Source organism: Limnothrix sp. HT2024, from assembly GCF_059138625.1.
In genome coordinates this window covers 2678177-2908862 of sequence record NZ_CM181121.1, presented here as the reverse complement: position 1 = coordinate 2908862, position 230686 = coordinate 2678177, and the positions used below count along the sequence as shown (strand labels likewise).

Annotated in this window: 195 protein-coding genes, 1 tRNA gene and 6 pseudogenes (1 of these 202 only partly in view); 100 read left to right on the top strand and 102 right to left on the bottom strand. The window is 54.1% G+C overall.

What is annotated here, in order from left to right; genetic code table 11:
* Window positions 1–52: 52 nt before the first annotated feature.
* Window positions 53–748: an FtsB family cell division protein gene (locus AC2IAX_RS11740; protein ID WP_494387658.1), complete on the top strand. Its 696-nt coding sequence runs from the start codon at window positions 53–55 to the stop codon at window positions 746–748.
* 26 nt (window positions 749–774) lie between these two features.
* Here AC2IAX_RS11740 and ispF read toward each other — a convergent pair whose 3' ends face one another.
* The gene (gene ispF / locus AC2IAX_RS11735; protein WP_463185901.1) at window positions 775–1257 is read right to left on the bottom strand and encodes a 2-C-methyl-D-erythritol 2,4-cyclodiphosphate synthase; all 483 of its coding nucleotides are present in this window, start codon (window positions 1255–1257) and stop codon (window positions 775–777) included.
* Window positions 1258–1598: 341 nt separating this feature from the next.
* Window positions 1599–3257 (bottom strand): DUF2079 domain-containing protein, encoded by a 1659-nt coding sequence (locus AC2IAX_RS11730; RefSeq protein WP_494387657.1) that lies wholly within the window; start codon window positions 3255–3257, stop codon window positions 1599–1601.
* A gap of 325 nt (window positions 3258–3582) precedes the next feature.
* Between AC2IAX_RS11730 and psaK the strand changes: the two genes are divergently transcribed.
* Window positions 3583–3849: a photosystem I reaction center subunit PsaK gene (gene psaK / locus AC2IAX_RS11725; RefSeq protein ID WP_494387656.1), complete on the top strand. Its 267-nt coding sequence runs from the start codon at window positions 3583–3585 to the stop codon at window positions 3847–3849.
* Window positions 3850–4329: 480 nt separating this feature from the next.
* Here the strand turns inward: psaK and AC2IAX_RS11720 are convergent, their stop codons facing one another.
* The gene (locus AC2IAX_RS11720; protein WP_494387655.1) at window positions 4330–6141 is read right to left on the bottom strand and encodes a hypothetical protein; all 1812 of its coding nucleotides are present in this window, start codon (window positions 6139–6141) and stop codon (window positions 4330–4332) included.
* Window positions 6142–6641: 500 nt separating this feature from the next.
* Between AC2IAX_RS11720 and AC2IAX_RS11715 the strand changes: the two genes are divergently transcribed.
* Window positions 6642–9146 (top strand): ATP-binding cassette domain-containing protein, encoded by a 2505-nt coding sequence (locus AC2IAX_RS11715; RefSeq protein WP_494387654.1) that lies wholly within the window; start codon window positions 6642–6644, stop codon window positions 9144–9146.
* Between the two features lie 311 nt (window positions 9147–9457).
* Here AC2IAX_RS11715 and AC2IAX_RS11710 read toward each other — a convergent pair whose 3' ends face one another.
* Together AC2IAX_RS11710 and AC2IAX_RS11705 are read right to left on the bottom strand one after the other, a co-directional pair.
* A complete protein-coding gene (locus AC2IAX_RS11710; RefSeq protein ID WP_494387653.1) occupies window positions 9458–10423 on the bottom strand; it encodes a glycosyltransferase family 2 protein in 966 nt (321 codons plus the stop codon).
* A 184-nt stretch (window positions 10424–10607) separates the two neighbouring features.
* Entirely contained in the window at window positions 10608–10931 is a 324-nt protein-coding gene (locus AC2IAX_RS11705; RefSeq protein WP_494387652.1) for a DUF29 domain-containing protein, read from the bottom strand.
* 110 nt (window positions 10932–11041) lie between these two features.
* On the opposite strand from AC2IAX_RS11705, the gene ureE reads away from it, so the two are divergent.
* From ureE to AC2IAX_RS11680, 5 genes are all read left to right on the top strand, one after another.
* Window positions 11042–11638 (top strand): urease accessory protein UreE, encoded by a 597-nt coding sequence (gene ureE / locus AC2IAX_RS11700; protein ID WP_494387651.1) that lies wholly within the window; start codon window positions 11042–11044, stop codon window positions 11636–11638.
* Window positions 11631–12323: an urease accessory protein UreF gene (locus AC2IAX_RS11695; RefSeq protein WP_494387650.1), complete on the top strand. Its 693-nt coding sequence runs from the start codon at window positions 11631–11633 to the stop codon at window positions 12321–12323. The genes ureE and AC2IAX_RS11695 overlap by 8 nt, the downstream gene beginning before the upstream one ends.
* A 76-nt stretch (window positions 12324–12399) precedes the next feature.
* The gene (locus AC2IAX_RS11690) at window positions 12400–12972 is read left to right on the top strand and encodes a Uma2 family endonuclease (RefSeq protein ID WP_494387649.1); all 573 of its coding nucleotides are present in this window, start codon (window positions 12400–12402) and stop codon (window positions 12970–12972) included.
* Between the two features lie 105 nt (window positions 12973–13077).
* Window positions 13078–13437: a nucleotidyltransferase domain-containing protein gene (locus AC2IAX_RS11685; protein ID WP_494387648.1), complete on the top strand. Its 360-nt coding sequence runs from the start codon at window positions 13078–13080 to the stop codon at window positions 13435–13437.
* Window positions 13400–13774 (top strand): HEPN domain-containing protein, encoded by a 375-nt coding sequence (locus tag AC2IAX_RS11680; protein ID WP_494387647.1) that lies wholly within the window; start codon window positions 13400–13402, stop codon window positions 13772–13774. The genes AC2IAX_RS11685 and AC2IAX_RS11680 overlap by 38 nt, the downstream gene beginning before the upstream one ends.
* Window positions 13775–13875: 101 nt before the next feature.
* On the opposite strand, the gene AC2IAX_RS11675 is transcribed toward AC2IAX_RS11680, so the two are convergent.
* Window positions 13876–14070 carry a hypothetical protein gene (locus AC2IAX_RS11675; RefSeq protein ID WP_494387646.1) on the bottom strand — a complete coding sequence of 65 codons (195 nt, stop codon included), beginning with the start codon at window positions 14068–14070 and terminating at the stop codon, window positions 13876–13878.
* 396 nt (window positions 14071–14466) lie between these two features.
* Between AC2IAX_RS11675 and AC2IAX_RS11670 the strand changes: the two genes are divergently transcribed.
* Window positions 14467–14886: a type II toxin-antitoxin system VapC family toxin gene (locus AC2IAX_RS11670; RefSeq protein WP_494387645.1), complete on the top strand. Its 420-nt coding sequence runs from the start codon at window positions 14467–14469 to the stop codon at window positions 14884–14886.
* Between the two features lie 167 nt (window positions 14887–15053).
* Here AC2IAX_RS11670 and AC2IAX_RS11665 read toward each other — a convergent pair whose 3' ends face one another.
* Window positions 15054–15233, bottom strand: coding sequence for a hypothetical protein (locus AC2IAX_RS11665; protein WP_494387644.1), 180 nt, complete (start codon window positions 15231–15233; stop codon window positions 15054–15056).
* On the opposite strand from AC2IAX_RS11665, the gene AC2IAX_RS11660 reads away from it, so the two are divergent.
* Window positions 15232–15648 (top strand): hypothetical protein, encoded by a 417-nt coding sequence (locus AC2IAX_RS11660; protein ID WP_494387643.1) that lies wholly within the window; start codon window positions 15232–15234, stop codon window positions 15646–15648. The genes AC2IAX_RS11665 and AC2IAX_RS11660 overlap by 2 nt on opposite strands.
* 43 nt (window positions 15649–15691) lie before the next feature.
* Here the strand turns inward: AC2IAX_RS11660 and AC2IAX_RS11655 are convergent, their stop codons facing one another.
* Window positions 15692–16105: an FmdB family zinc ribbon protein gene (locus tag AC2IAX_RS11655; RefSeq protein ID WP_494387642.1), complete on the bottom strand. Its 414-nt coding sequence runs from the start codon at window positions 16103–16105 to the stop codon at window positions 15692–15694.
* 230 nt (window positions 16106–16335) lie between these two features.
* Entirely contained in the window at window positions 16336–17631 is a 1296-nt protein-coding gene (locus tag AC2IAX_RS11650) for a vWA domain-containing protein (protein ID WP_494387641.1), read from the bottom strand.
* 316 nt (window positions 17632–17947) lie between these two features.
* Between AC2IAX_RS11650 and AC2IAX_RS11645 the strand changes: the two genes are divergently transcribed.
* Window positions 17948–18496, top strand: a complete 549-nt coding sequence (locus AC2IAX_RS11645; protein ID WP_494387640.1) for a hypothetical protein — start codon at window positions 17948–17950, stop codon at window positions 18494–18496.
* Window positions 18497–18568: 72 nt separating this feature from the next.
* Here the strand turns inward: AC2IAX_RS11645 and AC2IAX_RS11640 are convergent, their stop codons facing one another.
* The gene (locus AC2IAX_RS11640; protein WP_494387639.1) at window positions 18569–19549 is read right to left on the bottom strand and encodes an arsenic resistance protein; all 981 of its coding nucleotides are present in this window, start codon (window positions 19547–19549) and stop codon (window positions 18569–18571) included.
* Between the two features lie 261 nt (window positions 19550–19810).
* Complete coding sequence (locus AC2IAX_RS11635; RefSeq protein ID WP_494387638.1) at window positions 19811–20194, bottom strand: DUF302 domain-containing protein; 384 nt, start codon at window positions 20192–20194, stop codon at window positions 19811–19813.
* Window positions 20195–20430: 236 nt separating this feature from the next.
* Between AC2IAX_RS11635 and AC2IAX_RS11630 the strand changes: the two genes are divergently transcribed.
* From AC2IAX_RS11630 to AC2IAX_RS11585, 10 genes are all read left to right on the top strand, one after another.
* Window positions 20431–21753 (top strand): NAD(P)/FAD-dependent oxidoreductase, encoded by a 1323-nt coding sequence (locus AC2IAX_RS11630; protein ID WP_494387637.1) that lies wholly within the window; start codon window positions 20431–20433, stop codon window positions 21751–21753.
* Window positions 21734–22108 carry an ArsR/SmtB family transcription factor gene (locus AC2IAX_RS11625; RefSeq protein ID WP_494387636.1) on the top strand — a complete coding sequence of 125 codons (375 nt, stop codon included), beginning with the start codon at window positions 21734–21736 and terminating at the stop codon, window positions 22106–22108. Before AC2IAX_RS11630 ends, AC2IAX_RS11625 begins: the two co-directional genes overlap by 20 nt.
* On the top strand, window positions 22108–22692 hold the full coding sequence (locus AC2IAX_RS11620; protein WP_494387635.1) for a Tll0287-like domain-containing protein: 585 nt from the start codon (window positions 22108–22110) through the stop codon (window positions 22690–22692). The genes AC2IAX_RS11625 and AC2IAX_RS11620 overlap by 1 nt, the downstream gene beginning before the upstream one ends.
* A 135-nt stretch (window positions 22693–22827) precedes the next feature.
* Window positions 22828–23070 carry a hypothetical protein gene (locus tag AC2IAX_RS11615; RefSeq protein WP_494387634.1) on the top strand — a complete coding sequence of 81 codons (243 nt, stop codon included), beginning with the start codon at window positions 22828–22830 and terminating at the stop codon, window positions 23068–23070.
* Between the two features lie 511 nt (window positions 23071–23581).
* Window positions 23582–24748, top strand: a complete 1167-nt coding sequence (locus AC2IAX_RS11610) for an FIST signal transduction protein (protein WP_494387633.1) — start codon at window positions 23582–23584, stop codon at window positions 24746–24748.
* Window positions 24749–24755: 7 nt separating this feature from the next.
* Entirely contained in the window at window positions 24756–25835 is a 1080-nt protein-coding gene (locus AC2IAX_RS11605; protein ID WP_494387632.1) for a sensor histidine kinase, read from the top strand.
* Between the two features lie 45 nt (window positions 25836–25880).
* A complete protein-coding gene (locus AC2IAX_RS11600; protein WP_494387631.1) occupies window positions 25881–26219 on the top strand; it encodes a nucleotidyltransferase family protein in 339 nt (112 codons plus the stop codon).
* Between the two features lie 36 nt (window positions 26220–26255).
* Window positions 26256–26591 (top strand): XisI protein, encoded by a 336-nt coding sequence (locus AC2IAX_RS11595; protein WP_494387630.1) that lies wholly within the window; start codon window positions 26256–26258, stop codon window positions 26589–26591.
* 210 nt (window positions 26592–26801) lie between these two features.
* Window positions 26802–27083: a hypothetical protein gene (locus AC2IAX_RS11590; RefSeq protein ID WP_494387629.1), complete on the top strand. Its 282-nt coding sequence runs from the start codon at window positions 26802–26804 to the stop codon at window positions 27081–27083.
* Between the two features lie 474 nt (window positions 27084–27557).
* A protein-coding gene (locus AC2IAX_RS11585) for an IS1 family transposase (protein ID WP_494387621.1) occupies window positions 27558–28273 on the top strand; the annotation gives its coding sequence in 2 pieces (ribosomal slippage) (window positions 27558–27843 and window positions 27843–28273; 717 coding nt in all).
* Window positions 28274–28280: 7 nt separating this feature from the next.
* Here the strand turns inward: AC2IAX_RS11585 and AC2IAX_RS11580 are convergent.
* From AC2IAX_RS11580 to AC2IAX_RS11550, 7 genes are all read right to left on the bottom strand, one after another.
* Window positions 28281–28397 (bottom strand): IS1/IS1595 family N-terminal zinc-binding domain-containing protein, encoded by a 117-nt coding sequence (locus tag AC2IAX_RS11580; RefSeq protein WP_494387628.1) that lies wholly within the window; start codon window positions 28395–28397, stop codon window positions 28281–28283.
* Window positions 28398–28454: 57 nt separating this feature from the next.
* Window positions 28455–29819 carry a UDP-N-acetylglucosamine 1-carboxyvinyltransferase gene (gene murA / locus AC2IAX_RS11575; RefSeq protein WP_494387627.1) on the bottom strand — a complete coding sequence of 455 codons (1365 nt, stop codon included), beginning with the start codon at window positions 29817–29819 and terminating at the stop codon, window positions 28455–28457.
* Between the two features lie 89 nt (window positions 29820–29908).
* Window positions 29909–30811 (bottom strand): radical SAM protein, encoded by a 903-nt coding sequence (locus tag AC2IAX_RS11570; RefSeq protein ID WP_494387626.1) that lies wholly within the window; start codon window positions 30809–30811, stop codon window positions 29909–29911.
* Window positions 30808–31872: a glycosyltransferase family 4 protein gene (locus tag AC2IAX_RS11565; protein WP_494387625.1), complete on the bottom strand. Its 1065-nt coding sequence runs from the start codon at window positions 31870–31872 to the stop codon at window positions 30808–30810. Before AC2IAX_RS11565 ends, AC2IAX_RS11570 begins: the two co-directional genes overlap by 4 nt.
* A 4-nt stretch (window positions 31873–31876) precedes the next feature.
* Window positions 31877–32647, bottom strand: coding sequence for a putative capsular polysaccharide synthesis family protein (locus tag AC2IAX_RS11560; protein ID WP_494387624.1), 771 nt, complete (start codon window positions 32645–32647; stop codon window positions 31877–31879).
* A gap of 307 nt (window positions 32648–32954) precedes the next feature.
* Window positions 32955–34412 carry an amidohydrolase family protein gene (locus tag AC2IAX_RS11555; RefSeq protein ID WP_494387623.1) on the bottom strand — a complete coding sequence of 486 codons (1458 nt, stop codon included), beginning with the start codon at window positions 34410–34412 and terminating at the stop codon, window positions 32955–32957.
* 109 nt (window positions 34413–34521) lie between these two features.
* Window positions 34522–35538, bottom strand: coding sequence for an NUDIX hydrolase (locus tag AC2IAX_RS11550; protein WP_494387622.1), 1017 nt, complete (start codon window positions 35536–35538; stop codon window positions 34522–34524).
* A 563-nt stretch (window positions 35539–36101) separates the two neighbouring features.
* Between AC2IAX_RS11550 and AC2IAX_RS11545 the strand changes: the two are divergent.
* From AC2IAX_RS11545 to AC2IAX_RS11535, 3 genes and pseudogenes are all read left to right on the top strand, one after another.
* A pseudogene (locus AC2IAX_RS11545) lies at window positions 36102–36209 on the top strand (glutathione S-transferase family protein); the annotation flags it as partial.
* A 292-nt stretch (window positions 36210–36501) separates the two neighbouring features.
* Window positions 36502–37217, top strand: a protein-coding gene (locus AC2IAX_RS11540; protein WP_494387621.1) for an IS1 family transposase whose coding sequence is annotated in 2 segments (ribosomal slippage) — window positions 36502–36787 and window positions 36787–37217 — 717 coding nt in all. Because the reading frame shifts where the segments join, the coding sequence is not laid out codon by codon here.
* A gap of 61 nt (window positions 37218–37278) precedes the next feature.
* A complete protein-coding gene (locus tag AC2IAX_RS11535) occupies window positions 37279–37569 on the top strand; it encodes a hypothetical protein (protein ID WP_494387620.1) in 291 nt (96 codons plus the stop codon).
* Between the two features lie 142 nt (window positions 37570–37711).
* Here the strand turns inward: AC2IAX_RS11535 and metH are convergent, their stop codons facing one another.
* Both metH and AC2IAX_RS11525 read right to left on the bottom strand, forming a co-directional pair.
* Window positions 37712–41320 carry a methionine synthase gene (gene metH, locus AC2IAX_RS11530; RefSeq protein ID WP_494387619.1) on the bottom strand — a complete coding sequence of 1203 codons (3609 nt, stop codon included), beginning with the start codon at window positions 41318–41320 and terminating at the stop codon, window positions 37712–37714.
* 343 nt (window positions 41321–41663) lie between these two features.
* On the bottom strand, window positions 41664–44600 hold the full coding sequence (locus AC2IAX_RS11525) for an S-layer homology domain-containing protein (protein ID WP_494387618.1): 2937 nt from the start codon (window positions 44598–44600) through the stop codon (window positions 41664–41666).
* Window positions 44601–45052: 452 nt separating this feature from the next.
* Here AC2IAX_RS11525 and AC2IAX_RS11520 point away from each other — a divergent pair, with 452 nt between their 5' ends.
* Together AC2IAX_RS11520 and AC2IAX_RS11515 are read left to right on the top strand one after the other, a co-directional pair.
* Window positions 45053–45631, top strand: coding sequence for a hypothetical protein (locus AC2IAX_RS11520; protein ID WP_494387617.1), 579 nt, complete (start codon window positions 45053–45055; stop codon window positions 45629–45631).
* 33 nt (window positions 45632–45664) lie between these two features.
* Window positions 45665–47119 (top strand): DUF3685 domain-containing protein, encoded by a 1455-nt coding sequence (locus AC2IAX_RS11515; protein WP_494387616.1) that lies wholly within the window; start codon window positions 45665–45667, stop codon window positions 47117–47119.
* Window positions 47120–47228: 109 nt separating this feature from the next.
* Here AC2IAX_RS11515 and AC2IAX_RS11510 read toward each other — a convergent pair whose 3' ends face one another.
* From AC2IAX_RS11510 to AC2IAX_RS11500, 3 genes are all read right to left on the bottom strand, one after another.
* Window positions 47229–47693 (bottom strand): YggT family protein, encoded by a 465-nt coding sequence (locus AC2IAX_RS11510; RefSeq protein ID WP_494387615.1) that lies wholly within the window; start codon window positions 47691–47693, stop codon window positions 47229–47231.
* 117 nt (window positions 47694–47810) lie between these two features.
* Window positions 47811–48560, bottom strand: a complete 750-nt coding sequence (locus AC2IAX_RS11505; RefSeq protein WP_494387614.1) for a pirin family protein — start codon at window positions 48558–48560, stop codon at window positions 47811–47813.
* A 204-nt stretch (window positions 48561–48764) separates the two neighbouring features.
* Complete coding sequence (locus tag AC2IAX_RS11500) at window positions 48765–49019, bottom strand: CDGSH iron-sulfur domain-containing protein (RefSeq protein ID WP_494387613.1); 255 nt, start codon at window positions 49017–49019, stop codon at window positions 48765–48767.
* 716 nt (window positions 49020–49735) lie between these two features.
* Here AC2IAX_RS11500 and AC2IAX_RS11495 point away from each other — a divergent pair.
* A pseudogene (locus AC2IAX_RS11495) lies at window positions 49736–50065 on the top strand (winged helix-turn-helix transcriptional regulator); the annotation flags it as partial.
* A gap of 351 nt (window positions 50066–50416) precedes the next feature.
* On the opposite strand, the gene AC2IAX_RS11490 reads toward AC2IAX_RS11495, so the two are convergent.
* The 3 genes from AC2IAX_RS11490 to AC2IAX_RS11480 form a co-directional block, all read right to left on the bottom strand.
* Entirely contained in the window at window positions 50417–50872 is a 456-nt protein-coding gene (locus tag AC2IAX_RS11490; protein WP_099531468.1) for a Fur family transcriptional regulator, read from the bottom strand.
* Between the two features lie 401 nt (window positions 50873–51273).
* On the bottom strand, window positions 51274–51942 hold the full coding sequence (locus AC2IAX_RS11485; protein ID WP_494387612.1) for a hypothetical protein: 669 nt from the start codon (window positions 51940–51942) through the stop codon (window positions 51274–51276).
* Between the two features lie 356 nt (window positions 51943–52298).
* Entirely contained in the window at window positions 52299–53156 is an 858-nt protein-coding gene (locus AC2IAX_RS11480; RefSeq protein WP_494387611.1) for a sulfurtransferase, read from the bottom strand.
* Window positions 53157–53238: 82 nt separating this feature from the next.
* Here AC2IAX_RS11480 and AC2IAX_RS11475 point away from each other — a divergent pair, with 82 nt between their 5' ends.
* Window positions 53239–53961, top strand: coding sequence for an ABC transporter ATP-binding protein (locus AC2IAX_RS11475; RefSeq protein WP_494387610.1), 723 nt, complete (start codon window positions 53239–53241; stop codon window positions 53959–53961).
* Window positions 53962–54288: 327 nt separating this feature from the next.
* The gene (gene rseP / locus AC2IAX_RS11470; protein WP_494387609.1) at window positions 54289–55389 is read left to right on the top strand and encodes an RIP metalloprotease RseP; all 1101 of its coding nucleotides are present in this window, start codon (window positions 54289–54291) and stop codon (window positions 55387–55389) included.
* 172 nt (window positions 55390–55561) lie between these two features.
* Here the strand turns inward: rseP and AC2IAX_RS11465 are convergent, their stop codons facing one another.
* Window positions 55562–55855 (bottom strand): 2Fe-2S iron-sulfur cluster-binding protein, encoded by a 294-nt coding sequence (locus AC2IAX_RS11465; RefSeq protein ID WP_099535489.1) that lies wholly within the window; start codon window positions 55853–55855, stop codon window positions 55562–55564.
* Between the two features lie 38 nt (window positions 55856–55893).
* Between AC2IAX_RS11465 and AC2IAX_RS11460 the strand changes: the two genes are divergently transcribed.
* The 3 genes from AC2IAX_RS11460 to AC2IAX_RS11450 all read left to right on the top strand — a co-directional run bounded on the left by AC2IAX_RS11460 (window position 55894) and on the right by AC2IAX_RS11450 (window position 58271).
* Window positions 55894–56034 carry a hypothetical protein gene (locus AC2IAX_RS11460; RefSeq protein ID WP_494387608.1) on the top strand — a complete coding sequence of 47 codons (141 nt, stop codon included), beginning with the start codon at window positions 55894–55896 and terminating at the stop codon, window positions 56032–56034.
* Between the two features lie 456 nt (window positions 56035–56490).
* A complete protein-coding gene (locus AC2IAX_RS11455; protein WP_494387607.1) occupies window positions 56491–57486 on the top strand; it encodes a Gfo/Idh/MocA family protein in 996 nt (331 codons plus the stop codon).
* A 191-nt stretch (window positions 57487–57677) separates the two neighbouring features.
* Window positions 57678–58271 carry a CatB-related O-acetyltransferase gene (locus AC2IAX_RS11450; protein WP_494390371.1) on the top strand — a complete coding sequence of 198 codons (594 nt, stop codon included), beginning with the start codon at window positions 57678–57680 and terminating at the stop codon, window positions 58269–58271.
* Between the two features lie 105 nt (window positions 58272–58376).
* Here AC2IAX_RS11450 and AC2IAX_RS11445 read toward each other — a convergent pair whose 3' ends face one another.
* The 5 genes from AC2IAX_RS11445 to AC2IAX_RS11425 form a co-directional block, all read right to left on the bottom strand.
* Window positions 58377–59018 carry an LON peptidase substrate-binding domain-containing protein gene (locus tag AC2IAX_RS11445; RefSeq protein ID WP_494387606.1) on the bottom strand — a complete coding sequence of 214 codons (642 nt, stop codon included), beginning with the start codon at window positions 59016–59018 and terminating at the stop codon, window positions 58377–58379.
* Between the two features lie 107 nt (window positions 59019–59125).
* Window positions 59126–59707 carry a CPBP family intramembrane glutamic endopeptidase gene (locus tag AC2IAX_RS11440; protein ID WP_494387605.1) on the bottom strand — a complete coding sequence of 194 codons (582 nt, stop codon included), beginning with the start codon at window positions 59705–59707 and terminating at the stop codon, window positions 59126–59128.
* Between the two features lie 90 nt (window positions 59708–59797).
* Window positions 59798–60886 carry a DUF3326 domain-containing protein gene (locus tag AC2IAX_RS11435; protein WP_494387604.1) on the bottom strand — a complete coding sequence of 363 codons (1089 nt, stop codon included), beginning with the start codon at window positions 60884–60886 and terminating at the stop codon, window positions 59798–59800.
* A 166-nt stretch (window positions 60887–61052) separates the two neighbouring features.
* Window positions 61053–61253 carry a DUF8621 family protein gene (locus AC2IAX_RS11430; protein WP_494387603.1) on the bottom strand — a complete coding sequence of 67 codons (201 nt, stop codon included), beginning with the start codon at window positions 61251–61253 and terminating at the stop codon, window positions 61053–61055.
* Between the two features lie 182 nt (window positions 61254–61435).
* A complete protein-coding gene (locus AC2IAX_RS11425; protein ID WP_494387602.1) occupies window positions 61436–62716 on the bottom strand; it encodes an aminotransferase class I/II-fold pyridoxal phosphate-dependent enzyme in 1281 nt (426 codons plus the stop codon).
* Between the two features lie 588 nt (window positions 62717–63304).
* Between AC2IAX_RS11425 and AC2IAX_RS11420 the strand changes: the two genes are divergently transcribed.
* Complete coding sequence (locus AC2IAX_RS11420; protein WP_494387601.1) at window positions 63305–63496, top strand: glutamine synthetase inactivation factor IF7A; 192 nt, start codon at window positions 63305–63307, stop codon at window positions 63494–63496.
* Between the two features lie 657 nt (window positions 63497–64153).
* On the top strand, window positions 64154–64984 hold the full coding sequence (locus tag AC2IAX_RS11415) for a photosystem II manganese-stabilizing polypeptide (RefSeq protein WP_099535472.1): 831 nt from the start codon (window positions 64154–64156) through the stop codon (window positions 64982–64984).
* Window positions 64985–65115: 131 nt separating this feature from the next.
* Here AC2IAX_RS11415 and AC2IAX_RS11410 read toward each other — a convergent pair whose 3' ends face one another.
* Window positions 65116–66105 carry an Npun_R2479 family HD domain-containing metalloprotein gene (locus AC2IAX_RS11410; RefSeq protein WP_494387600.1) on the bottom strand — a complete coding sequence of 330 codons (990 nt, stop codon included), beginning with the start codon at window positions 66103–66105 and terminating at the stop codon, window positions 65116–65118.
* A 341-nt stretch (window positions 66106–66446) separates the two neighbouring features.
* On the opposite strand from AC2IAX_RS11410, the gene AC2IAX_RS11405 reads away from it, so the two are divergent.
* From AC2IAX_RS11405 to cpcD, 7 genes are all read left to right on the top strand, one after another.
* Window positions 66447–68099, top strand: a complete 1653-nt coding sequence (locus AC2IAX_RS11405; RefSeq protein ID WP_494390370.1) for a hypothetical protein — start codon at window positions 66447–66449, stop codon at window positions 68097–68099.
* Between the two features lie 44 nt (window positions 68100–68143).
* The gene (locus tag AC2IAX_RS11400) at window positions 68144–69205 is read left to right on the top strand and encodes a lysylphosphatidylglycerol synthase transmembrane domain-containing protein (protein ID WP_494387599.1); all 1062 of its coding nucleotides are present in this window, start codon (window positions 68144–68146) and stop codon (window positions 69203–69205) included.
* A gap of 878 nt (window positions 69206–70083) precedes the next feature.
* Complete coding sequence (gene cpcB / locus AC2IAX_RS11395) at window positions 70084–70602, top strand: C-phycocyanin subunit beta (protein ID WP_099535468.1); 519 nt, start codon at window positions 70084–70086, stop codon at window positions 70600–70602.
* Window positions 70603–70895: 293 nt separating this feature from the next.
* Complete coding sequence (cpcA, locus tag AC2IAX_RS11390) at window positions 70896–71384, top strand: C-phycocyanin subunit alpha (protein ID WP_099535466.1); 489 nt, start codon at window positions 70896–70898, stop codon at window positions 71382–71384.
* Window positions 71385–71522: 138 nt separating this feature from the next.
* The gene (locus tag AC2IAX_RS11385) at window positions 71523–72389 is read left to right on the top strand and encodes a phycobilisome rod-core linker polypeptide (RefSeq protein ID WP_494387598.1); all 867 of its coding nucleotides are present in this window, start codon (window positions 71523–71525) and stop codon (window positions 72387–72389) included.
* A gap of 23 nt (window positions 72390–72412) precedes the next feature.
* Window positions 72413–72625 (top strand): hypothetical protein, encoded by a 213-nt coding sequence (locus tag AC2IAX_RS11380; protein WP_494387597.1) that lies wholly within the window; start codon window positions 72413–72415, stop codon window positions 72623–72625.
* A gap of 115 nt (window positions 72626–72740) precedes the next feature.
* On the top strand, window positions 72741–72995 hold the full coding sequence (gene cpcD / locus AC2IAX_RS11375; protein ID WP_099535459.1) for a rod-capping linker protein CpcD: 255 nt from the start codon (window positions 72741–72743) through the stop codon (window positions 72993–72995).
* Between the two features lie 225 nt (window positions 72996–73220).
* On the opposite strand, the gene AC2IAX_RS11370 is transcribed toward cpcD, so the two are convergent.
* Together AC2IAX_RS11370 and AC2IAX_RS11365 are read right to left on the bottom strand one after the other, a co-directional pair.
* A complete protein-coding gene (locus AC2IAX_RS11370) occupies window positions 73221–74999 on the bottom strand; it encodes a M61 family metallopeptidase (protein ID WP_494387596.1) in 1779 nt (592 codons plus the stop codon).
* A 107-nt stretch (window positions 75000–75106) separates the two neighbouring features.
* Window positions 75107–75790 (bottom strand): Crp/Fnr family transcriptional regulator, encoded by a 684-nt coding sequence (locus AC2IAX_RS11365; RefSeq protein WP_099535455.1) that lies wholly within the window; start codon window positions 75788–75790, stop codon window positions 75107–75109.
* Window positions 75791–76351: 561 nt separating this feature from the next.
* On the opposite strand from AC2IAX_RS11365, the gene AC2IAX_RS11360 reads away from it, so the two are divergent.
* Entirely contained in the window at window positions 76352–77107 is a 756-nt protein-coding gene (locus tag AC2IAX_RS11360; RefSeq protein WP_099535507.1) for a 2-phosphosulfolactate phosphatase family protein, read from the top strand.
* A 157-nt stretch (window positions 77108–77264) separates the two neighbouring features.
* Here the strand turns inward: AC2IAX_RS11360 and AC2IAX_RS11355 are convergent, their stop codons facing one another.
* The 4 genes from AC2IAX_RS11355 to AC2IAX_RS11340 all read right to left on the bottom strand — a co-directional run bounded on the left by AC2IAX_RS11355 (window position 77265) and on the right by AC2IAX_RS11340 (window position 81889).
* Window positions 77265–77837, bottom strand: coding sequence for a Rab family GTPase (locus tag AC2IAX_RS11355; RefSeq protein WP_099535453.1), 573 nt, complete (start codon window positions 77835–77837; stop codon window positions 77265–77267).
* A gap of 325 nt (window positions 77838–78162) precedes the next feature.
* Window positions 78163–80622, bottom strand: coding sequence for an OmpA family protein (locus AC2IAX_RS11350; protein ID WP_494387595.1), 2460 nt, complete (start codon window positions 80620–80622; stop codon window positions 78163–78165).
* A gap of 173 nt (window positions 80623–80795) precedes the next feature.
* Window positions 80796–81389, bottom strand: coding sequence for a hypothetical protein (locus AC2IAX_RS11345; RefSeq protein ID WP_494387594.1), 594 nt, complete (start codon window positions 81387–81389; stop codon window positions 80796–80798).
* A gap of 290 nt (window positions 81390–81679) precedes the next feature.
* Window positions 81680–81889 carry a glycogen debranching protein gene (locus AC2IAX_RS11340; RefSeq protein WP_393012659.1) on the bottom strand — a complete coding sequence of 70 codons (210 nt, stop codon included), beginning with the start codon at window positions 81887–81889 and terminating at the stop codon, window positions 81680–81682.
* Between the two features lie 34 nt (window positions 81890–81923).
* On the opposite strand from AC2IAX_RS11340, the gene AC2IAX_RS11335 reads away from it, so the two are divergent.
* From AC2IAX_RS11335 to AC2IAX_RS11315, 5 genes are all read left to right on the top strand, one after another.
* Window positions 81924–82088: a hypothetical protein gene (locus tag AC2IAX_RS11335; RefSeq protein ID WP_494387593.1), complete on the top strand. Its 165-nt coding sequence runs from the start codon at window positions 81924–81926 to the stop codon at window positions 82086–82088.
* A gap of 516 nt (window positions 82089–82604) precedes the next feature.
* A complete protein-coding gene (locus tag AC2IAX_RS11330) occupies window positions 82605–83222 on the top strand; it encodes a TetR/AcrR family transcriptional regulator (protein WP_494387592.1) in 618 nt (205 codons plus the stop codon).
* Window positions 83206–84474 carry an HlyD family secretion protein gene (locus AC2IAX_RS11325; RefSeq protein ID WP_494387591.1) on the top strand — a complete coding sequence of 423 codons (1269 nt, stop codon included), beginning with the start codon at window positions 83206–83208 and terminating at the stop codon, window positions 84472–84474. The genes AC2IAX_RS11330 and AC2IAX_RS11325 overlap by 17 nt, the downstream gene beginning before the upstream one ends.
* 123 nt (window positions 84475–84597) lie before the next feature.
* Entirely contained in the window at window positions 84598–85755 is a 1158-nt protein-coding gene (gene devC / locus AC2IAX_RS11320) for an ABC transporter permease DevC (protein WP_494387590.1), read from the top strand.
* Window positions 85756–85814: 59 nt separating this feature from the next.
* The gene (locus tag AC2IAX_RS11315) at window positions 85815–86543 is read left to right on the top strand and encodes an ATP-binding cassette domain-containing protein (RefSeq protein WP_494387589.1); all 729 of its coding nucleotides are present in this window, start codon (window positions 85815–85817) and stop codon (window positions 86541–86543) included.
* Window positions 86544–86724: 181 nt separating this feature from the next.
* Here the strand turns inward: AC2IAX_RS11315 and AC2IAX_RS11310 are convergent, their stop codons facing one another.
* Complete coding sequence (locus AC2IAX_RS11310) at window positions 86725–87240, bottom strand: pyroglutamyl-peptidase I family protein (protein ID WP_494387588.1); 516 nt, start codon at window positions 87238–87240, stop codon at window positions 86725–86727.
* A 130-nt stretch (window positions 87241–87370) separates the two neighbouring features.
* Here AC2IAX_RS11310 and hisH point away from each other — a divergent pair, with 130 nt between their 5' ends.
* Window positions 87371–88027 (top strand): imidazole glycerol phosphate synthase subunit HisH, encoded by a 657-nt coding sequence (hisH, locus tag AC2IAX_RS11305; RefSeq protein ID WP_494387587.1) that lies wholly within the window; start codon window positions 87371–87373, stop codon window positions 88025–88027.
* Window positions 88028–88062: 35 nt separating this feature from the next.
* Here the strand turns inward: hisH and AC2IAX_RS11300 are convergent, their stop codons facing one another.
* Complete coding sequence (locus tag AC2IAX_RS11300; RefSeq protein WP_494387586.1) at window positions 88063–89103, bottom strand: DnaJ C-terminal domain-containing protein; 1041 nt, start codon at window positions 89101–89103, stop codon at window positions 88063–88065.
* 259 nt (window positions 89104–89362) lie between these two features.
* Entirely contained in the window at window positions 89363–90421 is a 1059-nt protein-coding gene (gene argC, locus AC2IAX_RS11295) for an N-acetyl-gamma-glutamyl-phosphate reductase (protein ID WP_393012679.1), read from the bottom strand.
* A gap of 332 nt (window positions 90422–90753) precedes the next feature.
* Between argC and ribBA the strand changes: the two genes are divergently transcribed.
* The 5 genes from ribBA to AC2IAX_RS11270 all read left to right on the top strand — a co-directional run bounded on the left by ribBA (window position 90754) and on the right by AC2IAX_RS11270 (window position 98787).
* Window positions 90754–92439 (top strand): bifunctional 3,4-dihydroxy-2-butanone-4-phosphate synthase/GTP cyclohydrolase II, encoded by a 1686-nt coding sequence (ribBA, locus tag AC2IAX_RS11290; protein ID WP_494390369.1) that lies wholly within the window; start codon window positions 90754–90756, stop codon window positions 92437–92439.
* Window positions 92440–92579: 140 nt separating this feature from the next.
* Entirely contained in the window at window positions 92580–94397 is a 1818-nt protein-coding gene (locus AC2IAX_RS11285; protein ID WP_494387585.1) for a hypothetical protein, read from the top strand.
* Entirely contained in the window at window positions 94370–96142 is a 1773-nt protein-coding gene (locus AC2IAX_RS11280) for a hypothetical protein (RefSeq protein WP_494387584.1), read from the top strand. Before AC2IAX_RS11285 ends, AC2IAX_RS11280 begins: the two co-directional genes overlap by 28 nt.
* Window positions 96143–96241: 99 nt before the next feature.
* Complete coding sequence (locus AC2IAX_RS11275; protein WP_494387583.1) at window positions 96242–97990, top strand: ArnT family glycosyltransferase; 1749 nt, start codon at window positions 96242–96244, stop codon at window positions 97988–97990.
* A gap of 17 nt (window positions 97991–98007) precedes the next feature.
* Window positions 98008–98787: a hypothetical protein gene (locus AC2IAX_RS11270; RefSeq protein WP_494387582.1), complete on the top strand. Its 780-nt coding sequence runs from the start codon at window positions 98008–98010 to the stop codon at window positions 98785–98787.
* A 137-nt stretch (window positions 98788–98924) separates the two neighbouring features.
* Here the strand turns inward: AC2IAX_RS11270 and AC2IAX_RS11265 are convergent, their stop codons facing one another.
* The 8 genes and pseudogenes from AC2IAX_RS11265 to AC2IAX_RS11230 form a co-directional block, all read right to left on the bottom strand.
* Window positions 98925–99449 carry an ankyrin repeat domain-containing protein gene (locus tag AC2IAX_RS11265; protein ID WP_494387581.1) on the bottom strand — a complete coding sequence of 175 codons (525 nt, stop codon included), beginning with the start codon at window positions 99447–99449 and terminating at the stop codon, window positions 98925–98927.
* Window positions 99450–99977: 528 nt separating this feature from the next.
* The gene (locus AC2IAX_RS11260) at window positions 99978–100259 is read right to left on the bottom strand and encodes a HepT-like ribonuclease domain-containing protein (RefSeq protein WP_494387580.1); all 282 of its coding nucleotides are present in this window, start codon (window positions 100257–100259) and stop codon (window positions 99978–99980) included.
* Window positions 100249–100587, bottom strand: coding sequence for a nucleotidyltransferase family protein (locus AC2IAX_RS11255; protein ID WP_494387579.1), 339 nt, complete (start codon window positions 100585–100587; stop codon window positions 100249–100251). The genes AC2IAX_RS11260 and AC2IAX_RS11255 overlap by 11 nt, the downstream gene beginning before the upstream one ends.
* A gap of 199 nt (window positions 100588–100786) precedes the next feature.
* Window positions 100787–100867: pseudogene (locus AC2IAX_RS11250) on the bottom strand (hypothetical protein); the annotation flags it as partial.
* A 192-nt stretch (window positions 100868–101059) separates the two neighbouring features.
* Window positions 101060–103666 (bottom strand): S8 family peptidase, encoded by a 2607-nt coding sequence (locus AC2IAX_RS11245; RefSeq protein WP_494387578.1) that lies wholly within the window; start codon window positions 103664–103666, stop codon window positions 101060–101062.
* Between the two features lie 45 nt (window positions 103667–103711).
* On the bottom strand, window positions 103712–104698 hold the full coding sequence (locus AC2IAX_RS11240; protein ID WP_494387577.1) for an AAA family ATPase: 987 nt from the start codon (window positions 104696–104698) through the stop codon (window positions 103712–103714).
* A 439-nt stretch (window positions 104699–105137) separates the two neighbouring features.
* Window positions 105138–105515: a nuclear transport factor 2 family protein gene (locus AC2IAX_RS11235; protein WP_494390368.1), complete on the bottom strand. Its 378-nt coding sequence runs from the start codon at window positions 105513–105515 to the stop codon at window positions 105138–105140.
* 97 nt (window positions 105516–105612) lie between these two features.
* Window positions 105613–107181, bottom strand: coding sequence for a SpoIID/LytB domain-containing protein (locus tag AC2IAX_RS11230; protein ID WP_494387576.1), 1569 nt, complete (start codon window positions 107179–107181; stop codon window positions 105613–105615).
* A 215-nt stretch (window positions 107182–107396) separates the two neighbouring features.
* On the opposite strand from AC2IAX_RS11230, the gene AC2IAX_RS11225 reads away from it, so the two are divergent.
* The 6 genes from AC2IAX_RS11225 (at window position 107397) to AC2IAX_RS11200 (ending at window position 113315) form a co-directional block, all read left to right on the top strand.
* Window positions 107397–107879, top strand: a complete 483-nt coding sequence (locus tag AC2IAX_RS11225) for a Dps family protein (protein ID WP_190530814.1) — start codon at window positions 107397–107399, stop codon at window positions 107877–107879.
* A 115-nt stretch (window positions 107880–107994) separates the two neighbouring features.
* Window positions 107995–109155 (top strand): AAA family ATPase, encoded by a 1161-nt coding sequence (locus tag AC2IAX_RS11220; protein ID WP_494387575.1) that lies wholly within the window; start codon window positions 107995–107997, stop codon window positions 109153–109155.
* A 2-nt stretch (window positions 109156–109157) separates the two neighbouring features.
* A complete protein-coding gene (locus tag AC2IAX_RS11215) occupies window positions 109158–109826 on the top strand; it encodes a DUF3226 domain-containing protein (protein WP_494387574.1) in 669 nt (222 codons plus the stop codon).
* Window positions 109827–109911: 85 nt separating this feature from the next.
* Complete coding sequence (gene wecB, locus AC2IAX_RS11210) at window positions 109912–111051, top strand: non-hydrolyzing UDP-N-acetylglucosamine 2-epimerase (RefSeq protein ID WP_494390367.1); 1140 nt, start codon at window positions 109912–109914, stop codon at window positions 111049–111051.
* 730 nt (window positions 111052–111781) lie between these two features.
* Entirely contained in the window at window positions 111782–111988 is a 207-nt protein-coding gene (locus tag AC2IAX_RS11205) for a hypothetical protein (protein WP_494387573.1), read from the top strand.
* 82 nt (window positions 111989–112070) lie between these two features.
* A complete protein-coding gene (locus AC2IAX_RS11200) occupies window positions 112071–113315 on the top strand; it encodes a murein hydrolase activator EnvC family protein (RefSeq protein WP_494387572.1) in 1245 nt (414 codons plus the stop codon).
* Window positions 113316–113506: 191 nt separating this feature from the next.
* Here the strand turns inward: AC2IAX_RS11200 and AC2IAX_RS11195 are convergent, their stop codons facing one another.
* The 5 genes from AC2IAX_RS11195 to tig all read right to left on the bottom strand — a co-directional run bounded on the left by AC2IAX_RS11195 (window position 113507) and on the right by tig (window position 119151).
* Entirely contained in the window at window positions 113507–114118 is a 612-nt protein-coding gene (locus AC2IAX_RS11195; RefSeq protein WP_494387571.1) for a class II aldolase/adducin family protein, read from the bottom strand.
* The gene (gene mtnA / locus AC2IAX_RS11190) at window positions 114111–115232 is read right to left on the bottom strand and encodes an S-methyl-5-thioribose-1-phosphate isomerase (protein ID WP_494387570.1); all 1122 of its coding nucleotides are present in this window, start codon (window positions 115230–115232) and stop codon (window positions 114111–114113) included. Before mtnA ends, AC2IAX_RS11195 begins: the two co-directional genes overlap by 8 nt.
* Window positions 115233–115333: 101 nt before the next feature.
* The gene (locus AC2IAX_RS11185) at window positions 115334–116353 is read right to left on the bottom strand and encodes an LOG family protein (protein ID WP_494390366.1); all 1020 of its coding nucleotides are present in this window, start codon (window positions 116351–116353) and stop codon (window positions 115334–115336) included.
* Window positions 116354–116814: 461 nt separating this feature from the next.
* The gene (gene trxA, locus AC2IAX_RS11180) at window positions 116815–117150 is read right to left on the bottom strand and encodes a thioredoxin (protein WP_494387569.1); all 336 of its coding nucleotides are present in this window, start codon (window positions 117148–117150) and stop codon (window positions 116815–116817) included.
* 501 nt (window positions 117151–117651) lie between these two features.
* Window positions 117652–119151 carry a trigger factor gene (tig, locus tag AC2IAX_RS11175; RefSeq protein WP_494387568.1) on the bottom strand — a complete coding sequence of 500 codons (1500 nt, stop codon included), beginning with the start codon at window positions 119149–119151 and terminating at the stop codon, window positions 117652–117654.
* A gap of 197 nt (window positions 119152–119348) precedes the next feature.
* Here tig and AC2IAX_RS11170 point away from each other — a divergent pair, with 197 nt between their 5' ends.
* The 3 genes from AC2IAX_RS11170 (at window position 119349) to AC2IAX_RS11160 (ending at window position 121822) form a co-directional block, all read left to right on the top strand.
* Window positions 119349–120443 (top strand): aspartate-semialdehyde dehydrogenase, encoded by a 1095-nt coding sequence (locus tag AC2IAX_RS11170; protein WP_494387567.1) that lies wholly within the window; start codon window positions 119349–119351, stop codon window positions 120441–120443.
* A 207-nt stretch (window positions 120444–120650) separates the two neighbouring features.
* Window positions 120651–120932 (top strand): UPF0367 protein family, encoded by a 282-nt coding sequence (locus AC2IAX_RS11165; protein ID WP_099533114.1) that lies wholly within the window; start codon window positions 120651–120653, stop codon window positions 120930–120932.
* A gap of 176 nt (window positions 120933–121108) precedes the next feature.
* Window positions 121109–121822 (top strand): energy-coupling factor ABC transporter ATP-binding protein, encoded by a 714-nt coding sequence (locus AC2IAX_RS11160; protein WP_494390365.1) that lies wholly within the window; start codon window positions 121109–121111, stop codon window positions 121820–121822.
* An 11-nt stretch (window positions 121823–121833) separates the two neighbouring features.
* On the opposite strand, the gene ppsA is transcribed toward AC2IAX_RS11160, so the two are convergent.
* A complete protein-coding gene (gene ppsA, locus AC2IAX_RS11155) occupies window positions 121834–124296 on the bottom strand; it encodes a phosphoenolpyruvate synthase (protein ID WP_494387566.1) in 2463 nt (820 codons plus the stop codon).
* 1420 nt (window positions 124297–125716) lie between these two features.
* Here ppsA and AC2IAX_RS11150 point away from each other — a divergent pair.
* The 4 genes from AC2IAX_RS11150 to mgtE all read left to right on the top strand — a co-directional run bounded on the left by AC2IAX_RS11150 (window position 125717) and on the right by mgtE (window position 131431).
* Window positions 125717–126109, top strand: a complete 393-nt coding sequence (locus AC2IAX_RS11150) for a winged helix-turn-helix transcriptional regulator (protein WP_494387565.1) — start codon at window positions 125717–125719, stop codon at window positions 126107–126109.
* A gap of 264 nt (window positions 126110–126373) precedes the next feature.
* Window positions 126374–127711, top strand: a complete 1338-nt coding sequence (locus tag AC2IAX_RS11145; RefSeq protein ID WP_494387564.1) for a sensor histidine kinase — start codon at window positions 126374–126376, stop codon at window positions 127709–127711.
* 121 nt (window positions 127712–127832) lie between these two features.
* A complete protein-coding gene (locus tag AC2IAX_RS11140; RefSeq protein ID WP_494390364.1) occupies window positions 127833–129758 on the top strand; it encodes a protein kinase domain-containing protein in 1926 nt (641 codons plus the stop codon).
* 263 nt (window positions 129759–130021) lie between these two features.
* Window positions 130022–131431, top strand: a complete 1410-nt coding sequence (mgtE, locus tag AC2IAX_RS11135; protein WP_494387563.1) for a magnesium transporter — start codon at window positions 130022–130024, stop codon at window positions 131429–131431.
* Window positions 131432–131438: 7 nt separating this feature from the next.
* Here mgtE and AC2IAX_RS11130 read toward each other — a convergent pair whose 3' ends face one another.
* The 5 genes from AC2IAX_RS11130 to xth all read right to left on the bottom strand — a co-directional run bounded on the left by AC2IAX_RS11130 (window position 131439) and on the right by xth (window position 136035).
* On the bottom strand, window positions 131439–132611 hold the full coding sequence (locus tag AC2IAX_RS11130) for a pyridoxal-phosphate-dependent aminotransferase family protein (RefSeq protein WP_494387562.1): 1173 nt from the start codon (window positions 132609–132611) through the stop codon (window positions 131439–131441).
* Window positions 132612–132702: 91 nt separating this feature from the next.
* Window positions 132703–133521, bottom strand: a complete 819-nt coding sequence (locus AC2IAX_RS11125; protein WP_494390363.1) for a DnaJ domain-containing protein — start codon at window positions 133519–133521, stop codon at window positions 132703–132705.
* A gap of 233 nt (window positions 133522–133754) precedes the next feature.
* Window positions 133755–134351 (bottom strand): ATP-dependent Clp protease proteolytic subunit, encoded by a 597-nt coding sequence (locus AC2IAX_RS11120; protein ID WP_463185602.1) that lies wholly within the window; start codon window positions 134349–134351, stop codon window positions 133755–133757.
* 80 nt (window positions 134352–134431) lie between these two features.
* A complete protein-coding gene (locus AC2IAX_RS11115; protein ID WP_199291366.1) occupies window positions 134432–135076 on the bottom strand; it encodes an ATP-dependent Clp protease proteolytic subunit in 645 nt (214 codons plus the stop codon).
* Between the two features lie 161 nt (window positions 135077–135237).
* On the bottom strand, window positions 135238–136035 hold the full coding sequence (gene xth, locus AC2IAX_RS11110) for an exodeoxyribonuclease III (RefSeq protein WP_494387561.1): 798 nt from the start codon (window positions 136033–136035) through the stop codon (window positions 135238–135240).
* Between the two features lie 414 nt (window positions 136036–136449).
* Here xth and AC2IAX_RS11105 point away from each other — a divergent pair, with 414 nt between their 5' ends.
* From AC2IAX_RS11105 to AC2IAX_RS11085, 5 genes are all read left to right on the top strand, one after another.
* Window positions 136450–138546 (top strand): prolyl oligopeptidase family serine peptidase, encoded by a 2097-nt coding sequence (locus AC2IAX_RS11105; RefSeq protein ID WP_494387560.1) that lies wholly within the window; start codon window positions 136450–136452, stop codon window positions 138544–138546.
* 242 nt (window positions 138547–138788) lie between these two features.
* On the top strand, window positions 138789–139940 hold the full coding sequence (locus AC2IAX_RS11100; protein ID WP_494390362.1) for a glycosyltransferase: 1152 nt from the start codon (window positions 138789–138791) through the stop codon (window positions 139938–139940).
* Between the two features lie 152 nt (window positions 139941–140092).
* Window positions 140093–140755, top strand: a complete 663-nt coding sequence (locus AC2IAX_RS11095; RefSeq protein ID WP_494387559.1) for a TVP38/TMEM64 family protein — start codon at window positions 140093–140095, stop codon at window positions 140753–140755.
* 183 nt (window positions 140756–140938) lie between these two features.
* Entirely contained in the window at window positions 140939–142069 is a 1131-nt protein-coding gene (locus AC2IAX_RS11090; RefSeq protein ID WP_494390361.1) for a glycosyltransferase, read from the top strand.
* Between the two features lie 106 nt (window positions 142070–142175).
* A complete protein-coding gene (locus AC2IAX_RS11085; protein WP_494387558.1) occupies window positions 142176–143075 on the top strand; it encodes an S-methyl-5'-thioadenosine phosphorylase in 900 nt (299 codons plus the stop codon).
* Window positions 143076–143136: 61 nt separating this feature from the next.
* On the opposite strand, the gene AC2IAX_RS11080 is transcribed toward AC2IAX_RS11085, so the two are convergent.
* Window positions 143137–144039 carry a pentapeptide repeat-containing protein gene (locus AC2IAX_RS11080; protein ID WP_494387557.1) on the bottom strand — a complete coding sequence of 301 codons (903 nt, stop codon included), beginning with the start codon at window positions 144037–144039 and terminating at the stop codon, window positions 143137–143139.
* Between the two features lie 810 nt (window positions 144040–144849).
* On the opposite strand from AC2IAX_RS11080, the gene AC2IAX_RS11075 reads away from it, so the two are divergent.
* The 3 genes from AC2IAX_RS11075 to AC2IAX_RS11065 all read left to right on the top strand — a co-directional run bounded on the left by AC2IAX_RS11075 (window position 144850) and on the right by AC2IAX_RS11065 (window position 148669).
* Window positions 144850–146394, top strand: coding sequence for an ammonium transporter (locus AC2IAX_RS11075; RefSeq protein ID WP_494387556.1), 1545 nt, complete (start codon window positions 144850–144852; stop codon window positions 146392–146394).
* Between the two features lie 285 nt (window positions 146395–146679).
* Window positions 146680–147864: a GDSL-type esterase/lipase family protein gene (locus AC2IAX_RS11070; RefSeq protein WP_494387555.1), complete on the top strand. Its 1185-nt coding sequence runs from the start codon at window positions 146680–146682 to the stop codon at window positions 147862–147864.
* A 79-nt stretch (window positions 147865–147943) separates the two neighbouring features.
* On the top strand, window positions 147944–148669 hold the full coding sequence (locus AC2IAX_RS11065) for a carbonic anhydrase (RefSeq protein WP_494387554.1): 726 nt from the start codon (window positions 147944–147946) through the stop codon (window positions 148667–148669).
* Window positions 148670–148797: 128 nt separating this feature from the next.
* On the opposite strand, the gene amt is transcribed toward AC2IAX_RS11065, so the two are convergent.
* Window positions 148798–152580, bottom strand: a complete 3783-nt coding sequence (gene amt / locus AC2IAX_RS11060; RefSeq protein ID WP_494390360.1) for an ammonium transporter — start codon at window positions 152578–152580, stop codon at window positions 148798–148800.
* 400 nt (window positions 152581–152980) lie between these two features.
* On the opposite strand from amt, the pseudogene AC2IAX_RS11055 reads away from it, so the two are divergent.
* A pseudogene (locus AC2IAX_RS11055) lies at window positions 152981–153175 on the top strand (precorrin-8X methylmutase); the annotation flags it as partial.
* Window positions 153145–153459, top strand: a pseudogene (locus AC2IAX_RS11050) (SAM-dependent methyltransferase); the annotation flags it as partial. The pseudogenes AC2IAX_RS11055 and AC2IAX_RS11050, both read left to right, overlap by 31 nt.
* Window positions 153460–153569: 110 nt before the next feature.
* Here the strand turns inward: AC2IAX_RS11050 and lpdA are convergent.
* Window positions 153570–155024, bottom strand: a complete 1455-nt coding sequence (gene lpdA, locus AC2IAX_RS11045; protein ID WP_494387553.1) for a dihydrolipoyl dehydrogenase — start codon at window positions 155022–155024, stop codon at window positions 153570–153572.
* 125 nt (window positions 155025–155149) lie between these two features.
* Window positions 155150–155674: a DUF1993 domain-containing protein gene (locus AC2IAX_RS11040; protein ID WP_494387552.1), complete on the bottom strand. Its 525-nt coding sequence runs from the start codon at window positions 155672–155674 to the stop codon at window positions 155150–155152.
* A 286-nt stretch (window positions 155675–155960) separates the two neighbouring features.
* Here AC2IAX_RS11040 and AC2IAX_RS11035 point away from each other — a divergent pair.
* Window positions 155961–156903 (top strand): IS630 family transposase gene (locus AC2IAX_RS11035; RefSeq protein WP_494387551.1). Its coding sequence is split into 2 segments (ribosomal slippage): window positions 155961–156301 and window positions 156300–156903, totalling 945 coding nucleotides; the frame shifts between segments, so codons are not numbered across the junction.
* Window positions 156904–157038: 135 nt separating this feature from the next.
* Window positions 157039–157461: a hypothetical protein gene (locus AC2IAX_RS11030; protein ID WP_494387550.1), complete on the top strand. Its 423-nt coding sequence runs from the start codon at window positions 157039–157041 to the stop codon at window positions 157459–157461.
* A 503-nt stretch (window positions 157462–157964) separates the two neighbouring features.
* On the opposite strand, the gene AC2IAX_RS11025 is transcribed toward AC2IAX_RS11030, so the two are convergent.
* The 3 genes and pseudogenes from AC2IAX_RS11025 to AC2IAX_RS11015 all read right to left on the bottom strand — a co-directional run.
* On the bottom strand, window positions 157965–158381 hold the full coding sequence (locus tag AC2IAX_RS11025; RefSeq protein ID WP_494387549.1) for an SH3 domain-containing protein: 417 nt from the start codon (window positions 158379–158381) through the stop codon (window positions 157965–157967).
* 53 nt (window positions 158382–158434) lie between these two features.
* Window positions 158435–158851, bottom strand: coding sequence for an SH3 domain-containing protein (locus AC2IAX_RS11020; RefSeq protein WP_494387548.1), 417 nt, complete (start codon window positions 158849–158851; stop codon window positions 158435–158437).
* 310 nt (window positions 158852–159161) lie between these two features.
* A pseudogene (locus AC2IAX_RS11015) lies at window positions 159162–159398 on the bottom strand (IS1/IS1595 family N-terminal zinc-binding domain-containing protein); the annotation flags it as partial.
* Window positions 159399–159876: 478 nt separating this feature from the next.
* On the opposite strand from AC2IAX_RS11015, the gene AC2IAX_RS11010 reads away from it, so the two are divergent.
* Window positions 159877–160806 carry a prephenate dehydratase gene (locus AC2IAX_RS11010; RefSeq protein ID WP_494387547.1) on the top strand — a complete coding sequence of 310 codons (930 nt, stop codon included), beginning with the start codon at window positions 159877–159879 and terminating at the stop codon, window positions 160804–160806.
* A 205-nt stretch (window positions 160807–161011) separates the two neighbouring features.
* Here the strand turns inward: AC2IAX_RS11010 and AC2IAX_RS11005 are convergent, their stop codons facing one another.
* Window positions 161012–161605 carry a flavodoxin family protein gene (locus AC2IAX_RS11005; RefSeq protein WP_494387546.1) on the bottom strand — a complete coding sequence of 198 codons (594 nt, stop codon included), beginning with the start codon at window positions 161603–161605 and terminating at the stop codon, window positions 161012–161014.
* Window positions 161606–161748: 143 nt separating this feature from the next.
* Here AC2IAX_RS11005 and AC2IAX_RS11000 point away from each other — a divergent pair, with 143 nt between their 5' ends.
* Together AC2IAX_RS11000 and AC2IAX_RS10995 are read left to right on the top strand one after the other, a co-directional pair.
* The gene (locus tag AC2IAX_RS11000; protein WP_494387545.1) at window positions 161749–162135 is read left to right on the top strand and encodes a winged helix-turn-helix transcriptional regulator; all 387 of its coding nucleotides are present in this window, start codon (window positions 161749–161751) and stop codon (window positions 162133–162135) included.
* A 134-nt stretch (window positions 162136–162269) separates the two neighbouring features.
* Window positions 162270–163973 carry a DUF262 domain-containing protein gene (locus tag AC2IAX_RS10995; protein WP_494387544.1) on the top strand — a complete coding sequence of 568 codons (1704 nt, stop codon included), beginning with the start codon at window positions 162270–162272 and terminating at the stop codon, window positions 163971–163973.
* A gap of 23 nt (window positions 163974–163996) precedes the next feature.
* Here AC2IAX_RS10995 and AC2IAX_RS10990 read toward each other — a convergent pair whose 3' ends face one another.
* A complete protein-coding gene (locus AC2IAX_RS10990; RefSeq protein WP_494387543.1) occupies window positions 163997–164671 on the bottom strand; it encodes a Uma2 family endonuclease in 675 nt (224 codons plus the stop codon).
* Window positions 164672–164861: 190 nt separating this feature from the next.
* On the opposite strand from AC2IAX_RS10990, the gene AC2IAX_RS10985 reads away from it, so the two are divergent.
* Window positions 164862–165446, top strand: a complete 585-nt coding sequence (locus AC2IAX_RS10985; RefSeq protein WP_494387542.1) for a Crp/Fnr family transcriptional regulator — start codon at window positions 164862–164864, stop codon at window positions 165444–165446.
* A 140-nt stretch (window positions 165447–165586) separates the two neighbouring features.
* Here the strand turns inward: AC2IAX_RS10985 and AC2IAX_RS10980 are convergent, their stop codons facing one another.
* The 3 genes from AC2IAX_RS10980 to chrA all read right to left on the bottom strand — a co-directional run bounded on the left by AC2IAX_RS10980 (window position 165587) and on the right by chrA (window position 169142).
* Complete coding sequence (locus tag AC2IAX_RS10980; protein WP_494387541.1) at window positions 165587–166525, bottom strand: glycosyltransferase family 2 protein; 939 nt, start codon at window positions 166523–166525, stop codon at window positions 165587–165589.
* 317 nt (window positions 166526–166842) lie between these two features.
* A complete protein-coding gene (locus tag AC2IAX_RS10975) occupies window positions 166843–167796 on the bottom strand; it encodes a glycosyltransferase family 2 protein (RefSeq protein WP_494387540.1) in 954 nt (317 codons plus the stop codon).
* A gap of 101 nt (window positions 167797–167897) precedes the next feature.
* A complete protein-coding gene (chrA, locus tag AC2IAX_RS10970) occupies window positions 167898–169142 on the bottom strand; it encodes a chromate efflux transporter (protein ID WP_494387539.1) in 1245 nt (414 codons plus the stop codon).
* Window positions 169143–169563: 421 nt separating this feature from the next.
* On the opposite strand from chrA, the gene AC2IAX_RS10965 reads away from it, so the two are divergent.
* Window positions 169564–170484 (top strand): PhzF family phenazine biosynthesis protein, encoded by a 921-nt coding sequence (locus AC2IAX_RS10965; RefSeq protein ID WP_494387538.1) that lies wholly within the window; start codon window positions 169564–169566, stop codon window positions 170482–170484.
* A gap of 39 nt (window positions 170485–170523) precedes the next feature.
* On the opposite strand, the gene cysC is transcribed toward AC2IAX_RS10965, so the two are convergent.
* The 3 genes from cysC to AC2IAX_RS10950 all read right to left on the bottom strand — a co-directional run bounded on the left by cysC (window position 170524) and on the right by AC2IAX_RS10950 (window position 174057).
* On the bottom strand, window positions 170524–171057 hold the full coding sequence (gene cysC, locus AC2IAX_RS10960; protein ID WP_494387537.1) for an adenylyl-sulfate kinase: 534 nt from the start codon (window positions 171055–171057) through the stop codon (window positions 170524–170526).
* Window positions 171058–171287: 230 nt separating this feature from the next.
* The gene (gene psb35 / locus AC2IAX_RS10955) at window positions 171288–171575 is read right to left on the bottom strand and encodes a photosystem II assembly protein Psb35 (RefSeq protein ID WP_494387536.1); all 288 of its coding nucleotides are present in this window, start codon (window positions 171573–171575) and stop codon (window positions 171288–171290) included.
* 46 nt (window positions 171576–171621) lie between these two features.
* Entirely contained in the window at window positions 171622–174057 is a 2436-nt protein-coding gene (locus tag AC2IAX_RS10950; protein WP_494387535.1) for a transglycosylase domain-containing protein, read from the bottom strand.
* A 485-nt stretch (window positions 174058–174542) separates the two neighbouring features.
* Here AC2IAX_RS10950 and AC2IAX_RS10945 point away from each other — a divergent pair, with 485 nt between their 5' ends.
* Window positions 174543–175001, top strand: coding sequence for a hypothetical protein (locus AC2IAX_RS10945; RefSeq protein ID WP_199291368.1), 459 nt, complete (start codon window positions 174543–174545; stop codon window positions 174999–175001).
* A gap of 63 nt (window positions 175002–175064) precedes the next feature.
* Here the strand turns inward: AC2IAX_RS10945 and AC2IAX_RS10940 are convergent, their stop codons facing one another.
* Together AC2IAX_RS10940 and AC2IAX_RS10935 are read right to left on the bottom strand one after the other, a co-directional pair.
* On the bottom strand, window positions 175065–177602 hold the full coding sequence (locus tag AC2IAX_RS10940) for an alpha/beta hydrolase family protein (protein ID WP_494387534.1): 2538 nt from the start codon (window positions 177600–177602) through the stop codon (window positions 175065–175067).
* A gap of 683 nt (window positions 177603–178285) precedes the next feature.
* Window positions 178286–180412, bottom strand: a complete 2127-nt coding sequence (locus tag AC2IAX_RS10935) for a beta strand repeat-containing protein (protein WP_494387533.1) — start codon at window positions 180410–180412, stop codon at window positions 178286–178288.
* A gap of 313 nt (window positions 180413–180725) precedes the next feature.
* Here AC2IAX_RS10935 and uvrC point away from each other — a divergent pair, with 313 nt between their 5' ends.
* The 4 genes from uvrC to AC2IAX_RS10915 all read left to right on the top strand — a co-directional run bounded on the left by uvrC (window position 180726) and on the right by AC2IAX_RS10915 (window position 185708).
* A complete protein-coding gene (uvrC, locus tag AC2IAX_RS10930; protein ID WP_494387532.1) occupies window positions 180726–182825 on the top strand; it encodes an excinuclease ABC subunit UvrC in 2100 nt (699 codons plus the stop codon).
* Between the two features lie 422 nt (window positions 182826–183247).
* Window positions 183248–183631 carry an STAS domain-containing protein gene (locus AC2IAX_RS10925; RefSeq protein ID WP_494387531.1) on the top strand — a complete coding sequence of 128 codons (384 nt, stop codon included), beginning with the start codon at window positions 183248–183250 and terminating at the stop codon, window positions 183629–183631.
* Between the two features lie 39 nt (window positions 183632–183670).
* A complete protein-coding gene (locus tag AC2IAX_RS10920) occupies window positions 183671–184195 on the top strand; it encodes a GNAT family N-acetyltransferase (RefSeq protein WP_494387530.1) in 525 nt (174 codons plus the stop codon).
* Between the two features lie 376 nt (window positions 184196–184571).
* Window positions 184572–185708, top strand: coding sequence for a hypothetical protein (locus AC2IAX_RS10915; RefSeq protein ID WP_494387529.1), 1137 nt, complete (start codon window positions 184572–184574; stop codon window positions 185706–185708).
* A 425-nt stretch (window positions 185709–186133) separates the two neighbouring features.
* Here AC2IAX_RS10915 and AC2IAX_RS10910 read toward each other — a convergent pair.
* Together AC2IAX_RS10910 and hslO are read right to left on the bottom strand one after the other, a co-directional pair.
* Window positions 186134–186206, bottom strand: a tRNA-Ala gene (locus tag AC2IAX_RS10910).
* A gap of 87 nt (window positions 186207–186293) precedes the next feature.
* Window positions 186294–187196: an Hsp33 family molecular chaperone HslO gene (gene hslO, locus AC2IAX_RS10905; RefSeq protein WP_494387528.1), complete on the bottom strand. Its 903-nt coding sequence runs from the start codon at window positions 187194–187196 to the stop codon at window positions 186294–186296.
* 95 nt (window positions 187197–187291) lie between these two features.
* Between hslO and AC2IAX_RS10900 the strand changes: the two genes are divergently transcribed.
* On the top strand, window positions 187292–187702 hold the full coding sequence (locus tag AC2IAX_RS10900; protein ID WP_494387527.1) for a hypothetical protein: 411 nt from the start codon (window positions 187292–187294) through the stop codon (window positions 187700–187702).
* A gap of 68 nt (window positions 187703–187770) precedes the next feature.
* Here the strand turns inward: AC2IAX_RS10900 and AC2IAX_RS10895 are convergent, their stop codons facing one another.
* The 5 genes from AC2IAX_RS10895 to AC2IAX_RS10875 all read right to left on the bottom strand — a co-directional run bounded on the left by AC2IAX_RS10895 (window position 187771) and on the right by AC2IAX_RS10875 (window position 193555).
* Window positions 187771–188226 carry an SRPBCC family protein gene (locus tag AC2IAX_RS10895; protein WP_494387526.1) on the bottom strand — a complete coding sequence of 152 codons (456 nt, stop codon included), beginning with the start codon at window positions 188224–188226 and terminating at the stop codon, window positions 187771–187773.
* Between the two features lie 127 nt (window positions 188227–188353).
* Window positions 188354–188476, bottom strand: a complete 123-nt coding sequence (locus AC2IAX_RS10890; protein WP_494387525.1) for a hypothetical protein — start codon at window positions 188474–188476, stop codon at window positions 188354–188356.
* Window positions 188477–188598: 122 nt separating this feature from the next.
* On the bottom strand, window positions 188599–189900 hold the full coding sequence (gene dcm, locus AC2IAX_RS10885) for a DNA (cytosine-5-)-methyltransferase (protein ID WP_494387524.1): 1302 nt from the start codon (window positions 189898–189900) through the stop codon (window positions 188599–188601).
* Window positions 189901–189935: 35 nt separating this feature from the next.
* Window positions 189936–190976: a hypothetical protein gene (locus AC2IAX_RS10880; RefSeq protein ID WP_494387523.1), complete on the bottom strand. Its 1041-nt coding sequence runs from the start codon at window positions 190974–190976 to the stop codon at window positions 189936–189938.
* A gap of 89 nt (window positions 190977–191065) precedes the next feature.
* Window positions 191066–193555: an ATP-dependent Clp protease ATP-binding subunit gene (locus AC2IAX_RS10875; RefSeq protein ID WP_494387522.1), complete on the bottom strand. Its 2490-nt coding sequence runs from the start codon at window positions 193553–193555 to the stop codon at window positions 191066–191068.
* Between the two features lie 728 nt (window positions 193556–194283).
* Here AC2IAX_RS10875 and AC2IAX_RS10870 point away from each other — a divergent pair.
* The 3 genes from AC2IAX_RS10870 to AC2IAX_RS10860 all read left to right on the top strand — a co-directional run bounded on the left by AC2IAX_RS10870 (window position 194284) and on the right by AC2IAX_RS10860 (window position 197618).
* Window positions 194284–195981: a M14 family metallopeptidase gene (locus tag AC2IAX_RS10870; RefSeq protein WP_494387521.1), complete on the top strand. Its 1698-nt coding sequence runs from the start codon at window positions 194284–194286 to the stop codon at window positions 195979–195981.
* A gap of 391 nt (window positions 195982–196372) precedes the next feature.
* Window positions 196373–196894, top strand: coding sequence for a hypothetical protein (locus AC2IAX_RS10865; protein ID WP_494387520.1), 522 nt, complete (start codon window positions 196373–196375; stop codon window positions 196892–196894).
* Window positions 196887–197618: a hypothetical protein gene (locus tag AC2IAX_RS10860; RefSeq protein WP_494387519.1), complete on the top strand. Its 732-nt coding sequence runs from the start codon at window positions 196887–196889 to the stop codon at window positions 197616–197618. The genes AC2IAX_RS10865 and AC2IAX_RS10860 overlap by 8 nt, the downstream gene beginning before the upstream one ends.
* 329 nt (window positions 197619–197947) lie before the next feature.
* On the opposite strand, the gene AC2IAX_RS10855 is transcribed toward AC2IAX_RS10860, so the two are convergent.
* Window positions 197948–198115: a hypothetical protein gene (locus AC2IAX_RS10855; protein ID WP_494387518.1), complete on the bottom strand. Its 168-nt coding sequence runs from the start codon at window positions 198113–198115 to the stop codon at window positions 197948–197950.
* A gap of 364 nt (window positions 198116–198479) precedes the next feature.
* The gene (locus AC2IAX_RS10850) at window positions 198480–200993 is read right to left on the bottom strand and encodes a GUN4 domain-containing protein (protein WP_494387517.1); all 2514 of its coding nucleotides are present in this window, start codon (window positions 200991–200993) and stop codon (window positions 198480–198482) included.
* 216 nt (window positions 200994–201209) lie between these two features.
* On the opposite strand from AC2IAX_RS10850, the gene mfd reads away from it, so the two are divergent.
* Window positions 201210–204725: a transcription-repair coupling factor gene (gene mfd / locus AC2IAX_RS10845; protein ID WP_494387516.1), complete on the top strand. Its 3516-nt coding sequence runs from the start codon at window positions 201210–201212 to the stop codon at window positions 204723–204725.
* A 314-nt stretch (window positions 204726–205039) separates the two neighbouring features.
* Here mfd and cobM read toward each other — a convergent pair whose 3' ends face one another.
* The 3 genes from cobM to AC2IAX_RS10830 all read right to left on the bottom strand — a co-directional run bounded on the left by cobM (window position 205040) and on the right by AC2IAX_RS10830 (window position 206781).
* Window positions 205040–205882: a precorrin-4 C(11)-methyltransferase gene (gene cobM / locus AC2IAX_RS10840; RefSeq protein ID WP_494387515.1), complete on the bottom strand. Its 843-nt coding sequence runs from the start codon at window positions 205880–205882 to the stop codon at window positions 205040–205042.
* Window positions 205879–206472, bottom strand: a complete 594-nt coding sequence (locus tag AC2IAX_RS10835; protein WP_494387514.1) for a DUF1997 domain-containing protein — start codon at window positions 206470–206472, stop codon at window positions 205879–205881. The genes cobM and AC2IAX_RS10835 overlap by 4 nt, the downstream gene beginning before the upstream one ends.
* A 147-nt stretch (window positions 206473–206619) precedes the next feature.
* Window positions 206620–206781 carry a hypothetical protein gene (locus AC2IAX_RS10830; protein WP_494387513.1) on the bottom strand — a complete coding sequence of 54 codons (162 nt, stop codon included), beginning with the start codon at window positions 206779–206781 and terminating at the stop codon, window positions 206620–206622.
* A gap of 145 nt (window positions 206782–206926) precedes the next feature.
* On the opposite strand from AC2IAX_RS10830, the gene pheA reads away from it, so the two are divergent.
* Window positions 206927–207784 (top strand): prephenate dehydratase, encoded by an 858-nt coding sequence (gene pheA, locus AC2IAX_RS10825; protein WP_494387512.1) that lies wholly within the window; start codon window positions 206927–206929, stop codon window positions 207782–207784.
* Between the two features lie 114 nt (window positions 207785–207898).
* Here pheA and AC2IAX_RS10820 read toward each other — a convergent pair whose 3' ends face one another.
* From AC2IAX_RS10820 to AC2IAX_RS10805, 4 genes are all read right to left on the bottom strand, one after another.
* Window positions 207899–209236: a glycosyltransferase family 4 protein gene (locus AC2IAX_RS10820; RefSeq protein ID WP_494387511.1), complete on the bottom strand. Its 1338-nt coding sequence runs from the start codon at window positions 209234–209236 to the stop codon at window positions 207899–207901.
* Between the two features lie 1218 nt (window positions 209237–210454).
* Entirely contained in the window at window positions 210455–210940 is a 486-nt protein-coding gene (locus AC2IAX_RS10815; RefSeq protein ID WP_494387510.1) for an RNA recognition motif domain-containing protein, read from the bottom strand.
* 954 nt (window positions 210941–211894) lie between these two features.
* Entirely contained in the window at window positions 211895–212575 is a 681-nt protein-coding gene (locus AC2IAX_RS10810; protein ID WP_494387509.1) for a MotA/TolQ/ExbB proton channel family protein, read from the bottom strand.
* 91 nt (window positions 212576–212666) lie between these two features.
* A complete protein-coding gene (locus AC2IAX_RS10805; RefSeq protein WP_494387508.1) occupies window positions 212667–213038 on the bottom strand; it encodes a TSUP family transporter in 372 nt (123 codons plus the stop codon).
* 472 nt (window positions 213039–213510) lie between these two features.
* Between AC2IAX_RS10805 and rsmA the strand changes: the two genes are divergently transcribed.
* The 3 genes from rsmA (at window position 213511) to AC2IAX_RS10790 (ending at window position 217204) form a co-directional block, all read left to right on the top strand.
* A complete protein-coding gene (gene rsmA, locus AC2IAX_RS10800; protein WP_494387507.1) occupies window positions 213511–214392 on the top strand; it encodes a 16S rRNA (adenine(1518)-N(6)/adenine(1519)-N(6))-dimethyltransferase RsmA in 882 nt (293 codons plus the stop codon).
* Between the two features lie 40 nt (window positions 214393–214432).
* Window positions 214433–215653 (top strand): cysteine desulfurase family protein, encoded by a 1221-nt coding sequence (locus AC2IAX_RS10795; protein ID WP_494387506.1) that lies wholly within the window; start codon window positions 214433–214435, stop codon window positions 215651–215653.
* A gap of 75 nt (window positions 215654–215728) precedes the next feature.
* Window positions 215729–217204 carry a sensor histidine kinase gene (locus AC2IAX_RS10790; protein WP_494387505.1) on the top strand — a complete coding sequence of 492 codons (1476 nt, stop codon included), beginning with the start codon at window positions 215729–215731 and terminating at the stop codon, window positions 217202–217204.
* 29 nt (window positions 217205–217233) lie between these two features.
* On the opposite strand, the gene AC2IAX_RS10785 is transcribed toward AC2IAX_RS10790, so the two are convergent.
* From AC2IAX_RS10785 to dxs, 4 genes are all read right to left on the bottom strand, one after another.
* Window positions 217234–217431 (bottom strand): hypothetical protein, encoded by a 198-nt coding sequence (locus AC2IAX_RS10785; protein ID WP_494387504.1) that lies wholly within the window; start codon window positions 217429–217431, stop codon window positions 217234–217236.
* A 197-nt stretch (window positions 217432–217628) separates the two neighbouring features.
* Window positions 217629–218318, bottom strand: a complete 690-nt coding sequence (locus AC2IAX_RS10780; protein ID WP_494387503.1) for a PEP-CTERM sorting domain-containing protein — start codon at window positions 218316–218318, stop codon at window positions 217629–217631.
* A 462-nt stretch (window positions 218319–218780) separates the two neighbouring features.
* Complete coding sequence (locus tag AC2IAX_RS10775; protein ID WP_494390359.1) at window positions 218781–219104, bottom strand: DUF2499 domain-containing protein; 324 nt, start codon at window positions 219102–219104, stop codon at window positions 218781–218783.
* 183 nt (window positions 219105–219287) lie between these two features.
* Entirely contained in the window at window positions 219288–221192 is a 1905-nt protein-coding gene (dxs, locus tag AC2IAX_RS10770) for a 1-deoxy-D-xylulose-5-phosphate synthase (RefSeq protein WP_494387502.1), read from the bottom strand.
* A gap of 540 nt (window positions 221193–221732) precedes the next feature.
* Between dxs and AC2IAX_RS10765 the strand changes: the two genes are divergently transcribed.
* The 3 genes from AC2IAX_RS10765 (at window position 221733) to AC2IAX_RS10755 (ending at window position 227052) form a co-directional block, all read left to right on the top strand.
* The gene (locus AC2IAX_RS10765; protein WP_494387501.1) at window positions 221733–224792 is read left to right on the top strand and encodes a GAF domain-containing sensor histidine kinase; all 3060 of its coding nucleotides are present in this window, start codon (window positions 221733–221735) and stop codon (window positions 224790–224792) included.
* Window positions 224793–224852: 60 nt separating this feature from the next.
* Complete coding sequence (locus tag AC2IAX_RS10760) at window positions 224853–225152, top strand: 2Fe-2S iron-sulfur cluster binding domain-containing protein (RefSeq protein WP_494387500.1); 300 nt, start codon at window positions 224853–224855, stop codon at window positions 225150–225152.
* 136 nt (window positions 225153–225288) lie between these two features.
* A complete protein-coding gene (locus AC2IAX_RS10755; protein ID WP_494390358.1) occupies window positions 225289–227052 on the top strand; it encodes an FAD-dependent oxidoreductase in 1764 nt (587 codons plus the stop codon).
* 70 nt (window positions 227053–227122) lie between these two features.
* On the opposite strand, the gene AC2IAX_RS10750 is transcribed toward AC2IAX_RS10755, so the two are convergent.
* From AC2IAX_RS10750 to AC2IAX_RS10735, 4 genes are all read right to left on the bottom strand, one after another.
* Complete coding sequence (locus tag AC2IAX_RS10750; protein WP_494387499.1) at window positions 227123–228058, bottom strand: polysaccharide deacetylase family protein; 936 nt, start codon at window positions 228056–228058, stop codon at window positions 227123–227125.
* A gap of 55 nt (window positions 228059–228113) precedes the next feature.
* Window positions 228114–229262 carry a hypothetical protein gene (locus AC2IAX_RS10745; protein WP_494387498.1) on the bottom strand — a complete coding sequence of 383 codons (1149 nt, stop codon included), beginning with the start codon at window positions 229260–229262 and terminating at the stop codon, window positions 228114–228116.
* A gap of 94 nt (window positions 229263–229356) precedes the next feature.
* Window positions 229357–230268 (bottom strand): hypothetical protein, encoded by a 912-nt coding sequence (locus tag AC2IAX_RS10740; RefSeq protein WP_494387497.1) that lies wholly within the window; start codon window positions 230266–230268, stop codon window positions 229357–229359.
* Window positions 230269–230452: 184 nt separating this feature from the next.
* Window positions 230453–230686: the 3' portion of an Npun_F0813 family protein gene (locus tag AC2IAX_RS10735; RefSeq protein ID WP_494387496.1), read on the bottom strand. 435 nt of this gene lie beyond the right edge of the window; 234 of the gene's 669 nt are visible here — the last part of the coding sequence; its start codon lies off the right edge, out of view; the stop codon is at window positions 230453–230455.

Here is a 230686-nt window from a genome sequence, read left to right as displayed (position 1 = left end):
TGATAATGGCCGGGAGTCTTTGCCGTTATTCAACGTTGGGTTGGGTTGAGCTATGGATAGCAACGTTTCGCCGAAGTCCCTTGTGTCGTCCGGGCCAAGCGGTTCCCAAGGCACAATTCCCGTGGCGGTTTATCGCCAATTGGCTTCGGAACTGCAAGCTACCCGCGCCATGTTGGAAGCAGTGCAAAAGCACAATGCCCAACTGACCCAGCAGCGCGATCGCCTGCGATCGGACTTGGATGCCTTGGCGGAAGCCGTGGCCACCCTGCGGGCCAATGCCACGCCCCAGGATGCCCCACGCCCCTTAGATCCCAATCCCTTGAGTGTTGCACCCAGCGCCCCGATCGCCCCGCCGCCGCCGATGGTGGCCAGGCCGCCGCAGCCCGCTTTGGCCCCCAACGCCCCGATCGCGGGAGATCCGTTCCAGCAAGCGGCCGTGAGTGATTGGAACGCCTTGCCGGACTTGGAACCCATGGCGGAATTTTATGGAGCCGCCAACGAACCGCAACCGACCCGGCTGGGAGGCTTGGGCAACTTTGGGCGATCGACCCCCAACGGCGGCTCCGGCGAGTCCAGCTCTGGCATTTGGCCCATTTTGGCGATCGCCCTGATTGCCATGACGGCCTTTGGCATTAGCTTTGCCCTGGTGCGGCCGATCATGGACAGCAAGCAAAAACCGTTCCAGCCAGCCCAACCCCAAATTCAGCCCAACCCCAGCCCCAACGCAGCGCCCGCCAATCCCCGCTAGCCATCACAACCGGCCTCAGACATCCCCTAAGCAACGGTTTCCAAGAGAGCCACGGCATAGGCACAGATGCCCTCCTCGCGTCCCGTGGGGCCCAATTTTTCGTTGGTGGTAGCCTTCACGCCAACGCGATCGGGTTCAATGCCCAAAACTTCCGCAAGGCGCGATCGCATGGCGTTGATGTGGGGTTTCAGCTTGGGCCGTTCCGCCACCACCACGGAATCAATATTGCTGACTTGCCAACCCCGATCGCGCAGGAGTTGGTTGACCTGAGCCAGAAGCTTCAGGCTGTCTGCTCCCTTCCATTGGGGATCCGTGGGCGGAAAGTAGTGACCAATATCGCCCAGGCTGAGGGCCCCCAACATCGCATCCATAATTGCGTGGGTCAGCACATCCGCATCGCTGTGGCCTTCCAAACCCAGTTCATGATCGATTTTGATACCGCCCAAAATCAAGTCCCGATCGGGCCCCAGGCGATGAATGTCATAGCCATTACCAATCCGAATTGCCATCGATTTTCCTCCTGTATTTGCATCCCTAACTCAGCCATCGTTGAGAATGTCTGAACCGCCAAAAGTGATCCGCAACTGACCCAATTAATCAACGAAGACAAGGCAACGAACACAAGTCAACCAAGACAAGGGGCTTAAGCCCCTTGCTCCCCGACTGCTGGTGTTCTCTTGTTCCCCGACTGCTGGTGTTCTCTTGTTCCCCGACCGCTGGTGTTCTCTTGTTCCCCGACCGCTGGTGTTCCCTTGTTCCCCGACTGCTGGTGTTCCCTTGCCCCTGCGACGACTGGCATTTGACCAGTGCTTCCAGACACTTTTCAGACATCCTTCCTTTCAGACATCCTTTAAGATTGGGTGGGTTGAATCAGCGGCAATAGCTCCGATCGCCGTTGATTCCAAGCAGCCAAAGCCGCCGGATCCGAAGCCGTATTCAGCTTCAGCAAAACCACCCCATCTTCCACCATTTGCACCCCATAGTAGCCTTGGGCCAGCACGCGATCGGCTAAGGGCACAAACTCCCGCAATTCACCCCGTTCCTTACTGAAAGCCACCTGATAGCGGGCTAAATGCCAAGTATCGGCCAGCAAATAATCAGCGGAATAAACCTGTTGATTATCACGACGAATTTCCGTCCAAGGAAGGCGAATAATCGCTCGGCGGCTGGACAGGGGTGGAACTAAATAAGTTGTGGCCGCAACGCTCGCATCTTCAGGAATTTGCGCGAGCACCTTGCGCACATGACCCACATGGTTCCACTGTTCCGGCAGCGACACATAAACCCAAGGCTGCACCGAATCAGGAATTAGAAAATATAAAACCCGATGGGGATTAGACGTGAAGGAAAACAGCAACGAGAGGGCAATGCAAGCGGCCCAAAACCGCCGAAACTTCGGTTGTTTGAATCGATCGCCATGGGACTTCCACCACAAAATCGCCCCATAAAACATCCCCGGCACGATCGTGATCGCGTAGCGAATGTTAATAGACAGGGCCGATTCCCCTTGCTGCAAGAAAATCTTCAGCAATCCAAACCCCGAAATAATCCAACTGGCGGGAGACAGGGCCGGCACAAAAGCCAAAGGCAACCAATGACCTGCTAAATATTTCAAGGTTTCAAAGGGCGGATTCACCAGCTCCCAAATCAATAGCCAAGGCTGGGTCAGCATGGCTTTCAAAATGTCGATCGAGGAAGCTTCCTCTTCACCCACATATTGTCCAAAACGCTCAATCATGAATCGTTTGGAAATATCTGGCGAAAAGAAGGGCATGAATACATTGGTACAGGTCACCACATACAGAAACGACAGGGTGCAAAGCCCCAATCCTTGGGATGGAAACCGGCGACTCAAGACCATATAAGCCCCGATGCCAAATAACCCAATTCCTTGATCTTCACGAACCAATAAACTGAGACCTGCCACCAGCCAAAACAACCACCAAATCCGCCTTTCCATGGCCAGCAAAATGGTGAAGAAAAAGAGTGGAATTTGGCACAGGTCGTGGAAGTTGGAAAAGGTGGGGCCAATGACGGCGTTGGCGGCATAGTAGCCCGTGACAATCCAAGCGGAAACGGGGCCACTGAGGTGTTGCCGGGCCAGGGCATACAGCACAAAACCAGCAGCGGTAATTAGCCCCACTTGCAAAAACACCAGGGTGACCGCCTGGGAATGGAGGGCATAAATCGGCAGCCACAGGAGCAAGGCGGGGGTGAAGTGTTGCCCCAGACGGCGATAGAACACTTCGGCGGCTTGCCCATCTTGTTTGACGGCGCTGGAGAGGGAGGAGGACAGGGAACTTTCAAACCAGCGCCCGTGCAGGTTATTCCAAAAAACTTGGTTAAAGATGCCCTGGTCGTAGGAAGCGTAGAGTGTGAAGTAGCGGTGCAAACCCAGGATGAGGGTCACTGCGCCGAACAGGGCGGCCACGATGCAAACATGGCGCAGATTGGGGCGATCGCGCAGGGTGTTGCGCCCGAGGGTGAACCATTGGTTAACGACTTGCATGGTCGATCGCGCCTTGAGCCTGTTAATGGGGAACTGAAGCGAATGGGGAATCCGGGGGCTATTGTGCCACGCGGGGTTGTCCTTCGTGGGGATCGGGAAGCCAAACCGGTCGGGGGCGCGGCTGGGGGCGGGCGATCGGGCGATCTCGGGCGATCTCGGGCGATCGGTCTAGGGGATCACAAGATTCGCAGGGCCGCTTAAGGGATTGCTGGAACTCTTCAAAGAAACGTTAAATCTTGCAAACAAACTCCACCGTTCCCCAAGGTTTCGGTTCAAGATAGCCTCAAATTTGCTGTGTTTCGGGCGTTTCACCCCTTCAGAATCTATGTTGAACGTTTCTTTGTCCCTGCTGGCGGCTGTACCCACGACCCTCGAATGGAGTCCGAAGGTGGGTGCGGTGATGATTGCTTGCAATGTGCTGGCGATCGCCATCGGCAAATACTCGATCAAGTATCCCAGCGCGGCTCCGGCCCTGCCCTCGCCCGCTTTGTTCGGTGGGATGGGCTTCCCGGCCCTGCTGGCCACCACAAGCTTTGGCCACATTCTCGGGTTAGGGACAATCTTGGGCTTGTCCTATCTGGGCGCAATGTAAGGGGCGATCGCCCGATTTTGAAACTACCTGGTCATTCAGGGTGCATTGAACTCACCCAGTTTTTGACAGAGCGCGCGCCCAAAGGAGACCTGCAATTTCGCAAGACTCGGGCCGCAATGTGCTAAAAATTGGTGTGCCAAAACTAGTTTCCACTCCTCGCACCGCCATCGTCTAGCAATCGTTTATGTGCCGATCGGGTAGGGTTGCGTTTTGAACTTCAAAGCGACTCCTCTAATCCAGAGCTTCTTCAGAACTGATTGATAACGAATGGTTGAAGCGCCAAACTTCGGGACAGCATCCCCTGGGTTTGGCGCATTTTTTTTGGGCTGGCCAGGGCGATCTGATCCCGCATCCACTGCGAGATCCCCAGGGATCACAGGATCCTTGGGGGCAAGGGGTTTAAACCCCTTGTCTGGTGCTGGGGTGCTCTGGTGGGTGGGTGCTCTGGTGCTGGGGTGCTCGGAGCAGCAGGGCAAATGCTTAGTGGGTGAGGCGATCGATCACGGCCGGTAGCCATTGGCCGGGAATGCTGGAGAGAGCGCGGCTTTGGCCCTCAAGGCCCAGGTGTTGATAGATGGCGCGAATGGTGGCGATCGCCCCGCTGAGGGCCCGATCGCGCAGGGGGGGCTGATCCCCATGGGCGGTCAGAATCTGCACATAGGTCGCAAGGGCCCGATCGAGCTGGACTGCCCGATCGCTCCCCGTCAAGGGCAAGTAAGAATCGATGCCCAACTGTAGGTAAATCCAGGCCAGTTGGCTGGCGGCGGCGGCGCGATCGAACCCAAGAGGAATAGCGGGATCAATAGCCAAAGCTTGGGCATAGGCTTGGGCCGCCCGTTGCCAGCAGTCTCGCCGCCGCTGAGGATCCAGCGGTTGCAGTTGTCGCCCCAGTTGCCAATAGGTTGTGCCCAGGTTGTTTTGGGTGGCCGCATAGGCGGCGGGGCGATCGGCCGGGTTGCGATAGGGCAAGGCCGCTTCAAAGGCGCTGGCGGCCAGCAGCAACCACTGTTCTTGGACATCCACTTGAGCCAAGTTTAGGTAAGCGGTTCCCAAATTCGCCTGCACCGTACCGTAGAGCAGGTCGGGTTGCAGGCGATCGTCACCGGGATGCGATCGCCCGGCGGCCGGTTCAGTCCCCAAAGATTCTGCATATTCCGCCAAAGCCGCTCGGTAACTGTCGATCGCCCCCTGCAACCGGGTCACCGAGTCGCCATAGCGGGCCCAACTCCAAAGGGCCGTACCCAAATTATTTCGCGCCGCCACTCGCCAAGCCCGATCGCCGCCGGAACCATCCCCGATCGCCGCTCGGTAGGCCAACACCGCCCGCTCCCAAGCCTCGGCCGGATCGCCCCAGCGCACCCAATCGCCATAAACTCCGCCCAGGTCGTAGTACAGCGATCGCAGGGCGGCCGGCTCTCCGTGGGTTTGCACCCAGTCGATCGCCCGTTGATAGCATTGGGCCGCCGTTTCCAAGCTGGCCCGGGCCACTTCCGCCGTCACCCCCTTGGCCGCAGCTTTGGCGCGGGCCGCCGTGGCTTCCATCACCCACCGCTCCCAAACCGTCGGCGCAGGCGGACAGGGCGGCACAATCGGCTTGGCTCCTTCGTGGGGTCGGGGCAACACCGTCAGGGTCGGCCGTCCCCGATCGCGCCCACCAATCCAAGATCCAGCCCGATCGGCTCCCGACAAGGGATTCAGCAACACCGCTGGCTGGCCTTCAAACTCAAACGTGCCCGTACAACAGGCCCAAAACTGCGGAGCCGATTCCCGAATTGTGTAGAGCCAAGGGCGGGGAACCCACAACAACAAACTCAAATTCCCATGGGCCCAATTGCTGGCCAACGCTTCCAATTCCGCTAAAAATTGCCGTTGCAGTCGGGCCGCCTGCCGGGTCAGTTGTTCCACCCCCAACAGTTGCACCGTGGTTTCGGAAAGGGACTCGATCGCCCCGGAGAGGGTGGGTTGATGGGGTTCCAGGCGCAAGGTGGTGAGCTGCGGCGCGGGCAACTCCTGGGCCAACCGTCCCGCCAGCCGATCGCGCAGGGGCAAATCATCACAAACCACCAAAAACACCTGCCGCCGCAACCCCAATCCCAGGGACAGCCGCAACCGTTGATATAGCTCTTGGTTCCAACTGCCGGCCGCAGCGGAACGGGCGATCGAGCGTCTGGCCCGAGGGCGATCGGTCAAACTCTGGCTCGATCGACGGGCAGACCGAGCAACCCCCGGCACCTCCAGCAAGGACGAACCGGAATCGGCAAAACTTGACAGGATAGGCAGCAAAGTGGGCATGGCCAGCGTCCAGAAGCACGAGCGTAATCTCCTCTTCAAGACGGGTCACGCCGCTTCGGGATTTCCCAGGGCGATCGCCCGCCAATCGCCATTCAATTGTCATTCAATAGAAAATATTGGCGAAAATTGGCGAGAATTGGCGAAAAGATATTGGCGCGTCGGCCACAGCCCCTGAACGTTTCGCGATACTTTGATCGCAGGACTCGATCGCGCCGCTTTTCTGTTTCCCTGCCTCAAGCCGTCCCTGTAACAATACTTACCTCCAACTGGGCCGCCTAGATCCTGCCTTTTCTGTCACGATTTCAACAGAGTACCCCGAGGAAACCGCCAGTCAGCCGCAGCAAAGTAATCACTGTTTGATCACTGTTTGATCATTGTCTAGCCCCTGTTCAATTCCTGTTCAATCGCTGTTGATTGGCCCCCTTGGCATGAAACTTTCGCCCAGCAACCGTTTACTATTTGCCATTGCCCTTCGCAATTGGCTTTGGATTCTTGGGACTGTGATTCTAAGTTTCTGGAGCGGCATCTTTAACGGTGTCAGCATTGCCCTTTTGGTTCCGGGCATCCTGGCTTTTTTGGGTCGCAAAATTGACCTCGGAGCCGATGCCCCAGAACTGGTGCGTAACCTCCTTTCCACCTTTGATGCATTGCCCGAAGAGCAGCGGGGTGCTGCCATGGTGGCCACCATTGTGGGAGCCATTCTGATTAAAAACGTCCTGGCTTTTTTGAGCACTGCCGTTGGGGGGCACTTGTCCCGGGCCCTGGTCAATGACGGCACATTTCAAGGAATTCGGATGCTCCTCGGGGTGGGTTTGGATTTTTATAGCCGCACCAAAGCTGGCGATTTAATTCAACGCCTTGGCTCGGAAATGAGCGGAGCCGTGGGCACAATCAACACCGTGGTGCAAATTGTGGCCACGATGGTCACCTTGCTCACCTTCATTGGTTTATTGGTGGCCATTTCCTGGCAGCTCACGATTATTTCTAGTATTTTTGCCCTGTTGGTGGTACTGAGTAACCAACGATTTGCCAAAAAACTCAAGGAATATGGCAAACGGGGGGTGCAGCTCAGTCGGCTTTACACCAGTCAACTTCTGGAGGCGATCGGGGGGATTCGGTTAATCAAGGCCACCAGCAGCGAGGATTTGGAATATAACCGCTTAACGGGCACGTTGCTGAAGCGGCAACGGGTGGATTTACATTCCCAAACCTTCAGCTCTTTTGTGGCTTCGGTGAATGAATTTTTAGTAGTGGCTTCGTTGCTCTCGATCGTCTGGATTGGACGATTTGTGTTTCCCGGATCCCTCGAAGCCTATGCGGCCATTCTATTAACTTACCTATTCTTAATTTCGCGAGTTTTTGCCTTTGTCACCACCCTTGGGAAGGCGCTCAATAACTTAGCCCTTTGCTCGGCGGCCGTGGATGCCATGGTGCGTTTTTTAAGCCGCCAAGGCAAACATTTTGTGCCCGATGGGGCAGTGCCCTTTCCCGGTCTGCGGCAAGAAATTCGATTTGAAAATGTGTCCTTTGCTTACCCCAGCCGCGACAAAAGCCGGGTGCTCGATCGGGTCAGTTTGCGCATTCCTCGGGGGACAACCCTGGCCCTGGTTGGTTCCTCAGGGGCCGGCAAGTCCACCCTGGCGGATTTGATGATTCGGTTTTATGACCCCACGGGCGGCCGGATCACGATCGATGGCCAGGATTTGCGCACGTTTTCCCTCCGCAGTTTGCACCAGTCCATGGGCATCGTTAGCCAAGACACCTTTTTGTTTAACGACACGGTGCGGGCCAATATTGCCTATGGCTGCGAGGAGTTAACAGACAAGGCGGTGATGGAGGCGGCCAGGCGGGCCAATGCCTATGACTTCATCATGGATTTGCCGGAGCAGTTTGAAACCATGCTGGGCGATCGGGGGGTGCGCCTGTCTGGGGGCCAACAGCAGCGAATTGCGATCGCCCGGGCCCTGTTGCGCAACCCCGACATTTTGATTTTGGATGAGGCCACCAGCGCCCTGGATACGGTCTCGGAGCGCCAGGTGCAACAGGCCATTAACGAATTAAGCCGCGATCGCACCACGATCGTGATTGCTCACCGCCTGTCCACGGTGCAAAATGCCGACCAAATCGCCGTGCTCGATAAGGGGCAAGTGGTGGAGGTAGGAACCCATGCGGAGTTGCTGAGCAAGCGGGGTTACTATGCTCGCCTTTACGCGGTGCAGTTTTCCGAAAGCGCCACGAAAACCCCCGTCCGCTGCGAAAACGCCATGGAAAAACTGGTGATGGAGGAAACCATTTCCCAGTTGGGCGCATTGGAAGCAGAGGGGATCAAGATTGCCTTCGATCCGGGCAGTGTGATGGCTTGGGCCCTGAACCGATTGCCATCGCTCTATGCGGCCACCCAAGAGGGGGCTGCGTTTCAGCGCTACGTGGCGGAAGATGTGTGGCGATCGACAGTCAGCGATCGGGTGGCGGAGGCGATCGAACAAGTCCAGCAATCCCATTGGGAGGATGAGCGACATCCCCTGATTGAACAAATTCGGATGCGATCGGCGGTATTGGTGGAGCGGTTGTCCTATGAGGGACGGTTGCGGTTGAATGCGGTGATTGGCACGTTGGCGCTGTTGGCGGATGGGTTGGTGGAGTCGCCCCAGGAGGAATACGAGTCCCTGAAGGAGGCCTATCGAGCCACCATGCAGTTGCTGGCCACGCTGGAGTTGTTGGAGGATGCCACCGGGGGGCTGGAGTTCAAACCCCGATCGGGCAAAAAGGGCGATCGCGATGAGGCGCAAACCTCCATTTCCCGCGCGGTTTATCCACAGGTGAAACAGTTGGCGGAAATGCTGGAGATTTTGGCCAGTGAGCTGATTGATGAATTACTGCCCGATCAGTCCATTTCCCAACAGGCCAGCCGCCAAACCGACTATCGCGCGGCCTACGATGTGTCGATTTCGCTGCTCGATCGACTGGCGGCCATTGAAACTCGCGCCACGTCCTTAAGTGCTTAGAGGATGTCTGAAAAGTGTCTTTTGGCACGGGCAATGCACCAATAGTCGTGGGGGCAAGGGGCTTAAGCCCCTTGTCTTCGTCGATCGATGGGGCGTGCAGAGTATCGATTTTGGCTTTTCAGACATCCTCTTAGGGCTTGTCGTCATTTCCTAGGATCAGACGGAAACAGTTGATTTTCCATGTCCCAGTCGTTGTAACAAGGGGCTTGAGCATCTTGTCCCCCACGATCTACTAACGGCGGAATCAGGGTTTCAGGCGATTTGACGACACACCCTAGGAGAAGAAGGTTGTTGGGTCTTGCGGATTTGAGTTAGCTGAATCTGGACAAACCCGATCGCGACCACAGGCGATCGAACCGCGTTGGCCCCAAGAGGATCGTGAGGCCAATCTTGCCGCTGAGGATTGCCAAAAATCGCCATTCTCGCCACAGGTGCGGCCCAAACCACAGGGCCAGCAACAGCAACCGAGCCGATCGCCACCCACGCCCCCGATCGCGCGGCCCCGCCGTCAGGGCTTTGCAGGCTAATCCTTTGTAAAACCGCGATCGCGCCGATCGCCCCAAAGCCTGAGACCTTGGCCCCGCCTTGGCCAAATGGCACTCTAACACCGCATTACAAGCCCGCTCTAGCCGCCGCAAATTGGCCGAGGACGATCGATCCGAAACCCGGTAGCGCACTTGGGCCTCGGGAATCAGCACAAATTCACCCAACCCAGCCAGGCGCAACCACAAATCCCAGTCTTCCGCCGGAATGAGTTCCGTTTGGAAGCCCCCCACCTGCTCCAGGGCCGATCGACGAATCAGGGGATTGGAGCCATTTTCAATGAAATTATTCAGCAACAGGGCGGTGAACACCTGGCCCTGATGGCGATCGCGAAAGCCCGGGTGACGCAGTTGATTGTCATCATCCACATAGTCCGTCCAACTGTAGGCCAACACAGCGGCCGGGTTGTCCGCCAAGGCAGCCACCCGATCGGCCAAGGCCGTTGGAGTCCACCAATCATCCGCATCCAAAAAGGCAATCAGGGATCCCCGAGCCGCCGCCAAGCCGCAATTTCGGGCGATCGCCTGACCCCCGTTGGTCTGTCGCAACACCCGAATTCGCGGATCAGCCGTTTGCAGGGCAATCTCCCCCGTCTGATCCGTGGAGCCATCATCCACCACGATCGCTTCCCAATCTGTCCAAGTCTGCGATCGCAAGGCGGCGAGGGTTTCGGGCAAAGTGGCCGCCGCGTTATAGGCCGGAATGATGACTGAAACCTTAGGGCCTGTCGTCATTTCCTGGGATCCAGTAAAAATAGTTGATCTTCCATACCCTAACCACCCCAGACAAGGGGCTTAAGCCCCTTGCCCCCCCATGATCTCGTCCCGATGGAATCCAGGTTTCAGCTAATTTGACGACACCCCCTAGGGATGATCTACTCATACCAGGAATCAATTCAGAAATTAACGTTATGGGCGATTATGGGCGATCGCTCCATTCCGCAAAATCTACAGTCATAGCCTGTTCAAAGTTCAAGACTGGGGCGGTTGGGAACTGGTCGATCGGCAGATCGGTTTCAGCTTCTGCCTGCCTGCGAGCCTTCGCATAGGCTTTATCAACGAACTCCGAGAGTCGAGCTTGCAGGCTGGGATTATCGGTTAGCAGGTCTTCAATCTCGATCCGTGCATTTTTGATCGAAATTGACCATGAGCGCGATCGCCTGTGAGCTTGATAGTGCCACTTCAGGAGATGCAGATAGAGGCGTGCAAGCTGGTTAACGAGTGCGTCTCGTTTCGATGGCAAGTTTGACTAATAATTCAACTCTATTCTCTCTAGTAAGCTACAGAGTCAAGGAGAAACCCGATCGAGTAAGACAATGAGAATAAAGCAGCCAGTTTTGATGGAGCAGCCCTGTGACTTCGGGAAATTTGACCCAACAACCCAATTACCCAACCGAGTCCACCATTCCGCCTCACTGGGTGTTCACTCAGGTCGATCGCCCGGAACAGCCCGAGACCCAAACCCAGGATGCCGCCGCCCTTGATGCCGCCGCTGCCGATCATGGCCTGCGCCAGTTGGCCTTGGTGGCCGAGGATCGGGTGAAGGTGCGCCGACAGGTCACCCTTGATGATGGGACGGTGGCTTGGTTGCAACTGGCCCGGGGCACAGTGCTGCGGCCGGGCGATCGACTGCGCACCGCCCAGGGAGACTGTTGCCGGGTGGTGGCGCAACCGGAACCGGTGCTGACGGTGCGATCGCCCGATCGGCTGTCCCTGTTGCAAGCGGCCTATCATTTGGGCAACCGCCATGCGCCCCTGGAAATCACGATCGATTATTTGCGGCTCGCGCCGGATCCAACCCTGAAGGATTTGCTGGAACGACGCGGCCTCCAAGTGATTGAGGAAATCGCCCCCTTTGTGCCGGATCCGGGAGCCTATTCAACGGTCGATCGCACCCATCACGCCCACAACCATCATCACGACCACGCCCATTCCCACCACCATGAGTGAGCCACTGTCCCGATCGCTTGCCCTGTTGCAATTGGCTAGCCCGGCCTTGCCCGTGGGAGCCTTTAGCTATTCCGAGGCGATCGAAACCTTGGTGGACAAGGGCCAAGTGCGATCGGCTGCCGATTTGACCGACTGGTTGCGACAGGAGTTACGGGTGGGCAGCATTCGCCTGGAAGCGGCGGTCCTGCTGAAGGCGCGACAGGCGATCGATCAGGGCGATCGAGACTCTATTCACCACTGGAATCAATGGATTTCGGCCTTGCGAGAAACGGAAGAATTGCGGTTACAAAGTTGGCAAATGGGGCGATCGTTGGTCACCTTGGCCAAGGATCTCAACCCAGCCGATACCACCTTAGTGACGCTGAATCTGCAACCGGTGAACTATGCGATCGCCTTTGCCAGTTTGGCTGCCCATTGGCAACTGAGCCACGCGGAAATGTTGACCGCCTATCTACAATCTTGGGCCAGCAATTTGGTGAGCGCTGGGGTTCGTTCCATCCCGATCGGTCAAACCCAAGGTCAGCAAACATTACTCAATTTATGGCCCGATTTAACCGCCGCCATCACTGAAATTCAGCAACTCGCCACCGCTGATACGGATGATGATTGGTTTGCTTGTGGTTGGGGCCTCTCGATCGCCAGCATGACGCACGAAACCCAATACAGCCGCCTCTTCAGAAGCTAGTTAGCCGCTTGACTGATGTTTTTCTCATCGACCTGAAGCACAATAGAATTAGCTCGAAAATACCAGAGGAAAAAGAATGGTTGCCGCCAGAGAGAATCAGCCCCATTTCACACCGGAAGCCTATTTTGAGTGGGAAGCCCAACAGCTCGAACGGCATGAGCTAATCGATGGGCATGTCTACGCCATGACTGGCGGCACAAAAAACCACAGCGAGATCGCTAGCAACATTCTCATGATCATCAAGCCTCATTTACGAGGTGGTCAATGCCGAGTTTTTAATTCTGATGTAAAGATCAACATTCTTAATACATCTAACTATACCTATCCAGATCTCAGCGTGACTTGCGATGATCGAGACCAGAAAACTCCCCTTCACAGTACTTATCCTTGCTTGATTGTTGAAGTTCTCTCCCCCAGTACTGAGTCCTACGATCGCTGGAAAAAGTTTGAAAAATATCGCCGCAATCCAAATTTGATTGACTACGTGTTAGTTAGTTCCGAAGAGGTGGCGGTTGATATCTACCACAAGAATAGTGCGGGAAATTGGGTGATTTTGAGCTATCGATCGGGCGATCAGGTTGAACTGCAAAGTATTGGGCTAACCGTGGCGATCGAGGAATTCTATGAAGGAATTATGTTTGAAGAATAGTCAAAGTCCACCGACACGAAGTCATGAGGGTAAGGGGCTTAAGTCCCTTGTAACAAAGCCTGAGAGCAAGACAATCAATCACTCTATTTTTACCAGGAGTGTTGAATGATTAATTCATCGATTCGTCTGATTACCGATCAACAGATTTCAGAAATTTGCCAGACTATTGTTGAGCAGTTTCAACCTGAAAAAATTATCTTGTTTGGTTCCTATGCCTACGGTCAGCCCCACGAGTGGAGTGATCTAGACTTATTAATCATCATGGACTTTGAGGAACGGGCGATCGATTTAGCAGTGGAGCTTTGGCAAGCAACAAAGCCAGAATTTCCAGTAGATTTTATTGTCAAAACCTCTTATGAAATTCGATGGCGATATCAACAGTTTGATCCGCTAGTACGAGTGGCAATTGATCAAGGCAAGGTTCTTTATGACGCAAGTTCTTCAAGAGTGGCTAAAGCGATCTGAAGAAGATTGGCAAATTGTAAACCTTCTCATTCAGTCAGATTTAGATAGCTACGGATCAATTTGCTTTCATGCACAACAATGTATTGAAAAGTTGATGAAAGCACTCTTAATTCAAGCTGAAGTTGTGCCGCCCTACAGCCATGACTTATCGACACTCGATCGAATGCTCAGTTCCAGTTATCCAAACTGGCAAATTAACACCCAGGACTTAGCCTTTTTGACTCAATATGCTGTTGCGGCGCGATATCCAGGGCTGGAGGTTGATCGCAAAGATGCTCTAGATTGCATCAGTAAGTGTGCCAAATTACGATCAACTGCTTTAACTTTCTTGCAATGATTTAATGACTGTGAGCGTTGCTCGCAGATTGCTGCACAGATACAGCCCTACTAACTTTGATTCACCAATATTTAACGATTGTTCCAGTAATCTCTTCAACCTCAGTTGTCAAAATACTCCGCTAGCTCGATCGCGCGGAATTTGTGGAGAATGGGTTCCCTGAGGGCGGCCAGTTCATAAACAGGAAGTACCCCCGCGATCGGGTAGAGCATGGGCCGCATACTGGATTTATTCGCGATCCGGCGTTCTGCCAAGTTTTGGAGGCCCGGCTGCTCACCATCAGGAGATGCTGCCATGAAAACCAACCGATTTTTCTCGATTTTGACCGCCAGCCTGGCGATCGTCACGATCGTGCCTTGGGCAGCACCAGGCCAGGCCGAAAGGAATTGTATTTGAAGTGTAAGATATGATTTGCTCAGAACCCCAAATAACATTAACTGAAAAGACACAAGCATGACTTTATTGGAGCTTCGTGAGGCAACCTTAGCCTTGCCATGGCGAGATCGGTGGTTACTTCTTTGGACTGTCATTCGATCACTCTTCAGTTTCAAACAACAGGAAATGCCACCGACGATCCTTGAGCGCATGGGTGGATTACCAGAGCATTGGCTGCATGATGGTGACTTGGCTGATCGAGATTTAAGGCGAGTAGCCTTGGCCGATCGACTCCATCAATCCACTACAGATCAATCATGAAGCCAGCAAAAGTGCTAGTGGACTCAGGCGTTTTAATTGCTTTTTATAATGCTGAGGATCGATACCACAGTCGAGTTGTTGATTTCTTTGGCGCTTGTCGAAGTGAACTGATTACAACTTTGGCTTGTGTCACGGAAGTACTTTGGTTATTGAATAAAAGTTGGCAAGTTCAAAATATTTTTCTGAACCATTTAGCACAGAATATTTATTGCTGTGAGTCATTAAATCGTCATGATTTTCAAAGAATTGTAGAACTCAATGAACAATACTCAGATTTACCTGGAGACTTTGCAGATTTAGCATTGGTAGCTATTTCAGAACGATTACGAATTGCAGAAATTGCAACTTTAGATAAGGATTTCGATGTGTATCGTCGCTACCGCAAAGAGCCTTTCATTCGGGTCTTTCGCCCCTAACTTGATCAAACTCAGGTTACACATTACCCAACTACAGCCCTTACCTCGCTTAATAAGTACAGCAGACTGTAGGGTGAGCAATGCCCATCGACTAACAGCTTCGTATCATCTGCGATCTGACGTACCAATCGTTTGAGGTAAAGGCTGTATCTGCTCGCTAGTGAAGTCTAGCAGCATGAGATCGCGCGGAATTTGTGGAGAGTGGGTTCCCTGAGGGCGGCCAGTTCATAAACAGGAAGTGCCCCCGCGATCGGGTAGAGCATGGGCCGCATACTGGATTTATTCGCGATCCGGCGTTCTGCCAAGTTTTGGAGGCCCGGCTGCTCACCATCAGGAGATGCTGCCATGAAAACCAACCGATTTTTCTCGATTTTGACCGCCAGCCTGGCGATCGTCACGATCGTGCCTTGGGCAGCGCCGGCCCGGGCCGATTTGATTGCCCTGGGGCCGGGCATGAGTGAACCGATTCTTCGATCGGGCACGGCCGGCGGCAGCACCAGCACCAGTTGTGGCTTTGTGGCCGGTGCGCCCAACCATCGCTTGGCAGTGGGTCAGGATTTTGGCTCTCTGCGGGTGAAGGTGCAGGGGGGTGATGGGTTAACGCTGTTGGTGGTGGGGCCGAGCGGTCAATTTTGCATTCCGGCGGCTAATGGGGTGGCGGAAATGCCGGGCTATTGGAGCGCGGGCAACTATGAGATTTTTGTGGGCGATCGCAACCCCAGCAGCCGCCAACCCTATCAACTCTCGATTTCCACTAATTAATTGCCTAGTGCTCAAGATTAGGGATCGAAAACTGCATGAGCGTTCAATAGCGTTGGTCGGGTGGGGTGGCATCCCGTAGCTCTCGTTTGCCCACCTCCACCGCTTGCACATCGATCGTGCCGGGAGCCGATTGGCGCTGCACCGTTTGCCCCAACCCACTCAGGGTCGTGCCGCAGTTGGGACAGTTGCTGCTGAAGCCGCGCAGGGTGGTGACGGGATAGCCACAGGCGGGGCAGGGGCCGGCCACCAAGTTGCGCCGCAGCCACCATAAACCAACCACACTGAGCACGATCGGGGTCAAAATCACCAGCAACAGCAACCAACCGATCGCCTGCACCACCACCCCTAAACCGATCGCATTCAGCAGCCCGATCGCCCCTAAAATCAGCAACCAGGGCCCCAGGGCCGCGATCAGAATGGGCCAAGCTTGGGTTGATTTCCAATTAAAACGGTTCACGATCGGGTCAGCCTCTCAGCGAAACAATAGGGGCGATCGGGGTTTCTCAGAATTTGTTATTTAACTGTTAATTAGCCCCAACAATAATCCCAAGGTGCAGCAATGCCATGTTCAGCGCTGAGCCGTCTGGAATGCAGAAAATACCCCATTTCCAGTATGGGCCGCAGGGGTGGCCAACCCAAGCCGATCGGGGGTGAGGTTGCCCGGCGCGATCGGGCGGGATCGCCCCCCTAGCGAAGGGTGGTTTTTGAGGCAATGCGGGTCTTTTTGCGATCAGCCTCCGACAGGTCATCGCCCGCCTGGAGTTTGGTGGCCTGGGTTTGCAGCACCGTCGCCGCGTTGCGATCGCCCATTTGCAAAGCCGTTTGGGCCGCCGCTTGCAGCATGGTCACCGCCCCTTGGCGATCGCCCGTTTGCAGCTTGGTTTCAGCAATTTGGGTTTGGCGATATTTGGCCAATGCGCCGATGTGAGCCTGTACTGGGGCATTGGGAGCCGGGTGAAAGAGTTCGAGCGATCGCCCCATCACCGCGATCGGCTCCGACAGCACATCCACCTGACCCGTGGCCGGATCGTCATAACAAACCTGCACCTGAACCAACCGATGATCCCCCGGCGGCAACTGAGCCACATAGGCATTCACCAACACCACCCGCGGCCCATCCACCATCAAATCGCCCAACCGCACCTCCAGCCGACCATCGGGCAACTCCAGGGCCGTCAGTTCCACCGTTTCCGGGGCCACCTGAGCGATCGGCTTCAGCTCCGCCAAGCGCACAGGTGACTCCAACGCCAACAACAACCGCGCATTGGTTAACTGCACCGACTGCACCCGAGCCAAGAGCGTTTCAAAGGCGGCGGGTGCATCTTCCGGCTGTTCGATGTAGCAAAGGGCCCCGGCCCCCGCGTCGGCAATCTGTTCCAGGGTGTCTTGGTTCCAATGGCTGCCGAATCCGAGGCAATGGACTGAAATGCCGTAGCTCGCGGCCAATTCCGCCATCTTTAAACAGCGGGGATCGTTGCCATGCTCGTTTTCCCCATCGGTTAGCAGGAAAATTTGCGACACCGAGGGCGCAGTGGGCAAGATTCCGCCTGGATCGGCTTTGATGTTGCCCAACAAACCCGATTCCTTACGCGATCGCGCCAGTTCTTCAATGCCCAGCTTCAAACCTTCATCAATGCAAGTGCCGCCGCCGGCCGCTAAACCCTCGATCGCCTGCAAAATTGACAGCGGCTCCGGGGCCACTTCCTGACAAGGCAAAATCACTTGGGCCTCGTGGTCAAAGGCCACCAACGACAGGCGATCGCCCAGGGCCAACTGACCCACCAGCTGACGCGCCGCCGCTTTCACCATCTCCATCGGTCGGCCGCGCATGGAACCGCTGCGATCGAGAATCAAGCACAGGTTCGATCGCACCCGCCCATGGCCGGCCTGGGCCGCCACCGAAATCGCCAGTTGCCGCTGGTTACGGGCCAACTTGGCATCCAAATTGGCATCACTGAGGGCACATTGCACAAGGGCTGGCATGACTTGCACCTCCTGCCGGAGAAAAAACATATTGAACGCTGGCGGGCCCCAACCATCGCCATCCAAACGATAGCAAGGAACCCAACGCTGAAACTTTCAACCGCACTGAAGACCAATCATCGCCCCGACAACCGACGCACCGGCAGCCCAAGGAATCGCCACCCCCAGCAAAGCACCCACAGCAAAGCACCCGCAGCAAACATTGATTGAGAACCATTGAGCAGCCACAAGCGATGGCTTTTTTCTAGGCTATGACTGAAGCGCGACCGGAATCTATCCTGAATCGTCCCGCTTTCTCCGGTTCTAACAAAATTCTATGCAGAAGATTCACCCGAATCTGCGGCGATGGTTGCTTGGCCTCGTGAGTCCCGTGGTGATGATCGGGGCGATCGGGCTGCCGGCCCAAGCGGAGACCATTGCGCCCAGCTTTTTTCAAGGATCGACTCCCCTCAGCCTCACGCTTCAGGAATTGGACGATCAGTGGCGCGTGTTCAGTGTCACGGGGCAAATTGAAACCAGCAACATGCTGTCCCTAACGGCGGCAATTTTTGGCGCATCGCCCAGCGACTATTACACCAAGGGCGAGATTGCGGAGGTGGGCGGCGAGCGCTTTTTGGTTGCCTACCGTGTCATGCCCGGCAGCATTACGGAACCGGCCGCCGTCAATGGCAGCACGCCGATTCATGTGTCGCTGATTCATCTCGATCAGGTGGCTTCTTTGAATGATTTCCGGCCCTTCAGCCTGGTGACGGAGATCGATCGCCTCAAGGCCCTCATCCAAAGCCGCGCCGCTTCGCCGTTCAATATGTTCAACGGTGGCGGCCCGCCGCGCTCTTTGCCGCCCCTTCCCCGATCGACTCCCTAAAACCTTTTCCGAAAACTTTTCAGGGCGATCCAAACTGATCGCCCTTCCGATCACCTCAGAGCAGCCCAGCCGCTACAGACCTTCCACAACAGGTTTACCAAACCAGCGATCGCTTAGCTTCACGTACCAAGCCGCCGCCTGTACCTGGATGATGTAGCTCATAGAAATAATTAGGGCAATTTCAGCGCCCGCCTTAGCCCCAAATACCGTCATTGCAATAGCCAGGGCGATCGACAAATTACGCATCACCGTGCCATAGACCAGAGCGATCGCATCTTCGCGGGAAAACCAAATTTTGCCCACCACCGTACTCAACACAAAGTTGATCAGGTAAATCAGCATCAACGGCCCGAAATAGCCCAGAAACACGAGCGGTGAAGCCACAATCGCCTTCGCTTTCAGCGCCATTGCCACAAACACAATTCCCAACACGCCTAGGGTTGAAAAGACTGGAAACTTTTTCTTCAGGTTTCCCTCATACTTTTGTTTTCCAACCGTTGAAATCAGCACTTTTTTCGTGACCAAACCCAAAATCATGGGCAAAAACACCACGATCGCAATTTGCTTAAAGGTTTCCATCAAGGGAATTTCAATGGCTCGTCCTAGCAAAGCTTGGGCATAGAGGGGCGTGGCCAGAGAACCTAAAATCAAGCCAATCACAGTCATTTGAATTGCGGCTGTCAGGTTTCCCTTCGCAAAACCTGTCCAAGAAATGGTCATGCCGCTGGTGGGAAGCAATCCCGTTAACAACAACCCCAGCCAAATCAGCGGTTGATCGCGGAAGAAAAGCCAGCCAATACCATAAGCCAAAAATGGCACAAGTCCAAAGTTAATAAACTGGGCAACCCCTTGCAGTTTCCAGTTTCCCCCAGCCACCAACTTGCCAAATTGCAAGTTGATCATCATTGGATAAACCATGAGAAAGGTGAGGGGAACAATTAGATCCTTGAGTCCCCCCGGATCAGTGACAAGTCCAAATAAAATTCCTGCAGCCATGAAAATTGGCACTGACCAAATCAGTTGATTTTGCAGCAGTGCTAGTAATTTCCACATATTGATTGTTCTCCAAATTCTTGATGCTTGAATGACCTAACAGGGCAAATGAATTGAAGCATTGTTCAACCGGTTTAGGCTTTACCCGATCGCCCTTGATCACGCTTTCCAGTCAGATAAGAAACTAGACAACCAGCAACAAGACCACCGTCCCCCACGATTACCGTTTTGCCTGCAAGCAACTTTGGAGCGGGGGGTGAGACATGCGGGTTGCGGGCCGACTCACGCGGGCGGTTCACTCAGCGGGCGATCGGGCAGGAGCTATAGCTGTTCCATCACCTTGTCCATCAAGGTTTTGGCTTCCAGAGCAAGACCCTTGGCCTCTGGGTTTTCAAGGGCTGCAAACATGACTGTGGGGTCGATCGCAGACACTTCCACAGTTCCGCCCGCCTGTTCTTGCACCACCACATTGCAGGGATAGAAAACGCCGGCTTTGTCTTCCGCTTGCAAGATGCCGTAGGCAATGCGTGGATGGCAGGCTCCCAGGATGGTGTAGCGCCGGAATTCCGCATCGAGTTTTTGTTTAAAGGCCGCTTTGGCATCAATTTCCGTCAGCACCCCAAAGCCTTGCTGTTTGAGGGCTTCTTTGGTGTGGGTAATGGCTTCATCAAAGGGCAGATTCAGAACTTTGCTGAGGTGATACATCTGAAAAAACTCCGCAATGGGTAATAGAGGTGGTTTGGGGCAATTCCGTCAGCCCCAGGGCAAAAACCCAGCAGATGGGAAAAGACGGGGCGATCGCAGGCAAGACAATCAACCCCTGGAAATCTTGCCAGCCGGAGATTTGGGGATTCGGAGGAATTGCGATCGGGACTTGCTGCTTTCTGTATAATAAACTATATAACTAAATAAGCAAGTACGAAACAAGGGAGCACCCGGCAATGGCACAGGTAATCGTGATCGGTGCAGGATTAGGCGGTTTGCCCACGGCCTATGAACTGCGACATTGGCTCAAGGGCGGGCATCAAATTACCTTGGTGTCTGACCGTCCCCAGTTCACCTTCATTCCGGGCCTGATTCAGGTGGCCTTGGGCAAAATTCCCCTGGAGCATGTGCAGCTTGATGTGGCTTCCCTCTGCCAGCGCCATGGGTTGGAGTGGGTGGACAGTGCGGTGGTGCGGGTGGATCCCGATCGACAAACGGTGCAGCTCGCCAATGATCAGGTGCTTTCCTACGACTACTTAGTCATTGCCAGCGGCCCTTCATTGGCTTTTGATGAAATCCCCGGTTTGGGGCCCCACGGGGGGTATACCCAGTCTGTTTGCAATCCCGCTCATGCGCTGATCGCCCGGGAGGCCTGGGAAGCTTTTCTGGAAAATCCGACGGATTTGGTGGTGGGAGCCGCGCCGAAAACCGGTTGCTTGGGGCCGGGTTATGAGTTTGCACTGCTGGCCGATGAGGAATTGCGCAAACGCGGCCTGCGGGATCAGGTGACGATTACCTACATCACACCGGAACCCTACGCGGGCTATTTGGGGCTGCCGGATCTGTATATGGCTCGCGAGCTAACGGAAGGAGCTCTGGCAGAGCAGGGGATACAGGTGGTGACCAATGCGGAGATCGATCGAGTGTTGCCCGATCGAGTGGAACTCGCCGATGGTCGCCAATTTCCCTTTGGCTACGCGATGATTTTGCCCGCTTTCCGGGGAGCGGAATATGTGCAGGCTTCTGGGTTAGGGAACGATCGAGGCTTTATTCCGATCCTGCCCACCCAGCGCCACCGAGACCACGAGCGGATCTATGCCCTGGGGGTGAGTGTGCATCTGGAGCAGCCCTATCACACACCTGTCCCGATCGGGCTACCCAAGAGCGGCCAAATGACCGAAGCCATGGGCGCAGCGGTGGCCTACAACATCGCCGTGGACTTGGGATCTTTGCCCCGTCCACACCAAGTTCCCACCCTCGAAGCCCTTTGCTTTGCGGAATTTGGCCAAACCGGCATTGCCTACATTGCTGCCCCAATTTTGCCTGATCCCGTTAGTGGCCAACGACGCTATTCCTACGCCACCCGAGGCGCTTGGGTGAATTGGGCAAAAGCAGCCTTTGAACGCTACTTCCTACTCAAAATGCAATGGGGAATTGGGCTACCCTGGTTTGAACTGTGGGGGCTAAAGCTTTTATTTGGCCTTTCGCTCCTGCGGCCCATTTCCCAATCCTTTGAGCCAAACACTGGCTCTCATCTTCATGCCCCGCACCACACCTAATTCCCTGTTGAACTTGTCGGCTGAAATGACTCCCGCTGCGGCCAGCCCTGATTTAGATCGACTCGCTGACCTGTTCAAATTGTTGGGCGATCGCAGTCGATTGGGAATTCTTTGGCGCATTTGCCAAGGTGAGTGCAATGTTACCGAAATTAGCGAATCAACGAGTCTGAGCCAAGCCAACGTTTCCAAACATTTGCAAATGTTACGAATGGCTCGGTTGGTAGCCTGTCGGAAGGAAGGAAATGCGCGAATTTACTTTCTTTCTGATCAGAAATATTTAGGGCTTTGTGCTCAATCATTGATTGATCTTTCCACTTTTTCCCCACCGGAGATTTCCACATGCGACGAATCCTAATGGTTGGTATCAGTCTGATTTGGGCGATCGCCCTCAATTGTGCGATCGCCCCGGTAGCCCAAGCCAACGCCAGCCCCGAGCAATTGACCAAAGCGGTGGAAGCCATTGAAAACCTCGATGCTCTGCGATCGGGACTCGCCTCCACCTTGGAAGGCCAAACCGCTCCCCCCACTGCCGAAACCATGAAAGCCGTGTGTAAGCCAGTGGGAATGGAAGCCAAACGGATCGCCCAAACGGAAGGTTGGCAGTTGCGCCAAGTTTCCCAAAAGTATCGAAACCCAGAACATCGGCCCCAGAACGCCACAGAATTGGCGGTCTTAGAACAGTTTTCAGCCAATCCCGAATTACAAGGTTTGTGGCAGCGAGGCCAGGTGAATGGCCAGCCTGGAATGCACTATTTTCGCCGCATTAATGTATCGCCTGGTTGTTTAGCTTGTCATGGGCAAAAATCCCGCCGGCCCAAATTCGTAGCCGACAACTATCCCGAAGATCTGGCCTACAATTTCAAGCCCGGCGATTTGCGAGGAATGTACGCCACCTTTATTCCCGATTTAGCGGCCGCTTTGACTGAATCCGGATCATAATTTTCAGTCCACCATATTTGGCCCACAGGGCGTTAAACGCCTGACTGAATCCCGGGTTGAAGCTTGATGATCACGCCTTTCAAAAGTATTTCCAAGCGTCACAAAAAATTCCCAAACAATTGGCAGGAAAAGACCATGCAGATTCAAGCGCTCGTGACCCATGACATGACGTTAATGAGCGATCGCACCAGTGTGACGATCGTGGGGCAACGGATCTGTCATTTGACCAACGAGGTGCATTTGAGCTTTGCGTTAAAACAGCCTCAATCACTGGATGATTGTTTGGGGCAAACGGAATCGCTGTGTTTGGTAATGTCCGATGAGGACGCGCGGCTGTTGGGGCGATTGCTGTTGGATTTGGCGACGACAGAGGATTGACTTAGGCCATAGGGCGATCGACCGTCGCAGCCCATTGCTCGATCGGCTCGATCGTCCACAATTCCACTCCTGAGTCACGAGCAGCCAAACCGTCTCTCAGTCCCCAATCAGCAGAAAATCAAGTCATGCAGACTCGAACAGCATCAAGATCCTGACTTGAGTGCTGTTCTTTCGGCATGGGAGGCTGTAACAAAGTTGACTCATCCCTCAACAGAAAATAATCCCGCCCTTGCGGTTTAATAGATCGTTGTAGTGGCTCAAGGGGTAGTAGTGATTTATACATTCGCCATGTCATCATTTGCCAAATTGTAGTAACAACAGAGGGTAATGAGCTGGATATGCCCCCTATCGCAGATTAGACAAAGCATTTATTATTTTTCGCTCATGAAACTTAACTTGATCGTCAGTGTCGGTCAGGTAATAATTCCTGTTGAAAGATGACTGACATCGTAAAGCTTTCAGGGCACTCAAGCCAATCACATTGATCAGTCCCCTTGCGGAGAAAAGGCACATGCTCAAAACAATTCTTGGTCATAGCGATGATCCTGACTCCCAAGATGCTATTGAAGAAGTGCTAGAACAATGTACCCGTGAATTAGCGGGAATGCTGCCCAAGGCAGGACTATTATTTGCGGCTATTGATTTTGATCATGCCTTAATTTTACAAAAAATCAATCAGACTTTTCCGAATTTGCAACTCATTGGTTGCACCACCGATGGAGAGATCTCTTCGATTTTAGGGTTTCAACAAGACTCGCTGACCCTAACGTTATTTTGCTCAGACACCGTGGAAATTTATGCGGGTGTGGGTCGCCAAACCGAACAGGACGCGATCGCCGCTGCTCGCCAGGCCGTGCAGCAAGCCACCGAAAAAAGCCTAACCCCCGCAAAGCTCTGCATCACAGTTCCAGCCAGTTATACGGCCGATGGTTCAACAACCAGCGGCGAGCAAATTCTGAAAGGATTGGAGCTGGCTTTAGGGAAAAATGTCCCCGTTGTGGGTGGCACCGCAGGCGATCAATTTCGATTCAAAAAAACCTATCAATTTTTTGGAACAGAAGTTTTCACCGATGCTCTGCCGGTTCTGATTTTTGCTGGAGATTTGCGCTTTTCCCATGGCACGGGCTGCGGTTGGCAGCCCATTGGCTCCAAGAGCACAGTCACCAAATCTCACAACACAGTTTTGTATGAAATTGATGGTCAATCGGCGCTGAACTTTTACCAAAAATACTTGGGCGATCGCTCTCCTACCGCAGAGCATCCTCTCTATGTTTATGAAGGAGATAGCGATCGCTGCTATCTACGAGTCCCCAACACCTGCGACCTAGAAACCGGCAGCATTAATTTTTTGGGAAATATTCCCCAAGGCGCAACTGTGCAACTGGCTGAAATTAGCCGAGATCAAGTGATTGCTGCCTCTGAAACTTCTTTCAAAATGGCTCTAGACAATTATCCTGGAACAGAGCCAGAGGCAGTGTTGCTTTTCTCTTGTTGTTGTCGTCGTTGGTTGTTGGGAACCCGAGCCAAGGAAGAATATGATTTAGTCAAAAATGCGCTACCTAAAATTATGCCGATCGCGGGCTTTTATACCTATGGCGAATTTGCACCGCTTCAACAACAGGGTTCTAATTACTATCACCAAGAAACTTTCATTACCTTGCTTTTAGGCACAGCATAAAAGTCCCATGGAAGCCAATGCTGATCAGCAAAAGCTACGAGAGTTAGAGAAGCAGGTACGAGTTCTCACGAAAAAATTAGAGCGTTCAGAGGCCGATCGGCGACAACTGGAAGATACAAGCGAAGAAAGAGAACGTATCCTTAAAGGTGTTATTCGAGATTTTGAACTAGCCCAAGCCAATCTAGAGCATCGCACTCGCGAACTAGAGGTGGCGCTGAGGGATCTCAAGCAGTTACAAGTCAAACTAATTGAGTCTGAGAAAATGTCAGCCTTGGGTGTGCTGGTGGCTGGTGTTGCCCATGAAATCAACAATCCCATTAACTTCATCCATGGCAATTTAACTTATATCAAAACTTACACTCAGAACCTATTAAAGCTTGTTACTGCCTATCAAAAATATGTTTCTAGCCCCATTCAGGAATTACAAGATTTAAGGGAAGACATTGATCTTGACTTCCTGCAAGATGACATGATTAACATTCTCAGATCAATGCAAACCGGGAGTGAGCGAATTCAAAAAATTGTGCTCTCGTTACGTAACTTCTCACGGTTAGATGAATCCAAGTTCAAAGCAGTTGATATCCACGCAGGAATGGATAATACTCTGATGATTTTGCAGCATCGGCTTCAGGCAACTGCAACTCGTCCGGCAATTCAAGTTAGAAAACAATATGGCAACTTACCTTTAGTGGAGTGCTATGCCGGATCGCTCAATCAAGTATTTATGAATCTGCTGAATAATGCTATTGATGCGATTGAAGAATCCAATCAAGTCTGTACTGATCAAGAAATGCAGCATAGTTCTCATGCAATTTGGTTGCGCACGGAAGTTAATGATCAAGATCAAATTAAAATTACGATCGCTGATAATGGTCAAGGAATTCCTGAAGAGGTGCGATCGCGTATTTTTGACCCCTTCTTTACAACGAAACCCGTCGGTAAGGGTACAGGTTTGGGACTTTCCATTAGCTATCAAATTATTACTGAAAAACATAAGGGTAAACTCTACTGTCATTCAACAAGAGGAGCAGGCACAGAGTTTATGATTGAAATTCCTGTGCGGCAGCAGTCCCCAACCTCTCGATGATGCAATAGCGCTGTATAGAAGCCAAGACAACTGAGGTGATGATTAATGACTGCACGGCAACTCGACCCTAAACTTCAATCTCGATTAGGCATTACCTCAGAGCAGGTTGCTGAATTTTGCCAACGATGGAAAGTGGTTGAACTTGCTCTCTTCGGCTCAGTTCTCAGAGATGATTTTTCCGTGAATAGCGATGTGGATTTTTTGGTCAAATTTAGCCCTCATCATTCTTGGGGCTTTGAATTTATTCAAATGCGAGAAGAATTGGCAGTGCTCTTGCAACGCCCAGTGGATTTATTGACTCATCAAAGCGTTATAAATAGTCGTAATTTCCTTCGTCGTCAGGCTATTTTAGATTCGGCAGAAATGATTTATACAGCGGAATAACTAGAAGTTTCAGCAATCGTAGAGATATTGGATAGTATGGATAAATTAGAACGCTATCGGCGGATCGTTCAGGAAGTTTTGACTGAACATAGCCAGATCAAGCCTGCTTATGGCGCAATTCAGATGAAGTTGATGTTTGATCTGGAGCGCGATCGCTACCAATTGCTGCGCACGGGCTGGCTTGAGGAGCGCCGCGTCTATGGCGCATTGATTCACATCGATCTAGAGCAAGGCAAGGTCTGGATTCAGTATGACGGAACGGAGGTGGGTGTTGCGAATGAGCTGGTCGATCGGGGAATTCCCAGAGAGGAAATTGTGCTGGCTTATCACTCGCCTCTGATGCGCCAATATAATGGTTTTGCTGTGAGTTGACGATCGGCAAGACTCTCGTGCATAGCTTTGAACATCCATAGGGTGAGCATTGCCCACCTACACCTAATAGCCCAGTGCTAAAGCAATGTGATCACGCTGTGGCAAGAGGCGATCATTGTTTTGAGAATGGATACTGTGTTGGCTAAACAGTGGTGGGTAGTGCCTACAGACTTGTAGTACAATACAATATCAATCATAAAAGGTGAGATCATGAGTCATAACAGCAAGATGCTCGGTCAAGTTAAAAATGAGTCACGACTACAAAAAGTAGTTTCTGTAACTACGGCAGTGCTCGTTCTGGGATGTTCTGCTGTTGGAGCATATGTTGGAGTCCAAATTGGCGGACCTATTGGCGCTGCCGTCGGCGCGCTAGTTGGGGCATTCGTTGGATCCTTAGCCGGAGTCTTAGCCGCTGGGTTGCTTAAAAATTTCCGAGTAAAGTTGCATATGGATGGCTGGGTTGAAGTTCAGTATGAAACCCGGTTTGCTTAGGATAGTAGATTACTATGCCTGACAATTCATCACAGTTGATGTTGCTTAGTAGCTCGGATTAGTGGCCTATAGTGTCCCTTCAGATTAGACTTACTTAAACTCATGCTAGTTTTCCTTATCCACGGTGTTGCAACCCAAAATTCAGGCTATGGCGACCAGTTCAAGGCAAAAATAAAAAATCTTCTAATCAAAGAAAACACCCAACTCCCTGTTTTTTATTCTAGTTTCTGGGGTCATGCATTATAAAAACAAAACAGATCAATTATTTAATTGGGTAAGGTCAGAATCTTAAATTGCGTGGAGTGGTCACGATGGGTTCACCACTTTTGCTTATGAGGCTTAAGCAAAATATAGATTTCTCTTCGATTGACAATTTTGACCAAAAATATAGAAATCTCACGTGGATAAATATTATCGGTAGTGCCTCTGAGGTAATGATGCTAGTCTAGCGGCAGTCATTCATCGCTCCAGTCCATGCCGGCTTGCCCCCAGTGCCAATCCAACCACACGGTCAAAAATGGCCGCATTCACAACGGCAAGCAGCGCTTCAAATGCAAATCCTGTGGCCGACAGTTCATTGAGCACCCTACTCAGAAACGAGTCACACCGGAGCAGATTGCCCTCATTGATCGTCTGTTATTAGAGCGCCTCTCCCAGGCAGCGATTGCGCGGGTCGCGCAGGTCTCTGAATCCTGGATTGAATCGTATGTGGCTGTCGAAGCGGGTCGCATCCCTCGCCAGGCGCAAGTGCGCCCCAAAAAAAAGGCCGTTTAATCCTGCAACTGGACGAGCTTTGGTCGTTTGTCGGTTCCAAGAAGCAAAAGGTTTGGATCTGGCTAGCATTGGATGCCGTGACTCGTGAGGTCGTTGGGATGGCAATGGGGAATCGTTCAGCCCAATTAGCCCAAAAGCTATGGGAGAGCTTACCGGGGGTCTATCGCCAATGCGCAGTCTGCTACACCGATTTTTGGGAGGCCTATCGAACTGTTATTCCCCGAAAGCGACATCGGCCTGTGGGCAAAGAGACCGGATTAACGAATTACGTGGAGCGGTTGAATAACACCTTGCGTCAGCGGATTAGTCGCTTGGTGCGGCGCACCCTGTCTTTTTCCAAATCCTTGGTCAATCATGAGGCGGCGATTTGGCGATTTATTCACCACTACAATGCCTCATTGCCGATTACTTCATAGCCCATCATTACTTCACAGACACTACCAAGGTTTGATGGCAAGTAGGACAGAGATAGCGTTGATGACCATTGGGCATCTTGCCATGCTTCTGAGCTTGGATGTGACCGCACAGTGGGAATTCCATCACGTTGATGACAGTTGCACTGCTTCTGCACTGCTTCTCTACTTTGTCAGTCCCACATCAAACTGACGCACTACCTTGATTTGCATTGTTTACTTCAACAAGTTCAGCTTTTATGCCTATTGACCTAAAACGATCAATTATATTTTCATATCCCCTCATTAAATGTTGTATTTGTGAAATCTCAGTCGTCCCTTCTGCTGCAAGAGCCGCAACAACAAGAGCAGCAGCACCTCGTAAATCCTTAGCCTCAATAGGTGCTGCTGATAACTTACTAGAGCCAAAAATTGTAGCCTGATTCTCTCTCAATTCAATCTGCGCTCCCAACCTACATAATTCAGGAATATAAAGAAAACGATTCTCAAAAATATTCTCTTGAACAATACTTGGTCCATTAGCAATTACAAGACTAGCAGCTATAGGTGATTGTAAATCGGTTGGAAACCCTGGAAATACTGAAGTAGTAACTTTTACAGGTTTTAACTCACTGATAGGATTAATGTGTATAAAGTCATGTCCAGTCGAAAAATTTAATCCCATTTCGCAAAACTTTGCTAATACTGATTCAAGGTGTTTAGGAATAACAGAACTAAGCGATAAAGAACAACCCGTAATTGCACTCATTGCTATAAAAGTCCCTGCTTCCATACGGTCGGGTATAGGTTTATATTCAATATCAGTCTTTATAGATTGTTGTCCACTAATTTGAATTATGCCAGGGAACTCAGTTTTGATTTTTACACCAAGAGAACGACAGAAATTTATAAGATCAAAAACTTCAGGCTCTTGAGCCGCATTTTCAATTATTGTTTCTCCCTCAGCTAAACATGATGCCATTAAAATTGTTTGTGTTGCTCCTACACTTGGAAAGTCTAGCACAATTGTCGAACCAGTTAGTTTTTGTGCTTTTGCATGAACAACTCCATGATTAATACTGATTTCTGCACCTAAACTCTTTAATCCTTTTAAATGTAAATCAATAGGTCTTGAACCAATAGAGCAACCGCCTGGAAGAGGTATTTGTGCTGTACCAATCCTCGCCAAAAGAGGGCCAATAACAAAAAAACTTGCTCGTAATTTAGAGACAAGCTGATATGGAGCTGAATCATTACTAATATGACAAGCATCAATAGTGATACTTTTGTTTTCAGGTTCATAGTCAATAGCCACACCAAAAGATTTGATGATTTTTATTAAATTATCAACATCTAGAAGTCCAGGAACATCAACAATTTTGGTATGACCTTTATTTAAGATACTTGCCGCCAATAAGGCAAGACAGGCATTTTTAGAAGAAGAAATTTTGATCTCTCCGGAAATAGGGTTTTTGCCTTCAATTCGTAGACTTAAGTTCATTTGGAGTTTGGTAATGACTGTGATGTGATGCTTTTTGGTAAAAGATTGCTGATTTAGCAAGGCTTTCATCCGTTCATCATGACCGAATTATAGCACCACCTGGAGTTTTAATCCTCAAAAGATAATTTCAGTGTTAGAAGCAGATTTAGTGTTTAGCCTTAAATTTGTAAAGCCATATTTGTATATTTTACACAAAAATAAGGACACGAATATGTATTACATACTTCCGCTTTATTCATTAGCTGCAGATCACCTAAGTATACATTGCCAATTATTTTACCTCCTTTATCGCAACGAGTAATATCTCCATTATTCCATACCCTCACAAATCTACTACCGGCAAGACATAGCTTCCCTTGAAAAGATGGAATACCATCAATAAACTTTTGATCTAGCGATAAATCTATTAATGGAAAATCAGATACATTGTTGTCTTTTTTTTCAACGAAGACAGATACAATATCAAAAAATTTTCTAAGCATTCTCTTTTCTGATTCAGTGTACGAATCAGGATAAACTTTGCCTTGATATCTACTGCGAAGCAGTTTTGGGTAAATAATAATGCCATGACTTTGAAAAAAATCAAAATCCGACTTAAATCTATTGAGTAGCGATGGCAACATCACATAAGAAACAAACACGCGAAATTTTTTAGACTGGAGACATTGCACTTTATCAATAAAATCTTTAACTAAACCAAGTCTTTCTCGCTCTTCTATGTGAAGACCTGCATTAATAAATAAAACTTTTGCTGGATTGATTTTTTCGCAGAACTCTTGAATCAAATCGCTTGAAAGGTTTGTATTTACACTCATATAGTGTTTACTAGAAAAATAATAACATAAATCCAAAAAATCAGGATATAAAAAAGGTTCTCCACCTGTAAAATGCATGTGCCATATAATTTTCGTAGAATCAAAAAAAAATTTGATTCTAGAAATATGTTCTTGTTGAATTATAGGTAAACGATTAGAACGACTAATACAATATATGCAGTTAAAATTGCAGTATAGATCTAAATTCCAATCTGCTTCTATATCAAAGTTATAATTATGATTCATTTTAAAACTCCTTCTATTATTTCAGTAATTCTTTTTGTTGTTTTATGAATATCAAAATTTTCAGCTTTTTTTTGAGTATTTAAACTTAAGCTTTGATAAAAATCTTGATCATCAATTAATGATAGCATTTTCTCTGCTAAATCATCAATGTTGCCACTATTATAGATCAAGCCATCCAATTGATCATCTATCATTTCTTTTGAACCACCACAATTGGAGACAATAACAGGTCGTTTCATTGCTAAACTTTCAACAACTATTCTTCCAAAAGCTTCTTCAAAAGAAGTTAAAACACTAACATGATAAAAACAGCTACAAGTCCAAATGGGACTAACCCATTCTATAAAATCAACATCTATATTTAGATCAATCGCTAATTTTTTTAGATTATTCTTTTCTATACCATCCCCAATAATTATAAACTTAACTTGTTTTTTTGCAGTTTCTTGAACTAATTTTGCTGAGTGAATAAAGTGTTCAACTCGTTTCCAATATACAAGACGACCAATATAAGCAAAAGTAAATACTTCAGGATAAATATCGTGAGGATATTTTCTTGAATCAACTAGGTTGATGCCATTCAATACGGTAAATATTCTGTCTTTATTGACCCCTAAAGATATTAGCCTGCTCCGAACAGATTCAGAGATCGCAATAACATAATTTGCAGATTGGTAATTTGTCACATTTTTTATATGAGCGCCCTCCTGTAATATCTCTCTTGCAATTACAACAATAGGTATATTAAAGCGTTTGCAAAAGATTTGATCCAACGCATTTGTTCTACGGCTAGAAAAAAGTACATCAATATTGTATGGAAATCCTGAAATACTTTTTGTTAATATATTTATGTAGTCATTTTCCGTGTGATACAGAAACAATTTAAAGAATGGCTGTCGAGAAAATTCAGAACTAACTTTATGTAGCATTGTTGGATCTTTAACAAAGATCAATAATTGCACAATATGTCCTTGGCTGCACAATTCTTGCGCTAATTCAAAACAACTTTTTTCAGCACCACCAAGTGCATGAGAAATCCAAGTAATTATGATTTTCAACATATTTTTATTTATCCGTGATATAAGTATGCCATTGTTTTAGAAAACAATCAATCTCTTCTTTTGAATAAAAATGCTGAGAATACATTGATTGATAAACTAAATTGATTTCATCTATATATCTTTGTAGGATGTATTTTTTTACTTTATAATATGTTTCGGGATGTCTTTGGCTACTTTGCCGATTTTCAGTAATTCTAAAACTATTGCTATCAATATTCAAGAAATTTGATATAACTTTACATCCAATTGACTGAAGATTTTCTAGCCTAATAATTAAAACTTCAGCAATATCATTTTGATAAATTTTCCAACCTGAATTTGGATTAAATGGTTCTGAAAAAACATCAATCTCAAAATATTTATATAAGTGATTTTTAAACCAATATTCGGGATGATAAAAGTTTAAATCTGCGTCTAAACTTTGGGTAAAATCCAAAAAATTTGTTGTGTATTCTCTTTTTTTACTATAGTTTAATTCTAGTGGACATACATCAGAATACGGAGCAGGACTATACTTTTCAAAAACAGCAGAAATAGCCCTGGCGACTGGTTCTCTAATAGGACAAATAATCCGCCAACCATTTTCTTTCTTAAGAACTGCTTGATAAATATTTTGGGTTATTGTATACCAATTTGTCGGTCGGTAATTGGCTATTCTTGGTACTAAGTAATGTAGATGATGGACATCAATACCCAAATTTTTTAATGCAACATAAATTGATACAGAACCAACTTTACCCATTTGATATATTAATACTGGCTTATTTGTGGACATGATTGTTACCTGGTTGACTGACAAAAGAAGAGATTGAGAACGTTGAAACGGTTTCCAGTCAATAGTTTTTTGGGGTTGAAAACCTTGAAAGGAGACAGCAGTCTAGGAATGGATATCACTCAACCCCTAGAACGCTGTGAAACAAGTTCTCATCTCTAGAATGCGCTCGAAAGCTGGATGAGTCAATCCGAGCAATGGGCACACCTGAGTCATCTAACGGTATGCCTGTGGATGGTCGCTGCCTCCAAAAATGTTCATGACGGACATTGGCATAGCAATTCCGATAGAGCCAAACTTCAGTAATTAATTAATGTTTTGGGGATTTTGATGTTTTTAAGAGGTGAGCTTTAGCCTCTTTTTCAAGTATAGTACCTTGAAAAAACTTTGGATTAGTTTCTCCATAAAAATCAACAGGATTGGAGAACAAGAAATTTTTTAAGTCTGTTTCAGAAACTATTCCTTTTTCTACTAGCTCATATGCTGATGATATCACTGCACTAATGTCAGGTACATCCCAATGTCCAGAATCAGATGCAAGAAAAGCATTAAGACGAACACCAAGTGGATTAACCTTTGCATTAAATGCTGAACCAATAGTAAAATCATCAGCAGCACAGCCAAAATAAAAATTAGGAACAAAATAGTCACGAATTTGCTCTATGGTTTCAATTCCAATAGCCGCAAATTCATCAATAGGCTCTAGCATATGGCGATCAGTAATCGCAGCAATACCTGAATCAGCATCTATGGAATTAAATTTGTTTCCAATCAAGAAGTCTTTACCGTGTAGTAGAAATAATTCCTGTAGTAATTTCTGATCGATATTTATAGGATTATACTGATGTATTGCTTTAATATTGCGTTTTTCCCAATGCCATATCAAGTCTGCATAAAGACTAACAGACCAACCAGCACCCGCTTCTAAAAAAGCGAATTTTAATGTTGGATAACGACGAGTTACTCCTCCCAAGAATAGCGATTTACAAAGTGCTTGACAAGCAGAAGAAAAATGACCAATATGATTATACACAAAGTTGGAAATTGACCGTCTATCTGTCCAGCCCATTCCACCTGAATGTGTTGCAAGAGCCACCTGAAGTTCTACACATTTTTCCCAAAAAGGATCATAATTGTGTTCACTATCTAAACCAAAAGTATCGACCCAAGTTGCCTCATGTGCAAGATCTGGATATTTGGATACTATTGCTTTAATGGGTCGACGTACATAACCAGTAATTTGAATTGCTTTGAATTTTAACACATTAACTACATACTCTAATTCTGCAATTGCTTCTTCAGGCGTATGCATAGGAATAGCTGCAACAGGTGTCATTCTATCAGCATAGTTTTGATACATATCTGCATGATAAATATTAGCTGCACGGCACACAGAACGTCGTAACTCTTCATCACCAATAGGAGGCGCAAGAATAGTTAAGTTGGGATACAAAATTGCATAATCTATACCTGTTTCTTCCAGATGTTGATATAGCAATTTCGGGATAGTAAGAGTTGCGGTAGCATTAGCATCTGCCACACGAACCCACCATGGTGGACGGAGTGTACGATGAGAATGCCGTTCTTCCCCTGATTGTGAATACCATCGAAACCGAAAACTGCTCTTTAAATTATTCATAAATTTATCAACAATAGTTATTCCTCCAATTTTCTCTAAGTATTCAAGAAAAATCGGCAAAAACTCTCCAGTATGTATATCAGTGTCAATAACTGGATAGCCTAACTGTTGTCGAATCTGAGCGGACATAGAAATACTCATCATTAGGTTCTTCCAAGTTTAGTATACTAGGGGATACCTTAATCGCCGAAATGCTTTTCAATGCAAGGGATTCGGTGTAGTTGCTACACTCCTTTTTTCAACCTCTTCTGTTGAAAAAATGTAGCACCATAGCTTTAAGATCAATCGATACTATATCAAAAAGGCTTGGCTTAACCTCAACAAAGCTCAAGAAACTTCCCGTTCGAGAAATATTCATAGATGATTCAATCCCTGCATAGCCGTTTGGAATATTCGCATCAAATAATCTATGGAGTTGTGGGTCACGAATACGTTTTCCTGATTTTGTCCTGCCTTTTGCCATCTCATCAAGAGAGATCCACTTATCGATAGGCGACAGGCGTAGCTCTTCTAGATTAATCTTGGCATTGTAAATCCAAAACTCATATGCTGTTAATGCGCCGTATGTTTGTGAAACTTCTAGCACACGAACAGGAGTAATATTGAGCAGATCGAGTTTAAAGTCACGACCGTAGACTAAATCATGCTGTGAGATTTCCTCAAGGAGCTCTCGCTTTGCAGTTTCTAACGGTGACTCTTCAAGTCTTCTCCTACCACCAATGATTTGATATTGCTCGGCGCGAGAATCCCACTGATGAAGGAAGTAGGCTTTGCCTTCCTTCATACCCTTGACCAATATGACTGATACAGGTTGACACCTAGAAAATTCTGGTTCAATACTACTTTGCTTCCTGCAAATCTCAAGCCTTCTTTCCTCTAAAACTTTTAGGAAGTATGGTGCCCGTTCAGGCAACTCTGAAACCTTGATATCACGACTAACACCTGAGCGTTCCCAGTTTGATAGCAAATTTTGATGATTTTTAAAGTACCAACTTAGGCTTCGACGGAAGTAGTCCGGTATTTGTTCTTTCGCTTTGATCCCAGTTCCAGACCATTCAAGAATCCCAAATAGATCGAGAAAAGAACTGGTTGCAATAGTCATACCTAATGCCACTTCTGCAGATAGCCCAAGCTCATGAGCTACCAAAGTAGATATCTGCTCTACTGACTTTGGCGCTTCCCGATGTGAAGGAATTGCATCTATCACCTTGAATACTGCTTCATGAATATCGATATCTGCAATGCGCTGGTTCATATCTTTGATTTTAAGCTAGTTTTCTGCATCGAAGCCTATCAGAATATATTTTAACTATTTTGTCAATCAGCATGTGAGCAACCTTTAATGGCAACCTTGCATCTCTCACCTTGTTTACCGATCACCTTAGCTGCATAACTATATATTAGACCGCAGGTGCGGGATAACTTTCCTCCGGTGGGCGTTGTCAAGCAACTGCGGTTTAAGCTCGGTATTATGGGTGTTATCTTGCATTTGCGGGATAACACCTCCAGCTACAAGACTTTTGCCGCAACCTAGAGTTATGGAAGCACCACAGCCACCCAAGCTTCCTGATCGCTTGCGCCAGACTACCCGCTTCCAATATCTCAGTCGTAAAACATAAAAATCCTACCTGTAATACATTCGAGATTTTAGCCTGTTTCACCAGAAGCGTCATCCCAGAGATATGAACGTGTTAGAGGTTCGAGCCTATTAGAGGTTCGAGCCTATCTATCCTGCCTCGCCCCACCATCTACAGACCCATAAGCTGCGTCACGATCCTCTATCATGATCCTCATAAGACCGATCGCAGCGGAATTTCTATGCTGAAGTTCTATTACAATCCGATTGCTGTTAATGCTCGTCGTGTTTGGGTGGCGCTCCTAGAAAAGCAAATTCCCTTTGAACCGATTGTGGTGAAGCTGGATGGGGTAGTGCGGTGGCGATTCCATGGCTATCGCTATGGTAGCAGTCCTATTGCTTGACGACACCCTGTTGTAGAGGCTATCACACACACAGTTTAATAAATCGCTGGACGCGCCAATTGAAGTCGTTCGGAGGATCTAGGAAAGACTCACAGTCTTTTCTCTAGCAATGCTCAGACTTGTCAAACCTCTAAGAAATAAACAATATGTTCAGCCAAGTCTGCAAGGTAACATCTAGTCGGTAGTGCCTCTGAGGTAATGATGCTAGTCTAGCGGCAGTCATTCATCGCTCCAGTCCATGCCGGCTTGCCCCCAGTGCCAATCCAACCACACGGTCAAAAATGGCCGCATTCACAACGGCAAGCAGCGCTTCAAATGCAAATCCTGTGGCCGACAGTTCATTGAGCACCCTACTCAGAAACGAGTCACACCGGAGCAGATTGCCCTCATTGATCGTCTGTTATTAGAGCGCCTCTCCCAGGCAGCGATTGCGCGGGTCGCGCAGGTCTCTGAATCCTGGATTGAATCGTATGTGGCTGTCGAAGCGGGTCGCATCCCTCGCCAGGCGCAAGTGCGCCCCAAAAAAAAGGCCGTTTAATCCTGCAACTGGACGAGCTTTGGTCGTTTGTCGGTTCCAAGAAGCAAAAGGTTTGGATCTGGCTAGCATTGGATGCCGTGACTCGTGAGGTCGTTGGGATGGCAATGGGGAATCGTTCAGCCCAATTAGCCCAAAAGCTATGGGAGAGCTTACCGGGGGTCTATCGCCAATGCGCAGTCTGCTACACCGATTTTTGGGAGGCCTATCGAACTGTTATTCCCCGAAAGCGACATCGGCCTGTGGGCAAAGAGACCGGATTAACGAATTACGTGGAGCGGTTGAATAACACCTTGCGTCAGCGGATTAGTCGCTTGGTGCGGCGCACCCTGTCTTTTTCCAAATCCTTGGTCAATCATGAGGCGGCGATTTGGCGATTTATTCACCACTACAATGCCTCATTGCCGATTACTTCATAGCCCGTCATTACTTCACAGGCACTACCATATTATCCATGCTTCAGATTTAATAGCATATCCTTTGGGAAATGCTATTCAGTACGATAAAGTTAAGAACCTATTCTTTAGCGATCAATATTTATGGATGAATGCCAATGCCGCCGAATCAGGTGCATTAAGGTTGGGTCAGTCCCATGCTGGTATGGCCTTAGGTTTTGCAGATGCCCATGGCTCTTATTGGAATAATGATGTTGTTATAGATTTGGTATCTCGTCTTGTAAGGGGAGATTTAGCTACTTTGGCAGCGCAACAAGTCCATACTGGCTGGCGCAGCTACAGCAAAAATTTGCCGGAGAACGAGATAGTAGAGTAACTAGAAGATGTCCATACTATTGGAGTAGAACGGAGGTTGATTCAGCCCTGGATCATAGTCTTTTTTATTTCTACTTGTCCATGACTCAATAAAAGGGGCTGAGTATTTTCTCAGCCCCTGGTCATTTAGACCAGAATTGTGCCTACGCTGTGAAGTACTTAGCGATCGGGTGGTAGGCAATAATCGCCGTCGTGGACTGCTCCGGATAAAGCTGCTCGCTCTCATCCATATACATGTTGATTCGATCGGTTTGCAACAACTGCAACTGAATCAACTGATCCTGAATATTCGGACAAGCTGGATAGCCAAAGCTGTAGCGTGACCCCTGATAGCGTTGCGCCAAAATGTCCCGCAAATTGTCCGGCTCCTGCGCACCAAACCCCAGCTCCCGCCGGATGCGCGCGTGCGTCCACTCCGCCAGCCCTTCCGCCGTTTGCACCGCCATCCCGTGGAAGTACAAATAATCGGAATATTGATTCGCCCCAAACAGTTTTTGGGCATATTCCGTGGCAACTTCGCCCACCGTCACCGCTTGCATTGGGAACACATCAAAGATGCCCAACTCCTTCGGTGCAAAGAAATCGGCAATACAAAGGCGGCGCAACGATCCTTGGCGCGGAAATTCCAATTGGGCGATCGGCTCTAGGTTGGTTTGCCCCGCGCTGACCGCTTCCGGATCGTAGATATAGAGCGTATTCCCCTCCGAATTGCAGGGGAAGTAGCCATAGATCACTTGCGGTTGCAGCAGGTTTTCCGCGATCACTTTCGCCTTCCATTCCGCCAAAATCGGCCGCACTTTCGCATCAATAAACGCATCGTAATCGGCTCGCGATTGCTCCTTGGGTTTGCGGAATTGCCATTGCCCCACAAACAACGCTTGCAAGTCGAGATAGTTGAAAATTTCCTCGATCGCAATGTCCGCCGGGTTCAGCAATTGGGTTCCCCAGAACGGCGGTTGGGGGCGATCGATATTCGGATCAACCGCTTCCGATCGCCGCGTATCAATCACCTTCGGCTTCTCGGCCTTGGCGGGTTTTTCAGCCCCATCATCACCGTCGGTCTTAGCTTGGCCATAGCGCCCCAACGCCGCCGGATCATCGGCAAATTCCCCTAAAAAGCCCTCAGAATCGTCCCACTTTTCAGCAGCTTTCGCGGGCATCAACTTATCCATAAAGCTGAGATCCGAGAAGGCATCTTTGCCATAGATCACCCGACCGCGATAGGTCTTTTGGCAATCCTCATAGACAAATTTCGGCGTGAGGGCCGCACCGCCCAAAATCACAGGCACGGTGATGCCGCGATCGTTGAAGGTCTCCAGATTTTCCTTCATGAACGCCGTGGATTTCACCAACAAACCGCTCATGGCAATGCAATCGGGTTTGTGTTGCTCATAGGCATCAATGATGTTTTCCACGGGCTGTTTAATGCCCAGATTAATCACCCGATAGCCATTGTTGGTGAGGATAATGTCCACCAGGTTTTTGCCAATGTCATGCACATCGCCCTTGACCGTAGCAATCACGAACGTACCCTTGGCGTTGTTGCTGGTTTCGGATTTCTCCATGTGCGGTTCCAAAAACGCCACCGCCGCTTTCATGGTTTCCGCCGATTGCAACACAAAGGGCAATTGCATCTGACCCGAGGCGAACAATTCCCCCACCACTTTCATCCCATCCAACAGATAGGTGTTGATGATTTCCAGCGGGGGATATTGGGTCATGGCCTGCTGCAAGATTGCTTCGAGACCCAACCGCTCGCCATCAATGATGTGGCGTTTTAGCTTCTCTTCCAAGGAGAGATTTTCATCCACACCGGCCGCTTTTTTGGTGGTGGCTCCTTCAAAGAGCTGCGTCAGTTCAGTTAGGGGATCATAAACACAAACATCCCCCTCAAACCGGCGGCGATCGAAGATCAAATCTCGGCAGACTTCCTGATGTGCTGGCTCAATTTTGGCCAGGGGCAAAATCTTGGCCGCACTGACGATCGAGGAGTCCATGCCCACTTGCATACATTCATGCAGGAACATGGAGTTTAGCACCTGCCGCGCCGCCGGATTCAGACCAAAGGAGATGTTAGAAACCCCGAGCAAAATGTGGCAGCCGGGCAGGTTTTCCCGAATCAGTCGAATCGATTCGATCGTGGCGGCTCCGTTTTTGCGGTCTTCCTCAATCCCCGTGGAAATCGGCAGGGCCAGGGTGTCAAAGAAGATTTCATGGGCAGGAATCCCAAATTCCACCGCTTGCCGATAGGCCCGCTGGGCGATCGCAAATTTCTTCTCGGCGGTGCGGGCCATCCCGTCTTCATCGATCGTCCCGATCACCACCCCAGCGCCGTAGGTTTTCGCCAGTTCCAGCACTTTCAAAAAGCGCTCTTCGCCATCTTCATAGTTGGTGGAATTCAGCAAACATTTGCCGCCGGCCACTTTCAAACCGGCTTCCATCTTTTGCCATTCCGTAGAGTCCAACATCAGCGGCAAGGTGACATTATTCACCAGCCGCGACACCAGCTCCCGCATATCCCGCTCGCCATCGCGGCCCACATAGTCCACGTTCACATCGAGCACATGAGCGCCTTCCCGCACTTGGGCTTTGGCCAGGGAAACCAGCCCATCCCAATCTTCAGCATTCAGCAGTTCTCGACATTTTTTGGAACCGCTGGCGTTCAGGCGCTCGCCCACAATCAGGAAGGAATTATCTTGCTGATAAAGCTGCGTTCCATAGATCGAAGCGGCGGCGGGTTCGTAATGCAATGGGTTGCGATCGAACCGGCCTGGTTCTAGGTTTTCGGGAACCCGAATCTCACGGGCTTTCGGTTGCAAGGATTCGGAAATACCGACCAATTCCTTGATGTGGTCGGGGCGCGTGCCGCAGCAGCCACCCACTACTTGCACGCCCCAATCTTCCACGAATTTGTGCAGGGCCATCCGCAGTTCCATCGGGGTCAGGCGGTAATGGGCATGGCCGCCGACGTTCTCGGGCAAGCCCGCGTTGGGAATGCAGGAGACCACAAAGGGCGATCGCTCACAGAGGTAGCGAATATGTTCCGCCATTCGATCGGGGCCGGTGGCACAATTCAGCCCCAAAATATCGATCGGGTAGGGTTCCAAAATTGCGACTACGGCGTTAATATCCGTTCCCACCAACATCGTGCCGGTGGTTTCCATGGTCACGGAAACCATCAATGGAATCCGCGATCCTTTCTCCGCAAAAACTTCCTCGATCGCATTCAGTGCTGACTTAATTTGCAACACATCCTGGCAGGTTTCCACAATGAATAAATCTGCCCCCCCATCAAACAGGGCCGCCGCCTGTTCGGCATAGGCCGCTTTCATCGTGTCGTAGTCAATGTGGCCGAGGGTGGGCAGCTTGGTTCCCGGCCCCATGGAACCGGCCACAAAACGCGGTTTGTCGGGGGTCGAAAATTCGCGGGTCAGTTCTTTGGCCAGCTCCACGGCCTTGCGGTTGAGCGCATAGGCTTGGTCGGCTAAATCGTATTCCGCCAAGACGATCGACGTTCCCCCAAAGGTGTCGGTTTCGATCACATCTGCGCCCGCCTTCAGATATTCCCGGTGGACGTAGGCGACGGCTTCCGGCTTGCTTTGCACCAAATACTCATTACACCCCTCATACTGCGGGCCGCCAAAGTCTTCGGCCGTCAGGTTTTGCGCCTGGAGGAGCGTCCCCATGCCGCCGTCAAAAACGATCACCGGGCGGGAAGGATGATGCAACCGTTCCAAAAAGGGATGAGTCATGGTCAGGGATGGAGCAGCAATTGGAATGCAAATGGGTTGGGGCGTGGCACTGTACTGTTGACCAGCGCGGTTGATTAGCCCACGGGGCCAATGTTCCTATTGTGCCGGATTTGGCCGAGAGGTCTAGGCCCGGCGTGATTTCCACAACCCAGCAGCACCGATCGCCCAGGAAGTCTGAACAGCCCAAACGGCTACCGGGTGGGTTTGATCGATCGACAGAGACAAGGGGCTGAGGGGCGATCGTCAAATCGCCTGAAACCCTGGTTCCACCGTGGCGAGATCGACAGAGACAAGGGGCTTAAGCCCCTTGCCTAGGGCGGTGAGGGGATGGAAGAACTGTTGATTAACCTTCAGCGATCAGGGCCTGGTGAATGAAGCTGGCCAGGTCGGCGCGGGTGGTGGGCTGATTGGGATTCAGGCGATCGGGACTGGGTTGCCCTTGCAGGATTTGGCGCTTGAGGGCGGCGGCAATTTTGCCCTGCACGGCGCTGGGAATTTCGGCGCGATCGTCCAGCACCGCCAAGCCTTCGGGGGACTCATCGGGCCAAGCCAGCCCTCCGGCCAGGGCCGCGGCCAACTGCCAACGGGGCACACCCAGCTCGGGGCCAAATCGATCGGCATCCATACCCGAGAGAAATTGGCCCCGGTAGGCGCGATCGATCGCCTCAGCGGCCCAATAGCCCGCAGGCACATCTTGAAAGACCTTGCTCGATCGTCGATCGCCTGGATCAAAAGCCTTGACCAACACCGCCGCCAATTGGGCCCGGTTAATCGGCTCATCGGGATGGAACGAGCCATCCTCGTAACCGCTGAGGATGCCCTGTGCCGCCAGGGTATTGATGAAGGGGGCGGCCCAATGGTTAGCGATGTCGCTGAAGGGGCTGCTGGCCGGGTCACTGTTGGTGGTGTTGCTGCCCAAATCGACAATGTAGGGCGATCGCAGGGCGCTGGCCAGGCCCTTGGTGACCAGGGCTTGATAAAGGAAGGCGGATACTTCCCCCCGGGTGATGGCCCGCTCGGCCTCCAGGCGGGTGAGGTCTGGATAGTTCACCACCATGCGCCGCACCGTGGCCGTGGCGATCGCATCGCGGGCAAAGTTGGGAATCCGAATCGCATCGCTGTAATAGCTCAAAACACTCAAGGTTCCCCCCGTCAAACCCAGACCATTCACCAGGGCGACCAACGCTTGGGCCCGGGTGAGGTTGGCATTGGGCTTAAAGCTGCCGTCGGGAAACCCTGCCAATAGTCCGCGTCGATAGCATTGGTCGATCGCCCCAGCGGCCCAAAAACTGGCCGGCACATCCCAAAATTTCGCCCCCGATCGCAGGTTAGGCAAGCTGGGAAAAGCCTTCACCAACAGGGCCGCAAACTGCCCCCGCGTCAGGTTGGTGTTGGGGCGAAAGGTGCCATCCTCCTTGTAGCCGCTCATGATTTGCCGTTGGATCAACTGGCGAATAAACGCTTCGGCCCAATGGCCGGTCACGTCATCCCCCAGCGGGCCAGGGCTGGGCGTTGGGCCAGGGGTCGGAGCCGGACTGCCGCCGCCCGCCCGTCGCCGGGCCTCCAACACCGCCTTGTAAGCGTTCACCTTGCCATAGCCAAACCACCGGGAAAACCCGCGACTGTCATAGGAACCATAGCGAAATCCAAACTGTGGATCGGCATTGGTGTCCACAATTTTGTCCGTTGTTGCTTCCAGAATCTGTTTCACCTCCCGCGCCGTCAGGTTGGGATTCGCGGACAACACCAGGGCTGCCACGCCCGCCACCACCGGGCAAGCGCTGGATGTGCCCCCAAAGTCGGCGGTGAAGTCCGTGCTGCTGTAGCCTGCGGATCCCAGGCGATCGGTCGTGAACACTCCGGCTCCGGCCAGGTTGCTGGTCACCTGGGGCGGAGTCAGAATGGCACCGGTTTCCGGCAACCAAATTCCCGGCGGTGCATTGTTGCTGGGGGCACAAACGGAAATGTTATCGCCCCAATTGCTATAGGCGGCTTTGCGGTTCAAGCTGGTGGATGCAGAAACGGCAATCACGTCCGGATGGGCCGCAAACCCCGACAGCCATTCCGTGGATCCCGACAACACCTTGTTGGGCCAACCCTGTTCATTCACCGTGCCATTCACGGGCCGATTGGCATTGCCGGCCGCAAACACAATCACACAGCCCTTGCCATTGCGGCCCTGGGTGGCGGCCCGGCTGAGGGCGGCCCGTTGCCGGGTGGAGAGGGGAAAGTAAATGCTGCCTGGGCCCCAGCTACAGGAAACGACGGCGGCCCCCCGAGACACACACCAATCAAACAGTTCTTCCACCGCTTGGTCATCTAAGTAGCCGGTGGTGCGAATGGGCATCAGGGCACAACGGGGAGCCACCCCAACGATGCCGCTGCCGTTTTCTTCGGCCACGGCAACCCCGGCACAGGCGGTTCCGTGGCTGTCGTCCCGCGTGCCGGGCAGGGGGTTAAAGTCGTTGTCTTTAAAGTCTTTGGGGCTGACGATTTTGCCGGTTCCCTGAAAGTCCGGGTGGCTGAGGTCAATGCCATCGTCGGCGATCGCCACGATGACGGATCGATCGCCCCGGGTAATGTCCCAGGCCTTTTCCGCATCGATATGGGAACCGGCGGTGATGCTGCTGCCCCCGTTGTTTTGCAAATACCACTGGGAACTGAAAAACCCATCCCGCGGCCGATAGAAGGGCTGGCTTTCAAGGATGGCATTGGGTTCGGCACTCAGAACGGCCGGATTTTCCAGCAGGGTGTTGGCAATTTTCAGGGGGTTCAGGGGCGTTCGATCGCTCAGGCGATAGATAAACGCATTGGGAATGCCGTCCAGGGGTTTCACCAACACCAGCCCCAGGCCTTGGGCGATCGCGTCCACCGCCTGGGCCACCAGGGTGGGATGAAACACGATCGTCACCTCATCCCCCAAATAGACCCGCGTGGCTCCCCGGCCTTGGTATTGGTAAACGTGGCTCACGTAGTCAAAGGCTCCGGAGCGGCGAGCTTCGTCCATCACCGGATCCAACCGGGCTGGAGCCACCAGCAACTCCACCAGGGGCACCCCCCGCCCTAGCGGCCGCACCTGGGTTACGTCGGGCCAGCGGGTGGGATCGATCGGCTGGGCGGCTTTGGGGCGCACCACGAAGCGATCGGGCACTTTTTCCAGCAGCACCTCATCTCCGCCCCGTTGCAACACCAGGCCCAGAAACTGGGGCGGCACACCAACGGCCCCCACAGAGTCCAAATCGGACGGCACGGGATGAGAAGAAGGTTGCAAATCCGCCACGGGGAATATCTCCTGAAACAGGCTTGGAACGGGCTTGGAACGGGCTTGGAAGAAGATTGCGCTGCAAACGACAGGACGCTACGCCACAACGACGGACATTGGCCAGCCAGAAATCAGCCAGCCAGGACGGTCAACGCCGCCCCCAATCTAGGCTGATCCGACGCGGAGGGGCCCAAGGGCGATCGAACCTTGTCGTAGAATAGAGCCGATTTGACCATCACAACGGGTACAAGCCTCGCCCTCGGAGGGTGGCTTGATCCCAGTCGCGGGCGGGCAGTCCGAGACTCAAAACGGACGCGGGGGCCGGCGTGAATCCAGTTCGCTGGTAGCGACCCCTGAAGCGTCAACCCATGGTCTAGTCGAGCAACTCCGGTTGCTTGGTTAGCACCAGAATCCCCACGCCCTTGGGGTGGGGAGGATGTCAAGCGGCTCCTAATCAATCCACCCAGCCCATGCTAGCCCTTCGATTCCCCCGGTTGCTGCCTGTTGTTTTACCCCTGTTGGCAGTTGCGGCGCTGGCCCCCAGCGTGCGGGCCCAAGAAACGAATCTGCCCGATGCCACTCCAGCTAATCCTGAACCGGCGGTGGTTCAAGCAACGGGACTGTTGAGCATGGCCGGCGGTCAACGCTTGATGGATGAAGCCGCCCGCGCGATCGAGTCCCAAAACTACGGTTTGGCTCAACAGCGCTTGCAGCAAGCTCGGCAGGTGTTTAACCAGTTGTCGAACTTCCATCAGCAATTGTCTGGTGCATTTTCCGCGATCGACAACCGCATTTCCCAAGAACAGCGCAAGAACGCCCTTGAAGCGGCCCAAATGCGCGATTTATCGACCTATCAGCTTGCCTTGGTTCACCGGGCCCAAAATCAACCGGAATTAGCCATTCCTCTGTTGGTGCAGATTGTTTCAAGCCAAAGCCCCACGCGAGATTTGGGAACCAAGGCCTATCAACAACTGGCGGAGCTGGGCTTCATCAGTCCGGGGGCCCTGCGTCCAGCGCCCGCACCGGCTCCCGCTGCCACACCTCGCTAGCGGGAGTAGGGGCAATTGAGCCGACCGCCAGCCTTGAACAATCGGCAGCGCTGGTTCCAATCCCAGTGGCTGGAGGTTGATCGGGCCCTGCGAGATGGGGCCACCTTGGCCCAACGGCGCGATCGCCCCTGGTGGGATCAGTGGGTTTTGGCGGGCCGGCAGCGCGAGTTGCGGGCGGCCCGCTCGGTTTTGAGCTGGTTGGCAGGCGGCATTCCCGACCCATCGATCAATATGGATCCAACCAATATGGATCCAACGAATCGGGACGGGAGCGGCTGGGATCCAGAGGACGATACGGCATCGTCAGCATCGGCGCTCAATTCGCCCCTGGGTCGATCGGCAACGCGCCCGATTAACCGCCCACCGGCCAATTCAGCCGCTAATCAAGCTGCGGGTGGGGCCAATCCATCGGCCAATGCGCCATCTAATCGCCCGATCGGCTCCGGAGCGATCGACCCCAGCCGCAATCCGCCCCCGCCCCCCGAGGATCCGGCGGGTGGCTCCACACCGACCGCCCTAGACCTAACGCTCTGGCGATCGACCCTCTTTGACGATGCGGTGGCCCGGCTGACGGTCGATCGACTGGTGAACTTGACCGGTTCTCCCCTGGAAATTGAAATTCTGCATCCCGATCGCCGCCGGGAGCTGTTGGCCCTAGTGTTGCGACGGGTGGAACGGGGTCTGGAGGAAGTGCGCCGCGATCGGCTGCGGGGCGATCGCTTATTGGCCCAACAGGAAGCCTTGCTGCAAACTTGGTGGGTTCAGCTTTTGGATGACTTTTTAGGCGACTGGCTCACGGATCGCTCAACCCTGCGATCGGGCAATGGGGCCCTGCGGCTCCAGCGCGATCGACTGCTTCAGGATTGGGCGATTGTGGCCGCAGACATTTTGAACCGGGCCGTGGAACTGGGCCCCTTGCTGGAACACCTGCTTTGGGGGTTGCCCTTAACGGTGGATGGGGTGACGGTGGAGGCGGGAACCGGGGCTGCCCTCGATCGGGCCAGTGCCCTGCTGCATAACCTGGTGCTTTGTTTGGCCTGTGCCGTGGTGCAACCGGTTTTGAATCGCTATGGCGATCGGGAAGGTCTGAAGCTGGCCCTGTTCGATCGGCGCTGGTTACCCACCCGGGAAGTGGAACGGTTTCGCAATGACCTGGCTTGGAAATATCGAGTGCAACGCTGGGTCAGCGAACCCAAAGCCATCTACGAAAGTCGCTATTGGCTGCTGACGGCCAGCGATCGGGGCATTGTGGCCTTGCCGGTTTATGCGCCCCGCAACCAGGAATGGCGGGCCCTGTCCGGTGTGCCCTTGGGGGTCACGTTGCTGATTGAAGCCCGCGACGCGATCGCCCCTCGGGTGCGGGCCACGGTCACCCTGGCCGGTCGTGGGGCCCTGATGGTGCTCCAGGCGATCGGGCGCGGCCTTGGCTTCATCGGCCGCGGCATCATTCAAGGATTGGGCGATGCGCTCGATCGCCGCAAGACTTGATGGATCGCGAGTCAAGACTTTTCTTTGGGGCTGCCGGATGGGCATTGCTCCCCTGCGACCCAATGCCCTTGATCGCTAGCCTTCGAGGGTAATCACTAGCCCCGATCGGCTAATCCGACACAATTTTCAGCAGCCGCACAAACAACACCCCCAACAAGAAATAGGTCAGCATCGCCACGATCGAGTTCAGATCCAACGCATTGAACTGACCAAACCGAAATACCGGGAATAACGTTGAAAAAGGGCCAATGTAGGGACTGGCCAAAAACTCAATGCCCTGAGCAAAGGGACTGCGGGGATTCGCTCCCGTTAGTTGCAACAGGAATCGCATCCCAATCAAAATTTCCAGGGCCACAATCAGGTAATAGGTTCCCTGTTGCACCCGCCGCAATACCTCATTGCGCCGTGCGATCGCCATTTGCCGGGCCTCTTCCCGCAAGCGGCGTTCCTCCGCCCGCAACTGCATTTCATAGAGCTTGCGGGCGTAGTCTTCGGGGGGCAGTTGGTCACCCGGCAGGCTATCAGCGCCCGGTTCAGAGGGGCGATCGTGAAACGGATTGCCGTTGGTGCTCATGGATTCGGGATCAGGCCCTAAAAACAGCGATCGAATCCATGCAATCGTTTTGCGGCTCCGTCGTCAAGCGATCGCCCCTCCCAACCCATCATCCAAGCAGCGGCCATTGGCTCGGCCTTAAGCCAGGTCAAACAGCAACAGCTCCGCACTCTCTGAAGCCGTAATTTCCACCTGCTCCAGGGCCGTGATGGCCGCCGCGTCGCCCGCCTCCAGCGTCACCCCATTCAGGGCGATCGCCCCACGAGCCACCTGCAACCACCCGCCGCGTTCAGGGCTGGCAAATTGATGCACCACCCGATCGCCCGCCGCCAACGAACTGGCAAAAATCAGCGCATCCTGATGAATCGTCACCGAGCCATCGCGACCATCGGGCGAAGCCACCACCCGTAACCGGCCCTGCTTGTCTTCCGGCGCAAAGAACACCTGCTCGTAGCCCGGCTGCAAGTTGTTGCGATCGGGCAAAATCCAAATTTGCAACAGGTGCAGCGGCTCCGAATCCGACGCATTAAATTCGCTGTGCAAAATGCCCGTTCCAGCGCTCATCCGCTGCACGTCGCCCGGCCGAATCAGGGAGCCGTTGCCAATGCTGTCCCGGTGCTCCAGCAACCCACTCAGCACATAGGTCACGATTTCCATGTCGCGATGGCCATGGGTGCCAAACCCTTGCTTGGGGGCAATCACATCCTCATTAATTACTCGCAACGTCCGAAAGCCCATGTGATTGGGGTCGTAGTAACTGCTAAACGAAAAACTGTGATAGCTATCCAACCAACCGTGATTGGCATGGCCCCGATCGCCCGATCGCCGAATCGTGATGTTGCCCGCAGTGGTCGGGGCGATCGAGGCAGCAGAAGACGAAATAGTCATGGCTCAATTACTCCACCGTTTAACCTATCAAACCGTGCAAAATTCAGAAATGCAAAATCCAGAAACGCAAAATTCAGCAATCAGCAAATCACATCAACAACCGAAGCCACCGGTAAGGCCAGTTCACCTCAGGAGGATGATTTGATCAGCATTTGACCATTTCAATACACCAAAAAAATCAGCCATTTTCACCAAATTTAAGTCCTAATTAGCCATTAGCGGCTGATGGGAACCATCACAGAAGGGCGGATTTTGAGTTTGTTTGCAATTACAAATTGCAACTTTTTTTGTTTCTGTCACCTCAAAGGCAAAAGGCGTGAAACTCGTTCCCCGGTGGGAGCCATCGCAGAATTTCTGAGAAGCCGATCGACCGCAAGTACACCAGAAATATTTCCCCGGTGCCAGTTCAATCACCTCAGGCTTTGTATCAGCAATCACAGCCTCATTGGGAGCAGTCATGCTTAAAACTCTCTCTCGGTTCAGTAAACTAGGCGATTGAATTAATCCTAGGGGCTTCTCTCGGCAGCAACAAGTACGCACAAAAAAGTGCGGTAGTTACCAAAAAGAAACCACCCAGTAAATCAATCAAATCAATCAATCAATTGACTCAATGAAGAGACTTAGAGGATGTCTGAAAAGCCAAAATTGCTACTCTGTGAGCCTCAGAGATCGATGTAGACAAGGGGCTTAAGCCCCTTGTGCCTACGACAATTAATCTTCAGCCCACATTGAAAGATACTTCTCAGACATCCTCTTAGGACTAGAAGAAACTTGAAGATTTTATTGAACCAAGACTCAACAGACCTCTTGCATCAATCACGATCTTCATTTTAAATTTTTCTCCAAGATTGCTGATTGACTAGCAAACTTTATAAGTACCTAGTTCCTATGTGGTTTTCCTGTAGGTTGGGTTGAGCTTTGCGAAACCTAACTCAATCACCACGAACTTTGCTGTGGTTGGGTTTCGTGCCTCAATCTAATCTACAACCGCAACTACAACTCAATTTTAGGTTTTCTCAGAAGTGTAATTTCTAAATGTAATTTCTAGAAAATTCAAGAGAGCATTCAAGAGCATGTTCAAGAAACATTTCAACCATCAACTTGAAGAAATTGATCTATATTGCTTTTGATATGGCTTGCTGTGGCTTCCTTCGCTGCATGAGGATCGATCGCCCATGATTACCCCGAATCCAGCACCCACCACGGGCTTCACGCGCCTCAGTTGTGCCGTTGAGACAACACTCAATATCATTGATGGGCGCTGGAAAGTGCTGATTTTGCGCGAGCTATTTGCAGGAACCATGCGCTTTGCTCAACTGCGCCGAGCGCTTCAGGGCGTGACGCAAAAAATGCTGACTCAGCAGCTACGGGAACTGGAGGCTGATGGCATTGTTCACCGGCAAGTTTATCCAGAAGTGCCGCCCAGGGTGGAATATTCCCTCACGCCCTTGGGCGAATCCCTGTGGTCAGTGCTGGAAGCGATGCACAACTGGGGGCTGCACTATCAAACCTCCCAAGGTATCGTTGATCATCCTGCTCATGGGGAGCCAGCGTTGCCACGCTTGCCGATCGACTATGACGCTCAAAACTTTGATGCTCAAGACTTAGGCAATCACAATTTGGACGCTCAAGACTCGATCGACTAGTGTACTAGGTTCAGATCATTCAAGGTGTTGAAATCATCTCCATAGCCCCCAAATAAACTAGGTGAACCAAAATTTAGGCCCCTAAAACACCCAGATTTCAGAATACAGAAATTGCAGGACACAGGAGCCTAGCACGCCCAATTATGACCAAAGGTTGGCTCAATGGATTTCCACTCAGCCAACCCCTAATTTAGGATCATTATTCACAGATTAAAGCGGCAAGAGCGATCGCTGACAGGAAGGGCAAATGGCGTGGATGGTTAACTGGCAATCGAGCAGATGGTAGCCCTCTTTTTCCGATTGCTTAATTCCCATTTTCAAAACCGAATCGTTCTTGAATTCGATCGTTTTATTGCACTTAACGCAAATTAAGTGATGGTGATGATGGGGATAGGGCTGATTCAGTTCGTAGTGTTTGTGGCCTTCTGCTAGTTCTAGTTCGCGCAAAATGCCCATGCGCGACATTAATTTCAGAGTCCGATAGATCGTAGAAAGGCTGATGCCTTGGTCTTGCTCTTCAAGCAAGTGATACAGATCTTCGGCGCTGAGGTGGCGACCTTCGGGCAGATCCTTGAAGACATTGAGGATCACTTCGCGTTGGGGAGTCATCCGCCAACCGCGCTCGTTTAACTCGGCTTTTAGGGACTGTGGTGTGTAGGAAAACATAGGGGTTGGCGAGGTTTGACCTGAAGCGTTTCCCTCTGCCAAATGGTAACAGGTATAAATGAGCATTTGCAAGAAGCTCGTATTATTGAGAATAAATCTTAAGTCTAGTTTTAGGGAATGGGTCGCTTGGGTCTCCCCGGGCCGATCGCCCTAACGATCGGGTGGGCCATCAAGTTGTTGGGGGGTGGGGCTTTAGGGCGATCGCGCCGGAGTCGGGCCGGGCCAATTGGGGGTCGATCGGCCCTTTGCAAAAGTTGACATATCCCAAGGGATCAGAGCGATTAACTTGCGATTAAGGGCTACAGCCACCCTGTTTAAATGCAGATCTTTGCAAATATGGGCGCGATCGAGCTGCCTTTACAGCTCGATCGGGGAAGATTTCAGCGATCGCCCGGATTGGTTCAGGAGGGGTTCAAGTCCCGGAATTTGGCTTGCTTCAGTTGCTCATACCGAGCCTGGAGCGATCGAAAGTTGTGCTGAATGAGGGGAAACAGCTTGGACGGAAAGGGTTCGTTTAAATCCATTGGGTTCACACCGCGCATGGATTCGATCGATCGCACAGCTTTGTAAATTGCCACATGTTTCAGATATTTCAGCAATTCTTCAATCAGCTCTTGGCTATTTTCTGCCTGTTCAGCCAGGTGAATTTTGGATTCGATAATTGCAACAATTTCATCGTGATTTTTTAAAATAAAGTCTCGCTCAATAATTTCTCCGGCAGAATCCGGCAACGCGTGATCTCTTGCGCCCAAAGTGGCGATTCGCTGCCACATGGCGTTGTCTTTTTCAAGGCGTAAATAAATTGGCCAATAGAACTCGGCAATTTGGCGCTCCAAGAATTCCAGTTCCGCCTGATGACGAGCCAGCAGGATTTCTTGTTCTAATTCGGCAACGCGTTGTTTCTGCTGATTTTCCAAATCGACTAGGATTTGACGCTGGCGATATTTTTCATTGATGTCGCTTTTAAAAATCTCAAATCGCTTGTTTAACCAATAGCCAGCAATCAGCACAATGCCGCCAATGAGCACTTTATCAACAACCAGTTCAATGAGTTTTTCAGAAAGGGCCATGGTGATCATGCTCCGTTGGCGATTTCAAGCTATTTTGAGAAGCTATTTGATTAGAAAAATTACCTTGAAAAGTTGATTTAAAGAACAACAACCATAGGGGCAAGGGGCTTAGGGGGTATCGTCATTTTTCGAGGTGATGCTGAAACGATTGATCTTCCGTGCCCTAATCGTCGTAACAAGGGGCTTAAGCCCCTTGTCCCCCCACGATCCACTAACAGCAGGTCTAGGGTTTCGTACTCAACGACGACAGGCCCTAAGCCCCTTGTCTTCGGTGATTGCTAGTCCCTTGTCTTCGACGATCGATCAGGTCAATCGATCAGGTCAGCAGAGTAATCATTTAGGCTCCTCAAACATACTCATTCAAGCGGAGCAGTAACTTTGGGCAAGTCGGGATAGGAACACCAGTCACTCCAACTGCCGGCGTAGAGACGAGCTTGGGGCAGTCCAGCGCGGGCTAGGGCCCAAAGGTTAACGCAGGCCGTCACGCCAGAACCGCAGTAGACGATCGGGGGTGGATTGGGGGGCAAGTCCTGAAAGTGGGATTTTAAGGCGGCGATCGAGTGGGCGCGGCCTTCTGGGTCGCAAACCTGCACCCAGGGATAGTTAATGGCTCCGGGAATGTGGCCCGCTACGGGGTCGATCGGCTCCACTTCACCGCGATAGCGAGCGGGTTCTCGGGAGTCAATGATGGTTCCTTCTGCCAACCGTTGGGCTTGTTTGATTGTGTCGATCGAGGCCAGCAGTTCCAAGCGCGGGCGGGGCACAAACTGACGGACGATCGGGTGGCTGGGTTGGCTGGTGGTGGGCAAACCAGCTCTTCGCCAGGCCGACCAACCGCCATCCAGCAGCACCACCCGATCGTGGCCCAAATAGCGCAACAGCCACCAGAAACGGGCCGCAAACCCAAATTGGGAATCGTCGTAGACCGCAACCCACCGATCGGTATCAATGCCCCAAAAGCCCAGTTGATCCACCAGGCGATCGAGCACAGGCAGCGGATGCCGACCACCATGGGGGCCAACGGGGCCCGACAAATCCCGCTCCAAATCCGCATAGACTGCGCCGGGAATATGGGCGGTTTGATATTGCTGTTGTCCCAAGTTGCGATCGCCCAAGGAAAACCGACAGTCCACCACCACCCAATCCGGATCCGACAGCATTGGGGCCAACTGTTCCGGAGAAATCAGTTGCTCCAACAGCAATTTCGCGGCCATGGTTGAGTTTTCCATGCTGCCCCCCAGAGCATTTGCCAAAAATGGTATTACGATTAGTTGAAACTTCCACCCCTGCTTGATCGTGTCAGTTCTCCTTGAAGTCCAAGACGTATACGCTGGCTACCTGAAGGGCCTCGACATCTTACAAGGGGTGAATTTAACCCTGGCCCCCGGTGAACTGGTGGCCATCATTGGCCCCAACGGTGCGGGTAAATCCACCTTGGGCAAAACGATCGCGGGGCTGCTGAACCCCAATCGGGGCCAGATTTTATTTCATGGCGAGTCGATCGGGCACCTAAAGGCCAATGAAGTGGTGCAACGGGGCGTTTGCTATGTGCCGCAAATTGCCAACGTGTTTCGATCGCTCACGGTCGAAGAAAACCTGGAAATGGGCGCATTCATCCTAGAACAACCGATCGGGTCGCTGAAGGAACGGATTTTTACCATGTTCCCCCGATTGCACGAGCGCCGCCACCAGCGAGCGGGCACATTGTCCGGCGGTGAGCGGCAAATGTTGGCCATGGGCAAGGCCCTGATGCTGGAACCGGCGTTGCTGGTGTTGGATGAGCCTTCCGCTGCGCTTTCGCCCATTTTGGTCAACGACGTGTTTGAGCAAATTAAGGCCATCAACGGCACGGGCACTTCGATTATTTTGGTTGAGCAAAACGCCCGCAAGGCTTTGGAAATGGCCGATCGGGGCTATGTGCTAGAAGCAGGGCGCGATCGCTTCACAGGGCCCGGCCAAGATCTGCTCAACGATCCAAAAGTGGCGGAACTCTACCTCGGTGGCGCTGCCGCCCACTAACTAGGCCGCCCATGAGTTGGTTTGGGCGATCGTGATTTGGTCTCGGCCTCTCATCGCAATTTCAAGAGCCGTTGGCTGCGACCCAATGCCCGATCGATCGCCCCGCCAAGAACAGCCGTTGCTGAACCCACCGCCCCCGAGCCAGGGCCTTGCACCCACAGATCTCGCCAGCCTTCTATACTGAATCTTTACGAGATTTTTTCGCTGGATTTTCTGCGCTGGATTTCGCAAGGCATCACTGCGCCTTCCTCGTCAGTGTTCGCCCGCATCCATTGCGTTAGCTTTCACACATTTGCATTTTTTGCATTTCTATTGAGCAGCAAGCCTATGTCGGTATTGGTGGCGATCGGTGTATTGGCGTTGCTGGTGTTCGTTCACGAATTAGGACACTTCGCAGCGGCTCGGTTACAGGGCATTTACGCCAACAAGTTTTCCTTGGGTTTTGGGCCCGTCCTCTGGAAATATCAGGGGCCGCAAACGGAATACGCCATTCGTGCCATTCCCCTCGGGGGCTTTGTGGGCTTCCCGGATGACGACGAAGACAGCTCCATCCCCGCCGATGACCCCAACTTGATGCGCAATCGCCCGATCGCCGATCGAGCCATTGTGATTGCGGCCGGCGTGGTGGCCAATTTGATTTTTGCCTATGGGGTTTTGGCGGCTCAATATGGCTTCATGGGCGTGCCCGATGGCTTCCGCTACGAAGCAGGGGTGATTGTGCCCCAAGTGCTGGCTCCTGACAATCCGGCCGGACGAGCCGGACTGAAGGCAGGGGACATCGTGCAGGCGATCGATGGGCAAGCCCTCAGCGCCGAACAAGCAAGCGTGAAGGTGTTGATGGAGCAGATCAAGGCCAGCCCCGATCGCCCCCTGAGCCTGGACGTGCAACGGGGAGCCGATCGCCTCACCCTCCGAGTCACCCCCGAGCTGGACGAAGCGGGCCAAGGACGCATCGGCGTGCAACTGGCCCCCAACGGCCGACCGGTCTATCGCCCCGCCCGCAACCCGATCGAAGTGTTGACCCTGGCGGCCGATCGGTTCCAAACCATGGTGACCCAAACCGCTGGCGGCTTCTTGACCCTGGCGGCCAACTTCCGAGAAACCGCGCCCCAAGTGTCTGGCCCCGTCAAAATCATTGAATGGGGAGCCAACATCGCCCAATCCGATGCCGGGAACCTCTTTCCCTTCATGGCGCTGATCAGCATTAACCTCGCCGTCATCAACATCCTGCCCCTGCCGGCCTTGGATGGTGGGCAACTCTTTTTCCTGGCGATCGAGGCCCTGCGCGGCGGTCGGCCCTTACCCCAGGAATTTCAAGAAAACGTCATGCAAACGGGTTTGGTGCTGCTGTTGGGGCTGGGCATTTTGTTAATCGTGCGCGACACCACCCAACTGGAATGGGTGCAACGGTTGCTGCAACAACAATAGGCTCGCCAATCCAATCAGCTCGCCTAGACCACATCAGCCAACCCAGCCCAAGGATTGGGCCCAGTCGGGCCCCAAAAGCCAAAGGCTAACCACTCAAAAGCAAAAACAAAACGGGGCTAACCATCGTCGGCCCCGTTTCGTATGGGTTGGGCATTGCTACCCGAAGAAAGGCTTAGTACAGCTCTTCTTCCTTGTGGGTTTCGATCGTGCAGTCTGAAGTGGGGTAAGCAGCACAGGTCAGCACATAGCCCGCTTCGATTTGATCGTCATCCAAGAAAGACTGATCCGATTGATCCACCGAACCGGCAGTTACCTTACCAGCACAGGTCGAGCAAGCGCCTGCACGGCAGGAGTAGGGCAGATCGAGGTTTGCCTCTTCAGCCGCATCGAGAATGAACTGATCGTCGGCGCAGTTGATTACCTTTTCGCCGTCGGGAGTAATGAGCGTTACCTTGAAGGTCGCCATGGTTGTGACTCTCTCTCTCGCGTAAAAACAGGGGCGGTATGGGGCTAACGCAACGGATTAACCGGGTCAATGGCGCAGCTTGCACGGGGTTGCCAACTGGCGACCATGGGATTTTGACTGCTGACACAACAGTCGCGATCGGGAGTCTCAGTCAACGCGATCGGCGGGATGCCCACTGAACCCTTAGTTACGTTTGAGGCCACCGACAATTGAAGCCATGGGGTTAAGACATGGTTCAGCTCCGGCGTAGCCAACCTCGCCTTCTGATGTTACGAGAAATTTTTATTGCTACTACGGATGAGCACAGGGATCCGAGAACGTTATTCTTAATCGTTTTTCCAGATTCGATTCTAATTACTTATACTTATTGGATATTTTTGCGAGAATCGACAGAGTTTTTGTGGGTTCTTGGCTTAGTCTAAAGTCTTGAAACCAATATTTTCAAGGCTTTCCAGGCTTATTGTTCCGAGACTGCTTCGATTTATAACCCTAGCTAAAGCTTTGTTTTGAAATAAGAAATTTTTATAAAAACACCTCAAATTGTCGGTTTTCCGGCCCTTCCGCCACCCGAAATCAGCGCTAGGAGACCGGGGCAAAAGGCTAAGATCGGGGGGCTATGTTCGTGATCTGTAGTCATGCTATTGGGTAATCCGGTGCGCGTCGGCCTGGTGGGCACGGGCTTTGTGGCAAAGTTGCGGGCGGAGGCCCTGTTGCCGGATGCACAGGGAGACTGGTTGGCGGCCAAGCTGGTAGCGGTGGCGGGACGCACACCGGAGAAGGTGGCGGATTTTGCGGCAACTTACGGGGCGATCGCCCTGGACTCTTGGCGGGAGCTGGTTAGCCACGCGGATGTGGACCTGGTGATGGTTTGCAACACCAACGCCGAGCGAGGGGCGATCGTGCGGGCAGCCCTGGAGGCCGATCGCCATGTGGTGACGGAATATCCCTTGGCACTGGATCCCAACGAGGCGGCGGAGTTGGTGGAATTGGCCCGATCGCGCGATCGGCTGTTGCATGTGGAGCACATTGAGCTGTTGGGCGGTGTGCATCAATCCTTGCGGACTTGGCTGCCCAAAGTGGGCGAGGTGATCTCCGCTCGCTACAGCACCATCGCGCCGCAAATTCCCACCCCGGGCAAATGGACCTATAACCGATCGCTGTTTGGATTTCCGCTGGTGGGGGCCCTATCTCGGCTCCATCGCCTGGTGGATGTGTTTGAAAATGTCCGCCAGGTGGGAGCTGTGGCCCGCTACTGGCCAGCGGAGGTGGAGGATTATCACGCCTGTTGGTGCGAAGCCAGGCTGATCTTTAGCAGCGGCCCGATCGCCACGGTCACCTATGGCAAGGGCGATCGATTTCACGGTTCCCAGCGGCTGCTGGAAGTGCGCGGCAGTCAGGGCACGTTGATTTATGAAGGCAATCAGGGGCAACTGATCCAAGGCGATCAGGTGACACCGCTGGCGGTGGACGGTCGGCAGGGACTGTTTGCCCGCGACACCCACGCGGTCTTGGCCTACCTGCTGAATGGCACACCGCTGTATGTGCGCCCGGAAGAGAGTTTATACACACTGCGGGTAGCGGATGCGGCGGCGCGATCGGCCCATACGGGCCGCCCGATCGACTTGCTATAGAACTTGCTTGCAGAGAATTCGACAAAACCGGCAACTATCGGCAATTGTCTATGTCCTCTCGTCCTGAATCTGTTAGCTCTGAATCTGTTAGCCCTGAATCTGTTCACCCTGAATCTGTGAGTGCTGAGCCTTTTAGTTCTAAATCCTTTAATTCTGGCTCCTGTGGCCCCGATCCAGAACAGCCCTATCCCATGCCAGGTCAAGGGCGCTTGGTTTATTTGAAGCCTTTAATTAAAAATCCTCAGATCGTCGTGGGCGACTACACTTACTACGATGATCCCGCCGGGCCGGAACGCTTTGAAGCCAATGTGCTCTACCACTTTGACTTCATTGGCGACAAACTGCGAATCGGCAAGTTTTGTTCGATCGCCGCCGAGTGCAAATTCATCATGAACGGTGGCAACCATCGCACCGATTGGTTCACCAACTATCCCTTTCCCGTGTTTGGCCATGGTTGGGAAACCGCCATGCCCGACGACTGGCCCCACAAGGGCGACACGGTGATCGGCAATGACGTGTGGTTGGGCTATGGGGTGACGATTATGCCAGGGGTGCAAATTGGGGATGGGGCGATCGTGGCGACGGGGGCAGTGGTGACCCGATCGGTTGATCCTTACACGATCGTGGGTGGCAATCCGGCCCAACCCATTCGGAAGCGGTTTGATCAGGAAACGATCGCCGCGCTGCTAGAAATTCGCTGGTGGGATTGGGAGATTGCCAAAATCACCCGCAATTTGCCCGCCATCTGTGGTGGCGATTTGGCAGCGCTGCGATCGGCCCAATAGCAATAGCCCAATAGCACCGGCCCAATAACCACCCTCGATCGGCTCATGGTCATGGCCATCATGGGGCGATCGCCCACGCTGAAAACCAGAAACCGCTAAAAAACCTCAAGGAAGTGCGTCTTTCAGCGCCGTGCGAGCCGCCAGGTGGTTGCGCGTTGAACTCAGAATTTCGGCTTCCCGTTGCAGGCGCACCGCCGTATCTTGCATTTCCAGCAGGGCCTGTTGTTCCGCCGCCACGCCATAGAGCTTGGCCGCAACCCAGTAGGACAATTCCGTGGGCAGGGTGGGAATTTCGTCCGGTAGCTCAATTTCCCGATCGGACAGTTTGGCCGACAACCGCACCACGTCCTTCAGCAGGGTTTCCACTTCCCCGGCTAACCCATACAGATCATCACTGGGGGGATCATCTTGAATCCATTCCACCAAGCCAACGCGGTAGGGCTTATCGCGCACATATTCCAAGAGCCGAAAGCGCTGTTGACCGAGGGTCAACATCTTCAGCCGGCCATCGGGTAACCGTTGATAGCGCAGGACTTCCGCACAACAACCAATGGTGGCAATTTCGCCGCTTTGTTCATCGGACATCAACACCCCAAACCGTCGATCGGTTTCCAGGATGGTGTTCATCATGATCCGATAGCGATATTCAAAAATGTGCAGCGGCAGGGGTTGTCCTGGAAACAACACAAGGTCGTTAAGGGGGAACAACGGCAGTTCACGGACGGCGATCGAGGACGGAGAACCCATCGGCAAAAAGCTGAGAGAGTGAACAAAGCCGCCGCAAACCGCAATGGCGGGCGGATGCTGGCAGCCCCTAGTCTATCGCACTGGGCGGGTACTGGACGGTTTCGCCCCTAGGCCTTGGCTCGTTGATAGTGCCAGATCAACACAGCCAAGGCATTGGTGGTGATGTGGGCAATGGTGGGAACCAGCAAATTGCTTGTCCACCAAGCACTGCCGCAGAGAATAGCCCCGGTGATGCCGGCCCAAGCGGCATAGGGCCAGTGCTTGCGTCCTGCCAAATGCAGCCAACCAAAGCAAAGGCTAGATCCCAACAGGGCCAGCCAGTCAGCGCCCAAGCCGGGAAACATCACTCCCCGAAAGAACAGTTCTTCGCTGGCTCCGGGCAACAGGCCCACCCAGAGCGCATCCCAGGGCAAAAGGGAAGGCATCAGCCAGTTGAGATAGGCCTGGGCGCTGCGACGATATCCGGGCCAAACCAGGGCGATCGCGCCGCTGAGGCCGGTAATGGCAAGGCCTAGCCCCAGCCCGATCGCCGCCTCAGACCAAGACCACACCACGGGCCAGCGCTGCACTTGGCCCAACCAGAGCCACAGTTGCGCCCCTCCCCAAAAGGCCAGGGCCGTGAGGGCGATCGTCATCAAAAGCTGCGATCGCTCTAGGGGTTCTAGATCCAAATCCTCAAAATCATTCACAGGGCTTGACGGGGCGAAGCGGGGATGGAGCGAGGGCAAGGGTGCATGAAAAATGGCTCTGAAGGGCGAATCAACGGCGATGGATGGCGCTTAATCCCCGGGCGAATCAACCGTTGGTAATAACGGCATGATTGGACTGGATCGCAAGGCATCGGGCCAGAGGCCGGCCCGGCGGGCCGTGAGCCAACCGATCGCCTCTAAGTATGATCGCACCCGTGTGGCTCGCAAATTCAGCGCTTCGGGGGGGACTTGCATCGCTGTGGCGTTGTCGTCCACCGCGAGGATATCGGCCCCGGCAGCGGCCCAATGTAAAACGGCCGCGCCACCACAGGCACTGGTGGGCGTAATCACCACGTCGATCGAGTTGCGGGTGATGTCTAAGGGTTGCCATTGGGCCCAATCGCGCAGGAGTTGGGGCGATCGCCACAGGCCCGCCAGCACGCAGGGCAGGAAAGTATGGCCCAATTCCTCGGCGGCCGATCGCGGGGCCAAGTCTGCCGCTGGGGGGCCGCTGACCAAGGCCGGCGCATGGGCACAGGGCACGGCAAATTCCCGCACCACCAAATGGCTGATCACCGCTTCGGCTCCAGCGATCGGATCCACTCCCCGGCCTTGACGATAGGCGGTGGTTAGGGGGGTGTCTTCGTCGGGAAAACGGGCCACCACGGCGATCGCCTCGGCTCCGGCTTCGATCGCCCGTTCCGCAGCCCTCAGCAGGCTGGCGGGTTGGGCAATGGTGCCCCAAGAGGCTCCGGAAGCGGAAATTTTGAGGGCCACTCCCAGGGGGCGATCGGTCACAATCGCCGCCATCACATCAATGCCCAAGGTGGCCCGGGCCGCATCGGCCGCTTGCAGTTGCCGCCGCTGCAATTCCGGCTCAATGGCCCGATCCAAAATCAGAGCGATCCGGTTTTGGCGCACCGGCCGCAGCCCCCAATCGCCCGCCGCGAGCCGATCGAGCGCATAGCCCTCCACATAGAGAGTATTGGGCAACGGCCAATAGAGCATGGCCCCGTTCAACACGTTGGGATGGGTGATTAAACAATCCACCGCCGAGGCCATGGCTCGCGCCACCGGTAGCCCATCGCCTGCATAACCCCCGATCGTTGCACCAATGCCGGTGGGAATCAGCAAGACCGCCGTAAACGGGCGAGTTCGGTCAACGATCGCAGATTGCATCGGGCACAGCTTGCATCAGACGTAGGACATGGAACAACAACAGCTTGGCCCCGGTCTCGCGCATCGGCCGGGTTTGATCCGGGTATTTGCGGGATGCAGCCGGGAGCCAAACAAGAGCTTCCGGTCTGAAGTTTAAGGCCTGGAGTTTAAGGCCAGCGGTGCGCCGTTAAACGTTCGACTCGATCGGTTCGCTGGTCACCATGCCCGTGGTCACAATCGCTTCCACATTGGCCAGATCATCTTCCACCTGGGTCACAGCCCAGCGCAACGGCTCACCCCGTTTTTGCAATTCCGTTTCGATCGCCTGGGGCAGCGCGATCGGCGACTCGTTCAAGTCAATCTCAAACTCGATGAAATGGGTGGTCATAGGATTGGATGATCCAAATTGATGAGAAATCGGCAAGCACCAAGGTGGCTGCCAAGGGTATTTCAAGGAAAAGAGCCTTGGATTGATTGGCGCAAGAAGTTCCAAACATCTCGGCAATCAGTCCCAGTCGTTGTCCTCTATCCTAGGCAGCTCTTGGCCCACCTGGGTCAACCGAGGTCAACCTAGGCTGACTTGCTGGCGGCATACATGGACTCGCGCACCTGCACCATGGCATCCACCAACCGATCCATTTCGTCTTGGGTATGGAGCGCGTTGGCCGTGATCCGCACCCGAGGCTTGGCAATGAACCAAATCGGAGAAACCCAAATTCCCTGCTCAGCCATCAGTTGGCGGGCGAAATATTTCGGGTTCATGTCCGGTGGCAACAACACGGGCAGCACGTTGGTTTCGCCCATCACTTCAAAGTTGGCCGCCGTCAACCGCGATCGCAAATAGCGGGTGTTGTCTTGCAGGCGCTTCACCAGCTCTGGATGTTGGCGCACTTGGCGAATACTCTCCAGGGCGGCGGCGGTCATGGGCGGCGGCAGGGAAATGGTTCCGATCGAGGTGGGCGACACATTCATCAGCGGCTTAAATTCCGCCACATGGGTGCTGATGGCCGCGCCGGCCGAAGCCGCAAACTTCGAGAAGGTGGTCATGATCAGGGGCACAACGCCTTTGGCGATCGCATCGCTGGGCAAAATCCCAAAATGCTCATAGATGCCGCGGCCCGTGGGCCCGAGCGCGCCGCTGGCGTGGGCTTCGTCCATCAACAGCACAGAGCCGGGATAGCGACTGAGCACCTCGATCATCTCCGGCAGAGGAGCCACGTCCCCATCCATCGAAAACACCGCATCCGACACCACAAAAATGCGATCGCCGGGCCGCGCATGGCGCTCCAGCTTGCGAGCCAAATCCTGCGCGTCGCAGTGGCGGTAAGCCTTCACCCGCACATTGGGGCTATAGCTAAAGGTTTTGCCCGATCGCGTCCGGGCGTGGGCCAGGGCCGAGATGATGCAGCCATGGTTCAACACGTCCGACATGATCAGGGTTTCGCGATCGTGGGTAAAGCCCGGCACCTGAATGGCCAAGTGGCAAAAACCATCAATCACCGCCTGCATCGCCATCCAGGCATTCATGAACAGTTGCGTGTGAGGCAAATGCTTGAAGCCGGAAATTTCATCCTCCAGTTGGCGGTGCAGATCAATCCGACCACTTAACACCGAGCAGGAACTATTCGAGGTGCCGTATTGCAAAATTGAGTCGATGGCAGCCTGGCGCACGGCCGGGTTCATCGTTAACCCCAGTACGTCATTCGTACAAAAGGTCAGCACCTCGAAGCGTTCCCCCGTTGTCGCCTCCTCAATTTCGACCCAGTTGCCCTGCTTCTGGTGGCAAATATATTCATCTGGATCGAGATCGCTCTCATACCAGCGCTGGACGTACTCTTTGACGACTTCCACAGGTTTCTCCTCGCCTCAAATTGCTGGTTGCGATCGATCCTTATCCGACCCAGGGTGCGATCGCGTCGTTGCAGTCACTGCCGCAGATTTCCCGCCAAAACAGCGTAGGAGGGGTTAGGAGTCGGGGGGTAATGATCCGAGTCTCCTTCCCAATCACTGGGCAGGGTGTGGGATTGCGATGGTTTCGGTGTATTGCGATTTGTTGCGCTCGCAAATTGCTCTTAACTGTATCTCAGTTCGCGCCTGCTCTTGCAAGGGGCAATGGATTGGTCATGCAACTGGGCCCCTGTTTATACCCCGCGCGATCGCGCGCAACCCCCTTTGGGACAATTCTAAAGATTTGTATTTCGTAACTCTTGATACAGAAATTGGCAGGATTTTTTCATCTGCGTTACTCTCAGAAGTAGGACAACGGCCTGAAACCGACCTTGATTTCTGACCCAGCGGAGCCAGTAACCAAGGCCCGATCGGGCCAGGGATTGCCGCCCACCCGGCGCAATGCCTGCATCGCCCTCCAACAGTCCGGGAGTTAATCAACGGTTGTTGTCGCTATAACCCTCAATCAGTTTTTCCTCGGAGGTTGCTCCCATGTCTAGTCTCGACCGCGCTCGTGCCCTGATGACCCAACGTCACCATGCCGTTAAGCACCGTCATCAATCCCTGCTAGGCCGCGCTAGCGTCACCATGGGTCTGACCGCCGATGCGGCCAACCGCCTGACCCACATTCAAGGCAAGTTGGTTAGCGATAGCTATGATCGCAGCCCAGCCACCATGAGCTAGGCAAACGTCACGGGGCCAGGCGATCGATCGAGCAATCGATTCAGTCGATTACCTGATCGCCCAGTTGATCACCCAGTTGATCGCCCAGTCCTGGTGCAGACCCAACCCACCGGCCCCCTGCTCCACAACAGGGGCGACTGAGGGAACCACCGGGTCAAGCACAAAATCAAACACAAAATCAGCAGCGGGGCCGGATGTTTAAATCTGGCCCCGCTGCGCTTGGGGGCTTGGCTCCGAAACCAGCTTGACGGCGGTGTCCTTGGGTGATGATCGAAAGCGATCGATCAAATCAGCGAAATCGATTGGGCGGTCGCTGAGGCGTGTAGAATGCTCTATTGGGACGCTTGGCTTGGTATATCCAGCGATCGTTGGGATTGATTGAGATTGATTGTTTTCTCCATTAACCCCAAAATTCGGATGCCTAGTGGCGTGGTGTTGCGCTGTAGATCGCTTGCTCAAGCGGATTCTTCGGGTGATTTCACGCGGGCCATCTCGAAAACCTTGGACAGCGGGCTTGGGTTTAGTAACTGCCCGATCGGGTAGCCTGCTTGCCCCTTACGGTCGTGACCCCTCGCCGATCGCTGCCACGAGACTTGTCCCAGTCTTCTTCTAATATTCCTTGAGACCTTAGCAAGACTTTAGAGATTGAGGTTCACCATGCGATACAAAGCTTTGATCGCCGCGCTTCTGGCCCTGTGCCTGAGTGTGCTAACGGCGGCCTGCGGCGATGCCTCAATGGCCAGCGATCGCCCCCTGACCTACGAAGAAATTCGGAACACCGGTTTGGCGAATAACTGCCCTGATGTCGATACCGTCACGCGCGGTTCGATCGCCCTTGAAGCAGGTAAAAATTACAGCATTCAAGCCCTGTGCTTACAGCCCCTTAATTACTACGTAAAAGAAGAAGGCCTTAACAAGCGCAGAGAAGCGGAATTTGTGGAAGGCCGTTTGCTAACCCGCAAAACCAGCTCCCTCGACCAAATTCAAGGCTCCCTGGCCGTGAACAGCGATGGCTCGCTGACCTTCACCGAAGAAGATGGCTTTGACTTCCAGCCTTCAACCGTGCTGCTGCCCGGTGGCGAAGAAGTGCCCTTCCTGTTCACGATCAAGCAACTGGTGGCCACCAGCCAAGCCGGTCAAGCGGCCATCACCTCTTCCACCGACTTGAAGGGTCAATTCCGCGTTCCCTCCTATCGTGGTTCCACCTTCCTGGATCCGAAGGGTCGTGGCTTGGCCAGCGGCTATGACAATGCCGTGGCGCTGCCCGCTGATGCTGACAGCGATGAGCTGGTGAAAGAAAACGTCAAGAAATACGACATCGGCACGGGCAACATCTCGCTGCAAGTGTCGAAGGTAGACGCTGACACCAACGAAATTGCTGGCACTTTCGTTAGCTACCAACCCTCGGATACCGACATGGGTTCCAAGAAGCCGAGCGACATGAAGATTGTCGGTCGCTTCTATGCCCGTGTGGATAGCGATGCCTAGGCCATAACAAGAGACAAGGGGCAAGTGAACGGCAAGCGCTAGGCGGGGGAAATTGAATCCCCATGACAACGCAGCCCTCACACCAAGCCCCCTAATTCTTTGCTTGGGAACTCTTTGCTCGGAAGCCATGCCTAATCGGCGTGGCTTCCTTGTTTTTGCACGTTGTTTTTGGTGGGAATAGCTCCACCGCTTGAGGTTCCTGAACTGGCTGAGTTTACTGAATTGACTGAAGCGGAAGCTGAGTTGGCTGAGTTTAGAGAGTGAGCCTCGGGGGCAAAAAAGGGCGTGTATTGCTGGTGTTCGACCCGGAAGACGTTGGCATAGAGGTTGGCGGCGATTTGCTTGCCGGTTTGGGTTAGTTCCAACAGGCCAAGAGCTGGCTCAATGTACCGGTAAACCACATTCCAATAGAAGCTGGGATATTTGGCGCGCAAATCATCGGGGCTGTGGTAGCCCAACTGCTGATTGGTGCCAATTTCCTCAAATTCGTAATAGAGGGCGGGAATTTTTTGTAAATAGCGCGGGTCGGATAGCTGACCGATCAAGTCAGCGGCTCGCACCAGACCGGGATAGCCTACGGTGTCGGCGTGGTCGTTGTCTTGGGGAACGGGGAAGCGGGTGAGTTCAATGTTGTCTTGCACGGCCTGGGTGTCGATGAGGCGGTGCTTTTTGAAGCGGTCTTTGATGAAGCGTTTGCCCCGATCGACGTGGTAAGGGGCCATGCTGGCATCGGTGGCTCCGGTGGGGAGGGCGATGGTTTCGTCGTCAATGCCGGTGGCGTAAATCCGCTGCTGGGGGCGATCGCGGTGACAAACGCCGCGAACGTAGCCAATGTCGTGACACAGCAGCGAGACATGAAAGAGCAGCCAATCTTCGCAGGTCACGCCGCCTTGGCGAATATGCTTGCCTTTCAGGATTTCTTGGCCCACCAGGGTGACGTACATGGTGTGCTCGACGTTGTGGTAGAGCGCGTCACTGTTGGCGATGTTTTCTAGGGCCATGTTGGCAACCCACCCGAGAATTTCCGCATAGTCCGGTTTCATACCGCCGTAGGTTTGGCGGTAGCCGTCTGCTAGTTCTCGGGTGAGTTCGTCCACGATCGACTTTGTGGGGTTGAGCACGATCGCTACCTCCGCATGAGTCGGCTGAATTGAGAGGGCAAGGCACTCAAGGGGTTCAAGGCAGTGGTTAAGAAATTGACTGGCGCGAAATCAATTGGTGCGAAATCAATTAGCGCAAAATCAACTTGCATGATGTTTCTATCCTAGCGAGTGGCCAGCGGGATACGGTGACAGGGGCTGGGATGGGTGGTGATGATGGTGGGGGCCCGGGGCGATCGTATCTTGGTTGTTGCTGCGATCGAACTCGCGATCGTTGGTGACCCATACCCCACGTCTGAATTTACACATCCGCTCAACTCCCCCCGCATCTCCCTATGGCGATCGATGAGTTTTCTAGCTACATGCCTCATCAGCCTTCATCTTTCCCATCGCAGCCCGATCGGGATCAGTTTGCCCAGGCGGCGATCGCCCAAATCCCCAAAATTTTGACCCTGTGCGATCGCAACCCCCATAGCCCCACCTATGGTTGCTTCGATCGCAACTACTGGCAATACAAAATCGTTGACTTTCCCAGCGGCATGAGCCAGGAATTTGTGCTGCCCCTGGCGCTGGTTTGGGCCTTGCCTTTACCGAATAATCCTTTTTATCAGCAACCTAACCTCCGGCGCTGGGTTGAAGCAGGCATTCGCTACGGGGCCCAAAGCTCTCATCCAGATGGCTCCTGTGATGATTATTTTCCCTTTGAGCGGGCTGGGGGGGCGGCGGCCTTTTCTTTGCTGGCCTGCATTGATGCCTGTGAGCTGATTGGGCTGGACGATCCGCAAATTTGGCAATTTTTGAGTCGGCGGGCCGATTGGTTGGCCCATCACCAAGAAAGCGGCCGACTCACCAACCACCAAGCCTTGATTGTGCTGTGTTTGGAGTTGCTGGGGCAACGGCTCCAGACCGATCGATGGCAACGGGCCAAGGTCGATCGCCTCAATCAGGTGTTGTCTTGGCAAAGTACCGAGGGCTGGTTTCAAGAATATGAAGGGTGCGATCCGGGCTACCACACCCTCACCATTTCCTGTTTGGCGCGGTTGCTGACTTTACAAGGCGACAAGGCTGATCCAAGGTTACAGCCCGCCTTAGCCCAAGCGGTGGAATTGGTGCAATGGTTTGTACATCCCGATGGCTCTTTCGGGGGGGAATATACGAGCCGAAATACCTATAATTTCTTTCCCCATGGCTTTGAATTGGTGGGGCAGTGGATGCCTTCGGCTCTGGCAATTAATGACCAAATCTTGCAAGGACTCGCACGGGGATTGGGAGCCTGTTATGCGGATGACCATATTGTGGGTCATCACGCTTGGAATTATTTGTTAGCTTGGCGAGATTTTGTGCCCGATCGCCCGCCTATTCCAGATCCCAAGCCCCTGCGAGTTTGGCTACCGGAAGCCAGAATTTTGATCGATCGTCGCCAAAACCATGAAGGACACTGGCTGACCTTACTGTTGGCGTTGAACAAAGGCGGCACTTTCAAAATTTTCCGAAACCAAGAATTATTGGCATCCGATACCCAATTTTCACTGCAAGTTCAGCAGGGCAAAAAACTGAAGAATGCCGTAGGTCACCTAGTGGATCAATATGATCTGCAAGTGGAACCCGATCGCATTGGCATTTGTGGACAACTGGGCTGGGCAAAACAAACCCTGATGACCCCTAGCAAGTTAATGATTTTGCGGTTGGTAATGTTGAGCGTGGGGCGCTTTTTTCCGAACCTCATTCGGCGCATTTTGCAGCAGATTTTGATCGTGGGCAAGCGATCGACCCCCTATCGCTTCATTCGTCGTTTGGAATGGGTGGAGCAAGGCTGGCGGGTGCAAGATGAGTTGGTCGCTCCCGATTGGCAACCCGTGCAGGAGGTGCAGATCGGCACCGATCAAACTTCGATTTATGTGGTGATGAGCCGCACTTACCAAGCGGGTCAGCTCCAAAAAAGCTGGAATTTGACAGCTCAGGTTCGGCATCTCCAGCCCGGCGACCCCCTGAAGGTCGATCGCCTGTTTTCCTAAAGCCGCCCATCTATCCCTATCATCCTCCCCGCCAGAGACTTGCTATGAAGCGTTGGGTTTCAATTGCCGTTAGCTTGCTGATTTTGATTGTGATTTACACCCGCATTGACTTTGCTGGGTTGGTGCAGGTGTTTCAGCAATGCGATCCGGTATGGATGGCCATCAGCTTAGGAATGGTTGTGCCCTTAACCTTGCTGACCTCCTGGCGGCTGCAACAGTTAATGCCTCGGGGAATGCCCAAAAGCGGGATGCCGCTGGCCAACCCAGACAGTCGAGAGGATTCAGGATTTGGGAGATCCCCCGCGATCGATCCGGCGGCGGCTTCCGCTGCAACCTTGAGCTTTGGAGAAGCCAATCGGCTGATTTTGGCGGCCAGTGTGCTGAATATGGTGCTGCCGTCCAAGATGGGCGACCTGGCCAAGTCCTATTTCATGCGCGATCGGGGCCATTTAGAGGGTTCCCTGGCCTTTTCGTTGGTGGTGTTTGAAAAGGCTTGCGATATGTTGTCGTTGCTGGTGTGGTGCGGGTTTGGCCTGCTGCTCTATCCCAGCAAGGATCCGCTGTTTTGGATCATGACGTTGGCCACGATCGGGGGATTCGTGTCCGGGGTGGCACTGTTGAGTTGGCCCGCCTTTGCCCGATCGGTCTTTGCCGCCGGTCAGCGAATCGCCCCCGGCAAGATGCGCCGCAAGCTCGATCGGCTCAGCGACTCCTGGCAACTGATGCATGACTACTTTTGGAGCGATCGCCGCCAACTCGCGATCGTCACCCTTACCTCGATCGTGATTTGGTTTCTGCATCTTTTGCAAATTTGGTTTTTCATCCTGGCCCTGCGTGCCTTCGCGCCTTTCCTGGCTAATTTAGCCCTCTCACCGCTGGCCATTTTGGCTGGTCTGTTGCCCTTAACCTTCGCGGGCGTAGGCACTCGGGATGCGGCCCTCATCTTGTTTTACCAACCCTACTTTGCCGCCCCGATCGGGGCCGCCCTCGGGCTGTTGTGTACCTCCCGCTACCTACTCCCCGCGATCGGAGGGCTACCATTTTTGGGGCAATACCTACTTCAGCTCAAACGCTGGCAGCAGCCCCCAGCCGGCCCAGACCAATAAAACCCGCCCCGTTCGTCAGATGTGCCGCACACCCACTTGCAACCCCATCTTTGCAACCCCCGCCGCCAGTGGATTAGCCAACAAAGCGAATCTCGCATAGGAGCCATGCAAAGTGCGCGAAACCAACCGTCAGAGGATGCCAACAGCCACAACCGAGATCCATCAGGCCTTTGCGCGAATTGACCTTGCCCCTTGACCGATTCGCCAGCTCTAACGGGGTCATTTCACAGCCAGGAGCCAACATCGATTTTTGTTAAAGGTTTTGACCTTTTTTAAAGGAAACATTAAGGATTTCTGACGAAATTCTAGACAATTACCGTTTTTGATCGGGGCAATTTCAGTCTCTTATTCGCCAGACTAAGTTTTTATACCTAACCTTTGCAAAAAAGCACAAAACTCAGTAAATCCCCACACCACAAAACCCTGAGTTCCCAACAGCCCAGAAATCCACCTTCATCACCCTCAGGCTTTAACAACACGGGAGTTTCCTTAATCCTTCGTTGCTCGTGCCGAACATCCCTGAAGAAACTTAACAACTTGTAATGACCAAACCCCTTTCTGCGTTGTATAAAGAAATAGCCGAGAGGTGTTTAACAAGCAAACGTTAGTCAACGCGCTACTGCTAGGGATTTTTTTCGGTTCTCATAAAACTTGAAAAGTCTCTCAGATTTTGAGCCATGACTGCGGTTAATTTAACCGGCAGATTTGCCATGGCTACCCATTGAGATCCCCAATTTAAGCAAAGCGTTGCTGAACTAAGACGGAGCTGAAAAACCTTCTCGCACTGCGCTAGCAGGTGAAGGCAGCGAACTGAGTTGTCTACAGCGCAAAACCACAACCAACCTCGACAAACACCTATTCCTTAGGAGATCGATTCCATGTTCGACGCATTTGCGAAGGTTGTTTCTCAAGCCGACGCTCGTGGTGCTTATCTGAGCAACGAGCAACTGGATGCTCTGAGCGCCCTCGTTGCTAGCGGCAACAAGCGTCTCGACGTTGTTAACCGCTTGACCAGCAACGCTTCGACTATCGTCGCCAACGCTGCTCGCGCTCTGTTCGCTGAGCAACCCCAACTGATCGCTCCCGGTGGTAACGCTTACACCAACCGTCGCATGGCTGCTTGCTTGCGCGACATGGAAATCATCCTGCGTTATGTGACCTACGCAACCTTGGCTGGCGATGCTAGCGTTCTGGATGATCGTTGCCTGAACGGTCTGCGCGAAACCTACGTTGCTCTGGGCGTGCCCGGCGCTTCGGTTTCTGCTGGCGTTGCCAAGATGAAGGATGCTGCGATCGCGATCGCTAACGATCCCGCTGGCATCACCCCCGGCGATTGCTCTTCGTTGATTGCTGAAGTGGCTGGCTACTTCGATCGCGCTGCTGGTGCAGTTGCTTAATCGAAGCTGCCGTGAAGTCACTTAGAATTTCAATTTTCTTTTGACTTCAATCTCGTCTCGATTTATCGGAAAACAGGGTTTAAAACCCCGCCCTTTAGGGCGTTTTAGTCGATAGATGGCCGCTAGGCTAGCGGTTTCAGTCTGCGAAGCAGCCACAAGGCCCAAGAACCTTTCGAGGTGGAGTCGGGTGCTGTGACGTAGAAACCCAAATCGTGAGGTTTGGGAATCCCCGTTCGCTTGCGGCGGGTGAAGATGTCAACAACGCTAACTTTAGAGACACCTAACACGGGACTATGAAGACTCCGATCACCGAAGCTATCGCAGCTGCTGATTCGCAAGGTCGTTTCCTGAGCAACGCTGAACTGCAATCGGCTCGCGGTCGCTTCGAGCGCGCTCAAGCCAGCATGGAAGCTGCTCGCGCCCTGACCACCAAGGCTGACAGCCTGGTGAGCGCTGCTGTGCAAGCTGTGTACGGCAAGTTCCCCTACACGACCCAAATGAACGGCGCTAACTACGCCTCGACCCAAACCGGCAAGGACAAGTGCGCTCGTGACGTGGGCTACTACCTGCGCATGATCACCTACTGCTTGGTTGCTGGTGGCACCGGCCCCATGGATGACTACCTCATCGCTGGTTTGGCTGAAATCAACAGCACCTTTGAACTGTCCCCCAGCTGGTACGTTGAAGCTCTGAAGAGCATCAAGGCTAACCACGGTCTGAGCGGTCAAGCTGCTAACGAAGCAAACACCTACATCGACTACGCTATCCAAGCCCTGAGCTAGTTGATGCAATCCCGGAAGAGTGTCCGAGCCGGTTGTGGCTGGTTTGCCCAGCAACGGTAACCTGGTTCAATTGGTTGGCTCCTCTTCCGGGAGCTTTTTTGTAAGCCGTGCTTGCTGTGATTTTTGGGAGATTTGTTCATGGCCGTTACTGTTGCTGCTTCGCGCCTGGGGACGGCAGCTTATGCAGATGCTGCACCCGTTGAGCTGCGGGCCTATGCTTCGGCAGATGATGTTGAACTGGTGATCCGGGCGGTTTACCGTCAGGTACTAGGCAACGATTATGTGATGCAATCCCAGCGATTGGTTAGCTCTGAGTCGCTGCTGCGCAATCGTTCGATCACGGTGCAGGAATTTGTCCGCTCCGTGGCGAAGTCCGATCTATACAAAGAGAAGTTTTTGTATAACAACTTCCAAACTCGGACGATCGAGTTGAATCTGAAGCATCTGTTGGGTCGTGCGCCCTACGATGAGTCGGAAGTGATTGAACACCTCGATCGCTACCAAAACGAAGGCTTTGATGCTGATATCGATTCCTACATCGATTCCGCAGAATATCAAAACGCTTTTGGCGAAAATATTGTTCCCTACTACCGCGGTTTCGCGACCCAAACGGGTCAGAAGACCGTGGGCTTTACGCGTATGTTCCACCTGTACCGGGGCTATGCCAATAGCGATCGGGCACAGATTGAAGGAATCAGCCCGCGTCTAGCCACGGAGTTGGGACGCAATTCCGCTTCGGCCATTGTGGGTCCCTCGGGCAGCAACATTGGTTGGGCCTTCCGTAATTCGCAAGACCTGGGCCAAGGCAGCCTCACCCCCACCTCTTTTGGCCAAAGCCAAAGCGATCGCCTGTATCGCGTGGAAGCAACGGGCCTGTTGGGCGCTGGCTATCCGGCCGTGCGTCGCAGCAGCCGCACCTTCACGGTTCCCTACTCGCGGTTGTCGGATCAAATGCAAAAGATCCAACGCCAAGGCGGCAAAATCGCCAGCGTTACCCCTGTTTAGGGTCTTGGCTTGAAATAAATGGAATGATGACTCAGCCCCATTGGAAGGTTGTGTTGCTTGGTCACCCTGCCCTGTACCCAGCTCGATCGGCTTGGATTGTCGGATGGCAACGGCTGCTGACTGGGCTGATGCAGCACAGCGGTGACATGCCGCAACAGGGCCAAACCATGAATGGCTGGGACTTGTTTGCTTGCTCCTGTTTGCTTGTAGTGGTTGCGATTGACGAGGTGCAATGATCATGATTCATTCATGCGTTGTACCTCGTTTTCTATCGTCTTGAAAAAGACAGTATTCCACAGTTAAACTGCGACATTTAACTGCGAAGTTTTTTAACAGTTTGAGGGAGAGTTTATGCTCGGTCAAGCGCTTGCGGGTTCGTCGGCCAACACCACTGCTGGGGCCCGTGTGTTCCGTTATGAAGTGACGGGTTTGGCTCAAAATGACCAAACCGATCGCCAGTCCTATTCTGTGCGCAATAGCGGCAGTATCTTCATTAACGTTCCCTATAGCCGCATGAACCAAGAAATGCAACGGATTCTGCGGTTGGGCGGCAAAATCGTCAACATCACTCCTGTGGTTGTGGGCGACGAAGGCGCGGCTGAATAGTTACGGTTCTGTTCCCAGATTCTTGGATCGATTCTCGAATCTGTAGGGGTTGGTTCCGGTGGGAATTAGCCCATGGATCAGGCTCCGTGACTTGCTTGCCAGTTTCGTGCCTCTTCGGCATTCCTTTCAATCGCTAAGATCCATCACTAAGATCCGTCTCGCCAGCGGGAGTCCAGCTTCAAGATCTGAAGTGGCTCCCGCTTTTTGCATAACGAACCGCATTCCCTAGGCAGCTCCTAACCAACCGGCGAGGAGTTGTTCTTGCAGCGAGCTGATGTCTTTGAGAGGGGCAACTTCGTAGCGACTGGGCTTGGGATCAGCCAGTTCTACGGTGGTGGATTGGAGTTGATCTTGATGGAAATAGGTGATGGTGAGTCGATCGCCCGGTTGATAGTCTCGGAGGCGATCGGGCAATTGTCCCGCTGCTAACCGAATGCCATCCAGCGCCAGGATTTCATCACCAGGATCGATGCCCGCGTGATGGGCGGGGGATTGAGCTTCGGTGAATTTCACCATTTCGCGGCCCTGCTCGGTAGCCAGACGCAAACCCAAGTGGGGAACTGCGCGATCAACAATTCCCCTTAGCTCTAAGCCAAAGGGTTGCAGATAGGTTTGGAGTGGCAATTCTTCGGTGGTGTGCAAATAGCGCTGGAAGAAATCACTCAGGTTTTCTTCAGCCACTTCAGCAATAATGGACTCCAATTGTTGAGCGGTAAAGCCCACTTCTGGTTGGCCAAATGCTTGCCACAGGCGTTGCAAAACATCATCGAGCGATCGAGCATTGTCAAACTTAGCCCGAATTTTTAAATCCAATAGCAAGGAAACCATTTCTCCCTTCAGGTAATAGGAAATTTGGTTATTGCCACTGTGGGCTTCAGCCCGATAAAGCTTAATCCAAGCATCAAAGCTCGACTCGGCCAAAGGCTGAACTAACCGTCCCGGTGTATTTAGATAGCGAGTAATTTCCTTGCTCAATTGTGTTAGGAAATCTGCGCGGCTATAAATACCCGCACGACAGGGAATTTGCAAATCATAGTAGCTGGTGGTTCCTTCGCAAAACCACAGGGACGGCGTGTAATTTTCCGCATCATAATCAAAGGTTTCTAGCTCTTTGGGCCGGATCCGCTTCACGTTCCAAAGATGGAAAAACTCATGGGCCACCAGTTGCATGAACTGATGGCGTTTTTCCGTTTGCTGGAATCCATAGCGGTTATAAATCAGCGAGCAGGAGTTTTTATGCTCTAGGCCGCCATAGCCCTGACCGGTGAGATGCAAAATAAATAGGTAGCGATCGTAGGGCAGGCCGCCAAATAGGTTAGCTTCAACTTTGATGATTTTTTCAAAGTCCTCAAGGATCGATTGGGGTTCCAGGTTGCCATTACCCCAAATCGCTAATTCATGGGATTTACCCAGCACTTCAAAGCGATGCAGTTGATGGGTTCCAATTTCAAAGGGACTATCAACCAGTTGATCGAAATCGGCCGCTTGAAAGGTTTTGTGGGTTCCTTGATCGTTGACCAAGGGCAGAGCAGTGGCCACTTGCCAGTCCGATCGGGGCAGGGCAATAGTCACTTGCAACGGAATTTCTAACCCCCCAACGGGATAGAGGAACGTGGCTGCCCCGTTGAAGTAGGCATGGGTGCGATCGAGATGGTTCGTGCGCACGGTCAATTCGTTAGCAAACAGCCGATAGCGAATGATGACCGTTTCTAACTGCCCGATCGCCACTTGCCAGTGATTTTTGGCCAGCTTTCGCCACAGCAGTTGCTGTTGGTTTGCCCCCCAAGCACTGAAGTCTTGCAGATGCCGTTCATACTCCCGAATCAGATAGGAACCGGGAGTCCAAACGGGAAACTTGAGATCTAAGGTGGTGCTTTGCCAACCCTCCAACACCAGTTCAATTTCAAAAAGGTGGGTTTGTGGCTCGGGCATGGCCACTTGATAGGTTAACCGTGGCAACTGGGCTACTCGACGATCGGGCGGGGTGGCAATTGCTTGGGTCATGGGTCAAAGAAAGAGAAAACGTCATCAACAGAATGCAAGCACAACAGAGGAAATGATCAGCAACAAACCGACCATGCCATCTGACCATGCCGCTCAGTAGCCTCTCACTAACCTTGGCTTGCCAGTTGTCGTAACTGTGGCAAAAAGGGCAAGTGCATAATTTTTTCGTGCGGATCGATCTTCACCCAACCTTTTTCTTGCAGTTTCGCCATAATTTTGGCGGTTTCTTCGAGGGTAATGTCACTGACTTCTGCCAAATCCTTGATCGGGATATTCAGAATGTCGCGTCCCCGATCGGCCGGTTGTCCGTAGTCATCGGCCAAAGAAGCCAAGGTATTTGCTAATTTGACGGCGCTCGGTTTTCGGCGCAACTGCAAGCGGGTGTTGGCATTCCGAACCCGGCGCACCATGAGTTGCAGCAGTCGGTGGTGTAGCTGGGAATCTTTAAACAGGGTTTGGACAAATCGTTGAGCGGAGATGCTAAATAGTTCCACTTCGCTCAGGGCCAACACATCGGTCGATCGAGGCGATTCGTCCAAGATGGCCATTTCTCCAAAAAAGTCACCCTGACCCAAAATGGCCAAGGTCATGTCTTTGTCCCCCGAGAGCCGACGGACTTTCACCCATCCGGAGGCAATGAAATAGACCGCATTTCCCCAAGAGTCTTCCATTAAAACGGCGCGTCCTGCGGGGTAATCATGCTCGACTGCGGCCGCCAACAGCCAATCGAGCGTTTCTTGACTGGCCGCATTGAACAATGGAAAAAGCTCTGTAAAGGTTTCAGTTTGCATTGCCGGAGAGTTAGTTGGCATGGTTCTTTGAGCCTAGCAAGATTCTGTCCTAGATGGCAGATGAAACACCCAGAGTCTTGACGAATTGCGGTTGGGTTTCGGCGGTTCGGGACGGGGTGATCGCCCCATTCTCCTACGCTCAGTTATGGGTCTTAATGGTGACTCTAAATGCCTGACCCCATGACTTCGCTCAATGGCTGGCCGTAACGGGCCGCCGTCAACCATCGATTGAATTTAGCTGAATTTAGCGCCCCATGGCCATCTTCTGGTCACGGGTTGAATGGTCTGGTTGAATCATCTTCGATGACGTTCTGAAGCAACATTCCGGCCAGCCCGAATTAACCCTAGTTGCTTATGGTTAATTCCCGTTAATCGTCCCCTCCTTAGGATCTTCGTCGGCTGATGGGGAAAATCCTCCCAAAACCAAACGAAATTCCGGCCCTTTAGGCTCAGCGCCGATCCACAATTCCCAGAACATCTTGGGGCTGACCATGCTTGCGCGATCGCCCCCATCGTGATGCACTAAAGGGTGTCGTTGCGTTCTGTAAAGAAATCTGTTCTGTGAAGATTTCTGTATTTCATACCCCGGAGTTAACCCCCCAATTTTCGGGGAGCGAGTCGCCGACGACCCCAGCGCCGGACTGTGCGATCGCTATTGATGTGTTGCGGGCCACGACCACGATCGCCACAGCGCTGGCCGCCGGAGCGGAATCGGTTCAGGCCTTTTGCACCCTTGAAGAATTGATGACCACCAGCGAGGCTTGGCCGGCCGATCGTCGCATTCGGATTGGCGAGCGGGGCGGCAAAACCGTGGAAGGCTGTGATTTGGGCAACTCTCCCCTAGACTGTACCCCCGATCGGGTGGCGGGCAAACGCCTGTTCATGAGCACCACCAACGGCACTCGGGCCCTGCAAACCATCCAAAACGCCCCGGTTGTTTTGGCGGCGGCCCTGGTGAATCGACGGGCGATCGTGGACTTTGTGTTGGCCCAACAACCCGCCACCCTCTGGATGACCGCTTCCGGCTGGGAAGGCAGCTTTTCCCTGGAAGATACGGTCTGCGCTGGTGCGATTATTTCTGCCCTGTTGGAAAAACTAGGTCAGGACTCAGATTGGTTCGGCAACGATGAGGCCGTGGCGGCGTTGGCGCTCTATGACCAATGGCGCGATCGACTGCTGCAACTGTTTCACCAAGCAAGCCACGGCCAACGCCTGCTGCGGCTGGGTTTGCTGGAGGATTTGGAATATTGCGCCAGTCAGGATCGCCTAGATGTGGTGCCCATCCAAACGGCCCCGGCAGTGTTGACCCGCGCTTAGTTTGCATTTAATTGGCACTTAATTGGCATTTAATTTGGCGTTGAATTCGTGCTGAGTTCTTGCTGAGTTCTTGCTAAGTTTTTGCTCAACTTGCATCATTCGCACTGAGTGAGCCAAACCTGAGCTAAAACCTAAGCCAAAACCAACGCCCAGTCAGCTATCGGCCCCGGCTGATGGCTGGCTGCACCATGGACAGGGCTAATTCACTAAAGATCTCATCCACATTGCTGCCACTTTTGGCGGAAGTCCAATAGAGCGAGTAGGTCACGCCGGCCAGGAGGGTTTCCACCTGAAGCTGTAGATGGTGTTTATGGGACTCGTCCATCAAATCGACTTTGTTGATGGCCAAAATCACGACACTGGTGGGCGAGACCGATCGCACTAAATTGGCATGGTCGCGCAGATGACTAACCGTGTCGGGGCGGGTGGCATCGGCCACCACGATCGCCCCAGAGGATCCTTGAAGATAGCTGGGGGCAATCCGCTGAAACTTGGTTTGGCCCTCCACATCCCAAATCAGCAACTGCAATTCCATCGGCTCCGGCCGCTCAGAGGCTCGATCGAGGGACGGATCTGGCAGCGGCACGGGCACAATCTTCCGAGAGATTTTTACCCCAATGGTGGACAAGTAGCGATCGCTAAATTGCCGATCCACAAATCGACGAATCAGGCTGGTTTTGCCAACTGCATAATCACCGACCAAACAAATTTTTTTTGAAAGGGTTTGCATGGCTTTAGGGGGTTGGCAAACGCACCGGCGACTGGGCCGATTGTAGAAGACAGGATGGAAACTGGCCGAAATTCAACGGCAAAACTCCCGATTTTCGGGCCCCCTGGCGATCGCGGATGGGCAATTCAGGACATGATTCAAAGCAAGGGAATTGCTCAGGAGCCTTGTTCCAGCGGGTTAATGATGCAAATCAAGCTGGTCGAACATAGCAGGCAAATCCAGCAAACCGAAGCGATGGCTCATTCATGGGCAAGCCAGGGAGGAACATCGTGAATCGAGTCGTGAATCGATTGGCTTCACGATCGATGGGGAATGGATCAGGAATTTAAGGCGCTGGGATTGCTTCAAAGCGCACGCAACGACTCATCCATTCCCCATCGCCTTGGGTCACATCCGGCGGGGGCCCAACCTGGGCACTGGGCACTAGCCGCTGGGCCGAAATGCCTCGGCTAATGAGGGCCGATCGCACCAATTGCGCTCGCTGCAAGGCCAGGGCCGACGCATTCGGTTCGGTGGGGGCGCTGTGGCCCACCACGCGCAGGTTCAGATCCGGATAACTTTGCAGGAATTGGCGAATGGGGTCGATTTTGCCGGCAATATCGACATCAACGAATCGATCGGCTCCTAACTCAAAGTACAACCGAACGGTCAGACTCGGAATCACAATTTGCAACGAATTGACGACACGGTTGGTGCCGGGAACCCGCTCAAAGGCCGCCGCGATCGCGCTGGCTTCGGCTCGGCTGCGGGCGGAGCCGGTGACGGTGACCGTTCCGCCGGATTGCGCATCGATGCTGTAGCTAGCGTTGACCACGTTGCCATCCCGGTTCAAGGTTTTGGCAATCCGCTGCACCTCGGCAGCAGCCAGAATGGGATCCGTGGGCAACTGCACGGCAATGATTTGATTTTTGGGGGGTGTGGCTTGCTGAAACCGTTTTGGGTCGATCGCCCGATAGGTGTCGGTGGCTGTGCGTTCCGCCTGGAATCGCAGCCAAGGATAGGGAACCTTGCCCCGCAATCGCAACTGATCGCCTTGTAAATCAACGGATAGGTTATACACCGCCAATTGGGGAGAGGTATTCAGGGCCCCTTGCACGGCCGCCAACAGGCCTCGATTGCGCTGGTTTTGATAGTTCCACCAAATCCAAGGGGCCGCGATCGCCGCGCTCAGCACCAAAATTAGCCCCGTCAGGGCCCAAGGAAACCCACCCCGCCGATTTAGGTTCAGGTACGAACGCCGTTGGATGGGGCGCACCAAACCGGTCACGGCCGTGTGAACGGGGGCCGGCAGGGTGCGGGAGTCGCCATCAAAGGATTGCAGGGGGCGATCGTACCGTTCGACCAACCGCTCCAGGGTCGATCGCAACTGGCGGTAAAACCCCTTGGAGGGTTGCCCTTTTACAATCACCGCTAAATAGCAGTAGCCGGCCACCTCCATGGCAATTTGCGAATCGTTGTACTGAATTTCGTGCAGTTCGGACACGTTGTCGCCTTGCACCATGCAATCATTCACGAAACTGCGAATGGCCGTGAGCATTCCCGCCAGCATGTCCCCTTCGAGGGGATCTTGGTCAGCGGATTGACATTCGCTCATCACCAGGCCCGAGGCCTTGTGAATCAAAAAAGCCGCCTGAACCCGATAGGGCATGGCTTCCCGCAAAATCAGCTCCGCTTCGGATACCCCTTGCACTTTGGCTCGCATCTTGCGGCTTACCCCTTCCATGCTCAGGGTGTTATGCACCTTTTCGTTGATGGATTCGATCGCGTCTTTCATGTACTTGGCGATCGTATTACCAATGACGGGATAGAGGGCATCCACCATGGCATCCCGTTCTAGGGCAATTTGCTCTTTAATCGAAGCGCCCATCATCGGCCCGAGAGCTTGAATCATCGAGTCCGAATCAAGCTGGTATTGCTCCCGCATGGCGGAGGCGGTTTCGGGAGCAATCGCATGGGCGATCGCCAGGGCCAAATCAGCGGGCGCATCCTGCATTCGCTGCACGATCGCCGCATCCAGCACCGGGGCGATCGCCTCGGCCATGGCTTGTCGATCCTGAAGCGATCGCTCGTAAATCAGGCGATCGATCGTGGGCAACAGGGCTTGGCAAATTTCTTCGCGGGCATCCAGCACCCGCCGTTCAATCAACCGGGCAATCAGGGGCGACAGGTGCGCCACCAGTTGATCGGCATTTTGCAGCAGGGACTCAATCGCATCCACCTGCTGCTGAACCCGTTGCATTTTGCCGCGCAGGGCTTCCACCCGATCTTCCACGCGGACAAAGTTGTCACCAATCAACAGGGACTGCAACTGCTCCCAGGCATCTTCCCCCGAGCTGCCGCTACCTTCGGAGGGTGCACCGTTGCCGTTGGCCCCGTTAGCCGCTTTTGGGGTGGCGGTGTCGGGCCCCGATCGCTCGGCTAGGGGCGATCGACCCATCGCAGGCGGAGGCGGGGTCAACAAATCCGGATCGGCCCCAAACGGATTGATCGGTGGCTGATTACGGTCTGCCAAGTTGTCTGCCAAATTTTCTGCCAAATCGGCTGCTAAGTCGGCGGCCAAGTCGGCTTCTACCAAGATCGAGCGAGATCCTGTTAAGTCGGATCCCGCTCGATCTTGAGGTGTTTCATCAGGAGCCGCGAGACGACTCGCCACCGAACCTTGGGGTTGCGGGGCGATCGAACTGGGCGGCCGCTCCGTGGGCGACTGAGACGATCGGCCCAACTGACTCAGCAGATCTAGCCAATCCTCCACCGGCTCCGACTCGGAATGATTGCGATCGGGCATAGGGCCAGCACTCCAACCAACTCAATCCAACAGTGACAACGGGTTCCATCCAGTCTAGGAAATCTTCCTAAGAAAAACCCACCGTTGGCCCAATGCCCGATCGGCCAGGATTGGCGAACCGGCCCGCATGATGGTTACGCCTCAGCCTGGTTAACCATTGATTAACCCTCTGATTAACCCTCCGGCGACACCAGCTCCACCGACAGGGCACTTGGCGGATCGATCGCCGCTTGCAACGCCGGAACCACATCCTGACCCTTCAGGCGCATTCCCAGCTCAAACATCAACTCCGCCAACGTTTCGCGCTCCACCTTGTTATCGCGCAAGGACGAGAACCGCGCATCCAGCTCCTCAAAAATTTGAGCACGCAGGGTGCGGATGTCCTCTTGCAGCTTGTCGCGGCTTTCGTTCAAGCGACCATCAATCGCCGTGGTTTTTTCCTCAAAGGCCCGATCCAGCTCCTCAAAGATGGCCTGAACCCGCCGCCCCAAGCGATCGTTCTGTTGTTGCAAGTCCGTTGTTTCCTCTTGCATCTTGGTGGTGAACCCCTTCAACCGCTTATCCAGCGCCTCCAGGGAAGCTTGCAATTGGGTTGAGAGGGAAACCTTCACCTCCTCAATCCGATCCTGCAAATCCTGATGCACCAGATTGAGTTCCGACTCCATTTGCGCAAAGCGATTTTCATAGTCGCGAAGCTGGGAGCCGACCAAGATGTCGCGGATTTGATCAATGTTGCCTAACCGTTCCCGAATGTCTTGGCGATCCATGGCTTGCCTCGCTGTTGCTGATACCTAAAAACAAACGACAGAGCTTGTCAGAAAAAGAGGGTGGGTGTGGTTCGGCAGGAGCGCGCTGCAAAAGCCGATCTGTGATGGCACAGGGTGCGATGGCACAGAAATAGCCCCGAACGGCCTGATTGTATCTCGATCGCCCCCTAGGGTCGGCCCCAGATTCGTTAACCATGGGTGCAAACCCACAGGTTCAAAACCACTTTATGGGCTGCTGCATAGGCTCAGGCAGCGCCAGAGCGAATTAAAGGGCGATCGACTGAGCCAGCTTAAACACTCAGCTTCAGGGCCGCCACGGGCACATCGTCCCAGGAATCCACGGTGCGCATGGTTACCACCCAACCCTCCTGGCGCTGTTCATCGGTCAGATTTTCTTGAAAAGACTCATAGCAGGCCTGGGCCTGTTCTTCGCTGGTAGAAGCAATGCAAGCGTGGGAAATGCCTGCGGGGTCAATTTGTTCGTTTACCCAAATGGTCATGACGACTGATTCTCAATGGCTGCAAGGAGTAGCAATGGATAGATTGCAATATCCGCCTCCAGTCTACTCATTCCCACCCAGCGCCCTGGGGAATGTGTCGGGTCGGCAATGCAAGGGTTGGGGCGATCGGGGCGCTTCCCCAGAAAATCAACCGTCCGGAAATTTTGACAAAAATTTGAGTTGGGGACTAGAAAAATAACGAACGTTCGATTTAAAATAAATTCGAGTTCAGAACCCCAACCCTCAACTCATCAACCGGCAGCCTGCGACCCCATGCGGAGGGTTCGAGTCCTGAAGATGCAAATTGAATGCAAATTGAATGCAAATCTTTTGGTCTGGAATCTTTCGGCTGAGGATTCGTCCCAAGTTGCCACCATTTCAGTTACAAGATTCAGTCATCCAAGCCTGAAAACAATGACCAACCATCCTTAACCGTCTCTTGATCGTAATTCCTAACAATCATGATCAAGAATTATCGAGAGAGTTAGTCAATAAGTCGTTTGTAATTCCGTTGATGATCCCATTGATGTAACCCTTGGTTCAGCATCAATTTGGCACCGATTCGGCATGAACACGGCATTCATCGAGCATTGATCAACCCCCTGATCATGCATTACAAAATGTCGATTTCAATGCCAGTTCCAGTGCCAATTTTGCGCAGGTGAGGTAGTGTGGCTGCACAAAAACCGATTAAAAACACTTGCGTATTGAGCCAATGCCCAAAATTGTTGATCACGAAAGCTATCGCCAAGAACTCCTGAGTCGTTGCTTTGCTTTGTTTGCCGAACGGGGCTACCACGCACTCACGATTCGGGAAATTGCAAAGGGACTCGGTGTTTCCACCGGAACCCTTTACCACTACTTCGAGAGCAAAGAAGACCTCTTCATCCAACTCATGGACTACCTGAGCTTGGAGGATACGGGAGAGCAAGCGCTCAGCCAGTTGAGCCATCCGCTGACCCTCGCTGAACGAATTGTGGTGGTGATGGATTGCGTGATGGACAACGAGGAATATTTTCGCCAGCAGGATCTATTAATTGCGGAGTTTTGCCGCCACCAAGGGGAAGTGGTGCGCAAAAATCCCTTGATTCAGGGGGCCCACGATCGCTATGTTCAGGCGCTGGCAGACTTTTTGGGAATTCACGATCGTCCGGTTTTGGAGTGTTTTTTGGCTTGGGTGAGTGGCTTGCTGTACCGCCGAATGCTTTTGGGTGAGCAGTTGAATTTGGCGGAACAGGCAGTTTTGATGTCCAAAATGCTAGCGGGCTACTGGGAGCAAACCAATCGTGATTGCAAAGTTCAGGAATTTCAACACAGTGGCTCTGGCGGCTAGTGCGGCGGCGGCTAGCATTGCCCTCGGGGCGATCGGGCTGTCGCAGTGGAACCGGGCGACGGCAGAACAACAGGCCCAAAGCGCAACCCCGGGGCCAGTGGTGCGATCGGGCGTGACGGCCCTGGGGCGGCTGGAGCCGGAGTCGGAGGTGGTGCGGTTGGCGGCTCCCTTGGCGCTGGATGGCGATCGGGTCAGTGAGTTGCGTGTGCGGGAGGGCGATCAGGTGCGGGCGGGGCAAGTGGTGGCCTTGTTGGCTTCGGAAACCGTGCTGGCCGCCGAATATAACGAAGCGAATCGCCAACTACAGGTGGCTGAAGCGCGCCTGGCCCAAGTGCGAGCCGGAGCCAAAACCGGCGACATCAACAGCCAGCGGGCCGCCGTGAACCGAGTGCAAGCCGAATGGCAAGGGAACACCGATGCTCAACGGGCCCAGCTCAGTCGGTTGCGGGCCCAGTGGCAAGGGCAGTTGGCCCAACAGTCGGCCGCTGTTCGCCGCTTGGAAGCGGAGTTAGCCAATGCCCAATCGGAATATCGGCGCTATGAGGCGCTTTATCAGGAAGGGGCGGAATCTGCCTCCCGGTACGATTCCAAGCGGCTGTCGGTGGAAACCTTGTTTCGGCAGCTTCAGGAAGCCCGGGCGGAACTGAACCGGCTCGATCGCACCGGTCGCCAGGAAGTGCAAGAGGCCACGGCGGTGCTGAGTCGGGTTGAGCGGGCGGGCCAACAACAATGGCAAGAGGCCAAGTCCACCCTCAGCAGTGTGTCGGAAGTGCGGACGGTGGATGTACGCACGGCGTTGGCGGAAGTGGCGGCCGCCCGGGCCGCGCGCGATCGGGCGGCGGCGGCCTTGGAACGGGCTTATCTGCGGGCCCCCAGCGATGGGCAAATTTTGAAGATCCATGCCCGGGCGGGCGAAAAGGTTGGTGAGAGCGGCCTGCTTGATCTGGCTCAGACCGATCGAATGGTGGCCGTGGCAGAGGTTTACCAAACCGATGTGGGGCTGGTGCGCGTTGGGCAACCGGCAACCGTTGTGGGCCAAGCTGTTCAGGGTAGCTTGCGCGGCACGGTGACCCAAGTGGGGCTGCAAGTGTTGCAACAAAACGTGTTTAGCAATCAGCCGGGCGAAAACCTCGATCGGCGGGTCGTGGAAGTGCGCATTTTGCTCGATCCCGCCAGCACGGCCCGCGTGCGATCGCTCACCAATTTGCAAGTGGAAGTGAGCATCGAAACCGGCACGGGCAACGCTCGCTAACTCGCTAATTCGTAGTCACTTGATTAATAATCATTTGATTAATGGTCACCTGATTAGCGGTCATTTGATTGTGATTGAATCAATTCTTTTGCCAGCGCGCTCACTAGCGTTGCAACCGACCCCATGCCCAAAAAAACTCCCCTTTCCTGGCTATTATTGGTGCGCCAGAAAAGTCGCCTCATTGTAGCCACCGCTGGCATTGCCTTTGCTGATATTTTGATGTTCATGCAATTGGGGTTCCAAAGTGGCCTATACGACGCAGCCATCAAACCTCACCGCAACCTTGATGCGGATTTAATCCTGATTAATCCTCAGTTTCGGACACTGTTTTCGGTCAAAAGCTTCCAACGCGAACGGCTCTATCAGGCTCGAGCATTGCCCGACGTGAAAGAGGTCAGTTCCATTTACATCAACACCGGTCAATGGCGTAATCCAGAAACCCGTGAAAGTCGCGCCATTTTGGTTTGGGGCGTGGAACCGGGAAAGCCCAGTTTCAAGCTGCCGGAAGTGGAACAGCAACTCACCGAAATTACCCTGCTGAAAACTGTTTTGTTTGACCAAGCAGGACGACCAGAATATGGCACGGTGGCCGATTGGTTAGCCCGATCGCCCCAGGGCTTAGAAGTGGAGTTGAGCGATCGGCTCTTGAACGTCAGCGGTACTTTCACCCTGGGGGCATCGTTTGCGGCGGATGGCAACACGATCGTCAGTGATTCCACCTTTTTGCATTTGTTTCCCGATCGCTCCGCCAGCAACATTGAAGTGGGTTTGATTCAACTGCAACCGGGTAGCGATCCGGTGGTGATGCAACAAAAACTGTCTGCCTTTTTGCCCAAAGATGTGCGAGTTTTGACCGTTGAAGAATTTGCCAACGTTGAAAAGCAATATTGGGCTGAAGGAACCGGCATTGGTTTCATTTTTGGGCTTGGGGCCATCATGGGCTTCATTGTGGGCATCGTGATTGTTTATCAGATTCTCTATTCTGATGTGTCCGATCACTTGTCGGAATTTGCCACCATGAAAGCCATGGGCTACAGCAACGTCTTCCTGGTGCGAGTCCTGATCACTGAAGCCTTGATTTTGGCAGTGATTGGCTTTTTACCCAGCGTGGTTTTGGCGATGGGTTTATATCAAATTACCTATTCCGCAACCCTTTTGCCAATCTTCATGCAGATCGATCGGGCCATCACCGTTTTTGTGTTGACCGTTGCCATGTGCAGCGCCTCCAGTGTGATTGCCATGCAAAAGCTTTATCAAGCGGATCCAGCGGATATTTTCTAAGGATTTTGCCCACTTTTGGAGAGATCAATCTAGCAGAGGGTTAGGTTATGGATCAGGTCATGGATCAGGTTACGAATCAAGTCCTTGGGCAATCATCTAACCAAGCCGGTGCCATTACGATTCAGAATTTGAATCACTATTTTGGCAATGGTGATCTCAAAAAACAGGTGCTTTATGACATTAACCTGATCATTCAAGCGGGTGAAATTGTGCTGCTGACGGGCCCATCCGGCTCTGGAAAAACCACCCTGTTGACTCTGTTGGGAGGGTTACGATCGGCCCATGAAGGAAGCTTGAAAATTCTGAATCAGGAAATGTGTGGAGCCAGCAAGGAGCAACTCCTAAAAATCCGTTGCAACATTGGCTATATTTTCCAAGCCCATAACTTGTTGAGCTTTTTAACGGCCCGCCAAAATGTCCGTTTGTCCTTGGAATTGCATGATCATTACACCGATGCAGAATGCGATCGACTGGTGGACGAAATGTTAACGGCGGTGGGCTTGGGAGAACGATTGGACTATTATCCCGAGCAGCTTTCGGGGGGACAAAAACAGCGGGTGGCGATCGCCCGGGCCCTGGTGAGTTCGCCCAAAATTGTGTTGGCCGATGAACCAACGGCTGCGCTCGATCGCAAGTCGGGGCGAGATGTGGTGGAAATTTTGCAACGCTTGGCCAAGGAGCGAGATTGCACCATTTTGCTGGTTACTCACGATAACCGCATTTTGGATATTGCCGATCGACTGCTGTATATGGAAGATGGGCGATTGGTGAAGGATAAGACGGAGTAGACCGGCAAGGAATTAAACTGGGCGATCGGGCCCTAAGAGGATGTCTGAAAAGTCGAAACTGCTACCTTTTGGCTCCCATTCATCGGCGAGAATAAGGGGCTTAATTAATCGGCGAAAACAAGGGGCTTAAGCCCCTTGTCCCAACGACTACTAGCGCTTTGTAAGCATCCCAGTTTACTTTTCAGACATCCTCTAAGTTGTGCAAAATTTGATGGAAATCTGCTGCAATTTGCACTTGATTTTCAATCGTCAAAATAGGCACATGGATAAACAGAGCCTTGGCTAATTGGCGATGGAGAAACAACCATTGCAAGACTCGGTAATAGAGCGCATTACAAACAAAATTGCCCGCATCAAAGCTGATTTCAGAACACTGAGTACCCGCCAAAAGTTGCGACAAATTGAAACCCGTTGCCAATCGACTGCCTTCTTGGCTGGCTTGGGCTTCTAGGGATAGGTGCGATCGCCCCTCAGCCATGCCACACAACAGAATTTTGCGGGGACGATGTTGCTCGATCGCCTCGATCACCCGCCGAGGAGCCAGATCAAAATCAACGGGTAATTGCCGCAAGCAAATCACCTGCGGGGGTAGCTGCCGTTGTTCGATCAACAAGGCCAGCAAATCATCGGAGGCATTGGATTTCTGATGGGGCAACCAAGTTTGAAAGGAGGTGATCAGCCATGGAGATTGCGCCATTTCAAACCTATAATTTCAGTGGTTTCGATCGTTTGAATGATTTGGATGATTACGATTGCTTTTGATCGCCCATCATTCAATTTCAGTTTTAGTCAACACAATTGCAGCAATTGCAGGGGTTTGGTGTCCTATGACAACGATTGCCGTGGTCGATTACGACATGGGCAACTTGCATTCCGCCTGCAAGGGGCTAACCCAGGCGGGAGTTGAGCCGATCGTGACTGACTCGGCAACGGTGATCGATCGCGCCGATGCGATCGTCCTGCCGGGAGTTGGGTCTTTTGATCCGGCGGTACAGCAACTGCGTGCTCGGGGATTGGAAGCGCCCATTCGCCAGGCGATCGCCCAAGGGAAACCCTTTTTGGGCATCTGTTTGGGTCTGCAAATGCTTTTTGAAACCAGCAGCGAGGGCCGGGAACCGGGCCTGGGCATCGTGCCCGGCTCCGTGCGGGCGTTCCAACCAGAACCGGGAATTACTATTCCCCATATGGGCTGGAATCAGTTGACCCTCACCCAACCCACATCCCTGCTGTGGCAAGGGCTGGAGCCGTTGCCCTGGGCCTATTTTGTCCATTCCTACTATGTGGATCCGGCGGATCCAGGGGCGATCGCCGCCACCACCACCCACGGCAGCCAAACGGTGACAGCAGCCATTCACTGCGAAGCGCTCGGCTCCGGTCGGCCCAATGTGATGGCGGTGCAGTTCCACCCGGAAAAGTCGGCGGCGGCGGGCCTGCGGATTTTGGCGAATTTTGCCACCACCGTTCGATCGAGGGTTCTCTGCTAGGGCGGTTTGGTCAGTTAGTTCGCAAGATGAGTGCATTAAAGCTGAACGGAGCGTAGGTGCGATCGGGGATCGGTCGATCGCGCGGCCCGCACCTGTTCATAGGCGGCCCGCTCGGCCGCCGTGGGCGAACTGGGCAAGGTCACCGCCACCCGCACTAACAGATCCCCCCGCTTGCCGCTGGGTTCAACCCAACCCTTGCCCCGCAGCCGCAGGGTTTGACCCGACTTAATGCCCGCTGGCACATTCATGGTCACCAACCCATCGGGGGTGGGCACGTCGGCCTTGGTTCCCAACACCGCCTCATCGGGGGCGATCGGGATTTCGCAAACCAAGGTCTCGCCGTCAAACTGGAAAAAGCTGTGGCTATTGAGACTGACCTTCAGGTACAGATCTCCCCGTTGACGGCTGTAGGGGTCGTATTGCCCCTTGCCCTTGAGACGAATTTTGCTACCCGGCTTGGCCCCGGGAGGAATGCGCACGGTGATGGTTTCAGCTCCCAGGCTCAGGCGCTTTTGCGTGCCGTTAAAGGCTTCCGCAAAGGACAGGGCCAAGGTGGCTTCCCGATCGCCCGCGGCCGATTGGGGGCCAAAGCCGCCCACATCCCCAAAGCCAGAGAAGCCGCCTCCAAAATTGCTGTTGTTGTAATTGCCGCTGTAGTTGCTGCCCGTGCCGCTGCGATAGTTGTAGCTGCTCGATCGCGTTCCGGCGGCCCCTGGGCCCCCAAATCGTCCCAGCAGCTCATTAATGAATTCATCAAAGCTGCCGTAGCGGCCAAATTCAAAATCATCAAACCCGGCTCCCCCGGCCCCGGTTCCTCCCCAGGCTTGGCCGGCGCGATCGGCCTGCTGCCAATATTGACCAAAGCGATCGTACTTTTGGCGCTTGTCCGCATCGGACAGGACTTCATAGGCCTCGTTCACTTCCTTGAACCGCGCCTCCGCCTGTTTGTCGCCCGGGTTCAAGTCCGGGTGGTATTTGCGCGCCAACCGTCGATAGGTTTTCTTGATTTCCTCGGCACTGGCGGTTTTGGTCAGACCCAGCACCGCATAGTAATCCTTAAAATCTGTCGCGGCCATGCGCTACCACCTTAATTTTGCTGCGATCGATCGGGATGGGTTTAGCCTAACGAAGTCTAGCGTTGGCTGGAGATCGGGTGAGATCGCGCTGATTGGTGCAATTCCCGAACCTACCCCGATTTTTGCCGCCGATTGGATCCTGATCCTCAACCACTCCCAGCCCCTCTCCGGCCATGGGCAAGGGGCTAGGGCAAACCAAAGTTGATCAACTTTTGATCAGCGGTTGATCAGCAGTTGATCAACACCTGAGGGGTAGAACTTAGGGATAAAACGCCAACTGGGGCAACCCGATCGTTTCATCCAAGCCCAACATCAGGTTCATGCACTGCACCGCCTGACCCGATTGGCCCTTCATCAGGTTATCGATCGCCGACAACACAATCACCCGATCGGTGCGTGGATCCACCTCCACGCCCAAGTAGCAAAGGTTTGTTCCTAGGGCCCACTTGGTTTGGGGATAGACCCCACTGGGCAACACCTTCACCCAAGGGCTGTTACGATAGAAGGCGTTGTAGATGGTCAGCAGGTCTTCGCGCACCAGGCCCGGATCGCGGAGGGTGGCATAGACGGTGGACAAAATGCCGCGCGGCATCGGCACCAGGTGAGGCGTGAACTGAATTCGCACTTCATGGCCCGCCAAATCCGTGCAAATTTGTTCAATTTCCGGCGTGTGGCGATGGCGACCGACCCCATAGGCAGAAAAGGAACCGCCCGCTTCCGCCAACAGCATGTTGGTTTTGGCCTGGCGACCGCCGCCGGACGTGCCGGACTTGGCATCAATGATCGCCGTTTCCGGAATGATAATCCCCTGCTTCAAAAGGGGCAGCAGGGCCAAAAGGCTGGCCGTGGGATAGCAGCCGGGACAACCAATTAGGTTCGCCTCCGCGATCGCCTCACGATTCAGTTCCGGCAGCCCGTAGACCGCCATGGCCGCCACTTCCTGATCGCTGCGACTTTTGCCATACCAGTCTTCATAGGTGTTTAGATCCCGGAACCGGTAATCCGCCGACAGATCCAGCACCTTGCAGCCCCGATCGACCAGTTGAGGAGCCAAGTCACAGGCAATCCCGTTGGGCAACCCCAAAAACACCACCCGACAGCGCCGGGCAATCTCATCCAGGTCGATCGACTCCACCTTCAGGGAAATGCGGTGGGCCAGGTGAGGATAAACTTGCCCATAGCTTTGGCCGGCACTGCTTTCGCCGCCCAAATAGGTCAGTTCCACATGGGGATGATCTAACAGAATTCTGACCAGTTGCACGCCGCCGTAGCCCGATGCGCCAACGATGCCAACTGGAATCTTGTCTGTATTACTCATAATCCGGCTTCTGATTCCCTTTGCTTGTGTGGGTGCCTGTGTCTGTGGACGGGCGCGGTGCTGCTGGGTGCGGGCCAGCCGGCGGGTGCGCGCGGCTTGTTGCCATGCATTCTAGTACCGTTTGCCGGTGTTCCTGCGTTCGGCCGTAGGGGGTCTCACCCCTAGTGAATCCAGGGCGATCGCACAGGATCAGAAAAGCCGCAATTGGCCGCCGGGTGAAACTGCTACAGGAGATACAATAGGAACCATAAGTTAAGAACTGTAACTGTTTATTAGCGTCCGTACCGGCCTCTGGGTGACGGACGCGCCGTTCGCCTTTGGTTGCTGCCGCAATGACCCACCACACTGTCCCCCAGTCTGTTCCCGCGTTTGTGTTTGACACGATTCCCGCCATCCTGGCAGACCTGAAGGCCGGGCGGCCCGTGGTGATTGTGGATGACGAAAACCGCGAAAACGAAGGGGACATCATCTACGCCGCCGAAAAGGTGACGGCGGATGCGGTGAACTTCATGGCCACGGAAGCGCGGGGGCTAATTTGTTTGGCCATGACGGGCGATCGGCTCGATGCGTTGGAGCTGCCCTTGATGGTGACCAACAACACGGACAGTAACCAAACGGCCTTCACCGTCAGCATCGATGCCTCGCCGGCCTTGGGAGTGAGCACCGGCATTTCTGCGGAAGACCGCGCCAAAACGATCCAAGTGGCGATCGACCCACGAACCCGGCCGGAAGATCTGCGGCGACCGGGCCATATTTTCCCCCTGCGATCGCGCGAAGGGGGGGTGCTGAAGCGGGCGGGGCACACGGAGGCGGCCGTGGACTTGGCTCGCCTGGCGGGGCTTTATCCAGCGGGCGTGATTTGCGAAATTCAAAACCCCGACGGTTCCATGGCCCGATTGCCGCAACTGATTGACTATGCCCAGCGCTACGACCTGAAAATCGCCACGATCGCGGACTTAATTAGCTATCGGCTGCAACATGAGCGATTTGTGATTCGGGAAACGGTCACCAAACTGCCCACGGAGTTTGGCCTGTTTGAGATCTATGGCTATCGCAACGAAATTGACGGTTCCGACCATGTGGCGATCGTCAAGGGCGACCCGGCCAGCTTCCACGATCGCCCGGTGTTGGTGCGGGTGCATTCGGAATGTCTGACGGGGGATGCCCTGGGATCCTTGCGCTGTGACTGTCGATCGCAACTGATCGCGGCCCTGAAAATGATTGAGCAGGCCGATGAAGGGGTGGTGGTTTATTTGCGCCAGGAAGGTCGCGGCATTGGCCTGATTAATAAGCTCAAGGCCTATTCCTTGCAAGATTTGGGCTTTGACACGGTGGAAGCCAACGAAAAGCTCGGTTTTCCGGCAGATTTACGCGATTACGGCGTGGGCGCACAAATTTTGAACGATTTGGGCATTAGCCAAGTGCGGCTGATTACCAATAACCCGCGCAAAATTGCCGGTGTTCGCGGCTATGGACTGGAAGTGGTCGATCGCGTGCCCTTGTTAATTGAGTCCAACTCCTTCAACACACGCTATTTGACCACCAAGGCGGCCAAGCTGGGGCATCTGCTGCTGCAAACCTATCTGGTGACGCTCGCCCTCCATTGGACTGATCACCCCACCACCAGCGAAGCCTACGAACGGTTGGCCCAGTTGCGACAATTGGTGAGCGATCGGGATTTGCGATTGCGGGAAGAGGCGCGGCCGGTGGCGGTGGCCCTGTTTGGCCATCCGGCGCTGATTGTGCATTTGGGCTTTGACCAATCCAATTTGGCCATGGCCGGTTGGTATCGCGAGCCGGGCCATCCTTACCTGGAGGCGATCGCCCAACTGTTGGATCAAGTGGCGGACTGGCAAGCGGTGCAGCGGCTGGAATTTTTGGTCAGTGAAGGGGGTGACCCCATGGCCGGGCTACAGGTGAAGCTCGATCGCCTGACCTACAAGCTGTCGAGCGGGCATCGACCCTCAACCATTTGCCAAGATGTGGAAAGCCAGCAGATTTATAGCTTCCTGCGCTAGCGGCCTGCGTTAGGGCTGTCGGGGCGATCGTCCTGCGCTAAAGTGCCTTTGTTGCGAACTGCGGGCCGCCGATCGGGAAACGTCCCCTAGCCAGCGGTTCCCCGGCGGTTTGGCAACGGTTTTTCAGGGCAGGACAGCGCGTGCAACAGGAACCGGGCCATCAACCCCCTCAAACCATTCAGGCATTTTGGGCAAAAGTTTGGATCGTTCTTTTCCAGCCGATCGCCCATGGGCGCGATCGACGGCTCTGGTTTTGGGGCGGCCTCTGCGGAGCCGTAGCCCTGGCCTATGGCGGGTTAGCCCTGCAACAGGCCCTGGCGGGCCCCTACGTGATCCAAGATGATGCCCGCCAGCATGTGTTTTGGATGCGACGCTTTTGGGATCCAGCGGCCTTTCCCCAAGATCTAATTGCCGACTATTTCCAGTCCGTGGCCCCGGCGGGCTACCAATGGCTCTATGGCTTGGCGGCCAAGCTCGGGCTAGATCCCTTGCTGTTTAACAAATTTGTGCCCCTGGGGTTAAGTCTGCTGGCGGCGGTGGGGGCCTATGGTTTGGCGGTGACCCTCTGGCCGATTCCGTTGGCGGCGGGGTTGAGCGGGCTGCTGGCGGTGCAGGCCCTCTGGCTGCGGGATGATTTGGTTTCCGGTACGCCCGCGGCCTTTGCCGGGCCCCTGTTGCTGTGGGGGTTGTGGGCGATCGCCCGGCGGTGGTTGGGGCTAACGGTGGGGGCGATCGGGCTGTTGGCCCTGTTTTATCCGCAAGTGGCCCTGGTGTTGGGCGGCGCGTTAGGCCTGCAATTGCTGCGATCGGGACGATCGGTTGCTTGGCGCTGGCGGGCGGCCTGGGAACGCCCGGAGGTGCGGGTGGCCTTGGCGGGTTTGGGGGCGCTGGTGGTGACCATGGTTCCCTACCTGTTGCGCGATTCTCCCTTTGGGCCGGTGCTGTCCGTGGACGTGGCGCGATCGATGCCCACCTTGGCCGATAAGGGTTGGTCTGCCTTTTTCACGCGGGATCCTTGGAACTATTGGGCCTGCGGCCAACGCAGTGGCTTTTTGCCCACCGAATGGTGTCGGATCATGGCCTTCCATTCGGTGCTGGTGTTGCCTTTGGCCGTTTGGTTTGGTCTGTTGTGGCCCCTGCTGTGGTGGCAGCGCGATCGCTTCCCCCTGGTGCGATCGGCCCAAGGAGCCTTGCCCCTGTTGGGCGATCTGTTGCTGTCCTCCGCGATCGGGTTCGGGGCGGCCCATGGGTTGCTGTTTAAATTGCACCTGCCCAATCGGTATGGGGAGCATTCGGTGCGGCTGGTGGCGGCGCTGGTGGCGGGTTTGGCGATCGCGGCGGTGCTGGAGCGGGCGGTGCAATGGCTGCGGCGGGGCGGCTCCCGGGCGATCGGGGCCGGGCTGGGGGCGGGCCTGTTGGTGTTGTGGTTTGTGGCCTATCCAGCGGCCCTGAAGGCGCAAAATTACGCCTTTCCGGTCACTAACTATGTGCCGGGCAATGCTCCGGGGCTTTACGCGTTTTTGCAACAACAACCGCGTGATACCTTGGTCGCGTCCTTAGCTCGCGAAGGGGATAATTTGCCCGCCTTCGCAGGCCGATCGATCTACGTGGGTGGCCAAGGCTATCTGCTGCCCTATCACTTGGGGTTTTATCAAGAACTGGTGCGGCGGCTCGATCGACTCGTGAGCGCCCAATTTGCCCCCAGTTGGGCCCCCATTCGCCGGTTTTTGGCGGAAACGGGCGTGGATTTTTGGTTAGTGGAGCGATCGAGCTTTCAGCGGGATTTTTTGGATAGTCGTCGGTTTCGCCAATTCAACATTGGTGCAGCCCCATTGGCCCAGCTCGATCGAGGCAAACAACCGGTTTTACCCAGCGCGATCGACCGTTGCGCTCAATGGCAAGCGGGCGATTTAGCGCTATTGGAGGCGAAATGCTTAATGGCTGGCTCCGCGCCCTAGACCCCACCGGCCCCAGAGGCAATCGCGCGGGCCGCTGGGCCTTGGCGCTCAGTTTAGCCGTGGCGATCGGCTGTGCCCTGCCCGCCCTCTTTCAGGCCTTCAGCGGCCCCTACGTGGTGCAAGACGATGCTCGCCAACATGTGTTTTGGATGCAACGGTGGCTCCATCCCGATCGCTTTCCCAATGACCTGATGGCGGACTATTTCCAATCCGTGGCCCCCTGGGGATATCAAGGCCTATACCGGTTGGGCAGCATCCTCGGCTTGGATCCAATGGTTTTCAATAAATTGCTGCCGATCGGCCTAGGAACCCTGACCACGTTTCTGTGTTTTCAAGTGGTTTGGCACTTGTTGCCTGTGCCCTTGGCAGCCTTCAGCGCTTGCGTCTTTTTAAATCAGAATTTATGGATTGCTGATGATCTCGTTTCCGGTGTGCCCGTTGCCTTTATTTATCCCCTCTTTTTCCTATTTTTAAAGGGTTGGTTAACCCGATCGCCCTGGCAACTCTTCAGCGCGATCGGACTTTTAGCCGGCTTCTATCCCCATGGCGTTTTATTAGGATCTTCCCTGATTGGTCTAGATTTAATTGGGCAAATTTGGCTAATTGCTCAGCGATCGCCGTTTCAGGTTCAATCGCTGCTGAAAACCCTATGGAATCAGCATCGATTAGAATTCAGCTTGCTGATCTTTTCAGGACTGGTTTTATTGCCCTTTCTCGGGAAATCGAGTCAATATGGCCCGGTGCTGACCGCCGCTGAAGCCAAAACCTTTTGGGCCCAATTTTTCCAGGTAGAACCGGCTTGGGCCTATTGGTTCAAGCATCGTCGCACAGGGCTGATTCCAATCGATTGGTGGGAAATTGACTTCGCCTTTCCGCAAATTATTTTGACGGCACTCTTTCCGATTTTGTGGTGGCAGCGCGATCGGTTTCCCCTGGTCCAAGCCACGCGATCGAGCCTAGTCTTTGTGCCGCAATTATTAATCGTCTCTGGGGCTTGGTTTACTGTTGCCCATCTTCTACTCTTTCGGTTGCATTTACCCAATCGCTATTCAGAACATTCCCTACGCATCATTGTGGCCATTTTGGGTGCAATCGCCCTGAGTTGGCTGGTGCAAAAGGCTTGGCAATGGGCAAAATCGCGCCCGCCCACTGCGAGATTGAGCACCCCAAAAGCCAAGGGATTGGTGCTGTTGATTACCGGTTTATTGTTGATTTATCCCTTCACTTTTCCCGGTTTTCCTGCCACCCAATATGAAATTGGCAACCATCCCCAACTCTACGAATTTTTTCAACAACAACCGGTCACCATTCGGATTGCTTCCACCACCCGCGAAACGGATAATTTACCCAGTTTTGCCCAGCGCTCCATTGTGGTCGGCCCCGGGTTCACCATGCGCTACCATCGTCGTTATGCCACGGAGCTATTGCGGCGGGCAACGGATTTGATGGTGGGTCAATATACCCCAGACCCCGATCGCTTGCGGGAGATTGTGAACCGCTATCAGGTAGATTTTTGGTTGCTCGATCGGGCAGATTTTGACCCCAATCAGCTCCAGAAAATGGGCTGGGTTCGTTGGTTCCGTGCCAGTCCCCAAGAACCCCTAGCGATCGCCCATCGCCAAGCGATCGAACAATTACGGCGAGGCGAAGTGCCCGTGATGCAAGCGCTGCTCGATCGTTGTCAGCAATTCACCGATCAATCCTTGGTTGTTCTGAATGGTAATTGCTTAAGATCATCCCTTTAATTCAGTGCATTCAGCCTGTCTAATCACAGCTTACTGATCAATCTCATTCATCGATTTGATTCACGCCCTCCATTCAATTTCAGATCAATTTCCATCAAGATGATTAACCAAAAAATCAGCCAAAAAATCCTGACCAATTTAAAAAAGGGATTTCAAACAAGTTTCCAAAGTCCCCGCCAAGCACCCCACTGGACTATTTCTTGGCCCCTATTGGGTTTGATTTTGTTAAGTGGCGCGATCGCCCTCTACGGCATTAACTGGGGATTGCCAGACTGGAAAGGTTGGGCCGCCGATGAGCTAACCCCAGAACGGGTTTTAGAAGCGATCGATCAAAAATTCGCCAACGGTTGGCACTACAAATATCCACCTTTTCACTATTACTTACTGACCCTGCTTTATTCCCCACTGTTGGTGCTGAAACAACTGGGCTGGATTTCCTTTGAAGATCTAAAAACCTATAGCCTTTTATTTTATCTCAATCGGCTACTTTGCGTGGCCATGGGCATGGGAACCATGGTCTTGATGGTGCGGTTGGGAGAAATGATCTTCGATCGCAAAACCGGCTGGTTAGCGGCTTTGGCCATGGCCCTCACACCCCTTTATGTCTATTACGCCAAAATTGCCAACTTAGATATTCCCGTTTTGTTTTGGTCGATCGGCTTTTTGATTGTCTATGTGGAAATTCTGAATCATCACCGCTTTCGCGACTATATCATCGGCGCAGTTTTAGCCGCGATCGCCGTTTGCACCAAGGATCAGTTTTATGGATTTTGTATCCTCACGCCGTTTTTCGTCATTTGGCACTATTGGCAAAAACAACGGCTCAACGATCCTCAATTCACCCTTTGGCAAGCGGTGCGCGATCGACGGGTGGGCTATGGGCTTGGTGCAGGTGTTTTGGCATTTTTGATTCTGCAAAATGCCCTCTTTAATTTCCAAGGGTTTATCGATCGATTCAACTTAATTTTGTACGGAGGAGCCAGCATTCGCCCTCGCTACGAAGAAAGTTTGCAAGGGCAGTGGGAAATGCTGGGCCAAAGTTTTGGGCATTTGCAATTTTCCTTTGGTTGGCCCCTTTGGTGGCTGGCTTGGGTCGGTGTGGCGCTCTATGGCTGGCGATTGATTCGATCGCTCCGAGGCCATTCCCAACCGGGCTGCACCTCTCTTCATCCCACCGATCGCCAATGGTTGCCGCTCTATCTTTGGGTTCCTGGCGTTTCCTATTATCTGTTTTATATTGCGCCTATTTTGTATAACGATGTGCGCTATTTAATGCCCTTGATGCCCCTCTTTGCCTTCTTTGCTGGCTCTGCCATGGCCCAGTTGAGCGATCGACTGAAACCTTGGTTTTTTCCCGGCGCTTTTATTACCACCCTCGCCTTGAGTTACAGCCTGGGTTATAGCTGGACAGTCAATAGTTTAATGACCCATGATTCACGGTATTTCGTTGAAGAATGGATGCGATCGCAAATTCCCGCCAATGAATTAATTCTGGAAGTGGGCATTGAAAAATATTTGCCCCGCACCACAGGATTTCAAGCCAAATTGCTCGAAGAACCGGACTTGGGCCAGGTGAACGCCCTCAAACCCCAGTGGATTATTGTCAGCAGTGGCTATGACCAACGCCGCTTTCCACAAAATTCTCCAGGTCACCAATTTTTTGAGCAGTTACAATCAGGAAACTTGGGCTATGAACTAGCGTTGCAATACCAAACCAAGCCCAAGTGGTATTGGTTCGATCGCCCCACGGTGACCTATCGACTGTTGGATGACATGAAAATTTATTCCAACTTCGACAAAATCGACCCTGAAATCACAATTTACCGATCGAATAAACCGATTAAATAAACCCTTAGCGTTCAATCATGATGCCCCTCCCTGCCACGCCCCGTGCTTCCCGTCGCTCCCTGACTTTCGCACCCGTCCTGGCTCGCTCTGGGTTGGTGGGCTGGGGATGTTTGGCCTGCTTGCTAATCGGCTGTGGCAATGGGAACCGCAGCGACGCAGCAGTCACCACCAAACCCCCGGCGGCCCCAGCGACTCAGCCTGTGGCCTTGAACAACGAGACCGGTTCGGCTCCGGGGGCGGGCCAGTCGCCCACCGTGAATCGGGTGGCGGCGGTGGATGCCAACCGTGAAATCGCCAATGGTCGCCTGGGGCGGGTGCGACTGGGCATGACCCTCGCGGAAGCCAAGCGGTTGATGGGGCCCAATGTGCGTTGGGAAAATGTGTCGAACCTGTTGGTGGACTTTGGCGGCATCGCGGCCAAGTCGGGATCGCAAACGCTGTTTTATATCATTTACGAAGCAGCAGGCGGAGCACCACGCGATCGCGACCCGATTTCCATGCTAATGACGGAGAACGCAGCCTACAAAACCGCCGAAGGCATTGGCCCCGGCAGCTCGATCGCCCAAGCCGAAGCGGTCTATGGTAAAGCCACCCTCAGTTTCAATTGGGATGATGAAGCGCGGGAATATGTCAAATTTGCCAGCCAGCCGGTGGGTCTGATTTTTCGCACCCAAGGTCAGCCCAATGACTTCGATGGCAACTATCCCACCACCCAAGGTCAAAGCGACAGTTTTTACAGCACACAACGTTATCACCCCACCGCAGCCATCAAAGCCGTATGGGTCGCTTCGCCCTAGTCGCGCGACAGGCTTAATGTATTGGGTCAAAGCGGCAAAGGCAGTCGTGGTAACAAGGGACTGAAGCCCCTTGCTGCCTGACGGTTTGGGGGCGATAACAGTCAGTTGGCTTGGCCTATCACGTTCAGGCAGCCGCGCTACTGGGGTTCCGGGCTGTCCGCCAACTCCGAAAACCGCTTCGCTCCGGCCGCCCGCAAGCGTTCCGCTCCCTCGGGCCAATCCATCAGCAATGCCAAGTCCAAATGGGTGAAGTCGGGGCCATGGTCACCGATCCGGTTGGGGTCGGCTCCGGCTGCCAACAAGCGGCCGATCGCGCCGGCCTGTCGCCAAGCCACGGCAAACCCAAGGGGCGTTTCCGAATCATCTGTGACGGCGTTGGGGTCGGCTCCCCGTCGCAACAACAAATCGATCATCGGCAAGTCCCCTTCAACCACAACATTGAGCAGAGGGGTGCAGCCAAAGTTGCCGGGCGGGCCATCCACGGGCGCACCCCGATCGAGCAACCAAGTCACCATCGATCGGTTGTGCCAAATGGCGTAGTCCAGCAGGCTGGCTTCAGCAGACTGATACAGCTCGGGATGTTTGCCCAACAAAAACCGCAGCCGCTTCCGATTGCCGCGTTGAATGTAGCTATGTGCTCGACGAATGAGACCACGACCCATGGGCGATCGACCTGCTGAGATGATGGGCTGAATTTAGGGGGCGATCGACTTGCGGTTCAAGAGCACGGTTGAGCAGTTGACAGTAAGTTTTGCGACAGTCTGCGCGAGTTATTGTTCAGCGTAGTTAACAGAAATGCGGGGTAGGGGAATCGAACCCCTAAGCGAGATGCTCTTGGGTAATACCAATCTCGATGATCAATGCTAAAAATCTTGAGTCTAAACCTTTATTAGGCCAGGCTTTTGATTAGCATAAACTCAAGGAATTGGTATAAAGCACTGTTTTCAGAGCTTAACACTGCTCGCAGCACATTTGGGTAGTCACCAGACCTCCGCAGCATCGCCACCCCGCATGAACCGACCGTCGTATAGACAACAGGTGCAATCATCAATCCCTCCTTGATATTCATCAAGAGCGGAGACCATTCATACACTGTTGAGCAGCCATTAAGCACTTTTAACAGTGCCCATATTACCAAGATTATGGGCAGGCTTAAGCACCAACACCCCCATGATATTCACATCATAACTTTAAACGACTGCCCATACCTCATCGAGATCGACTTCATCGTAATTATGGGTGATGACATCACGCATACCAGAAATTTCTTTCCAAGGAATGGTTGGGTGCTGTGCTCTGAAGTCTTTGGAAAGTCGCTTGGTAGCTTCGCCGATAATCATGATGCGGCGCAAAATCGCATCTTGTTTTTCAATATTAGCTACTAAGGCATCAAAATCAACTGATTCAACATATTGAAGAATGAGTTTGATCGCTTCTACAATATCGATTAATGCCTCTTGATCACGCGACATAAATCACCTCGCTAGAATCAAGAATGTTTTTGCGTCGCAGCCAGTTTTGACTTTTTTCAATGGCTTTTTTGCTAACTAAATCAACTTCACGATGTAGTAGCAATGAAAGTTCTTGCTGCATCCTAATTTTTTCAAAAAGTCCCCGTTTAGCAGTGGGATGATAGGAAACCAACACATCAATATCGCTGTCAGCGGCAAAGTCATCGCGCAGAACTGAACCAAAAAGGGCGAGTTCAGTCACTTTCCATCGTTGGCAGAATTCAGCAAGCTGTTCTGGGGTAATTCCTAATCGAGATTGCAGTCTAGGATTGAGTTGTAGTGTAGTCATTAGTTGTCACCTCAGAGGATCAATATTTTGAATTGTTAACCATGTGGTTCGTAGATTAACTTGAAAATATTTGTGAGCCATAATATTTCTCCTATGCGAATCTAGAAGACATGAACTGCTTCCTCTAAAATGGGTTGCCTGAGATGTTCTTTCAGGGCATCTGTTGTTCCCAAATTAACAGGACACTAAAACAGATCTTCTAGATAATGTTTGATACGAAAAATTTAAAGAAGCCGATCAATTCATCCAGTTCTACTAAGATATCGATGTCACTTTGAGGGTTGGCTTGATCGCGAGCAACGGAGCCAAAAAATTAAGCGACTTAACACCTAATTGCTGTAGCTCTTCCTGACGAGATTGTACTAGTTTAAGTGCATTCAATTTTCTCATATTTTTACTCTTTAGCAGTCGCAATCGTAACCCATATGATATTAGTGACTGTAGATACTGTGCTCGACTACCCAGGTATAAATTAAGTTTCAATCTCAATTTTTAGTGTTTGTCTCACTAAGGTTTTGACAGGTGTATAAATATCAGCTCCTTCTCCTATTACTCGAATCGAAACAATCAAAGAATACCTAATTTTCTCGTTCCATCGATTATGCATAGTGCGCTCTTTCCACCATCCTCCCACTGGATAAACAGCGATTGCATCCTTTGCCGCCAAGTCAGCAGCAATTCCCGTCCAAATATCCGAATGCACGGAACCTCGACTACGCAGCTGAGTACCTAAAAACCAACCTTTATCCTTTTGAGAGGAAGTTTTATTTCCTGCTTTTTGGGCAGTTCCTGTAATTCGTTCCTTGAAGTCCGTGAGCATCTCAGTTTCATCTTGAGTCGCAAATCTTAAACCATAGGAAGGATAAGAATAGCGACGAACCCAACCTCGCTCTCCTGGATTCGCCTCAATAAAATACGAAAGTGTTACTCTCATCTCAACATCCCTCTCACCCAGAGACTCTAGCTCCTTTTTCGGCCAGGGAAGAGTATGAAGATTCATATCCTTCGTTGTCACGTTGGACTGACTTTCTTTCTTCTGAAAGGGCTGAAACCCATCCTCAACAATCATAGTCAAATCATTTTTCGCACTCCGAAGTGCCTTTTCTAAACTCGGTACACCATACCCATACCGCCTCAGCAGAGTGCTTTTGTCCTTTTGCTGTGGCGGAGTAGGCAAATGCTTTCGCATCGCTTCTGTCCAAGTCGCTGAGTGAACAATCAAAGCACGCACCGTCTCCGGCCAAAAGTCAGGATTTTGAACCAGGATTTGCGCAGCAAAATGTCCCGCCAAAGCAGTCGCCGCACTGGTATCCCTAAATAGCGTAAAGAATCGCTGACCAACTTTGTGATTCGCTGTTAGCAAACCTAAATCATCCAAATCGCCAACCGACTTCCCATCCGTTGCCCAATTACCACCCTCAAATACAACATCTGGGCGATTGGGCCACTGCTTTCCCCAAGTCAGCGAGGTTCTACTCGTAGGTGATAAATCACCCGCAGGCGCGATTGGCTTCCAATGACGATATTTAGAATCAACGATATTTACCTTTTCCGTAAAAGCCCCAACGACCAACGCATTCCAAGACTGTGCTGGATTTTCAGCGGATGCACTATCATTATTGACAATATAATCTTCCGGATTGATCTCATCACGAATATTACCAACTGGCAAAATTATTAACCGTTTCACCAATTCATTAGAGATTTTATCTCGACCAAAACATAAGTCATCAATTGCCGCAGACCAAGAGGAAGGTGTTCCTCGATTGGCTCCCCCGCTGGTCACTGGCATACAAATCACCCGTGTTCGAAATGGAGCCTGTATCTCAGCACGACTAATACCTTCCTGCACAATCCATCCATACAACTTAGGATCATTTTCTTCTTGCGAGGGAAGTATTTTCACCGATTCTAAGCAATGTGAAATCTCAATTTTTTGATTACCAACCAGAGCTTTGCATAGGTCTCCATAGAGCAACAGCCCAGCCATATTAGTGCCATGCCCTCCACGAGTATCGTGAGTCCCCCATATTGGCTCATAGCTATGCATATCATCTTCGCTGAGGCTATGCTCTAGCAATGGATGAGTTCTTATTACTCCACCATCCAACAAACATACAGAGATATTCGGAGATTGCTCAAATACGCATTTATTCAGTAGATCATTCATCCATGCCTGTTGCTCAAGCTCATTATTTTCAAAAAAGAATGATGGCAGATCCTTCGCAATTCTGAGTTCAGCAATTGCATCACACTTACGGATAATTTGCCCAAGCTGAATAACATTAGCCAGCGCTAAAACCACTTCACGCTCGACAAATTTAAGGGAATGAGGTTGAATTTGAATACTTAGCTGTTCAAAGATCGCATCAAAATTCTCCTTTCGATCTGCTCTGAGCCAAACCTCCCACCAAATTGCTCTACTTTGATCCTTTGGAAATAGCGACTTGTCATCAGTAAACAATGACGTGATTGAACTTAGATAAAAGGCTTCTATACGGCTAACTAGAGCTTCATTTCTTGGTTTACCTTTCGGCGTATCTTCATCCTCATAGGCAGTAATTTTCTTTTCAAAATAATTCTTCTTACTGTCAGGAACAAACAGTGTCGCTTCCAGATAGGGTCGTTTCAGGTTCATCAAAAACAAAGTCAAGAAGAATTGTTTTTTTTGACTTTCGGATTCCTCGTCAGTTACGAGAAATAGAGCAATTTTTAGAACAACATAACAATTTAAGTCCAACTTCAGAGATTCAGTGACTGACATCAACTCAATCTTAGAGCTAAGATTTTCTAGACTGTGAAGTAACTTGTCTTTCTCGGAAGCACGAAACTCTACATCTAAATAAAATCCAGGTTCGCCTACTGGTTCCGGTTCTGATTCAGATAAATTCCTTTCCTGTTCCAGTGCCCAAAAAACATTGCCCAAATCAGAACGAAGTTTACGCGCATGTCTTCCCCGATCTCGCAGAGGATTACGCGTACTACCTCCTGTTGATCTAGGAGTATAAGCTTCCCGACTGGTAATAGAGGGATGATGAGGAAGGCTTATGTGGGGTAAGTTATACAACGATTCAGACATAATTAAATACAAAGATCGATTTTCCACTCCAAGCAATAAGTTGATTTACCAGTGAGTCATTGATTTACGCTCTACGATTGATGCGATCAGCTCATCTTCCAAAATTGTTTTCCTATTCCCGAGAACAGCATTCTTTGCAGCTTCTGTAATCGCTCGAATAACTTCAGCCTGACTTAAACCTGCTGCGGATTCCAGAATGCCATCCCAAATTTCCCAGTTCAACTGAAAGGTCACAAGACGTGATTGAACCAACTTCTTTATAACTTCCGAGCTAGGTAACTTGTATTGAATCACATCATCAAACCGTCTGTAGAGAGCCTTATCTAAAAGATCAGGATGATTGGTCGCAGCAATAATCAAACTATCGCTATCATCGTTCTCCAAAAATTGCAAACAAGAATTTAAAACACGTCGAATTTCACCAACATCGTTATTGCCAGAACGCTGAGATCCGAGTGCATCAAACTCATCAAAGAAATACACTCCACGGGTAGACGACATTGCATCAAAAATTAACTTGAGTTGAGTTGCTGTTTCGCCCATAAATTTTGTGAACAGTCCCTCATAAAGCACTGTAAAGAGAGGCAACTTCAATTCTCCAGCAATCGCTGCTGCTGTCATCGACTTGCCCGTTCCCGGTGCTCCCACCAAAAGCAGTTTACGACGGGGATTTAGATTATGCTCTTTCAAAAGATTTGAGTTTGCCTGTTCAGTCACAACCCTCATCAACCTTTCATACAAGCTCTCAGAAAGTACCATGTCTGCCATACGTAAATCCGAATATCGGGCAGACAAAAGGTTAATTAAATCACCTTTTGGTTGAATTAGAGGTACCGGCCCACCTGGCTTATTGACAAACCGAGATTTTTGATCTTTCGCCCGGTCGATTAAATTTCGAATCTCCTCAGCAACTTTTCCATGTCCCTGACGTGCCTCATGGGCAGCAACTTGCATCGCAACAGTAAAAAATTGCTGTTCTTCGCCTTCTATATGGCTCTTCAAAAGAGCAATGACTTGACGAGCAGTTGACATGGCTTAGGACAGATGACTGAGTAGAACTCTTATCTAAATAATGCCCCAGAAAAGCTCATCTATTTAAAAATGTAACAAACAATCAAATAAAGCTCTATAAGACTTACAAGAATAGACTTCGGTAACAGTGGAGGACTGCTAGGTAAATCCCACTTAATTTTCTAACAACAAATAATAAGTGGAGTTCATAGTTGTCTATATCCTTAAAAAGAATTTCCTAAAGCGATTAGGCTTACTCTTGGTTGAACAGCTTCGTTTGCCAATGATTAAAGATACCAGCCTGAAGTCCTTGATTTAGCCTGGAGCTTAAGTAGTATTGTCGAATGAAACTAGTATTAGCTCTTTTGATATATCTATGATAGCAATTAAAGCAAAAAGCTGAATAGCTCTTAGCCAATGGAACACTAGCCACAATGGAAGTTTAAAACAGTTGAAACCATCAAGCCATTGCGGTCACACTGCCCCCAGCCACTTGCCAGCCCGTTTCGCCCCTGCGCCAAACCCTCATGTAGCGAAAATCCCCCGCAAAAGTATTTCCTAAATACGTGCCACTGAGGAAAATATGCGCCGATGCAAGGGCAACGTCTTCGCTCAAAACTTGGACTTCTAGCGCTTTAGGCACAAGCTCGTGAAACTGAGTGCCACCAGTACGTTGTAATTCCAAATCCATCGCCTTCGTCGCCAACTCACCAGTCGGCCCCGAAAACATCAAATCATCAGCAATGAGCGCGTCCAATTCAGCCACATTAGATGCACTCATGGCTGCATAGAGTCGCGTTTCAGACTCGCGAATTTGGGTTTCAATGGCTGAGTTCATAACGACCATAACTGTTCTGATGATGTTTCATGATTAACCATCGCCCCTCGTGAGGGGGCAAGGGGTTTAAACCCCTTGTCTGGGTTGTTGAGGATGGCTATTGCGGTTGCGGATCGCGCCAGAGGGTGAGCCGATCGCTCATCGGTTGCAACTGCGCGCCGGGATAATAAAACTGCAAAATTCGGCTGGCATTCCAACCGAGCTGGGCTAGCTTTTGCGATCCCGCTTGGCTCAGGCCCGCGCCGTGGCCCCAACCGCCGCCCACGAAGGTGTAGCCTCGCAATGGTTGCGTGCCACCCCCGATCGGCTCCAGGTAAAACAATGTGCTGCGCGGAGCCATGAAGGCGCTGCGAACCGCATCTTTTTCGAGCACCAGCGGGCCGCGATCGGTCGCTACGGTCAACTTGCGCACCCGACCACCGGGCGATCGCTCCGTCACCGTCAGGCTTTGGATAGTTTTCAGGTTGGCGCAATCACTGTTTTGGGCCCGGCAATAGCGCTGCAAACCCTGGGCAATTTCCGGCAGGGTGCTGCTGCGTCGCCAGCGGAAATCGCGCCAACCCAGCTCGTTCCAACCTTGGGCGATCGCCAGGAATTGCCGCAGGTTGCGCTCATCGGACAGGGGCCGCGCCGCCAAGTCCCAAATCGGTTGATGGGCATCGACCACGGGCCGCAGGTAGGGGCGATCGGGCCCGTCCCACACATCCGTAAAGTGGGCCGTCACGCCGCCGGAGGTGGAAAAGTAGAGCGCGTCGATCAGCTCGTTTTGGTAAGTGAGCACCTGGCCGTTGGTGGCGGCGATCGCCCGATCGACCCGGGCCGTAGCCGCCTTTAGGCCGCGATAGACCTGGCAATGGGTATCGGCACAGAGCTGGTAGCCATCGATCGCAAACCGCCGCAAATTCCGCAGGGCATAGGTACGCGCCAAAATTGCCTGGGCTTGCAAGGCGGATTCCGGTGCGCCGGCCCCAATTTCGTAGGGCACTACGCCGCGCAGATAGGTTTCCGTGGGTACAGCATTGACGATCGTATAGCTGCCATAGGCATTGCGCTGGAGTTTCAGGGAACCGGCAAATCGATCGCGTCCCACCTCGATCGCCCCTTTGCCCGCCGAAATGGTCAACCGCTCACTGGCAAAGGATTGACCCCCGATCGCCCCGCTCACCAACAGGTTGCGATCGCGCCGCTGACTGAACAGGTTGGGCTGGCCGCCGGTTGTGGCGGGCGGATTGGCCCGAACGCTATCCAATAACAGTCGCCGCAACAGGGGCTGGTGATAAATCTCCCGCTTGGCCCACACCTGCCACCGCTCCGACGGCTGGGCCAACTCCACCTGAATCCCGCGCGATCGCCATTGGTTCGCCGCCGCCTCCGCCGTTTCAAAGCTGCGGTAAGTCCCCAGCACCACCCGCTCATCAACAACGGGTTCCGGCAGGGGTTGGGCGATCGGCTGCAACACCAAGCGATCGCCCGTCAAGGTTTGGGTGCGATCGAGCAAATCCACTTGCACCGTCAGCCGATCGCCCGGCAACGCCTTCAGCTCCAAGGTTCCCGGCTGTTCCCCAAACCGTTGCACAATCCCAATTTGCAGCACCGGATTGGTCGCCGCGATCGCTTCCGGAGCCATCACCCACAGCAGCGCTCCCACCCAAAAAACTTGCCGCATTGTTCCCCTCAAAACGAACCCATACTAAGTGATTTTACTGATCTCCATTTGCCCAAGGTCAAGGGATCAGCAGGCTGCACTCATCCCCAGAGTTAAGAATAATTTGCATATTGCAACTCGAAATCAATATGACTATGATAAAGACAACCCGATCGCGCCCCTCCGTTTCCCCAGCCCCTGTTTTAAAGTCGTTTCATCAAGTTGGGTAATTCACCATGGCTGTTTCTGCTCCCATCATTAATATCGGCATTCCTGAAGCCGATCGCGCCAACATCGCTGCCGGCCTTTCCCGCGTCCTGGCCGACACCTACACCCTCTATCTCAAAACCCACAACTTCCATTGGAACGTGACGGGCCCCATGTTCAACACCCTGCACCTGATGTTCGAGGCGCAGTACACCGAACTGGCCCTCGCAGTGGATTTGATTGCGGAACGGATTCGATCGCTTGGCTTCCCGGCTCCCGGCAGCTACAGCGAATATGCCAAGCTAACCTCCATTCCCGAGGCCGAGGGCGTTCCCAGCGCCGAGGTGATGATTGCCCAGTTGGTGGAAGGCCAAGAGGCCGTCGTTCGCACGGCGCGGGCGGTGTTCCCCCTGGCCGATGCGGCGAATGATGAACCCACGGCCGATCTGTTAACCCAGCGCCTGCAAATCCACGAGAAGAACGCTTGGATGCTGCGGAGTTTGTTGCAGTAGATTCCAGTCGATCGCCCCTCCCGATCGCGCTAAGGGCGATCGACCACCGCGCGAGAACCCCGATCCTGCCAGCACTGGATCAGGGTTTTTCGCGTTAGTTTTGAACTGTTCCACCTTGACCCATCAGGGCGATCGCTCCTCCTTCGCCCCCCAGGAGTTACGCACCATGCTCCAAAGCTTAGAAATCGAAAACTTCCGCCAATTTTCCCACTTCACCATCCCCAAACTGGGCCGCATCAACCTCCTCACCGGCAAAAACAACAGCGGCAAAACCTCAGTCCTAGAAGCCATTCACCTACTGATGACCACGGAGCACCCCGCTCAGGTCATCGTCAATCTGCAAATCAATCGTGGTGAAGTTTCTCCTCTTGGTAACTCTGGAGAATATATTGCCGAGGTTACTCATCTCTTCCACAATCGAAATGCCGACAAGGGGGAAGTGATCAAGATTTCTGGTTTGAGTGAAGAACCAGCTAAAAATCATATTGTTATTCAAATTGATGCAAATAAAGAAGGTATCTCAGGACTTCATAGCCTCTCTGATATTCGTAGAGAAACCTGGCCAAAACTTTTTCTGGAAAAGCAAAGTCGGAATATGGAGCCTTTGAGATACTCAGTAGATATATCCCCAGATTTCAAGCTTCCTTTTGATCGATCATTCTATCTTCAAGACGATTTTTCATACGATGAAAAATCACACTTTCTGACCTCAACCAATCTAGAGTCTGGAAAAGTCGCAGAGCTTTTTGATGAGATTGTATTAAAGCCGGAGGAAAATCGAGTTATAAAAGCAATCCAAATTATTGAGCCAAGAATCAACCGAATTGCACCTGATCATGGCAAGCTAGCAAGAACTAATTTGAGTTCCAGACAAGGATTTTTAACTCAGATTATTGATGAAAATGGAAGGACTCCCATGGGAAGCATGGGTGATGGAATCTGGCGTTTATTAGGTATTTCACTGACGATGGTTAATGCGAAAGGCAAGGTTTTGTTGATTGATGAGATCGATACAGGCTTCCACTATAGTGTGCTAGTTGACCTCTGGAAACTAATTTGGAGAACTGCAAGGGATCTAGATATTCAAATTGTTGCGACAACCCATAGTCAGGATTGCTGGAAAGCATTGGGAGAGCTGATTTATGATGAAGGAGGGGAACAGCTACACGATAACGAAATCATGATTCATCGCATTAATCCTCAAAAAAACGAGGCAATTAGTATCTTTACAGATGAAATTATTGATGCAGTTCAAAGTCAAATTGAGGTTCGCTAAATATGAGTCAGCGATCCTACAGAGTCCTATTATCAGAAGGTCAAGAAGATCTTCGCGTAATTCCTGAACTTGTGGAAGCTAATGGTATAGCCTGGGAAGAGTATCCAGATAATAGAAATCGTTACCTTGTTAATATCAAACTGCTAAATGGTAAGAATACACTTGAACCTAAAACCTTTCAAAAATATTTCAACGATTCTGAGCTGACTGCGTTGGGGTTAATTCTAGATGCTGATGAAAGCACTGCAAACACATGGCAGAGTGTTCGTGATAAGTGCTTGCAAGTACGATCACTTAAAAATATTAACTTTCCACTCGCAATTCCTTCAGCAGGCTTCATTACCGAAGTAGACGAATCGAGGAAGTTTGGTGTTTGGATTATGCCGGATAATCAATCGCCAGGAATGCTCGAAACATTCTTGGCTTACTTAGTTCCAGATCATCAAAATGATTTATGGCTTTATGCCCAGGAGGCTGCTCACCGAGCGAAAGAATATGACGCAACATTTATCGAAAGTCATACAGACAAAGCCCATGTATATACATGGTTAGCTTGGCAAGAGCCTCCAGGCAGGCAACTCCATGACGCAATTAAGCAAAAGATATTTAATCCTAAACATCCGAAATCGAAAGGATTTATGGATTGGTTTAGACGGCTATATGACTTATGAGCCGGTAATCTGTAGGGCGGGATTGCACCCCAAAATTGATTCAACCAATTGATTCATAGGATGGATTGGCGCTGTGGCTGACCGGATGCGGATTTGTGTGACGATCGGGACTCGACCGGAAGCGATCAAGATGGCTCCGGTGGCGCGGGCATTTTTGCAGGACGATCGCTTCGAGACCCAGATTCTGCTGACGGGCCAGCATAAGGAAATGGTCGAGCAGGTGATGAGTCTGTTTGAGCTGCGGGGAGATCGGGACTTGGCGATTATGCAGCCGGGGCAAACCCTGACGGATATTACCTGCCGCAGCTTGACCGGCTTGGGGGCGCTGTTTGCAGAGCTTCAGCCCCAGTTGGTGTTGGTGCAGGGCGACACAACGACGGCCTTTGCGGCGGCCCTGGCGGCGTTTTATCAGCAAATTCCCGTGGGGCATGTGGAGGCGGGCTTGCGCACCGATAACCTCTACAGCCCGTTTCCCGAGGAGGCAAATCGGCGGCTGATTTCCCAGGTGACGCAGTTGCACTTTGCGCCGACGGATTTGGCGGTGGCGAATTTGCAAAAGTCGGGGGTGATGGGCGAGGTTCACCAAACGGGCAACACGGTGATCGATGCGCTGTTGGCGGTGGCGGCGAAAAATCCCCCTTGCCCGATCGCCCCCTTGGCTGGAACCGCAACGGCCGGGCGATCGCTCGATTGGTCAGCAGGGCCGGTGATTTTGGCAACGGTGCATCGCCGGGAAAATTGGGGCGACCCGCTCACCGACATTGCCGATGGGTTTTTGGGGCTGCTCGATCGCTTCCCGGATCTGTCGTTGGTGTTGCCGCTGCACCGCAATCCGACCGTGCGCGAGCCGCTGATCGGCAAGTTGGGGCCCCACGATCGGGTGTTCTTGACGGAGCCGCTGGACTATTCGGCGCTGATTGGGGCAATGCAGCGATCGACTCTGATTCTCACGGACTCCGGCGGTTTGCAAGAGGAAGCGCCGAGCCTGGGCAAGCCGGTGCTGGTGCTGCGGGACACGACGGAACGCCCCGAGGCGATCGCGGCGGGCACGGCCAAACTGATCGGCACGGCCACGGCGGATATTGTGCGGGAAGCGAGTCTTTTGCTGAGCGATCGGGCTGCCTACGAGGCCATGGCCCACGCGGCTAATCCCTTTGGGGATGGTCAGGCGGCGGCACGAATTGTCCAAGCGGTGGCCGCTTGGTTGGCGCAGCGATCGAGTTAGGTAGCGGACGACGCTAGGCAGTTCGATCGCTCTGGGGCAGTTAGCGACCACAGAGCGAGCGCATCACTGAAAATCACGACAGATGGGAGCAAGCCAAGTGGCCGCCACGATGGTTTGCTCTCAGTTTGTTTACGGAATACCAGGTATGAATTAGCACAGTTGTTTACGTTTTTCTGAGTCTAGCGTTGGCGGTCGCGTATTTTTTTTAACCAATCCAAGGGACTCAGTAAACCTTGGTTGAGCGCTAATTTTCTGGTGATGAAGCTGGGTGATTTTTTTGACCTCTAAAACTGCTTTTTCAATAGTTATTAAGATTTCCCGATCGCGCTGTGGGATTGGTCATTTTAATCGCGATATTTAGAGTATCCTCAAAAGCCCACAGATCCTTGATCCCCGAGATCAGGTCTGAACTTCGCTGAATTTTGCAGCAATCAGGGCGGGTGGTACTGTTGATGACCGTTTGTTTCGGTCACATCAGGAGCCTGGTTTCAAAGGCCGTTTCTCAGATCCTTGAGCAAATGGTTATGATTTGATCCCCGCGCTCCCGCGCCGATCGCCCCTTGAGGATCAGTCTCAGATGCAGCACTGTGACTCCTAGTCCAGATCATGGATTTGTTCATAATGAAATCCATGCATTTTGGGTTGTGCAGATGCCAATTTTGGGGTTGAGCCGTCGCTGTGTATGGGGCATTTGGGATGGGTAATTTTCTTAAAAAAAGTCATAAAGACCATGGCTAATGCTGTGAATTTATCGGATGCAACCCTGATGGAAATTTACGCAGATGCGATGACTTCAGGGGTCATTACAGAGGATCAATGCGAGCGACTCCATGAGGCGCTGGTGGACAGCGACTTGACGGAGCATGAGCAACAGGCGTTGAATCGAATTTTCCATTCGGTTTGGCGAGGATGGCTCCGTTATGGCGATCGCTCCTGAGCACGCCCCCCGATCGACTCATGCAGCACCGTTGTTGGGCAATCCATTTCGATGGTCAATCAAACGACCAAGGGGATGGGTAATGCCATGGTTCACTCGATCGCGCCCTTGGCTAGTGGCGATCGGGTTGGGGTTCCTGTTGGGGTTGGGTTGGTTGCTGGGGTCGGTTGACCTGGCCCGATCGCAGTCCTTGCCGGAGTTGCGCCAACAGCAACAGCAACTGAACCAGCAGCGGCAAACCGTTAAGGAACAGCGGCAAACCGTCCAGCAACAGCAACAGGCAACCCAGGAACAGATGAAAACCCTGGAGCAGTCGCTTGATCGCACCGAAGCCGAAGCCGAGCAGACCCAAAGCCGTTTGGATACGGCGGTGGATCAGTTGGCGATTTTGGAGCGCGATTTAGCCCTTGCGGAACAGAACTACCAGCGCAAACGGTTGGCGATCGTGGCGCGGCTGCGGTTTTTGCAACAACAGTCGCCCCAGTGGGGATTGGCGGCATTGCTCCAGAGCAAGTCGATCGAACAGTTTTTTGATCATCAACACCGGCTGCAAGCGGTCTATGGAGCCGATCGCCGGCAACTGAAGGAACTCGATCGCGCTGCGGATCAGCTCAGTTTGCAGCGCAGTCAGTGGCAAGAACGCCGTCGGGAATTGGCCAGCCTCAGCCAAGATCTGAGCCTGGAGGAGTTGGAATTGCGTCGCCGCACCCAAGCGGAGCAGGCCCGGGCGGCCGCCTTGCGGGCCGACCAAGCCCGCTTGCAAACGGAACAGGCCCAGCTCGATCGGGACTCGGCCAACCTCACGCGCTTGATTCAGCAGCGCATTACCGAACAGCAACAGGCCGAGGCGATCGCCCGTTTAAATCGCATGGCCGCCTTTCGCGTACCGGGCCAGTTTGGGAGTCTGAATGCCGGTGAACCCAAAATTCTGAAGTTACCGGGCGGCATTTTGGCTACGCCCGTGGACGCGCTGATCACTAGTGGGTTTGGCTGGCGGGTGCATCCGATTTTGGGCTACGGCCGACAGCACAATGGGATTGATTTTGGGGCAGCCTATGGAACCACGGTGCGATCGGCCCATGGCGGAACCGTGGTGGTGGCCGGCTCGTTTGGGGGCTATGGCAACACGGTGGTGATCGATCGGGGGGATGGCCTGTCCACCCTCTATGGTCACAACAGCGAACTCTATGTGCGGGTGGGGCAAACGGTGCAAAAGGGCGAGGCGATCGCCGCCGTTGGTTCCACGGGGCTGTCCACGGGGCCCCACTTGCATTTTGAAGTGCGGGAAAATGGCAATCCAGTGGATCCAGTGCCCTACCTGCGCTAAAGCCATGTCCGAGGGTTCGGGCCTGTCGTTGTTTTCTAGGATCAAGTGAAAATGGTTGATCCTCAACGCCCTAGCCAACCTAGACAAGGGGCTTAAGCCCCTTGCCCCCCACGATCTGCTAGCGGTGGAACCAGGGTTTTAGGTGATTTAACGACAGGCCCCCAGCGAGATCAACCGTTGATTAACCCTATTCAGCTCACCCCTAGGGTCGCGAGGCGATCGAGCAACGGTTGGGCCGCCGTTTCCAAATCTTGGCCAAAGGACAACACCCCATCCTCATGACCCGCCATCACCAAAATGCGGCATTCCGGTAAGGGACTTTCGGTAAACAGCCGCGCCATTTCCCGCGCCATGGCCGGTGTGCCGTAGGGAACCGTTGCCCGAGTGGTGGGCAGGCGATCGCGCTCTTGATCCCAAAGGGCGGGACAGTGACCGTGAATAATCGCCTGAATGTTTGGATCCAGTTGGTAGATGGCCGCATGGGTCAGGGATTCCGACGAGGCGCAGATCGGCCCCCGGCAGTGCAGCCAGTTGCGATCGATCTCCCAGCGATCGACCAGGGTGTAATGCTCGGGGCCGGTGGTGGTGAGGTGGCCCGTCTGCGTACCGGAAATCAGAAATCGATCGATCCCCAGACGAATGCTGAGGTTGCCGTAGCCAATGCCGTTGGGATACACCCCGATCGCCCCCCACTGAAACAGCCGATCGCGCCAGGTGATCAGCGCCTGCAACGCCACCGGGTCAAGGGCGATCGGGGGAGCCTGTTCCCAATCGCAGGCAAATTTAATTACGCCCTCATCCATGAGTTTGGGTCTCCTGTTCGGGAAACAGGCCCAGCAAGCCCGCCTCGGAGGCCGCACAAAGACCGCGCTCGGTGATCAACCCCGTGACCAACCGGGCCGGGGTCACATCAAACCCATAGTTCGCCGCCGGGGATGCTTCCGGGCAAATCAGCACAGGGGCAATTTCTCCCGATTCTGTGCGGCCGTCCATATATTTCACTTCCCGATCGCTCCGTTGTTCGATCGGAATTTCCCGCACCCCGTCCCGCAAGATCCAATCGATCGTGGAAGACGGCAGGGCCACGTAAAACGGCACCTCGTTATCCTTCGCGGCCAAGGCCTTGAGGTAAGTACCAATTTTGTTGGCCACATCGCCACAGCGCGTGGTGCGATCGCTCCCCACAATCACCAAATCCACCAAACCATGCTGCATCAGGTGGCCGCCCGTGTTGTCCGCAATCAGGGTATGGGGCACGCCATGTTGGCCCAACTCCCAAGCGGTCAGCTTTGCACCCTGGTTGCGTGGGCGGGTTTCGTCTACCCACACATGAAGCGGAATCCCCTGATCAAAGGCTTGATAAATGGGAGCGGTGGCGGTTCCCCAGTCCACGCAGGCCAGCCAGCCCGCATTGCAGTGTGTCAGCACATTCACAGGGCGGCCGGTGCGGCCATAGATGTCTGCAATTAGGCGTTGGCCGTGGTGGCCAATTTGGGCACATTGCTGCACGTCGGCCTCGATGATTTCGGCGGCCCGCAGCCGCAGCCGATCGAACGCGGCCGCCCCAGACTGACAATCGGCCACCGCCGCCAACTGCTGAGCGATCGCCCAATGGAGGTTCACGGCCGTGGGCCGCGTTTTCAGCAGCCGTTGGGCCGCCTCCGCGATCGCGCCCTGAAAGTCCGCTGCCGATCGCGCTGCCATACCCGCCAGGGCCATCCCCACCGCCGCCGTGGCCCCAATCAGCGGCGCACCACGCACCACCATTTCCTCGATCGCCCAAGCGGCCGTTTCCAAATCCGGCAGCGGTTGCCAAACCAGTTGATGGGGCAATTGCCGCTGGTCAATCACCGCCACCGTTTCCGGGCGATCGGGATCAAACTGAATGGTTCGGGTCGCAACACCAGCAATTTTCATGAACCACCACCACAATCCAAAGGGCGATCGTCATCTTGGCATTGAGGGTTGGCCTGGCTCAAGCCAAGGGTGCATCCACAGCCGGGAGAACCCGTCGGCAACTATTTCACCTCCGGATGCGGAAACAACGTCGTGGCAGGCTGAAATTGATTGATTTGGTGAATTAACTGGTGCAACCGACCCAAATCCCGTTGGTTAAACGTCATCACCAAGCGCGGCAACCCTACCGTAGGGCTGTTGCGTTCTGCGGGCAGGGCGGCGGATTTTTCGATCGCCCCATGAACCAAAATGTCACGGAAGGTTTCGTTCAGGTTGGCTAACCACTCATCCGACAGTTCCGTTCGCAATCGCAACACCAGCCGATCGCCCACATAGCGGCTGGAGTGATAAATCCGATAAAAGTCCGCGATGTAGTCACAGGCGGCGGCCGGGCGATCAGTCATGAAATACAAATTCAAATCTTCAGGGCTGATCAGGCCACGGCGCAGCAGGTGGTCACGGTGGTAGGCTTCCCAGGTTTGCCAATAGTCTCCACCGGGGCGATCGAGCAGCACAATGGGCGCTGGGCCAAACTTGCCCGTTTGCGACAGCGTGAGGCACTCAAAGGCCTCATCCTGCGTGCCAAAGCCCCCGGGAAACAACGCCACCGCATCGCTTTCGCGCAGGAAGAATAGCTTGCGCGTAAAGAAATACTTGAAGTTCACCAGCTTGGGATCCCCGTCAATGTGGGGATTGGAGGTTTGCTCAAAGGGCAACTGGATATTGAGGCCAAAGGACTTTTCCCGGCCGGCCCCCTCATTGGCCGCCTGCATGATGCCCGGGCCGGCTCCCGTGATGGCCATGAAACCCCGGGCCGTGATGCAACGGGCGAAGGTCAAGGCCGCCTCATATTCTGGCTCTTGCTCGGGCGTGCGGGCTGACCCAAAGATGGCCACCTTCCGCACATGGCGATAGGGATAGAACACCTCGATCGCCCGTTGCATGTCGATTAGAGCACCGTTCAGGATTTTCCAATCCAGGCGATCGGCGTGGCTGTCGGCCAATTCCAACACAGTTTCGAGGGCTAACTGCACCAGGCCGCTGTTGGGAAGGGTTTCCAGGCGATCGAGCAAATCCACCATCTGATGGCGCAACCGTTCTCCGCTGTTCCGACGGTCTACGGATAATGACGAAAAGGCCACAGTCCCTCCCTGGCTTGCTTGGGCCAGCGCAATCTGTCTTTTTTTCAATATCTCACTTCACGATCCCCGGCGATCCCCCCTTAAATTGCCGTTAACGTTCCTTTGGTACAAAACCAATCAAAACCGGTCAACTTAGGCCAAAACCAATCAAAACCGATCGAATCAGACCAAAACAAAAGAACCTGGCCAAGCCAGGTTCTTCGTACTTACCAATTTCTGTTCAGGTTCAGGGGCTTTTGGAACATCTTTTGAAGGTTGCTAAAACGTTTTCAGCACCCCGAGTGAACCCTAAACTACTCGCAACAGGAACGATCAAACCACCACCGAGGAGCTGACCCCATCGCTGATTCGGGGTTCCCAATCAAGCGAGCCTGGGCCAGCATTCACTCCTTAGCTTTGTGTTACTTGGTCTCATCGATGTACTTAGCGAGGGTGCCGGCCAAGGTGGTCTTTGGCACTGCGCCCACAACCATATCCACGCGATCGCCGCCCTTGAAAATCATGAGGGTGGGAATGCTGCGAATACCGTACTGGCTTGCAATGCCAGGGTTTTCATCGGTATTCAGCTTCACAACCTTCACTTTCTTGTCAAATTCTTGAGCGATTTCATCAACCACCGGCGCTACCATCCGACAAGGCCCGCACCAGGGTGCCCAGAAATCTACCAATACTGGGACTGTGCTTTGGAGCACTTCTGCCTCGAAGTTTGCGTCGGTAACTGCCGTTGCTGCCGCCATGCTGACCTATCCTCTAAACCGTTACTAAATCAGTCTTTTGACTCAGACCAATCTTGACATCTTTCCTCGGCCAAAACATGGAAAATTTCCCAAAGCCAAGGTTAGTTCCTGAACCGCCGTTCCCCTGCCTAGACAAGTCCTTGAGGGATTTGGCACGCCATGCTTGATACGAGGCAAATCCAGATTACCACAAGCAAAACTCCAGCTCTGACGATTTGACCGATCGCTCAGAAACTTTACGAGATCGGGTACGAGATCGCGGCGGATCAAGCGAAATCACAGCGGAACTACTGGGGATCCGGTCTGTTTCGGGGCTGCGCTTGGGCGATCGCTGGCGGTGGCTAAGTTAGGGCGCGATCGGGTCGGAGAACCTAGTGATTGCTCCAATCCCGATCGGGCGATCGGCCTGGTTGTTGACTAACTAGTTTTGCCTATGGCCTGCATCAGCCACCTGCATTAGCCACCACAGCGAGACCCATTCCTAAGCTAGCCAGCCTTGGGTTAGTCGGCCTTCTTGCCCTTGCCCTTCTTGGCCGCGCCCTTTTGACCGGCTGCCTCGGTGTCGTCGGTGTCGTCGGTGTCGGTGGCGCTCTCAGCGGTCACATCGACCGTGGCTTCAGCGGCAGGGGTTTCCTCCGCTTCGGTTGCTTCGGTTGCTTCTGACTCTTCCGCCTGGCTCAGGGAACCGGGTTCCAGCAGCTCAAAGCTGTTGTTTTCCTTCAACCAAGTCAGCACCTTGCCCCGGTACAGGTCTTCGTAAACCACGGATTCCAACCGAGCGCGATCGACCTTTTGGCCAGAAAGGGCAGCCTTCAACTCCTTCGCGCGGGCTTGCACTTCCTCATCGCTGACCTCGATCGACTCTTTGCGACCCACAGCCCGCAGCACCAAATCCGTCTTCACTTGCCGAACGGCATCCGGGCGCGCCGTTTGCTGCATGTTGGCCATCAGTTCATCGTTGATGAACTTGCGCACATCAATGCCCTGGCTTTGCAGTTGATACATGGACTGGTTCACAATCCCGCGTACCTCTTGCTGCACCAGGCTTTCGGGCAAATCCACATCCACATTGTCAATCAAAGCGGCAATCAGGGCCGCTTCCTTGTTCTGTTCGGTTTGCTCGTCGGCTTCCTGTTGGTACTGGGACTCAAAATCGGCCCGCAGCTCCGCCAGGGTTTCGTATTTGCTGATTGATTTGATGAACTCGTCAGTCAGCTCGGGCAATTCGCGCTCTTTGATGTCATGCAGGGTGATCTCAAAGGTGACTTCGCGATCTTGCAGGTCTTCGCGGCCGTAATCGGCTGGGAAGCGCACGGTGATTGACTTGCTCTCACCGGCATTCATGCCCACGATTCCATCGACAAAGCCGGGGATGAATTTCTTCTGATCCAAGTCCACTTGAAAATCCGTCGCTTCCAGGCCGGAGAGATCTTCTGGATCGGTTTTGCCTTCTTCGGGGGTGAGGGTTCCTTTGTAGTCAATCACCACGGCATCGCCCAACTGGGCCGGGCGACCTTCCACGGGAATCAAATCGGCAGAGGATTCCTGTTGCTGTTCCAGGATCCGGTCGACCCGGCTGGGGTCGGGATCAACACGCTCAACTTGGATCTCCAAGCCGGTGTAGGTTGGCAACTCAACGTCGGGAACCACATCCAGCGTGACCACAAAGGTCAGGGTTTGGCCCGGCTCAAACTTCGAGAACAGTTCCTCTTCGGAGGAGGTGATTTGGGCCTGGCCGGCGGGTTCAATTTTTTCTTGCTTGATGGCGGCCTTCACGCCCGCTTCCACCAACTCATCCAGACTGGCGGCCTTGAGGGCGGCGGGGCCAATTTGCTGAATCAACACGGCGCGGGGCACTTTGCCCTTGCGGAACCCAGGAAGTTTGACGGCTTTGGCGTACTTACTGAGGGTGTCTTCGTAGACCTTGGCCGACAGTTCAGCGGGCACTTCGATCGTGAGGCTAACCTGACTGGCGGACAGTTTTTCCTGGGTGACTTTCATGGATGATCCAACAACTGACAAACAACTGACAAAACGAAACGGACTCAACGAAACTTGCAACACAAGCTGGCGATCGCCAGACCTATAACCGAGCGACGTGCGGCGCTGGCATAGTGCTGCGGCATCGTGCTGAAGCGAGGTGCGACGTTGACGGGCAAGCTACGCCAGATGAACCGCAATAGACTATCCTAGCTGAAATGCGCCCCTCTGCATGGGCGATCGAGTTGGCTAGTTTTTGGCGTTCCTGGGGAGAGAAGACCTTGGCTGGATATCGCGTCGCCATTTTGGGCGCTACGGGCGCTGTGGGTACGGAGCTGCTGCAATTGCTCGAAGAACGGCAGTTCCCGATCGCAGAACTGAAGTTGCTGGCTTCGGCGCGATCGGCCGGCCAGGCCTGCACCTTTGGCGGCGAAACCCTGACCGTGGAAGCCACCACCGCCGAAGCCTTCAAGGGCGTGGATATTGTGCTGGCCTCGGCCGGAGGTAGTACCTCCAAGGCTTGGATTGACACGATCGTGGCCGCGGGAGCCGTGACGATCGACAATTCCAGCGCCTTTCGGATGCGGCCCGACGTGCCCTTGGTCGTGCCCGAGGTGAACCCCGAGGCGGCGGCCAACCACGAAGGCATTATCGCCAACCCCAACTGCACAACGATTTTGATGGCGGTGGCCACTTGGCCCCTGCATTTGGTGCAACCGATCCAGCGGATCGTGGCTGCCACCTATCAATCGGCCAGCGGCGCGGGCGCTCGGGCCATGGAAGAGGTGAAAGTGCAGTCGCGGGCGATTTTGGATGGGGGCGAGCCGGTGGCGGAAATTTTGCCCTATCCCTTGGCCTTTAACCTGTTCCCGCACAACTCGCCCCTGGGCCCCAATGGCTACTGCGAAGAGGAAATGAAAATGGTGAACGAAACCCGCAAGATCTTCGGCACAGAAGCCCTGCGGGTGACGGCCACTTGCGTGCGCGTGCCGGTGTTGCGGGCCCACTCGGAGGCGCTGAATTTGGAATTTGCGGAGCCGTTCCCGGTCGATCGCGTCCGCGAGATCCTGAAGTCGGCCCCCGGCGTGACCCTGCTGGAGGATTGGGAGCGCAACTACTTCCCGATGCCGATCGATGCCAGCGGCAAAGATAACGTGTTGGTGGGGCGGATTCGCCAGGACATTTCCAACCCCCACGCGATCGACCTCTGGCTCTGTGGCGACCAAATTCGCAAGGGTGCGGCCCTGAATGCGGTGCAAATCGCGGAATTGCTCGTGGAAAAAGGCTGGGTGAAGCGCAAATCCGCCCGCTAGAGCGGCCAACCGTCGGGTGCAAACCAGGGAACCGGCATAGACAAGGGGCTTCAGCCCCTTGCCCCCTCACGGTGCGATCGCGGTTGGGGTGTGATCGGTTTTCTGGGCGATCGCGCCTTGGCCACCGCGCTAAGATGATCCCGGCTGCGCCCCATTCGATGAAGGCTGAATCGGCCAACTCCCAAGCTGTTTCTGGTTTCCAGTGCTATGTTCACGATCGAAGTTGCTCTCAAGAGTTCGCCCGCCACGTTTTCGGTGCAGCGCAAGAATGCGGAAGATGCGGAAGCGCTCTATGCGGAAATTTTGGGTTTTGTGCAATCGGGTCAGGCCCAATGGCTTGATTTGACCTGTGAAAAAATGGTGGGCAAGAAAATTTCCATCCTGACCAGCGAAGTGGTGGCTGTGCAAATCAGCGATAAGTCTGGCGCAGCCCAAGCGGGCGGCCGGACGGCCGGTTTCTTGGCCGCCGCCACGGGCGCAACCAACTAGGTCTGGCGTGACCGATCCAATCGCCACTCAACCAGACAAGGGGCTTAAGCCCCTTGCTCATCAACAAGTTTGAGCACCATCATGCTGGTTCGCTGGGTTGAGGTTGCCCTGTGATTGGGTCGGTCTTTCGCACGGTTCAACATCTCTATCGCGCACTGTTAAGGACGATCGCCCCCATGCAAGGCCAGCCCAAACCGGATGAGCGGGGATTGTTCCCAAACGATCGGGTAACGGAACCAGCGATCACGGTGCGGCAAGTCTCGTTCCAGTGGGCCACTGATAAACCCGTCCTGAAAAACTGCTCCCTGAGCGTGCCCGCCGGGGAGTTTTGGATGCTGCTGGGAACCAATGGCAGCGGCAAATCAACCCTGATGCAGCTCTTGGCGGGGTTGAACCAACCGAGCGCCGGCCAGGTGTTGTTGCGGCGGCCTGTGGGGTTTGTGTTTCAAAATCCCGATCGCCAATTGGTGATGCCCACGGTGGGGTCAGATGTGGCCTTTGGGTTGGCCGAAGAGAATCTCTCGGCGATCGAAACACGCGATCGAATCCGTAGCGCCCTGGCGGAACTCAATATTTTGGACTTGGAACGCCGCCCGATCTATGCCCTCAGCGGCGGCCAAAAGCAACGGGTAGCCATTGCCGGAGCGATCGCCACCCGTTGCGAAGTCTTGTTGCTCGATGAACCCACCGCCCTGCTCGACCCCGACAGTCAATTGGACTTGGTGCGCTGTGTGCGGCAGTTGGTGGACGATCGGGGAATTACGGCCCTTTGGGTCACCCATCGCCTCGAAGAACTGGACTATTGCGATGGGGCCTTTTTGCTGGAAAACGGACGGGTTGTGGCCGCCGGCAAACCAGCGGCCATGCGCGATCGACTCCTGACCCCGTGATCGCTCAGGGACTATTGCACGGTTTCCGTTTCAATGTCCGCGATCGCCAGCAACGTCTTCAAGACCGAATCCGGGTTCAAGCTGATGGAGTCAATCCCCTCCTGCACCAGGAATTGGGCAAATTCCGGGTAGTCACTGGGTGCTTGACCACAAATCCCAATCTTGCGGCCGTTGGCCTTGGCGGTCTTAATTGCCATGCTCACCATCCGTTTCACCGCCGTGCAGCGTTCATCGAACAGGTGCGCCACCAACGCGGAATCGCGATCGAGACCCAATGTGAGTTGCGTCAGGTCATTGGAGCCGATCGAGAACCCATCAAACACCTCGCTGAAGGCATCCCCAGCGATCACGTTGCTCGGCAGCTCGCACATCACATAGATCTGCAAGCCGTTTTCGCCCCGTTTCAGGCTGTTTTCCGCCATCACCTCCAACACCCGCATCCCTTCTTCTGGGGTGCGGCAGAACGGAATCATCGGAATCACATTGGTTAAGCCCATGTCGTCGCGGACGCGCTTCAGGGCCTGGCATTCCAACGCAAAAGCAGCCCGGAATTTCGGATCGTAGTAGCGAGATGCGCCGCGCCAGCCGATCATCGGGTTTTCTTCGATCGGCTCGAATTGCCGCCCGCCCAGCAGGTTGGCATATTCATTGGTCTTGAAATCCGACATCCGCACAATCACCGGCTTGGGATAGAAGGCCGCCGCGATCGTGCCCACCCCTTGGGCCAGCTTCTCCACGTAGTATTGCGGACGATTGGTCTTATACAGGTGCGTCAACTCGCCCACCTGCTTACGCACCGACTTATCCTCCAGCTTGTCGTACTGGATCAGCGCCATCGGATGGACTTGGATGTGGTTGGCAATAATGAACTCCAACCGCGCCAAACCCACCCCATCGCAGGGCAACGAGGCCAGGCTGAACGCCTCTTCCGGATTGCCCACATTCATCAAGATCTGGGTTTTGGGTCGGGGCAAATTATCCAGGCGGGTTTCTTTAATCTCAAAGGGCACTTCTCCGGCGTAGACCTTGCCTTCGTCCCCTTCACAACAGGACACCGTGAGCATTTGGCCCGTTTCCACGGCGCTGGTGGCGTTGCCGGCCCCGACGATCGCCGGGATGCCCATTTCCCGAGCAATGATCGCCGCGTGACAGGTGCGACCGCCTTGGTTGGTGACGATCGCGCTGGCCTTCTTCATAATCGGTTCCCAGTCCGGATCCGTGCGGTTGGTGACCAGCACTTCACCCGCCTCGAACTCGTCAATGCGATGCACGTCCAAAATCACCCGTGCTCGACCGCGGCCCACCTTTTCACCGACGCTGCGACCGGTAATCACCACCGGTGGCCGTTGTTCCGGCGGCAGCGTAATCACATAGTTTTGCAGCACATTGCCGCTGCGTTGGGACTGCACCGTTTCTGGGCGGGCTTGCACAATAAACAAATCGCCCGTTTGCCCATCCTTGGCCCACTCAATGTCCATCGGAGTCGGCAGGCCGCGCACTTCGGAATAGTGATCCTCAATGATCACCGCCCAGCGGGCCAGTTGCACAATGTCATCGTCCCCGATCGCATAGCGGTTGCGATCGGCCAAGGCCACCGGCACATTCTTGGTGGGTTTGGTGCTGCCCGGCGCATAGATCATCTTGATCTCTTTCGTGCCCAGCCGCTTACTCAGAATGGGCCGCTTGCCCTGGGCCAAGGTGGGCTTAAAGACCACGTACTCATCGGGGTTCACCGCCCCTTGCACCACGTTTTCGCCCAAACCATAGGCCGCCGTCACCAGCACCACATCCCGGAAGCCGGTTTCCGTGTCCAGGGTGAAAATCACGCCCGAACTGTCCATGTCGGAGCGCACCATCTTTTGCACCCCCACGGATAGGGCCACCTCAAAGTGGTCAAAGCCCTTAATTTGACGGTAGGAAATGGCGCGATCGGTGAAAATCGACGCAAAACAGCGCTTACAGGCTTCCAACACCGCCGCCATGCCATGGACGTTCAGATAGGTTTCCTGTTGCCCCGCAAAGCTGGCATCGGGCAAATCTTCCGCCGTGGCGCTCGATCGCACCGCCACATCCACATCCGCCCCGTATTGCGAACAGAGCGCCTGATAGGCCCGGGTAATTTCCTCTTGCAAATTCATCGGAAATTCCGCGTGCAAAATCAAATTCCGCGCCTTTTGACCACACCGCCGCAAACTTTCACCATTATCCACATCTAAGGTGGCAAAAATGTCCCGCAGCTTGGCTTCTAACCCCGATTCTTGAATAAACGATCGGTAGGCAAACGCCGTGGTGGCAAATCCATTCGGAACACGCACGCCCTTCGCGGTCAACTGACGAATCATTTCCCCCAAAGAAGCATTCTTACCGCCGACCAAGGGCAAATCGGCAATGCCCACTTGATCGAACCAAAGCACTAACGCCCGATCGCGATCAGCCGCAGGGCGGGCATGAGGCACTGACGTGGCATGTGTCATAACCGAAGACCTCAGAACAACCTTGAACAACCTTCAAGAACGGAATCTGTAATCGGCAATTTGTAATCGGCAATTATTGTCAGGAATCTTTTTCTTGATCCCACCTTTAGCCAACAACGATCGGAGGCAGTGGTTGCCATCCAACCCTGGCTAAAAGTCAGTTAATTTACCCTCTGACCGTTCACAGAGCCAGCCCAATAACACTCATCCTTCAGCAGCATTGCAGCAAAAAATCCGCATCACCGCCTATCGAAATTCACGGTTTAAGGCAAGTTAATGATCAAAACCCGACCTTAACAGTCAGATGATGCGAAACGATGGCAATTCGTCAAAATCAATCTTTTGCAGTCAATCTTGGTCAAGTCCATGCAACGATAATGGTGATCTCAGACCTTAACAGTTCGTAATTTTGAATGAAATGAGGGAATTGACCAAAATTTGAGGAGCCGCTACAGGGATCCATCGGATGACTCGATCGAAATGATCGTGTTAAGAGAGTTTGTGAACCCATTGACAAAACAGTCCGATCATTTGCCAAGGATTTTGGAATTTGCTGAACTTAGCCTTTACAGGAGGAGATACTTCAATCGTTCCTCAAAGGACATGATTTAGGCAAGGTCATTTCCAAGTTGATTCTTGGAATCCGAAAGTAAAGAATTCAATCTGATTTGACGATTGAGGGCAATCTAAAGGAAAATAAAAATATCCAAAACGTCTTTGAGTCCTTGAGAACTCCCTGAGAAAGTTTGAAGTTTCCTGACTTTTAGTTCAGAGACTTTAAGTTTCCATGCCCGCTGATTGGATTTCTATCGATTTTTAACCGCTGAAATCCCTTAACTCAGCGGTGATTTAAATCAAATCAGTCAGTTCTTGGGTTGCTGCTTCTGGTCAGCCTTCGCTGTGGACACCATCAGCTCCCAATTCCCAAAACCATGCACAGGAGCTGTGTTATCGCAATTTTTGGCTTGGGATGACGTAATTCAGTGCGTATGATGAGTAGATGGTTATCTTATCCAATCGTCATGGTGGTAATAGCAACCACTGCCGACGATGGATTAAGCGTGGGCGATCGTGCCTTGAACGATCGGGCGTTAACGATGATGGGTCTACGGCCAGGTCACGGGCGGTTTTACGGCTAGTACACCGCTGACTCACTAGTTGCCCCGATGGCTCAGGCCCGCGAGGTGCAACCGGTGGGAATGACCGGTGATCGGGCTGACTTGGAACAGGCCCAAGGGGCGATCGCCCTGCGCATCTGACACTGCTCACCATTGGGCAGTCATAGCACCCAGTCAACGTCTAGACCGGCGATCTCAAAACTCTCATTCATTATCTCAATTCCTCATGTTTGAGGATCCACAAAGGGTGGAACTGGGAGGGGGAAATCAATCATTCCCAGTGTGTTTTAGGAGGCACAACCATGGGTAAACAACAGGGGTTGATGACGGCTGAGCAAACCTGCACCGATAGTGCTTGCCCAATCCAGGTGGTTTTGGAGGCGATCGGCCATAAGTGGTCGATCTTGATTTTGCGGCTGCTGCGCGATCAACCACGGCGGCCCAGTGAGCTGATGATGCTGTTACCCGGCATTAGCAGCAAAACCCTCACCCAACGGCTGCGGGGTTTGGAGCGCCATGGCTTAATTGTGCGGCGGGTTTATCCCGAGGTGCCGCCCCACGTGGAATATGCGTTGACGGCCAAGGGGCAGGAGGTGGAACCGGTGATGCAGGCGATGGCGCAGTTGGGTTTGAAATGGGTCGATAGCAACGATCCCTGTGGTTGCCACCCCAACGCTAAGTTGACGGTCGTTTAGGGTCGATCGAACGGGGATTCTGCTGGCCCGGTGTTGGGCCGGGTTGGAACTGGACTGGGACTGCCTCCAACGAGGCTTGTCCCGGACTGGGGCTGTTTGGAAACTAAAGTTCGGGATAAGCTGAAACCTGGTATTCCCGGTTGAAACGCCCCCAGTGGGGTTAATCAACCATCAACGGGAATCCTGGCTTAGCCCGAACAACCATTAACGCAGGCCCCGCAACAGCCGGCCCCACAGGACGGAGCTTGAGACCCGTTTTTGCTGATGAGTGACAAGAGCCTATGCCCCCCGGTGTTGCATGAGCCGGCCAGTTCGTCCTTGGGGCTGGAGGCAACCCTGGCGGATTTACCCAGCTATGACTGCGTGGTGGATGTGACGGTTTCGGGGTTTGCGCTGGCGAGCTGGCTGGCCCGTTATCCCCGGGTTCCCGGGGCGATCGTCATGGATCGCGGCCGACTGGAGGGGGTGATTACCCGCCAGCAATTATTGGAGTTTGCCATTCGGCCCTCGGGGGCAACCATCCTGGAGCAACCGTTGCAGGCCCTGTGGGGCTATTTGGAGCGGGATTGCCTAACTTTGCCGGTGGAGTTACCGATCGTCCAGGCCATGAAACGGGCCGTGAGCCGCACGATCGGGCTGTTGACGGATCCGATCGTGGTGCAATGCGCCGAAGGCCCTCGGCTGCTAGACACACGCGCTTTGATTGTGGCGGATTGGCAAATTCGCGGCATTGAAACCCAGGCTCGCTATGAGCGAATGCAGCTCCAGGCGATTCAAAACGACAAGTTAGCCAGCCTGGGGCGGTTGGTGGATGGGGTGGCGCACCAAATTCTGGATCCGGTGGGGTTCATTTGGGGCAACCTGAGCCATCTGGGATCCTATGGGGAGCAGTTGGTGCAGTTGGTGGATGCCTACCGAGATTGGGCGGAGCAGTCTAAGCAACCCATCCCCTGGACGATCACCAACTTGGAAGAGTCGGTGGATTTTGACTTTTTGCGGGATGATTTGCCACTGTTGCTCAGTAGTTTGCGCAATGGAGCGGAACGGCTGAAGGCAATTGTCAGCAGTTTGCAAAATTTCTGTCATCTCGATGATGTCTATCCGCATCCAACGGATTTGCACCAACGGCTGAATAGTATTGTGCTGCTGCTGCAAAGTCGGTTATCGGTACAGATTGAGTTTGTGCGCAATTACGGTTCGTTGCCGCCGGTTTGTTGCTATAGCAGTCAGATCGATCGGGCGTTGATGGCGGTGTTGGTGAATGCGGTGGATGTGCTGTTGGAGCGGGGAACGCGGGCCCAACTCAAGGCAGTGACCCTGAGCGCGGCGGAACAGCCCTACATCGAAATCAATACTTGGGTGGAACAGGATGCGGCAGCCCATTCCTGGGCGGTTGTGTCGATCGCGGATAATGGCCCCGGTTTGACGGCCATTCAGCGCCAGCAAATTTTGGAAAATTTCCAGCTCGATCGCCACCGGGTCAAGGAAACGGGCCTGACGGCGACCCATCACATCATCACGTCGCGCCATGGGGGGCAGTTGGATTTGCTCGATCGCCCCAGCGGTGGTCTGGAAGTGGTGATTCGGTTGCCTTTGGCCTAGGGAGCGGCGGTGGCCATGGGCCGCAACTGCGCCAATTGTCCCCATTCAGGCTGTTTAGGCTTGGATCCTTGGCTTAACATGGAAGCAACTCAATCAAAGGGTGATTGCTGCCCTGTGCGGTATGGTTTGCTGCTTAAATCCGCACTGTCATCAACCGATGAATCGGGATGATGCCCAATTTTGCCAATCCTGCGGGGCAGCCTTGGTGGCACAGTTGCGCAATCGCTATCAACCGGTGCGGCCGGTGGGGCAAGGGGGGTTTGGCCGCAGTTATTTGGCCATTGACCTCGATCGACTCCAGCAACCTTGCATCATCAAACAGTTTTCGCCCCAAGGCGGCAACCCGATTCACTCGATCGCCGGGGGTTCCATTAGTCGCGGTTTGTTGGCGACGGACTCCCTCACCGGCACGATCGCCCAAGACAGCAGCTACGACAAATACGAGCAGCTCTTTGCCGAAGAGGCCCAACGGTTAGCGGAATTGGGCGAGCATCCGCAAATTCCCGCCCTCTATGCCTATTTTGCGGAAGGGGGCCGGCTTTATCTGGTGCAGCAGTTCATTGCGGGGGACACGTTGGCCCAGCGGGTGGCCCGCGTGGGCCCCTGGAGCGAGGCGGCCGTGCGATCGCTCTTGTTGGATTTGCTGCCGGTGTTGCAGTTTGTCCATGGACGCAATGTAATTCACCGGGACATTAAGCCGGACAACATTGTGCTGCCGGAATCGGGTGAAAAGCCGGTATTGATTGACTTTGGCGTGGCCAAGCAACTGACGGGTGAAACGGTGACCCGAGGAGGAACCCGGGTGGGCACGGAGGGCTACGCGCCCTTGGAACAACTGCGGAGTGGCCATGCCTACCCAGCCAGTGATCTTTACAGCCTGGCGGCTACGAGTTTATTTGCGCTCACGGGCCATGCACCGGAGGAGTTGTTTGATCCGCTGGCGGGTCGGTGGGTATGGAGCGATCGCCTGCAAGAACAGGGGCGATCGATCGAACCCCAACTGGGCCAAGTGATCGATCGACTGCTGAGCGATCGCGTCAGTGAGCGTTACCCCAGCGCCGAAGCCGTGATTGCCGCCCTGGGCGAAGGCGATGCATCCCCCTCGGCCGCGCCCAGCCCCTCGGTCACCCTGGATCTCGGGCGCTATAAGTGGCGGCCCACCGTCACAATCGCGGCCCACAGCGATCGAATCTGTGCCCTGGCCTTTAGTCCCAATGGGCAATGGCTGGCCAGCGCCGGGGGCGATCGCCAAATTCGCCTTTGGCAATGGGCCACGAGCAACCTGCAGGCCGCCTGGGATGGCCATGATGGACGAATTACGGCCCTGCTGTTTAGTCCCGATGGGGAAAGTCTCATTTCTGCCAGCAGCGATCGCACCGTGCGGATTTGGCCCATCACCGGCGGCCCCGCTCACCATTGCCTCAAGCATCACCAAGATTGGGTCAGCGCGATCGCCCTCTCGCCCGATGGTCAAACCCTGGCCAGCAGCGGCGATGATGGGCGCTTGGTGCTGTGGAACTGGCGCAGCGGCGAACTGCTCCACAGTTGGCGTGCCCACAGCCGACCGATTCCGGCCCTGGCCTGGAGCCACGATGGCCAGGTGCTAATTGGGGGATGCAGCGATGGGCTAATTGGCTTTTGGGATGCCCGATCGGGCGATCGGCTCCACAGTTTGCAACAACACTTGGGTCGAATTTGCGCCCTGCAAGTCACCTCCGACGGCCAATGGCTGATCAGCGCTGGTGAAGACAAAACCATCAAGCTCTGGCCCCTGCAAGCCGGTCAACCCAGCAACGACAAACCCCAGCACATTTTCCGCGACAGCACCGAAGCAGTCTTTGCCCTGGCCGTTGCGCCCCATACGGGCCTGCTGATTGCGGGTGGAGAAGATCGCAAGGTCTATTGCTGGAACCTGGCCAACCAGGAACTATTACAGGTGATGAAGGGCCATGATTGGTGGGTGAATGCGGTGGCGATCGCCCCCGATGGGTTGACCTTGGCCAGCGGCAGCGGCGATCACACGATCCAAATTTGGCAACCCACCTAAGGCCAGCTCAAGGCCAAACTCAGTCCAACAACCGCCAGCCCGTTCAACAGGCGGTGATCTTGACCAATACCCAAGATCCGGGGGGCAACTCCCCAATTCACCGATCATCTGCAAAACGGGACTTTCAGCAACTTCCGTTGCCAAACCCCTTAAACTAAGGGCTAGTTTGGCAGGCCCAGCCCGGGCCGTCGATCATCGTTATCGCCCCACCATGCCGTAACGCAATTTATTCCAAGCAAGACGACCGATGAGGAGGATCGAGCATGGCCACTGAGCAAGAGCTGGACATGAATTCGGCTCAGGGGATTTCTCGGCGGGAACTCCGCGACCTCGTACGCGAACAATTGCGAGTCCTCTTGGAGCAAAACAACCTGACCGGTGCCAAGGCACTGTTGGTTCCCGTCAAAGCCCCTGACATTGCCGAGGCGATCGAGGGTTTACCCGAAACCATGCAGGCCCTAGCCTTTCGGCTCTTGCCCAAGGACGATGCGGCGGAAGTTTATGAACACCTAGAATCCAACGTTCAACAACTGTTGATTGAAGACTTCAAACGCCAAGAAGTCTTGGATATTGTCGATAAAATGTCGCCGGACGATCGGGCCAAGCTCTTTGACGAATTGCCCGCCAAACTGGCGCGGCGGATTGTGGACCAACTGAGCCATGCGGAACGGGAAGCCACCGCCCTGCTGTTGGGTTACGAAGCCAGCACCGCCGGCCGGATCATGACCCCCAAATACATTTCCCTGAAAGAGGAAATGACCGTTGATGATGCCCTGGCTCGGATTCGCCGCCTCGCGGACACCACGGAGACTATCTATTACCTCTACGTGACCGATAACACCCGCTGCCTGACGGGCATTGTTTCCCTGCGGGATATCGTCACCTCCCATCCGCAACAGTTGGTGAGCGAGCTGGTGACCCGGGATGTGGTCAGCGTCACCACCGATGAAGACCAAGAGGAAGTGGCCCGCATTATCCAGCGCTACGACTTTTTGGCCGTGCCCGTGGTCGATCGGGAAAACCGTCTGGTGGGTATCGTCACCGTGGACGACGTGATCGACATTTTGGAAGAAGAAGCCACCAAAGACATCTACGCCTTGGGCGGTGTGCAAGCCGGTGATGATGACTATTTCCAAACCAACCTGGTGACCGTGGCCCAGCGGCGGGTGGTTTGGTTGTTGGTGTTGTTGGTCACCAATGCGGTCACCGGGGCCATTATTCGCGGCCAAGACGACATCCTGAAACAGGTGGTGTCCTTGGCTTCCTTCATCCCGCTGCTGATTGGGACGGGCGGGAACGTGGGAGCCCAGTCCTCCACCGTGGTGATTCGGGGACTCAACATTGACCAGATTCGATCGGGGCCCCTGCGGGTGATTCGCCGGGAAGCCGTAGCCGGGGCCCTGCTGGGCATGATGCTCGGAACAATGGTTTGCGTGGGGGCTTTGCTGTTTCAATATCCGCCCGCCGTCGCCATTTCCGTGGGCGTGAGCCTGATGGCCATTTCCACCTTGGCGGCCACGGCGGGATCGGTCTTGCCCTTTTTGTTCCAGAGCGTGGGCTTTGACCCGGCCCTGATGTCAGCCCCCTTCATCACCACAGCGGTGGACATGCTGGGGGTTTTGACCTATTTCACCGTGGCGCGGTTCATGTTGGCCCGCTTCCACGGGGGCTGAGGCATGGCTAGCGATCCAGCACTTGCTCCAGGGCCTTCAACAGGGTCAGCACCGTTTCGGGCCGACTGTTAAAGCCCATCAGCCCCACTCGCCAAACCTTGCCGGCCAACTCGCCCAAGCCGCCGCCAATTTCGATGTTGTAATCCTCCAGCAGGCGACGGCCTACGGCCTTGGCATCCACCCCCTCGGGTACACAAACGGTGGTCAACGACGGTAGGCGAATCTCTTCGGCCACCTGGCATTTCAGCCCCATGGCCGCCAGCCCATCCCACAGCAGCCGCGCATTATCGGTATGGCGTTGCCAGCGAGCTTCGAGGCCCTCTTCAGCCACCAGGCGCAGGGCCTCTCGCAGGGCATAGTTCATGTTGATCGGGGCGGTGTGGTGGTAGGTGCGATCGCTCCCCCAATATTTGCCCACCAACGCCATATCCAAATACCAGTTAGCCACGGGGGTTTTGCGGGCCCGCAGCTTAGCCAAGGCCCGATCGCCCAGGGTAAAAGGCGAAATCCCCGGCGGACAGCTCAAGCACTTTTGACTACCGCTGTAGGCCGCATCCACGCCCCAAACATCCAAAAATAGCGGCACACCACCCAAGCTGGTGACCGTATCCACCAACAACAGGCAGTCAAATTCTCGGCAGAGATCGCTCACGCCTTCGAGGGGTTGCCGGGCCCCGGTGGAGGTTTCCGCATGAACTAACCCGAGGATTGCCGGCCGGTGGGTTTCCAGGGCGGTGCGCAACTCCGACAACGAGAATGCCTCGCCCCAGGGTCGGTGAATTTGCCGCACTTCCGCACCGTAGCGGCTGGCCATGTCGCTCATCCGATGGCCAAAGTAGCCATTTACCCCCACCAACACCACATCTCCCGGTTCCACCAAATTGGCGAGGGTGGCTTCCATGGCGGCGCTGCCCGTGCCACTGACCGGAATTGTGAGGGCGTTGTCCGTTTGCCAGGCGTAGCGCAGCAGCTCTTGCACCTCGTTCATCAGCTCAATGAAACGCGGGTCAAGGTGGCCCACTTGCCGCATCCCGATCGCCTGGAGCACCCGGGGGTGAGCATTCGAGGGGCCAGGCCCCAACAGCAGACGCGGCGGCACGTTCAGTTGGCTGGTTTGCAGGCGGTGGCGATCGCTAACGGTGGGCGCGGAGGCGGTGGGGTTGGGAACTGCGGCAATCATAAGGCTCTAAAAAACAGGTCTTTTATGATTGACCCATGATAAAAGCTGGCCGATCGCCCAACGATGAAGCCTGATTAAGATTTTTTGGCCCCTAGCTTGAGCGCAAACTCAGCCGCTGCAACTCGTGATCGACCAACAGCCACAACTGACGATTGCGGGGGTCGGTGTTGAGGGCTTTTTTCAAATAGGTTTCGGCACGGCTGCCCTGGCCTCGGTTAATGAGTTCCCGGCCCCAACGGTGATAGGCGATCGCCAGCCACTGTTTCACCTCTTCATCCCGATCGAGCCGTTGGGCCAGCCCCTCCGCCAGGGCGATCGCGCTGGGGAATCGGCCCCCCTGGAACAGCTCCTGTAATCGGCGGAACGCATTTTCCTTTAACTCTTGCTCAAAGGGCGACAGGGACGGATTCACCTGCACCTGAGGTTTCACGGTCGATCGCGCGGTCGATCGTGCGGTTGATGGGTAGCGATTAGACTGAGCCGCTGGGTTAGTTGCTGGATTAGACGCTGGGTCAGGCGCTTGATTGGTTGCTGGGCGAGTTGCTGAGTTAGGCGCTGAGTTAGTCGCTGAGTTAGGCGCTGGGGCAGGTTCCCGAGGCGGCGGCGGGGATGCGGCCGGTGGGGGTGGGGACTGGGGCGATCGGGCCGCGGGCGGCGGCGGGGACGGCGCAGCAACCGTAGCCGACGACGACCCAGACCAAGGAACCGTTGCACTGGGCCGCCCCGATCGCTCCATCAGGGCCCGGTAGGCCTGGGCCAAGGTCGCAAAGGTTTCTGCCGAAGCCGATCGATGGCCCGAGTCGGGATGGTAGCGCCGGGCCAGCCGCCGATAGGCCCGCTTGATATCTGTCACCGGCGCACCCGGCGGCAGTTCCAGCAGTCGATAGCAGTCCCGCACCGTCAAGGCCATAGCCACCTCAGTTCCTCACCCAAAATCCTGGCGAGCACCCCAAACCCTTTTAAAAATAACCGATCGAACCCCGTTGCCACGATTCAACCCAATTACGGGTCAAAGATGAGGGGCGATCGACTCGCTCTCGAATCGATCGCCCCGTGGTGAACCCTGCCGTGATCGGGCAAGGGGCAGAGATCAAACAAGGGGCTTAAGCCCCTTGTCCACCGTGGTCGAAGTAACGACCGGCCCTAGTCCCGCGACTCAATCACCCGATCGATCAAGCCGTAGTCCTTCGACTCTTCCGCCGACAGCCAATAATCCCGCTCCGTATCCTTCTTCACCTTCTCCAGGCTTTGGCCCGTCCGCAGCGCCAGGATTTCATCCAACTGGCTGCGGGTTTTCAGAATTTCCTTGGCCTCAATGTCGATATCCGTGGCTTGGCCGCGGAAACCGCCCATACTCGGCTGGTGAATCATGATCCGGGCATGGGGCAGCGCCAACCGCTTGCCCTTGGCCCCGGCCGCCAGCAGGAAGGCCCCCATCGAGGCCGCCAAGCCCACGCACACCGTCACCACGTCGGATTTGATGTGCTGCATCGTGTCATAAATCGCCATCCCCGCCGTTACCGAACCACCCGGCGAGTTGATGTACAGCACAATGTCCTTGCTGTTGTCTTCCGAGTCGAGGTAGAGCATCACCGCCACGATTTCGTTGGCGATTTCGTCGTCCACCTCTTTACCCAAAAAGATGATCCGCTCCTGGTACAGGCGGTTATAGATGCTGATCCACTGGGTGTATTGGCTACCCGGCAGACGATAGGGAACTTGGGGAATGCCAATCGGCATAGGATCGAGACTCCTTCTTCAAATGGCTGACTAGTGGGTGGTTGGATGGATTGGGAGCGTCATCAGGGCGATCGGGCAACCTAGCCCAACCCCACCGAATTCACCACCGGCTTAGGCAGCCCCTCCGATGATTCTAGGATCGTGTCAATGATCCCGTATTCCTTCGCTTCGGCCGGAGTCATGTAGAACCGGCGATTCATGTCTTTGGTGAGCTTGTCAGTGGTTTGCCCGGTGCATTCCGACAAAATATCCAGCATCACCCGCTTGTTGCGCAGCACCTCTTCCGCCTGGATTTGAATGTCCGTGGCCTGACCGCGCGCGCCGCCTTGGGGTTGTTGCAGCACAATCTTGGAGTTGGGCAAACTGGCCCGACAGCCCTTCGTGCCCGCCGCGAGCAACATGGCCGATGTGCCCGCCGCCAAGCCCAGGCAAATGGTGTGTACCGGCGGCTTGATGTAGCGCATCGTGTCACAGATGGCAAAGGCATCCGTCTCGAAGCCCAAGTTGCCGAAGGAGTTGATGTAGATCCGAATCGGCTTTTCGGGGTCGTCGTATTGCAAATACAACAGCTCGGCAATAATCAGCTCGGTGACGGCAGGTACGAGGGGCATTCCCAAGTAAACGATCCGCTCCTTGAGCAACAGGGAGGGAAGGTCTGGCGGGGGAGTCCGGTACGCGGTATCGCCGTAGTAGGGCGCTTGAACGGCCTCGATCTTGGGAGTCATCGGCAGATTCAGAAAATTCAGGGCGCTGCTGCGCAAACAGCAGTCATACTTCCAAAATACTAACGCGCAACGCTGACGGCCGGTTGAGTCTGGGCTTGGCGGTTCTCTGGGCAATGGGGGACGGTTGGGCGATCGGTCAGCGCGATCGCCCCAAGGGGTGGTTAATCGATCGCCAAATCCAACACCACGGGCGTGTGGTCGCTGGGCTTTTCGAGTTTGCGCGGCTCAAGATCAATATCGCAATGGCGGGCAGCGGGAATCAAGGCTGGTGACAAATACAAATGGTCAATGCGCCAGCCGCGATTGCGTTGGAAACCGCCCGATCGATAGTCCCACCAACTGAAGCGATCGCCCTGATCACAAAACAAGCGAAAAGCGTCCTGAAAACCCAAGTCAAAAACGCTATTTTTCAGGGCTGCTCGCTCATCGTCGGAGGACATAATATGGGTTTCGCGGTTTTTGGGATTATGAATATCGCGATCTTCATAGGCAATATTAAAATCACCGCAAACACAAATTTTGGGATGCTGGGTTAATAATTTCGTCAAGTAGGTTTTGAGTAACGCCAACCAACGCAGTTTGTAAGCATATTTTTCACTGCCAATTTCAGAACCATTGGGCACGTAGAGATCGACCAAGATCAATTCGCCCGATCGAACTGCGATCACTCGTTTTTGATCATCTAAATCACCCACTAATTCCGGATCTAAAACCGCACCAAACCCAATCAAACATTGATCGATCGGTTGCCGACTGGCAATCGCCACGCCGTTGTAGCTCTTTTGTCCCGAAATTTCCAGGTGATAGCCCAAATCCGTAAAAGCCGATCGGGGAAAGTCGCTATCAATTACCTTGGTTTCCTGTAAACAAAGAAAATCCACCGGATTTTCCTGCAACCAACCGGTGACATGATCGAGGCGCGATCGAACAGAATTAACGTTCCAAGTGGCGATTTTCATAGGGGCGATCAGGCTGTTAGCTGTAGCTGAAGGGGCAAGGGGCTTAAGCCCCTTGTCTACTATTTTGGGATTAATCCATCGGAGGATTCAGGATGTTAATCGTAGTCACTGGGGCAAGGGTCTTAAGCCCCTTGTCTACTATTTTGGGATTAACCGATCTGAGGATACAGGGTGTTAATCGTAGTCACTGGGGCAAGGGGCTTAAGCCCCTTGTCTGTGCTTTTGAAATTCACTGGTCATGGTATTTATTAACTAGTGATTAGCCTTAACATTTGATTGATGGTGTCGGCATTAACAAGGGATGAGAATCAGGTTTAAACCCTGATCTTGGCCCCAAAGCTTTCCCAGAATACCGCTACAGTCGGGCCCGCGCCCGTACAATAGACCCCGGACATGAATTTTTTGTAGCATCCCATGGCCGATCGTTTTGCCTATCCCACCAGCCGCACCGTTGACCAAGTGGACATCTACCACGGCGTTTCGGTGCCTGACCCCTACCGCTGGTTAGAAGATGCCAACGCGACCGAAACGGCCGATTGGATTGCCGCCCAAAATCAATTGACCTTTGATTATTTGGCGCAAATTCCGGCGCGATCGCCCATTTATGACCGGATGCTGCAACTTTGGGATTATGAAAAATTGAGCGTGCCTTGGAAGCGGGGCAATCGCTATTTCTATTACAAAAACGACGGGCTACAAAACCAAAGCGTCTTGTATACGCTCGATCGCCTGGATGGGGAACCGCGCGTTTTGCTCGACCCCAATCAGCTTTCGGATGATGGCACGGTGGCCCTGTCGGGCATTGCCTTCACCCAGGATGGATCGTTGATGGCCTATGGCTTGTCCACGGCAGGTTCCGATTGGCAAACTTGGCGAGTGCGACAGGTGGAAACCGGCGAAGATTTGCCCGATCGCCTGGATTGGGTGAAGTTTTCTGGCGCTTCCTGGACACCGGACAATCGCGGCTTTTTCTACAGTCGCTACGACGAACCCAGCGCAGAAAACCAGTTCCAAGATACGAACTATTTCCAGAAGCTTTACTATCACGAACTGGGCACTGAGCAAACGGCTGATCTGCTGATTTATGAGCGGCCCGATCAACCGGAATGGGGCTTTGGGGGCAGGGTCAGTGAGGATGGTTCCTATCTGTTGATTTCTGCTTGGAAGGGAACCGACGCAAAGAATTTGTTGTTTGTGAAAGATCTGCGGCAACCGGATTCCCCCGTGCGGGAATTGGTAGACGATTGGGTCGGAGGGTTTGGATTTATTGATAACGATGGGGCGATCGGCTGGTTTGAAACCAACTGGCAAGCGCCCATGGGTCGGGTGGTGGCGATCGACCTCGACGCAACCAGCACCGATTGGCAAGCCACGATCCAAGAAGTAATTCCCGAAGCAACCGACAAGCTGGATGCGGTTTCCACCCTGAATGATGGGTTTGTGGTGGAATATTTGCAGGACGCGCGATCGACGGTGCAGTTTTTTAATTTGCAAGGGCAATTCCAGTTTGAAATCGAGTTGCCGGGCATCGGTTCGATCGGGGGATTCCAGGGCAAACGGGGCGATCGGGAAACCTTCTATAGTTTCACCAGTTACACCACTCCCACACGCATTTATCGCTACGACTTTGCCAGCCAAACCAGTCAGCTTTTTCGAGAGCCAATGGTGGCGTTCAACCCGGACGATTACGAAACAAACCAGGTTTTCTATCGCAGCAAAGATGGTACACAGATTCCGCTATTTATTAGCCATAAAAAGGGCTTAGATCTGACCGGCGATCACCCCACCATTCTCTATGGCTATGGTGGGTTCAATGTGTCCCTCACGCCTGTGTTTTCCGTGTCCAATTTGGTGTGGATGGAAATGGGCGGCATCTATGCCGTTGCCAACTTGCGGGGTGGCGGAGAATATGGCGAAGCGTGGCATGAAGCGGGCACAAAACTACAAAAGCAAAATGTCTTTGATGACTTTATTGCTGCGGCGGAATGGTTGATTACGAATCAATACACCAAGCCTCAGCGGTTGGCGATTTCCGGTGGCAGTAATGGTGGTTTGTTGGTGGGGGCTTGCCTAATTCAGCGGCCCGATTTGTTTGGGGCGGCCCTGCCAGCGGTGGGGGTGATGGATATGCTGCGCTTCCCGCAATTTACGATCGGTTGGGCCTGGTGTTCCGACTATGGATCGCCGGAAAACGAAGCGGAATTTAAGGCACTTTATGCCTATTCACCGCTGCATAATTTGCGATCGGGCACGGCTTATCCCGCCACTCTGGTTACTACCGGCGAGCGAGACGATCGCGTGGTTCCCGCCCATAGTTTCAAGTTCACGGCGGCGTTACAAGCGGCCCAAAGTGGCGATGCACCGACCCTGATTCGGATTGAAACGAAAGCAGGTCACGGAGCTGGAAAACCCACCACCAAAATCGTGGAAGAAGCCAGCGATAAGTTAGCATTCTTGGTCAAAACTCTCGATTTTCAGCCTCGGTTGGTGGCCCAGGTTACTGAGGTCTAATGATGGTTGGGATGCCAACGGTGCGAGCTACCATGCGACCGATCGAACCGGTTCCCACGGGTGAATTATGCATCGATTCGCTACCGGATTTGCTGTTGCATCAATCCACTTGGGGCGAACCGACCACGGCAGAATTTCAAATTGAGATTCGCCATGCGGATCATCTCCAGCAACCCATCAATCTAGATCAAGCGATCGCCCAGTTTTCTGACCTCTCACCCCGGGGCGGCAAGCTGACGGTGATGGCGCGATCGCTGCGGTTTTCTTTGGTCATTCCCACCTACGAAGAAGCTGAGAATATTGCAGCCTTGGTGCGATCGCTCGTGGTGATTCTGGATCAGTCCTTGCCGAATGATTACGAAATCATTGTGGTGGATGACAACAGCACCGATCGCACCTGGAAAATTGCCCAGGAATTAACCGCCGAGTTTCCCCAATTGCGGGTGCTTTGTCGTCACTATGAACGAGGATTGGCCACCGCTGTGATTCGCGGTTGGCAAGTGGCTAAGGGCGAAATTTTGGGTGTGATTGATGGCGATGGCCAACACGATGAACAACTGTTGCCAGAGATGGTGGCGCAAATTTTGGCCGGAGCCGATTTGGTGGCCGCCAGTCGCAATGATCCCGGCGGCGGCATCAGCGATTGGAGCCTGTGGCGACGGCTCACCTCTCGGGGTGCGCAAATTTTGGGGTTAGCCTTGTTGCCCGACGTGGTGGGGCGTGTGTCCGATCCCTTGAGTGGCTATTTTGTCCTGAAACGCAGCGCGATCGCCCAGAAAACTCTGAACCCCCTGGGCTATAAAATCCTGATTGAAGTGTTAGCCAAAGGCGATTTTGGACGTGTCAAAACCCTCCCCTACGAATTTCGCGAGCGGCAATCGGGTGAAACCAAAGTTACTTGGTATCACGCGATCGACTATTTAGCTCACCTACTGCGGCTACGGCTCGATCGCTTTCCGGTTCAGCGTTTTATCCGGTTTGGCATTGTCGGCTTCAGTGGAGTAATCGTAGACATGGCGGTGCTCTACGCCCTCAGCGACCCTAGCACCTTGGGTTGGGGGCTTACTCGCAGCAAAATTATTGCGGCGGAAGTGGCAATTTTGAATAATTTTTGGTGGAACGATCGCTGGACTTTTCGGGACTTATCCCAACGTCAAACCGGCTTTCGTCGTCGCCTCGAACGCTTCTTAAAATTCAACTTAATTTGCTTAATGGGTCTGATTCTAAATGTTCTAATTCTGAATCTCTTTTTCAATGTGATTTTTTCGGGTCAATACCGCTATTTAGCCAACTTGATTGCGATCGGTTTGGTCACCTTCTGGAACTTTTGGCTCAATACCAAACTCAGTTGGCGGGTCACCGATCGCGATCGAGCCGAACTCCCCAATCCCTAGACCACCCATCCCCCAGACAAGGGGCTTAAGCCCCTTGCCCCCCACGATCCGCTAACAGTAGATCCAGGGTTTTAGGCACAATGACGATAGGCCCTAAGCCCCTTACCTCGTCCCCTGATAAACCGCTTCATTTCCTATCCCCCAAGCACCCCATGAAGCCCCCCAAAAAACGTTGGATTGTGCTGCTACTGTTCTTTTGCCTCGGGGCGATCGGGGCAATGTTTTACAGCTTGGGCATGATTGATATCGAACGGCTACGCACCCAAATTGGGGGCACGGGTTGGCTCGCACCATTGGTGTATATGGTGGTCTATCTTGCCGTCACCATGTTGATGCTACCCTCAACGGCTTTAAACCTTTTGGGGGGCGCATTATTCGGCTCGATTTGGGGCACAATTTGGACGAGCTTGGCGGCTATTTTGGCGGCGATCGCTTCCTTTTATCTCAGTCGTTGGTTGGCTCGGCCCGCCTTTGAGCGTCGCCTCGCCGATCGCTGGCAAGAAATGGATCAAGAAATTCGCCGCCACGGCTTTGCCTATATGTTTGCCGTGCGTTTACTGCCGATTTTGCCCTACGGTTTGGCGAACTACACCGCCGGTTTAACCTCCGTGCGATTTCGGGATTACCTAATCGCCACCATTGCGGGTACGGGCCCCGGCGTATTTTTATTTGTGCAATTGGGCAGCTCCGGCACTGAAGCCATTAGCCGAGGGCAATTTTTGCCCCTGAGTTTGACCCTCGGGGCGATCGGGCTGCTGATCATTGGGGCCACTTGGTATAGCCATCGGTTGGCACGCTTGGCGGGGCGCGAATAATGCCGCTGGGGCCGATCGATCACCCCCAAGCGGTATCCTGAGGCAAATATCGGCGGGAATAGGCTGAAACCATCGCCTAGTCTAGGCTTGGCATTAACCGAGCCTTAATCTACATCGGGCGATCGCCCGTCTTGTGCCGCTGGCCCCTTGCCCATTTTGTCCCTGTTGCCCCGCACGGAACCTATGCGAATTGCGCTGTTTACCGAAACCTTTTTGCCCAAAATTGATGGGATCGTGACCCGTCTGCGCCACACGATCGATCACCTGCAAAAAATGGGCGATGAGGTACTAATCGTCACGCCCGATTTGGGTTTACAGGATTACAACGGCTCAAAAGTTTTCGGGGTTTCGGGGTTTCCGCTGCCGCAATATCCTGAGCTAAAAATCGCCCTGCCACGCCCGGCCATTGGTCGCGAACTGGATCATTTTCGGCCCGATTTAATTCATGTGGTTAACCCGGCTGTTGTCGGTTTGGGCGGCATTTATTACGCCAAAACTCGGCAATTGCCCCTCGTGGCTTCCTATCACACGCACCTGCCGCAATATCTTCACCATTACGGTTTGGGAATGCTAGAAGGCTTGCTGTGGGAACTGCTGAAAACCGCCCACAACCTAGCAGATATTAACCTTTGCACCTCTACCGCCATGGTGCAGCAACTGAGCGACCATGGCATCGAGCGCACCGCCCTTTGGCAGCGCGGCGTAGACACGGACAGCTTCACGCCCGATCGCGCCACCGCCGAAATGCGCGACTTCCTCAGCCAAGGCCACCCAGACGCGCCCCTGTTGATCTACATCGGTCGCCTGTCCGCTGAAAAGGAGGTCGATCGGATCCGGCCCGTGCTCGAATCAATTCCCGGCGCGCGGCTTGCCCTCGTGGGGGACGGCCCCTACCGCGCCGAACTGGAGGAATTTTTTGCCGGAACTAACACCCACTTCGTCGGCTATTTGCGCGGCCTGGAGCTGGCCGCCGCCTATGCCAGCGCCGATGCATTCATCTTCCCCTCGCGCACGGAAACCCTTGGTCTGGTGCTGTTGGAAGCAATGGCGGCCGGCTGTCCCGTGGTGGCGGCCAATGCGGGCGGCATCCCCGATATCGTCACCGACGGCGTAAACGGCTTCCTCTTTGACCCCACCGATGACCAAGGGGCCGTCACTGCCACCCAGCGCCTGTTTGCCGACCCCAGCCAGCGAGCTGATCTGCGATCGGCCGCGCGGGCCGAGGCTGAACGCTGGGGCTGGGCCGCCGCCACCCGCCAACTGAAGGACTATTACTACGGAATCTTGAGCATGAGTCAGCGACAGGCGGCTTAGGCTGAAATGGCATCCCCTAGCCGGGCGATTGCCCCCACTGGCTGACTGAGCACTGTTGCATAACCTTTGAATTATCTTCCTAACGCAGCGTCCTAACCTCTCAACCATGACTGACTCAACGACGGACTTAACAAGCGACACGATCGCCATTGGCATTCTGGGCGGCAGCGGTCTCTATCAGATGGAGGCGCTGCAAAATCCCCAAGAACGGCGGATTGACACCCCTTTTGGCCCCACCTCCGACGCAATCATCACCGGAACCTTGGACGGTGTGCCCGTGGCCTTTCTGGCCCGCCATGGCCGCCACCATCACCTGCTGCCCACGGAAGTGCCCTACCGCGCCAATATTTGGGCCCTCAAAACCTTGGGTGTGCGCTATCTCCTGTCCGTGTCGGCGGTGGGATCGTTGCAAATGGCGGCGAAGCCTCTGGATATCGTGTTGCCAGATCAGTTCATCGATCGCACCCGTAACCGGGTTTCCACCTTTTTTGGCGATGGGCTAGTGGCTCATATTGCCTTTGGCGATCCCATCTGTGCAGCGTTGTCGGGCTTGGTGGCTGAGGCGATCGACTCCCTGGCCCTGTCGGAGGTGACCTTGCATCGGGGCGGAACCTATCTCTGCATGGAAGGGCCGGCTTTCTCCACGCGGGCCGAATCCCAGCTCTATCAAAGTTGGGGAGCCACCGTCATTGGCATGACCAACTTACCGGAAGCCAAGCTGGCCCGAGAAGCGGAAATCGCCTACTGCACGATCGCCCTGGTCACGGACTACGACTGTTGGCACCCCGATCACGACAGCGTAACCACCGAGATGGTGATTGGGAACTTGCATCGCAATGCCGACAACGCCCGATCGGTCATCCGGGAAACCGTCCGCCGTTTGGGGGCCCAACCGCCCGCGTCGATCGCCCATCAGGCCCTGGCCGGTGCGCTGCTCACCCCCCTGGACAAAGTGCCCACCGCCACGCTCGATCGGCTCGCCCCCCTGTTGGCTCCCTATCGTTAACGCAGCACCCACTGAGCAAAAGATCCTGATCGATCGGCTGAATGGGTTAATCCACGGCTTGTTAGTAATGGGCCTGGCCATCCGGGCCGATCGCCCCCGTCCAAACCACCGCCCGAGTGTTGGCCTGGGACAAATCCGCATCAATCAACACCGCCCCCCGCAGCACAGCACTGCTGAAATTCGTCCATTGCAAGCGAGCCTGAAACAAATTGGCATCGCTCAAATCCGCTTGGCGCAACGTTGACCAACTGAGATTGGTTTCCCGCAAATTGCCCTTCAGCAGTTTGGCCGCCGTGAAATCCGCCCCGATCGCCTTGGCTCGCCGCAGGTCGCAACTGGACAAATCCGCCGCCAAAAACACCGTGCTACTGGCATAAACCTCCAGCAACATCGCCCCCACCAACACCGAATCTGAAAAATTGGCCTTGGTCAAATTGGCCCGCGTCAGGTTCGCCTTGGTCAAATTGGCTTCCGTGAGCTTGGCGTGGTGCAACGTGGCCTCTCGCATGTTGGCCCCTTCCAGGTTGGCCTGATGCAAATCCGCTTCACTGAGATTGGACTCTATCAACACCGCTTCCCGCAAATTCGCACCGACCAACTTGGTGGCCCGCATGGAGCAACCGGACAAATTGGCCCGATCGCCCAAATCCACGCCGCTCAAATCCGCCCCAATGCAGTTCGCATTCACCAAATTGGCTCCCCGCAATGACGCATCCCGCAACTTCACCTCGCGGAGATTAATTCCACGCCATTGCACATGATTCGCCTCCACGCTCAGTAAACGCGCTTCCCGCAGGTTTCCCTCTTCCAAATTGGAGCCAGACAACTTAGCCCCTGATAAATCCGCCCCTTGGAGCGAAATACCGGGCAACAGGGCCCCACTGAGATCCGCCGATGACAAATCAACGCGGTCAAAATCTCGCTCTCCGGCTGCGTAGCGTTCGAGCAATTCGCTAACTTCCATGGGGGAGCCTCATCACGGACTTCAATGCTGCTGTTGGGGGGATATGAACAATCCACATTTCAATCGTCCTCAAAATCCCCCGAAGGACTGGGGCAGAGATTTCAACACCAGCTCAGCAATTCAGCAGTTCTAGCAATTTCACAGAGCCATTCAAAACCAATTCACACCCCGGCTCTTCGGCCCCAGCGACTGGGCCAATCAAGGACAGGGCCAACCAGCGACATGGCGAAATGACTAGGCGATCGGGATTTTGTTTGGGCTGCGATCGTAACCATGCTGATTTTACACCTCGGCTCAGGGTCGCTCCTGACAGGACGGGGCTTGCACCCCCGACGGCCGCCAACGATATGGCCAGTCCTGCCCGATCACATCGCCCATCTTCAGCTTTTTGTCCCGGTGAATCTACCCACAGCCCAGAACGATCAGTATCGCTAGATACAGAACGATACTCGACAAAATTGATGCAATTGCCTGTGTTTAAAGCAAGTCCACGTCGATCGACAATTGCTGCATCAAGAGACTGTCTTGGATTGCAGTCTAGCTTTCATTGAGTCCCTGTCAAACCCTGGGGCAAACCACTCCCAAAGGCGATGCATCTGCAAAAGGCGGCCAGTCCGATCGGTTCAGCCTGTGGAGCAAATGAAGCCAACTTCGCCGCGATGGAGCAGGAAGCTTCCTGATTCCCCCATTCGTGAGCGAATCGCAGCAATTGTTAGAGAAGGAGTGATGGTCTTAGTTTTAACCAGTCAGCAACCGCCCTGTCTCTGAACCATCCATATCAACATCAACCCCTATAGGAACCGTTAGTCTATGGCTAGGCTCAAGTTCTCGGGTCGCCGTAAGGGGCATTCGCGCTCCCTTAACGAGGGCACCGATCGATCCATTGACCAGATCCTGAATGCCGGGCGATCGTTCTTTCACGACGTATTCGGTCGCCGCACTTCCCTCGGTTGGTTAGCCTGCATTCCTCTGGCCGCCGTGATTGTGGCCACCTGGAACCTGGCTGCCCATGCCGCCGAACCCATCAAACCGGAGGACGTTCAGGGCCTGCTGAACATGACCTGGGTTCTAGTGGGAGCCATCCTCGTGATCTTCATGAACGCGGGCTTCTGCATGTTGGAAACGGGCTTCTGTCGTCAGAAGAACGCCGTTAACGTTCTGACCAAGAACCTGATTGTATTTGCCCTGGCTACCTTGGCCTTCTGGGCTTTGGGCTATGGTTTCATGTTTGCCCAAGGCAATAACGTGATTGGCACGACGGGCTTCTTCCTGTCGGGAACGCCCGAAACCTACGGCATTGAAGCAACGGGGCTGCCGGTCTCGCTGCACTTCCTCTTCCAAGTTGCCTTTGCGGGCACTGCCGCCACGATCGTGTCCGGTGCGGTGGCTGAGCGGGTGAAGTTCGTGGACTTCTTGATCTTTAGCTTGCTGCTGGTTGGGGTGTCCTACGCCATCACGGGCCGTTGGATTTGGAGCGGCACGGGCGGTTGGCTGTTCAACATGGGCTTCCGCGACTTCGCTGGGTCAACGGCGGTACACTCCGTCGGTGGTTGGGCAGCGCTGATGGGTGCTTCGATTCTGGGGCCCCGGATGGGCAAATATGACAACGGCCAACCCCGCGCCATCCCTGGCCACAATATGAGCATTGCCACCCTGGGCTGCTTGATTCTGTGGGTTTGCTGGTTTGGGTTTAACGGCGCTTCCACCCTGGCCGTGAATGCGGCCGTGCCTTACATTGCCGTGACCACGAACTTGGCCGCAGCAGCGGGTGGCGTAACCGCCACGTTCACGTCCTGGTGGCTGTCGGGCAAGCCGGATCTGTCGATGGTGATCAACGGCATCCTGGCTGGCTTGGTGGGCATCACGGCGGGTTGCAACGTGGTTGACTACCCCGGTTCTGTGTTGATTGGTGGCATTGCCGGGATTCTGGTGGTGCTGTCGGTGGGCTTCTTTGACTCGGTGCTGAAGGTGGATGACCCGGTGGGTGCAACTTCGGTGCACTTGGTCTGCGGTGTTTGGGGCACGCTGGCGGTCGGTCTGTTCAGCATTGGTAAGGATGCAACGGGTGCGGATGCGGCTGGTTTGGGCCTGTTCTATGGTGGTGGTTTGACCCAGTTGGGCATCCAGTTCTTGGGCGTTGCCATTGCTGGTGGGGTGACGGTGCTGCTGTCTACCATCTTCTGGTACGTGCTGAATGCGTTTGGTGGCATCCGTGTTTCGCCGGAGGAAGAGGCAATCGGTCTCGATATTGGCGAGCACGGCATGGAGGCCTACAGCGGCTTTGTGAAGGACAACACCTCGATCGGCCCCACGGGTACGGCGGCGATGGGTGTTTCGGATCAAACCGCATCCTAGGAAAAAGCCTCGGTACTGGGCCTGGGTCGGGTAACGATGATTTTCATGGTTTTCACGACTTTGGCCACTTGCTGAGTCAGGATGCGACTGATTACCACAGGTGTTCAATGACACAGGAGGGGGCGATCGCCCTCTTTTGTGTTTAGGGATGTTTTTTTTGCGGCCAAAGTTCGCTAGAGTTCTTAGTGAATTGGTCTTTTGGCGATGGATGCAAGGCCAACGGAGCCGGTTAGGGCCGGTTGGCTTGCACCAAGGCAGGGTCACCACAACGTTTCAGGGCAAATCGTGTTTTCTCGATCGCGTGCTCGACGAACAGGAATTTTTGGCCGCTCGATTGGCTGGTCACGCCGATCGAGTGGTTTCTCACCGTCTAAGCCCCGCGCTCCTTGGTGGGTCAAATGGTCTCTGTGGGGCAATGGATTATTAGCCGTGGCCTTTTTGGTGGTTGTCACGGGTCTAGACCGTGCGGCGGCCAAGGCCATTGCCCAAGCGATTGACCAGATTCAGCAAACCCAAGAGTCTTTGGAGCGATCGCCCACCAGGGCTGTGGCGGCAACGGTTACCACTCCGAAGCGATCGCCCGTCGCGGCCACCAGTTATGAAGGATGGGTGGCTCGGCGGCGGCAGGAGGCCAATGCGATGGCCCTGCGACGGCCCGCCCGGTTGGCGGTGTTGGTGGGCGATTCCTTAACCCTGGCCTTTCCGTCCCGTCTGTTGCCGGCGGGAACCACTTGGCTGAATCAAGGCATCTCTGGGGATACGACCCGGTTGTTGTTGCAGCGCTTGGATGGGTTGGCGCGCCTGCAACCGGAGGTGATTTTTGTGGCGATCGGGATTAATGACCTGATGCAAGGGGTCAGTGATGACACGATCGTGGAAAATCACCGGGCCATTACCCAGGAATTGCGCCGGGCCCATCCGAATTCGCGGATTGTGTTGCAAAGCCTGTTGCCCCATCGCGGGGCTAGCTCCACCTGGGAAGGCCGGGCCCGCCTGCAACAGGCCACGCTCGATCGAATCAAGCGCATTAACCGCCGGTTGAACCAGGTGGCCCGGGATGAGCGGGTGGGCTTCTTGGATTTGTTTCCGATGTTCATCGATCCGCAGGGCAATCTACACCCAGATCTCACCACCGACGGTCTGCACTTGAGCGATCGGGGCTATCTGGTTTGGCGGGCGGCCCTGGATTCTTTCTTGCAACTGTCGCGATCGGGCGCGGCGGGGTTAACCGTCACACCGCGACCCGCCGAAGAAAACCGGGCCGGGGCCCAGCGATTGACCGATTCCGACAACCGGAACGTGGCAACTCCGAGCGATCGCCCTTCCCCCACGCCCAAGGCCTCACCGGCCGATCGCAAACCGTCCAGCAGTAGCGCTGCGCCCGCCAATCGTCCGGCTGAGTCGCCCGATCGGGCCCGCAACACCAACCGGCGCGAAGCACCCGCCACCACCGACGACCAGCGCCCCTAAGGCCGTAAGATATTCACCAACTCACCAGCCAGACGGGCAACGACCAGGCCACGGGTAACCAGGCCATGCACAGAACGCCATGCACAAATTGATTAAAGGCTTGCGGCAGTTTCAGCAAGATTACTTCGCTTCCCATCAAAAGCTGTTTGAAGAGCTGGCCCATGGGCAAAAACCGCGTGTACTCTTCATCTCTTGTTCTGACTCCCGCGTTGACCCGGAACTGATTACCCAATCGGATCCTGGCGAAATTTTCGTGATCCGCAATGCCGGCAACATCGTTCCCCCCTATGGCGCGGCCAACGGCGGTGAAGGAGCCACGATCGAATATGCGATCGAAGCCTTGGGGGTGAGTGAAATTGTTGTTTGCGGCCATTCCCACTGCGGGGCCATGAAAGGCCTGCTCAAGATCAAAGAGCTGGAAGACAAAATGCCCCTGGTCAGCCGCTGGCTAGAACATGCGGAAGCAACACGCCAGGTGGTTTTGCAAAACTACAGCCCCTGTAGTGGTGAAGATTTGCTGGAAATTACGGTGGCCGAAAACGTGCTCACCCAAATTGACAACCTGCGCACCTATCCCTGTGTGCGAGCCAAGCTGAACCAGGGTAGCTTGCGGCTCCATGCTTGGGTTTATGAAATCGAAACGGGTCGAATTTATGCCTACGACCCCCAAACCCAGGAATATGTGGAGCCGGAAAGGGCCTGGAACCGGCCCACGCCGGCCCTGACCTTACCCCAGCGCCAAGCCCAAGCCTGTGCCTGGTTGCCGCCGGAGCAGTCGGAGCGAATTTATCGCGGCGCACGCTAGGGCCCGCTGTCCAATCGCCTGAAACCCTGATTGCACAGTAATGCGATCGCGAGGGACAAGGGGCTTAAGCCCCTTGTTACGGCTGTTGGGGCTAGGAAACGATCGAACAGTTGGGAATCGATCAGCTCCTAATCCGTGGTGGGCAGGGCCGCATGAACCGATCGCTCTAGATAGATTTGAGCCACCCGATCGCCCGGAAATTGCCGCAAACATTCCTCAAAACAAACGGCCGCCGACTTGAACTCTTGACGGTGATAGAGCCAAGTGCCTTCCTCAAAATGGGCCATGGTGGAAAGTTTTTGGTCGCGGATGGGTGACGGATCGCCATCGATCGCCTCAAACACCGCCACGGGCCGGGATTTGCCTGTCACCTGTAATCGATCGATGAACCGCAGGTGATAGCGCGTTGGATCCTCCATCTGAGCGATCGTGTGGTGGGAAATCAGGACGCTGCTTTGGTAGCGCTTAGTCAGGGTTTCCAACCGGGCCGCCAAGTTAACCGCGTCACTGATGGCAGTCCCATCCATCCGATTTTTGCCGCCCACCGTTCCCAATCGCATTTGGCCGGTGTTGATGCCAATGCCAATTTCGATCGGCACTTCACCCGCCTGTTGTCGTTCGCGGTTAAAGACTTCCAAATTTCGCCGCATTTCGATCGCGGAGGCCACCGCATCATCGGCCGATTCCGGAAACAGCGCCATCACCGCATCGCCAATGAATTTGTCAATGAAACCGCCATTTTGCTGAATTGCCGGTTCCATGTGGGCTAAATAGCGGTTAATGAACCGGAAACTCTCGGCCGGTAACAGGTTTTCCGTGATCGTGGTGAACGATCGAATGTCCGAAAACAAAACCGACATCTGCCGTTCCACTTGGTCGCCCAGCTCCACCTCCAAAATGCTCTGTTTGTTCAGCAGACGCAGGAACTCGTGGGGCACAAACCGCCCATAGGCAATGTTGATGTGGGACAGTTGCAAATGGGTTTTCAGACGGGCCAGCAACTCCTTCTTGGAAACGGGTTTTGTGAGGTAGTCATTGGCTCCGGAGTCGAGACCTTGCACCAAGTCTTCCACCTGGTTTTTGGCCGTGAGCATCAAAATCGGCAGCTTGTGGGCGGGATAGCGCGATCGCAACTGCTGGGTCAGCTCATAGCCGGTCATTTTCGGCATCATCACATCCACCAACACCACATCGGGCTGAAACCCTTGCTCCAAAACGGCCAGGGCAGCGGGGCCGTTGTCGGCGGTCACGATTTCATACTCCTCCTGGGACAGGAAATTTTCCAGCACCTGAAGATTCACCGGCTCATCGTCCACCATCAGGATTTTGAACCGTTGATTGGGTTGGGCGCGGGCGGCGCTGGCCTTGGCCAAGAGCTGTTCCGTGTCCCGCTGGCTGAGGGCTTCCAGGAGTCGATCGCCCTCCACGGTGGCCGGAGCCAAGGTGATCGGTTCCGGCTCGATCGGGGCTTCGGGGGCTGGTTTGGAATTGGCCGTGGCGGGCTTGCGCAACATCATGGGCGATCGCCGGAAGCTGGGCATTTCGTAGGTGAGGGCTGGCGCTTCCAGGGCCACCGGCAAGGTTAGCGTAAAGATGGATCCCACTTCGGGACGGGACTCCACCCAGATTTTGCCCCCATGCAGTTCCACCAGTTGCCGCACAATGGCCAACCCCAACCCCGTGCCGCCATATTCCCGAGCTGTGGAGCGATCGGCCTGTTCAAAGGATTCAAAAATACGTTCGATCGCCGCTGCGGGAATGCCAATGCCCGTATCACTGACGGAAATGGCCAGCCACTTTTGGTCAGCCGTTTCCGAAGGCGACTCGAAAGATTGCTCCCGATCAAGCTGCTCAGATTCTGCCGGATCCAGTCCGGGGCGATCGAACAGAGCACCCTGCCCGATCGCGCTTGAGGGCATCACCCCCCCCGTTAATTGATCCAATGGTTGACCCAATTGCTGATCCCCCAATTGAGGATCGACAGGATGCGACTGACTCAACAGTTCCGCATCCGGCTGCCAACGGCGAGCATGAACAATCACCTCGCCGCTTTGGGTGAACTTCAGCGCATTGCTAACCAGGTTGTGCAAAATCTGTTGCAGCCGGTTGAAATCCGCCAACACGGGCGGCAGGGCCAAATCAATAGCATTCACCAGCGCCAAGCCCTTACGTTCCGCTTGGTCGTAGTGCAGTTGCAACACCTGTTCCACCACCACGGCCAGGGTGCAAGGGCGCAGGGCCAGGTCGATCGTTTGGTGTTGCAGCTTGGAAAAGTCCAGCAGATCGTTCACCAAATTGGCCAACCGATGGCCGCTGGCGGCGATCGTGTCCAGGTTTGACCGTTCCCGATCGCTCAATCCTCCCCGATCGTCATCCAGCATCGCCTCCGCCAAGCCAATGATGCCATTGAGGGGCGTGCGCAGTTCATGGGACGTGTTTGCCAGCAAATCATCCTTCAGGTGGTTCAGGCGCTGGAGTTCCTGGTTGGCGGTTTCCAACTCCGCCGTCCGCTGCTGCACCTGGGCTTCCAGGCTCGCATTCAGGGACTCCAGCGCCTGGGACTTTTCCTGCAAGGCATCCATCACCTGGTTGTAGCGCTCGGCAATATAGCCCACCTCCGTGAACGGATCCACCGACACTCGCAAATGCAAATCTCCCTGGCGAGCGTGGCGATCCATCACCTCAAATAGGTCATAGACCTCCGTTTTCACCTGGTGCTCCGCCACGTTCAGTCCCATCTGTTCTTCCGCGAGGGAAACCCGCAGGGGATGCAGGCGATCGACCCAACGCAGCAGCCCGTAGGACAGCCCAAAGGCCCAAAGGACACAAACCCCAATGCCCAACAGTTGCACGGCAATTTGTTGGGGGCGCTCCAAACCACCCGGCATTTGGCTCAAATCCCCAAATAGCCCCACACAAAGCGTGCCCCAGGCTCCGGCCCCCGCATGGATGGGCACGGCTCCCACCGCGTCATCGATTTGGCGGCGATCGAGCCACCATTCCACCGCCAACGCCACAGCGGCCCCCGTGAACCCCACCACCAGGGCGATCGGGGTCGTAATCACATTGCAGCAGGCCGTCACGGCCACCATGCCCGCCAGGGAACTGTTGATCAGGCATTCCACATCCGGCCGGTGGCGATAGTACCAACCCAGGGCCCCGCCGCCCAGCATCCCCGCCACGCCCCCAATCACCGTATGCACCAACACCGCTGGGACATGTTCATTAAGGGCCAGGGTGCTGCCGCCATTGAACCCCAACCAGCCCAGCCACAGCATCATGGCCCCAAGCATCGAAAAGGGCAAATTTGACCCGCTGATTTTGTGCTGCCGGGTGGCTTCGTCATAGCGCCCCCAGCGCGGCCCCACCACCAACAGCGTGGCTAGGGCAATCCAGCCCCCCACGCTATGCACCACTGTGGAACCCGCAAAGTCATAGAACCCGAGCGATCGCAACCAACCCACCCCCTGGCCGGCGGGACTTGCGCCCACAATTTCCATGCCCTTCCAAGCCCAATGGCCAAACAGGGGATAAATCAATCCCGAGCACAGGAAACAAACGATTAGATAAGACGAAAACCGCATTCGTTCCGCCACCGCACCGGAAATAATGGTGGTGGAAGTGCCACAAAACATTAATTGAAAAATTAAAAAAGCGGCCAGTTGAGGCTGCGATTCCACCGATAGGGCAAAGTAGTCATGGCCTATCCAACCCCACCAAGAGGGTCCAAACATCACTCCAAATCCAAACAACCAGTAGAGCAGTGCAGAAATGCCAAAATCTGATAGGTTTTTGGCCGCCACATTAATGCTGTTTTTCGATCGGGTCATGCCCGATTCCAAACACATAAAACCAGGCTGCATCAGAAACACGAGTCCTGAGCACCCTAGCAACCAAGCCACATCGCGCATATTCAGCCAATTGAGATGAGCAGCCACAGGATCCCTACTCCAACATGGGGAGCATTTACCATCCGTTGCATCTTTTCTTCAGTAATTTTTAGCAACTGCTTCAGTCTAATCAGAAGTCTCCAATGAGGGTCAAATTGGATTTGCCCGATCGACCCCAGCAGGTAACCCAAAGGCATGGATTCATCTCAGTCTGTATCAGGTTTTATTGCTTTTGCTGATCTTCTCATCGCCTAGGGAACTACGGAATCAATTACTTATTTTAGGTATTAATTAACACCTAAAATTAAGTACTGCTGCGAGCCGCTTCAATCATCTGATCCATGCTCTTTTGGGCTGGTCTTGAACCGGCTACCGTCGGGATTTGCCCATGGGTTTACAAAATTGCTGTTGACCTGGAATGCAGTTGCTGGAATTGTTGGATGCGGGTTGGCCAAAACCGGTGCTGATTTTGGGTTTCCCGGTGGGATTTGTAGGGGCGGCAGAGTCCAAGGCGGGATTGGCGGCCGACTCCCGGGGCGTAACGTTTATCACGCTGCATGGACGATGGGGCGGCAGTGCGATCGCGCGGCAGCAGCCATGGCTCAAGTGCCCCTGACCTATCACCAAGATGTGCTGACCATTTTGCCGGCCCCCCTCGATCGCTCTATCCTGCCCGATCGCCTGGCCCAGACCGATGCGGCGGTGATTATCAAACTGGGGCGGCATTTCGAGAAGGTGCGATCGGTGCTCAATGAGTTGGTGCTGACGGAGCGATCGCTCTACATCGAACGGGCAACGCTACCGGAACAACAAATCCGGGCGATCGACCAGGTAAACCCGGCCGCCGTGCCCTACTGGTCGCCGATTTTGATTCTCAGCCGCAGCCAGCCGGGAGCCTAAGGGCTAGCCTCAAATCTCCCAATTCCTTGCTCTGTTGGAAGGGGGCAAGGGGCTGAAGCCCCTTGTCTGTGGTCATTGTCGCCCCCTCCGGATCTCAGGCGAAACGAGTCCTAGACCTCAGCCAGTTCCCGCTCGGCCCGTTTGTAGGCTTCGTCGATCACTTCCGAGAGGGTCGGGTGCGCATGTACCACAAAGGCCAGATCCTTCACGGAACTGCGCTGGGCGATCGCCGTGGCCACCTCTTGGATCAAGTCCGAAGCATGGATGCCAAACACATGCGCGCCCAACACTTCGCCCGTGTCCTTGCGGAAAATCACCTTGGCCAGGCCGTCGCCTTCGCCCTCGGCGATCGCCTTGGAGTTGCCCTTGAAGTAGGTGCGGGTGGTGCCCACGCTGAAGCCTTCCGCCTCGCCCAGTTCCTTGGCTTGGGGTTCGGTCAAACCCACGAAGCTAATTTCGGGGTGGGTAAAGGCGGCGGCGGGAATGCTGCGGTAGTCCACTTCCCGATCGCGCCCGCAGATGTTTTCCACCACCACCACGCCCTGGGCCGAAGCCGCGTGGGCCAACATCATTTGCCCCGTTGCATCCCCGATCGCCCACAAATGCGGCACGGGTTCGCCATCCTTCAGCACCTGCATCTTGCCGTTGACGGGAATGAAGCCGGGGCGGTTGGTTTCCACGCCCACATTCTCCAAACCGATATTCGCCGTGGCGGGGCGGCGACCCGTGGCCACCAAGCAAGCATCGACTTCCAGCACGTCTACCACTTCCTTGGTTTTCGCGTCGGTGAGTTCGATCGTCACGGGCGCGCCGGGGGTGATCTTGGTGGCAAACACGCCGGTATAGGTTTCGATGTCGCGCTGATCGATCAGCGTCCGCTTGGCCACCTTGGCGATATCCGGGTCAAACCCAGGCATCAGTTGATCGAGCGCTTCGATCATCGTCACTTCCGCACCCAAAGCGGTGTACACATCGGAAAATTCCAAACCGATGTAGCCGCTGCCGATGATCGCCACCCACTGGGGCACGGATTCCAGCCGCACCGCTTCATCGCTGGTGAAGACCGTTTTGCCATCCAGCTCGATCCCCGGTGGCACAAAGGGCACAGACCCGGTAGAAATCAACACGTTGCGGGCGCTGATCGTTTTGGTGATCGTGCGGTTGCCGTCGGCGGTGTTCACTTCCACCTTTTGGGGAGCCAGCAGCTTGCCCCAGCCTTGGATGATGTCTACGCCAATCCGCTTCAGGCTGTTGGTCAGGTCGCCTTGGATTTTGCCCACCAGGTTGGTGGCGTGGTCGGCGATCGCCTGGCGATCGAACTGCACACCGCCCACTTGAATTCCCATGGCCTTCAGGTGCGCCGCATTGCGGAGATCGCGCACCCGGCCGGACGCTGCCAGCAGAGCCTTGGAGGGAATGCAACCCCGATTAACGCAGGTGCCGCCCATTTCGGCCGCTTCCACGATCGCGGTTTTCAGGCCGCAGGCGACGGCGTGCAGGGCTGCGCCATGGCCGCCAACTCCGGCTCCGAGGATCAATAGGTCGTAGTCGAATGCTTGAGTCACGCCCGCCTCCTGGGTTTGGATTGCTCTCAGAGTCCCCATTGTCCGGCGAAAGGGGCGATCGGGCAATTGCCACCCGGCCACCTCGGCTAGCTCAGGGCCTTAGCATCCAATCGGTTGCTCGATCGCTAGACAGTGGGATCCCGTTTCACAAAGGGCACGAGGTGCATCATAAAATCCCGCTTCCCGATCGCAGCACCAGCCATCCGCAAAATGCCATAGGTTGTGGTGAGGTGAAAGTAGAAATTGGGCATCAAAAAATCATCCACATAGGCTAATCCTGGCAACTCCAGCGAGAGGCCTTCTCCTAGGTCAATGCGATGAATTTCTGAGAGTTTGGCATCTCCGGCGTTGATATTGCTGAGTGATTCTTGGGTGGAGGTGATGTAATCCCGAGCAGTTTCCAGAGTGGTTACTTCGGGATTCAAGTTGCTAGCGGGTTGGTCAGCGCACCAAAGGGCAAAGTTACGCGGTTGATTACAGGTAAAGGCGATTTGTGTGCCAAAGGGCAGCATATCGGGCGCAAGCCGAAGCTGAAAGAGGGCCGCCCGATCGGTTGCAAAGTGAGAATCGGCAATGTCTAGTAAATGGCTCAAGGTTTCTAGGCGAGATTCAAAAATCGCCTGAAATCGCTTAATTTTGATATTTTCCATGGTATTTGAAGCAATAGAGCAAAAGATTTCAAATCTAAGCGGCTACAGATAAGGCGCTCTTTCAAAACCATATTAACTATAAATTTCAGTTTCTATCGTGGCAGTGATAGCCCGCAGGATCTAAGTTGCCCATCCACAAGCCATAACCCAAGCGATGCGATCGCATTCAGAAAGAAGGAATGATTATTTTGGGGATGATATAGCACCCCTACGAGATACAGCCTTTACCTAGAACGATTGGCACGGCATAATTATAAGTGTAGTTGAGTTATCGTCAGGAAAACTCATGGGTCGTTATTCTCTGGACTTGCGCCGAAAGATTGTAGAAGCCTACGAAAAGGGAGACACTTCAATTCGGAAAGTGGCAAAACAGTTTTCGATTAGTCCAGATACCGTCAGGCGGCTTCTAAACCTATATCGTTCAACTGGAAGCTTAGTACCTAAGAAGTGTGGCACGAAGCGAGTGAGCATCTTATCTCAGCATGAAGAAGCCATCTTAGAAATTGTAGAGACCAATCCTGATTTTACATTGCGAGAGTATTGCGAAGCAGTGCAAGAAAAATTGGGTGTCAGTTCTAACACAAGCATGATGGATCGATTTTTAAAGCAACATGACATCAGCCTCAAAAAAAACATACAGGAGCGAAAAAGTAATCACGGCGGAAGTACAAGCCGAGCGCGTGAGCTACTGGCAGAGAATTTTGAAAGTGGAAGCTGAAAAGCTTGTCTTTATTGACGAAAGCGGTTTTTGGGTTGGGATGAATCGCCCCATGGCCAGAGCTAAAAAAGGAATGAAGGCTTATGAAACCCAGAAGCCCTATTACGGTAAAAAGATGACAGTCATTAGTGCGATCAGGCGATCAGGAGTTGTCACAATAAAAGGATTGAAAGGCTCAATGAAAAAGGAAGATTTTCTAGAGTTTGTTAAAGTAAACTTGGCACCGCAGTTAAAAGCGGGTGATGTGGTTATCATGGACAACTTAAACTCTCATCATCGTCCAGAGGTGAAAGAAATGATAGAAGCAGTAGGAGCAACAGTAGAATATCTGCCAGTGTATTCACCAGATTTTAACCCTATAGAAATGATGTGGTCACAGTTAAAAATCTTTTTGTGGAAATTTAGAACAGAAACCATAGAAGTGTTGGAACAATTAACTAGATTGGCAGCCCGACTGGTAGATTTACAGTGCCTGAAAAACTGGTTTACTAAATGTTGTTATTGTACCTAGTAATTGCGGTAAGGGCTGTAGTACGAGTAGTAGTGCTGGAAGTTTAAATTTCCATCATGACAGTACTTTGCAGTTGACTAGCCTATAATTAAATTGAAATTCAATAGAGAAGGTGAATAGATGAGAGTCTTTTCATTGTTTGCATCATTGATTGTAATAATCTTGGGACTCACATCCAATCCGGAAACTAGTCATGCCAGCAACGCAAGCATTCGACTCAGCACGCCTCTGCTTTTGGCCACTTCAGATCAAGCTTCTAGAATTAGAACAGGAATGTCTTTTCAGGATGTAGTTCAAATCTTAGGTAGAAAGCCAGACACGATTCTCAATGATGTAGTTCGTGAAGAGATGGGTGAATATCCATTAGGACTTGATCTTTATTCTCTTTACTGGAAAAATGATGCCTTTGACTGCTCACCCATCGCCGTCAGCTTTTCGTCTTTGTCACACCAAGTTACTGGAATTGATGAAGGTAGAGTTTGCATGCAGGGATTTCAAAACATGGGTCTTTCTGATCCAATTGGTCAATCATGCAAAAATAACCCTGACTGTCGTTAACAACATCAAAATCATCAGAATCAGGAACTAATGTCTAATAATTGGTTTGCTGGAATTTTGCCAGGGGTATTGTCTTTCGTCTCGGTAATGGGTTCAATCCCAGCGTATAGCGCTAGCTTGCAGTCTCTACCTCGTCATACCTCAGAAGACACAAATCACCTGTATAGTTCTGCAACTTACTGTGTGGTAACCAATATACAGCGCGGTCAGTTAGCACTTCGTACCAGTCCAAATGGTAATGCTCGGGCTGGTTTGGACAACGGGATGACTGTTCAATACATTCGACAACAAGGGATTTGGTACTACGTCCGTGTAGTAATGATTAATAACAACAACATGCAGTTGCTAGGATTGCAAGGTTGGGTTAACTCAAATTACCTATACTGTGGGCCAGATGTTGATGGCCCGGATGTATAGTTCCAAATCATTCATGGTTTCTTATCTTCAGTAAACTCTGGGGATTGTTCTTAAATAGATAAGAATAATCCCCAGAGTTGTAGCACTTAACGACTACAAATACCGCGTGGGACACGACGGGCAATGTCCTGACTATCGGATTGAATCATTTCCCAGATTACGTGGTTAAAGCCCTGGTCACAATTGACGTAGTTACTATTAACCCAGCCCTCAATTCCACGCAGCCGATCGCCAGCAGGGCGAATGACACGTACACAAGCCCAGTTGCCTTGTTGCTTGTAGATTTCAATGATGTCTCCATTGTCTAGCCCTGCCCTGGCTTGACCGCCAGGACTATTACGCACAGCTAGCTGACCACTACGCAAGCGATCAACACGACAAGTTTCGAGTTGTGCAATTAGGGTCTGGCGAGACAGCGGGGGAGTATTCAGGCTAGTTGTTGCCAAAGCACTCGGGCCAAGAAGCGTCATCGGAATTGCGAGAATAACATGCTTGAAATTCATGAGTTTTACAATTCTGGAGATATCTAGCGTTAGTGGTGGTGCAGGTAGATTGATTAGCGGCTACACATCCCAGGGCGAGTGCGCGCATTCACGCGATTTCGCAGTTGAATGACTTGATCACAAGCACGATAGCAACCAATGTTTTCGCAATTGAGATAGTTGCTATTCACCCAGCCTTCAATCCCAACAACTCGTTGATTGGGGCCGCTCAAAACTCGCACACAAGACCAATTTCCTTGTTGTTGATAAACTTCGACCAAATTATCATTGTCTAGTCCTGCACGAGATTGACCGCCAGGGCTATTGCGGACAGCCAGTTGGCCTTGCTGGATATTAGTGACAATGCAGAGATTCTGTAGCGGGTCAGTCAGAGCTAGCTGCATGTCATCCGATCGAGGTGTTTCTGCTTGGGCGATCGGGGCAAGCGCCAACGGAAGCAGCAATGAACCGAAAATCCAGAAAAGCTTCATGGGGTTCGTTGAGGGCAGATGGTTGAATCATATCACTTATTCAATTTTTGAAAATAAGAACTTATTTAAGATTCCCTTAAAAAGAAACTGGAGAGGATAGCGCCTGTGAGGTGATGATGAGTTATCAAGCGATCGACCATGGGAAATTGTGGTGATCAATCAACTGCTAGCTCGTTGCTTCGTGATGGTAAAAAGACAGGGTTCGCCAAACCAAACAACAGATCCGCTAACGCAATGCATGACTTAATGATTGCCATGTAATTTATCAATCTGGTTTCTTAGTTCGCAGAGTGCGACCACCTGCAACCGCCACATAAGATTCAATCCAGGATTCGGAAACCTGCGCGACCCGCGCAATGGCTGCCTGGGAGAGGCGCTCTAGGAGCAGACGATCAATGAGCGCAATCTGCTCGGGTGTGACGCGTTTCTGAGTGGGGTGCTCAATGAACTGTCGGCCACAGGCTTTGCATTTGAAGCGTTGCTTGCCGTTGTGGATGCGACCATTTTTGACCGTGTGGCTGGATTGGCATTGAGGGCAAGCAGGCATGAACTGGAGTTATAGATTACTGTTGCCAGATTAGCATCATTACCTCACCGGATTAGAAATGCTTCGCGATCACACCGACCGACTGTGCGCTATTACGACCAGGTAGATCCCACGGGCGATCGTTTTGCCGGATTCATTCATAAATCCTTACAATTTTAGAAATTTCGACAATTCAATGATTAAGTGAGATTAAAAAATAATAGCTTTTATTGTGTGAAATAGTAATACTATAATTCAGTGATGATGCACGAATAAAAGTCTTACCAAATAAGCGTCTTGCGATAGGAACCGCCACTTCACAGGCACTGTCTATAGAGCTTAATTTCATAGAAATTCTAAAAACACACTAAACTCAAACTACATAGGAGGTAGAGGAGATCTCCAAGCGCTGATTTTCTTGACGGCTATTAAAGCTATCTCATATGATTGAGATGGCTTTAACTAAAAGTCAACACATGAAGCAAAGCCAGAAAAGTCAATGAATAAAACAGTAGCTTACCTTGGACCAGAAGGATCTTTTACTCATCAGGCAGCAATTGAGTATTTTGGTAATGATGTTACTTTAATTAATACTCCGGCTCATTTAATTCCCAAAAAAGTCAAGCTCCAAAACCGAGAAGGCGGTTGTAATTATGGAATTCTAGCTGCTGAAAATATTGTTCATGGCTTTATTGAATCTACATTTGATGCTTTATATTACACAGCAGATGTTCAAATTACTGGAGAATTATACTTGCCAGTTAAACTGAATTTGATTACACGAGCAACTGACATGAGCAAAATTACACATATTTTTTCTCATGAGGCAGCTATTTCACAATGCAGGAAGAATATTGATCGCCTAGAAAAGATTTATGGTATCAGGTACGTTCGTTCTCCAATGCAAAGCACAAGTAGTGCTGTGGAAATGGCTAGCTCTAGTCCGCAATATGCTGCTATTGGATCAATAGTTGCTGCGAACAAGTACGAGATCCCAATTCTCATGCCAAATTTTCATGATCATCCTAATAATTGCACTAGATTTTGGGTATTTTCTATTGACAAACCACCAAGACCAGCACAAAAAAATAAGACGGTTTTCTTGGTTGAAATTGAGTCAAGAGCAGGCACACTGCGAACATTGTTAAACTTGTTCGCAGATAACAATGTCAACATAACCTGGCTCAAACCTCAGATCATTCCTTCCCAGAGCAATTATGGGAATTGGCGATATGCTTTCTTTATTGAATGCGAAGGACATAAAAATGACGAAAACATATCGTTTGTTTATAAGACAATTCGAAGGAAGAATTTTTCAATCATGCGTGGAAGAGGAGCGCGAATGATTGGCTCTTTTCCAAGTTTTTCTATAGATACATTGAATTTTTCGCAAGTACAACCTTTATCTAAAGCAGTTGATATATTATGAGCGTAATACAGTTTGATTATCATCAAAAATTCTCATGGATCGTTATTCTTTAGACTTACATGACCAAGAAACATCGCAAGTCGCAAAACAAGCAGAGTGCGATTGCCCCCAATTCACCAGAAATTGACAGGGCGATCGCTTTGTCCCAGCCGATCGCCCCTGTTCATTCCTTTTCGATGAATTAGATAGCTTGCCCTAGCTTGCCCTAGCTGCCGCGATGGCGCTGGGCGATCATGGCAATCCGCTGACCGTACTTTTCCGCCGTCAGTCGATCGCCCGGGTGAACGATCGCTTCACCACCATTGGGATTCAAATCGCTTTGACCCATCACGCCCAAAAACGACCCGAGACGGTTGATACCATCATCCTTCCCCGCATACTGGCTGGGCATTTCGGCAGCCCCCACCCAAATCATGCCGTGCTGGGCCGCATTAATCGCCATGTACAGCAACGTGCCCTGCTTATCACCACTGGGGGAAGCCGAGTGGGTGAACCCGCCAGCGATCTTGTCCTTCCACTGTTGGGCAAACCAAGCTGAGCTGGCCGCATCCACAAACGCCTTGAACTGGGCCGCCACGCCGCCCATATAAGTGGGCGACCCAAACACGATCGCATCTGATCGGGTCAAAGCATCCAGCATCTCCGGATCTTTCCAACGGCCCTCGGTAATTTGCGCCCCCGTAATCCGCAGCAACTCGGCCGTCACACCGTCTACTTGGCTAGCTCCCCGCGCCACGGCCTCCGCCATCAGATGGGTGTGCCCGGATCCCGAAAAGTAGACCACTGAGATCGTCGTCATAAAAACCTCAATACGGACTGGAAACGAGCGGCCTCGGCCCGTAATGCTGATCCTAGAAGTCGCTACCCACTAAAGTAAAGTAGGAACCTAAAAGTAACTAGCTTCCTTTTTGCGCCCAAAATTGAGTCTGGAAGTGTCTGCCCATGCCTCGCCCCTCCAAAGAAGTGAAGCGCTGCCCCGTCAGCTTTTTGATGGATATCTTGTCCGGCCCCTGGACGCTCTACCTGCTGTGGGTGGTAGCCACGGAGGGCCCGATCCGCTTTGGAGCCTTGAAGCGACAAGTGGAGGGCATTTCCACCAAAGTGCTCACGGAACGGCTGCGGCTGCTGGAGCGTGAGGGGCTAATTTATCGTCACTACGAAGCGACCGTGCCGCCCCAAGTTACCTATGGCCTGACCGATCGGGGTTCGGAACTGGTGCAGGTGTTGGATCTACTCGGTGACTTGGCCCAGCGCTGGTATGGTGATGGCGCGATCAGCCCGCTGAACCCCAACTCCGAGACCGGCGCGATTGTCGTTGACTATCCCTAGGAATCGATCGCTCGACTGCCCCGGTTAGCGATCGCGCAAGTTGGGTACAACAGGCGATGATTTTACCAAGTTTGTAAAGCCCTATAATTTCAGAAACAGGCATGAGTTATTCATTTCTAATCTAATTTTGATCCATGGCTCGGATTAATCTGCTAGATACTCGAACTGCAACTTTCGGGGATTTAATGGGCAATGGGAAGATTTACCGAGTTCCAATTTTTCAGCGCGATTATTCTTGGACTGAAGAAAACTGGGAAGATCTTTGGCAAGACATTCTAGGATTATATGACGATCCCGCAGCCAGCCACTACATGGGGGCGATCGTTCTGCAAACTTCCAGTACCTCTGACCAAGAATTCACCATTATTGATGGTCAACAAAGAATTGCAACGATCAGTATCATTGCAATCGCTGTGATTGAAAAGATCCAAGTCCTAGTTAAACAAAATCAGCAAGCGATAGCTAATCACGAACGACAAGAAATTTTGAGACAAACTTATCTAGGTAATCGAGATCCTATTTCTCTTCACTATTCGAGTAAACTTTTTTTAAATGAAAATAATAATGATTTTTACCAGAGTAATTTAATTAATTTAAGAGAGCCTTGGAATCTTCGCTCAGTCTCTCAATCCAACCAATTACTTTGGAAAGCTTTTCAGTATTTTTCAAGCCAATTGACACAGCTAAAGGGTATTGTCTATAGCGGTGAAAATTTGGCAGAATTTCTGACTAAAATCATTGTTCAAAGACTTTTGTTTATTCAAATCAACGTCCAAGATGAATTAAACGCCTACACTGTATTTGAGACTCTAAATGCTAGAGGCATAGAACTGAGTTCTACAGATTTACTCAAAAATTATTTATTCTCCCTTTTTCGAGGCCCAGATGACTTGAATGAAGGCCAGCGGCGCTGGCGCGTGATTGCCAATACAGTGCAGATGGAAAATATTCCTGAGTTTCTGCGCTACTATCTCAGTCTCCAGCGACCCTGGGTTAAACGTGAACGCCTCTTTAAAGCAGTTCGAGAATCAGTTCAGGATTCTCAACAAGCCTTTGACCTACTAGATCAGCTTGAACGCTATAGCAGCCTATTTGTTGCTCTTGGCAATGCTCAGGATGATTTTTGGCGCGAAACGCCTGCGAATCGTACCTACATTCGAGAATTAGAGCTGTTCCGGGTGAAGCAAGCTTACCCGATTCTTTTTGCGGCTCATAGTCAGTTTTCTGATGCGGACTTCACGCGATTATTGAAGCTGATTAGTGTGTTGTCATTTCGATATACGGTGGTTTGTGGGTTGAATCCCAGTGAACTAGAAAAGCTATATAACCAAGTGGCGATCGCGATTCAAAGCTCAGAAATTACAACTCCTAAACAAGTCTTTGAACAATTGCGATCAGTTTATGTTTCGGATGAGAAATTTTCACAAGATTTTGAGCTGCTAACGGTTTCTACTCGGGGACAACAGAAAAAGTTGGCTCGTTATATGCTGTGGAAACTCGAAAATGATGCAGCGAATCAAGAGATTATTGAAGAGAGTTTTTCGATCGAGCATATTTTGCCCGAATCACCGGATCAGGATTGGCAAGACAATTTCACCGATGCTCAAATGATTGACATGGTGTACCGACTGGGCAATTTAACCCCTTTGGAACCCAATCTCAATCGCCAAATTGGCAATCAGCCTTATGTGGTTAAACGGGAAACTTATGCCACTAGTGGTTATCAATTGACGCAAGGGATTTTGGCTGAAGAATGGACTCCGAATGCGCTGGCTAATCGACAAAAACAACTGGCCAAGCGAGCGGTGCATATCTGGCGATCGGACTTTGCGACCTAGCATGGCCCATTGAGCAACAGGTTCTAGGACTCGATCGCCTGGAATTGTTCCATCAGCCAACGGATTGTGTCCGCGTCGTCGTTGCGATCGGTGCGTTCCAGAGCTTCCGCGACGATCGCCATTGACAGCCCCGGCAACACCTGGGATTCCTCGATCGCCCGGCTGCCCCGATCGGCGATCGCAAAGGCAATCACCTGGCGCTCATTGGCGTTGATCACCCAATATTCCCGCACGCCCAACTGTTCGTAGAGCAAGCGTTTGGGGCCGAGATCGTCGTTGAAGCTGCTGGCTCCCACTTCCACCACCAAGTCCGGCGGCCCAAACCGATCGAGGTCGATCGGCTCATTGCCCTTGGGTGGCCACTCAGGGCGATCGCCCACATAGACCGACAAATCGGGCTGGCATTCTTGAACGCCGGTTTTCCGCAAGCTCACATTCAAGTAGCGAACCACTCGCATCTGCCGTACCAGGGCATAGAACGCCACAATATCGGTGGGCGGCAGGTTTTGGCGAGCGTGGTCATGGCCTAAAGGTGTCATCTCAAAGCGCATCCGGCCGTTGTAGTAGTAGCTGCGGCGATCGGGTGGGGCGGCAGGGTCGTTGGCGATCGCGAGGAATTCGTCCCAGGTGGCGGGCAACCATTGATCCAGCGGCGGATCTGTAATGGTGGCTGGTGGTGGCGTTGTGGCAAGGGTCATGGGAGCGTCCCCCAGCGATCGGGCGGTGACTGTTTCCAGTGTAGCGAGACGGTTTGATCGCAACCGGTCAACAGGGCTAATCAGCAGTTGATGACCATTGGTTGATGGCCATTGATGGCTATTTGGCCCCAATCGGCTAAACTACGGTTAGTCGATCGGAAAACCGGCTTATTAAGCCGTCAGATTAGCCATGACCGCTGTTGCTTCCCTCCATCATCCTCTTCTGTCCAAAGGAACCCGCCTGTTTTTGCGGCGATCGCCCTTGCCCCTCGCGTCCGATCGCCTGTGGCAAATTGAATCCGGCGTGGTGCGCACCTTGGCTTGGTTAGATGACGAATCCTTGGTCACTTTGGGACTGTGGGGGCCCGGCGACTGGGTGGGCGCGCCCCTCTCCAACGTGGCTCACCATCACGCTGAGTGCCTGACGGATGTGAAGGTGCGGTCTGTGCCGATCGGCCAATGGGCCCCCAACCCTTTAGACCTGTTACGCCGCAGCCAACGCACCGAGGAACTGCTAGCCATCCGCAGCTATCGGCGCGTTGAAATGATGCTTCTGAAACTGTTGGATTGGCTGGGGCAACATTTCGGCCGCAACACCCAAAATGGTCGCGAGATTGACTTGCGACTGACCCATCAGGATTTTGCTGACCTCCTGGGAGCCACCCGAGTCACCATCACCCGCGCCTTTGGGCAGTTGGAACGCCAAGGATTAGTCACCCGATCGCTCCATCGAATTGTGTTATGCCCCGATCGAACATGGCACTACGAAATCTAGTTCCCCATCGATCGCGCAATAGCACCCAGAGGCAACCGGCAAATCATGATTGGTGGGAGGCCTAGGGATTGATGACCAATTTCTGGCCATGATTCCCAGACATGATTCATTGCAAGTTTTGGGGAAGTGAGCTAGGAAAATTAAGCTGAATCTCGAAATCCCAGCCGATTGCTGACTAAGTAATAGGGCCGCTGTTTTACTTCGTCATAGATTCGACCAATATATTCTCCTAGAATTCCCAAAAAAACCAATTGAATACCGCCCATAAAAAAGGTTGTGGTCAAACCATAGGCCCAATCTAAAAAACTGTGACCCAACACAAATTTGAAATAGAGACCAATCAAACCTAAAGCAAAGGCAATCAGGGCGCAAAACAAACCCACATAGACCGTGATTCGCAGGGGAATGACGGAAAATGAAAAGATGCCATCAAAGGCTAATTTAAACAACTTGCTGATAGTAACCCGAGGTTCGCCACTGAAGCGGGGCCCCCGTTCTACAACAACTCCCGTTTGCCGAAACCCGGCATAGGCCCGCAGTCCGCTGAGATAGCGATTACGCTCGGGCATGGATCGCAGAGCCGCCGCCACTTTGCGATCCATGAGCGAGAAAATTCCAGCATCAAGGGGCAAGGTTAACCCAGATAGATAATTTAAGAGGCGATAAAACAATCGAAAGGCAATGCGTTTGAGGATAAATTCTTTGCGTTTACGACGAATGGCATAAACCACATCATAGCCCGCTTGCCACTGTTCCACGAAGGATAAAATGGCACTGGGCGAATCTTGTAAATCACCATCCATCAAAATCACCGCATCCCCTTGGGCGTGATCAATTCCGGCGGCGAGGGCGCATTGATGACCAAAATTTCGAGAGAGCTGCAAGAGGCGAACTTCGGAATCGCGATCGATCAAATCCTGCACAATCTTGGCGGACTGATCAACACTACCGTCATCTACAAAAATAATTTCGGCGGGATCTGCTAATTGATCAAGGGTGGCGCGGAGTTGTTGCCATAATTCCAAAATTGTTGCTGCTTCATTAAAAATTGGAATCACAATCGAGTAGCGAGGTTTCACGGTGTTTATCCTGTCGAACCGCTAGAGAGTATCTGAGAGGATGTCTGAAAAGCCAAAATTGCTACTCTGTACGCCCCAGAGATTGATGTAGACAAGATGCTCAAGCCCCTTGTTCCTATGACAATTAATCTTCAGCCCGTGTTGAAAGATAATTCTCAGACATCCTCTGAGAATTATCTTGGGAAATGTGTTCTTATTGATAACTTTGAAATTGATAATTTTGACAAGGATGGATTTTAAAGAAAAAAGTGCCTTCTTTTGGAAAAGGCTGGGCGATCGGGCGGTAGCGTGGTTCTGCGGGGCGATTGGATTGGGATTTAACTGGATTTTGAGGGGCGATCGAACCCGATGATTTCTGACAGGGTGTAGAGAGGGCGGCCTTTGACTTCTTCATAAATGCGCCCCACATATTCCCCCAAAATGCCAATGCTGACGAGCTGGACGGCTCCGAGGAAGAAGATGGCGATCGCGATCGCGGCAAAGCCTGTGACGGGGGATTGGGGTTGGGAAATGCGCCAGTAGAACACCATGGCGGCCATGACCAGGGCGATCGCGGCGGAGAGCAACCCCAGGTAAACCGACAGCCGCAGGGGCGCTTTGGAGAAGGACACTAACCCATCGATCGCCAGCCGCAGCGACTTGCGGAAGGTATATTTCACCTCTCCGGCAAAGCGTGGATCCCGGTGAAAGTGCACGGCGGTTTGTCGAAAACCCACCCACGATCGGAGGCCGCGGATATAGCGATTGCGTTCGGGCATGGCGTTGAGCAAGTCCACCACGGCGCGATCGAGCAGACAAAAATCCCCCGTGTCGGTGGGAATTTCAATATCGGCCAGTTGTTTGAGCAATCGATAGAACCCATAGGCGGTAAACCGTTTGAACCAGGTTTCTTTCTGGCGGGAAACCCGCTGGGCGTAGACCACTTGATAGCCCGATCGCCATTGGTCGAGCATTTCAAAAATCAGTTCCGGGGGGTCTTGCAAGTCCGCATCCAGAATCACCACCACTTGGCCTCGGCAGAAGTTTAAACCGGCTGTGACGGCGATTTGGTGGCCGAAATTGCGGGCTAAGGAGAGATAGCAAACCCGAGAATCTTGGGCTTGCAGCTCGCGGATCATGGCCAGGGATCGATCGCGGCTGCCGTCATTAATTAACACCAGCTCAAAGGGCCCATCCAATTGCTCGCCCACGGCCACCACGCGCCGATATAACTCTGCGATCGTTTCCTCTTCGTTGAAAATGGGCACAATCAGCGAGTAGCGCGGGTTCATGGCAGGACAAAAGCCTAAAGGGCGCAGCAGGGATCGGCTCTCAGGATACGCTGTCTTTGGCCTGGCGTTCAGGTTTCTTGGGACTGGATCAAGGGGCTGCCTTAGCCGATCGCGCCGGGAACCCATCCCAACAACACCCCTGCAATTGCCCCGCAGGCCAACACCTGCCAAGCCGCCAACCGCCATCGCAACAGGCCCACGATTCCCAAAATCAAGAGCGCTCCGGTGGCCGCCGACAGCCAAGCCAACCCCCGATCGATTTGGAGAGCCGCCTGCACCAAAGGCAGAGTAACCGCCAAAATTGCCCCGAGCACGGCGGGTGTGATCCCCTGTAAGAAGGCGCGTACCCAAGGATTATGGCGCGATCGCCGCAACAGAGGTGCAGCCAATCCCACAAAGCCAAAGGAGGGCAAAAAAACCGCGACGGTGGCGGTTAGGGCCCCAAGAACACCGGCCACTTTGTAGCCCACAAAGGCGACGGTGAGCAGGACGGGGCCGGGGGTGACCTGCCCGATCGCCACGCCATGCAAGAACTCGGAACGGGTCAACCAGCCCAACCGCTGCACCACTTCCAACTCCAGCAAGGGCACGATCGTTAGCCCACCGCCAAAGACCAGGGTTCCCGCCCGCAAGAACGTGCTGATCAGTTCGGGGCTGTAGGTGTGGATGCGTTCCCAACCCCAAAAGCTGGCAACGGTCAGGGATTCCGGCGGCAAGGTGGCAACAAAGGTGGGCAGCAAGATGCCCCAAGGGCCGATCGCCCCCAAGGCGGAGCGGCGCGGCCCAAACAGCACCAACCCGGCTAGCCCCGCCAAGACAAAGGCCCACAAGACTCCCCAGGTGCTGAACCGCAGCAGCCCAAAAGCTCCAAGGGCGATCGCCCAACGGATCCAAGGGCGATCGCCTCCCAGCAAGACCTTGCGCCCCAATTTCCAACAAAAGGTCAAGACAATAGCCACCACGGCCGGGGAAATGCCCAAAAACAAGGCCGAAACAGCCGGTAATGCCCCATAGCGAAAGTAGGCCCAAGCCAAAGCCACCACCATCACCCAAGCGGGGGCAATGAAGCAGAGGCCCGCCAACAGGGCCCCGAGCCAACCGGCGCGGCAATAGCCGATGTAGATGCCGAGTTGGGTGGAGGCGGGGCCGGGCAACATTTCGCAAACAGCAATGCCTTCGGTGAATTCTTCCGCCGTCAGCCAACCTCGCTGCACCACCACGGCTTCGTTCATGAGCGCCATGTGCGCCTGAGGGCCGCCGAACCCGGTCACGCCCAAGGTGAGAAAGAGGTGGGCCAGTTCCCGCAGTCGATCGGGCAAGGAAGGGGTGGGCGATGCAGCAGTCATGGGCCAAGCAAACTCCATCAAAACCATCACATCCCAGCAGCCTAACGGACGGGGCGATCGAACCTAGGTATTCTGGCCAACATTGCCCTTGATGAGCACTCGGGCAGTTTGGGCAGTCAGGGATCGTAGGCTAAATGGGTTGATTGGGCGCAATGGCACTGCAAAATCACACCGCAACGTTTCAATTCGATCGGGTCAATCAACGGATGATTACAAACAGTTAATTGCAATTGCAAACGAATGATTTCCATTGGCTCAGAGGATGTCTGAGAAGTATCTTTCAATATGGACTGAAGATTAATTGTCGTAGAAGGGGCTTAAGCCCCTTGTCTACATCGATCTCTGGGGCGTACAGAGTAGCAATTTTGGCTTTTCAGACATCCTCTCAGGCGGTGGTGTTGGCAAGCTGGAGACTTTGACCATGACCCTTTCCCCGATCGGCGATCGCTTTTACACGGCTGATGTGTTTACAACCCAAGCCTTTGGCGGCAATCCCCTGGCGGTGTTCCCGCAGGCCAGCGGCCTGAGCGATCAACGAATGCAGGCGATCGCCCGGGAGCTGAACCTGTCGGAGACGGTGTTTGTTTTGCCGCCAGAAACCCCCCAGGGCACTCGACGGCTGCGCATTTTTACGCCAGGGGGTGAAATTCCCTTTGCAGGCCATCCCACGGTGGGCACGGGCTATGTTTTGGCGAAAATTGGCGAAATTAGCCTCACAGGTGATCACACTCGCTTGATTTTTGAGGAAGGGGTGGGGCCCGTGCCCGTGACGGTGCGATCGCGGGCGGGACAACCGATCGCCAGTGAGTTAACCGTGGCCCAATTGCCGGTAGTGGAACCCTGGCAGGGCGATCGCGCGGCCATGGCTCGGGCGATCGGGCTAACGGCGGCCGATTTGACCGTGCCGGGCTGGGAACCGGCTACGGCTTCCTGTGGCTTGCCCTTCACGGTGATTCCCCTGCGCGACTTGGCGGCCCTGAACCGGGCCCGGTTGCAAATCGGCCCCTGGGAAGAAACCTTTGCGTCCACGGTAGCCCCCCAGTTGTATTTGGTGACGGGGTTAACGGGCGATCGCTCCCTGACGGTGCGGATGTTTGCTCCGGCCTTGGGCATTGCAGAGGATCCCGCCACCGGCTCAGCGGCAGCGGCCTTGGGGGGCTATTTGGTTCAGGGGCGATCGTTCCCTGACGGCGAACCGTCTTGGACCATTGCCCAGGGAGCCGCGATTCAGCGGCCCAGCACATTAACCGTGACGGTGCGAATCGCCCAAGGGGAGGTCACCGAGGTGCGCGTGGGGGGCAGCTCAGTGTTGATTTCGGAAGGGGTAATGTATCGCGCCTAATTCGGTCTGGCTTAATCTTGGCTACCTAGTCCTGTCTGCCTAGTCCTGGCTGGGCAGATAACCCAGGCGATCGAGCGCGGCCAACACCTGTGCCGTGCAATCCGCTAGGGAGTCCCGATCGGTGCGGCATTCCACCTCCGGTTGCTCCGGCGCTTCGTAGGGATCATCAATGCCCGTGAAGCCTCGAATCAAGCCCGCCCGCGCCTTGGCATAGAGGCCCTTCACATCCCGCGATTCACAAACCGCCAAGGGGGCGTTGACATAAACTTCCACAAACTGCCCAATCATCGATCGCACCTCTTGGCGAATGGCGCGATAGGGCGAGATGGCGGAAGCGACCACAAACACCCCATTCCGCGTCAGCAGATGAGCTACAAAGCCAATGCGCCGGATATTTTCATCGCGATCTTCTTTGCTGAACCCCAGACCCTTGCTCAGGTGTTGCCGCACCAGGTCGCCATCCAGAATTTCCACTCGCTGCCCTCGGGCCTTGAGGGCCTCGGCCACGGCCTGCCCGATCGTGGTTTTGCCCGCACCGCTCAACCCCGTTAACCAAATGGTTGCGCCGATCATCGAAGTTGGGCTTGCCGTTGAAGATTCCATACCAAACTGCTTTAAAAATGCGTCTCAGTGCGTCAAAAATGCGTCTCAAAATGAAACTTGAGGCCAACAAAGTCCCTAGAAGACGGGCAAGGTAATACCGCACCGCTGATCCCCAGCTCCCAGCTCAGCAACCGCCTAGCTAGGCCCCCAGGGGCGGATCCACACAGCCACACAGCAGCGGCCCACCCCGATCGGGAAGCTCAATCAGCCGTGGACGAATCTTGCGAATTGGTGGCTCCTTCCTTGTCTGTTGGCTTCAGGTCGGGCACAAAGTCGGGCCGGTCTCTGCCTTCCCAGCCCGCCGGACGCTTGGAGTTATACCAGGCGATCGACCCGATCGACACCGCCGCAATGAACCCCACAACATAAACCGCCACAAACGCCCAAGGAAAACCCTGGCTCACGCCGGGCAGTGCCAGCAACTGGGAGGTCACCAACGAGCCAAACAACGTCGGCAAGGAATGGCCAAACAACAGGGCGGTGTCCATAAGGATTACAAAAAGTTACAAACCACTATCCAAACACAACAATACCCTAAGGGCTACCACCGCCGTCGCTGGTGGTGGGGGGTGCGACGGGTGGTGGGGGTGCAACCGGTGGCGGCGGCGGGGCAACCGGGGGTGGGGGTGCAACGGGCGGCGGCGGCGGGGCAACGGGTGCGGAACGAACCGGGGCCGCCGGTTCCGAAGATCCAGAGCGGGCTGGGGCCGTCGCTGGACTTGGGGCACTGGAACGCGGGGAACGGCGCTCACCCTCGCCACGGCTCTCTTCGCCACGTCCCGATCGCGCTTCACCGCTCCGGGGTTGAGGGGAACGCTCCGATGAACTGCCGCTCCGGGGTTCTTCTTCGCGCTCCTCCCGTTGACGACGCTTCAGATCGTCCTCGGAAGCGGCTTGGCCTTCCCGAGAACCACGATCGGCCCGTTTCTTGGGTCGGAAGCGACGGCCAGACAGGTTCGGCAGCTTGTCAAAGGTTTCCACCTTGAACCCCTTCACGGCCTCTTTCATGAAGTCGTGCCAAGTGGCGGCCGCCGCCGCACTGGCTCCATAGGTGGGTTGGTTATTGTCATTTCCCAACCAAACACCGGTCACCAATTGCGGAATGAAACCAATGAACCAAAGATCCCGCGCCTTATCCGATGTGCCGGTTTTACCCGCCACCGGGCGACCTTCCAGGGCTGCGGGGGCCCCAGTCCCGTCATTCACCACCTGCTGCAACATCCAGTTGATGATCGCCGCATCGTTGGTATTCAAGGCCACGACGGGGTTCGTTTTGTTTTCATAGATCACCTGACCTCGGCGATCGCGAATCCGCCGAATGCCGTAGGTGGGGAAATGTTTACCCTTGGCGGCCAATGTGCCATAGGCCGCCGTCAGCTCCAGCAAATTCACCTCCGAAGCCCCCAGAGCCAAGGAGTAGGTGGGCTTGAGTTCTGACTGAATGCCCATCTTGCGGGCCAGGTCAATCACGTTTTCCCGTCCCACATCCAGCATCACCTTCAGGGCAATAATGTTCACCGATTTGGTCAGGGCCGCAGTGGCCGACTGCCAACCGGAGAACTTACCGCTAAAGTTTTTGGGTTCGTATCCCCCAATGCGATAGGGTTCGTCCGCATAACCCGCATAGGGAGACATCCCCGCTTGGATGGCGGCGCTGTAGACAAAGGTTTTGAAGGTGGAGCCGGGCTGCCGTTTGGCTTGGGTGACGCGGTTGAATTGGTTGGCGGTGAAATTGGTGTCTCCGCTGCCTACCATGGCCCGAATTTCTCCGGTGCGCGGGTCGATCGCCACCAAAGCCCCCTGGGAAAATCGTTGATATCGACCGCGTTTTTGAACAGCCTCTTGCACCGCGCGGGTGGCGACTGTTTGCCAGTCGGGGCGGAGGGTGGTTTCAACGGTTAGGCCGCCGCGCTCAATCACTTCCGGGGGCAGGTGTTTGGGCAGCTCTTGCAGGATATAGGACGTGAAGTGTGGGGCCGTGACGATCAGGCGGCGCGGAATTTTTTGGTTGAGGGCAATTGGCTCGTTTTGGGCTGCGTCCGCTTCGGCCGCACTCAGGAAACCGGCCACCACCATTCGATCGAGCACGATATTTCGGCGCTCTTGGGTAATTTCCGGGTTGACCAGGGGCGAAAAATAGCTCGGAGCGGGAGCCAAACAGGCCAGGGTTGCCATTTCCGCCAGGGTGAGGCGATCGAGGCTTTTGCCAAAATAAACCCAAGCGGCATCGGAAACCCCATAGGCTCCTGAACCGAGATAGACCAAATTGAGGTAGCTTTCGGCGATCTGGTCTTTGGTGAGCGATCGCTCCATTTTGGCCGCCAACAGCGCTTCTCGCAGTTTGCGGGTGGCGCTGCGCTCTTGGTTCAAGAAAACAATCCGTGCTAGCTGTTGGGTGATGGTGCTGCCACCTTCCACCACCTCTCCCGCGAGCAGGTTGGTCCAGGAAGCGCGCAAAATCCCGATCGCATCAACCCCGTCATGCTCATAAAACCGCCGATCTTCAGCGGCCATAAATGCCTGGAGCAGCTTTTTGGGAATTCGCTTTAGGGGCGTTTTTTCCCGGGTTGCGGGCCCCTGTTGCTGCAAAATCGTGCCATCGGCAGCAATAATCGTGACCGTGCCATCTCGGGAAAACGTGAAGACATCCTGGGCAGAAGGCAGGGTATCTTCAAAGGCTTTGACGGAACGCCAGCCGGCCCAGCCGAGGGCAGTGCTGCCACCTAAAAAACTGATCCCAATCAGGATTCCCCAATATTTACCAAAGGAGCGGGGACGGCCATCGGAGGGGTGGCGGGTCGATCGGGAGGGCCAACGCAGCCACCGGGGCCAAGGGAAGGCTGCCCGTTGTGGTGTGGCAACCGTTGGTGGCAGCGTTGGCAATGGATCAGCCGGAGTCGCTGTCGATCCCTCACCACCCTGGCTAGGGGCTGGTGGTAAATCTGTAAATCCCGAATCTGATTGACTCACAGCTTTTCCTCGTTGCTGGCCCGTCGGTGCAGGAGGAGAGAATGCGGCCCGCCGGTTGGCAAATAACTTAACATGACCCCAACGAAGTCTGAGGAAAAAAGTTGCTCAATGACTGATGAAGTCTAACTTTGGGCTGATTTAGAGCGTAAAAGTCGTTGGGTAATATTTGCCTCTGTTGCTTGCCTCTGTATAAATTGCAAAATCTGCATCGCGCCAATGAAGGTTTGGATTCGGGGCGATCGCCTGGAACGGTCTTTGGCAAATCGAAGCAATTGCCTAGAACAGCGTCATGCTGACCAGTTGAAAGCGAATCCAGTGCAAATCCAAAGTAAATCCAAAGCCAAGAGGGCGAATACGCGGGTAGTCTAGGGGCTGAAATGTTGATGAGAGAACGAGTTGAGGCGATGCAAGACCGATTTGATCGAGATGGTCGTGGCTTTAAGCTAGATTACTGACCAAAACTCATGAAGTTGATTGATTGCTCTATGAGCCTTCCCTCCCACGTCACCGACTTAAGCAATCAAGATTATCTAGTTTTGGGCTTGGCCACTTGCTTTCTCAAGGAAGAGGGTGAGTTGCAGTCGGTCAGCCTCATTGAGCCGATTCCTTCAGCAGCCCTAGAAACGATTTTGCAAGGCATTCCCACCTCTTATCAGTGGGCGATCGCCCTGCCGATCGAAGCGGCCTTGGCTGCCAGTGCGGCGGGACAGTTGCCGGAAGGGTTCCCGCCCGAGTCCCATTGGTGCGCTGATTTTGAACCCCGGGCGATCGCGGCGGCTCGCACCTACCGCAGCCGACCCAGCGCCCAACAACACATCCCGATCGGGCAACGGCGGACGGATTTAAATCACTCGGTCGATCGCAAGCGTGTTTTGAACGCCAACAGCATGGTTCGCCCCGAAGACAACGTGAAGCAACATGCTTACACCCATCAGGTGCTCTAGCGCTTGGGTTCAGCTCGCAAAATCAGGGAATTCAGAACCGCCAAGTTGGAAATCCCCACCCCCCTAGGGATGGGCGTGAGCTTGCTGAAAATCCATCCGCAGCCGCTGCACTGTGGAAGTGCCAATATACAAATCACACCACCGAGCCATTTCCCACAACACATGACCGATCGCTTCCTGGGACTCGTAGGCATGGTCTTCGTAGGGCAGCAGCACCAGCCGCGCCGTTCCCCCTAAGCCGCGCATTGCGTCATACATCCGCTCGCTTTGAATGGGGTAAGTACCGGGATTGGAATCCCGCTGCCCATGAATCAGCAGCAGCGGTTCATTAATGCGATCGGCAAAGGTGAAAGGAGACAGGCGGGTATAGGTTTCTTGGGCTTGCCAGTAGGTGCGTTGTTCGCCCTGAAACCCAAAAGGGGTGAGGGTGCGGTTATAGGCTCCGCTACGGGCAATCCCGGCCTTGAAGAGATTGGTGTGAGCCAATAAATTCACTACAGTGAAAGCTCCATAGGAATGGCCCCCCACTAACAACCGTTTGGGGTCGGCAATGCCGCGATCGACCACATAATTCACCGCTGCTTCAGCCCCCGCGATCAGTTGCTCAATGTAGGTGTCATTGGGTTCTGCGCCGTTTTCACCCACGATCGGGAGGCTGGGATCGAGCAATACCCCATAGCCCAAGGCCAACAAAAACAGGGGTGAATCGGCTTCGGGGCGACTAAAGACGTTGGCGGAGGTGGTGACTTGGCCGGCGGTATTTCGATCAGCATATTCTTCGGGATAAACCCAAAACACCATGGGCAACGGCCCATCCCGATCGCGTTGGTAACCGGGAGGCAAATAAAGCGTGGCCGAGAGGGGAACGCCATCGGCCCGTTGGTAATAGACAATTTCTTGCTGAATATCAGCCAAGGCGGGAATGGGATCTGTAAATTGGGTCAGGGGCTGGGCTGGACTTTCGGAGTTGGCTAAGTTGCGCAAAAAGTAGTTGGGAGCCTGGCGCTGGGATTGCCGTTGGGTGAGCAGTTGTCCCTGACTGAGCAGGTCGATCGGGTACTCATAGTAAGGATCAGTGGCTTGCCAAAGCCGCTCCGTTTGACTGGTCACCAAGTTCCAGCGGTCTAGGAAAGGATAGCTCCCCTGAGGCGATGCCCCCTGACCCACAAGGTAAAGGGATTGTTGATCGGTCGCCAGCCGCAACACTTCGAGGCCATAGGGCCCTTGAGCCATCAAAGGGTCGCCGGGGTCACGGTATCGATCCTGATAGTTACGATCGCCTCGCAAAATCGGGGCCACGTCGGGGCGATCGGGAGCCACTTGCCACAACCGCACCCGCCGCTCATCGAACCAAATTTCTTCGATCAGGGCCAGGTTACCATTGCCCCACCAGGCGTATCGAAACCGAAATGAGGATTGCCAAAGCCGTTGGGGTGGCTGATCCAAATCCGTGGCTTCTTGGACGTAGAGCGCATCCCGATCGGTTGCGGCTTGCCCCGGATTGCCCCCGTCCAAGGCCTCAACCCAATAGAGCGTGGCGGGGCGATCGGTACGCCACCCAAACAACCGTTTACCCGGTCGCACAGCATCAAACCCCAGCGGCAAGTTATCCGCCAAGGGCAAGCGGGTCAGAATCTGAGATCGCCCTTGGTTGAGGTGGTGTAAGGCAATGCGACGGGGAAAACGCTCGATCGGTACCTTATAGGAAAAAGGCGTTTCCACTACTTCGACCAAGAGATGTTGACCGTTGGGCGACGGTGTAACGTGGTCGTACAAATCCGGGGGAAGCAGTAATGAGCGACGACCTTGTAAATCAATCCGCTCGATCGTGGCGCTGAGGTAATACTTCAGTAGAGCCTCATCATGGGGGCTACTGAGCAGATTGGTGTAAGTGCGATTGGGCGATCGTTGTCCATCATGATCCTCAATGATCGGCCCCTCAGGTAGCACTGGCATGGGTGGAGGCGCACCCCGATCGGTAGGAATGACCTTACAAACCAAGCCCCCTGTCCCCGGCAACCAATCGCAGGGCGGCCCGTAGGCTCCATTGAGAATTGGCCCCGTCAGTATTCTGGAGCTAGCCGTTTCTAGATCAATGACCCACAACTCCAGTCCGCGATCGGTCGTTTGCGTTAGGGCCAACGATCCGCCATCCCGTGACCAGCGCAGGTTGCTGAGGCGACTGTTGGCCGGCAAAGATACCGTCTGTCGTTGTCGTGTCTTTAGCTCAGTGATGCTGATGCCGCGATAGTAATTACCCAGTGAGGGGCCATTCGTTTGGGGATTAATGCGCAAACCAGCCAAGGGCAAAGCCGGAGCAGCTAGATCGGCAAGGGCTACCATTCCCACCGGCAATAGCTCGATCGCGTAGCGACGGTTAGGTGAAACCATCACGATCGGCGTGGCTGGCGCTTTCAGCATTTGATCGATCGGTGACGGTGCGGGCTGCCAACGGGCGGCCCCGGTCACCGACGGTAACTTCACCGATGGTTGTGCCAAAACCGATGATTCAGCCCATCCCCCACTTATGACTGTGGCCAAGCATCCCAGGACTAACCACCAGCGCGATCGATATCGGCTCGATCGATCTCCATCCACCACAGGCCTCACACTCCTGATCAATCAAGAACCGCAACACATCCACACCAACCGATCGCATCAACCACGACTGCGTTCTTATTTGTCCCTTAAAACCAATATTTCAATCAAGAACCCTCGTGCTGACTTCTCAGTCAGATCATGCTCGGCACAGGCAAAATTTCAACTCAATTAGCAAACACAAGGCGATCCCATTTTTGCGGTCAAAATTCTCTTAAAGTCATTAATTTCATTCTGGGCTTAATGACTTTAAGAGCCTAATTAACCCATCTTAGTCCTGATTACAGATCCTTTATAACTGATCCCACTCCAGCATTTAGAGTCATTGGGACGCAATCAAAAGCATCATTTTTTACATAGACAAATGATCACTTTTTAAATCAGAGACTGACATTTCGCCACAACCTAACCCTGATCAGCCATTGATTAATATCCCGAATTTGACATAGTAATGACTTACGGAAAGCACCGCGTCAAAAATATAGCTAGCTTGACTAAATTTGCAAATATTTCAGAACCCTGATCAATTTCTAACATTTTCCCCAACGACTGCTGCCTATCTCCTGAAACGGTTTAAGCGGGCGATCGTCCCTAAACCCCCAAAGAAAAACTCCCCAAGCCCGGAATCCGAGCTGGGGAGGAAAGGCAGAGTCGAAACCCTGCCTTGAGAGTCAATCTGTCAAACCTTAGAAGATCACGATATCGCGACCGTAGGTCAGGTCGGTGACAGCAGCACCGCTCTTGAGCACTTGCGCAAACGGAATCGGCAACAGATTCGAGTTGGTTCCTGCAAATGCAACACCCGTAACAGGTGCAGTCTGTGGCAGGATGAAGTACTGCGCAGTACCAATAGTTGCATTGGTAGTGCCAGTGTTGATAAATACTCCTGTACCAGTAGTCAACAGGTCAGTGCGGATAGAAGCAGTTCCAGGTAGAGGAGTTGCATTGTACAGGAACTGGCTACCAAAGGTGCCCGCCTGATTAGAACTGGTTGTGCCTGTTGCTGCACGACCGTATAGGATACCGGTATCCCGAGCGTAGATCAGGAGAGACGGATCCCCAACAACGCTACTAATGTTAGTACCGGTCACTGAAGCGACAGTCTTGAAGACTCCTGGCGCGTTGGCAGTCGGGAAGTTAGTGCCTGAGGTGAACAGACGACCTTCTAAGCGAATCTGGTCAACACCTGACTCAAAGTCAGTGATGGTGTCAAACCCACTTAAGGCGTAGCCATAACCTGCCAGTGGCACAGTAGTGCCGGTATCGACAATGTTAGCCGACCCAAAGATGGGGGTCAGGGTAGTGCCAATACCACCATTTGTACCAAAGGCGATTGTCAAGCCTGCACCGAAGGTAGGTGCGGTGAGTGTTCCGCCAGCACTCCAGTTAATGGTACCGCCGCTGGAGAAGGTTAGCAGACCTGTACCGCCAGAAGTAACTGTACCAATACCGGGCAGAGCGGTGAAGTACTTCACTTCTTGAACCGCGGACGGCAGCGTACCAGCGCCGATTGTCCCAGCCACAGGAAGTGCATTGTTGCTGAAGGTGACAGAAGCTACATCACCGATGGCAACGCCCTTGAACAGGAATACGTCAGCGCCTGCGCCACCGGTCAACACGTCAGCGTTGCCCAGACCTTCCAGGGTGTCGTTACCAGCGCCACCGGTCAGGGTATCGCGGTTCGGAGTACCGGTCAGGTACAAGCCAGTGCTGCCTGCGATGATCGTGAAGGGAGCCGTGCCCGAGATGATCGTGTCGCCTTCGCCGGGGTTGAAGCCGGAGATTGCACCACCTGCCAACACGTTGAAGGTGTCGCGACCAGCACCACCCACCAGGGTCACGTTCGACCCTTGGGAAACCAGCGAGTCATCGCCAGCGCCACCTTGGATCGTGTTCGCGCCAGCACCGACCAGGGTGTCACCCAGGCTACCGGCGATCAGCACGTTACCCGAACCCGTGATGGTGGGCAGGATTTGCAGGAAGTTCTTGCCGCCGCCACCGGAAGCGGTCGAGAAGGCAGCACCAAGATTGAAGGTGATCGTGTCGTCGCCTTCGCCACCCGCCAGGGTGTTGTTCGCACCGGTGTTGCTGAGGATGTCGTTACCCAGATCGCCAGAGATGAAGGCACCCGAGCCGCTAGCGGTCAGCACATCAGCGCCCGAGCCGCCGTATACGGAGTCAGCGGCACCAGCCGTGATCGTATCGTTGCCTTGGTTACCGAACAGCAGGGTACGACCACCACCGGTGATCGCATCATCGCCGTCGCCACCGTAAACCGTGGTTGCACCAGCAACGCCAGAACCGCTGAGGACGATGCTGTCATTACCGCGATCGCCGTACAGCAGACCACCAACGGTCGAAGTCAGGGTGTCGTTGCCTTGACCGCCGTACAGGGTATCAGCCCGGTTGCCGGCTACCAATGCATCGTTGCCTTGGTTACCAAACAAAGCCGAAGGACCAACGGAGTTGGCAACCAGCGAATCATCGCCTTCGCCACCGTACATGGTGTCGCCACCACCAGCGGTCGAACCGCCGATGATACCAGTGGAGCTGGACTCACCCACGATCGTGTCGTTGCCGCGATCGCCGTACAGCAGCGAGCCGCCGCGGCTGCGGATGATGTCGTTGCCTTGACCACCGTAGATGGTGTCAGCGCCACCTTGGCTGATTAGCGAGTCAGCGCCTTGGTTACCGAAAATTGAGTTGCGGCCGGCGGTGCTACTGACGAGAGAGTCAGCATCCCCCAGACCGATCAGGGTATCTACGCCAGACCCAATCAAAAAGTTGGGTAGGTTGTTGCCGAACTGAGTCACTTATTCCACTCCTCTGAAATTTGCTGTAGCTGTATGTCTGTGCTTGTACCAAACGATCGACAATTCAGCGTTGCATCCAGTGACAGGCAGCTTATGAGCTTTCTGTTGATCTGAGACTGCCAAAAAGACTCGTACAGCCAGCGCAAGTTTACCTTAGGTTGACTGATACTGTCTAGCTGAAGCCCTTGACGACTAGGCTCTCCAATGGGTTCCCCAAGATTCACGGGAAAATTAGGAGAGGTGGCGGAGATCGTGGCTCAGGTTATGGGGCATTGTACAGGGGTGGGACGATTTTAATGAAGTTCGGGTCAGCATGGGCGTTAATCAACGGTTGCTCATTCACGATCGCCCCCGTTTGGTGACCCGCTTGGCCGAGTTGCCTCGGGAGCCGGGGGTTTATTTCATGAAGGATGATCGCGATCGCATCCTTTATATAGGCAAGTCGAAAAGCCTCCGATCGCGGGTTCGCTCTTACTTCCGGCCGTTTCAGGGCCAGTCCAATAAGCCGATCGGGGAGCAACTGCACAGTCCGCGCCTGGAGCTGATGGTGCGGCAGGTGGCGGAGATTGAATTCATCGTTACTGATACGGAATCGGAAGCCCTGGCCCTGGAGGCCAACCTGATTCGGCAGCATCAACCCCACTTCAACACGCTGCTGAAGGATGACAAAAAATATCCCTATCTCTGCATTACTTGGTCGGAGGACTATCCTCGGCTGTTTATTACCCGCAAACGCAAGCTGAGCCAGCCCGGCGATCGCTACTACGGTCCCTACACCGATGCGCGGGCCTTGCGGGAAACTGTGCGGCTGGTGAAGCGTTTGTTTCCCTTGCGGCAACGGCCCAAGCCCCTGTTTCGAGATCGCCCCTGCTTGAACTACGACATTGGCCGTTGTCCCGGTGTTTGTCAGGGTTTGATTACACCAGCGGACTACCGTCAAACGGTGCAGAAGGTGGCGATGGTGTTTCAGGGGCGATCGGGCGAGTTGATGGAGCAACTCCAGCAGCAGATGATTGCCGCAGCGGCGGAACTGAATTTTGAGCTGGCGGCTCAGTTGCGCGATCAACTGCGAGGCTTGGAGCAGTTGGGAGCCGATCGCAAGGTGGAGCTACCCAACGATCGGGTTTCTCGCGATGCGATCGCCCTGGCCACCAGCGATCGCCATGCTTGCATTCAACTATTCCAAATTCGAGCTGGACGACTGGTGGGCCGGTTGGGCTTTGTGGCGGAAATTCCCCAACCGATGATCGCAAACTCCACAGAATCCGAAGAATCTGAACGCCGATCGCCCGTTATGGTTGAAGCTGCTGCCGAAGGTACAGCCGAAACCGAGTCCGCCATTTCGCCAGTTATGGCCCCAGCCATTGCCCCCGCCGTTTTGGGGCGGATTTTGCAACAGGCCCTCGAAGAGCACTACAGCACCGTGGAATCCGTTGAAATTCCGGCGGAGATTTTGGTGCAGTACGAATTGCCTGACGGGCCTTGGCTAGCGGACTGGCTGAGTGAGCGTCGGGGCCGCAAGGTGGCGATCGAGACCCCTCAACGGCAACTGAAAGCGGACTTGATTGCTCTGGTGGCCCGCAATGCGGACTATGAGCTAGCCCGCACCCAACGCAGCAGCGATCGCAACCAAGCCGCCCTTCAGGATTTGGCAGATCTCTTGGACTTGCCTGATCTGCCCCGTTGGATTGAGTGTTACGACATTTCCCACATCCAAGGATCCGATGCGGTGGCCTCGCGGGTGGTGTTTGTGGATGGCTTGCCCGCCAAGCAACATTACCGTCATTACAAAATTCGGAATCCCGAGATTGGCCCTGGGCACTCCGACGACTTCGCCAGCTTGGCGGAAACCATTCGGCGGCGATTCCGCGATTACCAACCCCGTAGCGCCCCCAATGCGGCTCTGAGCGTTTTGGGTGGACGTGAGCGCCAAACCCAAGATTGGCCAGATTTGGTCGTGATTGATGGGGGCAAGGGGCAACTGTCGGCGGTGGTTGCCGTGTTGCGGGATCTGGATTTGCTAGATGAGCTGCGGGTGGTGAGCCTGGCCAAAAAACGCGAGGAAATCTTTTTGCCTGAGGAATCCCAGCCCCTCCGCACGGATCCAGAGCAGGCCGGTGTGCAGTTGGTGCGCCGTTTGCGGGACGAGGCTCACCGATTTGCGGTTAGTTTCCATCGCCAAAAACGCACGGAGCGAATGCGGCGATCGCGCCTCGAAGAGATTCCCGGCTTAGGACACCATCGCCAAAAGCAACTTTTAGCCCACTTCCGCTCGATCGACTACATCCGCGAGGCTACACCCGCCCAGTTACAGGAAGTCCCTGGCGTTGGCCCCCATTTGGCCCAACAAATTTATGAATACTTTCATCCGACTGATTTGACCGGCACTGATTTGACCGACACGGTTTCGTGATTGCCGCCTTTAGACGATCGGCCAGCGACGGGCGCAACCTGACTCAGGGGGCCCCGCTGGGGTTCATCAACAGGAAAACGAGTCGATCGCAACGTTTCAGCACTTTGACTCCCTGAGCCAACAGCCCACCCGAGGATCAGCGGCTGGAACCATCACCGCCCGCCCCAGGTCGTAATCTCCGAACCTTTTCCCAGGCGTGCCGGGCCGCTCTCTTGACAGAATAGCCTTGGTAACGGGCAACGATCGGGGGTGCGCCCCATTTGGTAGTCCAGTTAGCCCCGTGTAACTTGCGATCGCGATTACCCTATTAGGGCGATCGCCGCCGCACCTCCACTCTCCTCCAATCAGCAGAATAGACCCGTGGCTCGAAACACGGGGCCGGCCCCGAGCCGGTTGTTAATGCTCGCTCTCTAGGAAGGTTTATGGTGCCCATGATGTACAGCCCTCATGTACTCGAACTCCAAGGTCGCTGCGACACCCACAGCAGCGCCGATCTGCGTCAACAATTTGAGCAACTGGCCCAGAAAGTTAGCGCTACGGAAACTTCTACTCCGGTTTGGTTGCTGGATTTATCTCAGGTGAGTTCAATCGACAGTTCCGGTCTTTCGGCGTTCATTGCTGGTTTCAAGCTGGCTCGACAGCAGGGCGGAGCGCTGCTCTTCTGTGCGCCCTCGGATCCGGTGCGGATGGTGTTTGAAATTGCTCAGCTCGATCGGGTGTTTCCCATCTACGAATCGCAGGCGGCGGCATTGGCCGCTTGGGAACAACAGACCCTGGAGCCGACTTTTAATCCCCTGGCGGCCTAGTGGAAACCGCTTGGGTTGGAATCCTGCCTGTTAGATGCCATGGAAGCAGTGTTTAAGGGGTTTCGGATTCAGGATTGGCAACCTCGCGATCGGGCGGCCGCCGCAACTGTGATCCGTACTGTGCTGACGGAGTATGGTTTGCCCTGGGAACCAACAGGGGCCGATCGAGATGTCCTGGCCGTGGAGGATTGTTATCTCGCGACCGGGGGAGAATTTTGGGTGATCTACCAAGGGTCGCAACTCGTAGGCACTGGAGCCTACTACCCGATCGACCGAGGCGATCGCGCGGTTGAGATCCGAAAAATGTATCTGCTTCCACTGGCCCGCGGCCAGGGTTTGGGACGCTGGCTGTTGCAACAACTGGAGCAAGCTGCAGCCAGGCATGGCTTTCAGACTGCTTGGTTGGAAACCGCCAGCGTCCTTGCAACGGCCGTGCAATTGTATGAAACCAGCGGCTATCAATTAACCCAAGGGGTTGAAACGCCCCGGTGCGATCGTCTCTACTGCAAATCGATCGCCTATGGGTCAATTGCCGCTAATCAACCCATTTCCACAAATTCATAGATTAATTTGCAGCTTAGGGCCTGTCGTCATTTCGCCCAAAACCCTAGATCTGCCGTTAGCGGATTGTGTGAGACAAGGGGCTTGAGCATCTTGTTGCGACGATTAGGGCACAGAAGATCAACCGTTTCAGCATCACCTCAAAAAATGACGACACCCCCTAGAGCCGGTGGTATGGTTATCGTTGGCTCCAATAGGCTTGGTTCACTCAGCACAATTAACTTGATCGACCTAACCCGATCAATCAGGTTGGGGATTAATGATTCACGACGGATGAATCACGGACGCTGAATTATGATTCACACCTCGATTGTGAATACCCCAAACCATTGCCCAGGAGTCGATTCAACTAACTCAATCCCTTCAAACTAAATTTCCTATGCTCGCCCTCGACACGCTGCTGCAAGAGTTGAGCGTCCTCGCCAGTAGCTACAACAGCTTGGGTACCCGGCTTTCTCTGGCGGCCGGTGAGTTAACCAATTTGGGTACACCACCCAGTGCCGGACTGCTCCAGGAAGCCGCCCGCTATCAACAAACCTTTGAAACCCTGCGCGATCGGGCGATCGCCCTGGCCAAGGAAGCGGGTTTAACAGGGGGAGCCATTCCGGCCAACTTGGTTTCTGTGCGGGAACTGGAAGACTTTATTCGCTCCTTGATGCCCATTGGATCGCCGGAAGCGGTTCAACAACAGGCGCTGGCTATGCTCGATCGCCTGCTGTCCATTCGCTACAGCGGCAGCAGCGATGCCCAAGGGGCCCTCGAAGATTGCCAAACTCAAGCGCGGCAGGTGCGCGGCCTGGTGGCCACCGCTGTGCCCACCAACTTGCCCCAAGTGGCCATCTCCCTGGTGAAGGGCAATCATCCCCTTTGCGCCCTCTTGACCCTGTTGGAAGAGGCCGATCGCCTAGATGACGATCGCTGGGTGCAACTGGAAGACACCGTGGCCCGTTCCTTTGGTCGATCGCTGGCCGTGGCCGCGTCCCGAGGCAAGCTGCAAGTGGGTGGCCAAGTGGCCCCCGCTCCCCGAGCAACCCCCAGCACCCAAACTGTCGCGCCTTTGCAAGCCAACGATGTGATTTTTGGGGCCACGGCTCCAACGGCCGGCGCAGTGGCCTTGGAAGTGATGGTGCATATCGGCGGCATTGGCGATCGCACCTTCAGCGATCGAGAATTTGCTGGAACCATCGGCGAATCTCGCGCCATCGAGGGGATACAAATTCGCTTTAAGCAACCGATTCCCGGTTTGGGCATCCGCTACATGGGTCACCTGCAAAGCACGGGTGATACCGCTTGGGTGGGCGAAGGGGAATACGTCGGATCCCGCCGCGAAAGCCGCCGCCTAGAAGGATTCACGATCGAGCTGACGGGCCCCGAAGCCGATCGCTATCAACTCTTCTACCAAGGACACTTCGCCCGCTATGGCAACTCCAATGTGCTGAGCGGTGGCGAGTTCTGCGGTCTGCGGGGCGATGGTTTGCAACTGGAAGCGCTGAAGGTTTGGATCGATCGCAAATAACATCCAGACCGGCACGTTAAGACCCAACCATCCCAGCGTCACCGTTCCAGCGACCAACTAGCCCGATCGGGGCCGGTCAATTTGGCCCCTGGCCCCGATCGAGGACGGTGGTTGGCTGGCTGGTTTCATGCCCCCAACCGATCGCCACAGCCCACTAGAATCAGCCCAGCGCAATCAAGGGCGAGCGCCATCAACCAAACTCTAGTAGTGCGGCTGCCTTAATTCACTGGGTCAGACTATATGACTGTTACCGTCACCTGATCGTTAGGCAGCAAGGGGCTTAAGCCCCTTGTTACCACGACTAGCCCTGCAACTTTGACCTAATGCCTTATGCCTGTCGCGCTACTAGCTAGCCCCGAAGACCACGCTAAGAATACTGCCATGGTTTCCAAGATTTAAGCTGCTTTAAATTGCTCAGACCTGAGTGGAGGTTAGCGGACTCGAACCGCTGACATCCTGCTTGCAAAGCAGGCGCTCTACCAACTGAGCTAAACCCCCGCGCCGTGGTTCGGCGAAACCAATTTTAGCAAATTTTCCGAAAGATGCAAGCCCTCTGCACAAAAAAGTTGCCCCGATGGCGTTGATCTAGGAATTCGCCGCCTCGGCCCGTAATTCTTCGATCAGTTGCTCCAAGCCTGAAACGTCCGTTTGATAGACCGAATTACAGAAATGGCAAGTGGCCTCTGCGCCGCCGTCCTTAACAATCATGTCCCGCAGTTCATCTTCACCCAACGTCTTCAGGGCCCGCAGCACTCGCTCATTGGTGCAACCACAGTGGAAGCGCAGCATTTGCACCTCCGGGAAAATTTCCAAACCCATATCCCCGAGCAAATCTTGCAGGATCTCGGGCAAAGATTTGCCGCTCCGCAAAAGTGGGGTGAACCCCTGAAGGGCTTCAATGCGGCTTTCCAACAACGCCAGGGCCGAATCCTCGATCGAGGCCTGCGGCATGACCTGAATCAGCAATCCTCCGGCCGCCGTCACTCCGTCTGGCTCCACAAACACCCCCAAGGAAAGGGCCGAAGGCGTTTGTTCAGAATTCGCCAAGTAATGCGTCACATCCTCAGCCACTTCCCCGGAGACAATTTCCGTGGTGCTGGAATAGGGATAGCCATAGCCAAAATCACGCACAGCATAGAGGTAGCCTTTCCCGATCGCCCCGCCCACATCGAGCTTGCCCTTGGCGTTGGGTGGCAACTCCACACTAGGATTACCCACATAGCCCCGAGCCGTGCCATCGCAGCCCGCATCCGCCATCACAACGCCCAGGGGCCCATCCCCCCGAAAGCGCAAATTAACGCGAGCTTCCGTGCGCTTCATGTTGGCGGCCAGCAACAGGCCGGCCGTCATGGTGCGACCCAATGCAGCGGTGGCTACGTAGGATAGGTTGTGCCGGACTCGGGCTTCGTCGGTCAAACGGGTGGTGATGGCTCCCACCGCGCGGATACCCCCATCGGCGGCAGTGGCTCGGATTAGACGATCGCCCATGACAAAACCCTTACATTTCTTAACCTGCGTTATTAATTCATTGTATCCATTGGATCTGTCCAAATTACGGCACAACCTACAGAACCCCAAAGCCTATGTTCGGCACCTTTCAACAAGCCCAGTTGCGCATTGAACTTGAAGCCTCCGCAACCCGAATTGGCGATAGCATTCTGCGCCCTAGCGAATGGCCCCATTGGATTGGCCCCCAGCGGTTTTCGGCAAATTTGCCCGATCGCCTGGTCACCGGCATAACCTACACCAGTTGGTTAGGGCCCCTGGAAATTCAGCACCATGTCCAGTGGGCAAATGATCGGGGCCTCTCGCTCATTCTGGCCGGGGCAATCGATGGTCACCACGAATGGCATTGGGGCGATGGGTGGCTGCAATCGCGCGTTGAGGGGGTCTCGATCTTGCCCTTGCGACTAGGCCATGTGACCAGCTTGTTGCGCCTGAAGGCCTATCTCAGCCGCCAGAATCCCACCGTGCGATCGGGCATGGCCACCTGAGTCTCTGCTTAGTGGCCCCCAAACACCAGTTACACCGATCCCGTCCCGATCGCCCCTTGAGACGGCTTTCAAGTGGGGCCCGTTTGCCGAAGGGACTGTTCGGCATAGACCCGAAAGCGCTCCAAATCTGCCTGTAGCGTTGATTCCACAATCCGCCCCAAAAACAGCCGATCCATCAACTGCCCAACGATCCCCGGAATGTCGTAAGCGATGCTCATGCGCACAATGCTGCTGCCCTTGCGATCGTAAAACCGCACGGCTCCCCGGTTGGGCAACCCGTCGATCGATTCCCACTGAATGATTTGGTTATCCACCAACCGCACAATCCGCGACTTCCAATCAAACCGGAAATTTCCCGAAGCAAACTGCCAAATGGAAATCTCCGGATCCGCATCGGAAATATGCACCGAATCAATCCATTTCATCCAGCGGGGCATTTGTTCTAGGTCAGACCAAAGGCTCCACACATGCTCGATCGGAACCGGAACTTCTACTTGAACGCTGTGTTCGAGCCAGTCGGTCATGGGGAATTGGCGGGCTGTTGCGATCGCCCGGTGAAACGCTCAACCGATGCCTACGATAGCACTCTGGCTCTCGGTCGTGGCGATTAACCTGATGTGATCGCCCGTAGGGTGCGTAGGGCAACGCTCCTTACGGCAGTTGCCACAGGATCACCGTCGCGATCACCGCGCCGATCAGCCACAGGTGTTGGGGCGATCGCACCCAGGGCAAACCAGCATCGTCATCCAAAATGGGGCGTTTGGGATCCGACATAGGCTGGGGAGGAGCAAGAACCGTTGAGCCATCGCTGTGATCAAGCTAATCCCAATGCTATGGGAATGTCACTCATCGCAGCCAACAGTAGAATTCTTCAAGAATCTATATGGCTAATGAGTTTAGCGAGAAATTAATAGAAGCTCTGAATGATGTAAAGCAGTTGAGGATCTAAATAAATCTTCAAAAATTGCTTGAATGACTGGCACAGATACAGAATTTCCTAGTTGATGATAGGTCGCTATATCATCAGTATGTAACTGGAAGTCATCAGGAAAACCCTGAAGCCTTGCACATTCCCTTGGAGTAATTCGCCTTGGAATTCCGTTTTGTACAACACCCAAACGATGAGAATCACTGGCAGTGAGTGTAATAGAAATGCTATCAGGATCTAGAAACTTAAATACTTCAAACGACATGTTGCCGCATTTGGGATTATATTTATTGTCAATGAATCGTAAATAACCTTTACTCACTAAGTCCTGCAAAAGTTTTTCGAGATTGGCCTGATTCCAGAAGGTTTTAATTTGTTCTAGCGTTAGAGCTTTTCCATCTTGATGTGTACCAAAATGCTTTTTGCGACGATTTTCAATAATAGCATTCATTAAATCTCGCTCTTCAAGGGAACAATTTCCCTTAAGACCCAAATCCCAGGAATGAATTGAGTTGCCACCTCGATAATCAATCAAACGAAAACCATGTAGAGTTTCTAAAGGTTTGCCATTGAGAGCAAGACGTAATTGCTCCGTGAATGTTTCTGAGCATTGATATCGTGGATCAGGGTTGCGTTCTAAAATATCTCGAACACAACAGTATTGCGATTGATTGATAAATAAATCAATTTGAGAAAATGTTTTTTTAAATTGATGAGAATCTGGAGTTCCCACATTCGATTGCAGGGTTAACTCGGGTTCATGATCCAAAATACCGACAATGTAAACTCTTACTCGATTTTGTGGAACGCCAAAGTTAGAGCTGTTCAGGAGTAAAGTTTTAGTGCAATATCCCAGGACTTTTAATCGTTCGATTACAGTTTTATAAGTTCTGCCGGAGTCATGAGTTGTAAATCCTCTAACATTTTCTAATAGAAGAATCTTAGGCTTTTTCTCTGAATTAGAAAGTAGTCTTTCGATTTCAAAAAAGAGCGTACCTCTGGTATCAGCAAAACCTTTCTGCTTGCCAGCATAGGAAAAAGATTGGCAAGGAAAACCCGCCAAGAGAACGTCATGGGTCGGTAAGTAATCAGCATCCCGAATATCCCCATAAGGCTCTTCACCAAAATTAAGTTGATAAGTTTGCTTGGCTTTTTCATCGATTTCGCTGGAGAAAACGCAATCTCCTTTCAGTCCTTGTTTTGAAAGAGCTAATTCTAGCCCTTTCCTCATTCCGCCAATACCGGCAAATAAATCAACAAACTTGATCATGCTTGTCCTTTTAAGTAATCTAGATTTCAAATAGCCTAAAGATTTTTGATTAAAAATTCGGCTAGCTTCTGAATGCTCTCTGGTGACATAGTAGAAATGAAATCGCTGTTTTCCAGAAGAATATTAATAGCACTCTTACGAATTTCGATATTACCAACCCCGTCAATGACATAACAGATTTTATGATTTTCACTGTGAGCACTTGCCAAAAGAGAAGATGACTCTCGGGCTTTTCTTTCAATAACGCTATTGGTCGTGACTTGAAAACTGACTTCAATTCCACAATATTGATTTTGAGGAGACCGAACAACAATATCAAAGTTCGTTTCTCGTTGATCTTGAGTATGTGAAACCTTCGGTAGAGACGAATCCTTGAGCAGCTCCCAATTTGATGGGAGTAAGTCTTTGAGGTGGTTCAAGACATAATCTTGAGCTAAATGCCCGAGATCATTGGAGGTTGCGCCAGCGACTTGACGACTCACTCGAAGATAGTTTTCTTTTGCAAAATTATCTAGCTCTTGGCATTTACCGAGTAAAGATCCGAGGATACATTTTTCTTTAATATCGCCTGGCAAGGTGTCGTAAACTGCAGACGAACCGAACAGTAGCAGCATAGCTACATCCTGCATGATTGCTGTTACTTTCTGATCAGATTTGTCTTTGATGAGAAGACTTTGAGCATCAACACCTAATGCTGAATTACTCAATGAGCATTTTATTTGGATTTTTTTAAACGAATATTCTTGAACTTGTCCTTGCCATTCAAATTGTAAAATTCCGTCGGAAAAATACCGAGATAAAGGAGGCAGCTTATTGAGTGCTTCCCCTCCTAAATCACTAGCAACCATCAAATGTTTTAGAAATAAGGAGCCTGATAGAAGACGGCTCTGTTCGAGTCCGCTAATCCAAGCTTCTGGGTGGCTGTCACAAATTTTCAGCAACGAAATGAAAGCGTCTTGAGTTTTTAAAAGAATTGGAAGTGTGCTTTTGTGACCCGCTCGTTGAAGCAACTCCGTTGGCCAGTGGAGAATTGCTTCAGCTTGTAGGTCTGCTAGGGTTCTTTGCTTCGAGAACATTGCTCCCATCAAGAGTTGCTAACTTAGACCCTGCAACGACACGAGGAGAAGGGCAAAACCTGATCGCCTCATGCCGTTGCTGGCTAATCCTAGCTCACGCTCGCCGGTAAGCGCAGGTCGATCGCCTGGGACTCGATGTTCAGCAGGGTTTCGCCGTTGTCAGCCAAGTCCACCAACACCCGATCGCCCCCCTTGATCCGACCCGACAAAATCGCCTCGGCTAGGGCATCTTCCAGTAGTTGCGTCACCTTGCGGCGCAGCGGACGGGCCCCCAAGCTGCTGTCGAAGCCCTCATCGGCCACCTTGTCCTTGAACCGATCGCTCGCGGTCAGGCGAATGTCTTGCTCCACCAGCCGATCGGCCACCTGCACCACCAACAGATCGACAATTTGCCGCACTTCCGATTTTTCCAAGGGGCGGAACACCACCACCTCGTCCAGCCGGTTCAGGAACTCGGGGCGGAAGAAGTTTTTCAGCTCATCGGTGACCCGATCGCGAATCGCTTGATAACGGCCCTCGGCACTGTCGCTGGCCAGACCAAAGCCTAGGTTGGCCCCGCCCTTGGCGATCGCCTTGGCCCCCAGGTTGGAGGTCATCACAATCAGCGAATTGCGGAAGCTGACCACCCGCCCCTGGGAATCCGTCAGCCGCCCTTCATCGAGCAACTGCAACATTAGGTTGAACACGTCCGGGTGAGCCTTTTCCACCTCGTCAAACAGCACCAGGCTGTAGGGGCGGCGGCGCACCGCTTCCGTGAGCTGGCCGCCATCGCCGTAGCCGACGAATCCCGGCGGGCTACCAATCAGCTTCGAGGTGGACTGGGGCTCCATGAATTCGGACATGTCGATCCGAATGATCGATTCATCGGAGCCGAACATGAAGTGAGCCAGGGCTTTGGCCAGTTCCGTTTTGCCCACGCCCGTAGGGCCCAGGAACAGGAAGCTAGCGATCGGGCGCTCCAGATTCCGCAGACCCGAGCGGGCCCGGCGCAAGGCCTTCGAGACCGCTTCGATCGCCTCGTTTTGCCCAATCAGTCGCTCATGCAGCTTGGCTTCCAAGTTCAGCAATTGCCCCACTTCCGCATCGGAAAGCTGCGTCACCGGCACGCCCGTCCAGGCGCTGACGATTTCGGCAATGTCTTCGGCGGTAATGGTTGGGCGGGGGCGCTCTTTGGCCGGGGTTTGGCGGGCGATCGCCAGTTCTTCGGTGATCACCAATTCCCGATCGCGCAGTTTGGCCGCCGTTTCAAAGTCTTGGTTTTCCACGGCTTGCTCCTTTTCCTCCACGGTTTGGGCCAGTTGCTGCTCCAAATCGCGGACGTGAGCGGGCTTTTTGCCGACGCTGACGCGGGCCCGGGAGCCGGCTTCGTCGATCAGGTCGATCGCCTTGTCGGGCAAGAACCGATCGGCAATGTAGCGATCGGCCAAGGTCACGGCCGCCGCGATCGCCTCATCGGTCATCAGCACGTTGTGGAAGGTTTCATAGGTGCTGCGGAGGCCGCGCAAAATCTCGATCGCCTCGGCCGGGGTCGGCTCACCCACCTTCACCGGCTGGAACCGTCGCTCCAACGCCGCATCCCGCTCAATATATTGTCGGTATTCATCCAGCGTCGTTGCACCCAAGCATTGCAACTGACCCCGCGCCAGGGCCGGCTTCAGCAGGTTGCCCGCCGACAGGCCACCTTGCATTCCGCCCGCGCCCAACAGGGTGTGAACTTCATCAATAAACACAATCACGTTGCCGGCCTGTTGTACTTCGCTGACCAGCTCTTTCAGCCGCTCCTCAAAGGCCCCGCGATATTGCGTGCCCGCCAGCAGCCGCCCCATATCCAAGGAATAGACTTGCTTATCGAGCAGGGTTTCCGGCACATCGGCCAGGGCAATTCGTTGGGCCAGGCCTTCCGCGATCGCGGTTTTGCCCACACCCGGCTCCCCAATCAAGATCGGGTTATTTTTGCTGCGGCGGCCGAGGATTTGCACCACGCGCTCAATTTCCCGATCGCGCCCCACCACGGGATCAAGCTTGTCCTCGATCGCCGCCTGGGTCAGGTTGGTGCAATAGGTGGCCAAAATGCTGCCGCTGTCGGTGCGATCGCCCGTGGACTCTCGCCGGGACTCGCCCCGATCGCCCGCGGCCACCGCCGCCGTTTCCCCCAGCAACCGAATCAAATTGATCCGCAATTGATCGGGATCCACATCCATACTCCGCAGCACCTTCACCGCCGAGTTGTCCCGATCGCGAATAATCGCCAACAGCAAATGCTCCGGAGCCACCACCTTTTGGCCCTGTTGGCGCGCTTCGGCCAGGGCCGCCTCAAACAGAGCCTTCACCTTGGGCGTAAAGGGCACTTCATCGGGAACCATGCCCGCGCCGCGACCAATCAGCGCTTCCACCCGGGCCCGGGCCCCCTCCAGAGTGACCCCCGCCGCCGCCAACAACTGGGCCGCCGGGCTGGACTGCTCACCCAACAAGCCGAGCAGAATTTGCTCACTGCCCACAAGGCGATGGCCTAAGCGGCGGGATTCTTCTTGGGCGAGCAAGATGGCTTGGATGGCGCGATCGGTAAAATACTCAAACATGGTGCAGAGAGGGGCAAGAGGGCAAGATTACGCGGTTGAACCGGGCTGGCTCGTGGTGACGGGGCAATCACCAAAGGTGATCATGGGCGAATCGCAGTGAACAGACCCAATGAACAGACCAAGCAGCTCCCATGAATCAAATCGATGGACAGATCCCGGGGATTTGTCATTAACCAAGTCAACAGCCCGAAAATGGGCTAGCAACAGGCTCACAGCGGCTCCTTAACCCCAAATCAGTGCCGATGTTTTGAGCTAGGGGATGGGAAACTGTGAATAAATGTTTACAACCTTAAAACTAATTTAAAGGATTCTGTATGGCCTGGCGCGATCGCGCGGGTACGGGAATTGCGACAAGGGCAGGAACGATAGGGGGCAAGACCCCTCAGGGAGGTGTTAAAGTGCTGGAATCCAAAGGCTGGTATCTCTCCCTGAGCCACAATCGCGCGGGTTGGTGGGCAATCCGGCCGGGTTTGATTCCCCCCAAACAAGTCCCAGACATGCTTCATCAGTCTCGGTTGGGCCATGGTTGGGCTTTGATTGGGCCATGATTGGGTTTTGCTTGGGCTTTGATTGGGCATAGATCTAGCGTTAGTCGTTTTTGATTTACGTCTTCATGTCGATTTACGTCGATTCACGTCGATCGGCATCCCGATCAAGCCCCAACTGGGCGGGTATGGTGATTCACGATGCATCCTCTGGTCGGGCTGGGCCAAGAACACAGAACACCCATGGGTCAGGTTTCTTTTGATCGTCTCTACCGCTATGCGGAGCTGTCGGAGATTTTGCAGAGCTACGCGGCCGCATTTCCGCACCTTGTCCAGTTGGCATCCATTGGCCGCAGCTACGAGGGCCGGGATATTTGGTTATTAACCATCACCAATCGTGACACCGGGCCCGATCGCCACAAGCCGGCCCTCTGGGTGGATGGCAATATCCACGCCACAGAGCTGGCCCCTTCAACGGCCTGTCTCTATCTCCTCGACTTTTTGACAAGGCACTATGGCCGCGATCCGGACGTTACCCGCTGTCTGGATTCGCGGACATTTTATATTTGCCCGCGAGTGAACCCCGATGGGGCTGAGCTGGCCCTGGCCGATCGCCCCAAATTTGTGCGATCGAGCACCCGACCCTACCCGGGCGATCGGTTGGCGGGCGGCCCCAGCGAACTGCAAATGGAAGATATCGACGGGGACGGGCGGATTCTTTGGATGCGGGTGCCGGATCCAAACGGGGCCTGGAAGGTGTCCGATCGCGATCCCCGGTTGTTGGTGCGGCGCGACCCGATCGAAACGGGCGGCACTTACTATCGACTGCTGCCGGAAGGCCGGATCGATCGCTACGACGGCGCAACGATCGCCACGCCGCCGCCCACCGAAGGGTTGGATCTGAATCGCAATTTCCCGATGCAGTGGCGACCGGAGCCAGAGCAAACCGGCGCGGGCAACTATCCCACCTCGGAGCCGGAAACCCGGGCGATCGCGGATTTTATTGCCCAGCATCCAAACCTGAACGCCGCCGTGGCCTTTCACACCTTTGGCGGCCTGTTGTTGCGCCCCTACAGCCATGCCACCGATATGGAACTGCCCCAAGCGGATTGGCTGAATTACCGGGCGATCGGGCAAAAGGGCACGGAGCTGACCGATTACCCTGCCACCAGCGTGTTTGAGGGCTACTGTGACCATCCGAAAAACGTGATGACCGGGGCCTTTGACGATTGGTGTTACGAGGAGCGGGGGCTGTTTGCCTGGACGGTGGAGCTGTGGAATTTGCCCCAGGCGGCGGGGGTGAAAACGCCCAAACTGCTGGAGTGGCTGGATGACCACCCGATCGAGGAAGATTTGGCGCTGCTGAAGTGGAATGACGAAGTTCTCGACGGGCGCGGCTATGTGGATTGGTACGCCTGGGAACATCCGCAATTGGGCAAGGTGGAGCTGGGCGGCTGGAACCAAATTTGCACCTGGCGCAACCCACCAGCTCACCTGTTGGAGCGAGAAATCGAACGGTTTCCCCGCTGGCTGCTGTGGCAATTGCTGATTTCGCCGCGCCTGGAAGTTGTGAAGGCAACGGCGCAATCCTTGGGCGATCGGCTATTCCAAATTGAATGGGTGGTGCAAAACACGGGCTGGCTGCCGACCAATGGCACGCAAAAGGCGATCGAAAAGGGCGCGGTGCAACCTTGTCGGGCGGCGATCGCCCTGCCGTCGGGGGCGGAGCTGGTGAGCGGTCAACTGGAAGTGAGCTTGGGTCATCTGGCGGGGCGATCGCACCAACCGACTACGCCCTATTACGACCACATGGATCCGACGGACGATCGATCGCGGGTGGTGTGGCTGGTGCGCGGCGAACCGGGGATGGTGGTGGATCTCACAGCTCGGGGCGATCGGGCAGGCTGGGTTCAACGGGCGATCGTCTTGCCGAGTTCATAGACCCTGAAAATTTCAGAAGCTATAACCAGAGGAAGGCAGTTTAGCGCACGCGATCAGAAAACTTGAGTGGCTGTGGTGCTTCCATGACTTTGATTACAAGTCCCATAGACGGGGGTACTAATCCTGCAGCCGCAGCAGGATAATAACGACCTTAGACCACAGTTACTTGACAACACCCCATCGATAAAAGTTATCCTACTACTGTGGTGCTATGTTACCGTCGATTGTATAGACTAGTCCCAGATTATAATAATGCATCAATCGTTGACTCTTAAACACTTCTGATTTTTATTTCTACTAGATCAAAAGCTTGAAATCTAGCCAAAGATTTTGATCTATTTGCCAAGAAGCATCAGTCTATACAGTCCATGATTTTCAACGTTCAAAGCTTATGTCAGAGCTAAACCAGTCTATCGTGCCAGTTAGTAAAATCAGAGTCAAATTTGGAAATATTGAAATTGATTTTGAGGGAACTGAAAAATATATTCGTGATGATTTACCTAGTTTACTGGAGTTGATTTTCACATGTTCTGTAGCATCTGAAAACAACTTGGAAACTGATATAGATGTTGGGGAAGCAGAGGAACTTCCTGCAAGTCCTGATCCTGCTCAACAGAGGATTCAGATGACCACAAATACCATCGCTGCCAAATTGAATGTGAAGACAGGTGCTGATTTAGCTGTGGCAGCTTGTGCTCATCTCTGCTTAGTTAAGGGTGTAGAGATGTTTGAAAGAAAGAACATACTTGCAGAAATGCAAACAGCTTCAAATTACTATCAACAAAGTTATAGTAAAAATTTAAGCAGGATCTTATCTAGGCTTGTGAAAGACAATAAGCTTATTGAACGGTCAAAAGACAAGTATGCTTTGACAGCAAACACCAAGAAGGATATGGAGGCTCTTCTTGCTTAATTCAGCAGAGTTAAAATACCTTCTTTCAAGACAAGATCTTCAACGAAAGACTAAAATTCTAGCTATTCTTATAGCTGATGGAGTTAAGCCTAAAGCTGTATCTGAAATTACAGCTTTAGCCGAAACGCATGGCTTGAGAGAAATTAAAAAGTGGAATGTTTCACAAATATTAGGAGCAGCATCAGGTATGGCAGTTCGCCTGCCCGATGGGTGGGAAGTCACAGATGCGGGAATTCAATTCGTTGCGGAACAGGGACTGTTGTTGCCTTCTCCAATTAAAGAGCATCAAACTGATCTCAGAAAGCATGCTGCGGCTATTACTTCAAATAATGTAAAAGCTTTTATAGAGGAGTGTATTCTTGCTTTGGAAGCGGGTTTATTAAGGTCAGCTGTTACTCTATCTTGGGTTGGAGCTATATCCCTTCTCTATGAAGCAGTGCTCTTAAATCACTTAGCTGATTTCAACTCGGAATTACACAAGAGAAATCCAAAACATAAACAAATCAAGTCATCAGATGATTTGGCAACAATTAAAGAATATGATTTTCTACAAATAATTAATGCCATTTCTATCATAGGTAAAAATGTGAAACAAGAACTAGAGCAATGCCTGCAACTAAGGAATGCATGTGCCCATCCCAGTTCCCTTCTTATAGGAGAAAGGAAAGTTTCAGCTCATTTGGAGATTTTAATTCTTAACGTATATCAAAAATTCCTAATTTAGTTTTTAAAACCCTTTGCTGGTTTTGTGCTCTCGTTATTAGACTAGGCTACTATCTTGAACAATAGCCATTTGAAAACTGCTGTTGCTGAGATTAAGTAGCTCGTACCCCGTAGGGCGGGCACTGCCCACCTACTAACTGCCTCATAGCATTTTCGATATGGCGTACCAATCGTTTTAGGTAAAGGCTGTATTAGCTTTAGGAGTTTAGCGGGTCATCAGTCCTGAGTTGGGCGATCGCCTCCAAATCAAGGCCCGTAGTGCGACTAATCGCCTCATCGTCCAAAACACCCAGTAATTGTTGGGCGATCGCACCAACCGACTACGCCCTATTACGACCACATAGACCCCACGGACGATCGGGCGCGGGTGGTGTGGCTAGTGCGCGGCGAACTGGGGATGGTGGTGGATCTCACAGCTCGGGGCGATCGCTCCAGGCGATCAGGGGCGATCGTTTCTTCGGCGTGGGTGGCGGGAAATCGATCAACCGTAGGGTGCATGGGAGTACGCCCCAATGGTCACGAAAGGGTTAATTTGTGCTCCCATGCACCGAGAATTGAGGCGACCCAACCGATCGGGGATGGTCGTAAATGCGTTACGGGTGGCGAAAAATCGACAAACCGTAGGGTGTGTAGGGCAACGCTCCCTTGATTCCCGACGCTCCCTTTATGCCCTACGCACCGCTGCAATATCGCGGCCCAACGAACTCGTGGGGATGGTCGTCGATCGCGCGGCGGTTGCGGTGCGTGGGAGATTGCCGAGAGATTGTTGTTACAAAGGTGACGCACTCCCACACACCCTACGGCTTGTCGTGGACAATTAACGCCTTTACAAATCGCAAAAAATCCCTAGGACTGTGGCCTGCTAAAGTTCACAAGTCCCGATGCGAGAAAAGAGACAAAAAAGACCACCAAAAAATCCATCCCCTAACCACAAACAAGGAATTTTTCCTTTGAGTAAGAAGGGAGAGTTCATGTGCAGTTTATCGGGGATCTTCCAGTCGTCATTCTCTCGCCACCCCACTCGCGTTGCAAAATCCTTCCAAATCTGATCACCCGGATACTTGCCATCTAGCTTGGCACCACAGGCCACGTAAATCTCCTTTTGCACCGAAAAACCAAATTGCCCCTGGCTGTGCTTCACCCACAACCGATCAATCGCCAACAACTCCTCACAGGGAAAGTTCAACAGCTCCTCATGCGTGAACCATTGCCCCTCTTCCTTGCCCACCGTGGTGATCATCAGCCGATAGGTTTCGCCGTCTGCCCCTTTCCAGTCGCCTGCTTTCATCAGGGCTTCCAGCTTCTCGTAGCGCGAGCTAGCCACGGTTTTTTTCAGTCCTTCCAGTTCTGCCCGTTCCGCACTGGTCAAGTCCAGCCGTTTCGCGGTGGTTTGATAAATTTTGTAGGCTAAGTCTGGGTAATCTTTCTTGGCTTCCCGAATCAAATTGGAAGGATTTACCAACTCCCCATAGAGCAAAATCGTCGCTTCCCAAGCAGAACTTGCAAACTTGTCATACAAGATCGATTCTTGGCGCAGCCGCACAACTTCACTCGCCGCCAAAAACTCCTGAAAACTCAGGTGCGAAAACTCATAAATTCCCTTTTCTTGAGTTTCCACCAACAGTTCACTCACCTCCACCATTTGCCGCAAAAAGTCCCGCGCTGAAGCCTCCGGGTCGCGCTCCCCAATAGGCTGCACAATCACATCCAACAAATCATCTTCTTTGATTTGCTTGTGGCTCTCATCCTCATTGGGGTTTTCCCCCTCATCCGACTTGGCCTGCAGCATCATCGCCAGCGCCAAAATTTGCAACACTTCCAAGCGTTCAGCCGGCCGCAAACACAGTGGAATGTTCCGCTCCTTGGGTCGCCGCGCCGTTTGCACCTCGCAAATATCTTGATAAAGTTCCACTCGCCGTTGGGGTAATGGCTCATCTACGCCATACTCCTTATGGAAGCGACACATCATATTCAGCAACAACGGATTGCCGGCCAAATCTGCCAATTCAGGTCTGGCTTGCAATTGCTCGATCAAAGACTGCGATCGCTCCTCAATTCGCTGCTCAATGTCGGGCGTTTTTTGCCCACCAACTGCCTTGACTTCCTGAAAGCTATACCACTGCCGAATAAATTTTGCTTGTTGTTGTGTTGAAAACTGCCGCACCCACAACAAAGCACTCGGCAAAGGCTGGTTGTAATGTTCCAAACAAGCAGTGGGACGCGAAGTGACAATCAGCACTGATTCTGGAAACTCGCGCATTTGCCGGTTAATCCATTGGCTAACGGCCAGGCGATGATCTTTTGGCACTTCATCAAACCCATCGAACATCACCAACGCCTTGCCTTGTTCCAAAAGTCCTAAAATCCAATTAGGCGGCACTTTTAGGGTTTTGCTCTTGGGTAAGCTAGGCAAATGAATCCTGGTCAGAAAATCTGGCAAATCCGGTGCATTCTCATCAGAAAGCGTCTGCCAATTGGTTTTGGTCGCCAAAAGAATCAGAAAAGGAATTAACTTGGGTGCGCGATAGCGTTGATGATTAACCTGACGATTCCTTTGGCAGTAAACAAAGGTCAAATGCTTTAGCAGCGTAGTTTTGCCATAGCCACCCTTAGCCCGAATCAACATTTGACGATAGCTCGGATCGTGCTTAACTTGTTTCAGCAAATCCCAAATTGATTGAATGCAAGCCTCTTGCATTCCTAGGTTTTGGTCAGAAAACTTTTGTTGCTTTCTTAACTGCCGCTTGAGCCTTTTTTGCTGATCAGCATAGCCCCCAAGCTGTGGATTAATGGTCAGCTCCAAGGGCACAAAAATCTCTTGTAACAATGGACGGATTACACCATCACCCACTCGATCTAGCCCGAGCGGATCATCACGCAGACAAGCCCAACCCTGGCATTCCAGATATTTGACCTCAAACCCTGATAGCCGCCATTTGATCGTTTCGGTCAGGTTTTGATTGGCGCTTTTTGCCCAACCCACCAAGGTGTCCACATGAGCCAGCCCCCTCGCCCCTGCTAGTTCCGAGACGCGACTCAGAACACCTTTTGTGTAGGCCGTCCATGCTGTCGTCACGATCAAAAATAGGAACGAGAGTCCCGCCAATGCCCAGTCTTGTCTCAACAGAAAGAAGAGACCTAATCCACCACTACCCAGACTCTTGGCGTGTTTTGCGAGAGTATCAATAACTTGCACTACCCAATGTTGGGCAGCGGCTTCAGCATCCTTGTCTTTGTCTTTGGTGGCTAGCTCGGTAGATTTAGAATCCTTGGCGGTGTTGTCTTTGTCCTTGGTGGTCTGTTCGGCCGACTTTGATTCTGGGGCTTTTTCGTCCTGCTTGGGTTCCGGCTGAGGCGCAGCAGATTCGTTCGGCATCACGAGTCAGAAAGGCGAGATTTAAGCCAATTATGCCGAATCAAGGATTTTGATGAGAGACAGGCGATCGGGGCCCGATCGCCCGGTCGGTAAAAGTACCCAACAACCTCCTAGAATCAGAAGGGTTAACCATTTACGCTAGCGCTTCAAAAACGCCACAATTTTTCTGTGGTGGGGATTTTGGGCGCGTTGCTCAGGTTTTAAGGGGTCTGGATTATGGCTTTTGCGTCGATCGTGCGTGCTTTGCAGCGGTCTCCCTTGACGGAGGAGTTCTTAGGACGGCTCGATCGCGATCGCCAGTTGATTTTTAGCGGCGCGGCCCAGTTGCCCAAGGCCTTCACGATTTCGGCCTTGGCCCAGGCCCGGGGGCGATCGCTGCTGGTGGTCACGGCGACGCTGGAGGAAGCCAGCCGCTGGGCCGCCCAAATGGAAGAGATGGGCTTTGGGGCGCTGCATTTTTATCCCACCTCGGAAGCCTCGCCCTACGAACCCTTTGACCCGGAGCAGGAAACCCTCTGGGGTCAGTTGCAGGTGTTGGCGGACTTGCGGGGGCGATCGCTTCACAGTGACCCCAAGCCGATCGTGATTGTCACCACGGAGCGGGCGTTGCAACCACACCTGCCTCCCGTGGCGGCGTTTGATCCCTATTGCATCAATCTGGAACCCGGCGCGGAGTCAGATTTGGGCGATTTGGGGCGCAAACTGGCGCGGCTGGGCTATGAGCGGGTGTCTCTGGTGGAAACGGAGGGCCAGTGGAGCCAGCGCGGCGACATCATCGATGTGTTTCCGGTGTCATCGGAATTACCGGTGCGGTTGGAGTGGTTTGGCGACGCTTTGGAGCGGATTCGGGAGTTTGACCCGTCGAATCAACGATCGCTCGATCCGGTGGCGCGGGTGGTGCTGACTCCGACGGATTTTGGGCCGATCGTCCGGGCGGCCTTGGGTTGGGAGCCGGAACCCGTGGACGAACCGGAGGCGGAAGCGGAGTTGCGATCGGACGCGGAAGGGGTGCGGCGGCTGTTGGGGCGAGCCTTTGAGCAACCGGCCTGCTTGCTGGACTATTTGCCCGAGGGGACGATTGTGGCGATCGATGAGATCGACCATTGCGGCGGCCATGCCGATCGCTGGGTGGAGCAGGTGGGCGAGCATTGGGCGATCGTCAATCAACACCCGGACAGCTTGCCCCATGGGGAACCCCTGCGCCCGATTCATCGCACCTTTAGTGAGGTGCTGGCGGCGATTGATCGGTTCGATCGCTTCTTTCTGAGTGAGCTGGCCACGGAGGTGGTGTCGCCCCTGATTGCTAACCCGCCCCGGCCGATTAATTTGGCTTCCCGGCCCGTGCCGCCCACGCCGCACCAGTTCAGCAAGTTGGCGGATTTCATTCGCGGCGAGGTCGATCGCAAATTCGCCATTTGGCTGCTGTCGGCCCAGCCCAGTCGCTCCGTGGCCCTGCTGCAAGAGCATGATTGTCCGGCGCAGTTTGTGCCCAGCCCGCGCGATTTCCAAGCGATCGATCGGCTCCAGGGCAACCACACCCCCGTGGCGGTCAAATATTCCGGTTTGGCGGAACTCGAAGGCTTTGTGCTGCCCACCTATCGGATCACGGTGCTGACCGATCGGGAGTTCTTTGGTCAGCACGCCCTCGCCACGCCCGGCTATGTGCGCAAACGTCGCCGCGCCACCTCCAAACAGGTGGATCCGAACAAGCTTTCGCCCGGTGATTATGTGGTGCATCGTAACCACGGGATTGGGCGGTTTTTAAAGCTCGAAAAAATCGTTTTTGACAACCAAACCCGCGAATATTTGGTGTTGCAATACGCCGATGGGTTGCTGCGGGTTGCTGCCGATCAAGTGGGTAGCCTATCGCGCTATCGTCGCACCCAAGATAGCCCGCCCGAACTGCATCGGATGACCGGGAAAAACTGGGAAAAAACAAAAGCGAAAGTCCGCAAAACGATCAAGAAATTGGCGGTGGACTTGCTGCAACTCTACGCGGCGCGATCGGAACAACGGGGCGTGGCCCTGCCGCCCGATATGCCTTGGCAACAGGAGCTAGAAGATTCCTTCCCCTACCAACCCACGCCGGATCAACTGAAGGCAACCCAGGACGTAAAACGGGATATGGAAAGCGATCGCCCGATGGATCGCTTGGTTTGTGGCGATGTGGGGTTTGGCAAAACGGAAGTGGCTGTGCGCGCCATTTTCAAGGCTGTTACCGCCGGGAAACAATGCGCCCTGCTGGCTCCCACCACGATTTTGACCCAACAGCATTACCACACCTTAAAAGAACGTTTTGCCCCCTATCCGATTCAAATTGGGCTAATGAATCGGTTTCGATCGCCCCAAGAACGCAAGGAAATTCAACGGCGCTTGGCTACCGGAGAGTTGGATATTGTGGTGGGAACCCATGCCCTATTGAGTAAATCCACCCAATTTAAAGATTTGGGCTTACTCGTAGTCGATGAAGAGCAGCGATTTGGGGTGAATCAAAAGGAGAAAATCAAAGCCCTGAAAACCCAAGTGGATGTGTTGACCCTCAGCGCCACGCCGATTCCGCGGACGCTTTATATGGCGCTGTCGGGCATTCGGGAAATGAGCCTGATTACCACGCCGCCGCCCAACCGCCGCCCGATTCAAACCCACTTGGCTCCCTACGATCCGGAAGCAGTGCGATCGGCCATTCGGCAAGAACTCGATCGGGGTGGGCAAATTTTCTACGTCGTCCCTCGGGTGGAAGGCATTGAAAAGGTAGCAACGCAACTGGTGGAACTGGTTCCCAGCCTGCGAATTGCGATCGCCCATGGGCAAATGGACGAGGGCGAATTGGAAGCCACGATGCTGTCCTTTGGCAGTGGCGAAGCGGATATTTTGGTCTGTACGACAATTGTGGAATCGGGCTTGGATATTCCCCGCGTCAACACAATTTTGATTGAAGATGCGGAAAAATTCGGACTCTCTCAGCTCTACCAATTGCGCGGCCGCGTCGGTCGAGCCGGGGTGCAAGCCCATGCTTGGTTGTTCTATAACCGCCAAGGATTACTGTCAGAAGCCGCCCGCAAACGGCTGCGCGCGATTCAGGAATTTACCCAACTGGGATCGGGCTATCAGTTAGCAATGCGCGATATGGAAATTCGCGGTGTGGGTAACTTGTTGGGGGCGGAACAATCGGGACAAATGGAGGCGATCGGCTTTGATCTTTACATGGAAATGTTGCAAGAGGCGATCGATGAAATCCGTGGCCAAGAAATCCCGCAAGTGGACGATACCCAAATCGATTTGCACCTGACGGCCTTTATCCCCAACGATTACATTCCCGACCTGGAACAGAAGATGAGTGCCTATCGATCGGTTGCCGCCGCCAGCACCAAACGGGAGCTGACGGAAATCGCCGCCGATTGGAGCGATCGCTACGGCCCGATTCCGCCTGCTTGTTTGCAGCTCTTGCGGGTGATGGAACTGAAGCAAACGGCCAAAAAGCTGGGCTTCTCACGAATCCGAATCGAGAACAAGCAGCATGTGATTCTGGAAACACCGATGGAAGAACCGGCTTGGAAACTGTTAGCCGAAAACCTGCCCGACCACCTGCGATCGCGCTTTGTTTACATGCCCAAAAAAGTAATGGTGCGTGGTTTGGGCGTGGTGAAACCGGAACAGCAACTGGACAATTTAATCGATTGGCTGAGCCGAATGCAGGGTGCATTACCCGAGGCTCCCCTGAAGGCTTCCTAGAAAAAACGGAGCCTCTGAACTGATGCGTCAACCCAGGCAATCGCCCAATCGCTTTCCGTCGCGAATAGCCCCTGGTCAGTGGCTGGCGATCGTCCGGACTACACCCATTTTGGCTATGGAATTGTGGTTGATCCGCTAGCTGGTAAGGTCTACGCTGTCCAGAATTTTTGAGCTATTTTTCAATAACTGAAGCCTTTTCAGTTTATTCCTGGTTACCCTAGCTCATCATTGCTGAATTCCAGCAATACCCGAAGATCGATTGCTGCTGGGCGATACCCATTCCAGTTATGGCATCGTGGTTGATCCCCTAAGATCTAGGCTTGGCTGGCCTTGGGGCGGAAAATGTGGCGGTGATCGCCGCTGTAAAGGCGCGATCGGGCGGTGGTGGCCGTGGTCATGGCATCCAGGGCCGGACTAATCACATAAAGAACAGTGCGAGTTAGGTTTTCCTGGTGGGTGATGCTGGCCAACTCATCCAACCGGCAGAGCACCACTCGCTCATCCTCCCACCCGATCCGGTAGCAAACCGCGATGGTCATCTCCGGTGGGTAATGGGCCGCGAGCTGGTCTTGGGCCCGCTGGGCATGGTGGGCGCTCAGGTATAGACAAAGGCTGGCTTTGTGGGCGGCCAGGCTGGCCAGGTCTTCCGCCTCGGGCACTTGGGTTTCGCCCCGGGCCCGGGTGAGGATGATGCTTTGCACCAGGTTGGGCACGGTCAGCTCCACGGCCAAACGGGCGGCGGCCGCTTGGAAGGCGCTGATTCCGGGCACCACTTCAAAGGGAATTTCTTGCTCCAACAGTTGGGCCACCACTTCATGGAGTGCGCCATAGAGGGAGGGGTCGCCGTCTTGCAGCCGCACCACCTGTTTTCCGGCGCGGGCCCGATCGATCAAGGTGGGCAACCAATCTTCTAGAACAAGCGATCGGGTGTCGATCGCTTCCACCTCGGGCCGGCAATGGCCCAACATCGCTTCCGGCACGAGGGAGCCAGCCCAAAAGACCGTATCCGCTGCCGCCAGGAGTTTTTGACCTCGCACGGAAATCAGGTCGGGGTCACCGGGCCCCGCGCCCACAATTCGCACGGTGGCGGGGCGATCGAGGGCCGACTCGGGCAAAGGGGTGATGGGATCGATCGCGAGGCTGGAATCAGAGGTCATGGTTTTTTGCGGCGGGCGGCATTCAAGCCTGGGGCAGAGCGCTGGGGCAGCGAGACGGAGGTGGACTCCGTGGCCCAACGGCGATAGTCAGCACTCAACTGTTCTACCAGGCGCTGCTTCATGCTTGCCAGCACTTGGGTCAACAGCAGTTGGCCGGTGGACTGAACCGTGGTGGCCGGCAAGCGATCAACCGGTGGGGGCAATTTCACGCGCACTTTTAGATCTACTACACCCTTCAGGCGATCGCCCGCTGAGGTGCTAATGGCTCGCACTTGGCCCACCAACTCCAGGGAAAGGCCGTTGCCCAGCTCCTTGAGACCCACCAGCTCGCAACCGACCGATCGCATCCGCACTACACCTGCTTCGTCAGTCCAAACCCGCAAATCCACCACGGGTTGAAACTGCAAATGGGCAAAGGTGAGGGGTTGCACCGAAAGCCGATAGCGATCGCCCCCCAGGGCCACCACGCGCCCGGGCTGGGCCACCGCCAACGCGACCCGGTGCGGCTGACGCAGATATTCAGCGATCGAGCGACGCATTGGCGGCACCGGCATATCGATCGTCTGTGAGGCAAAGAAGCCAGCAGCCACCGAAAAAGTCTCCGCGTTAGGTTCAACTCACCCTTGGGCAACGGTGGTCACCGCCGGGCGATCGCCACAGGACAGCACCTTTAACAGCGGTTTACAAGGACTAGACCCGATTAGACCCAAAATTTGGGGACTAAGCATGACTTAACGCTACCCAATGCATTCCATCATACCGGTTTGGGCGATCAGCAGGGGGGCGACCAACCGAACCTCTCGATCGCCCGAACCCGCTGCCCGTCGTTCCGGAAGCTTTGGCCCCGGGGCGATCGGTTCGCTCAAATTCGGCCCGGGACGGGGCGCATTAACCGGCACAGTCGGGATCTGGAAATCGTATTCTGAGAACTATCTGCAAGGGTTAATCAACGGTTCTTGATGCCCGCTGCTGGGGCCGCACCCTGCAATTCCCTAATTCCGCATACCGAATTCCACACCCCATATTCTGGCGATGGCTATGGCGATGACCGATTCCCCCCACCCGATCACAATTGGCTACCTTGGCCCAGCAGGAACCTATGCCGAGGCCGCCACCACCGGCTATGCCCAGTGGCGATCGAGCCAGGAATCCTTCCTAGGGGAATTTCGCCCCTATCCCAGCATTGCCAAAACCCTGGAAGCGGCCGCCAGCGGTGAAGTGCCCCTGGTCGTTGTGCCCGTGGAAAATTCCATCCAAGGCAGCGTCACCACCACCCTCGACACCCTTTGGCAACTGGAGGGATTACATGTGCAACAAGCGGTGTTGCTCCCGATCGCCCATGTGCTGGTGACCCAAGCCCCAGACCTGAACGCCATCACCACGGTCTATTCCCATCCCCAAGCCCTGGCTCAATGTCAGCGCTGGATCGAAACCCATTTGCCCAACGCCAAGCCCCTGCCCACCAATTCCACCGCCGAAGCCTTGACCAACGTGCAGGAACAGCCCCAAACCGCTGCCATTTCCTCGGAGCGAGCGGCCCAACTGTACGATTTGCCCGTTTTGGCTCGCGATATCAGTGACTGCCCGGACAATTGCACCCGGTTTTGGGTCATTGCCCGGGAACCGGCGCACCTCACCGGTAGCCACACGGCGATCGCCTTTTCAACCATTAATCGGCCCGGCTCTCTGTTGCAGCCCCTGGCCACCCTGGCGGAACGGGATATTAATCTTTGCCGCATTGAATCTCGTCCCTCCAAGCGCGGCTTGGGGGATTATGTGTTTTTCTTAGATTTGGAAGCGGGGCAACAGGAAGCCCGCACCCAGGCGGCATTGGCAGAACTGCGCGATCGGGTAGAAACCTTGAAAGTGTTCGGTAGTTACGATGCCCTAAAGCTGACCTAGGGGCTTCTTGCCGAAAGGCGCGGGGTTGACCGCGCTCGATTTCCCCGAATCGCGCAGGATCAATTGCGTTCAAGGCCGGTATGCCCAAGACGAATCACGGCGATCGCCAGGGATCTAGTGCGATCGATTGCTGGTTGAGGGGTGGGGCAGTTGCAGGGGTTGCGCTGTGCCCGTCAGGTCTGCCGGAACCGTCACCGCAGCGGAATGACGGCGAGACTGCTTCACCAAGTGGTTAAACAACTGTTCGTAGCGATCGAGCGACGAGTCAAAGCTATACATTTCCAGCGCATGTTGGCGACCCTGACGACCCAGCCGTTCTGCCCGATCGGGATCCTGGGCCAGGGCCAAAATCGCCTCCGCCAAAGCCTGGGGAGACTCCGGCTCCACCACAATCCCCGCCTCACTGCGCCGAATGGCTTGGGCCGCCGTGCCGTGGCTTGGCACAGACCCAATGATCGGCCGGCCACTGGCCAAAATGACCTGGGTTTTCGAGGGCATGTTAAAGCCCACCACATTGCGCCGCTGCACAATCAAGCTCACGTCCGCCGCCGCCATCATTTCTGGTAGCGCTTCCCGAGGTTGAAAGGGCAACAGCTTGACCCGATCGCTCACGGCATTTTCACGGCAATATTGCCCCAATCGCTCGATCGCCCTTGCCTCGCCCACAATCACGAACTGAATTTGGGCCGCCTCGGGTCGGCCATCCAGCACCTTCGCCGCATCAATCACCGTTTCTAGCCCTTGGGTCAAAGCAATATTGCCCGAATAAAGCACCACAAACTTGCCCTGTAACCCATGGGCCACACGAAATGCGTTGTTCTTGGGCATCGGCTGCACAAAGTCCACATCCACCCAGTTAGGAATTAGGGCAATCTTGTTGGGCGACACCCCCTTGCTCACCAGGTTGTCCACAAAACCTTCCGCGATCGCGCTGATGGCCGTTGAGGTTTTATAGGCAAACCGCTCCAGGGCCTCAAAAACCTGAATCGCCCGCTTGCTAGTAATCAGCCCCGTGTGCACGGCCGCTTCCGGCAAAATATCTTGCAAATTCAAAATCAAAGGGCAGCGATACATCCACCGCAGCAGGGCCGCCGGAACCGTCGCCGCCAACGGAGGCGAAGTCATCAGCATCACATCGGGCCGCCAACCATTCAGGGCCCGCAGGAAACTCGTGATCGCAAAACTGCCATCCAGGGCCAACCGCGTCAGCAGGCCGGGCTTGGGTCGAATCCAGACATAGCAGCGATCGATTCGCACGTTGTTAATCACTTCCGTGCAATACAACTTGCCCCGATAACCTTCGTAAATCCGCCGCTCCGGATAGTTTGGCATTCCCGTTAAAACGCGGACTTCGTGGCCACGCCGAGCCAACCCCTCCGCTAGCTCAGTCATCAACGGCGCAATCCCAATCGGCTCAGGATGGTAGTTGTAGGAATAGATCAGAATCTTCATAGCCTTGGGTTTACCAGGGTAAGGGTGACGTAGAACAGGGAGTGACTATTTGGGGTTTCGCCCATCCAACTGCACTGGAGCATTCCGCAATCAAGCCGATCGTGATGCGGCTGTTCCTATTCTGTTGATTCACTGGTTCAGCGTCTGTAACCAGAAAAAACGACGGGCTGCGATCGAGGGCACACCCTAACACCCTTAGAATTCGTTGAAATGCACTTTTCATGGGTCAAAGCACTGGTGACCGGGTGATCGCGCATTCACACCATCACCCCATACCACTTCCACCGAGGAACGGGTGCAACGTTCACTCACACCCAGCTCCAAGACACGCCACTGACTCCTGATCATCCGTCAGCAAAATGGTCAAGTAACTCAATCGAAATGAGTAAGGACGCGATCGGCAATGACCAAACGGGCAGCAGGGTCATGCAAACTGCTCAATTGGCCCCCAACAGTGGTGAATCAAGAACGCTGAATCAAGAACGCTGAGGTTGTTCTCTACAGTCGCCCACGACAACCGAAGAGTTCCAGAGCCGGGGCTAGCTCAGGGTTTTAGCTCAGAGTTCCAGGCTGAGAGCTTTAGGCTCAGAGGATGTCTGAGAAGTATCTTTCGGCCCGAACTAAGCACCAATAGTCGTGGCAGCAAGGGGCTTAAGCCCCTTGTTTCCGTCGATCGCTGGAGCATACAGAGTAGCAATTTTGGCTTTTCAGACATCCTCTCAGAATCTCAGGCAGAGCAAGGCCAACCAAGGATGCCGAATTTTGCTGAAATTGCCCCTGACATGGGCAGATGAACGCACTGGCGCAGCCGAGATCGGAGCAGGCAAATTTGCGCAAATTCGAGCAGATCCGAGTAGATTTGAGCCAATCGGAGTAGATAGCCAAGGGTTCAGCCCTAATTAAAGCTTACGCCTAAGATTGATGAGATGTTCAACTAAAATCTCTGGTTCATAATTTTTTCCAAGAGACCCTTAAAGGGGCAACAATTCCCTTGCCATCACCGTTGAAGGCGATCGAACAAGGGTGCTAGAACAGCAGTTCCATGGGCCGATTCTTAGACATCTCTGGCATTAACTGGCATTAACTGGCATTAAGTTTAAAAAAAACACCAGATTTGGCAAGGGACAAACCCGCGGCCAAACATGGTGTGATTGCAATTTCTGAAGAGTGGAAAACGTTGTGCGATTTGAGCAACTGGTCAAGGAAACTTAGTCAACCTTAGGAACCAGTCGTTTGGGTGTTCAACAGTTGCTTCAGCTTCGCCAACTCACCGGCCCAGCGGGGATCCGGCTGGGCAGAAGCGGCGCTGCTTTCGGCCACCACCGCCCCACCGGGGGCGCGACGGCCACCACCACCGCCTTTTTTGCCACCACCGCCACCGCCACCGCTGCTGCGACGAGCGGCCTTGACGGGGCTGGCTTCGGCGCTTTCGGGGGCTTCGTCATCGCCCTTGCCTTTGCGGGGCATGGCTTTTTCAATTTTCAGCACGGTGTCTTTGAAGGTGGAACCGTTGAACTGTTCGATGATTTGGTCGGCAAGTTCATCAGTGGGAACCGTCACGAATGCAAAACCGCGACATTTTCCGGTTTTGCGATCGACAATGACCTTGGTGGAGGTCAGGTCGCCCGTGCCGGCAAAGACGGCTTCGAGTTCTTTGCGATCGACTTCTTTGGGCAGATTGCCAACGTACAGGCGAATGGACATGACGGATCCCTCTGATGGTTTGCAGCAAGCGCCAGGAGACTAAGCGCCGGGTGACTGGATGTGGTGGTTGGCAGTTACCATTCGGTTGCCATTGAATCGAGAGCACCTCGATGGAAAAGACAAGTTTTGAGAACTTGCCAGCTCTGAGCAAAACACAGCTCGCGCGGGGATATCAAACGCTCTGCTGCAAGCTGCTGAATAAAGGTTGTTTGATAACTATTCAATTCAAATAGACTTGCTATTGCTCAATTGAAAGGAAAGGATCTGTCGCCAGTCTTGAGCAGTCAAGCGCTGACCTTTAGCCATCCGGAGCCGTGTGACCCGTGCGTTGTCGATCGGGTGTGTTGCTGCTGAAGATTTTGCCACGATGGGGGCAGCAAAACTCACCAAACAGTTAAAACAGCATCGATCGAGCGGCTGGTTTGCTGGCATAAAAGTCTATCACGACGCTTTGCAAATTGGGCCAAGATCTCCGGGGGCTGGGCAACGGGTTCGATCGCAGCGGTGATTGCTACCCCGATCGTGAAAAAGCCAGCCGTTGGGGCGGCTGGCCGTGCTTGCTGTGTTGGGAGAATACCAATTAAAACCTGGCCGGGGATGTCATCGACTTTGCATTTTGGGTGACAAAGACGCACACCATCGCAGTTTCAGCAGTTTCAACGAATGGGGTTGATGGCAACTTGAAGCGGCGGTTAGTGCTTGACAGTTCTCCGGGCGTTGGCTAATTAGCCTCCTGTGAAGAAATGTAACATCAATGAAGCAACACTGTAAATCTGGCGTACTGGATCAGCGGGAATTTGAATCCTGGGGAGAATTTGCATACCGGGGAGCTGATCACTTGGGCATCGGGACAGTGGCAACACCGGAAACTAGAAAATTTGGAAATTCAAAACTCTGGTAACCCTAGAGCTGGGTGGGGCTTGGTTGATCGCATTGGTTGATTACATTGGTTGATCACAACCGATCGCGCCGATGTCTGGCCTGATTGCGTCGATATCCGGGCCGATCGGGCGCGTTGAAGTGCCAGTAATGATGCAGATACAGCCGCTCTAGGGTACGACAATCGCGCGTAATGGCCATTTGTTCCCGTCGAGCATGGGCCCGGAACAGATTACCCAGGATGAGGGCTAATAGCGCCACCACCAGCCCGATCGCCGTAGAAACCAGCGCTTCACTGAGACCCGCATTCACGCGACTGGGGCCCTCCCCGGCCCAATCGAGGCCCGCAAAGGCCCCCATCAGACCGGTGACCGTGCCCAACAAGCCCAACAAGGGGGCCAGGGCCGTGACGGTTTGCAACCACAGGTCAAAGCGTCGCAGTTGGGGCCGTTCGGCTTGGGTGGCGGCGCTGAGGGCCAGGCGAAAGGCGATCGGGTGGGGACGGTGTAGCTCCAAGGCCGCCAAGCTAATGCGGGCGATCGGCAGGCCGTCGGCATATTGCTGGAACCGGGCGATCGCCGCCTTGGCATCGCGTCCATACAACTCAAAAACCGCTGGAACCAGTTGGGATCGATCGCGCCGCACCTGGGCCCAAAACCAAGCTCGCTCGATCGCCACCGTCATTGTCGCGATCGATCCCAACAGCAAGGGCACAACCACCGGCCCGCCCGCCTGCAAAATAGCCCAAGCGATCATGGGCAACTTTCCCCCATCGTTTTCATGTTCATGGCGTTTTTGGGATCATCACCCACCTGCACCCCACCCCGCGCAATCATTGTCCAACCCCTTAGCGCACCGTCAAATAGCGCAACCCAATCAACAGCAAAAAGCCCCCATACAGTTTCTTCATCAGGGCCGAACTGATGTAGGGTTGATTGGCGAATATGGCCCCAAAGTAATTCCCCACCAGCAATCCCACCACAATCAACAACCCATACTTGATGTTGAGATTGCCGTTGCGGTAATACACGATTGCCCCCAACAGCCCGATCGGCAACACCTGGGCCGCCAGGGATGTTCCCGTTGCTAATTTTTGATCCAGGCCCAACCACAGCACCATGGCCGGCACCATAATCGCCCCGCCGCCAATGCCAAACAGGCCCCCCGCCAATCCTGCCGCCAATCCAATCAGCAGCAATTGCCAAACCACATCCGTCATTCGGTTTTCTCCTTTCTTGAGCAATTCTGGTTTTTGAGTTTGAGCTTGCTTTTGAGCGCAATTTCGAGTGAATCCCTTGAGCTTGGTACTGGAGCCTAAGCCTGAGCGAGTCATTCCCCCAAGCGCTGCATCGTCAGACTCTGGCACTGTTTTTGGAACCAAGACAAGTTAAAAGCGACACATTTTTCTTGGCAAGACCCGAGTGATGAGCGTTGATACGGGATTCATCAACCATTCACTCCCCTTTAACGAAGTATCCATTGGCAATTCAATGATGAATCACCCCCAGTGAATTAACCCCCGATCAATAATTTCCTAATTCTCGATTCATTAGATCCATCCTTGCCCTATTCTTCATAATCATTCCCTCAAAATGCGATCATTGATCGGATTACGAATCCATTTTTGATGCTGATTGAATAGTGAATTAATTACTGAGTGCAGATCACTAAGCAAAGATTGCAGCAGAGCCATGCCAAAACCTCGGAAACGCTTTGGTCAACATTGGTTGAGAAGTGAAAAAGCCCTTGCCAAAATTATTTCAGCGGCGGAATTAACCCCAGAAGATCGGGTTTTGGAAATTGGCCCCGGTCAAGGGGTTTTAACTCGGCAGTTACTAGATCAGGCGGGGGCAGTGGTTGCCGTCGAGTTAGATCGGGATCTTTGTCCTGAATTGGTGAAAAAGTTTGGGCAACGGGACAATTTTCTGCTGCTTCAGGGCGATATTTTGGCCTTGGATTGGCCGGAACAGTTGGCGGCGTTTCCGAATCCCCAGTTCCAAAATCCCAACAAGGTGGTGGCCAATATTCCCTACAACATTACGGGCCCCATTTTGGAGCATTTATTGGGGACGATCGCCCAACCGAGATCGCAACCCTTTGAGTCGATCGTGCTGTTGGTGCAAAAGGAAGTGGCCCTGCGGCTGGTGGCGAATTTGGGCAGCAAACATTACAGCGCCCTTTCCATTCGATCGCGCTTTTTAGCGGATTGTTCTTGGGTTTGTGACGTAGGGGCCAAGGCTTTTTCGCCGCCGCCCAAGGTCGATTCAGCGGTGGTGAAAATTCAGCCCCGCCCTTTTCCGCAGTCGCCACAAAATGTGAAGCGCTTTGAAACGTTGTTGAAATTGGGCTTTGCCAGTCGCCGCAAAATGTTGCGCAACAATCTAAAAAGCGTCGTGGATTTGGATCAGTTGCGTCATACTTTGGTTGAGCTGGCAATTCCTGAAACGGCGCGGGCAGAAGAACTGAGCCTGGAGCAATGGATTCAGTTAAGCGATCGCTTGGTTTTGGGTTCTTTGTCGATCGAGAACGCAGCAGGAGAGGCAGAGGCATCGATGGAACATGCTGAACCCTAAATAACCAACATTCCTGAACCTTGATGCCAATGGATTGTCCATGCAAATTTATCTAGACCACAGCGCCACCACGCCGCCCTGTGATGTGGCGATCGCGGCGGCCCAACGGGTGATGACGGAACTATGGGGAAATCCGTCAAGCATTCATAGTTGGGGCGATCGTTCGGCCATGGTGCTGGAAACGGCCCGATTCCAGGTGGCGACGTTGATTAATGGGGATCCCACGGGGTTGATTTTTACCTCGGGGGGCACGGAAGCGGACAATTTGGCAATTTTGGGGGTGGCCCAGCGGTTCACCCAACCGCGCCATATCATTTCCTCGCAGGTGGAACATTCGGCGATCGAGCGAACGTTGGAGCGGCTGGAGGCCCAAGGCTGGGCCATTACGCGCTTGCCGGTCGATCGCGCCGGGCGGGTGAATCCTTCAGACTTGGCTTTGGCCATTCGCCCGGAAACGGTGCTGGTGTCGATTATTTTTGCCCAAAGCGAGGTGGGAACCCTGCAACCGATCGCGGAGTTGGGAACGATTGCCCAGCGATCGGGTGCGCTGTTCCACACGGACGCGGTGCAGGCGGTGGGCCGGGTGGCGGTGGATTTGCAAACCCTGCCGGTAGATTTGCTGTCTCTTTCCAGTCACAAGATCTACGGCATTCAAGGGGCTGGGGCCCTGTGGGCAAGGCCGGGCATTCATTTGGCTCCCCAGTTGCTGGGGGGCGGCCAGGAAAGTAAGCGGCGATCGGGCACTCAGGCCTTGCCGGCGATCGCGGCCTTTGGGGCGGCGGCGGAACAAATGGCCCACACCTGGGAAGCGGAGGCTCAACGGCTCGGTCAACTGCGCGATCGTCTATTTGAGCGTTTGGCCCCCCTGCCCGCTTTGCAACCCACGGGCGATCGACTGCATCGCTTGCCCCACCATGTCAGTTTTTGTTTGCGAGGACGGTTGCCCCTGCCCAGCGGTCGGGATTTGGTGCGCCAGCTCGATCGGGCGGGCATTGCCGCCAGCTCTGGATCCGCCTGTAGCAGCGGCAGCCTGACCCCGAGTCCCACCCTGTTGGCCATGGGCTACGATCCCGCCGAGGCCACGGCGGCCCTGCGTTTAAGCTTGGGCCACAGCACCACGGAAGCGGATATTGATTGGACTGCGTTGGTGTTGGCGCAAGTGCTGGAGCGATTGGGCGTTGGCCAATTCAATGGCGGCGATCGCGACTCGCAACGTTCGGTTTTGGGGTGCGCGACTCCGGGGCCTTGCCGATACACTTGAGGCAAATCCCCTAAGTCTAAATCCCTAGCGCGTGTGACGACGCTTTCGACGATTGCGGCGAACCCCAAACCCGCGATGCCGCTTCACTCCCCTGCTCTGAGCGATCGCCCGCTCGATCGCCAACGGATTGATCGACCAACTATGAATGGATGGGTGTTACCAACGGTGGGTCATCTGCTTGCCCCCCTTACCCCCGGAGCGGGCCCAGGAACCCTATCCGCCGAGGCCCAATGGCAGGGAGCCACCAAGGCGATCGCCCAAATCATGGCCCAATCCATGGAGGCGGCCGACGCGATCGAAGCGGCCTTCATCACGGACTTTGCCGAGGCCTTACCCTCCGAAGCGATCGATCAAGGGGTGGTGCTGTTGGGGCCCCTGCCCTTGTTTACGGGATCTTGGCTCGATCGCCTCTCGGTCTGGACTTTCAGCAGCCACCTTTGGCAATCCCTGTGGCTGTTGCCCTCCGCCGATGGGGGCGAACCCTGTCCGGAGGTAACGGAACGGGCGATCGGCCTGGCTCCGGTGGATCCCTTGGCCGCAGAATCCTTTTGCGTGGTGCGAATGCGGGACTTTAGCTTGGCCCTCTCGCTCCAAGAGGACTCCACCGGTCAACTGGTTTTTCGCTTTTCCTTTGACCCCCAGGCGATCGCCGCCGTCTGGCAAGCCCTGCGGGCCCGGGTGCAACTGAACGCCCCTCAGCAGCTCGTGCCGTTTGATGCCCTGGCTCGACAATTTCCCCTCGTGGAACCCAGCTATCGGATCGTCAGCGCCTTCACAGAGCACCTGCTGCAAGCCCTGCCAGCTCCCAGCAACCCCACCCATTCGGAGCCGCGCCGTCGCCCCCTGCGGGCCTCGGCCCGGCCACAACCGGCCAAACCCGCGATCGACCTGGAGCTTTTGCAGGCCCTCGCCCACAGCGTCCGCACGCCCCTGGCCACGATCCGCACCTTTACCCGCCTGTTGATGCGCCAGCAAAATTTGCAGGACAAGGCGGTGAACTACATCGAAAAAATCGATCGGGAATGTACCGAACAAATCAACCGCTTTGACCTGATCTTCAAAGCCGTTGAATTGGAAACCAGCAACAGCGCCCACCTGTCCCTCACGCCCATTCCCCTGGCCCAGGTGTTCCAATCCAGCATTCCCCGTTGGCAACAACAGGCCAGCCGCCACAACCTGGAACTGACGGTGAAGCTACCGCACAAACTGCCCACGGTTGCCAGCGACCCCACCTTGCTCGATCGAATGTTGGCGGAAATTATTGAAAACCTGGCCCGCACCCTGCCCGCCGGTAGCCGCATTGACATGGAAGCGGAAACGGCCGGCAGCCAACTGAAGGTGCAATTGCGCTACGACGCAATGGGCGCAGCCACCCGCCTGGAATCACTGAAGTCGATCGGGCAGTTACTGACCTTCCAACCGGAAACCGGCAGCTTTGGCTTGAATTTGCACGTCACCAAAAACCTGTTCCAGGCGATCGGGGGCAAACTCACCATCCGGCAGCGGCCCCAACGCGGCGAAGTGATGACCATCTTCTTGCCCCTGCAATAGGGCAAGGCCAAAGGACGGCCCGCCATCCACTACCAACGGCGCGATCGCACCCCCCAAACGCCCAACAGCAGCAACACCCCCATCGCCAAAAACAAAACACCAAACACAATCCCCGGCACAAAGCCCAACAGCCCCAACCCCCGTAACAACCACAACACCGCCGTCAGCAGAGCCAACAGGCCCAACCAATTCCACCAAGGAGCCGGCCGCAAATAGGGAGGGGTCATAGCAAAACGTTCAATTCCAGAATCAGGGATATGAGGCAATTCTGCCATTCACGGGAGATCTTCAAAGCAAAACTTCAGTCGCCATGGGGGCCTGAACGAAACAAGGGCGATCGCCTGATTTCCAAGCGATCGCCCTCAACAAAACATGAACAATCGTCAAAAGCTAGCCAACCAGGGCCGCTCTTAGGAGTCGCGATTTAGTCGATCGCGCGCTGGCGCTTTTTCGCAGCCACACCAACCGCCGTCCCCACAGCGAACAGACCCAGCAAGCTAACCGGCTCAGGGGTCGAGGCCACCTCCGTCAAGCTGACGCTATCAATGTAGGCTCCGTAGGTGTCCCGCGTGCCCAGGTAGTTGAACTGCAAGCGAGTCAGGTCAGACACCGCCTTCACCAACAGAGGGCCACTGCTGAGCCAGTTGGTTTGACCGCCGCCGTTACCCGCATTGAAAACTTGGTTGAAGCTGGAACCAAACAAAACGGAGAAGGCATTTTGGTCTTTGCCGCCTTTCCAATTGTTTGCAATTCCCGGACGAGCCGAGTAAGCAAAGGAAAGTTCATAGGTCTTTCCTGCTTTGGTCACGATGTCTTGGAACAGGCCCAGCTCGGATGCTTTGCTGTCATAGAAGTGGCTGTCGAGTTCCACCAGGTTTTTGCCGTCATAGGCTTTCCCGGCCACCCCGGCTTGCACCTCAATTGTGCCGCCCTTGGTCGCCGACCAACCCTCAATTGCTGAAAAAGTCCGCCAGCCGCCGTTAAGGGGAGCGCCTGGAGTCACTTCAAAGCTGCCGTTTTTAACCAGGTTGGCAGCTTGTGCGGGCTGGGTGGCAATCAGAGCAGGAACGAGAGCAAGAGCCAGGGTGCTAGCAATTTGTTGGAAGCGTTTCATAGTGACAATTTTTCCGCAGTAGTGGAGAGGTCTAGCACCCAACGTTTAGGTTCTTGAGTTACATCTTAGATCGCACTTTGAAAAATCGGTTTAAAGATTAAGTGATCTCTAGACGAAGGTTCCGTGAAGAGCGCTTTATTCTTCATAATTATGGCTTCTAATGATAATTTTAAGCAATAATCTCTGTATTCAGTGAAATACTTTCAAGGCAATAGAAAATATTTTGAAATCTCTATTTTTTACTGGCATTAATTTATACAAAGGATGAATAAAAGGTGAAATGAATAGAAAATGACTGAGTTTCAAAGAATCAATTGAAATTTCAAGATTTTCTAATTCCTTTAACGTAAAAATTTAAGATGTTCACAGAAATTCGATGAAGCCCAACAATGATTGTTGCAATGATCAATCACAATCAAAGCCCCTGGCCGTGCCAGGGTGCTGACTTTTAAGACCGAATTTCTAGGGATCTTTCTCAGATTCTGATGGGCCGATCGGGCGCGATCGCCAGATCCACCAAGCCCCCGCACAGAGCGTGCAATTACCAATCACTGTCGTGGCTGCCTGCACCGTTACCAGCCATTCCAAGCGCGGCGCATTGTCAAAAAAGTGCCAGGTACAGGCGCACATGGCACTCACCAGGGCCGGCAACATTCCCCAACTGAGGGCCCGCCAGCTCGGATTTTCGGTGAGGTCGCCGTAGCGCCAAATCAGCACGATCGCGGCGATCCATTCGATGACGCTGGAAACATGCACGATCCAAGTAGGAATTGATAGGGCATTCATTTGGGATGTAGTTAGCTCAACCGTGTCGCGTAGCTCGTAATACTCGGAAGATTTGCACATCTCGCGGATGTTGCTTGGGGCTAGAGGGCGGCGGGCATTGTCCACCCCACAGCTCTGTTGCTGATCGGGGGCGGGCCCGGTTGAGCGATCGCCCGATCGCCCAACCCAACCTTGCCTTGGAATCTAAACCGCTGCCATTTCCGGCTTACGGCCCAACTGCGTCAACAGGCGATCGGCAATTTGTGGCCCCGTCAGACCCAGGCTTTGCATCGACTGGCTGGGCGTGGCGTGCTCCACCAAAATGTCCGGCACACCCAAGCGGGTCACCGGCACGGCCACACCCGCATCGCCCAGGGCTTCCAGCACCGCCGACCCGAAGCCACCCATCAGGCAGCCTTCCTCGATCGTCACCACCCGGCCAATCTTTTGGGCCAGGGGCACAATCAGTTCCGTATCCAGCGGCTTCACGAACCGGGCATTCACCACCGTGGCTTCAATGCCATGCTCGCTGAGGATTTCCGCCGCTTGCATGGCCGGATAGACCATCGTGCCGTAGCCCACCAGCAATAGATCATCACCGGTTCGTAGCACTTCGCCTTTCCCGATCGGCATCGGCTCCCAGCCAGCTTCTAGCAACGGCGCACCCACGCCACTGCCCCGGGGATAGCGCACGGCGATCGGGCCCGAATGGGTCACACCCGTTACCAACATCCGCTGGAACTCCGCCTCATCCTTGGGAGCCATCACCACCAAGTTAGGAATGCACCGCAGGTAGGCAATGTCATACATCCCCTGGTGGGTGGGGCCGTCGGCTCCGACCACCCCGGCGCGATCGAGACAGAAGAACACCGGCAGATCCTGGATGCAAACATCATGGATCACTTGGTCAAAGGCCCGCTGCAAGAAGGTGGAATAGATCGTCACCACCGGGCGCGCTCCCTCACAGGCCATGCCCGCCGCCATAGTTACGGCGTGCTGTTCGGCAATGCCCACATCCACATATTGGTTCGGCAGCTTGGCTTGGAATTTATCCAGGCCGGTGCCGGTGGCCATGGCCGCCGTGATGGCCACAATTCGAGGATCGTTTTCCGCGAGGGTAATCAGGGTTTCTGCAAAAACTTTTGAATAGCTGGGCGGCGTGGGCTTGCTAGCCGGTTTGGCCTTGCCCGTTGCCAAATCAAAGGGATTTTGAGCGTGGTAACCCACTTGATCTTTTTCCGCGATCGCGTAGCCCTTGCCTTTGGTGGTGGCCACGTGGACGAGCACAGGGCCCTTTTGCTTGTGGCCTTCGCGAAAGATGTCAATCAGTTCTTTAATGTTGTGACCGTCAACGGGGCCCATGTAGGTAAAGCCCAGTTCTTCAAACACTGCGCCCACTTTCGACACGGCTAGGCGCTTCATGCCTTCTTTGACCCGATCGAGTTCCGGCGATAGGGAGCCACCAAAGAAGGGCAAATGCTTCACCTGCTCCTCGATGTTGTCCGTTAGGAACTGCATCGGCGGGCTAAGGCGCATTTTATTCAGGTAGCGCGACAGGGCCCCCACGTTGGGCGAAATGGACATGTCGTTATCGTTGAGCACCACCATCAGGTTGGTATCGGGCAGGTGACCCGCGTGGTTAATGGCTTCAAGGGCCATCCCGCCGGTCATTGCGCCGTCGCCGATGATCGAAACCACTTTGTAGTTTTCGCCGGCCATATCCCGGGCGATCGCCATGCCCAAACCGGCGGAAATGCTAGTGGAGGCGTGGCCTGCGCCGAAGTGGTCGAACTTACTTTCACAGCGCTTGAGATAACCAGCAATGCCATCCTTTTGGCGCAGGGTATGGAACTCGTTGTAACGACCGGTAATCAGTTTGTGGGGATAGGCCTGGTGGCCCACGTCCCAGATCACCTTGTCGCGATCGAGGTCAAGGGTTTGATAGAGGGCGACTGTTAATTCCACCACGCCTAAACCGGGGCCCAGGTGACCGCCGCTGGTGGCGACGGTTTGCAGATGTTTTTCTCGAATTTGGCGGGCAATTTCTTCTAATTGGGCGATCGACAGCCCATGAAGTTGATTGGGGTGAGTAAGTTCGCTCAGATGCATAGGCGGCCACCTTGGGTGTTGGATATGGGGAATTTTGGTTTTGGACTGACCCCTATCGACTCTAACGAATCTCCATACCGTTTTTATATTTGGCGCAAATTGATTGCAGCGATCGACCATTCACTAAGCGGGATCCAAAATCGTTGACCTTACGGTTTCAGCAGTGCGCGGTCAGTACATTGCTTTTGAGTGACCCATTCCCTGAAGATAGAAATTGACATCTGTAAAAGATCGGGATCTTGAGATCTAGGGATCTGCAAAGCAAGCGGCACTGGTGCATCACCATTGAGCGCCTTGGGGTCAGTCGCTTGGGGATCAGCGCCTTAGGAGGGGAAGCAGCTTGGGGATCAGGGGCTAGGCGCGATGCTTTTGGGTTGTCTGCGGGTGGGACTGATCGATCCCCAGTTCAGCGCCGTTTCGCCCGTCAATCACCAGTCTTGGGGCAGCGGTGGCGATCGGCGATTGTGTTGATGCACAGGTTAAGCAGCCATGGAATTAGATTTACAGAAGCCACGCAAAGGCACTCAGGAACAGCTACTGATGGGGATTGCAAACCGAATTCGGCAGTCCCTGGAGCTGAGCGAGATCCTGGCGGTGACGGTGGCGGAGGTACGAGCCTTTTTGGAGACCGATCGGGTCAAGATTTACCAATTTTCGCCCGAGGGCCATGGCACGGTGGTGGCCGAATCCCTCGTCCCCGATCGACTGCCTTCCTTGAAGGGGTTGCATTTTCCGGTGGATGATATTCCGCCCCAGGCCAGAGAGTTGTTCGTGCGGGCCCGCCAGCGAGTGGTGGTGGATGTGGCTGAGTGCCAAACGGGCCTGAGTGCCATGGATCCCCCGGGCGATGGGGAATTGCGTAGTCCTTCGACGATGCGCTACCGTCCGGTGGATCCATGCCATGTGGAATATCTGACGGTGATGGGGGTGCAGTCGTCGGTGGTGGTTCCGATCGTGCTGGATAACTTTCCGGCCACCTCTGAGCCGCCCGTTTCCAGCACCCTGCACATGGGCAACCTGTGGGGGCTGTTGGTTTCTCACCACGCGGAACCCCGATCGGTGGATGAGGAAGAACTGCAATTCATCCAAGCGGTGGTCGATCAGGTGGAAATCGCGATCGCCCAGTCAATTTTGGTGCAACGGGTCACGGATCAAGCCCTCCAGGAAGCGAGCATTAACCGCGTCACGGCCCTGCTGCACGAAGCGCCCACGGGCCAACTGCAAAAGGCCCTGGAAGAAACGGTGCAAATTTTGGGAGGCAGCGGCGGCCGGTTGTGCCTTTGGCCCGGGGGCCAGGCCGATCGGGAACTGTATACCGTGGGGCCCCAGCCCCATCCCCTGGCCACCACGGATCAACGCCCCTTCGAGGAACACCGGCTGGTCTATGCCTTTTTGAAAGCGGGCGCAGTGCCCGAGCCACCACCCAACACCACCACTCAGGATTGGTCTCAGGATTGGTCTGTGGAGTGGATGCGCGCCAACTATGGCCTGGCGGCCCCACCCCAGGACAGCAGCAGTTTTAGCCAGCGCGTTTGGGCGATCGGGGACATTTACCGAGAACCCCTGCTGCGATCGGTGGCCCCCTCGTTTCAGTGGCTGCCGATCCGGGGTCTGATTTTGGTTCCCCTCTATTACGGCAGTGAGCTACTGGGTTGTCTCAGCATTTTTCGGGATGAGGTCAACACCGATGAGCTTTGGACCGGCTGGCACGACCCGGACACGCGCCAACTGATGGCCCGCCATTCCTTTGAGGTGTGGCGACAAATCAGGATCGGCCAAGCCCAGCAATGGACGGTCTCTGAGGTGAAGCTCGCCCAGGCGTTGGGGGAACGGTTTGCCACGGCGGTCAAGCAACATTGGCTGTATACAGAGGTGAACAGCCTGAACGCCAGTTTGGAGGCCCAAGTGCAGACCCGCACGGCGGAGTTGCGCCAATCGAACGAGGAACTTCAGCGATCGACGGCGGATCTGGAACGGGTGATCCATCAGCAACAAACCCTGGCGCGATTGATTGCCAAAATTCGCGAGTCTTTGGATCTGGAAACCGTGTTTCGCACCACGGCCCGGGAAGTGCGACAACTGCTGCGGGCCGATCGGGTGGTGGTGTTTGCCTTTAATTCCCAAGCCCCGACCGCCCAGGGCAAAATCATTGCGGAAGATCGGGCCCGGGGTTGCACCTCCATTCTGCACTTGGAATTAGAAGATCCCTGCTTTAGCGATCAGCATGTTCTCCAATACCAAGTGGGCAAAGTTCACAGCATTCCGAATGTGCACAATTCCACCATGCCCGATTGTCATTTGGAAATGTTGCGGACTTGGCAAGTGCAGGCCAACTTGGTGATTCCGATCATTCAAAGTGAGGAGCTGTGGGGACTGATGGGCATTCACCAATGCACCGCTCCCCGCCATTGGCAAGACTCGGAAGTGGAATTTTTACGCCAGGTTTGTGCGCAATTGGGTGTGGCGCTTCAGCATACGGAATTGCTGCAACAAACCCGATCGCAGGCCACGGAATTGGCCCAAACCCTGGATGAGCTAAAGCAAACTCAAATGCATTTGCTCCAAAGCGAAAAGATGTCAATTTTGGGACAATTAATCGCTGGTGTTGCCCATGAAATTAATAACCCGATCGGGTTTATTCATAGCAACTTGGGCCCCATTCGTGAATATTCCGAGTTCCTGATTCAACTGGCCCGGCTGGAAGCCCAACAAGCGCCAAAAGAGCAGATTCAAGCCTTGCTGGAAACCTTTGACTTGGACTTTCTAGCGCGAGATTTTCCCAAATTATTGGACTCAATGCATTTGGGTACGAATCGAATTCGGGAAATTGTCTCGGCGCTGCGTGGTTTCTCACGGGTCGATCGCACCATTACCAACGCCCTGTACTTGCAAGAGGCGATCGAGTCCACCCTGATGATCTTGCAATATCACCTGAAGCCCAATGGCAGCTATCCCGAAATTGAGATCATTCGGAATTATGACAACATTCCCCCCATTGAATGCTATTCCGGTCAAATTCATCAGGTTTGCATGAATTTGCTCTCTAATGCGATCGATGCTTTACGCGAGGCCCAAGAAGAGCAACTCAGTCGCGATCAATTGCCCTTTATTGGTCGCATTTGGATTGAGCTTTCACAACCGGATCCTCAGCATATTGGTGTCACCATTCGAGATAATGGGCCGGGGATTCCTGAAGCAATTCAATCTCAATTATTTGATCCTTTTTTCACCACAAAACCCCTAGGCAAGGGCACGGGATTAGGCCTCTCGATTAGCTATCAAATTATTCAGCGCCATCGTGGCAGCATGATTTGTCGATCGGCCCCTGACCAGGGTGCAGAATTTACGATTACCTTACCCATTACCCAAACGCCGCCGGCCAACGGGGCCTCGGAGATCGGCCCCCATGGCGACGGCTTGCCCGCTTCCCAGCAACCCGCTTGGTCGCCGGAACTGAGTTTTAACCATCCCAAGGCCCGCTTGAACACGATCACCACGCGCCAATTGCCGCCGGGCCGCAAGCCAGAATTGGCCTTCCTGCCGATCGAGTCGGACGCTCGGGACGATCAACCGACCTTTTCCGCTGAAGCCACCGAATGAGCTGAGGCCACCCAATCACTGACCCGACTGCCCAACCCCCAAACCGCTGCCATCCGCCCTATGGAGATCTCCGTTACCTTTTTGCCCGATCAAGTCACCGTCTCAGCCCAACCGGGCGAGATGCTGTTAACCGTGGCCGATCGCGCCGGGGTTGCCATTCCCACGGGTTGTCTGATGGGGTCTTGCCATGCCTGTGAAGTGGATTTGGCAGCGCAGCCCCTACCCAGCCCCGATCGCCCCGATCCATCAGCGGCCCCCAGCAGCCCCGAAGACTCCCAAACCGTTTGTGCTTGCATCAGTGCCGTACCGACCGGAATCTCAGCACTGACGGTCAATTTGGGCATTGATCCCACATGGTAAGGTTGGGCAGTTGATCTGCTCGGAGTAATGCTCGGTGACCACGGAACGCTTCCCTCAGACAGCGATTGAGGGTTTTGCTCTCCCCTTGGGGGCGGTGTCCCCGACCCCTGATCCGCTGCCCCTGGACAGCCCCATTCTGAACAACCCGATCGCGGAAACCGATGTTTTGGTGGTGGGTGGCGGCACTGGAGGGACGGCGGCGGCTATTCAAGCGGCCCGTTCTGGGGTGCGGGTGCTGTTGGCCACGGAGTTTTCCTGGTTGGGCGGAATGCTGACGGCGGCGGGGGTCTGTGCGCCGGATGGCAATGAATTGACGGCGCTGCAAACGGGCCTCTGGGGGGCGTTTTTGCAGGAATTGGCCCAGCGTCAACCCCAGGGACTGGATTGGGGTTGGGTCAGCTTTTTCACCTATGAACCGGCGATCGGGGCGCAGATTTTTGCTGATTGGGTGGCGGCCCTGCCCAATTTACGTTGGATTTCCGGAGTGCGGCCGGTGTCGGTGCAGCGATCGGGCGATCAAATCACCGGGGTTACCTTTGACTCGGGGTTACAGGTTACCGCCCAGATCACGATCGACGGCACGGAATTGGGAGATCTGTTGGCCCTGGGAGAGGTTCCCTATCGTTGGGGTTGGGAGTGGCAAGACCAATGGCAAGAACCCACGGCCCCGGCGGGGCCCACGGCCTTGACCCAACGGTTCCCGGTGCAGGCTCCCACTTGGGTTTTTTATCTTCAGGATTTTGGCCCCGAAGCGATCGCCCCGGAAATTCCCTGCCCCGCTGACTATGACCCCAGCCACTACCGGGAAGCCTTTGCGGGCTATGCCAGTGCCCAGCGCGTGTTGGACTATGGGCGGATTGCGGGCGATCGGTTCATGATCAACTGGCCCCAGGCGGGCAATGACTATGGGGATGATCTCGATCGCCTGGTGGGGACAGCAGCCGATCGAGCAGCGGCGCTACGGGCTGCCTACGATCGCAGTTTGGGATTTGCCCATTGGTTACAACAAACCCTCGGACGGCGCTATGGCTTGGCCGATCAGCTCTTTCCCGACGCTGGAGCCTTTGCCCTGTATCCCTACTTTCGGGAAAGCCGCCGCCTCCAGGGATTGGTAACGGTGACGGAAAACCACATCTTGCCGGTGGTTGGAGGCTGGGGAGCGGCCCTGCCCCGCGATCCCCACAGCGGAGCCAGCAGCGTGATCGCCTATGGCAACTATCCCAATGATCACCACTACCCCGGTGAGGTCTTTCCCTTAGCCCCCAAATCGCTCCGATGGGGAGGGCGCTGGACAGGGACGGCCTTTGCGCTGCCCTATGGTTGCCTGGTGCCACAGCAAGTCGATGGGCTGTTGGTTTGCGATAAGAATATTTCCGTATCTCACATGGCCAACGGAGCCACTCGCCTTCAGCCGGTGGTGTTGGGCTTGGGTCAAGCGGCGGGGGCGGCGGCGGCCCTTTGTGTTCAGCAGCATTGCCAACCCCGATCGCTGCCGGTGGCCGCTGTGCAGACGGCCTTGCTCCATGACTCCCAGGCTCCGGCGGCGGTAATTCCCTGTTTTGGCCTCACGCCCGATCGCGATGATTGGCGATCACAGCAGGAGCACTGGATTGCCCATCCCCAAGCCTATGAGCAACTGCTGACCCAGGAACATCCCTTGAATCTGATTCCACCGCCAGAGCCTTCAGCCACCTTGGGGTTCACCGGTCAGTTTCAGCGGCGCGGCCCCCAGGACTATGCCCTAGAAACGGCCTTGACCCCGGAGCCAATTTCCCTGGTGGCGCTTCATCCTTGGGTGAATTACCGCCTTGGCCAACTGGAATCTGGTAGCTCGATCGTTCTGCGAGGGCGCTATAACCCCTCTGGCCCTTGGATCATTGTGGAGGATCTCCCGGATTAGGGCCGGGAGCAATGGCGGGACTTTGCGATCGGTGATTGATGGATCTCGGCCAACGAAGCCAGGTCACTGATCAGGGGCTTGATTTTGACTCTCGATCAAGGAGTCGGCTTTCCCAGGGGCCGCCACCGCTGGGTTTTCCCGATCGCAACAGTTCGCCCAAGGTCACCAGGCGATAGCCCCGAGCCTGGAGGGTTGGAATAATTTCACCCAGTGCGGCCACGGTGCGATCGCGGGGTTGAGAGGTCTTGAAGCTGCCGTCATGGAACAGCACAATGGAGCCGGGCTGCACCCGCTGCAACACACCTTGCACCAAATCCGCCACCGAATGGGTTGGGTCATAGTCACCGGAATCCACTTCCCACATGGCCAAGGTACGACCCGATCGCCATAGCCAGTAGGGCAACCCAAACCACCGCTTACCCAAGGGCGGCCGCAGGGCGATCGGTCCCTCAGCCCCCGCAGCCCGCAGCCGCTGATCGGTTTCGGTAATTTCAGCGGCAATTTCCCCCAGCCAACGCAGGATCAAATTCCGGTGGGAGTAGGAATGATTGCCCAACTCATGGCCCCGTTGCACCACCGATCGCGCTAAGGCCGGCTCCCGATCGATCTGCTGACCAATTTCAAAGAAAGTGGCCTTCACCCCAAAGCGATCCAAGACCTGCAAGACCTGCTCGGTATAGGGCGATTGGGGCCCATCATCAAAGGTCAGGGCCACCAGCGGCTCCGTTGTGAGCACCCGTCGCACCCCAAACAGGGGAAAGCTATGGGCCACCGGCAGCACTGCCCCATACCAAAGCCCATGGGCCACCAACAGCAACAGCGCCACCATCACAAACAGGGATTGAACCCAGGATTTCCAGTGAGATCGGCAATTTTGCCGCCTGCGCCCATGATCAATCCCCTGCCCGATCGGGGCTGGTTTGTTTGTCCCGGATTTCAGAGGAGTCCCCTGCTCCGATGGTTCAGACCAACCGGCAGGCTGATTGGGCTGCTGCTCCGTCTTCACGGGATGGGCGCTCCACAGACTTGAGGGGGGCAATCAAGAAATTTGGCAGCCAGGCCTACAGTAAATAAACCTGCCCATCGATTAACAGATGAGTAATGCCCTTGGCCTGGAGATAGGGGCCTGTTTTCTGGAACAGGTCGTTGGCATCGGGGACTTTAATAATGCGCTGATTGCGCGCCGAAAATCGCCGCGCCACGCGATGGTTGTCAAAGACCGGGAGGGTGCGGCTAGCGGCTTCCTGGGGTGGAATTTGCCCCAATTCTCGAAAATCTTCTAAGGGACGGGCCACTAACTCCGCTGCTCGATCGATCACGAGATAGCAAGGGTTGGGGATCCGTGAGGTTTCCAGGGGCATAATTTCGATCGGTTGATCCGGATTGGCTCCGCGCCCAAACATGGCAGCCAGGCCCGCTTCACCGTCGTCATCCCCAAACTCAAAATCATCTTCGTCCAGATCCAGATCGTCATCATCTAGATCTAAGTCGGCTCCCAAGTCCGCGTCGTCGGCTTCTTCTGCGCTGGCTTCGTTGATCTCTGCCACGACGGGGCCGCTACCTTTGCGCCGCCGATTCGATCGCCCCCCTTTGCCATTGGTGTTGGTGGTCGCTTCTGCCTGCTTTTTCACTGGCCGGCCCACCCGCGACGATCGCACCTCTTCCTGGGCCTCAGCTTCCAACTCCGCAACAACCTCGGTCAAGGGTTCCGCCACAGCGGTGGCAAAGGCGGTTTCAAACAGTGGCAAGGTTTCCATGGCGGGGAGTTCCATGGGCTTGGCTGGCGTTGGCTCCGGGGCCGCGATGGACTCCGGTAGCGCAGATTCCGCCAACTCCGAAGCTCCACTGCGCGATCGACGACGCACCCGTCTTGTACCCGTTGTGCCGTCGGTTGGTTCCGCCGGTTGGTTGGGGATCGATCGCCCGCCCGATCGCCCGCCGGAGTCCACCATGGGATCCACCTGGGGCGGCTGGGGATCCAATTCCAGCATTGGGACTTCCGGCGCGGCAGTGGCCACAGGCGGGGCGATCGGGGCCGGAGCTGAGGCCGGCGCGGGCACTGACTCTTCGGCCGCCAACTTCAAAATTCGGCCCACGGTTGAAGTGCTGACTCCATAGCGCTGTCCCAGGGTGGCCATGGTGTGGCCGCCCTGGCGATAGAGCGTAATCAGTTCGTATTTTTCGGAATCCGATAACTTGGGAGGAGTCATGCCCAAACCTGGGGAATTGTGCAAATGCCTGCGGACAGTTCAGGGCTTCCAAAGGATGGTCGCCACCGCCCGGGGCCAGCGACAACCTTGAACCCTAGTTAGCCGCTCCCGATGAGCGCCGACGGGCACTACGGCGCGATCGCGTCGAAAGATCGTACTCCAACACGGCACCGATGCCAAACAGCACGCCGCTGAAGATCCAGAACACCTCCAGCAAACTACCGCTTTCATAGTTGCAAATGTTGGCCGTGGCGTACTTGAACCACATATCCGCAATGTAAAGCGAAATGGAGGCCGCCGCAATCATCCGCCAAGATTGGGCCGATCGCCCGCCCCAAAAGGCCAACAACAGCGCCGAAGCCAACACCAGCAGCACAATATCGCCAACGGTATAGACCGGCAAAATATAGTCTGAAATTGGCGTGAGGGCCCCTTGGATCTGTTCAGCCCAGGCCGGCACATTGGCCACGGCCTCGGCGGTGCGTTCCGGGCAAGCGGCCTCCCCCAAAACCAACGGCGAGAAGGCAAAGGCAGTACCTGCCAGACCGATGCCCCCGATCGTCAGCCACTGCCACAGTTCCAAATTCAAACGCCGGGGTAACACCGCCAACAACAGCCCGATCGCCAGCGACGCATAGGTCACAATGTAGAACAGGTCACCGGGACTCACGTCCGGCTCAATCCCCAGACCAATTTCCCAATAGCTAAACAGTAAGTTGCCCAAGCCATAGCAAAGCATTCCCAACCCAATCAGCAACCAAACCGTCCGGCCACTGAGGATTTGGTTGCTGCGCCAGTTCCGAAAGCACACCAGCGCCGCCCACAGATAGGACGTTGTTTCCAACACTGAAGTGGCAATGCTGTACCACTGGGGTAGGGTTTCCCCCGACGGAGTCACACTGAAAAACAGAAACACCGCCAAGGCAACCAGAGACCAAGAAACAGCCCCGATAATTAGGTTGCGCGATGAAAACAGTTTTGGCGATTCGCTCGCAGTCTTAGTCATAGGGGTTGGCTTCAAAAGGTTCTAAAAACCAGGAGGTGACGATCTCATGAGGGACACAGACCACCGCAGATCGGGGATGGATCGCCCAACATCCCTGAGCTTGGAGCCGTCGATTGCAGTTGGGCATTCGATCGCCCCTATTGCCCCAGACGGCCATGGCCATTCGGTTTAGCGCCGCCCAAGGCTAGCGCCAGAGCTTGGCCGCGGGCGATCGCCCCAGCCAGTCCATAAATTCCGAACGCTCGCCCGCATCCATCTCCTGCAACGCATCAAACGCTCGGCTGGTGAAATTGGTATTGCCAAAATAGCCTTTACCCAGCGTGTGCAGTTCCTGTAGCAACCCCACGATTTGCAATTCTTGCCAGGGCGGCAAGGCCGTTTCAAAGGGGTTCACTTCCAAAATGTTGCTCACGGCTGC

Bases quoted from the DNA above. Each gene is read 5' to 3' on its own strand.
- AC2IAX_RS11740 (WP_494387658.1), top strand. From the start codon at position 53: ATGGATAGCAACGTTTCGCCGAAGTCCCTTGTGTCGTCCGGGCCAAGC.
- ispF (WP_463185901.1), bottom strand. From the start codon at position 1,257: ATGGCAATTCGGATTGGTAATGGCTATGACATTCATCGCCTGGGGCCC.
- AC2IAX_RS11730 (WP_494387657.1), bottom strand. From the start codon at position 3,257: ATGCAAGTCGTTAACCAATGGTTCACCCTCGGGCGCAACACCCTGCGC.
- psaK (WP_494387656.1), top strand. From the start codon at position 3,583: ATGTTGAACGTTTCTTTGTCCCTGCTGGCGGCTGTACCCACGACCCTC.
- AC2IAX_RS11720 (WP_494387655.1), bottom strand. From the start codon at position 6,141: ATGCCCACTTTGCTGCCTATCCTGTCAAGTTTTGCCGATTCCGGTTCG.
- AC2IAX_RS11710 (WP_494387653.1), bottom strand. From the start codon at position 10,423: ATGACGACAGGCCCTAAGGTTTCAGTCATCATTCCGGCCTATAACGCG.
- AC2IAX_RS11695 (WP_494387650.1), top strand. From the start codon at position 11,631: ATGAGTGAGCCACTGTCCCGATCGCTTGCCCTGTTGCAATTGGCTAGC.
- AC2IAX_RS11690 (WP_494387649.1), top strand. From the start codon at position 12,400: ATGGTTGCCGCCAGAGAGAATCAGCCCCATTTCACACCGGAAGCCTAT.
- AC2IAX_RS11685 (WP_494387648.1), top strand. From the start codon at position 13,078: ATGATTAATTCATCGATTCGTCTGATTACCGATCAACAGATTTCAGAA.
- AC2IAX_RS11680 (WP_494387647.1), top strand. From the start codon at position 13,400: ATGACGCAAGTTCTTCAAGAGTGGCTAAAGCGATCTGAAGAAGATTGG.
- AC2IAX_RS11675 (WP_494387646.1), bottom strand. From the start codon at position 14,070: ATGGCAGCATCTCCTGATGGTGAGCAGCCGGGCCTCCAAAACTTGGCA.
- AC2IAX_RS11670 (WP_494387645.1), top strand. From the start codon at position 14,467: ATGAAGCCAGCAAAAGTGCTAGTGGACTCAGGCGTTTTAATTGCTTTT.
- AC2IAX_RS11660 (WP_494387643.1), top strand. From the start codon at position 15,232: ATGAAAACCAACCGATTTTTCTCGATTTTGACCGCCAGCCTGGCGATC.
- AC2IAX_RS11665 (WP_494387644.1), bottom strand. From the start codon at position 15,233: ATGGCAGCATCTCCTGATGGTGAGCAGCCGGGCCTCCAAAACTTGGCA.
- AC2IAX_RS11650 (WP_494387641.1), bottom strand. From the start codon at position 17,631: ATGCCAGCCCTTGTGCAATGTGCCCTCAGTGATGCCAATTTGGATGCC.
- AC2IAX_RS11645 (WP_494387640.1), top strand. From the start codon at position 17,948: ATGCAGAAGATTCACCCGAATCTGCGGCGATGGTTGCTTGGCCTCGTG.
- AC2IAX_RS11640 (WP_494387639.1), bottom strand. From the start codon at position 19,549: ATGTGGAAATTACTAGCACTGCTGCAAAATCAACTGATTTGGTCAGTG.
- AC2IAX_RS11635 (WP_494387638.1), bottom strand. From the start codon at position 20,194: ATGTATCACCTCAGCAAAGTTCTGAATCTGCCCTTTGATGAAGCCATT.
- AC2IAX_RS11630 (WP_494387637.1), top strand. From the start codon at position 20,431: ATGGCACAGGTAATCGTGATCGGTGCAGGATTAGGCGGTTTGCCCACG.
- AC2IAX_RS11625 (WP_494387636.1), top strand. From the start codon at position 21,734: ATGCCCCGCACCACACCTAATTCCCTGTTGAACTTGTCGGCTGAAATG.
- AC2IAX_RS11620 (WP_494387635.1), top strand. From the start codon at position 22,108: ATGGTTGGTATCAGTCTGATTTGGGCGATCGCCCTCAATTGTGCGATC.
- AC2IAX_RS11615 (WP_494387634.1), top strand. From the start codon at position 22,828: ATGCAGATTCAAGCGCTCGTGACCCATGACATGACGTTAATGAGCGAT.
- AC2IAX_RS11610 (WP_494387633.1), top strand. From the start codon at position 23,582: ATGCTCAAAACAATTCTTGGTCATAGCGATGATCCTGACTCCCAAGAT.
- AC2IAX_RS11605 (WP_494387632.1), top strand. From the start codon at position 24,756: ATGGAAGCCAATGCTGATCAGCAAAAGCTACGAGAGTTAGAGAAGCAG.
- AC2IAX_RS11600 (WP_494387631.1), top strand. From the start codon at position 25,881: ATGACTGCACGGCAACTCGACCCTAAACTTCAATCTCGATTAGGCATT.
- AC2IAX_RS11595 (WP_494387630.1), top strand. From the start codon at position 26,256: ATGGATAAATTAGAACGCTATCGGCGGATCGTTCAGGAAGTTTTGACT.
- AC2IAX_RS11590 (WP_494387629.1), top strand. From the start codon at position 26,802: ATGAGTCATAACAGCAAGATGCTCGGTCAAGTTAAAAATGAGTCACGA.
- AC2IAX_RS11580 (WP_494387628.1), bottom strand. From the start codon at position 28,397: ATGGAATTCCCACTGTGCGGTCACATCCAAGCTCAGAAGCATGGCAAG.
- murA (WP_494387627.1), bottom strand. From the start codon at position 29,819: ATGAAAGCCTTGCTAAATCAGCAATCTTTTACCAAAAAGCATCACATC.
- AC2IAX_RS11570 (WP_494387626.1), bottom strand. From the start codon at position 30,811: ATGAATCATAATTATAACTTTGATATAGAAGCAGATTGGAATTTAGAT.
- AC2IAX_RS11565 (WP_494387625.1), bottom strand. From the start codon at position 31,872: ATGTTGAAAATCATAATTACTTGGATTTCTCATGCACTTGGTGGTGCT.
- AC2IAX_RS11560 (WP_494387624.1), bottom strand. From the start codon at position 32,647: ATGTCCACAAATAAGCCAGTATTAATATATCAAATGGGTAAAGTTGGT.
- AC2IAX_RS11555 (WP_494387623.1), bottom strand. From the start codon at position 34,412: ATGTCCGCTCAGATTCGACAACAGTTAGGCTATCCAGTTATTGACACT.
- AC2IAX_RS11550 (WP_494387622.1), bottom strand. From the start codon at position 35,538: ATGAACCAGCGCATTGCAGATATCGATATTCATGAAGCAGTATTCAAG.
- metH (WP_494387619.1), bottom strand. From the start codon at position 41,320: ATGACTCATCCCTTTTTGGAACGGTTGCATCATCCTTCCCGCCCGGTG.
- AC2IAX_RS11520 (WP_494387617.1), top strand. From the start codon at position 45,053: ATGCTAGCCCTTCGATTCCCCCGGTTGCTGCCTGTTGTTTTACCCCTG.
- AC2IAX_RS11510 (WP_494387615.1), bottom strand. From the start codon at position 47,693: ATGAGCACCAACGGCAATCCGTTTCACGATCGCCCCTCTGAACCGGGC.
- AC2IAX_RS11505 (WP_494387614.1), bottom strand. From the start codon at position 48,560: ATGACTATTTCGTCTTCTGCTGCCTCGATCGCCCCGACCACTGCGGGC.
- AC2IAX_RS11500 (WP_494387613.1), bottom strand. From the start codon at position 49,019: ATGACTGCTCCCAATGAGGCTGTGATTGCTGATACAAAGCCTGAGGTG.
- AC2IAX_RS11490 (WP_099531468.1), bottom strand. From the start codon at position 50,872: ATGTTTTCCTACACACCACAGTCCCTAAAAGCCGAGTTAAACGAGCGC.
- AC2IAX_RS11485 (WP_494387612.1), bottom strand. From the start codon at position 51,942: ATGGCCCTTTCTGAAAAACTCATTGAACTGGTTGTTGATAAAGTGCTC.
- AC2IAX_RS11480 (WP_494387611.1), bottom strand. From the start codon at position 53,156: ATGGCCGCGAAATTGCTGTTGGAGCAACTGATTTCTCCGGAACAGTTG.
- rseP (WP_494387609.1), top strand. From the start codon at position 54,289: ATGTCGGTATTGGTGGCGATCGGTGTATTGGCGTTGCTGGTGTTCGTT.
- AC2IAX_RS11465 (WP_099535489.1), bottom strand. From the start codon at position 55,855: ATGGCGACCTTCAAGGTAACGCTCATTACTCCCGACGGCGAAAAGGTA.
- AC2IAX_RS11460 (WP_494387608.1), top strand. From the start codon at position 55,894: ATGGGGCTAACGCAACGGATTAACCGGGTCAATGGCGCAGCTTGCACG.
- AC2IAX_RS11455 (WP_494387607.1), top strand. From the start codon at position 56,491: ATGCTATTGGGTAATCCGGTGCGCGTCGGCCTGGTGGGCACGGGCTTT.
- AC2IAX_RS11450 (WP_494390371.1), top strand. From the start codon at position 57,678: ATGCCAGGTCAAGGGCGCTTGGTTTATTTGAAGCCTTTAATTAAAAAT.
- AC2IAX_RS11445 (WP_494387606.1), bottom strand. From the start codon at position 59,018: ATGGGTTCTCCGTCCTCGATCGCCGTCCGTGAACTGCCGTTGTTCCCC.
- AC2IAX_RS11435 (WP_494387604.1), bottom strand. From the start codon at position 60,886: ATGCAATCTGCGATCGTTGACCGAACTCGCCCGTTTACGGCGGTCTTG.
- AC2IAX_RS11430 (WP_494387603.1), bottom strand. From the start codon at position 61,253: ATGACCACCCATTTCATCGAGTTTGAGATTGACTTGAACGAGTCGCCG.
- AC2IAX_RS11420 (WP_494387601.1), top strand. From the start codon at position 63,305: ATGTCTAGTCTCGACCGCGCTCGTGCCCTGATGACCCAACGTCACCAT.
- AC2IAX_RS11415 (WP_099535472.1), top strand. From the start codon at position 64,154: ATGCGATACAAAGCTTTGATCGCCGCGCTTCTGGCCCTGTGCCTGAGT.
- AC2IAX_RS11405 (WP_494390370.1), top strand. From the start codon at position 66,447: ATGCCTCATCAGCCTTCATCTTTCCCATCGCAGCCCGATCGGGATCAG.
- AC2IAX_RS11400 (WP_494387599.1), top strand. From the start codon at position 68,144: ATGAAGCGTTGGGTTTCAATTGCCGTTAGCTTGCTGATTTTGATTGTG.
- cpcB (WP_099535468.1), top strand. From the start codon at position 70,084: ATGTTCGACGCATTTGCGAAGGTTGTTTCTCAAGCCGACGCTCGTGGT.
- cpcA (WP_099535466.1), top strand. From the start codon at position 70,896: ATGAAGACTCCGATCACCGAAGCTATCGCAGCTGCTGATTCGCAAGGT.
- AC2IAX_RS11385 (WP_494387598.1), top strand. From the start codon at position 71,523: ATGGCCGTTACTGTTGCTGCTTCGCGCCTGGGGACGGCAGCTTATGCA.
- AC2IAX_RS11380 (WP_494387597.1), top strand. From the start codon at position 72,413: ATGATGACTCAGCCCCATTGGAAGGTTGTGTTGCTTGGTCACCCTGCC.
- cpcD (WP_099535459.1), top strand. From the start codon at position 72,741: ATGCTCGGTCAAGCGCTTGCGGGTTCGTCGGCCAACACCACTGCTGGG.
- AC2IAX_RS11370 (WP_494387596.1), bottom strand. From the start codon at position 74,999: ATGACCCAAGCAATTGCCACCCCGCCCGATCGTCGAGTAGCCCAGTTG.
- AC2IAX_RS11365 (WP_099535455.1), bottom strand. From the start codon at position 75,790: ATGCAAACTGAAACCTTTACAGAGCTTTTTCCATTGTTCAATGCGGCC.
- AC2IAX_RS11355 (WP_099535453.1), bottom strand. From the start codon at position 77,837: ATGCAAACCCTTTCAAAAAAAATTTGTTTGGTCGGTGATTATGCAGTT.
- AC2IAX_RS11350 (WP_494387595.1), bottom strand. From the start codon at position 80,622: ATGCCCGATCGCAATCATTCCGAGTCGGAGCCGGTGGAGGATTGGCTA.
- AC2IAX_RS11345 (WP_494387594.1), bottom strand. From the start codon at position 81,389: ATGGATCGCCAAGACATTCGGGAACGGTTAGGCAACATTGATCAAATC.
- AC2IAX_RS11340 (WP_393012659.1), bottom strand. From the start codon at position 81,889: ATGACCATTTGGGTAAACGAACAAATTGACCCCGCAGGCATTTCCCAC.
- AC2IAX_RS11335 (WP_494387593.1), top strand. From the start codon at position 81,924: ATGGATAGATTGCAATATCCGCCTCCAGTCTACTCATTCCCACCCAGC.
- AC2IAX_RS11330 (WP_494387592.1), top strand. From the start codon at position 82,605: ATGCCCAAAATTGTTGATCACGAAAGCTATCGCCAAGAACTCCTGAGT.
- devC (WP_494387590.1), top strand. From the start codon at position 84,598: ATGCCCAAAAAAACTCCCCTTTCCTGGCTATTATTGGTGCGCCAGAAA.
- AC2IAX_RS11315 (WP_494387589.1), top strand. From the start codon at position 85,815: ATGGATCAGGTTACGAATCAAGTCCTTGGGCAATCATCTAACCAAGCC.
- AC2IAX_RS11310 (WP_494387588.1), bottom strand. From the start codon at position 87,240: ATGGCGCAATCTCCATGGCTGATCACCTCCTTTCAAACTTGGTTGCCC.
- hisH (WP_494387587.1), top strand. From the start codon at position 87,371: ATGACAACGATTGCCGTGGTCGATTACGACATGGGCAACTTGCATTCC.
- AC2IAX_RS11300 (WP_494387586.1), bottom strand. From the start codon at position 89,103: ATGGCCGCGACAGATTTTAAGGATTACTATGCGGTGCTGGGTCTGACC.
- argC (WP_393012679.1), bottom strand. From the start codon at position 90,421: ATGAGTAATACAGACAAGATTCCAGTTGGCATCGTTGGCGCATCGGGC.
- ribBA (WP_494390369.1), top strand. From the start codon at position 90,754: ATGACCCACCACACTGTCCCCCAGTCTGTTCCCGCGTTTGTGTTTGAC.
- AC2IAX_RS11280 (WP_494387584.1), top strand. From the start codon at position 94,370: ATGCTTAATGGCTGGCTCCGCGCCCTAGACCCCACCGGCCCCAGAGGC.
- AC2IAX_RS11275 (WP_494387583.1), top strand. From the start codon at position 96,242: ATGATTAACCAAAAAATCAGCCAAAAAATCCTGACCAATTTAAAAAAG.
- AC2IAX_RS11270 (WP_494387582.1), top strand. From the start codon at position 98,008: ATGATGCCCCTCCCTGCCACGCCCCGTGCTTCCCGTCGCTCCCTGACT.
- AC2IAX_RS11265 (WP_494387581.1), bottom strand. From the start codon at position 99,449: ATGGGTCGTGGTCTCATTCGTCGAGCACATAGCTACATTCAACGCGGC.
- AC2IAX_RS11260 (WP_494387580.1), bottom strand. From the start codon at position 100,259: ATGTCGCGTGATCAAGAGGCATTAATCGATATTGTAGAAGCGATCAAA.
- AC2IAX_RS11255 (WP_494387579.1), bottom strand. From the start codon at position 100,587: ATGACTACACTACAACTCAATCCTAGACTGCAATCTCGATTAGGAATT.
- AC2IAX_RS11245 (WP_494387578.1), bottom strand. From the start codon at position 103,666: ATGTCTGAATCGTTGTATAACTTACCCCACATAAGCCTTCCTCATCAT.
- AC2IAX_RS11240 (WP_494387577.1), bottom strand. From the start codon at position 104,698: ATGTCAACTGCTCGTCAAGTCATTGCTCTTTTGAAGAGCCATATAGAA.
- AC2IAX_RS11235 (WP_494390368.1), bottom strand. From the start codon at position 105,515: ATGAACTCAGCCATTGAAACCCAAATTCGCGAGTCTGAAACGCGACTC.
- AC2IAX_RS11230 (WP_494387576.1), bottom strand. From the start codon at position 107,181: ATGCGGCAAGTTTTTTGGGTGGGAGCGCTGCTGTGGGTGATGGCTCCG.
- AC2IAX_RS11225 (WP_190530814.1), top strand. From the start codon at position 107,397: ATGGCTGTTTCTGCTCCCATCATTAATATCGGCATTCCTGAAGCCGAT.
- AC2IAX_RS11215 (WP_494387574.1), top strand. From the start codon at position 109,158: ATGAGTCAGCGATCCTACAGAGTCCTATTATCAGAAGGTCAAGAAGAT.
- wecB (WP_494390367.1), top strand. From the start codon at position 109,912: ATGCGGATTTGTGTGACGATCGGGACTCGACCGGAAGCGATCAAGATG.
- AC2IAX_RS11205 (WP_494387573.1), top strand. From the start codon at position 111,782: ATGGCTAATGCTGTGAATTTATCGGATGCAACCCTGATGGAAATTTAC.
- AC2IAX_RS11200 (WP_494387572.1), top strand. From the start codon at position 112,071: ATGCCATGGTTCACTCGATCGCGCCCTTGGCTAGTGGCGATCGGGTTG.
- AC2IAX_RS11195 (WP_494387571.1), bottom strand. From the start codon at position 114,118: ATGGATGAGGGCGTAATTAAATTTGCCTGCGATTGGGAACAGGCTCCC.
- mtnA (WP_494387570.1), bottom strand. From the start codon at position 115,232: ATGAAAATTGCTGGTGTTGCGACCCGAACCATTCAGTTTGATCCCGAT.
- AC2IAX_RS11185 (WP_494390366.1), bottom strand. From the start codon at position 116,353: ATGGTGGATTTGCTCGATCGCCTGGAAACCCTTCCCAACAGCGGCCTG.
- trxA (WP_494387569.1), bottom strand. From the start codon at position 117,150: ATGGCGGCAGCAACGGCAGTTACCGACGCAAACTTCGAGGCAGAAGTG.
- tig (WP_494387568.1), bottom strand. From the start codon at position 119,151: ATGAAAGTCACCCAGGAAAAACTGTCCGCCAGTCAGGTTAGCCTCACG.
- AC2IAX_RS11170 (WP_494387567.1), top strand. From the start codon at position 119,349: ATGCGCCCCTCTGCATGGGCGATCGAGTTGGCTAGTTTTTGGCGTTCC.
- AC2IAX_RS11165 (WP_099533114.1), top strand. From the start codon at position 120,651: ATGTTCACGATCGAAGTTGCTCTCAAGAGTTCGCCCGCCACGTTTTCG.
- AC2IAX_RS11160 (WP_494390365.1), top strand. From the start codon at position 121,109: ATGCAAGGCCAGCCCAAACCGGATGAGCGGGGATTGTTCCCAAACGAT.
- ppsA (WP_494387566.1), bottom strand. From the start codon at position 124,296: ATGACACATGCCACGTCAGTGCCTCATGCCCGCCCTGCGGCTGATCGC.
- AC2IAX_RS11150 (WP_494387565.1), top strand. From the start codon at position 125,717: ATGGGTAAACAACAGGGGTTGATGACGGCTGAGCAAACCTGCACCGAT.
- AC2IAX_RS11145 (WP_494387564.1), top strand. From the start codon at position 126,374: ATGAGTGACAAGAGCCTATGCCCCCCGGTGTTGCATGAGCCGGCCAGT.
- AC2IAX_RS11140 (WP_494390364.1), top strand. From the start codon at position 127,833: ATGGTTTGCTGCTTAAATCCGCACTGTCATCAACCGATGAATCGGGAT.
- mgtE (WP_494387563.1), top strand. From the start codon at position 130,022: ATGGCCACTGAGCAAGAGCTGGACATGAATTCGGCTCAGGGGATTTCT.
- AC2IAX_RS11130 (WP_494387562.1), bottom strand. From the start codon at position 132,611: ATGATTGCCGCAGTTCCCAACCCCACCGCCTCCGCGCCCACCGTTAGC.
- AC2IAX_RS11125 (WP_494390363.1), bottom strand. From the start codon at position 133,521: ATGGCCTTGACGGTGCGGGACTGCTATCGACTGCTGGAACTGCCGCCG.
- AC2IAX_RS11120 (WP_463185602.1), bottom strand. From the start codon at position 134,351: ATGCCGATTGGCATTCCCCAAGTTCCCTATCGTCTGCCGGGTAGCCAA.
- AC2IAX_RS11115 (WP_199291366.1), bottom strand. From the start codon at position 135,076: ATGACTCCCAAGATCGAGGCCGTTCAAGCGCCCTACTACGGCGATACC.
- xth (WP_494387561.1), bottom strand. From the start codon at position 136,035: ATGAAAATCGCCACTTGGAACGTTAATTCTGTTCGATCGCGCCTCGAT.
- AC2IAX_RS11105 (WP_494387560.1), top strand. From the start codon at position 136,450: ATGGCCGATCGTTTTGCCTATCCCACCAGCCGCACCGTTGACCAAGTG.
- AC2IAX_RS11100 (WP_494390362.1), top strand. From the start codon at position 138,789: ATGGCGCGATCGCTGCGGTTTTCTTTGGTCATTCCCACCTACGAAGAA.
- AC2IAX_RS11095 (WP_494387559.1), top strand. From the start codon at position 140,093: ATGAAGCCCCCCAAAAAACGTTGGATTGTGCTGCTACTGTTCTTTTGC.
- AC2IAX_RS11090 (WP_494390361.1), top strand. From the start codon at position 140,939: ATGCGAATTGCGCTGTTTACCGAAACCTTTTTGCCCAAAATTGATGGG.
- AC2IAX_RS11085 (WP_494387558.1), top strand. From the start codon at position 142,176: ATGACTGACTCAACGACGGACTTAACAAGCGACACGATCGCCATTGGC.
- AC2IAX_RS11080 (WP_494387557.1), bottom strand. From the start codon at position 144,039: ATGGAAGTTAGCGAATTGCTCGAACGCTACGCAGCCGGAGAGCGAGAT.
- AC2IAX_RS11075 (WP_494387556.1), top strand. From the start codon at position 144,850: ATGGCTAGGCTCAAGTTCTCGGGTCGCCGTAAGGGGCATTCGCGCTCC.
- AC2IAX_RS11065 (WP_494387554.1), top strand. From the start codon at position 147,944: ATGCACAAATTGATTAAAGGCTTGCGGCAGTTTCAGCAAGATTACTTC.
- amt (WP_494390360.1), bottom strand. From the start codon at position 152,580: ATGCGCGATGTGGCTTGGTTGCTAGGGTGCTCAGGACTCGTGTTTCTG.
- AC2IAX_RS11040 (WP_494387552.1), bottom strand. From the start codon at position 155,674: ATGGAAAATATCAAAATTAAGCGATTTCAGGCGATTTTTGAATCTCGC.
- AC2IAX_RS11025 (WP_494387549.1), bottom strand. From the start codon at position 158,381: ATGAATTTCAAGCATGTTATTCTCGCAATTCCGATGACGCTTCTTGGC.
- AC2IAX_RS11020 (WP_494387548.1), bottom strand. From the start codon at position 158,851: ATGAAGCTTTTCTGGATTTTCGGTTCATTGCTGCTTCCGTTGGCGCTT.
- AC2IAX_RS11010 (WP_494387547.1), top strand. From the start codon at position 159,877: ATGAATAAAACAGTAGCTTACCTTGGACCAGAAGGATCTTTTACTCAT.
- AC2IAX_RS11005 (WP_494387546.1), bottom strand. From the start codon at position 161,605: ATGACGACGATCTCAGTGGTCTACTTTTCGGGATCCGGGCACACCCAT.
- AC2IAX_RS11000 (WP_494387545.1), top strand. From the start codon at position 161,749: ATGCCTCGCCCCTCCAAAGAAGTGAAGCGCTGCCCCGTCAGCTTTTTG.
- AC2IAX_RS10995 (WP_494387544.1), top strand. From the start codon at position 162,270: ATGGCTCGGATTAATCTGCTAGATACTCGAACTGCAACTTTCGGGGAT.
- AC2IAX_RS10990 (WP_494387543.1), bottom strand. From the start codon at position 164,671: ATGACCCTTGCCACAACGCCACCACCAGCCACCATTACAGATCCGCCG.
- AC2IAX_RS10985 (WP_494387542.1), top strand. From the start codon at position 164,862: ATGACCGCTGTTGCTTCCCTCCATCATCCTCTTCTGTCCAAAGGAACC.
- AC2IAX_RS10975 (WP_494387540.1), bottom strand. From the start codon at position 167,796: ATGAACCCGCGCTACTCGCTGATTGTGCCCATTTTCAACGAAGAGGAA.
- chrA (WP_494387539.1), bottom strand. From the start codon at position 169,142: ATGACTGCTGCATCGCCCACCCCTTCCTTGCCCGATCGACTGCGGGAA.
- AC2IAX_RS10965 (WP_494387538.1), top strand. From the start codon at position 169,564: ATGACCCTTTCCCCGATCGGCGATCGCTTTTACACGGCTGATGTGTTT.
- cysC (WP_494387537.1), bottom strand. From the start codon at position 171,057: ATGATCGGCGCAACCATTTGGTTAACGGGGTTGAGCGGTGCGGGCAAA.
- psb35 (WP_494387536.1), bottom strand. From the start codon at position 171,575: ATGGACACCGCCCTGTTGTTTGGCCATTCCTTGCCGACGTTGTTTGGC.
- AC2IAX_RS10945 (WP_199291368.1), top strand. From the start codon at position 174,543: ATGAGCCTTCCCTCCCACGTCACCGACTTAAGCAATCAAGATTATCTA.
- uvrC (WP_494387532.1), top strand. From the start codon at position 180,726: ATGGGCGTTAATCAACGGTTGCTCATTCACGATCGCCCCCGTTTGGTG.
- AC2IAX_RS10925 (WP_494387531.1), top strand. From the start codon at position 183,248: ATGGTGCCCATGATGTACAGCCCTCATGTACTCGAACTCCAAGGTCGC.
- AC2IAX_RS10920 (WP_494387530.1), top strand. From the start codon at position 183,671: ATGGAAGCAGTGTTTAAGGGGTTTCGGATTCAGGATTGGCAACCTCGC.
- AC2IAX_RS10915 (WP_494387529.1), top strand. From the start codon at position 184,572: ATGCTCGCCCTCGACACGCTGCTGCAAGAGTTGAGCGTCCTCGCCAGT.
- hslO (WP_494387528.1), bottom strand. From the start codon at position 187,196: ATGGGCGATCGTCTAATCCGAGCCACTGCCGCCGATGGGGGTATCCGC.
- AC2IAX_RS10900 (WP_494387527.1), top strand. From the start codon at position 187,292: ATGTTCGGCACCTTTCAACAAGCCCAGTTGCGCATTGAACTTGAAGCC.
- AC2IAX_RS10895 (WP_494387526.1), bottom strand. From the start codon at position 188,226: ATGACCGACTGGCTCGAACACAGCGTTCAAGTAGAAGTTCCGGTTCCG.
- AC2IAX_RS10890 (WP_494387525.1), bottom strand. From the start codon at position 188,476: ATGTCGGATCCCAAACGCCCCATTTTGGATGACGATGCTGGTTTGCCC.
- dcm (WP_494387524.1), bottom strand. From the start codon at position 189,900: ATGATCAAGTTTGTTGATTTATTTGCCGGTATTGGCGGAATGAGGAAA.
- AC2IAX_RS10880 (WP_494387523.1), bottom strand. From the start codon at position 190,976: ATGTTCTCGAAGCAAAGAACCCTAGCAGACCTACAAGCTGAAGCAATT.
- AC2IAX_RS10875 (WP_494387522.1), bottom strand. From the start codon at position 193,555: ATGTTTGAGTATTTTACCGATCGCGCCATCCAAGCCATCTTGCTCGCC.
- AC2IAX_RS10870 (WP_494387521.1), top strand. From the start codon at position 194,284: ATGGGTCAGGTTTCTTTTGATCGTCTCTACCGCTATGCGGAGCTGTCG.
- AC2IAX_RS10865 (WP_494387520.1), top strand. From the start codon at position 196,373: ATGTCAGAGCTAAACCAGTCTATCGTGCCAGTTAGTAAAATCAGAGTC.
- AC2IAX_RS10855 (WP_494387518.1), bottom strand. From the start codon at position 198,115: ATGCACCCTACGGTTGATCGATTTCCCGCCACCCACGCCGAAGAAACG.
- AC2IAX_RS10850 (WP_494387517.1), bottom strand. From the start codon at position 200,993: ATGCCGAACGAATCTGCTGCGCCTCAGCCGGAACCCAAGCAGGACGAA.
- mfd (WP_494387516.1), top strand. From the start codon at position 201,210: ATGGCTTTTGCGTCGATCGTGCGTGCTTTGCAGCGGTCTCCCTTGACG.
- cobM (WP_494387515.1), bottom strand. From the start codon at position 205,882: ATGACCTCTGATTCCAGCCTCGCGATCGATCCCATCACCCCTTTGCCC.
- pheA (WP_494387512.1), top strand. From the start codon at position 206,927: ATGACCGATTCCCCCCACCCGATCACAATTGGCTACCTTGGCCCAGCA.
- AC2IAX_RS10820 (WP_494387511.1), bottom strand. From the start codon at position 209,236: ATGAAGATTCTGATCTATTCCTACAACTACCATCCTGAGCCGATTGGG.
- AC2IAX_RS10815 (WP_494387510.1), bottom strand. From the start codon at position 210,940: ATGTCCATTCGCCTGTACGTTGGCAATCTGCCCAAAGAAGTCGATCGC.
- AC2IAX_RS10810 (WP_494387509.1), bottom strand. From the start codon at position 212,575: ATGATCGCTTGGGCTATTTTGCAGGCGGGCGGGCCGGTGGTTGTGCCC.
- AC2IAX_RS10805 (WP_494387508.1), bottom strand. From the start codon at position 213,038: ATGACGGATGTGGTTTGGCAATTGCTGCTGATTGGATTGGCGGCAGGA.
- rsmA (WP_494387507.1), top strand. From the start codon at position 213,511: ATGCCAAAACCTCGGAAACGCTTTGGTCAACATTGGTTGAGAAGTGAA.
- AC2IAX_RS10795 (WP_494387506.1), top strand. From the start codon at position 214,433: ATGCAAATTTATCTAGACCACAGCGCCACCACGCCGCCCTGTGATGTG.
- AC2IAX_RS10790 (WP_494387505.1), top strand. From the start codon at position 215,729: ATGCCGCTTCACTCCCCTGCTCTGAGCGATCGCCCGCTCGATCGCCAA.
- AC2IAX_RS10785 (WP_494387504.1), bottom strand. From the start codon at position 217,431: ATGACCCCTCCCTATTTGCGGCCGGCTCCTTGGTGGAATTGGTTGGGC.
- AC2IAX_RS10780 (WP_494387503.1), bottom strand. From the start codon at position 218,318: ATGAAACGCTTCCAACAAATTGCTAGCACCCTGGCTCTTGCTCTCGTT.
- AC2IAX_RS10775 (WP_494390359.1), bottom strand. From the start codon at position 219,104: ATGAATGCCCTATCAATTCCTACTTGGATCGTGCATGTTTCCAGCGTC.
- dxs (WP_494387502.1), bottom strand. From the start codon at position 221,192: ATGCATCTGAGCGAACTTACTCACCCCAATCAACTTCATGGGCTGTCG.
- AC2IAX_RS10765 (WP_494387501.1), top strand. From the start codon at position 221,733: ATGGGGATTGCAAACCGAATTCGGCAGTCCCTGGAGCTGAGCGAGATC.
- AC2IAX_RS10760 (WP_494387500.1), top strand. From the start codon at position 224,853: ATGGAGATCTCCGTTACCTTTTTGCCCGATCAAGTCACCGTCTCAGCC.
- AC2IAX_RS10745 (WP_494387498.1), bottom strand. From the start codon at position 229,262: ATGACTCCTCCCAAGTTATCGGATTCCGAAAAATACGAACTGATTACG.
- AC2IAX_RS10740 (WP_494387497.1), bottom strand. From the start codon at position 230,268: ATGACTAAGACTGCGAGCGAATCGCCAAAACTGTTTTCATCGCGCAAC.